This is a genomic window from Streptomyces sp. NPDC046805 (assembly GCF_040645355.1).
GTDB lineage: Bacteria > Actinomycetota > Actinomycetes > Streptomycetales > Streptomycetaceae > Streptomyces.
Window position 1 is genome coordinate 56,423 of record NZ_JBEYYC010000009.1, and the last position, 174,147, is coordinate 230,569.

A 174,147-nucleotide genomic window follows, 5' to 3' on the forward strand; every position below is an offset into this window, starting at 1 on the left:
CGCCTGCGCGACCACCTCACGGACTGCATCGGCTGCGGCTGCCTGTCGCTGGAGGGCTGTGTGCTCTCCAACCCGGACGACGTCTTCGGCGAACGCCAGGCGGGGTCCCGGCTGCTGGCGGAACGCGGTCCGCGCCGCTGACGTCCGCCCCGCCCCGCGGCGCCGTACGCCGTCGTGCGTCGCCGAACGTCAAGACCGGTTCAGGACAGGGGGTGCGCAGATCCGGCGCACCCCCCTGATGTTCAGGCCGACATGAGCAGCCGCCCGCGCCTGGCGAACGCCAGCGCCTCGGGGGTGAGGACGGGCAGCGGTACGAGAATCCCGCAGTCCGCGCAGACCGGGCCCGTCGAGGGTTCGTGGTCCAGGTCGTACGTCCAGATGAGGCGCTCCCTGCCGCACGCCGGGCAGGCCGTGCCCGGTTCGCGCTTCAGGGCGGCGATCAGCCGTCGCAGCACCTCGGCCAGTGGTTCATGGGGGTGGACACGCGGGTCGTCGCACCAGGCGATCCCGAAGCCGCCCCAGGTCAGCCGGTGCCAGTCGTCCACGCTGCCCGGCCGGCGCAGCCCGTCGTGCTTCTCCTTCTTGCGGCGTTCCGCGAACTCGACCTCATAGGCGAGCCAGACCGCCCGTGCCTCCTCCAGCTCATCCAGTGCGGCCACGAGACGCACTGGATCGGGGGAGCGGTCCTCGGGGCCGAACCCGGCCCGGGAACTCAGGTGGTCCCACGTCGCCCGATGCCCGTAAGGGGCGAACCGTTCAAGGCATTTGCGCAGCGAGTAGCGCCGTAGTGCCAGATCGCACCGCGGATCGCGCGCCTGTCTCGCGAGACTCCGGAAACCGGCCATCGCCCTGCACCTCCGTCACACCTGCAGCTGTACTTCGGTCACTTCGGCGCCGTCGTACCGACGTCGCCGAATAGACGTGTCGACAAGGGATTCGGCTCCATCCGATTTCCGATGCCCTCCCATAAGGAGTCCCAGGTTGACCGAACGGGGGCCTCCGCTCGACAAGTTGACGCATGTTCATCTTTCGACTCCGTTGTACCGGCGGTAACGTCCGGCTCACCCCCCTTCGCGAGGAGCCGCCATGCCACCGCGTACCCCCCACATCGCGTTGCCCGACAGATCGAGAACTCCCGGCAGGTTCCCCAGGTTCCTGAAGACGGCATCCGTGTGCGTGCTGATCGCCGGTCTCCTCTCCCCGCTCACCCAGGCCGTGGCCACCGACGCGGCGGCCGCGTCGACCGCGGCGAGCGCCTCCGACGACTACTGCGGCGGCCGGTGTTCGGACATCCTGCCGCCCGGCGAGAACGGCAACGCGACCCTCGCCCAGATCCTCCTCAACCAGGCGCTCGGCATCCAGCCCGACCACGCGGAGGACCAGCTCGGCCCCTACGCGAACCTGGCCACCGGCTACTCCGCCCTCACCGACGCGAAGATCGACACGTTCTTCGACGACGCCTCGTTCGGGGTCCCCTCCGACCAGATCGCCTCCACGGAGAAGCCGGCCGGGCGCGGTGACGTGACGATCGTCCGCGACAGGAAGACCGGCGTGCCGCACATCACCGGCACCACCCGGTACGGCACCGAGTTCGGCGCCGGATACGCCGCCGCCGAGGACCGGCTGTGGCTGATGGACGTCTTCCGGCACGTCGGCCGCGGCCAGTTGACCTCCTTCGCCGGTGGCGCCGCCGCCAACCAGGGCCTGGAGCAGGAGTTCTACCGCAGCGCCCCCTACACCGAGGCCGACCTCCAGGCGCAGATCGACAGCGCGGCGGCCCGCAACGGCGCCCGCGGCCGGCAGGCCCTCGACGACGCCGACGCCTACCTCGCCGGCATCAACGCCTACATCGACGCCTCCGACAGCGGCCGTTACTTCCCCGGCGAGTACGTCCTGACCGGTCACAAGGACTCGGTCACCAACGCGGGCACCATCGACCACTTCAAGGTCACCGACCTGGTGGCGCTCGCCTCCGTCGTCGGCTCGCTGTTCGGCTCCGGCGGCGGCGGAGAGGTGAACAACGCGCGCTCCCTCCTCGCCGCCCAGTCCAAGTACGGCGTCGAGGAGGGCACCCGGGTCTGGGAGTCGTTCCGCGAGCGCAACGATCCCGAGGCCGTCCTCACCGTCCACGACGGCAAGAGCTTCCCGTACGGCACCAAGCCGGACAGCCCGCAGGGCGAGGCCCTGCCCGACGCCGGCTCGGTGACACAGGAGCCCCTGGTCCACGACCGCACCGGCAGCGCGTCCGCCTCCGGCGCGACCGGCGCCTCCGCAACCGCCGCCCACGAGGCCCTGAGCTCGGCCAGGCGCGGCATGTCCAACGCCCTCGTGGTCAGCGGCGAACACACCGCGAGCGGCCGCCCGGTCGCCGTCTTCGGACCGCAGACCGGCTACTTCGCCCCGCAGCTGCTCATGCTCCAGGAGATCCAGGGGCCCGGCATCAGCGCCCGCGGCGCCTCCTTCGCCGGCCTGAGCATGTACGTCGAACTGGGCCGCGGCCAGGACTACTCCTGGAGCGCGACCACCTCGGGCCAGGACATCATCGACACGTACGCCGTCGAGCTGTGCCAGGACGACTACCACTACCTGTACGGCGGCACCTGCACGGCCATGGACAAGGTCGAGCAGAAGAACGCCTGGAAGCCCACGGTGGCCGACGGGACCGCGGCGGGCTCGTACACGATGCGGGTCTGGCGCACGAAGTACGGGCCGGTGCAGTACCGCGCGACCGTCGGCGGCAGGAAGGTCGCCTACACCACCCTGCGCTCCTCCTACCTCCACGAGGCCGACTCGATCGTCGGCTTCCAGATGCTGAACGACCCCGACTACGTCAAGGGCCCGCAGGACTTCCAGAGCGCGACACAGCACATCAACTTCACTTTCAACTGGTTCTACGCCGACTCCCGGCACACCGCGTACTACAACAGCGGTGACAACCCGGTGCGCGCGAGCGGCGTCGACGCCGAGTTCCCGGTATGGGCGCGGGCGGCGTACGAGTGGCGCGACTGGGACCCGGACACCAACACGGCCGACTACACCCCTCCCGCCGAGCATCCCAACTCCCTCGACCAGGACTACTACGTCTCCTGGAACAACAAGCAGGCCGAGGCATACACGACCGCGTCCTGGGGCGACGGCTCGGTGCACCGCGGCAACCTCCTGGAGGACCGGGTGGGCAAACTGGTCGCGGCCGGCGGCGTGACCCGCGCCTCCCTCGTGAAGGCGATGGCGGACGCGGCACTCGCCGACCTGCGAGCCGAGGACGTGCTGCCCGACCTGCTGAAGGTGATCGACGCCTCGCCGGTCACCGACCCGACGACCGCGGCGGCGGTGAGCAAGCTGCGGGCGTGGGTGACGGCGGGCGCCAAGCGCACGGAAACGTCGGCGGGTTCGAAGAAGTACGCCGACGCCGACGCGATCCGCATCCTCGACGCGTGGTGGCCGCTGCTGGTGAAGGCCGAGTTCGAACCCGGCCTGGGCAGCGACCTGTACACCGCGTTCACCGCCAATCTGCCGGTCGACGAGGCCCCGTCGGCCGGACACGGCCCCACCGGTTCACACGCCGGAAGCTCCTTCCAGTACGGCTGGTGGAGTTACGTCGACAAGGACATCCGGGCCGTGCTCGGCGAGCCCGTGCGCGGCGGCCTCGCGCACACGTACTGCGGCGACGGCAGCCCCGCCGCCTGCCGGGACATCCTGCTCGGCACGCTCAAGCAGGCGTCCGCCCTGACCGCGGCCCAGGTCTACCCGGGCGACGACCAGTGCTCCGCGGGCGACCAGTGGTGCGCCGACTCGATCGTGCAGCGGCCCCTGGGCGGCATCAAGCACGGCAGGATCGGCTGGCAGAACCGCCCGACGTACCAGCAGGTCGTGGAGTACGCGACACATCGGTGAACGGGTGTGGGCCAACCGGCGTTGGCACATGGTGGTGGGTCAACGTCGGTAGGCCAACGCCGGTGGGCCAACGTCGGTAGGTCAACGCCTGTAGCCCCACAGCCGTAGGCCAACGTCCGTAGCCCCACACCTGTGGGCCAACGTCCGTAGGCCAAGCCTCGCCGCCGCCGGGCGTCAAGCGATCCGCCCCGCCGCCAGTACCACCCGCGCCAGCTCCGGGTGCAGGATGTCGCTGTGTGCGCCGGTCGGTGGGCCGCCGCGCCTGACGACCGACGCCGCGTCGACGTTCACGCAGCCCGACGCGGGCAGCGGTCCGCGGAGGGCCGCGGCGAGGTCCAGTGCGCGCGTGCCCGGCACCGCCTGCACCCCGTCGTGGCCCATGGCGCCCCACTTGGCGCCCAGCGTCCGTACGAGGTCCAGGCCCTCGGCCGCCGCCTCGCCGACCGGAGCCGTGGCCGAACGGTCGTCGTCCGCCATCCGGGAGGCCAGGGGATACAGCGTGCCGAGGGCCGCGTCGTGGCGGGAGTAGCAGCACACCAGCGGGCCGTCGACGCGGTGCTGCTGGCCCTGGAGGACACCGCCCGCGCGCGGGTCATGCGGCAGCCGGGCGGCGAACGCGTAGTGGGAGAAGGCACCTTGCAGCAGTGTCACGGACTTCACCGTGTGCACTCCGTCGGGCAGCCCGCGCAGCGCGAACGACACCAGCCGTCCGCCGAAGCTGTGCCCCACCAGATGCACGCGCACGTCCGGTGCCGCCGCGGCCAACTGTCCGATCACCGGCCCCAGGCCGCGTTCGCCGACCGTGCCGGCCCGGCGCTTCATCGCGTAGTACGTCGCCTGCCGCAGCAGTTCCCGCGCGCCGTCCCAGGGGTTGGGCAACGAGAACTGATCGTTCTGACCCGCCGACCGGAGGGCGGCCAGTGCCTGGGCGAACTCGTCGCACAGCGTGGCCGTGTCCCCGGTGAACAGGACCGGCTCGCTCTGCGGGACCCCCTCCGCCAGGGTGTCCGCCGCGAACAGCGGCTGCGGCCCGCCCGGTACGACCTCCACCAGCACCCGCACCAGCCGTCCGAACTCCGCCAGTTCGGCCTCCTCGGGGTGCTGCTGGTCCAGCATGCGGGCGATCTGGTCGACCACGGTGGCGCGCCCGGGAAAGGTCTCGAGGAGCGCGTGCCGGGTGTCCTTGCCCAGTACGGGCCGCGGCACCGAACCGCCTGCCACGGCCGCTCCGCCCACCCCGCTCGCCCCGCCCGCTTCTGCCGCCTCGGCGGTCTCGGCCGCGACGGACTTCGGGAAGTTCGGGATCGGTTCGTCGCTGAACCGCATCGACGGCCAGATCACGCCCGCGTAGCCGATCCGGGCCCGGGGCGCGAGCTGCGGGATCGGCGCGAAGAAGTGGCGGTAGAGCGCGGTCGCGCCCGAGCGGTCGTTGTTCCAGCCGTGTGCGAAGACGATCAGGTCGCGGACGCCGTGGTCCGCGACCTGGCGGAGCAGCCGGTCGCGTTCCCGGCCGTCCGTGTCCCCGTCCGCGTCGAAGGTCAGTTCCCAGTAGGGAGTCACGCTCGTCCCAGGATCCGCCATGCCAGGCCCTCTCCTACCCCAAGCGGTGCGATGTGGACGCAATCGTCCCGCCATCGGGCAAGGTTGGCCATACACCATGACCTACCTGGATGAGGATGACTCACTTGTAGTGAAGGTATTCCTTGCGTACCCGCCGGAACGCGGCCAGCTCGTCCTGCCAGGCGGCGACCACCTCGTCGGTGCCCGCACCCGCGTCGATCATCGTGCGGACCTGCGTGGAGCCCGTGAGCTTGTCGATCCAGTTGTCCGAGCGCCAAGTGAAGCCGCTCCAGATCTTCTTGGCGGTCACCAGCAGCGCGATCCCGGTCCGTACGGGGTCGTACGCGGCACGGTCGTCCACATGGATCTGCACGCCGCCGACGGTCTTGCCCTGGAATTTGGAGAACGTCGGTGCGAAGTACGCCTCCCTGAACCGCACGCCCGGCAGGCCGAGTTCGTTCGCGGCCGCGGCCCAGCGGCCGTCGATGCCGTCGGCGCCCAGCAGTTCGAAGGGCCGGGTCGTGCCCCGTCCCTCGGAGAGGTTCGTCCCCTCGAAGAGGCACGTGCCCGAGTACACCAGCGCGGTGTCCGGCGTCGGCATGTTCGGGCTCGGCGGCACCCAGGGCAGCCCGGAGGCGTCGTAGAAGTCCGGCCGCTTCCAGCCCGTCATCAGCACCGTCTCCAGCGGCACCGGCGTGCTCAGGAACTCCCCGTTGAACAGCCGTGCCAGCTCGGCGACCGTCATCCCGTGCGCCTGCGCGATGGGTTGGCGTCCGACGAAGGTGGCGAACTCCTTGTGCAGCACCGGCCCGTCGGCCGACCGCCCGGACACCGGGTTCGGCCGGTCCAGCACGACGAACCGCTTGCCCGCGAGCGCCGCCGCCTCCATGCAGTCGTACAGCGTCCAGATGTATGTGTAGAAGCGCGCGCCCACGTCCTGGATGTCGAAGACGACCGTGTCCACGCCGGAGGCGGTGAAGACGTCGGCGAGCGGCCGGCCGCTCTTCAGGTACGTGTCGTAGACCGGCAGTCCGGTCGCGGGGTCGTCGTAACGGCCCTCGGAGCCGCCCGCCTGCGCGGTGCCGCGGAAGCCGTGCTCGGGGCCGAAGACGGCGGTCAGCCGCATGTGCGGGTCGGCGTGCATGACGTCGACGATGTGCCGTACGTCCCGGGTGATGCCGGTGGGGTTGGTGACGATGCCGACCTTCTGCCCGTCGAGCAGCGCGTACCCGTCCGCGGCGAGGTGTTCGAAACCGGTGCGCAGGCCGTTCCCGGTGTGCTCGGTTCCGGTGTGGGCGACGGCCGCACGCGGTGCCGCACACGCCGTGACCGACACGGCGGTGGCGTGGAGCAGGCCTCGTCTGGACAGGTTCATGCGGTGACCTCCGTGATCGCTGCGGGTGTCATGCTCACGCACGCTAGCGTGCGTCTGGGTAGAACGGAACGAACGCGACAAGCCTGGCCGCAGGCGCCCCTTCCCCGGCGCATACCGACCGGTTAGTCTGGCGCCGCGGAGCGGATGTGCCGGGCGGGGACGTGTGCCGGGTACGGATGTCCGATGTACCGGGTACCGATGTCGTGCCGAAGGAGACCGATGGTGGAAGCCGTGCGGGATGCGGGAGTGGTCGTCACCGGAGCGGGAGGGGGCATCGGGGCGGCGCTGGCCCGCCGGTTCGCCGCCGAGGGTGCCCGGGTCGTGGTCAACGACCGGGACGCCGAACGGGCCGAGGCGGTGGCCGAGGAGATCGGCGGCATCGCTGTCGTCGGCGACGCCTCCGCGATCGTCGCCGAGGCCCGCGCCGCCCTCGGCGGCACGGTGGACATCTACTGCGCCAACGCGGGCGTGGGCTCCGGTGGTTCGGAGGCGGCCCCGGAGAAGGTGTGGGCCAAGGCGTGGGACGTCAATGTCATGGCACATGTGCGCGCGGCCCACGAGCTGCTTCCCGCCTGGCTGGAACGCGGCAGCGGGCGCTTCGTCTCCACCGTGTCCGCCGCCGGCCTGCTCACCATGATCGGCGCCGCACCCTACGCCGTCACCAAGCACGGCGCCTACGCCTTCGCCGAGTGGCTGTCGCTGACGTACCGCCACCGCGGCCTGAAGGTGCACGCGATCTGCCCGCAGGGCGTGCGCACCGACATGCTGGCCGCCACCGGCAGCGCGGGCGACCTGGTCCTCAAGCCCAACGCGATCGAGCCCGAAGACGTCGCGGACGCCCTCTTCAAGGGCATCGAGGAGGACCGCTTCCTGATCCTGCCGCACCCCGAGGTCACCGACTACTACCAGGCCCGGGCCGCCACCCCCGACAGCTGGCTGACGAGCATGAACCACCTCCAGCAGAAGTGGGAGGCCATCCAGTGACCGCGCCCGGATCCCCCTACGCGGCCCGCCCCTGGCTGGCCCTCCTCACCGACGCCCAGCGCGCCCCGGTCGACCCCGACGACTCGCTCGTGCACGCGCTGCGCCGTGCGGCCGCCGAGGCCCCGGACCGTACCTTCCTCGCCTACTTCGACGCCCGGCTGAGTTATCGCGAGGTCGACGAGCTGAGCGACTCCGTCGCCGCGCACCTCGCCGCACGCGGACTGGAGCGCGGCGACCGGGTCGCCGTCCTGCTCCAGAACTCCCCGCACTTCGTGCTGGCCGTCCTCGGCGCCTGGAAGGCGGGTGCGACCGTCGTCCCCGTCAACCCCATGTACAAGTCGGCGGAGGCCGCCCACGTCCTGCGCGACGGCGAGGTGGCCGCGCTCATCTGCTCCGACCGGGCGTGGGAGTCGTATCTGCGCAAGACGGCCGCCGACTCTCCGGTGCGGATCGTGCTCACCGCCTGCGAGCTGGACTTCCAGACCCGCGACGACGCGCGCGTCCTCGGCTTCGAGCGGCTGCCGCAGGCCCCCGACGCCGACGACCTCGTGGCCGTGGCCCGGCAGGGCGGCACGGCACCGGAAGGCCGCGACGCGGGCCCCACCGACATCGCCCTGATCAGCTACACCTCGGGCACCAGCGGCACGCCCAAGGGCGCCACCAACACGCACGGCAACATCATGTACATCGCCGAGCGGCAGCGGACGGGGATGGAGCTGCCCGAGGCCCCCGTCTACTACGGCCTCGCGCCGCTGTTCCACATCACGGGGATGGTCGTCCAGTTCGCCGCCTGCCTCAACAGCGTCGGCACGCTACTGCTGACCTACCGCTTCGAAACCGGCGTCGTCCTCGACGCGTTCGCCGAGCACCGCCCGCACTTCACGGTCGGCCCGTCCACCGCCTTCATGGCGCTCGCGGCGCACCCGGACGTCAGCCCGGAGCACTTCTCCTCCTTCGTGAACATCTCTTCGGGAGGTGCCCCCGTGCCGCCCGCCCTCGTGGAGAAGTTCCGCGCGGGCTTCGGGCCGTACCTTCACAACGGCTACGGGCTCACCGAGTGCACCGGCCCCTGCACCTCCACCCCGTCCGGCCTGGAGGCGCCCGTCGACCCGGCCTCCGGGACCCTGGCCGTCGGCCTGCCCGGCGCCGACACGGTCATCCGCATCCTCGACGACCGGGGCGAGGAGCTCCCCGTCGGGGAGCAGGGCGAGATCGTCGTACGCGGCCCGCAGGTCGTGCCCGGATACTGGCGCCGTCCCGAGGCCACCGCCGAGACCTTCCCGGACGGCGAACTGCGCACCGGGGACATCGGTTTCATGGACGCGCAGGGCTGGGTGTACGTCGTCGACCGCAAGAAGGACATGATCAACGCGTCCGGCTTCAAGGTGTGGCCGCGTGAGGTCGAGGACGTGCTCTACACCCATCCCGCGGTGCGCGAGGCGGCCGTCGTCGGGGTGCCCGACGGGTATCGCGGCGAGACCGTCAAGGCGTACATCAGCCTCCGTCCGGGTGCCGAAACCGACCCGGGCGCACTCGCCGCGTACTGCAAGGAGAGACTGGCCGCCTACAAATACCCGCGTCAGGTGGAGATCCTGCCCGACCTGCCCAAGACGGCAAGTGGGAAGATCCTGCGTCGGGAACTCCGTTCCCGAGCACAGAGCAGCGAGTGAGCAACACGGAAAGGCAGGTGGCGGCAGTGCCCAGGACCACGGACGGAGACGCGACGCCCGTTCCGCAGCGGCTGCTCGCCGCCGCCACCCGGCTCTTCGCCGAGCAGGGCTACGACCGCACCTCCGTGCAGGAGATCGTCGAGGCGGCCGGCGTCACCAAGGGCGCGCTCTACCACTACTTCGGCTCCAAGGACGACCTCCTGCACGAGGTGTACGCGCGCATGCTGCGCGTCCAGCAGGAGCGGCTGGACGCCGTCGCGGATGCCGACGAGCCGGTCGAGAAGCGGCTCAGGGCCGCGGCGGCCGACGTCGTGGTCACCACGATCGAGAACCTCGACGACGCGTCGATCTTCTTCCGCTCCATGCACCATCTGAGCCCCGAGAAGAACAAGCAGGTGCGCGCCGAGCGCCGGCGCTATCACGAACGCTTCCGCGCGCTGATCGAGGAGGGCCAGAAGGCGGGCGTCTTCTCCACGGCGACCCCCGCCGACCTGGTCGTGGACTACCACTTCGGCTCCGTCCACCACCTGTCCACCTGGTACCGGCCCGACGGCCCGCTGACTCCCCAGCAGGTCGCCGACCACCTGGCCGACCTGCTGCTGCGGGCACTGCGGCCCTGAGGTCCTGAAGTGCTGAGGCCCTGAGGTCATACGTGTAAGGGGCGGTCGCCCTGGACGACCGCCCCTTACACATGCCTGCTCACACTCACAGGTACTGCTTCAACTCCCGCCGCGCCAGCGACCGCTGGTGCACCTCGTCCGGTCCGTCGGCGAGCATCAGGGTCCGGGCGCCGGCGTACAGCTCGGCCAGCGGGAAGTCCTGGCTCACACCGCCCGCGCCGTGCAGCTGGATCGCGCGGTCGAGGATGTCGACCACCGCACGAGGCGTGGCGATCTTGATGGCCTGGATCTCCGTGTGGGCGCCCCGGTTGCCGACCGTGTCCATCAGCCAGGCCGTCTTCAGCACCAGCAGCCGCAGCTGCTCGACCGTCACGCGCGCGTCGGCGATCCAGTTCTGCACCACGCCCTGCTGGGCCAGCGCCTTGCCGAAGGCCGTACGGGACACCGCCCGGCGGCACATCAGCTCGATCGCGCGCTCGGCCATGCCGATCAGCCGCATGCAGTGGTGGATGCGGCCGGGGCCGAGGCGGGCCTGGGCGATGGCGAAGCCGCCGCCCTCCTCGCCGATGAGGTTCGACGCCGGCACGCGCGCGTGGTCGAAGATCACCTCGGCGTGGCCGCCGTGGTAGTGGTCCTCGTAGCCGAAGACCTGCATCGCGCGCTTGACCGTGACGCCCGGGGTGTCACGCGGGACCAGGACCATGGACTGCTGACGCCGGCTGTCCGCCCCGTCCGGGTCGGTCTTCCCCATCACGATGAAGATCTTGCAGTCCGGGTTCATGGCACCGGAGATGTACCACTTGCGGCCGGTGATGACGTACTCGTCCGTGCCCTCGGGGGCTCGCTCGATGTGCGTGGTGATGTTGGTGGCGTCGGAGGAGGCCACCTCCGGCTCCGTCATCGCGAACGCGGAACGGATCTCACCGGCCAGCAGCGGCTCCAGCCACTGCTTCTTCTGCTCGTCGGTGCCGAACTGCGCCAGCACCTCCATGTTGCCGGTGTCCGGCGCCGCGCAGTTCAGCGCGGTCGGCGCCAACTGCGGGGAGCGGCCGGTGATCTCGGCGAGCGGGGCGTACTGGAGGTTGGTGAGCCCGGCACCGTACTCGGAGTCCGGCAGGAAGAGGTTCCACAGGCCCTGCCTGCGCGCCTCGGCCTTCAACTCCTCGACCACGGCCGGGGTGTCCCAGGGCGAGGCCAGTGCGGCCCGCTGCTCCTCGGCGACCGCCTCGGCCGGGTACACGTACTCGTCCATGAAAGCGAGCAGCTTGGCCCGCAGTTCCTCGGTGCGCGCGTCGTACGCGAAGTCCATGACCGGTCAGCCTTCCTGAAGTGTGGTCAGTCCGTGCTCGATGAAGACGGGGACGAGGTCGCCGATGCGGTCGAAGCCGCGCCCGACCGTCTGGCCCAGCGTGTACCGGTAGTGGATGCCCTCCAGGATCACGGCGAGCTTGAACCAGGCGAACGCCGTGTACCAGTTGACGCCCGAGACGTCGCGCCCCGAGCGCGTGGCGTACCGCTCGATCAGCTCGGCCGGAGTCGGGTGCCCGGGGGCCTCGGCGGTGGTGGAGACGGGCGAGTCGGGCATGCCCAGCGGCATGCTGTACATCACCAGCAGGCCCAGGTCGGTCAGCGGATCGCCGAGCGTCGACATCTCCCAGTCGAGGATCGCCTCGATCTTGTCGTCGCCGCCGATCAGAACGTTGTCCAGCCGGTAGTCGCCGTGTACGACGGCGGGCGCGGGGGAGTCGGGCAGGGCACGGCCGAGGGCGGCGTGCAGCTCTTCGACGCCGGCCAGTTCGCGGTTGCGGGAGGCGTCCAGCTGCTTGCCCCAGCGACGCAGCTGGCGGTCCAGGAAGCCCTCCGGGCGGCCGAAGTCCGCGAGGCCCACCTCGGCGGGGTCCACGGCGTGCAGCTCGACGAGGGTGTCGACGAGGGACAGCACCGCGTCGCGGGTGCGCTCCGGGCCGAGCGGGGCGAGCTGGTCGGCGGTGCGGTACGGCGTGCCCTCGACGAACTCCATGACGTAGAAGGGCGCCCCGAGCACCTCCTCGTCCTCGCACAGCAGCACGGGACGCGGCACGGGCACGTCCGTCGGGTGCAGCGCGCTGATCACCCGGTGCTCGCGCTTCATGTCGTGCGCGGTGGCCAGGACATGGCCGAGCGGGGGCCGCCGTACGACCCACCGCGACGTGCCGTCCGAGAGCGCGTACGTGAGGTTGGACCGTCCGCCCTCGATCAGCCGTCCCGTCAGGGGGCCGCTGACCAGACCTGGCCGCTCACGGTCGAGCAGGCCGCGCAGCCGGTCGAGGTCGAGTCCGGGCGGGTGGTCGGGGCTCATGCGTTGCTCCTACGAAGGGGAGAACAGGACGCGACTCATGATGCCGACCGGTCGGTATGCCGTCCAGTGGGCGTGCCGAACGTGATCGGCGCCACGATATGCCGACCGCTCCCCTGTCGGTTGCGTGGCGTCCGGCTACCGGGTGCTTCGCAAGGCGCTGGAGGGGAAGCGGACCGGGGGGCGGAGCCCGTCTGCCGGCGCGGCACGGCCCGCACCCTCTAGACGACGAATGCCATCGCGCACGCCGCCATCGCCACCGCGCACAGCACCGCCGCGGCGGCGTGCCGGGGGGCGAGGGCGGGCGGACGGCCGGTCGCGGTCAGCGCGCGAATACGGTGGTGGGCGGTCCACAGGAAGCCCAGCCAGAACAGACAGCCGAGCGCGAAGACGACGATCCCGGTGGCGGACACCCCGCCCCGCAGGGCCCCGCGCAGGGCGAGCACGGTGACGACGGCGTACGACAGCGTCGTACGGCGCCACGCGAGCCGGGTCCGCTCCGGTTGCAGCCCCGGGTCCCGGTCCCGCTCGGCGGTCATCCGTCCCATCCGGCCAGCACGACGACGACCATCGCGACGGCCACCACCGCGACGACGAGGCTCAGCAGCACCGGGAACCGGGACACCGGCAGGTCCTCGCCCTTGCGCATCGCCCGCTCGCAGCGCACCCAGTGGTTGACCGCGCGCAACGAGCACAGCACACCGGCCCCGAGCAGGGCGAGCGCCAGCCCCACGCGCCACCCCCAGGGCAGGTCCGGCAGGAACTGGTCCACCGCGAAGCCCCCGCCGATCAGCGCGAGAGCGGTGCGCAGCCAGGCCAGGAACGTCCGCTCGTTCGCCAGCGAGAACCGGTAGTCGGGGGTGGTTCCCTCCTCCCGGACGGCCGCGGGAGCGAACCACAGCCGGACGTTCCGCACGAGTTCGATCACGTGCTGGACCCTACCGGGGCCTCACCGGCCTGCCTCGAACGCCCTCAGCCTCTCGTACGCCGTCAGGCCGTCCGGCGTCCACTCCCACTCGGTGAGCCGCCGCTGCAGCTCCTCCTCGGTCAGGAAGTCGTGCCACTGGATCTCCTCCACCTGCGGACGTACCGGAAGGTCGCAGCGCACCTCGTACACCGCGGACCACCAGCCGTGCCCGGCGCCGTCGTCGTACAGGAACTTGAAGCGGAACTCCGGCTGGGGGAGGCCGGACACCCCCAGCTCCTCCTCCGCCTCGCGCAGCGCCGTCTCGTCGTAGGACTCGCCCGCGCCCACGACGCCGCCGACGAACATGTCGTACAGGGACGGGAAGACGAGCTTGGTGGCGGTGCGGCGGTGGACGAAGACCCGGCTGGCCGCGTCCCGGGCCAGGATGAAGGCACAACGGTGGCGCAGCCCCTTGGGCGTACGCCTCACCGCGTGGGCGCTGGGCGACGACCCGGTCGTGCTCGTCGACGATGTCGAGGATCTCGTCAGCAGGGTTCATGCGGCCCATCCAAGCAGGGCCGTGACATGCGGCGGGAGGTCAGTGTGGCTGGAGATCCCGCGCCGGCTCCTCCTGCGCCGCGCCGGTCGGCATCGCCGGGTGCAGTCCCAGGAGCACGATGCCCAGGATCACGCCCGCGAGCCCCGCCGCCTGCCAGGCCAGCGCCCCCGCGTCGGTGCGCAGCCGGTCGCCGAGGAAGCCCACCCCGCAGAGGATGCCGGCGAGCGGCTGGGCCGCGGTGAGCGCGGGCAGCGACATGCGCAGCGGCGCGGTCTCGAACGCGCTCTGCACCAGGATCAGCCCGCTGACGCCGAGCACGAGCACGCCGTACGGCTGCCAGCCGCTGAGCACCTCGGTCAGGCCGCCCTCGGAGAAGCGCTCCCCGCTCACCCGGGTCAGCGAGTCCTGCACGCCGTACAGCAGTCCGGCGGCGAGGGCCAGCAGCAGCGGGGCGGCCGTGTTCAGCCGGGCGTGCTTGGCGAAGGCCGTGAGCAGCAGGGCCGCGCCGATCGTCAGGCCGATGATCAGCCAGTGGCGCAGGGGGTCCGTGACGGCGTTCCCGCCGCGCGGCTGGCCCGCCACGATGAACGCGCTGACGCCCCCTGCCAGCAGTACGAGCCCCGCCCAGCCCTGGCGGCCCAGCGGCTGCTTCGTCTGGTGCCGGGAGAGGGCGAGCGCGAACAGCAGGTTGGTGGCGAGCAGCGGCTCGACCATGGAGATCTCGCCCTGCCCCAGGGCGATCGCGCCCAGGACCATGCCGATCACCATCAGCGCGGTGCCGAACAGCCAGCGCGGCACCTTCATCAGGTCGAGCAGCAGCCGGGGGGTGAGGAAGTCGCTGAGGGGTGCCTTCTGGGCGACGTTCTGCTGGAGCACGAACCCGAAACCCAGACAACAGGCCGCGCTCACGGCGAGAATCACAATCAGAACCGACACGCTGCGTACCTCGATCATCCGGCCGGGCCACGGGGTGCGTAATGGCCGACTGTAGCGTTCCAGGACCCGGCGTGCCCCGGGAGTACCCGGAACCGGGCAAGTTGAAGCGGTCACGATGCCCCAGGCAGCCGCGGGAGGGCAAACGGGGCGGAAGCGGGACCGTACGGCCATGCTCCGACGACCGGGCGCATGACGCCATGGCGTACGCCACAGAGAATTCGGCGACGCGCGCGAGAAGCCCTCCAATGACGTACGGCGAGGACCTCTCACGCCCGAAGTCATTACGGAACGCTGACCGGTCCCCCCGACCCCTGGCCTCGTGGGCGCCGTCGGTGCTCGAATGAATCCGTGAACCCCGAACAACCCGCACAGCGGCCCCCGTCGGAGGGCGGCCGTCCCGTCGGCCGGCGTGTCTTCCTCGGCACCCTCGGCCTGGGCGCCCTCGGCGTGGTCGCCGCGCCCACCGTGCAGCGCGGCATGGAGGCCGTCCTCGGCACCGTGTCCGGCAAGGACCCCACGGGCCTGACCGGCCTGCTCCCGAACGGCGGCGGCTTCCGCTACTACTCGGTCGCCGCGTCCGTACCGTACAAGGGCCCCGTGAACTACCGGCTCAGCGTCGACGGGCTCGTGGACCACCCGCGCGCCTACACCCTCGCCGAGCTGCGCGCGCTGCCCCGGACCCGGCTGGTCCGGGACGTCCAGTGCGTCACCGGCTGGCGTGTCCCGGACACCCCGTTCGAGGGCGTCCGGCTGGCGCACCTGCTGGACCTCGCGGGCGTGCGCACCACTGCCAGGGCGATCCGCTTCACCTGCTTCGACGGCACGTACAGCGAGAGCCTCACCCTCGACCAGGCCCGCCGTCGCGATGTCCTGGTCGCCCTGCGCATGCAGGACAAGGACATCGGCCACGACCACGGCGGTCCCGTCCGCCTCTACGTCGGCCCCATGTACTTCTACAAGTCCGCCAAGTGGCTCTCCGGCATCACGGTCACCGACCGGGTCGAGCCGGGGTACTGGGAGAAGCTGGGCTACGACGTCGACGCCTGGGTCGGCCGCTCGAACGGACGGACCGATGAGCCTACGAGCTGAGGTCCGGGCCGACACCGGGCGACTGCACCGCTTCACGGCCGCCGAGCGGTGGGTGCACCGTACGACGGCCGCGCTGATGGGCGTGTGCGTGCTGACCGCGGCCTGCCTCTACGTTCCCGAGCTCGCCGTGCTCGTCGGGCGCCGCGAGCTGGTGGTCCGTGTGCACGAGTGGGCGGGCGTCGCCCTGCCCGTACCGGTCCTGGCCGGCCTCGCGTCCCGCGCCTTCCGTGCGGACCTGGGCTTCCTCAACCGGTTCGGCCCGCACGACCGCGTCTGGCTCCGCGCGGCCCTGCACCGCGACAAGCGGCGCTCGTCGCGTCCCGCGGGCAAGTTCAACGCCGGGCAGAAGGTCTACGCCGCCTGGATCGCCGGGGCCTCGCTGGTGATGCTCGGGACGGGCGTGCTGATGTGGTTCACCCACCTCGCGCCGCTTCAGTGGCGCACCGGCGCGACCTTCGTCCACGACTGGCTGGCGCTGACCATCGGCGTCGTCCTGGCCGGCCACATCGGGATGGCCCTGGGCGACCCGGAGGCCCGGCGCGGGCTGCGCACCGGGACGGTGAGCCGGGAGTGGGCGCAGCGGGAGCATCCGCTGTGGCGGCCGTGAGCGCCGGGGGACGTGCGCCCGGCGGGCCCGTTCACAGCACGCTGGTCATGCCGCCGTCGACGTACAGCACCTGGCCGCTGACGAAGTCCGCGGCGGGGGAGGCGAGGAACAGCACCCCGCCCACCAGGTCCTCGGTACGGCCCCAGCGGCCGGCCGGGGTGCGGCGGCGCACCCAGGCGCTGAACTCCTCGTCCTCGACGAGGGGCCGGGTCAGCTCGGTCTCGATGTAGCCGGGGCCGAGCCCGTTGACCTGCACGCCGTAGGGGCCCCAGTCCGCGCACATGCCCTTGGTGAGCATCTTCAGCGCGCCCTTGGCCGCCGCGTACGGGGCGATGCCGGGGCGGACCACCTCGCTCTGCAGCGAGCAGATGTTGATGATCTTGCCGTGTCCGCGCTCCGTCATCCGGCGGGCCGCCGCACGGCCGACCAGGAACGCGCTGGTGAGGTTGGTGTCCAGGACGCGGTGCCAGTCCGCGTCCGTGAACTCCAGCAGCGGGGCGCGCAGTTGCACGCCCGCGTTGTTGACCAGGATGTCGAGCGGGCCCACCCGCTCCTCGACGTCGGCGATCCCGGCGGCCACGGAGGGGCCGTCGGTCACGTCGAACACCGCCGTGTGGACGTCCCCGGGCAGGGCGGCGGCCGCCTCGGTGAGGCGCTCGCCGTCCCGCCCGTTGAGGACCACCGTGCAGCCCGCCTCCAGCAGGCCGCGGGCCAGAGCGAACCCGATGCCACGGCTGGAGCCGGTGACCAGGGCCGTACGGCCGCTGATGTCGAAGAGGGGGTGGGCCGTCATCGCCGTAGCGCTCCTAGACCACGAGGGACAACACGAGCACCAGACCGCCCGCGACGACCGAGATGATCGTCTCCATGACGGACCAGGTCTTGACGGTCTGGCCGACCTCCAGCCCGAAGTACTCCTTGACCAGCCAGAAGCCGGCGTCGTTGACGTGGCTGAAGAACAGCGAGCCGGCGCCGATGGCGAGGACCAGCAGGGCCGTGTGGGCCGTCGACATGTCGGCGGCCAGCGGGGCGACGAGACCCGCCGCCGAGACGGTCGCGACCGTCGCCGAACCCGTCGCCAGCCGGATCGCCACCGCGATCAGCCAGGCGAGCAGCAGGGCCGGGATGGACCAGTTCTTGGACATGTCCAGGATCATCTGGCCGACGCCGCAGTCGATCAGCGTCTGCTTGAAGCCGCCGCCCGCGCCGACGATCAGCAGCACGCCGACGATGGGCACGAGGCCCTTCTCGACGGTCTGCGAGATCCGCCCCTTGGTGAAGCCGGCCGCCCGGCCCAGCGTGAACATGCCGACGATGACGGCCGCGAGCAGGGCGATGAGCGGGGAGCCGATGACGTCGAAGACGCGCTGGAGCGGCTTCGTCGGGTCGTCGACCGCGAGGTCCACCAGCGCCTTGGCCAGCATCAGGACGACCGGCAGCAGGATGGTGGAGAGGGTGGCGCCGAAGCTGGGGCGCTTCGCCAGGTCGTCGGAGGCGCGCTGCGGGAGCATGCGCTCCGGGGCCTGAACGTCCACCCAGCGGGCCGCGACCTTGGAGAACAGCGGGCCGGCGATGATCACCGTGGGGATGGCGACGAGGAGGCCGAGGGCCAGGGTGACGCCCAGGTTGGCCTTGACGGCGTCGATGGCCACCAGCGGGCCGGGGTGCGGGGGCACCAGGCCGTGCATCACGGACAGACCGGCCAGCGCCGGGATGCCGATGCGCATCAGTGAGTAGTTGCCGCGCTTGGCCACCATCAGCACCACCGGGATCAGCAGCACGATGCCGACCTCGAAGAACAGTGGCAGACCGATCACGGAGGCGATCAGCACCATCGCCCACGGCATCGCCCGGCCGCCCGCCTTGGCGAGGATCGTGTCCACGACCTGGTCGGCGCCGCCGGAGTCGGCGAGCAGCTTGCCGAGGATCGCGCCCAGCGCGATCAGCACGCCGACGCCGGAGACGGTGGTGCCGAGGCCGGTGGTGAAGCTGAGGATCACCTTGTCGAGCGGTGCACCGGCGAACGCGCCGAGCGCGAGCGAGCCGATGGTGAGCGCCAGGAAGGCGTGGAGCTTGAACTTCGTGATGAGCAGGACGATGACGGCGATGCCCGCCAGCACGGCTATGCCCAGCTGGGCGTTGCCGGCCGACGTGATCGGCTCGACGGCGTCCGCTGCCAGCATCTCGACGCTGAGTCTGGTCACGGGGGTTCCCTTGCAGATACGGGGACTGGGAAAGGAGGTGCAGTGGGGGGTTCGTCGCTGCGATGTGCAGCGTCACTGCGGTGTGGAGCGTTACCGCGGACCCACGGTGTGGAGCGCTACCGCGGGGTGGAGCGGGTTACCGCGGGGGTGTCGGGAAGTTCGGCCAGCGCCAGGACGGCCCGTTCGGTGATCTCCTCGGGACCGCCGGAGACGTCCACGGCGACTCCCGCCTCGTCCACCTCGAGCGGCTGGAGCGTGGCGAACTGGGAGTCCAGCAGTGCGGTCGGCATGAAGTGCCCCTGCCGGTGGGACATCCGGTCCTCGATGAGCTTGCGGTCGCCCGTGAGGTGCACGAACACGACGCCGGGGGCCGCCACCCTGAGGCGGTCTCGGTACGCGCGCTTCAGCGCCGAGCTGCTGACCACCCCGCCGAGCCCGGCCCGGCCGTGCGCCCAGGCGCCGATGGCGTCGAGCCACGGCCACCTGTCCGCGTCGTCGAGCGGGATCCCGGCCGACATCTTGGCGATGTTGGCCTGCGGGTGGAAGTCGTCGCCTTCGGCATACGGGACGCCGAGCCGGTCCGCGAGCAGAGGACCGATGGTGGTCTTGCCCGTGCCGGCGACGCCCATCACCACGACGACGTGGGGGGTACGCATTACTGCCTCGCTGTCTTCCTCGACACCAGACGTCGCTAACTGACGTCGGCCATACTGAAACCTATTAGGTACGACAAATTCAAGTGTCTGTGACATATAAGTCTGACTTTTTGCTGGGTGATCCGCTCTGTACGCTGAGTGCATGAGCACACCGGGCCGAGGGCTGCACGGCCGCGTACTGGACACCCTCGGCCCCGCGATCACGGCGGGCGAGTATCCACCGGGCAGCGTCCTGCGCACGGACGAGCTGGCCCAGCACTTCGAGGTGTCGCGCTCCGTCATGCGTGAGGCGGTGCGCGTCCTCGAGTCCATGCACCTGGTCGAGTCCCGCCGCCGGGTGGGCGTGACGGTGCTCCCCAAGTGCGAGTGGAACGTCTACGACCCGCAGGTCATCCGCTGGCGGCTGGCCGGCGCCGACCGCCCGCACCAGCTGCGCTCACTGACCGTGCTGCGGTCCGCGATAGAGCCCGTGGCGGCGGGCCTGGCCGCGCGGAACGCCACGACCGAGCAGTGCGCCGCACTCACCGAGTGCGCACTCGGCATGGTGGCCAACTCCAGCGGCCACAAGCTGGAGGAGTACCTGATCCACGACGTCGCCTTCCACCGGGTCATCCTCACCGCCTCCGGCAACGAGATGTTCGCCCGCCTCGGCGACGTCGTCGCGGAGGTCCTCGCGGGCCGCACCCATCACGAGGTCATGTTCGAGGACCCCGACCCGGCCGCCGTCACCCTGCACGTCCAGGTCGCGGAGGCGGTGCGCGCCGGCGACGCGGTGCGCGCCGAGGAGCTGACCCGTGAGATCACCGTGGGCGCCCTGCAGGAGCTGGACATCCTGGCGCCGTAGGCCTGGCGAAGGCCTGTCGCAGCCGTCCCGGCGGCCCGCGTGCGCCTGCGCGTCTACGCGTCTACGCGTCTACGCGTCTACGCGTCGAGGAAGTCACCGTCGACGTACACCCACGCCCCGTCGACCCGCTCGAACCGGCTCCGCTCCTGCAGCGAGCCACCCCGGTAGGAGGCCCGGAACGTCACGGTGCCGGTGGCGTGGAAGGCCGACCCGTCGCTCGCGTCGAGCACCTCGAGACCGGTCCAGCGCATGCCCGGGTCCAGGTCCAGCCGCGAGGGCCGGGTCCGTGGATGCCAGGTCCGCAGCAGGTACGCCACGTCCCCCTTCACGAAAGCGCTGTACCGCGACCGCATCAGCGCCTCGGCGGTGGACGCCGCGAGGACGCCGGAGTGGAAACGGCCGCAGCACTTCTCGTACGGCTCGGCCAGGCCGCAGGGGCAGGAACGCGTGGTCATACGGCCATTGTCCCGGACGTCACCGGGACTCCTCCCGGAGAGCCACCCGTGCACCGGCGGGCGGCGCGGCGCATCGTGCAGTGCAACGAGTGAGGGCCGCGACCAAACGGTCGCGGCCCTCACTTCTCTGATGTGTCCGAGGGGGGACTTGAACCCCCACGCCCGATAAAGGGCACTAGCACCTCAAGCTAGCGCGTCTGCCATTCCGCCACCCGGACCAGGTGTCTGTCGTGCGGGGTTTCCCTCGCGGCGACGAAGAGAACATTACCAGGCTTTCGGGGGTGTCCGATCACGCCCCTCCTCGGTGCCGGCTCCCGCGGCCCCCTTGGGAGTGGGGCGGGGGAGAGAGAGGATGAGGGGGACCACCAGCAGTGACCGTGGGAGGAAGCAGCGTGAGCGAGAAGGACACGGCCAGGGGCGTCACCGGCGAGGACGAGGTCGTGGACCTCTGCCGCGATCTGATCCGGTTCGACACCAGCAACTACGGCGACCACTCGGGGCCCGGCGAGCGCGAGGCGGCCGAGTACGTCGCCGGCAAGCTCGCCGAGGTGGGGCTCGAACCCCGGATCTTCGAGTCGCATCCGGGGCGCGCCTCCACGGTGGCCCGCATCGAGGGCGAGGACCCGTCCCGGCCCGCGCTGCTGATCCACGGGCACCTGGACGTCGTACCCGCCAACGCCGACGACTGGACCCACCACCCGTTCTCGGGCGAGGTCGCGGACGGATGCGTGTGGGGGCGCGGGGCCGTCGACATGAAGGACATGGACGCGATGACTCTGGCCGTCGTGCGCGACCGGCTGCGCAGCGGGCGCAGGCCGCCGCGGGACATCGTGCTCGCCTTCCTCGCCGACGAGGAGGCCGGAGGCACGTACGGCGCCCGATGGCTGGTCGACAACCACCCGGACCTCTTCGAGGGTGTCACCGAGGCGATCAGCGAGGTGGGCGGCTTCTCGTTCACGGTGGACGAGCAGCGGCGGCTCTATCTGATCCAGACGGCCGAGAAGGGCATGCACTGGATGAAGCTGACCGTGGCCGGCACGGCCGGGCACGGGTCGATGATCCACCGCGACAACGCCATCACCGAGCTGTCGGAGGCGGTCGCCCGCGTGGGCCGGCACAAGTTCCCGGTGCGGGTCACCAAGACCACGCGGGCCTTCCTCGACGAACTGGGCGATGCGCTCGGCGTCGAGCTGGACCCGGAGGACATGGAGTCCACCCTCGCCAAGCTCGGCGGCATCGCCAAGCTCATCGGCGCCACCCTGAGCAACACGGCCAACCCCACGCAGCTGAACGCCGGTTACAAGGTCAACGTCATCCCCGGCGAGGCCACCGCGCACATCGACGGGCGGTTCCTGCCGGGATACGAGAAGGAGTTCCTCGCCGACCTCGACCGGCTCCTCGGGCCGAACGTGCGGCGCGAGGACGTCCACGCCGACAAGGCCGTCGAGACCGGCTTCGACGGGCCGCTCGTGGCGGCCATGCAGTCCGCGCTGCTGGCCGAGGACCCGGCCGCGAAGGCCATCCCGTACATGCTCTCCGGCGGCACGGACGCCAAGTCCTTCGACGACCTGGGCATCCGGGGCTTCGGCTTCGCGCCGCTGAAGCTGCCGCCGGAGCTGGACTTCGCGGGCATGTTCCACGGCGTCGACGAGCGGGTCCCGGTGGACGGGCTCAAGTTCGGCGTGCGGGTGCTCGACCGCTTCATCGACGCGTCCTGAGGCGCGTTCCGCAAAAGGCGGCCCGTGCGGGGTAATTCGCTTACCCGTACGGGCGGCACTGAGAAGAGTGAATGCGACGATACGCTCGTATCTTGATTACTCCCTCCTCGTTACAGATGATGCGATCCGCCGGCTGGCGATCGCCTTTGCCAATGAGGAGGAACAATGCTCAAGAAGGTCGTCGCCGCCGCGGCTGCCACCGGTGGTCTCGTTCTCGCGGGTGCTGGCCTGGCCGTCGCCGACTCGGGTGCTCAGGGTGCCGCCGTGAACTCCCCGGGTGTCGTCTCCGGCAACGTCGTCCAGGTCCCCGTGCACGTCCCGGTGAACGCCTGCGGCAACACGATCTCTGTGATCGGCCTGCTGAACCCCGCCTTCGGCAACTCCTGCGTCAACAAGTGACGCCGACTCCCTGAGGGGCGTCTTCCGTTCGGCCTCGGGGCGTACACCATGCGCTCCGGGGTCGAGGGGGGCTCTCGGAACAACAGGAATCGGAACGACAGGAATCCGAGCAGGGCCGAATTCGCAGCAGAATCGGCCGACTTCGAAGGCAGGGGGGACACAACACATGCGACAGGGCACCCGCAAGGGACTCATGACCTTGGTGGCGGCGACCGGTGTCGTCGCGACCGCGGCCGGCTACGCCCAGGCCGACTCGGGAGCGAGCGGCTCCGCCTCCGGCTCGCCAGGCGTGCTGTCCGGCAACACGGTGCAGGCGCCGGTGCACGCGCCGGTGAACGTGTGCGGCAACACCGTGAACGTCGTCGGGCTTCTCAACCCGTCGGCGGGGAACCGCTGTGACAACCATGGCGGCGGCAGCTCCGCGGGCGGACACGGCGGCTCGCACGCCGGTGGACACACGGGCGGCTCGTCCGGCGTGGGCTCCGGCAACACGGTGCAGGTACCGGTGCACGCGCCGGTGAACGTGTGCGGCAACAGCGTCAACGTCGTCGGGCTTCTCAACCCGTCGGTGGGCAACAGCTGTGGCAACCACGGCGGCGGCAGCTCCGCGGGCGGATCCGGTGGGCACGGCGGCTCGCACGCCGGTGGACACACGGGCGGCTCGTCCGGCGTGGGCTCCGGCAACACGGTGCAGGTACCGATCGACGCGCCGGTCAACGTGTGCGGCAACAGCGTCAACGTCATCGGGATCGGCAACGCCGCGCTGGGTGACGAGTGCACCAACGGCGGCGGCTCCACCGGGGGCGGCCACCGCACCCCGCCCGGCGGTGGACACCAGAAGCCTCCGGGCGGCGGCCACAGCACTCCGCCGCCCCGGACGCCGGGCAAGCCTGGTCATCCCGGGCACCCGCACCAGCCGGGCACGCCGGCCCACCCCGCTACGCCGGGCAACCTGCCCTACACGGGCAACCGCGCCGGTACCCAGCTCCGGCCCGGGACGCAGCTCGCCCACACCGGCAGCGAGCTGCCGCTGGGCGTCGTGCTGCCGGTGAGCGCCGGGACGCTGCTGGCGGGCGCGGTGCTGTACCGCAAGGCGCGGGCCTCGGCGTAGCGCGCGAACGGTGGCAGACCAGCGCTGAGGCGTGAACGGCGCCGATGCGCACAACGGAGCGGGCCCCGCCGACACGGGGCCCGCTCCGTTTGTGCGTTCATGTGCCTTTTATGCGTTCATGCGCCTTGCCTCACGCGCCTTGCCTCATGCGTCCTGCCTCACCACGTGGCACGCACCTGGCGGATGATCCGCCGACGCAACCGCACCTTGCGGCTGCCGTCGCGCAGCAGGCTCAGTCGGTCCAACTCCCAGTGTCCGTACTCGGCATGGTCCGTCAGCAGGCGTGTGGCGTCCTTGCGGGACACCCCGCGCGGGACGTACACGTCGACAAATTCGTATTCCGGCATCGCATCTATTGTGCGGGCACGGTGCCGGTACGGATAGCGTCTGCACTATGTCTGATGCTGCGCAGCCCACCGCTGCCGAGGTACGTGCCGCCGCCGAGGCGGTCAAGACCGCGCTCGACCGCCACCTGGCCGCGGTCGAACGCAGGTCGGGGGAGGACGACCCGGCCGTCTACGAGGCGTTCAACGAGCTCGCCGCGGCCGCCGAGGCCTACGACGAGCTGCTCTACGACCGCTACGACGAGGTCACGCCCTTCGAGATCCCCGCAGCGGAAGACGCGCTGCCGCCGTACGCGGGCCCCGAGGAGCCGCATGCCCTCAGCGTGCTGATCCGCCGGGACTACGCCGTGGCGGAGCCGCAGCGGCTGCTGGCGCAGGCCCAGCGGGTCGAGGCGGTGGAGTACGACGACAGTGCGGGCACGGGCGCGGACACCGCGAGCACGGTGCACGGCGCGCTGGGCGTCCTGTTCGGCGAGTTCGAACCGGACGAGATCGCCTCCCGGCACAAGGAGTTCGGCCTGGAGGAAGGCGACTCCACGCTCTGGGTCACCGCCGCCGAGGAGCCGGCCGACCCCGGCGAGTGGCTGGAGGCGCCGTTCGACCTGATCGATCCGGAGCACGTGGTCTGCCGCTTCGATGTCAGCGCGGTCTTCGACGAGGACGAGGACGATCTCGACGAGGATCAGGACGACGAGTCCGGCGATCTCGAGGACGACCTGGATCTGGACGGGGACGAGGACTTGGAGCGGTTGGACTCGGATCGCTGACGCGGATGGATCGCTGACGCCGTGCGCTGACGCGTGTCGGTGACCTGGTTTGCTGACGCGTGTCGGTGCGAGGGTGTCGTGCGGGTCGAGGAACCCGCACGACACCCCGCGAAACCGATCAGTCGGACGTCGTCGGGACCTGCGTTCTCAGCAGCACCGCGAGGCGCGTCGTGCGCGGCTTGGCCGTACCCTCGGAGACCGCCCTCGGCAGCGCCTGTTCGACGCCGTGCACCACGGAGAGATGACGCTCGGCCCGGCCGAACGCCGTGTACACCCACGGCCGGTTGAGGGCCTGCGCCGCGTCGCCGGGCAGCACCACGACCACCGCGGGCCAGCGGCCGCCCGCCGCCTGGTGTCCGGTCAGCGCCCACCCGTGCCGCACGGACTGCTCCACCCGCTCCCTCGGTACGACGACGGGGGTGCCCGAGCACGACAGGTGCAGTCCCTCGGCGTCGGCCTTCACCACGTGACCGGGGAGCGTACGACCCGGCGCGGGCGAGTAGGCGATCCGGTCGCCGGGGTCGAAACCGCCGAAGCGGCCGGGTCCCGGGTTCAGGCGCTCCTTGAGAGCCGCGTTGAGGGCGCGGGTGCCCGCGGCGCCGCCGTGGCCCGGGGTGATCACCGCGGTCTGTTCGGCCGGGATGCCGATGGCCCGGGGTACGGAGTCCGCGACCAGCTGCACGGTCCGGTGCACGGCCTCGCCCGCGTCCCGCACCGGCACGATCACGATCTCCTTGCCGGGCGCCTCGACCTGGGACAGCTCGCCGACGCCGATGCCGGAGACGAGTTCGCCGAGGGGGCCCGGGTCGGGGGTGCGCGAGGCGATCTGCGGGCAGACGCGGGCCGCGAGGAGGTCGGCGAAGACCCGGCCGGGCCCGGCCGACCACAGCACCGCCGGGTCCCCGCTCAGCACGAGCCGGGCCCCGTCGGGCAGCGACTCCACGAGCATCGCGGCGCTCTCCACGTCGAGCTGCGGCGCGTCCGGCACGATCAGCAGATCGAGGTCCAGGGCACCCTCCGCGTCCCGGCCGGGCCCCTCGGCGCCGGAGAGCAGCCCCGGGACGGTGACCACGGAGTCATCGTCTTCCGCACCGTCTGCGGTCTCTGTGGTCTTTTCGGTCTGCGACAGCCCCGCGAAGCGGCGGCGCCCGTCCGGGGTGTGGCAGGCGGCGACGGCCCGCAGGCCCGCGGCGCGGGCCGCGGAGAGCAGGGCGGCCGGTTCGGCGCGGGCCGCCTCGCCGCCGGTGTGCAGCACGAGACCGTGACCGGCGACGGCACGCACCAGCTCGGCCGCGCTGCCGGCCGCCGCGGCGGCCGACTCCCACGGCTGTGAAGCTTCCTTGGACTCGGAGTTGAGGAGCCGGGCCAGGCCGTCGGCGAGGCTCTCCTCGGCGAGCGCGTACCGCTCCAGACCGACGAGGACGCGCACCGGCCGCTCCTCGTCGTCCTCCTGGTCGCCCTCGGCGTCCTCGGCAGGCCGGGTCTCCTGCCGCGCCGGGGCTCCCGGTTCCTCCAGGGCGTCCTGGAAGACCAGGGCCTCGCCCTCGGCGATCGTGCTCTGCACGGCCGCGTTCGGATCCGGCACGCCCCGCTGTTCCAGCGCGGCGCCGAGCATCGGCATCTCCAGCGCGGTGTGTCCCGCCAGCGCCGCCTGCTCCAGCAGCCAGACCGTCAGCGCCCGGCCCCGGCGCTCGTCGTCCGGACCGCACCCGGCGCCGAGCAGCGCCCGCGCGAACCCGTCGGCCTGATCCGGCCGCACACCGCCGAGCCGCAGCAACTGCCAGGGATCCTCCCGCAGTCGGGCCTCCGCGCCCTCGCCGAGGACCGCGGCGGCCTGGGGCGCGAGGGCATCCGGAGCGCCGCCGCCGGCCAGCACGTGCCGTACGGCCTCGACGGTCTCCGGCGCGGGAGCGGGCGCGGCCGACGCCGCGACCGGGGCGGGCTGCGGACGGCGCGCGGGCTCCGGGGCAGGCCGGCCCGGTGCCGGAGCCGGTTCGCCGAACACCGCGCCCGCGGCTTTGTCACCGCTCTCCACCGCCCGTACGGCCGCGAGCAGATCGGCCGCCGTGCCGCTGAGCTTCCCCCCGCTCGCGATGGGCGCCTTCTTCTCGGCCTTGCGCCGCGCGATCCGCTCCCGCTCGACCTGCTGAGCGGCAAGCTCGGCCTCGGCCTCGGACGGCTGGGCCGCGGCCTCGGCGTCACCGTCACCGGCCGTGGTGTCGGCAGTGTCACCGGCACCGGAATCAGCGGCGGCACCCGTCTCGGAATCGTGCGGGGTCTCCGGCGCGTCCGGGGTCCCCGGCTCGGCTTCCTCCGTGGTCTCCGGCTCCGGGCTCACAGCGTGCTCCAGTCGTGATCGGGATAGCGGTGCACGGGCGCCGACACATCGTCGAGCGCCCGGCAGATCTCGTCAGGAAGACTAAGCGCCTCCACTGACAACGCCGCCGCCAGCTGCTGAGCGTTGCGCGCTCCGACGATCGGGGCGACCACGCCCGGCCGGTCCCTGACCCAGGCCAGGGCCACCTGAAGCGGCGTCACCGCGAGCCCGTCCGCCGCGGTCGTCACCGCGTCCACGATATGGCTGGCGGTGTCGTCGAGGTACGGCGCGACGAACGGCGCCAGGTGCTGCGAGGCGCCCCGCGAGTCGGGGGGAGTGGAGTTGCGGTACTTGCCGCTGAGGACGCCGCGGCCGAGCGGAGAGGAGGGCAGCAGGCCGACGCCCAGGTCCAGGGCGGCGGGCAGCACCTCGCGCTCGATGCCGCGCTGGAGCAGCGAGTACTCCATCTGCATGCTCGCCAGCCGGGTCCGCGTGCCCGGCGCCGCGAGCTGCCACGTCGCCGCCTTGGCCAGCTGCCAGCCGCAGAAGTTGGAGACGCCGGCATAGCGGGCGCGGCCGCTGCTGACGGCGAGGTCGAGCGCCTGGAGGGTCTCCTCCAGCGGGGTGTCCGGATCGTAGGCGTGGATGTGCCAGATGTCGACGTAGTCCGTGCCGAGGCGGGCGAGAGAGGCGTCGAGCGCGGCGAGCAGATGGCCGCGCGAGCCGTCGAACCGCCGGTCGGGATCCGGAACGCTCCCCGCCTTCGTCGAGATGACCAGTTCCCGGCGCGGCACGAGCCCTTCCACGAGCTGCCCGAGCAGATACTCGGCCTCCCCGCCGCCGTACACGTCCGCGGTGTCGAGGAGGTTCCCGCCCGCCTCCCAGAACGTCTTCAGCATGTCCGCGGCGTCGTGCTCGTCGGTGTCCCGGCCCCAGGTGAGGGTGCCGAGTCCGATCCGGGACACGCGCAGGCCGGTGCGGCCGAGATGCCTCTGCTCCATGAACGCCGAGATTACTGGCCAGAGCTGGTGCCGTGGGTTGCCTGTGGACAACCGAACTCCCGGCGTCCACAGGATGTCCCCGCGGACAAGGGCCCCATGTTCGCGGGCGGGGGGACCTGCCGACGCGGCCGCCCGCGCGCTAGTGTCTGCGGCACAACGACGTTACTCACGGGTAAGGGGATTCGGCCATGCAGCTCGGGATCAACCTCGGTTACTGGGGTGGCGGGATGGACGCGGACAATCTCGCCGTGGCGCAGGAGGCGGACCGGCTCGGGTACGCCGTGTGCTGGGCCGCCGAGGCGTACGGATCGGACGCGGCCACCGTGCTCACCTGGGTCGCCGCCCAGACCGAGCGCATCGACGTCGGCTCGGCCATCTTCCAGATCCCGGCCCGCCAGCCCGCGATGACCGCGATGACCGCCGCGACCCTCGACTCGCTGTCCGGAGGCCGCTTCCGGCTCGGGCTCGGCGTCTCCGGCCCGCAGGTCTCCGAGGGCTGGTACGGCGTCAAGTTCGACAAGCCGCTGGCACGCACGCGCGAGTACGTCGAGATCGTACGCAAGGCGATGACCCGCGAGCGGCTGTCGTACGACGGCGAGCACTGGACGCTGCCGCTGCCCGGCGGCCCCGGCAAGCCGATCAAGCTGACCGTGCACCCGCAGCGCGAGCACATCCCGCTCTACATCGCCGCGATCGGCCCCAAGAACCTGGAGCAGACCGGCGAGATCGCCGACGGCGCGCTGCTCATCTTCCCCGCGGCCGAGCACCTGGAGGAGACCGCCGTCAAGTACCTGCGCGCGGGCCGCGAGAAGGCCGGCAAGACCCTCGACGGGTTCGACATCTGCCCGACCCTCCCGCTGGCCGTCGGCGACGACAAGGACGTGGCCCGGCTCGCCGACACCTTCCGCCCCTACACCGCGCTGTACGTCGGCGGCATGGGCAGCCGCAAGCAGAACTTCTACAACCAGCTCGCCCAGCGCATGGGGTACGAGAAGGCGGCCGCCGAGATCCAGGACAAGTACCTGTCCGGGGACAAGGAGGGCGCCGCGGCCGCCGTGCCCCAGGACCTGATCGACAAGACCACCCTGCTCGGCTCCGTCGACCGCATCGCCGACCGGATGAAGGCGTACGCGGCGGCCGGTGTCACCACCCTGACCCTGGCCCCGGCGGGCTTCACGCTCGACGAGCGGCTCGCGTCCCTGCGTGCCGGTACCGATGCCCTGGAGCGTGCCGGACTGGCATGACCCACGCCGGACCGGCGTGACACGAATTCGAGGGAGTTTCTGCGGCCGTGGTGGGGGCTCGGGGGGGTCTTCCCCGCCACGGCCGTCACGCAGAACAACGCGCGCGGGCCCGAGCAGTTACGCCCGCGCCGCAGCCGCGGACCGTGACCACGCGGGTCCTCCTTTCGGCGGAGCCGTCCGACACAGCTGTTGCGGCACCTCTCACCGGGCATTTGACTCGTTCTTTGCGGGCCCTGCGAAACCGTGCGGAATCATGCGGAGAGGTGCTCATCATGCTGTCGGCCAAGAGCCTGTTCCAGGAGATCCTCGACGACGACGAGTCCTTCCGGCTCTTCTGCTCCATCGCGGCCGGCGGCGAGGCGCAGGGAGGCTGGGAGAACGGGCGGATCGCGGCGCGCGTGCCGCAGAGCGAGCGCGCGCTCGCCCCCAAGATCGCCCGGCACGGCGCCGACGAGGACAAGCACGGTCGGATCTTCACCGCCCTGATGAGGAAGCGCGGCCTCGAACCCGTACCCGTGCCGCCCGAAACCGACTACACGATGCTCCTGGAGCGGGCCGGCATCGGTCTCGCGCACGAGAAGCTCAAGGGCGACCGGCCGCTCACCGTGGAGGACATCGTCGTCTATCTCGCCCACAGCCGGGTCACCGAGCAGCGCGCCTCCGAGCAGATGGAGCTGCTGCGCCGGTACTTCGCGGACCACCCCGACATCGGCCGCGCGGTCAGGATGATCTCCAACGACGAGGACAACCACCTCGCCTACTGCCACGAGGAACTGCTGCGCCTCGCGTACGCCGGACACGGCCGGACCATTCTGCGGGTGCTGCGCGAGTGCGCCCTCGCCGAGATCCGCGTCCACCGCGACGTCAGCCTCGCGGTGATGGCCCACATGGGACGCATCCTCGGCTGGTCGAGGGCCAGGTCGGCGCTCCTCGCCGCGGCCATCCACACCGTCTACACCTACGAACGGGCGGCCGGCTGGCGCCGGATGGTCTCCCTGAAGCCGCCGCGGCGGCGCAACGCGCTGGGCGGTCCCGCACCGGCCGCGCACGAGTACGCCTGAAGCGAGGTCGGCCGCCTACAGCCAGCCCCGCCGCTTGAAGCCCCGGAACAGCAGGATCTCCAGCACCGCCATCACGCACAGCACCGCCGGATAGCCCCAGTACCAGTGCAGCTCGGGCATGTTCGTGAAGTTCATGCCGTAGATCCCCGCGAGCAGCGTGGGGATCGCGGCCATCGCCGCCCACGCGGAGATCCTCCGCATGTCGTCGTTCTGTTGCACGCTCATCTGCGCGAGGTGCGCCGAGAGGATGTCGGAGACCAGCCGGTCCAGGCCGTCCACGGAATCGTTCACGCGCGTGAGATGGTCGTTTACGTCACGGAAGAAGGGCCGCGCCCCGTCGTCCACGAAGGGCACCGACGAACCGGCCGCCTCCCCGCCGGCCAGCCTGGTCAGCGGCATCTGCAGCGGCACCGTCGCCCGGCGGAACTTCAGGACCTGGCGCTTGAACATGTAGATCCTGGACGCGATGTCGCGGGAGCCGGTGGTGGCCGGAGAGAAGACCTCGGCCTCCAGCTCCTCCAGGTCGATCCCCAGCTCGGTCGCCACCTCCATGTAGGCGTCGACCGTGGCGTCCGCGATCGCGTGCAGCACCGACGTCGGCCCGTGCCGCAGCTTCGCGGAGTCCGCCTCCAGCCGCTGCCGTACGCCCTTGAGCGGCGAGATCTTGCCGTGCCGGACGGACACCACGAACGAGTCGCCGATGAAGACCATGACCTCGCCGGTGGCGACGCGGTCGTTCTCCGCCTCGTAGAAGACCGGCTTGAAGACCGTGAACAGCGAATCGTCGTACACCTCCAGCTTCGGCCGCTGGTGGGCCTTCAGAGCGTCCTCGACCGCCAGCGGGTGCAGCGCGAACACCTTCTTGACGCGGTCGAACTCCTCCGGCGTCGGATCGTGCAGCGCGAGCCACACGAACGCGTCGTCCGCGGCGCGCGCCTGCTCCAGGGCCTCGGCGGGGTCCGTGGGGCCCTCGGTGCGACGCCCGTCGCGGTAGCTGGCACAGTCGAAGATCACGGGTGCATTCTTCCGCCATACGAGCCGTTGTGCACCCGCTCGGGCGATTGCGTTCGCGGCCGGACCCCTCGGGGACCGCCGGCTCCTGCCGGACTCGGACTTCCATGGGCCGAACCAAGGCCTCGCAGCGCCCGTCTACGCTGGGCCGCATGCCCACCCTGATCCTCGTCCGGCACGGACGCTCCACCGCCAACACCGCGGGCCTGCTCGCCGGCTGGACGCCCGGCGTCGGCCTCGACGAGCGCGGCGCCCAGCAGGCCGCGGCGCTGCCCGGAAGGCTCGCCGAACTGCCGCTCTCGGAGGTCGTCACCAGCCCCCTGCAGCGCTGCCGGGAGACCGTCCAACCACTGCTCGACGACCGGCCCTCCCTGCGCGTGCACACCGACGAGCGCATCGGGGAGGCCCACTACGGCGACTGGTCCGGGCGCAAGCTCGCCGAGCTGAAGGACGAGCCGCTGATGGAGGTGGTGCAGGCGCACCCCTCGGCGGCGGAGTTCCCCGGCGGCGAGTCCATGCGGGCCATGCAGACCCGGGCCGTCGAGGCGGTACGCGAGTGGAACGCGCGCGTGGAGCGCGACCACGGCGCCGACGCGGTCTACCTGATGTGCTCGCACGGCGACATCATCAAGTCCCTCGTGGCGGACGCGCTCGGTCTTCACCTGGACCTCTTCCAGAGGATCTCCGTCGAACCCTGCTCCGTCACCGCGATCCGCTACACCCGTCTCAGGCCGTTCCTGGTCCGTCTCGGCGACACCGGGGACTTCGCCTCCCTGACGCCCCGCGAGGAGCCGCCCGGCGAAGACGCACCGGTGGGGGGCGGTGCGGGCGCACCGTGATCGACGGCCGCAGTAGGGTGAAGCGGTTGACATTGCCGCTTACAGGCATGGATCCTCACGCACTCTAGATCCCCATGGAGACAGGACGTGTCCCGTCAGGTGTTCCTCTACGACCCCCCGGACCGCTTCGTGGCCGGTACGGTCGGGCTGCCCGGGCGCCGTACGTTCTTCCTCCAGGCCTCCGCCGGCCCCCGGGTGACCAGCGTGGTCCTGGAGAAGACCCAGGTCGCCGCACTCGCGGAGCGGATGGACGAGCTTCTCGACGAGGTCGTACGCCGCAGCGGCGGCAGCGCGCCGGTGCCCGCCATGGCCCCGAACGAGATTTCGGACACCGCCCCGCTGGAGACCCCCGTCGAGGAGGAGTTCCGCGTCGGCACCATGGCCCTGGCCTGGGACGGCGAGGAACAGCGCATGATCGTCGAGGCCCAGGCGCTGGTGGAACTGGACGCCGAGTCCGAGGAGGACCTCGCGGAGGCCGAGGAGCGGCTGCTCCAGGACGAGGAGAACGGCCCCCCGATGCTCCGGGTCCGGCTCACCGGCGCGCAGGCCAGAGCCTTCGCCAAGCGCGCCCTCGACGTCGTCAACGCCGGAAGGCCGCCGTGCCCCCTGTGCAGCCTGCCGCTCGACCCGGAGGGACACGTATGTCCGCGCCAGAACGGATACCGCCGCGGGGCGTGACGCCCCACGGCGAGGCCGCCGAGCTGCTCACCGAGGGTGAGCTGACCGTGCGCGGCCGTATCCGCGAGGCGTCCAACGCGGCGCTGTTCTGCACGGTCGCCCACGACGGGCGGGAAGCTTCCTGCATCTACAAGCCCGTCGCCGGGGAGCGCCCGCTGTGGGACTTCCCCGAGGGCACCCTGGCCGAGCGCGAGGTCGCCACGTACGAGCTCTCCGAGGCCACCGGCTGGGGGCTGGTGCCGCCCACGGTGCTGCGCGACGGCCCCTACGGCGAGGGCATGTGCCAGCTGTGGATCGACCCGGTCCCCGACGGCGAGCTCCTCGCCCTGGTGGACGGCGAGGAGCCCGAGCCGGGCTGGAAGGCGATCGGCTTCGCCGAGGTCGGCGACGGCAGGACCGCGCTGCTCGTGCACGCCGACGACGAGCGGCTGCGACGGCTCGCCGTCCTCGACGCGGTGATCAACAACGCGGACCGCAAGGGCGGCCATCTGCTCCCCGCCGCCGGCGACCGCCTGTACGGCATCGACCACGGGGTCACCTTCAATGTCGAGAACAAGCTGCGGACCCTGCTGTGGGGCTGGGCGGGCGAGCCCCTCACGCCCGATGCCGTCGAGGTCCTGAAGGGGCTGAAGGAGGCCCTGGGCGACACCGGCGCGCTGGGCGCCCGGCTGGCCGAGCTGATCACCGGGGCGGAACTGAAGGCCACCCGCGCGCGCATCGAAGCGCTGCTCACCTCCGGCAGGCACCCCGAGCCGAGCGGTGAGTGGCCGCCGATTCCCTGGCCACCCGTGTAGCGGCCGGGACGGGCCCGCGGCCGGTCCCGGCGTCGCGGCACATCCGGCGCGGATGCGCAAGATCGCCTTTCCGGTCGTCCGGCCGGTCCGGTTCGTATACGGAACTTCCGGCCGGTTAGGCTCATGTACATGCATGCCTGGCCCGCTTCTGAGGTCCCCGCCCTTCCCGGCAAGGGCCGCGACCTTCGGATCCACGACACCGCGACCGGTGGTCCGGTCACCCTCGACCCCGGTCCCGTCGCCCGTATCTACGTCTGCGGCATCACGCCGTACGACGCGACCCACATAGGGCACGCGGCGACCTACAACGCGTTCGACCTCGTGCAGCGCGTGTGGCTCGACACCAAGCGGCAGGTTCACTACGTCCAGAACGTCACCGACGTCGACGATCCTCTCCTGGAGCGCGCGGAGCGCGACGGCGTCGACTGGGTCGCCCTCGCCGAGCAGGAAACGACCCTGTTCCGCGAGGACATGACCGCCCTGCGGATGCTCCCGCCGCAGCACTACATAGGCGCCGTCGAGGCCATACCCGGCATCGTCCCGCTCGTGGAGCGGCTGCGCGACCTGGGCGCCGCCTACGAACTCGAGGGCGACATTTACTTTTCCGTCGAGTCGGACCCGCACTTCGGCCAGGTCTCGAACCTCGACGCCGCCGCCATGCGGCTGCTGTCCGCCGAGCGCGGCGGCGACCCGGACCGCGCGGGCAAGAAGAACCCGCTCGACCCGATGCTGTGGATGGCCGCCCGTGACGGCGAGCCCAGCTGGGACGGCGGCTCGCTCGGCCGCGGCCGGCCCGGCTGGCACATCGAGTGCGTGGCCATCGCCCTCGACCACCTCGGCATGGGCTTCGACGTCCAGGGCGGCGGCTCCGACCTCGCCTTCCCGCACCACGAGATGGGCGCCTCGCACGCCCAGGTGCTGACCGGTGAGTTCCCCATGGCCAAGGCGTACGTCCACGCCGGCATGGTCGCCCTGGACGGGGAGAAGATGTCCAAGTCCAAGGGCAACCTCGTCTTCGTCTCGCAGCTGCGCCGCGACGGCGTCGACCCCGCCGCCATCCGGCTCACCCTGCTCGCCCACCACTACCGCTCCGACTGGGAGTGGACCGACCAGGTGCTGGCCGACGCGGTGGCCCGGCTCGGCCGCTGGCGTGCCGCCGTCTCCCGTCCCGACGGGCCATCCGCCGACGCGCTCGTCGACGAGATCCGCGAGGCCCTCGCCCACGACCTCGACGCCCCGGCCGCGCTCGCCGCGGTGGACCGGTGGGTGGCGCTGCAGGACGAGCGGGGCGGCACGGACACCGGCGCCCCCGGCGTCGTCTCGCGTGCCGTGGACGCCCTGCTGGGCGTGGCGCTCTGAGCAAGGGGAAGGGGCGGTACGCGAGTTGCGTACCGCCCCTTCCCGCTGCGTGGGGTCAGTCCTCGGACGAGTCCTCGTCGCCCCTGTCCCCCTTGTCGCCCTTCTCCGGGTTCTCGGATCCCGGATTCCCGGGCGTTCCAGGGCGTCCCGGGCTGCCGGGCTTCGGCGGCTTCGGGGGACGGGTCCTGCCGCTCGGGTTGTCCCGCAGGTACGAGGTGGGCGACGTCCCGTCCCCGCCGTCCGCCGTGGCGTGCCCGCCGGGCGGGCCGACGTCCCGTCTGCGCAGGTAGCGCTCGAACTCGCGGGCGATGGCCTCGCCCGACGCCTCCGGCAGCTCCGCGGTGTCCCGGGCCTCCTCCAGCGTCTGGACGTACTCGGCGACCTCGCTGTCCTCGGCGGCCAGCTGGTCCACGCCGACCTGCCAGGCACGCGCGTCCTCGGCCAGCTCACCCAGCGGGATGCGCAGGTCGAGCAGGTCCTCCAGGCGGTTGAGCAGGGCCAGCGTCGCCTTCGGGTTGGGCGGCTGCGACACGTAGTGCGGTACGGCGGCCCACAGCGACACCGCCGGGACGCCCGCGTGCGTGCAGGCCTCCTGCAGGACGCCGACGATGCCCGTCGGACCCTCGTACTTGGTCTCCTCCAGGTCCATGCGGCGGGCCAGGTCCGCGTCGGACGTGACGCCGCTGACCGGCACGGGACGCGTGTGCGGGGTGTCACCGAGCAGGGCGCCCAGGATGACGACCAGCTCGATGCCCAGCTCGTGCGCGAAGCCGAGCAGCTCGTTGCAGAACGACCGCCAGCGCATGGACGGTTCGATGCCGCGGACCAGCACCAGGTCGCGCGGCGTCTCGCCGCCGACCCGGACCACCGACAGGCGCGTGGTCGGCCAGGTGATCTTGCGTACACCGCCGTCCATGAAGACCGTGGGGCGGTTGACCTGGAAGTCGTAGTAGTCCTCGGCGTCCAGCGCCGCGAACACCTCGCCCTTCCACTCCCGTTCCAGATGCGCGACCGCGGTGGAGGCGGCGTCGCCGGCATCGTTCCAGCCCTCGAACGCGGCCACCATGACCGGGTCGATCAGCTCGGGAACCCCCTCGAGCTCGATCACCCAGTGCCTCCTTCCGACATGCCCTCACGTACGCCTCAACCTTACGGCGTCCGGCGGGGGCGTCCGCAGCCCCCTTGCACGGGGGAGTGAACGGATCACTGCCCCGTTCGCGAACCCCGGACACCCCGGCCCACCGTGGCGTCCCGTACCCCACCACCGATCGCCGGAGGCCGGCAAGTTCGCCAGGGTCCGCCTGATCGATGTCCCTGCGCATACGGCCATGGCCAGCGGCCGGCACTGACACCGGGTCAGGAGAGAGGGGCGGCCCCATCGGCGGGGAGCCGCCCCTCGGTCCCCCTGCGAAGGGAGCCGCCCTCGGTACTGACCGGTGGTCACTTCCCGTCGAGCAGGTACTCGACCTTCGCCCGGACCTCGTCCGTGGCCAGGCCGCGGATGGTCAGCGTCGTACGGCGGCGCAGCACGTCGTCCGTCGTCTCGGCCCACTCGTGGTCGCGCGCCCAGACGACCTGCGCCCAGATCTCCGGCGCGTCCGGGTGGACGCGCTCGGCCAGTTCCGGATTGTCGTTGGCGAGCCGGGCGATGTCGAAGGCCAGCGAACCGTAGTGGGTGGCCAGATGCCTGGCGGTGTCGGGGGCCATGCGCGGGCCGGGCGCCGGGCGGTCCACCAGGAGGCGGTGAGCCACGGCGCGGGGGTTGGCGACGCCGGGCAGCGGCAGCCGCTTCGGGAGGGAGGAGACCGGTTCGAAGTCGTCGCCCAGCGGGTGGCCCGGAAGCGCCTGGAGCTTCTTCATGACCGTACGGCCGATGTGCCGGAAGGTGGTCCACTTGCCGCCGGCGACGGACAGCATGCCGCCCCTGCCCTCGGTCACCACGGTCTCGCGCTTGGCCTTCGCCGTGTCACCCGGGCCGCCCGGCAGCACCCGCAGACCCGCGAAGGCGTAGGTGATCAGGTCACGGTCGAGCTGCTGGTCGCGTATGGAGAACGCGGCCTCGTCGAGGATCTGGGTGATGTCCTTGTCGCCCACCGCGACGTCCGCCGGGTCGCCCTCGTACATCTCGTCGGTGGTGCCCAGCAGAAGCATGTCCTCCCAGGGGAGGGCGAAGGTGATGCGGTACTTGTCGATCGGTGTGGCGAGCGCGGCCTTCCACGGCGCGGTGCGCTTCAGGACCAGGTGTGCGCCCTTCGACAGCCGGATCGACGGCGCGGCGTGCGGGTCCTCCATCCTGCGCAGGTGGTCGACCCACGGGCCGGTCGCGTTCAGCACGAGGCGGGCGTTCACCCCGAACTCGTCACCGGACAGCCGGTCCCTCAGCTCCGCACCCGTCACCCGGCCCCGCGTGAAGCGCAGGCCGGTGACCTCGGCGTGGTTGAGCACGGCCGCGCCGGACTCGACGGCCGCGCGGACCGTCATCAGCGCCATGCGCGCGTCGTTCATCTGGTCGTCGCCGTACACGGCCACGGCCTTGAGGTTCTCGGTGCGCAGCTCGGGCACGTCCTGCGCCGCCTTCGCGGGGGAGAGCAGGTGGCCCACGCCGTCACCGAACGCGGACAGCGCGGAGTAGGCGAAGACGCCCGCTCCGAGCTTCGCAGCGCCGTGCGGCCCGCCCTTGTACACGGGGAGGTAGAACGTGAGCGGATTCGCCAGATGGGGGGCCACCTGGCGGGAGACCGCACGGCGCTCGAAGTGGTTCTCCGCCACCAGCTTCACCGCCCCGGTCTGCAGGTAGCGCAGACCGCCGTGGAGCAGCTTGGAGGAGGCGGACGAGGTGGCGCCGGCGAAGTCACCGGCGTCGACCAGAGCCACCCTGAGGCCGGACTGCGCGGCGTGCCAGGCGGTGGAGATGCCCAGGATGCCGCCGCCGATCACGAGAAGGTCGTACGACGCGCATGCGAGCTGCTCCCGGGTCTCGGCGCGGCTCGGGTTCGAGCCGGAGGCCGGGCGCGTCCCCAGGGCAGGCACGGACTGCAGGGTGGGCTGACTGGTCATGTGGGGTGACTACTCCTCGTGCTCGATCCAGCCCATGGTCCGCTCGACGGCCTTGAGCCAGTTCTTGTATTCACGGTCGCGGGTCTCCGCGTCCATGCGGGGGGTCCACTCGGCGGCCCGGCGCCAGTTGGCGCGCAGGTCGTCGGTGCTGGTCCAGAAGCCGACCGCGAGACCGGCGGCGTACGCGGCGCCCAGGCAGGTGGTCTCGGCGACCATCGGGCGCACCACCGGCGCCTCCAGGACGTCCGAGAGCGTCTGCATCAGCAGGTTGTTGGCGGTCATGCCGCCGTCGACCTTGAGCGTGGACAGCTCGACGCCCGAGTCCTTGGTCATGGCGTCGGCGACCTCACGGGTCTGCCAGGCGGTGGCCTCCAGGACGGCACGGGCGAGGTGCGCCTTGGTGACGTACCGCGTCAGACCGGCGATCACACCGCGCGCGTCGGAGCGCCAGTGCGGGGCGAACAGGCCGGAGAAGGCCGGGACGAAGTAGGCGCCGCCGTTGTCCTCGACGGAGAGCGCGAGGGTCTCGATCTCGGCGGCGGTGGAGATCAGGCCCATCTGGTCGCGCATCCACTGCACCAGGGAGCCGGTGACGGCGATCGAACCCTCCAGGGCGTAGACCGGCTTCTGGTCGCCGATCTGGTAGCCGACCGTGGTCAGCAGGCCCGAGTAGGAGTTGATGATCTTCTCGCCGGTGTTCATCACCATGAACGTGCCGGTGCCGTACGTCGACTTGGTCTCGCCCTCGGAGAAGCAGGTCTGGCCGAACAGGGCCGCCTGCTGGTCGCCGAGCGCGGACGCCACCGGGATGCCGCCGAGCAGGTCGCCGAGGCGGCCGCCGGTGATCTCGCCGTAGACCTCGGCGGAGGAGCGGATCTGAGGGAGCATCTCCATCGGGACGCCGATCGAGGAGCAGATCTTGTCGTCCCACTGCATCGTGTGCAGGTTCATCAGCAGGGTGCGGGAGGCGTTGGTGACGTCGGTGACGTGGTGGCCGCCGTCGACACCGCCGGTCAGGTTCCAGATGACCCAGGTGTCCATGGTGCCGAACAGGATGTCGCCCGCCTCGGCGCGCTCGCGCAGGCCCTCGACGTTGTCGAGCAGCCAGCGGGCCTTGGGTCCGGCGAAGTAGGAGGCCAGCGGGAGGCCGGTCTCGCGGCGGAAGCGGTCCTGGCCGACGTTGCGGCCCAGCTCCTTGCACAGGGCGTCGGTGCGGGTGTCCTGCCAGACGATGGCGTTGTGGACGGGCTCACCGGTGTTCTTGTCCCACAGCACGGTGGTCTCGCGCTGGTTGGTGATGCCGATGGCCTTGATGTCGTCGCGCGTGATGCCGGCCTTCTCGACGGCGCCGGCGACGACCTCCTGGACGTTGGTCCAGATCTCGTTGGCGTCGTGCTCGACCCAGCCCGGCTTCGGGAAGATCTGCTCGTGCTCCTTCTGGTCGACGGAGACGATACGGCCGTCCCGGTCGAAGACGATGCACCGGCTGGAGGTCGTGCCCTGGTCGATGGCCGCGATGAACGGGCCTGCGGTGTGGGCGTCGGTCACTGTGTGCTCCTGGTGTTCCGTGGGTGGGAGGGCTGCGGGGGCTGTATCTACGGCGCGTGCTGCGAGGCTCGGTGCTCGGGAGCGTGATCTCCGGAAGCTCGTTTTCCTTTAAGCAAATGCGACGTTGTATATGCCTGCAGCGATCGCGCCGCCGATCAGCGGACCGACCACCGGGATCCAGGCGTAGCCCCAGTCGGAGCCGCCCTTGTTGGGCAGGGGCAGAAGGGCGTGCACGATGCGCGGACCCAGGTCACGGGCCGGGTTGATCGCGTACCCCGTCGGGCCGCCGAGCGACAGACCGATGGAGACGACCACGAGCGACGTGATCAGCGCGCCCAGGGGGCCGAGGCCGTTGCCCTTGTCGTTCAGGCCCTGCGTGAGGACGGCGAGCACCAGCACGACGGTGCCGATGATCTCCGTGGCGAGGTTCTGCCACGTGTTCCGGATCTCCGGACCGGTGGAGAAGATGCCCAGGACCGGGCCGGCGCCCTGCTCCTGCGCCTCGACGGCCTTGGTGGCCGTGGCCTGCGCACCGGGGCCGCCGACGATCGCCTTGTCGGTGAGGTGCGCCTGGAACTGGCCGTAGTAGGCCAGCCAGAGGAGGGTGGCACCGATCAGGGCGCCGAACATCTGGCCCGCCCAGTAGACGGGGAGCGTGCTGAAGTCGTGATCCTTGATCGCGAGCGCGAGCGTCACGGCGGGGTTGAGGTGGGCGCCGGACAGGGGCGCCGAGGTGTAGACCGCCGTGAGCACTGCGAAGCCCCACCCGAAGGTGATGGCGAGCCAGCCGGCGTTGCGGGCCTTGGAGGCCTTGAGTGTGACGGCGGCGCAGACGCCACCGCCGAGCAGGATGAGTAGGGCGGTACCGATGGTCTCGCCGATGAAGATGTCGGAGCTGGACACCCGCGACTCCTTTGTCCTTCGTCCAGGGGAAGCCGAACCCCGGGTCCCACCGGGGGTTCTCTCGCCCTCGAGGTGAGAGCGATGCCGGCCCTTGGCGTTGCCACACTCTAGCGCGTATTGCCGGTAAGTGTTCGACAATGCCGACCGATGGACGGGAGTCTTGTCTCGCCGTCACGCATGAGTCAAGGGTTCTGTAATCGAATGCGGGATCGTTATTCATTGCCACACACGGACGATCTCGAACCGGGGACGCGCAGCGCCGAGGCGTTCACCCAGAGTGCCGATCGGGCGGGTGAGGGAGGGTGGCGGCGTTCCCGGGTGTGGGGTGTCCGTACGTCCCGGCTCATGGGTGTTCGCGCGCCGCGCACCTACCTCTTCGCCGGGCCACGGGCCCCTTGGGCTGTCAGCGCCTCCGCATCCGGATCCCGCCCGGACGCCCGCGCCCTCAGAAGCGTCTGGCGCCCAGATCCCGTGACACCGCGCGGGCGCAGTCCCGTACCGCCGCAATCAGTTCCGGGCGCAGGTCGCCGTCGCGGCTCAGGCGCTCCACCGCGCCCGTGAGGCCCACGGCGCCCACCGGCATGCGACGGCGGTCGTGGATGGGGGCCGCGATGGAGGCCATGCCCTCCCAGGTCTCCTCCACGTCGATCGCGTAGCCCCGCGCGCGCGTGATGTCGAGGAGGTGCTCGAAGCCCTCCAGCTCACAGACGGTGCGGTCCGTGAAGGCCTTGCGGTCGGCCTCCACGACCTCGCTGTGCGCGACGGGGTCGTACGCCGACAGCACCTTGCCCAGGGCCGTGGAGTGCAGCGGCTGCATGGCGCCGATCTCCAGCACCTGCCGGCTGTCGTCGGGCCGGAAGACGTGGTGCACGATCAGCACGCCCTGCTGGTGCAGCACCCCGAGGTAGACGCTCTCCCCGCTGGAGCGGGCCAGGTCGTCCGTCCACACCAGGGCCCGCGCCCGCAGCTCGTGCACGTCGAGGTAGGTGGTGCCCAGGCGCAGCAGCTCGGCGCCCAGCTGGTAGCGCCCGGAGGCCTCGTCCTGCTCCACGAAACCCTCGTGCTGGAGGGTGCGCAGTATGCCGTGGGCCGTACCCTTGGCGAGGCCCAGCGACGAGGCGATGTCCGACAGACCGAGTCGCCGCTCGCCGCCCGCGAGCAGCCGTAGCATCGCGGCCGCCCTTTCGAGCGACTGGATGTTCCGTGCCATCGCCGTACCGCCTCCGTCTCCTTCGCCCGTCGACGCGCGACGTCCGCTGCACTGTTCGGCAATGCCGAACACTACCGGCCCATGCTGACCTCCCGCTAATAGGAGGCCGACACCCGCCGACGGCACCCGCGGCCCGCGCACGCCATGTCCGCCACGCCAGTCCGCGTCGTGGACGCGCTTGCCCATCCCAGCCGACTCCCGGTTACGCTGACGCCGTGCGCCTTCCCCGGACCTGCCCGGAAGGCGCAAAGCCGACAGCCGTCGCATCCAAGGGAGCCCTTCATGGCCTCGTTGCCGCCGACCCCTTCCGCCGACAGCCGGACCCGTGCGTCCGCGCTCCGAGAGGCGCTCGCCACGCGTGTGGTGGTCGCCGACGGAGCGATGGGCACCATGCTCCAGGATCAGGAACCGACCCTCGAGGACTTCCAGCAGCTCGAGGGCTGCAACGAGATCCTCAACCTCACCCGCCCCGACATCGTCCGCTCCGTCCACGAGGCGTACTTCGCCGTGGGCGTCGACTGTGTCGAGACCAACACCTTCGGTGCCAACCACGCGGCCATGGCGGAGTACGACATCGCCGACCGCGTCCATGAACTGTCCGAGGCCGGCGCTCGCATCGCCCGCGAGGTGGCCGACGAGTTCACCACGGGCGACGGCCGCCAGCGCTGGGTGCTGGGCTCGATCGGCCCCGGCACCAAGCTGCCCACGCTCGGCCACGTGCCGTACACCACCATCCGCGACGGCTTCCAGGCCAACGCCGAGGGCCTGCTCGCGGGCGGCGCCGACGCGCTGATCGTCGAGACCACCCAGGACCTGCTCCAGACCAAGGCCTCCGTCCTCGGCGCCCGGCGCGCCATGGAGGCCACCGGCACCGAGGTGCCCCTGCTCTGCTCGATGGCCTTCGAGACCACCGGCACCATGCTGCTCGGCTCCGAGATCGGCGCCGCGCTGACCGCGCTGGAGCCGCTCGGCATCGACATGATCGGCCTGAACTGCTCCACCGGCCCCGCCGAGATGAGCGAGCACCTGCGCTACCTCACCCGGCACTCGCGCATCCCGCTGCTGTGCATGCCGAACGCGGGCCTGCCGGTCCTCACCAAGGACGGCGCGCACTTCCCGCTCGACGCCGAGGGCCTGGCCGACGCCCAGGAGAACTTCGTACGCGACTACGGCCTCTCGCTCATCGGCGGCTGCTGCGGCACCACCCCCGAGCACCTGCGCCAGGTCGTCGAGCGCGTCCGGGACCTCACCCCGACCGAGCGCAGCCCCCGGCCCGAGCCCGGTGCGGCCTCCCTCTACCAGTCGGTGCCCTTCCGCCAGGACACCGCCTACCTGGCCATCGGCGAGCGCACCAACGCCAACGGCTCCAAGAAGTTCCGCGAGGCCATGCTGGACGCCCGCTGGGACGATTGCGTGGAGATGGCCCGCGAGCAGATCCGCGAGGGCGCGCACATGCTCGACCTCTGCGTCGACTACGTGGGCCGCGACGGCGTCGCCGACATGGAGGAGCTGGCCGGCCGCTTCGCCACCGCCTCCACGCTGCCGATCGTCCTCGACTCCACCGAGGTCGACGTCCTGCGTGCCGGACTGCAGAAGCTCGGCGGCCGCGCCGTCATCAACTCCGTCAACTACGAGGACGGCGACGGACCCGACTCCCGCTTCGCCAAGGTCACCGCGCTCGCCCAGGAGCACGGCGCCGCCCTGATCGCGCTGACCATCGACGAGGAGGGCCAGGCCCGAACCCCCGAGAAGAAGGTCGAGATCGCCCAGCGGCTGATCGCCGACCTCACCGGGAACTGGGGCATCCACGAGTCGGACATCCTCGTCGACTGCCTGACCTTCACCATCTGCACCGGTCAGGAGGAGTCCCGAAAGGACGGCATCGCCACCATCGAGGCGATCCGCGAGCTGAAGAAGCGCCACCCGGAGGTGCAGACCACCCTCGGTCTGTCCAACATCTCCTTCGGCCTCAACCCGGCCGCCCGCATCCTGCTCAACTCCGTCTTCCTCGACGAGTGCGTGAAGGCGGGCCTGGACTCGGCCATCGTGCACGCGTCGAAGATCCTGCCGATCGCCCGCTTCGACGAGGAGCAGGTGCGGACCGCACTCGACCTGATCTACGACCGCCGCGCCGAGGGCTACGACCCCCTCCAGAAGCTCATGCAGCTCTTCGAGGGCGCCACCGCCAAGTCCCTGAAGGCGGGCAGGGCCGAGGAGTTGGCCGCGCTGCCGCTGGAGGAGCGCCTCAAGCGGCGCATCATCGACGGCGAACGCAACGGCCTGGAGGCCGACCTCGACGCGGCGCTGGAGACCCGGCCCGCCCTCGACATCGTCAACGCGACGCTCCTGGACGGCATGAAGGTCGTCGGCGAGCTGTTCGGCTCCGGCCAGATGCAGCTGCCGTTCGTGCTCCAGTCCGCCGAGGTCATGAAGGCCGCCGTCGCCTACCTCGAACCGCACATGGAGAAGTCGGACGCCGAGGGCAAGGGCACCATCGTGCTCGCGACCGTGCGCGGCGACGTCCACGACATCGGCAAGAACCTCGTCGACATCATCCTGTCCAACAACGGCTACAACGTGGTCAACCTCGGCATCAAGCAGCCGGTCTCCGCGATCCTGGAAGCGGCGGAGGAGCACCGGGCCGACGTCATCGGCATGTCCGGGCTCCTGGTGAAGTCCACGGTGATCATGAAGGAGAACCTGGAGGAGCTCAACCAGCGCGGCCTGGCGGCGACTTACCCCGTCATCCTCGGCGGCGCCGCACTGACCCGAGCGTACGTCGAGCAGGACCTGCACGAGCTCTACGAGGGCGAAGTCCGCTACGCCCGCGACGCGTTCGAGGGCCTGCGCCTGATGGACGCGCTGATCGGGGTCAAGCGGGGCGTGCCCGGGGCGGCGCTGCCGGAGCTCAGGCAGCGCCGGACGCGGCAGACCCCCGCCGTCGAGATCGACGAGCGTCCGGAGGAGGGCCACGTCCGTTCCGACGTCGCCACCGACAACCGCGTTCCCGCGCCGCCGTTCTGGGACACCCGTGTCATCAAGGGCATCCCGCTCAAGGACTACGCGAACTGGCTGGACGAGGGCGCCCTGTTCAAGGGCCAGTGGGGACTGAAGCAGGCCCGCAGCGGCGAGGGGCCGACGTACGAGGAACTGGTCGAGACGGACGGACGCCCGCGCCTGCGCGGCCTGCTGGACCGGCTCCAGACGGACAACCTCCTCGAAGCGGCCGTGGTCTACGGCTACTTCCCCTGTGTGTCCAAGGACGACGACCTGATCATCCTGGACGAACGCGGCAACGAGCGCACCCGCTTCACCTTCCCGCGCCAGCGCCGCGGCCGACGCCTGTGCCTGGCCGACTTCTTCCGGCCCGAGGAGTCGGGGGAGACGGACGTGGTCGGCCTGCAGGTCGTCACCGTCGGTTCGCGGATCGGCGAGGAGACCGCCAAGCTCTTCGCGTCCAACTCCTACCGCGACTACCTCGAACTGCACGGTCTGTCCGTGCAGTTGGCGGAGGCGCTCGCCGAGTACTGGCACGCCCGCGTCCGTTCGGAGCTGGGCTTCGCCGGCGACGACCCGGCCGGCATCGAGGACATGTTCGCCCTGAAGTACCGGGGCGCGCGCTTCTCCCTCGGCTACGGCGCCTGCCCCAACCTGGAGGACCGCGCCAAGGTCGCCGAACTCCTCGAGCCGGAGCGCATCGGCGTCCACCTGTCGGAGGAGTTCCAGCTCCACCCCGAACAGTCCACGGACGCGATCGTGATCCACCACCCGGAGGCCAAGTACTTCAACGCCCGCTGAGCCTTCCGGGGTCTCCGGGGAGGTCGCCCGCCGACCTCCCCGGGGAAGATCGCGCCGGGCCGTGAGCCGTCCCGGGCATGACCTGTCGCTCCCCGGCCATCCGGGGGGTGTTTCCCGTGGTACCCCCGCGCCGGAGTGGTAAACCAGGCGTTTCGTTCGACGGAGTCGTAGACTGGTCGATCCACCGCAGGCCGGTTCCCGCATGGGAGCCGGCCTGATCGTCCCTCAAGGAGGTGCGCCAGGATGACCAGCACGGTCCCCGCGCTCGGAACCCGTACGTCGGAAGGGTCGGCCCTGCAGGCCGTGCTCCTCGACATGGACGGGACACTGGTGGACACGGAGGGCTTCTGGTGGGAGGTGGAGGTCGAGGTCTTCGGGAGCCTCGGTCACGTCCTCGACGAGTCCTGGCGGCACGTCGTGGTCGGCGGTCCCATGACCCGCAGCGCGGGCTTCCTCATCGAGGCCACCGGCGCCGAGATCGCCCTCGCCGAGCTCGCCGACCTGCTGAACCAGGGCTTCGAGGACCGCATCGGACGCACCCTGCCGCTGATGCCGGGCGCCGCCCGGCTGCTCGCCGAGCTCAGCGAGCACGAGATCCCCACCGCGCTGGTCTCCGCATCCCACCGCCGCATCATCGACCGTGTGCTGGCCTCCCTGGGTCCCCAGTACTTCGCCCTGTCCATCGCCGGTGACGAGGTCTCGCGCACCAAGCCGTATCCGGACCCGTATCTGCTCGCCGCCGCCGGTCTCGGTGTGGACCCGGCCAGATGCGCCGTCGTCGAGGACACCGCGACCGGCGTCGAGGCCGCGGAGGCGGCCGGCTGCCAGGTGGTCGCCGTGCCGTCCGTGGCGCCCATCGCCCCGGCCGACCGGCGCACCGTCGTCACCTCCCTGGAAGAGGTGAACCTGGCATTTCTGCGCGGTTTGATGACGGAAATGCGCTAGCCGTTCACTGGGGGTACCCCCTGCTCGAAGGGCTTGGGGGAGTGCGAAGGCGATTGGACAAAAGCCCGTTCATGTACACCGGCGTAATTCGGATCGAGCCGTCTGGCCGAATTCCGGTAGCGGTCAACCGAGTTGAAAGTGTGACGTTCACCACTTCATGAGGGGTCGACGGCGGGGGTGGGGTATGCAGGTCATCCCTGGCCGGATGGAATCAAGGTGCCCTTGTGTCCTGATTGATGGAACGGTGCGCCATTCATGCCGCTGTCCGGTTTTCGGTGTGTCCGCGACCGGTTTCACTGCGTGATGACGCCTCAACTCCGGCGACTGTGAACGCTCATGCGGGCGCGGACTAATCTCAGCGGAGAGAACTTCGCCCCACCCCGTGATCCGCCGCGACACCCTTGCATGCCGGATACACGGATCGCACAGTCCTGGAGAAACCCGAGCATGAACCGCAAGACTTTGGTGCTGCCGGCCATGGCCGGCCTGCTCGCGCCTGTCCTCGCCGCGTGCGGCGGATCCGACAGCGGGAGCAAGAGCGACGGCGCGATCGTCGTCGGCACCACGGACCGGTTCACCGCCACCAAGGATGCCCCGGCGCCGCTCGATCCGGCCTACGCCTACGACGTCGGCCCCACGAATATCCTGCGTCAGACCGTACAGACCCTGATGATCCAGCCCAAGGGCGACGGCGACCCGGTGCCCGAGGCCGCCGAGAGCTGCGGCTTCACCGACAGCGGCAACGAGCGCTACGCCTGCCGGCTCCGCGACGGCCTGGAATTCTCCGACGGCGACCCCATCACCGCCCAGGACGTCAAGTACTCGATCGAGCGGGCCCTGCGCATCAACGCCGACAGCGGTGTGAGCGCCCTGCTGTCCAGCATCGACACCGTCGAGACCCAGGGCGACAACGAGGTGATCTTCCACCTCAAGACCGCCGACGCCACCTTCCCGTACAAGCTGTGCAGCACGGTCGCCGGCATCGTCGAGCCCAAGAAATACGCGAAGGGCAAGCTGCGCGACGGCTTCGAGGTGGACGGCTCCGGGCCGTACACCGTCCGGAACGACATCGCGAACAACGACATCGTCACCGCCACCTTCGCCAAGAACCCCCACTACAAGGGGAGTCTGAAGGTCGGCAACGACAAGGTCCAGATGCGCACCTTCACGAACGCCCGGACGATGGGCTCCGCCCTCGACAAGGGCGACATCGGTGTCATGCTGCGCACCATGACGCCGGCGCAGATCAAGACGCTCGACACCGGTTCCGACAAGAACGTCGACCTGGTCGAGATGCCCGGCCTCGAAATCCGCTACCTGGCCTTCAACACCGACGCGCCCACCGTCCGGAACAAGGCCGTACGCCAGGCGATGGCCCAGGTCATCGACCGCGGCGCGCTCGTCTCCAAGGTCTACGGCTCCCAGGCCGAACCGCTGTACTCGCTGGTCCCGGCCTCCATCACCGGCCACTCCAACTCGTTCTTCAACAAGTACGGCGACCCCAACTCCGCCAAGGCCAAGGCGCTGCTCGACCGGGCCGGCATCAGTACCCCGGTGAAGCTGACCCTGCACTACACCACCGACCACTACGGCGCCGCCACCAAGCAGGAGTTCGACGTCCTGCGGCAGCAGCTCAACGCCAGTGGCCTGTTCGACGTCAGCGTCAAGGGCGAGCCGTGGGACACCTTCCGGCCCGCCGAGCAGAAGGGCCGGTACGACGTCTACGGCCTGGGCTGGTTCCCCGACTTCCCCGACGCCGACAACTACCTTGCGCCGTTCCTGGACAAGGACAACTTCCTGAGCTCGCCGTACGACAACAACACGATCCGCGGCACCCTGATCCCGGAGTCGCGCCGCCAGCCCGACCGGCTCGGCGCCGCCCGGAGCCTGACGGAGATTCAGGACATCGTCGCCGACGACGTTCCCGTACTGCCGCTGTGGCAGGGCAAGCAGTACGTCGCCGCACGGGACGACATCACGGGCGTCGCGTACGCCCTCAACTCCTCCTCGGAGCTTCAGCTGTGGGAGCTCGGCCGCGGTGTGAGCGGCTGACGTCTTCCTGTACACCCGGGGCCCGGGACCGGGGGCCACGGTTCTCGAGACACGACGACAAGGCACATGCTGTGAACTTGCGCAACCAGTGGCCAGTCCTGCCGATCGTGGCGGGCCTGGCCTCCGGCCTGTTGACCGGCTGCGGCACGGAAGACAGCGGATCCGAGAGCAATGCTTCCCACGTGGTGATGGGCATGTCCGACGACATCCTCGCCACCGACCCCGCCTCCGGATACGATCCCGGCTCCTGGCTGTTGTTCAACAACGTCTTCCAGACGCTGCTGAGCTTCCCCAACGGCGCCACGGAACCCCAGCCGGAGGCCGCGCGGGAGTGCTCCTTCACCGACGGCCAGGCCAAGGTCTACCGGTGCACGCTCAAGGACGGGCTCGAGTTCAGCAACGGTGACGCCCTCACCTCGAAGGACGTCAAGTTCTCCTTCGACCGCATGCTGAAGATCAACGACCCCGCCGGTCCCGCCATCATGTTCCCGATGCTCGACAAGGTCGAGACTCCGGACGCGAAGACCGTCGTCTTCCGGCTGAAGGTCCCCGACGCCACCTTCCCCAGCAAGCTCGCCTCCGGCGCCGGCTCCATCGTCGACCACCAGCAGTACGACGCGAACAGCCTGCGCAAGGACGGCAAGGCCGTCGGCTCCGGCCCCTACAAGCTGGACGCCTTCGGCGACGGAAAGGCCGACTTCTCGGTCAACCCCGCCTACAAGGGGACCGCCAAGCGCCAGAACTCCGGCGTCACCCTCAAGCTGTTCCACGGCGACCAGGACCGCCTGAAGAAGGCACTCCTCGACGACGACGTCGACCTCGCCTACCGCGGCCTCACCGCGCACGACATCGCCGACATAGACCAGAAGGACGACGGCAGCGGCATCCAGGTCATAGAGGGCAGCAGTGCCGAGGTCCAGCACCTGGTCTTCAACATGGACGACCCCGTCGCCGGAAAGCTCGGCGTCCGCAAGGCGATGGCCTACCTGATCGACCGCGACGCCCTCATCAAGGACGTCTACCAGGGCACTGCCACGCCCCTCTACTCGATCATCCCGGCCGGTATCGCGGGCCACAACACGGCCTTCTTCGACACCTACGGCGCCCGCCCGTCCCGCGCCAAGGCCGCCGACGCCCTGCGCGCCGCCGGCGTCACCGGCAAGGTCAAGCTCACCCTCTGGTCCACCCCGTCCCGCTACGGCCCCGCGACCGACGAGGAACTCAAGGCCATCGCGGGCCAGCTCAACGCCAGCGGGCTGTTCGACGCGAACGTGCAGTCCGTCGCCTTCGACCAGTACGAGAAGGACATCGCCCAGGGCAAGTACGGCGTCTACGTCAAGGGTTGGGTCCCCGACTACCCCGACGCCGACAACTTCACGTCCCCCTTCTTCGGCAAGGGCAACGTGCTGGCCAACCACTACACCAACAACACGATCACCGGCACGCTCATCCCGCGCACCGCGGCCCTGAGCAACCGCTCCGCGACCGAGACCGAGTTCGGCAGACTCCAGAACATCGTCGCCGAGGAACTCCCCGTCCTGCCCGTCTGGCAGGCCAAGCAGTACGCGGTCGCCCACGACGGCGTCTACGGCCTCGAGAACTGCCTCGACGCCTCGACCGTGTTCCGCTTCTGGGAACTCAGCAAGAGCCAGGGCTAGCCGGGCCCGACGGCCGGACATACGCCGAGGGCGCCCCCTTCTCCGGAAATTCTCCGAAGTTCCAGGAAGGGAGCGCCCTCGCGGCTTTGCCGCGTGTCCGTCACTGCGCGCCGGGGCGCACCAGTCCGCTCTCGTACGCGTACACCGCCGCCTGCACCCGGTCCCGCAGGCCCAGCTTGGTCAGTACATGCCCGACGTGCGTCTTGACGGTGGTCTCGCTGACGAACAGGTCGGCGGCGATCTCGGCGTTCGACAGGCCGCGTGCCACCAGCTTCAGCACCTCGACCTCACGGTCGGTGAGCGAGTGCAGCGTGTCCGGCACCGGGTCCTCACCCGACGGCAGATGCGTGGCGTACTTGTCGAGCAGCCGCCGTGTGATGCTCGGCGCCAGCATGGCCTCACCGGCGGCGACCACCCGGATCGCCTGCACGAGTTCGTCGGCGGGCGCATCCTTGAGCAGAAACCCGCTGGCCCCCGCCCGCAGCGCCTCCACCACGTACTCGTCCAGGTCGAACGTGGTCAGCACCAGCACCTTCGCCGGGCCGTCCCGCTCCGGCCCGGTGATCTGCCGGGTCGCCTCTACCCCGTCCATCCGCGGCATGCGGATGTCCATCAGCACCACATCCGGCTGCAGAGCACGCACCTGGTCGAGGGCCTGCAGACCGTCACCGGCCTCGCCCACGACCGCGATGCCCTGCTCCGCCTCCAGAATCATCCGGAACCCCGTACGCAGCAGCGGCTGGTCGTCGACCAGTAGGACGCGGATGGCCACGTGAATCCCCCTTCGCTAGTCGCGGCCCATTCTGCCCTGCACGGGCACGCCGCCTCGCTGCCGGGGTCAGGCCCCGGCAGCGCGCACCGGCAGCGGATACGGCGGAGGCGTGCCGCCGAACTCCGGGCAGTGCGCCTGGTGGTCGCACCAGCCGCACAGCTTGGTCGGACGCGGCCGCCAGTCACCCGTCTCGGTGGCCTGCCGGATCGCCTCCCACAGCGCCAGCAGCTTGCGCTCGACCCGCTCCAGGTCGGTGAGGACCGGGTCGTACGTCAGGACGTCACCGCTGCCGAGATAGACGAGCTGGAGCCGCCGCGGGATCACCTTCTTCAGCCGCCAGACGACCAGCGCGTAGAACTTCATCTGGAACAGCGCGCCCTCGGCGTATTCCGGTCTCGGCGCCTTGCCGGTCTTGTAGTCGACGATCCGCACCTCACCCGTCGGCGCGACGTCGACCCGGTCGATGATCCCGCGCAGCCGCAGCCCCGACTCCAGCTCGGCCTCCACGAACATCTCGCGCTCGGCCGGTTCGAGCCGGGTGGGGTCCTCCAGCGTGAACCACCGCTCCACCAGCCGCTCGGCCTCCCCGAGCCAGCGCGCGAGCCGCTCGCCCTCCGGATCGTCGGCGAACAGCTCGACGACCTCCGGCTTCGTCTCCCGCAGCCGGTCCCACTGCCCGGGGATCAGCGAGGTCGCACGGGGAGCCGTCCGCTCGGCCGCGGGCGCGTCGAAGAGCCGCTCCAGCACCGCGTGCACCAAGGTCCCCCTGGTCGCGGCCTCGCTCGGCTTCTCGGGCAGCCGGTCGATCACCCGGAACCGGTACAGCAGCGGGCACTGCATGAAGTCACTCGCCCGCGACGGCGACAACGAGGAGGGCGCTATGGGCGCGGGCGGCCCTGCCACGACCGGGGCCGCCGTGGTCGCCGGTGTGACGGGAGATGCCGCTGTGACCGGAGATTCCGCATCCTCGATGCTGCTGTCCATGACCACAGACCCTACGTCCCACCACTGACAACGAAGGCCCGTGGGCCACGTCCCGCAGGACGACGGAGCAAACACGGGGGTGCCGGGGCGGAAGGCGCGACGACTGCCGCATACCATCGACCCAGACCCTCCGCCGGGCCGACGCGGAGGACGCTTCGATCGAGGGGACACCGTGGACGTGAGCGGCGGGAGCGGGCAGCCGCGGCCCGGCAACGACAGGCCGACCGAGCACCCGGCAACTCCTGCGACCCCGGCTTCCGAACACCCCGGGCCGCACCCCCACGACGGCCCCGCACCCGGCCAACGGCACCCGGAACCAAGCGGTTTCGACGACACGGAGCCGACGAAGGCCGACGAGGACGGCACGCCCCCCGCCGACGGCGACACGGCAGCCCCCCGGCCGCCGGCCCTCGCCCCGGCCGACGGCGACGACCACCGCCCGGCAGAGACCGGCACCGACCACAGCCGGGCCGAGACCGACGACGACCGCCCGGCGGAGGACGCCACCGACCGCCGCCCGGCAGGTACCGACGACGTACAGCAGCCCCCGGCCGAGACCGCCGACGACCACAGCGCCCCGGACCCGCAGTCCGCTCCTGCCTCCGCCCCCCGCTCCCTCGCCCACTCCGGGACGTCCGGGACCACAGGCAAGAAGCGCCCGCCCCGCCGCCCCAGGGAGCTCCGTGGCGGGCTGCTCATGGGGCGGCCCTTCGGGGTGCCCGTGTACGTCGCGCCCAGCTGGTTCATCGTCGCCGCGCTGATCACCTGGGTGTTCGGCGGGCAACTGGACCGCGTACTGCCCGAACTCGGCGCCGCCCGCTACCTCGTGTCCCTCTTCTTCGCGGTCGCCTTCTACGCCTCCGTGCTGGTCCACGAGCTCGCCCACACCGTCGCCGCCATCCGCTTCGGACTCCCGGTCCGCCGCATCCAGCTCCAGTTCTTCGGCGGTGTCTCCGAGATCGAGAAGGAGGCCGAGACCCCCGGACGGGAGTTCGTGCTGGCCTTCGTCGGGCCGTTGCTCTCCCTCGTCCTCGCCGGTCTCTTCTACCTCGCCATGCAGCCCGTCCGGCCCGGCACGGTCCCCGGCGTCCTGCTGGCAGGCCTGATGGTCTCCAACCTCATCGTGGCCGTCTTCAACCTCCTGCCCGGCCTCCCGCTCGACGGGGGCCGTATGCTCCGCGCCGTCGTCTGGAAGATCACCGGCAGGCCCATGAGCGGCACCGTCGCCGCCGCCTGGGTCGGGCGCGCCCTCGCCCTGTCCGTCCTGATCGGCCTGCCCCTGCTCAACCAGACCGGCGCCTTCGGTCCGGGCAGCGCGGAGATCAACGGTATGGACACCGTCACCGACGCCCTGCTCGCCGCCATCCTGGCCGCGATCATCTGGACCGGCGCCGGCAACAGCCTCCGCATGGCCCGCTTGCGCGAACACCTTCCGGAACTCCGTGCCCGCGCCCTCACCCGCCGCGCCGTCCCGGTGGAGACGGACACCCCGCTGTCCGAGGCGCTGCGCCGGGCCAACGCCGCCGGAGCCCGCGCCCTGGTCGTCGTCGACGCCGACGGCAGCCCCCTCGCCCTCGTCCGCGAGGCCGCCATCGTCGGCGTACCGGAACACCGCCGCCCCTGGGTCGCCGTGAGCGACCTCGCCCAGGAGCTCACCGACGGCATGTGCGTCTCCGCCGAGCTGGCCGGGGAGGACCTCCTCGACACCCTCCGCGCCACTCCGGCCACCGAGTACCTGGTCGTCGAGGACACCGGCGAGATCTACGGCGTCCTGTCCGCCGCCGACGTCGAGCGCGCCTTCGTCAAGGCCATGGCCCGCCCCACCGCCTCGTAGGGGCGGGCCTCGTGGTCGGCGCCCCCGGGAATCGCCGGTAGGCTGGTCACATGTCCGAACCGACCGGTGCCGCCCGCAGGCGCGGGCCCTTCAAGGTCGGGGACCAGGTTCAGCTGACCGACCCCAAGGGCCGCCACTACACGTTCACGCTCGAAGCCGGGAAGAACTTCCACACCCACAAGGGTTCCTTCCCGCACGACGAACTGATCGGCGCTCCCGAGGGCAGCGTTGTCCGCACCACGGGGAACGTCGCCTACCTCGCGCTGCGCCCCCTGCTCCCCGACTACGTCCTGTCCATGCCCCGCGGGGCAGCCGTCGTCTATCCCAAGGACGCGGGGCAGATCCTCGCCTTCGCCGACATCTTCCCCGGCGCGCGCGTCGTCGAGGCCGGCGTCGGCTCCGGCTCGCTGAGCAGCTTCCTGCTGCGCGCCATCGGCGACCAGGGCATGCTGCACTCCTACGAGCGCCGCGAGGACTTCGCCGAGATCGCGCAGGCGAACGTGGAGCGCTACTTCGGCGGCCCGCACCCCGCCTGGCAGCTCACCGTCGGCGACCTCCAGGACAACCTGTCCGACACCGACGTCGACCGCGTCATCCTCGACATGCTCGCCCCCTGGGAGTGCCTGGAGGCCGTCTCCAAGGCGCTCGTCCCCGGCGGCATCCTCTGCTGCTACGTGGCGACCACCACCCAGCTCGCCCGGACCGTCGAGTCCATCCGCGAGATCGGCTGCTTCAACGAGCCGACCGCCTGGGAGTCGATGATCCGCAACTGGCACATCGAGGGCCTGGCCGTCCGCCCGGACCACCGGATGATCGGCCACACCGGCTTCCTGCTCACCGCCCGCCGTCTCGCCGACGGCGTCGAGCCGCCCATGCGCCGCCGTCGCCCCGCCAAGGGTGCCTACGGCGAGGACTACGCCGGCCCCAACGCCGACGGCGGAGCCGGCCGCTGAGCGGACCGCGCGACCACCAACGCACAGACGCCGTGGCGGAGTTCCGGGCAGATCCCGGGAACTCCGCCACGGCGTCCGTGCGTTGACACCGCACCAGGGTCCGTAAGCCTGAACGTCCCGCGAGCCCGCCGCCTGCGCACATCCCGGACCCCGCCGTTCCCCCGCACTGTGACGTGTGGCACCATGCTGGCCACCCCCACCCGGCACAGCCCACGCAGGAGACACTCCTAGTGCAGCCATCCGCCGTCCCGGAACTCGCGCACCCGCACCCGCGACCCATCCACTGGGTCGCCACCGCGACCGCTGTCGCCGGCGCCGTCGCGCTCTTGCCCGTCCTGCAGCCCGGCTCGGCCAGGGCCGCCCAGCCCGCCGCGGCGACGCAGTCACGGCCCACTGCCCCGGCCACCCCGCCCGCCACCGCAGGCGTCGACTTCCCCATCGTCTGCGGCACGGTGAAGGCCGTCGTGGCCAAGAAGGCCACCGGAGATCTCGACGGCGACGGCCGCCCCGAAACGGTCGCGGTGGTCCACTGCGACGCTCCCATGGGCACCCCGCCCGACGGCGTCTACGTCCTCACCCAGGTTCCCGGCACCCGGCAACCCCGCGTCGTGGCCACCCTCGTCGACCCCAAGGACCGGCTCACCGTCACCGACTTCAGCGTTCACGACGCCGCCGTCACCGCGACCCTGCTCGGCTACTCCAGTGCCGATGTGCCGAGTTGCTGCCCTGACGTGAAGTCCGGAGCCAAGTGGCAGTGGAACGGCCATGCGTTCATCCGCTTCGCACACGCCCCGGGCCCCGGCACGTGAAGCCCTCAGCGGGCGCCCACCGCCTGTGAGATATCAGACAACGTGCACTGTGCGTACCCGATGCGTCACTCCGCGTCGGGTCCGTGCACCTCTACCTTGTCCGAAACCCGACGCACGTGAATGCAGTCGCCGGGGCATTCGTTCGCCGAATCCACCACATCCGCGAGAAGCGGCAACGGCACCGGTGTAACTGCCCCCTTGGCCTGCAGCAGCTCGTCGTCCGCGCCCTTCACATAGGCCAGTCCGTCGATGTCCAACTCGAACACCTCGGGCGCGTACTGGGCGCAGATACCGTCGCCCGTACACAGGTCCTGGTCGATCCAGACCTCCAGCGGCTCGTTGTCGCTTCGGGTCTCCTGCTGCACGGTCATCTCTCCTGCCGTTTCTGCGTCGAGCCGTACGGGAATCCGGCCAGCTCTGACGGGTGTTGAACGCTTCGAGCCTACCTCCGGCGGCTTCCCAATCTTGTTCGGTGGGTATTTGCCTGGCGTGAGGGAGAGCGCAAGGGTGAAGATCGGACACTCCTTGACAGTGTTTGTGATCTAGGGGTTTCAATCGACACCCACCCAGGTAGGGTCTGGAAGCGTCCAGCTCCCCTTGGAGGAGGTGAGGACCGTGGCAGCCCACGACGACGACATGAACCGCGGCATCCGCCCGGGACGGGGGTCCGAAGACCCGGCCGGGCAGATCGCCTACCTTGAGCAGGAGATCGCCGTCCTGCGCCGCAAGCTCGCCGACTCTCCGCGGCACACGAGGATTCTCGAAGAGCGGATCGTCGAGCTGCAGACCAACCTGGCCGGCGTGTCCGCCCAGAACGAGCGGCTCGCCAACACGCTCCGCGAGGCCCGCGACCAGATCGTGGCCCTCAAGGAAGAGGTCGACCGGCTCGCCCAGCCGCCCGCAGGCTTCGGAGTCTTCCTCCAGGCCAATGAGGACGGCACCGCCGACATCTTCACCGGTGGCCGCAAACTCCGGGTGAACGTCAGCCCGAGCGTCGAGGTCGACGACCTCAGGCGCGGCCAGGAAGTCATGCTCAACGAAGCGCTCAACGTGGTCGAGGCCATGGAGTTCGAGCGCGTCGGGGACATCGTGACCCTCAAGGAGATCCTCGAGGACGGCGAGCGCGCCCTGGTGCTCGGGCACACCGACGAGGAACGGGTGGTACGGCTCGCCGAGCCGCTGCTGGACGTCACCATCCGCGCCGGCGACGCCCTCCTGCTCGAACCCCGCTCCGGCTACGTCTACGAGGTCGTTCCCAAGAGCGAGGTCGAGGAGCTCGTCCTCGAAGAGGTCCCCGACATCGGTTACGACCAGATCGGCGGCCTCGGCAACCAGATCGAGGCCATCCGCGACGCGGTCGAGCTGCCGTACCTCTACCCCGACCTCTTCAAGGAGCACGAACTGCGGCCGCCCAAGGGCGTCCTGCTGTACGGGCCTCCCGGATGCGGAAAGACGCTCATCGCCAAGGCCGTCGCCAACTCGCTGGCCAAGAAGGTCGCCGAGGTCACCGGCCAGGCCGCGGGCAAGAGCTTCTTCCTCAACATCAAGGGCCCCGAGCTCCTCAACAAGTACGTCGGCGAGACCGAGCGGCAGATCCGCCTCGTCTTCCAGCGCGCACGGGAGAAGGCCAGCGAAGGCACCCCCGTGATCGTCTTCTTCGACGAGATGGAGTCGCTCTTCCGCACCCGCGGCTCCGGCGTCAGCTCGGACGTGGAGAACACCATCGTCCCCCAGCTGCTCGCCGAGATCGACGGTGTCGAGGGTCTGCAGAACGTGGTCGTGATCGGCGCCTCCAACCGCGAGGACATGATCGACCCCGCGATCCTGCGGCCCGGCCGGCTCGACGTGAAGATCAAGATCGAGCGTCCGGACGCCGAAGCGGCCAAGGACATCTTCCAGAAGTACCTCACCGAGCGCCTCCCGCTGCACGCCGACGACCTCGGCGAGCACGGCGGCGACAAGGGCGCCACGGTCCAGGGCATGATCCAGACCGCGGTCGAGCAGATGTACGCCGAATCCGAGGAGAACCGCTTCCTGGAAGTGACCTACGCCAACGGCGACAAGGAAGTCCTCTACTTCAAGGACTTCAACTCCGGCGCCATGATCGAAAACATTGTCGGACGCGCCAAGAAGATGGCGATCAAGGAATTCCTCGAACACAACCAGAAGGGCCTGCGCGTCTCCCACCTCCTCCAGGCCTGCGTGGACGAGTTCAAGGAGAACGAGGACCTTCCCAACACCACCAACCCCGACGACTGGGCCCGGATCTCCGGAAAGAAGGGCGAACGGATCGTCTACATCCGTACCCTCATCACCGGAAAGCAGGGCGCGGACACCGGCCGCTCCATCGACACGGTGGCGAACACCGGCCAGTACCTGTAAAGGTCAGGGCGGCTGCGGGTGCCCTCGGCGGGTATCCGCAGCCGCCTGTTTTTCAGGCCACGCCGGAACAAGGCAATGACGCAAATGATCTCCCCACCAGCGCAAAGGCGTTCTAGGCTCTTCGGTACCGCCGAGTCGCGCAGTGCGGGGACGGGCACCGCACACGCACCGCAGCGTCAGCGGTACTAGGGGCGCCCACGACCGAGGGCGCCGCCGGGCAAGGAGGGCCGCATGACCGTACGGCGAGTAATGGGCATCGAGACGGAGTACGGGATCTCCGTCCCCGGCCACCCCAACGCCAATGCCATGCTCACCTCATCCCAGATCGTCAACGCCTACGCGGCGGCGATGCACCGGGCCCGCCGGGCCCGCTGGGACTTCGAGGAGGAAAACCCGCTGCGGGACGCCCGAGGCTTCGACCTCGCCCGCGAGGCCGCCGACGCCAGCCAGCTCACCGACGAGGACATCGGCCTCGCCAACGTGATCCTCACCAACGGCGCCCGGCTCTACGTCGACCATGCCCACCCCGAGTACAGCGCCCCCGAGGTCACCAACCCCCGCGACGCCGTCCTGTGGGACAAGGCCGGCGAACGCATCATGGCCGAGGCCGCCGAACGCGCAGCCGCGCTTCCCGGCGCCCAGCCGATCCACCTCTACAAGAACAACACCGACAACAAGGGCGCGTCCTACGGCACGCACGAGAACTACCTGATGAAGCGGGAGACCCCCTTCTCGGACATCGTGCGCCACCTCACGCCCTTCTTCGTCTCCCGGCAGGTCTTCGCCGGCGCCGGACGCGTCGGCATCGGCCAGGACGGCCACGAGCACGGCTTCCAGCTCAGCCAGCGCGCCGACTACTTCGAGGTCGAGGTCGGCCTGGAGACGACCCTCAAGCGCCCGATCATCAACACGAGGGACGAGCCCCACGCGGACGCGGAGAAGTACCGCCGCCTCCACGTGATCATCGGCGACGCGAACCTCTCCGAGATCTCGACGTATCTGAAACTGGGCACGACCTCCCTGGTCCTGTCCATGATCGAGGACGGCTTCATCGCGGTGGACCTGGCCGTCGACCAGCCCGTACGGACGTTGCACCAGGTCTCCCACGACCCCGGCCTCAAGCGCCTGGTCACCCTCCGCAGCGGCCGCACACTCACCGCGGTCCAGCTCCAGATGGAGTACTACGAGCTCTCCCGCAAGTACGTCGAGGAGCGCTACGGCGCGGACGCCGACGACCAGACCAAGGACGTCCTGTCCCGCTGGGAGGACACCCTCAACCGCCTGGAGAACGACCCCATGAGCCTCGCCGGCGAACTGGACTGGGTCGCCAAGCGCGAGGTCATGGAGGGCTACCGCCGCCGCGACGGCCTCGACTGGGACGCCGCCCGGCTTCACCTGGTCGACCTCCAGTACGCCGACGTACGGGCCGAGAAGGGCCTGTACAACCGTCTGGCGGCCCGCGGGCGCATGAAGCGGCTCCTGGACGAGGCCGAGGTCGAGCGGGCCCGTACGAAGCCGCCGGAGGACACGCGCGCGTACTTCCGCGGGCGCTGTCTGGAGCAGTACGCCGACGACGTCGCGGCCGCCTCCTGGGACTCGGTGATCTTCGATCTCCCGGGCCGGGATTCGCTGCAGCGCGTCCCAACCCTCGAACCGCTTCGCGGAACGCGAAATCACGTCAAGGAGCTCCTGGACCGCTGCCGTACGGCGGAGGACCTGGTCAGGGTTCTTTCCGGCGGCTGACCTGGCATACGGACCGCTTCCGGTGGGCAGGGTGGAAATCCCGGCGCCCGGGAATCATCGAGGTGGTCCCCGTGCGTTGGAGAAACTGCGGGGCCGATGTCGGACCCGGCTTGTAGGGTCTGATCATCACCATTCGGCGGGAATGCCGACCCGTCGACCCATGTCGGGCGAACTGAGCGGGGTGAGGGATATGGCGACCAAGGACACCGGCGGCGGCCAGCAGAAGGCGACGCGCTCCACGGAGGAGGTCGAGGAGCAGGCGCAGGACGCGCAGGCTTCGGAGGAGCTCAAGGAGCGCCACGAGAAGCTGAGCGATGACGTGGACGACGTCCTCGATGAAATCGATGACGTCCTCGAGGCAAACGCAGAGGATTTCGTGCGCTCCTTCGTGCAAAAAGGCGGAGAGTAGGTCCCTTCCCTTCGATTCGAAGGGTGAGAGCGGGCGTGCTGGGGGAGTCGGAGGCGAAGTGCTGCGCGCGGTGCGGCGAAGTCCCGCTGCGCGCAGCCTTCGGGCTCCGTAGGCGCCGAGAGGCCATGGGGAGAGCGGTGCCGTCCGCGAGCGCGGCCCGTGCGGACCTGATCGCCTCCCCAGGGGGCGTCCGCTGTATCTGTCTGTCGGCCTCCGTCGCACATGTGGATCACTGCCACAAGACGGGTAGGGTCCGTGGCGTACTGTGCTGCAACTGCAATTCCGGTCCTGGCCTGCCGAGGGAAGATCCCGAAGCCATGAACCGGGTCACCGCCTACCTGGAAGGAAACTCGTGGAAGCCAATACTCCTGGCACCGGGCGTCTACCAGCTGCCTTCCTGACGCCTGGGTCGTCCTCGTTCATGGACTTTCTCTCCGAGCATCAGCCCGAGATGCTGCCCGGCAAGCGGCAGCTGCCGCCCACCCAGGGCGTGATCGAGGCGCCGCACGGCACCACCATCGTCGCCGCGACCTTCCCGGGGGGCGTCGTGCTGGCCGGTGACCGCCGCGCCACCATGGGGAACGTCATCGCCCAGCGGGACATCGAGAAGGTGTTCCCGACGGACGAGTACTCGGCCGTCGGTATCGCCGGCACCGCCGGTCTCGCCGTCGAGATGGTCAAGCTCTTCCAGCTGGAGCTGGAGCACTTCGAGAAGGTCGAGGGCGCTCAGCTGTCGTTGGAGGGCAAGGCGAACCGGCTGTCGACCATGATCCGGTCCAACCTCGGCATGGCCATGCAGGGCCTGGCGGTCGTCCCGCTCTTCGCCGGGTACGACGTGGACCGCGACCGGGGCCGGATCTTCTCGTACGACGTGACGGGCGGCCGTTCCGAGGAGCACGGCTACGCCGCCACCGGCTCCGGCTCGATCTTCGCGCGCGGCTCCATGAAGAAGCTGTTCCGTGACGACCTGACCGAGGACGAGGCCACGACGCTCGTCGTCCAGGCCCTGTACGACGCGGCGGACGACGACTCGGCGACCGGTGGTCCCGATGTCGCGCGCCGGATCTATCCGATCGTCACCGTGATCACCGAGGACGGTTTCCGCCGGCTCACCGAGGCGGAGTGCTCCGAGATCGCCCGCTCGGTGCTGGAGCGGCGGATGGAGCAGCCCGACGGCCCGCGGGCGGCGCTGCTGTAGTCGGCGGCCGGTGATTGTCTAGGTGATCCTGTGACTTCGACAGAAAGGGACGGATAACCGGTGTCGACGCCGTTCTATGTCTCACCTCAGCAGGCCATGGCCGACCGGGCGGAGTACGCCCGCAAGGGCATCGCCCGTGGCCGCAGCCTGGTCGTGCTGCAGTATGCCGACGGGATCGTGTTCGTCGGTGAGAACCCGTCCCGTGCGCTGCACAAGTTCAGCGAGATCTACGACCGGATCGGCTTCGCGGCCGCCGGCAAGTACAACGAGTACGAGAACCTGCGCATCGGCGGTGTGCGGTACGCGGACCTGCGGGGTTACACCTACGACCGGGACGACGTGACGGCCCGCGGCCTGGCCAACGTCTATGCCCAGACGCTGGGCACGATCTTCTCCAGCGCGGCCGAGAAGCCGTACGAGGTGGAGCTGGTCGTGGCGGAGGTCGGTGAGACGCCGGAGGGCGACCAGATCTACCGGCTGCCGCACGACGGGTCGATCGTGGACGAGCACGGCTCGGTCGCGGTGGGCGGCAACGCCGAGCAGATCAGCGGTTTCCTGGACCAGCGGCACCAGGACGGCATGAGCCTGGCGGAGGCGCTGAAGCTGGCCGTGCAGGCGCTGTCGCGGGACACGAACGGCAGTGAGCGGGAGATCCCGGCCGAGCGCCTGGAGGTCGCGGTGCTGGACCGGACGCGTCCGCAGAAGCGCAAGTTCAAGCGGATCGTGGGCCGTCAGCTGGGGCGTCTGCTGGAGGCGAACGGCGCCGCCACGGAGGCCGAGAGCTCCGAGGACGAGGGCGACGAGGGCTCCGAGAAGAAGTAGCTCCTTTCGCACGCGCGCGCCCCGGTCGGTCGGTACCGTCCGGGGCGCGGTCATGTCCGCGGCCGGGTCGCCGGCTGCGCCGCGGCAGTGCCGTCAGATGGGCCGCGGCGGTGCCGTCGAGCCGCGGACGACGAGTTCGACGGGGATGTCGCCCTGCTCGGGCTCGCGGCCCTCCAGGACGGCGAGGAGGGTCTGCATGCCGCGTTCGCCGAAGAGCTCGGCGTCCAGGCGTACGGTCGTCAGCTCGGGGTCGAGGGCGGTGGCGAGGGCGAGGTCGTCGAGACCGGTGACGGAGATGTCGTCGGGGACGCGCAGGTCGAGGCGGCGCAGGGCCTTGTAGGCACCGGCCGCGAGTTTGTCGTCGTCGCAGACCAGGGCGGTGGGGCGGGGGCCGGGGCCGGTGAGTGCGGCTTCGGTGGCGGCCAGGGCGCCGTCGATCGAGATCGGGGCGCGGACCGTGCCCAGGACCGTCCCCTCCACGGCGCCGACGCGTGCCGCGAGCTCACGGGCGCGTACCTCGAAGGTCCAGGAGGCGATGTCGGCGGCGATGTGCAGGAAGCGGCGGTGGCCGAGCCCGAGGAGGTGGTCGGCGACCTGGCGTACGCCGTCGGCGATGTCGAGGTTGACGGTGGCGGCGCCCAGGCTTCCGGCGGGGTCGCTGTCGAGCATGACGAGGGGCAACTGGTCGCCGCGGATGGCGGTGAGGGCGTCGGCGGCCATGGAGGAGGCGATGACGCCGTCGAGGGCGGCCTCGGCGGAGCCGAAGGGGCTGCGGGCCGGGCCGATGCCGGCCGGGGAGGGGTAGAGGACGACGCCGAAGCCGTGCTCGGCGGCGATGCGGGCGGCGCCGGTGTAGACGCCGGCGAAGAACTCGGTGGTGAGGGCGGGGACGACGAGGAGGACGGTGCGGGTCCGGCCGAGGCGCAGGTTGCGGGCGGCCAGGTTGGGCCGGTAACCGAGGTCCCGGGCGGCCTGCCGTACGCGCTGGACGGTGGCCTCGGAGACACGGCCACGCCATTTCTCGCCGAGGACGAGCGAGACGGCGGCCTGGGAGACCCCCGCGGCGTGCGCGACGTCACGGCTCGTCGGGCGCGTGCTGCTGCGTGCCACCGTGGACGGGTCCCTTCTCTTTTTCGGTCGTGCGGCTGGTTGGACTGCCGAACAGCGCACATGGTACGTATGACGGCGGACGTTATACGTAAAACTCCGAGGTGCTGCGTCACCGCGGGGGAGCTGGTGAAGGGCAGGACATGGCCGCGGGGTACCTGGAGATCCTCAGGGCGAGACACGCGGCCCGGCTGCTGGTCGGCACGCTGGTGGGCCGCCTGCCGAACGCCACGGCGGCCATCGCGCTGGTGCTGTTCGTCCGGGCGGACGGCGGCACGTACTCCCTGGCCGGCGTGCTGGCGGCGGTGTACGGCGTGGCCAACGCGGTCGGGCAGCCCGTGCTGGGGCGGCTGGTGGACCTCTACGGGCAGCCGCGGGTGCAGCTGCCTGCGGCGGTCCTCTCGGCGCTCTCGATGACGGTCTTCGCCTTCTCCGGCACCGACCCGCTGCCGCTCGCGTATGCCGCGGTGGCGGCCGCGGGCCTGTTCACGCCGCCCCTGGAGGGCGGTCTGCGCGCCCTGTGGCCGTCCGTGCTGCGCCGGGAGGATCAGGTGCACACGGCGTACGCGATGGACGCGGTGGCGCAGGAAGTGATGTTCACCGTGGGCCCGTTGCTGGTGACGCTCTGCGTGTCGCTGTGGTCGGAGCGGGCGGCGCTGCTGGTGCTGAACGGGCTGGGCGTGCTGGGGGCGCTGTCCGTGGTGGTGTCGGCGCCTTCGCGCGCGTGGCGTTCGCAGCCGCGGGAGGCGCACTGGCTGGGCGCGCTCAGGGCGCCCGGACTGCTGGCGCTCCTTGCCGCGTTCCTGTTCGTGGGCATGGCGCTCGGTTCCATCGCGGTGGCGTCGATGTCGTACGCCGACGACCATGGCGGTGACGTGGTGTACGGCTGGCTGATGGCGGCCGTGGGTCTGGGCGCGCTGGCGGGCGGCACCGTCTACGGGGCGCGGGAGTGGGCCGGGCCTCCGGAGCGGCGACTGCGGGTGGTGGTGGGGCTTCTGGCGGTGTGTTACCTGCCGCTGATGCTGATGCCGGGTGCGGTGGCGATGGTGCTGCTCACGGTGGTCGCCGGTGTCTTCCTCGCTCCGGCGATCGCCTGCGCGTTCGTCATCGTCGACCGGCACGCGCCGCGCGGCACGGTCACCGAGGCCTTCTCCTGGCTCGTGACGACGTTCACCGTGGGTGCGTCGGTGGGAACGGGGCTGGCGGGCTCCGTGGTCCAGGCGGGCGGGGCCCTGTGGGGGTTCGCGGTGCCGGGTGTCGCGGGGGCCGTGTCGCTGCTGGTTCTGCTGGCCACCGGGCGGGTCCTCGCAGCTCCCGCCGGGGGAGGGGTCGTTGCGGCTTCATCGGAAAATGATCCAAATCGTGCTGCCGAACCCCGTTTCAGCTCAGGGGATCAGGCGTAATGTTCAGTCATGGACCGCCGCATTTTCGGGCTGGAGAACGAGTACGGCGTCACGTGCACGTTCAGGGGACAGCGCCGCCTGTCGCCTGACGAGGTGGCGCGGTACCTCTTCCGCCGTGTCGTGTCATGGGGCCGTAGCAGCAATGTCTTTCTGCGCAACGGCGCCCGGCTCTATCTCGACGTGGGCTCACATCCGGAATACGCGACACCCGAATGTGACAACGTGACCGAACTGGTCACCCACGACAAGGCCGGCGAGCGCATTCTCGAAGGACTTCTGGTGGACGCGGAACGACGCCTGCACGAGGAGGGAATCGCGGGCGACGTCTACCTGTTCAAGAACAACACGGACTCGGCGGGCAACTCCTACGGTTGCCACGAGAACTATCTGGTGGCGCGGCACGGGGAGTTCTCCCGGCTCGCGGACATCCTCATCCCGTTCCTGGTGACCCGGCAGCTGCTCTGCGGCGCGGGCAAGGTGCTGCAGACGCCGCGTGGTGCGGTGTACTGCGTGAGTCAGCGGGCGGAGCACATCTGGGAGGGCGTCTCCTCGGCGACGACCCGCTCCCGCCCCATCATCAACACCCGCGACGAGCCGCACGCGGACGCGGAGCGCTACCGCCGCCTGCACGTCATCGTGGGCGACTCCAACATGTCCGAGACGACGATGCTGCTCAAGGTCGGGGCCACGGACCTCGTCCTGCGCATGATCGAGGCGGGCACGGTGATGCGGGACCTGACCCTGGAGAACCCGATCCGGGCGATCCGCGAGGTCAGCCACGACATCACCGGGCGGCGCAAGGTGCGCCTGGCGAGCGGGCGCGAGGCGTCGGCCCTGGAAGTACAGCGCGAGTACTACGAGAAGGCCGTGGACTTCTGCGAGCGCCGGGGCATCCGCACCGGCACCGTCGAGCAGGTCCTGGAGCTGTGGGGCCGCACGCTGGACGCGATCGAGACCGAGGACCTGGACCGGATCGACACCGAGATCGACTGGGTGATGAAGTACAAGCTCATCGAGCGGTACCGGTCCAAGCACAACATGACGATGTCGCATCCGCGCGTGGCGCAGATAGACCTCGCCTACCACGACATCCACCGGCGCCGGGGTCTGTACTACCTGCTGGAGAAGAAGGGGCAAGCCACCCGGATCTGCAACGACTTGAAGATCTTCGAGGGCAAGTCGGTTCCGCCCCAGACCACTCGGGCCCGGCTGCGCGGTGATTTCATCCGGCGGGCGCAGGAGCAGCGCCGGGACTTCACCGTGGACTGGGTGCACCTGAAGCTCAACGACCAGGCGCAGCGCACGGTGTTGTGCAAGGACCCGTTCCGTTCGGTGGACGACCGCGTGGAGAAGCTGATCGCAGGAATGTGATGAGAATGCCGGTGAACTGAACCGAAACGCCGGTGAGAGAAGAGTTTCCGGGCAGGAATGCCCGGGCGCCACACGGGCGCCGTACGTTTCCCGTACGGCGCCCTTCTCACGCCGTAGAGTTGCGCGCACGCCATCAACAAGATCGATCGATTACGAGGCCCCACCGTGCGCCGACGCTCACTTCTCCTCGCCGCCGTACCTGCAGGAATGGTCACGCTCGCCGGATGCGGCGACGGCGGCTCCAAGTCGAGCGAGGCGAGCGCGTCGCCGTCTCCTTCGGCTTCGTCCGTGCCACCGCCGAAGATCGTGGAGGGGCCGCTGCCGGCGATCACCGCGGGCACGAAGTTCGGCGAGAAGCCGACGGTCGCCAAGGGCCCGGGGGAGCCGTCGAAGGATCTCGCGGTCAAGACGGTGATCGCGGGCGGTGGCCGGACGGTCGCGGAGAACGACTTCATCCAGGCGAACTACCTGGGCCAGGTCTGGTCCACGGCGAAGGTCTTCGACAACTCCTACGACCGCCACACCCCGTTGGTCCTCCAGCTCGCCCAGGGCAGCGTCATCGACGGCTGGCGGTACGCGCTCACGGGCAAGAAGGTCGGCAGCCGGGTCGAGATGGCGGTGCCGCCGACCTGGGGCTACGGCAAGTCGGGCAACGCGCAGGCGGGCATCAAGGGCACGGACACGCTGGTGTTCGTCGTCGACCTGCTGAACACCTTCAACGCGAAGAGCTCCGCCCAGGGCAAGGCGGTCCCGCAGAACGACGACGCGCTGCCGAAGGTCGGCACGAACACGGACGGCAACGCCCCTTCCATCGACATCCCGAAGGTGAATCCGCCGACGAAGCTGGTGTCGGACTACGTGCTGGAGAGCGACGGCGCGGAGGTCAAGAGCGACCAGACGATCCTGTGCCAGTTCAAGGGCGTGGTCTGGGACGGCGGCAAGACGTTCGAGCAGACGTACGGATCGGGGCGGCTGAGCCAGTTCTCGGTGCAGCAGATGCAGCAGGTCCTCAAGGGGCTGGCGCAGGGTGTGACCGGCAAGAAGGTGGGCAGCCGGATCCTGGTCGTCGTGCCGCCCGACCTGGGGTACGGCAACACCCCGCCGGCCGGTGGCGTGATCAAGAAGGGTTCCACGCTGGTGTTCTCGCTGGACATCCTGGCGGCGATGTAGCGCCGCGTGGTGAGGCATACCGCCGCGGGCGTGCCGGCGGCGGGGATGAAAGACTGGCCGCGTTACGAGTCGTACACAAGCAGGAGCTAGAGACGTGAACATCGACAAGCCCGAGATCGACTTCCCGGAGGGCGACGCTCCGGCGGACCTCGAGATCGTGGACATCTGGGAGGGCGACGGCCCGGAGGCGAAGGCGGGCGATTTCGTCAAGGTTCACTACGTGGGCGTGGCCTTCTCCACCGGCGAGGAGTTCGACGCCTCCTGGAACCGCGGTAAGCCGCTGGAGTTCCAGCTGGGCGCCGGACAGGTCATCGCCGGCTGGGACCGCGGTGTGCAGGGCATGAAGGTCGGCGGCCGCCGCCGGCTGACCATTCCGGCGCACCTCGCGTACGGCGACCGCGGCGCGGGCGGCGGTCTGATCCAGCCCGGCGAGACGCTGATCTTCGTCTGCGACCTGGTTTCGGTCTGATCGGATCGGATCACCTGGGGCCCATGCCTGTTCGGGCATGGGCCCTCGGCTTTTGCCGCGCCGCCGCGGAGGGGTACGGTCATCGGGCGTAAGGACCATAAGGAAGGTGAAGGGCGTCGATGGCCATTGCCAAGGCCGAGCGGCTGATGAACCTGGCGCTGTGCCTGCTGGGGACGCGGCGTCCGCTCAGCAAGCGCGAGCTGCGCGAGTCCATCGAGGCGTATGTCGAGGCCTTCAGGCCGGACAAGGGAGCGGCCGCGGCCGACGACTCCTTCAACCGGATGTTCGAGCGCGACAAGGACGATCTGCGCGAACTCGGCCTGGTCATCGAGACCGTCGAGAACATCGACGGCGAGGTCGGCTATCTGGCCCGCCGCGACAGCAACCGCCTGCCGCCCATCACCCTCGACGCCGAGGAGGCCGCCGCTCTGGGGCTGGCCGCCAAGGTGTGGCAGCAGGCCCGCCTCGCCGGCGCGGCCAGCGGCGCCCTGCAGAAGCTGCGCGCGGCCGGGCTGCCCGAGGACGTCGACCCCTACGAGCCGCACGGCGCGCTGGAGCCGCGCATCCCGGTGCACGAGGCCGCCTTCGAACCGCTGATGCTGGCCTGCCGCGACCGCCGCCCGGTCGTCTTCGACTACCGCAAGGCCACCGCCGTGCACCCCGAGACCCGGAACGTGGAGCCGTGGGCGCTGGAGTGCTGGCGCGGCCACTGGTACCTGGCGGGCTGGGACCGGGAGCGCGGCGCCGAGCGGGTGTTCCGGCTGTCCCGGATCACCGGCAGGGTGCGCTCGCGCGGGACCGCTTTCACGGCCCCCGTGCCGGACGTCGTCACCGTGCGGGAGACGGTCGCGGGCTGGGCGGGGGAGATCGCCGACCGCTCGGCGCTGATCCGACTGCGCTCCGGCGCGGGCTACCCCCTTCGGGCGAAGGCCACCGTCGTACGGGAACTCGGCGACGGCTGGGACGAGTTGGAGATTCCGTACGGGCACGGCCTGGACGCCTGGCTGGTGGAGTTCGGGCCCGATGTGGTGGTCCTGGAGCCGGCCGAGCTGCGTGCGGACGTGGTGGACCGGCTGCGTGCCGTGGCCAAGGGTTGAGGGGGAGCGGAGCAAGACAGTGGCAGGCAAACCGGTCAGGCCCGTGAACGCCATCGACCAGACCCGGCGGATGCTCTCCCTGGTGACGTATCTGAGGGAGCGCCCCGGTGCGCGGCTCGCGGACGTCGCGCGCGCCTTCGGCATCACCGAGGACGAGCTGGTCTCCGACCTCGACGTGCTGCCCATGTGCGGCACCAGCTTCCGCGGCGGCGACCTGCTGGACATCGACACCGACGGCGAGCGCATCTGGTGGCACAACCCCGCCGCCCTAGGCGAGGAAGCGGCCGAGCCGCTCAGGCTGGCCGCCGACGAGGCGACCGCGCTGCTGGTCGCCGCCCGGGCCGTGGCGACCCTGCCGGGCCTGCGCGAGGGCGACCGGCAGGCGCTGCTGCGGGCGACGGCCAAGGTGGAGACGGCGGCCGGCGAGGCGGCGGTGTCCAGCGCGCGCCTGTCGGTGACCTTCGAGTCCGAGGGCGGTGTCTTCGCCGACGTCGACCGGGCGATCTCCGAGCGCCGCCGCCTGTGGATCCGCTACTACTCGCCCGCCCGCGACGAGCTCACCGAGCGCGAGATCGACCCCATCCGCCTCGTCAGCGTCGGGCACACCTACGTCGAGGCCTGGTGCCGCCGCTCCGAGGCGCGCCGTACCTTCCGGCTCGACCGGGTCGCCGAGATCAGGATTCTCGACGAGCCGTCCGCGCCACCCGAGGTCGAACTGCGGGACCTGTCGGAGGGACTGGTGCAGCCGGCCGCCGAGGACCCGGAGGTCGTTGTCGAGGTCGGACCCGGCGGCCGCTGGGTCGCCGAGTACTACCCGCACGACAGTGCCGAGGAGCTTCCCGACGGCGGGCTGCGCATCACCCTGCGCACCCCCGACCCGGCCTCGCTGCGGCGGCTGGCGTTGCGTCTGGGCCGGGACGGCCGGATCGTCGCCCCGCCCGAGCTGGCCGACAGCGCCCGCCAGGCGGCCCGTGCCGCGCTGGCCGCGTACGACGGCATCGAGGCGGACCGGGCGCCGTCGGCTGCCCGGGGTCCGGGTGACGGCGGCGACGGGGCGGACGACAGGCCGGGCGACGGGCGGGAGCGAGGGATTTGAGCGGGTCTGCGGTGTCGGGCGGTAGGGCCGGGACGACCGGTGGGACGGCCGGGAAGAGGCGAGGAGCTCCCGTGGTGTTCCGGGCGGGCTGCCCGCACTGCCGGGGCCGCTTCGAGCTCGCCGCGAGCGCGCTGCGTCTCGCCATCGGCGCCAGCAGACGTACGACGTTCTACTCCTTCACGTGCCCCGACTGCGGCGTCGCCGTCCGCAAGCCGGCGGGTGAACGCATCGTCGAGCTGCTGACCGGTGGCGGGGTCAGGACGCTGCGGCTGTACTCCACGGTCTAGGCTCGGGCGCATGTTCTGGCCGATGTTCGCGGTAGCTGTGGGTTTCCTGGGTCTCGCCGTTCTCGGTGTGCTCGCCGTCCGGGTGTTCCTGGAGGCGCGGCGCCTGGGGCAGCAGGTCGCGGACGCCGCGCAGCGCATCAACCGGGCCGCCGAAGACCTGGAGCGGGCGTCCGTGAGCGCGGCCCGCGCCGCGGACTCGCTGTGACACCGGGCGCGGCGGACGGGGGAGTTCCGCACCGTAAGCGCTTTGTGTCACTTCGCCCTGTCCTGGTGCCGGGAGGGGCAGGTACGCTGCTGCTCGCGGTGCGTGAATCGAGGCTCACACCGCAGACCGGGAGTAGGTGCGGGGATTGCCTCACGTTTACCCCTGAGCGTTACGATCGCTGCGAGCACGATCGCTCGGACAAGTGTCCGACTGGTCGGACAGCACCCCACCCAACTGCCTCGGTGAGAAGGTAAAGACTTATGTTCGGAAGGCTCGGAGCCCCCGAGATCATTCTCATTCTCGTCGTCATCATCCTGCTGTTCGGCGCGAAGAAGCTTCCGGACATGGCCCGCTCGCTCGGCAAGTCCGCGCGCATCCTCAAGAGCGAGGCCAAGGCGATGAAGGAAGACGGCGGCACGTCCGCTCCGGCGGGTCAGTCGCACTCCGGCGAGGAGCCCCCCGCGCAGCGCACCATCCAGGCGGCCCCCGGCGACGTGGCCAGCTCGCGCCCGGTCAACGAGCCGACGGACACCACCCAGCAGCGCTGACGCACGGCCGGAAGCCCCCGGCCTGCCGTACGAGATGAGGACGTGGGTTGCCCAAGTCTGCCCGCAAGAAGGAGAAGGATCCGGAGGGGCGGATGCCCCTTGCGGATCACCTTCGTGAGCTCCGCAACCGGCTCGCGAAGGCGATGCTGGCCATCGTCGTGGTGACGGTCGTCGCCGCCTTCTTCTACAACGACATCATCAACTTCCTGACGAAGCCGGTCCTCGACTCGGTGGGCTGCCAGCAGTCGTTCGCCGATCTGGCCAAGTCCACCGACGACGGTCAGCAGTGTGCGCGGATCACGATAAACGGCCTGCTCGCACCGTTCACGCTGGCCCTTCAGGTCTCGCTGATGGCCGGCGTCGTGTTCGCCTCGCCGGTCTGGCTCTACCAGCTGTGGGGCTTCGTCGCGCCGGGTCTGCACCGGCACGAGAAGAAGTACGCCTACGGTTTCGTCTGCACCGGTGTCCCGCTCTTCCTCGGCGGTGCCTACTTCGCGTACAGGGTGCTGCCCACCACGGCGAAGGTGCTCATCGACTTCACGCCGAACGGCGTCGACAACCTGCTGCCGCTGGACGACCTGCTCCAGCTCGTCACGCGCATGGTGGTCGTCTTCGGCCTCTCCTTCGAACTGCCCCTGCTGCTGGTCATGCTCAACCTGACCGGGGTGCTCACCGGCAAGCGCATGCTCGGCTGGTGGCGCGGGATGATCCTGGGCATCACGGTCTTCGCGGCCGTGGCCACGCCCAGCACCGACCCGCTGTCGATGCTGGCGCTCGCCGGACCGATCTGGGTGCTGTACTTCGGCGCGGTCGCCTTCTCTCTGCTCAACGACCGGCGCAGGCAGCGCCGTGCGGCCGAGGGCCCCGGCGACGACGAGGCCTCCGAGCTGGACCTCACGCCGGAGGAGATCGGCGCCGTCGAGACCGTGTCGACCGCCCCGGTCGTGCCCGAGCAGGCGGGCCGCGAGCGGGTCAACGGCTTCGACGACGTCACCTGACCTGCCCGGCTCCTTGCCGTGAGCGGTGCCTCCGTCCCCGAGGGACGGAGGCACCTTTCGTTCCTGCCGTTCCTGCCCTGCGTCCCCGGTTCCGGACAATGATCGTCCCGATGTCGGTGCCGACGGGTACGCTCGAAAGCACGATGACAGAGGACCTCTCACCGGCCGAGCGGTACGCGGCCGCCCGTACGCGGGCAGCCGAGCAGGCCACCGCGCTCGCGCCCTTCCGCGAGATGTACGACTTCGGCCTCGACGACTTCCAGGTCGAGGCCTGCCAGGCGCTCGAGGACGGAAAGGGCGTGCTGGTCGCCGCCCCCACCGGCTCCGGCAAGACGATCGTCGGCGAGTTCGCCGTGCATCTCGCCCTGCAGCAGGGCAAGAAGTGCTTCTACACGACACCCATCAAGGCGCTGTCGAACCAGAAGTACGCCGACCTGTGCCGCCGCTACGGCGCGGACAAGGTCGGCCTCCTCACCGGCGACAACAGCGTCAACTCCGACGCCCCGATCGTCGTGATGACCACCGAGGTCCTGCGGAACATGCTCTACGCGGGTTCGCAGACCCTCCTCGGCCTCGGCTATGTGGTCATGGACGAGGTGCACTACCTCTCCGACCGCTTCCGCGGCGCCGTCTGGGAGGAAGTGATCATCCACCTCCCCGAGTCCGTGACCCTGGTGTCGCTGTCGGCGACCGTGTCCAACGCCGAGGAGTTCGGCGACTGGCTCGACACCGTCCGCGGCGACACCGAGGTGATCGTCTCCGAGCACCGGCCCGTGCCGCTGTTCCAGCACGTGCTCGCCGGACGCCGGATGTACGACCTGTTCGAGGAGGGCGAGGGCCAGAAGAAGGCCGTCAACCCCGACCTCACGCGACTCGCCCGCATGGAGGCCAGCCGCCCCTCCTACCAGGACCGCAGACGCGGCCGCAGCATGCGCGAGGCCGACCGCGAGCGGGAACGGCGCCAGCGTTCCCGGGTGTGGACGCCGAGCCGCCCCGAGGTCATCGAGCGCCTGGACGCCGAGGGCCTGCTGCCCGCCATCACCTTCATCTTCAGCCGCGCCGGCTGCGAGGCCGCCGTCCAGCAGTGCCTGTACGCCGGACTGCGCCTCAACGACGAGGACGAGCGGGAGCAGGTGCGCGCCCTGGTCGAGGAGCGCACCGCCTCCATCCCGCCCGAGGACCTGCACGTCCTCGGCTACTACGAGTGGCTGGAAGGCCTGGAGCGCGGCATCGCCGCCCACCACGCGGGTATGCTCCCGACCTTCAAGGAGGTCGTCGAGGAGCTGTTCGTACGCGGCCTGGTGAAGGCCGTCTTCGCCACCGAGACGCTCGCGCTCGGCATCAACATGCCCGCCCGCTCGGTGGTGATGGAGAAGCTCGTCAAGTGGAACGGCGAGCAGCACGCCGACGTCACCCCCGGCGAGTACACCCAGCTCACCGGTCGTGCGGGCCGTCGTGGCATCGATGTCGAGGGCCACGCGGTCGTGCTGTGGCAGCGCGGCATGAGCCCCGAGCACCTGGGCGGCCTCGCGGGCACGCGCACGTACCCGCTGCGCTCCAGCTTCAAGCCGTCGTACAACATGGCGGTCAACCTGGTCGAGCAGTTCGGCCGGCACCGCTCGCGCGAGCTGCTCGAGACGTCCTTCGCGCAGTTCCAGGCCGACAAGTCGGTCGTCGGGATCTCCCGGCAGGTGCAGCGCAACGAGGAGGGTCTTGAGGGCTACAAGGAGTCCATGACCTGCCACCTCGGCGACTTCGAGGAGTACGCCGCGCTGCGCCGCCAGCTCAAGGACCGCGAGACCGAACTGGCCCGGCAGGGCGCGAACCAGCGGCGTGCCGAGGCCGCCGTCGCCCTGGAGAAGCTCAAGCCCGGCGACGTCATCCACGTCCCGACGGGCAAGTACGCGGGCCTCGCCCTCGTCCTCGACCCGGGCCTGTCCGCCGGCCGCGCGGACGGCCACCGCGGCTTCCAGCACCACGACGGTCCGCGCCCGCTGGTCCTCACCGCCGAGCGGCAGGTCAAGCGGCTGGCGTCCATCGACTTCCCGGTGCCGGTCGAGCCGCTGGAGCGGATGCGCATCCCGAAGACGTTCAACCCGCGCTCCCCGCAGTCCCGTCGCGACCTCGCCTCCGCGCTGCGCACCAAGGCCGGACACATCACGCCCGAGCGGCAGCGCAAGCGGCGCTCCCAGGCCGCCGACGACCGCGAGATCGCCCGGCTGCGCACCGAGCTGCGCGCCCACCCCTGCCACGGCTGCAACGACCGTGAGGACCACGCCCGTTGGGCCGAGCGCTACCACCGGCTCATGCGCGACACCTCGCAGCTGGAGCGCCGTATCGAGGGCCGTACGAACACGATCGCGCGCACCTTCGACCGGATCGTGGCGCTGCTGACCGAACTGGACTACCTGCGCGGCGACGAGGTCACCCAGAACGGCAAGCGGCTCGCCCGGCTCTACGGCGAACTCGACCTGCTGGCCAGCGAATGCCTGCGCGAGGGCGTCTGGGAGGGGCTCAGCCCGGAGGAACTGGCCGCCTGCGTCTCGGCGTTGGTGTACGAGGCGCGGGTCAGCGACGACGCGCTGGCGCCCAAGCTGCCCTCTGGCAAGGCGAAGGCCGCGCTCGGCGAGATGGTCCGCATCTGGGGCCGGCTGGACGCCCTGGAGGAGGAGTTCCGCATCAACCAGACCGAGGGCGTCGGCCAGCGCGAACCCGACCTGGGCTTCGCCTGGGCCGCCTACATGTGGGCCTCCGGCAAGGGGCTCGACGAGGTGCTGCGCGAGGCGGAGATGCCGGCCGGTGACTTCGTGCGCTGGACCAAGCAGGTCATCGACGTCCTCGGGCAGATCGCGGCGGCGGCCCCCACCGAGGGCTCGACCGTGGCGAAGAACGCCCGCAAGGCCGTGGACGGCCTGCGCCGCGGGGTGGTGGCCTACTCCTCCGTGGGCTGATCCCCCGTTCCCGTCACAGCCCCGCGTCTCGCCGGAGGCGCGGGGTTTCGTACGCCCGTACGTCATCACGCATCGTGTGCGAACAAATCCCGTGCGTGTAAATGGACTTGAGAGTACTCCCGGCGCGCGTGTGATTTCAGGTGCTTCCTGAATATGCCACGGGGGTGGTCCGGTCGGGCTAAGCTCGCCCGCGGCGCACCGAGTTGAGGTGAATCGGGCGCCTGTTCCCAAAGGTATTGAAGATCCCTTCGGTTCCCCCGCCACCCAGCCGATTCGTCTCAGAGGGCCTACATGGTGAGTGTGCAATCGCCTCCCCGAGGGCGTGAACTTCCCTATGCGCGTGCGCTGTTGCTCCCGGCCGTGGTGATGGCCGCGGCGACCGGGGCCGCGGTCGCCCTGGTCACCGGTCCGGCCCGGATCGCCGTCGGCTGGAGCGGGGCCGTCGCCACGCTGCTGGTGGTCGTGACGGCGGCCGAAGCGGCACGGCGCGGGCGCGACCTCCGCGCCCTGCGGTCCGAGTACGCCCGTCACACCGCGTATCTGGAGGGGCGCATCGCCGACCACGACAAGGAGATCGTCCGGCTCGGCAAGGAGATCCTGCCGACCGCGCTGTACCGGCTGCGCGCCGGAGAACCGCCCCGCGAGGTGATCCAGGTCGTCCTCGACAGCGACCCCGAGCTGTGCAACATCCCGGAGTCCCAGCGCGATCTGCTGCGCACCGTGCTGAAGGCCGTCGACGAAGAGGAGGCGATGCGCGACTCCGCCCAGCGTTCCTTCGTCAACATCGCCCAGCGAGTCCAGGCCATCGTCCACCAACAGGCCAAGGAACTCAGGGAGATGGAGGAGGACCACGGCCGTAACCCCGAGGTTTTCGACGACCTGCTGCGCATCGACCACGGCACCGCGCTGATCGGACGCCTCGCCGACTCCATCTCCGTCATCGGCGGCGGCCGCCCGGGCCGTCAGTGGCCCAACCCCGTCGCCCTGTACAGCGTGCTGCGCGGCGCCATGTCGCGCATCCTGGAGTACCGGCGCATCAACCTGGCCTCCATCGCCAAGGTCAACATCAAGGGAACCTCCGTCGAGCCGGTCATCCACGCCGCCGCGGAACTCCTCGACAACGCCACGCGCTACTCGCCGCCGAACACCAAGGTGCACGTCACCGCCACCGAGGTGCAGACCGGCGTCGCCATCGAGATCGAGGACGGCGGCGTCAGCCTCAGCGAGGAGGCCCGCGCCCGGGTCGAGACCATGCTGGAGCGGGCCAAGGCCGGTGTCGACCTGCAGGACCTCGGCGAGAGCCCGCGCCTCGGCCTCGCCGTCGTCGGCCGGCTCTGCTCGACGTACGACATGCAGGTCTCCCTGCGGGCTTCGGCGTACGGCGGGGTCCGCGCCGTCCTCGTCGTGCCCAGCAACATGATGACCACCGAGCCCGCGCCCGGACTCGCCCACGGCATCGGCGCCACCGCCGTGCCGAAGGCCGAACTCGGCGCCCTCGAAGGCCCCAAGCGTCCGCCCAAGAGGCGCCGCCCCACCAGTCCGCGCATCCCCGCCGGGATCTCCATGGAGGACGACGTCCCCGAGGTGACCGAGTGGACGGCCCGCGGTCTGCCGCAGCGCCGCAGCAGGATGAAGATTCCGCTCAGCCGGCGGCTCGCCGAACAGGCCGAGATCGAGCGGGCGGAGCGCGAGGGCCGGCCGACCGTCTGGTCGCAGACCGAGCCCGAGGCCACGCCCGACCGCACGCCCGTCCCCGACCCCAGGTCCGCTCCCGACCGCGAGCCCGGGACCGACGGCGCCGAGAAGGCCGAGAAGAAGGACCGCGAACCCGGCCTCTGGGTCGAGGCCTTCTGGGACGGCCTCAAGGAGGGCAATCCGGGTGTGCACCCCACCGACTTCACGCGGAACCCGACCGCGTACATGCACCTGATCGAGAAGCCTGCCCAAGCGGAGACGGACGACGAGGGGGACCTCAAGTGATCCAGCAGCGAGCGAACTTCGACTGGATGCTCAAGGAACTCGCGGACGGCGTACCCGGCATCGAGATGATCGTGGTGCTCTCGGCCGACGGACTGCGCATCGCCCGCCACGGCGGCGACCCCGACTCCGCCGACCGCCTCGCCGCGGCCTGCGCGGGCGTACAGAGCCTGGCAGGTGCGGTCGCCCAGGAACTGCCGGGCAGCGACGGCGACATGAAGCTGGTCGTCATCGAGATCGACGGGGGCTACTTCTATCTCATGGCCGCCGGAGCCAACGCCTACCTCGCCGTGCTCGCCGACGTGGTCTGCGAGCCGGGCCGGATGAGCGGCCGCATGCGCGACCTCGTCGTCAGGATCGGTGCCCACCTGACCAGTCCGCCCCGGCACAACGGCCAGACCGTATGACTCCTCCGCAACGGAAACGGCGCTCCTTCCAGGAGGAAATGCCCGCGCCGCCCCCTTTCGCGGCTCCGAAGCCGGATGACGAGGGCGGCGGCCGCCCCAAGAACCCCGAGCGGTTGTACGTCATCTCCGGCCCCGACGGAGCCCGCGCCGAGCTCGACCTGGTGACGCTGATCGTGGCGCGCGCCGATCCACCGCCGTCCGTCACGCCGGAGCAGGCGACGCTGCTCCGACTGTGCGACGCCCCCTTGTCGGTGGCCGAGCTCTCGGCCTATCTCAACCTGCCGTTCAGCACGATGACCGTACTGATCACCGAGATGATCGCGGCCGGACTGGTGCAGGCGCGCGCCCCGATCGTCCGCCAGGCGCTCCCCGACCGTTCACTCCTCGAAGCGGTGATGCATGGACTTCAAAAGCTCTGACACCGTCCCGGGCCCCCGTGCCGAGGACCATCTCCCGCAGACGGCACAGGCGGCGGTGAAGATCGTGATCGTGGGCGGCTTCGGTGTCGGCAAGACGACCATGGTCGGCTCGGTCAGCGAGATCAGGCCGCTGACCACCGAGGAGACCATGACGCAGGCCGGCGTCGGCGTCGACGACGACTACGGCTCCGACTCGAAGACCGCCACCACCGTGGCCATGGACTTCGGCCGCATCAGCATCACCGAGAAGCTGGTGCTCTACCTCTTCGGCACCCCCGGCCAGGAACGCTTCTGGTTCCTGTGGAACGGCCTGTTCGAGGGAGCCCTCGGCGCGGTCGTCCTGATCGACACCCGGCGCCTGGAGGTCAGCTTCGACGTCATAGGGCGGCTGGAGGAACGCGGGGTGCCGTTCGTCATCGCCGTCAACTCCTTCCCGGACGCCCCCCGTTACCCCATCGAGGAACTGCGTACGGCGCTCGATCTGTCCCCGGAGATCCCCATCGTGGAGTGCGACGCCCGCCGCCGCGCCTCCAGCCGGGACGTCCTGATGACCCTCATGCGCTTCCTGCACTCGCTCGCCATGAGCGGCGCGCTCACCTGAACCGCCTCCGCCCCACTTCCCCGACCCCGGACCCACTTCAGCTTCGGAGCGACCACTGTGACGCCTGAACCGCACTACCCGACCGGTACGGACGACCCCATGCCCGGCCCCCCGCCCGGCTGCCCGGCGCACGGCCTCGGGCCCGGGGGACTGCACCGGCTGTACGGCCCCGAAGCGGAGGACCTGGGTGCCCTGTACGAGAAGCTGCGGAGCGAACACGGCTCCGTGGCACCGGTGCTGCTCCATGACGACGTACCGATGTGGGTGGTCCTCGGGCACACCGAGAACCTGCACATGGTGCGCACCCCCTCGCAGTTCGCCAAGGACAGCCGCATCTGGAACCCGCTCCTCCAGGGCATGGTCAAGCCCGACCACCCCCTCATGCCGCACATCGCCTGGCAGCCGATCTGCGCCCACGCCGAGGGCGACGAGCACCAGCGGCTGCGGGCCGCGGTCACCGGCGCCATGTCGACCATCGACCACCGCGGCATCCGCCGCCACATCGGCCGCGCCACCCAGCGCCTGGTCAACCGCTTCTGCGAGGCGGGCCAGGCCGACCTGGTGTCCCAGTTCGCCGAGCATCTGCCGATGGCGGTGCTGTGCGAGATCCTCGGCATGCCCGAGGAGTACAACGACCGGATGGTGAGCTGCGCCCGCGACGCGCTCAAGGGCACCGAGACGGCGATCAGCAGCCACGCCTACGTCATGGAGGTGCTGAGCCGGCTCACCACCCGCCGCCGCGCCCGGCCCGAGGAGGACTTCACCAGCCACCTCGTCACGCACCCGGCGCGGCTCACCGACGACGAGGTCAGGGAGCATCTGCGCCTCGTGCTCTTCGCCGCCTACGAGGCCACCACCAACCTGCTCGCCAACGCGCTGCGCATGGTCCTCACGGACCCGGGCTTCCGCGCCCAGCTCAACGGCGGCCAGATGACGGTGCCGGAGGCGGTCGAGCAGTCCCTGTGGGACGAGCCGCCGTTCAGCACCATTTTCGCCTACTTCGCCAAGCAGGACACGGAGTTGGGCGGCCGGCGCATCCGGCAGGGCGACGGGCTGCTCTTCGCGCCGGCCCCGGGCAACATCGACCCGCGGGTGCGTCCCGACCTCACGGCGAGCATGCAGGGCAACCGCTCCCACCTCGCCTTCGGCGGCGGCCCGCACGAGTGCCCGGGCCAGGACATCGGCCGCGCCATCGCCGACGTCGGCGTCGACGCGCTGCTGACGCGACTGTCGGACGTACAACTCGACTGCGACGAGGACGAGTTGAGGTGGCGGTCCTCGATCGCCTCGCGCCATCTGGTGGAGCTTCCGGTGCGGTTCGAGCCGAAGCCGCAGCAGGACGTGATGCTCAAGCCGAGCCCCGCCCCCATCCCGCCGCAGCGCGCCGAATGGCAGGTCGGCACGGGCCGTCCGGCGCCCGCACCGGAAGCGGCAGCCGCGATCCCGGCCCCCGGGTACCGCCCGACGGCGCCGCAGTGGCCCGCCACGGCGGCCCAGGCGCAGCCCGCGCGTCCGCGGGGCGTGTGGCAGCGGCTGCGGCGCTGGTGGCGCGGTCACTGACCGCGGCGGTCACCGTTCGGCCCACTCCTCGTACGAGGACCAGGCCGCCAGCGCCCGCGCGCTGCGGAACCGGTGCTCCACCCCGGTGACCGGATCGGTGAACTCCAGCCTCCGCGCCAGCAGTTGGAGCGGACGCCGGAAGTCACCGGCCGGTCCGGGGGCGGCCACCTCCGGATACAGGGGGTCGCCGAGGATCGGCACCCCCAGCGCGTTCATGTGCACCCGCAGCTGATGCGTCTGCCCGGTGCCCGGGACCAGCCGGTAGCGGCCCAGCCCGTCCCGCTCCCGGTGGTCGCTCAGTTCGAGGTCGGTCACCGCGTTCGGCTCGCCCTCGACCTCCCGGGCGGCCAGCACCCCGCGCTCCTTCACGATCCGGCTGCGCACGGTCCGGGGCAGCGCGAGCGAGGGGTCGTACGGCGCCACCGCCTCGTACTCCTTGCGCACCTGCCGGTCGCGGAACAGCGTCTGGTAGGCGCCGCGCTCCTCGGGGCGCACCGTGAACAGCACGAGCCCGGCCGTCAGCCGGTCCAGCCGGTGCGCGGCGGACAGCGCCGGGATGTCCAACTCCCGCCGCAGCCGGGCCAGCGCGGTCTCGGTGACGTGGCTGCCGCGCGGCGTGGTGGCGAGGAAGTGCGGCTTGTCCGCCACGACGATGTGCGCGTCGCGGTACACGACCTCCAGCGGGAACGGCACCGGCACCTCGTCGGGCAGCTCCCGGTGGAACCACACGAACATCCCCGGCTCGTACGGCGCGTCCGGCGCCACCGCCCGCCCGTCGGCCCGCACGATCAGCCCCGCGTCGAGCATCCCGTCGACCACCCCGGGTCCCGCCCCGGACAGCCGCGCCACCAGATGCTCGCGCACGGTGGCCCACGGCCCCTCCACGGGCAGCCGCACCCGCACGGGGTCCACCCCGTGACGCTGGGGCAGCGGCGAGGGCGGTCTCGGGGTCTTGCGTCTCATCAGGGCTCCAGCGTAGGCCCGCCGGGTGCCGCCCGTTTCACGCGGCCGCCGCCGGGCCGCCCTCCTGCTCCACCTCGATGCGCGCGTTCCACTCCCGCTTGGAGGCACGCCAGCGCTCGTCGTCGTGGCCGAGCCGCCAGTAGCCGGAGATCGACAGGTCCTCGCGCGGGATCGCATGCTCGACCCGCAGCAGGTGGCGCAGCTCCTTCACGAAGGCAGCCTCGCCGTGCACGAAGGCGTGCACCCGGCCCTCGGGGAACTCCAGTGCCCGTACGGCCCGGATCAGGGCCTCGCCCGTGGGCCGGTCGCCGCGGTGCAGCCAGACGACCTCCACACCGGAGTCGATCTTCTGCTCCTCCTCGGGACCGGCGACCTCGATGAAGGCGTGGGCCCGCGCGCCCGCGGGCAGCGCCTCCAGGGTGCAGGCGATCGCGGGCAGCGCGCTCTCGTCACCGGCGAGCAGATGCCAATCGGCGGTCACGTCGGGGGTGTAGGCGCCGCCGGGGCCCAGGAACCGTACGGTCTCGCCCGGTTGAGCATGCCGCGCCCACGGGCCGGCCAGGCCCTCGTCGCCGTGCACGACGAAATCCAGGGTCAGTTCGCGCTGGGCGGCGTCCCAGCCGCGCACCGTGTACGTCCGCGTCACCGGCCAGTGCGCCCGCGGGAATTCGGCGTGGATCCGCTGCAGGTCGAAGGGCTCCGGATAGGTCACGCCGTCGGCCGGGAACAGCAGCTTCACATAGTGGTCGGTCCAGGCGCCCGCCGAGAAGTCGGCCAGACCGTCGCCTCCGAGCACCACGCGCTGCATGTTCGGGGTCAGTCGTTCGGTGCGAACGATCCGGGCGGAATGGACCTTCCGCGCCGGGCGGCCCCCGCGCTCTGCCATGACGGTCTCCCCTGCTCCCTGCTAGCGCTTAGGTATACCTAAGTTAGCACCTTCTCCCGGTCGACACCTCTTCTCACACCCCTCCCACGAGGGTCAACGACTCCCCTGGAAGGGGGGATCGGCTCTTCACTCACGCGCTCAATGTGGTCAGCAGCCGGTGCAGGGACCCGCCCAGCCCCCAGCGCACCGCCAGCGCGTCCAGCGCCGCCGGGTCGCGCGGCGTGTGCGGCAGCACCGTGTCGACATCCGGCAGCGGTACGTCGTCGGCGACGCGGACGACCTTCGGGGCGACCGCGAGATAGGGGCGCGCCTCGTCCAGCCGCCTGCGCTGCGACGGCGTGAGCTTCGCCTTCGGATCGTCGACCGCGGCCATGATCCCGGCCAGGTCGCCGAACTCGGCGAGCAGCTTGGCCGCCGTCTTCTCGCCGATGCCGGGCACGCCCGGCAGCCCGTCGCTCGGGTCGCCGCGCAGCAGCGCCAGGTCCGCGTACCCGCGCCCGTCGACGCCGTACTTCTCGCGCAGCACCGCCTCGTCGGTGAGCTGGAGCGTGCCGACGCCCTTGACCGGGTACAGCACGCGCACCCCGCGCCGGTCGTCCACCAGCTGGTACAGGTCGCGGTCGCCGGTGACGATGTCGACCGGGCCGTCGGCGCGCCCGGTGAGCGTGCCGATCACGTCGTCGGCCTCGTACCCCTCGACCCCCACGCGCGCGATGCCGAGCGCGTCCAGGACGTCCTCGATGACCGGCACCTGCGGGGAGAGCGTGTCCGGCACCTCCTCCTCGTCCGGTCCGCCCTCGTGCTCCTCGGCGACCCGGTGCGCCTTGTACGTGGGGATGAGGTCGACCCGCCACTGCGGCCGCCAGTCGGCGTCCATGCACGCCACCAGCCGGTCGGGGCGGTGGTCCTTCACCAGCCGGTCGATGAAGTCCAGCAGGCCCCGCACGGCGTTCACCGGCGCCCCGTCCGGCGCCCTCACGGAGTCCGGCACGCCGAAGTAGGCGCGGAAGTACAGCGAAGCGGTGTCGAGCAGCATCAGTCGTCCGGTCACGCCACGCATCATGCCGTACGGCACTGACAGTCACCGTCTGTTCACGGCGCACGGGATACGGTCACCGTCTGTGAACTGGATCACCTTATGGTTTGCGTAGGTTGGACACGGGCAGGCGCCGCCCCGGAGTGATGCCGTTTGCCCATCAAAGAGTGGCGAAGTGAGCATCCTCGTTTTTTACTGTCAAAACGAGAGGTACGTGTGTCTTCCAGGCTTGAAGCCGAGCACCTGTACAAGGTGTTCGGAAGACGACCGGCCGACGCAGTGGAGAGACTGCGGCAGGGCGCCGGACGGGAGGAGCTGCGCGCCGACGGCACCACGGCCGCCGTGATCGACGCCTCCTTCACCGTGGAACCGGGCCAGATCTTCGTGGTCATGGGCCTGTCCGGATCCGGCAAGTCCACCCTGCTGCGCATGCTGAACGGCCTGTCGGAGCCGACCGCGGGAAGCGTCAGCTTCGACGGTCAGGATCTGACGTCGCTCTCCGACCGGGAGCTGCGCGAGGTGCGCTCGAAGAAGATCAGCATGGTCTTCCAGCACTTCGCTCTCTTCCCGCACCGCAGTGTCCGCGACAACGCGGCCTACGGCCTGAGCGTGCAGGGCGTGCCCCGCGCCGAGCGCGAGCGCCGCGCCGACGAGGCGCTCGCCCTGTGCGGCCTGGCCGGCTGGGAGGACTCCTGGCCCGACGAGCTGTCCGGCGGCATGCAGCAGCGCGTGGGCCTGGCCCGCGCGCTCGCCACCAACGCCGACCTGCTGCTGATGGACGAGTCCTTCAGCGCGCTCGACCCGCTGATCCGCCGCGACATGCAGGACCAGCTGCTCGAGCTGCAGAAGACCCTGAAGAAGACGATCGTGTTCATCACCCACGACCTCAACGAGGCCATGCGCCTGGGCGACCGCATCGCCGTCATGCGCGACGGGCGCATCGTCCAGATCGGCAGCGCGGAGGACATCCTCGTCCGCCCCGCCGACGACTACGTCGCCTCCTTCACCCAGGACGTCGACCGCTCCCGGGTGCTCACCGCGAGCGCGGTCATGGACACCGACGTGCGCGGCGACGAGGCCGACTGCGGCTGCGAGACCGCGACGCCCGACATGCCGTTCACCGAACTCTGCGCGCTGAGCGCCCGTCTGACGCACCCGGTGGCGGTCCTCGATGAAGATCGGAAACTCCTCGGTGTCGTACCGAGGGAACGCCTCGTCCGCTTCCTCGGTGACGAGGCCGGCGAGCCCACGCCGTGCGACACCCCCCGTGACGACCAGGGCGGGAAGGTGACCACCCATGCCTAGGCTTCCTCTCGGTGACTGGGTCGACACCGGTGTCAACTGGCTTGTCGCCCACGTGTCCTGGCTCTTCGACGCGATCCGCGCGGTCATGGAGGGCATGTACGACGCCGTCAACGCGGTGCTCGTCGCCCCTCAACCGCTGCTCCTGGCGGGCATCTTCGCGATCATCGCCTGGTGGCTGCGCGGCTTCCTCGGCGGTGTCCTCGCGTTCGCCGGATTCGCTCTGGTCGACTCGCTCGACCTGTGGGACCGGGCCATGTCGACCCTGGCCCTGGTGCTGGTCGCGACGGTGATCGCCCTGGTGATCTCCATTCCGCTCGGCATCTGGGCCGCCCGCTCCAAGACGGTCAGCGCGGTCGTGCGACCGGTCCTGGACCTGCTCCAGACCATGCCGTCGATGGTCCTGCTGATCCCAGCGATCCTCTTCTTCGGCCTGGGCACCGCCGCGGGCGTCGTCGCCACGCTGATCTTCGCGCTCGCGCCCGGCGTCCGCATGACCGAACTCGGCATCCGCCAGGTCGACGCCGAACTGGTCGAGGCCGCCGACGCGTTCGGCACCCCGCCCCGCTCCACCCTGCTGCGCGTGCAGCTGCCGCTCGCCCTGCCGACCATCATGGCGGGCGTCAACCAGGTCATCATGCTCGGCCTGTCGATGGTCGTCATCGCCGGCATGGTCGGCACCGGCGGCCTCGGCGGCGCCGTCAACGAGGCCATCGGCCAGCTCGACATCGGCTTCGGCTTCGAGGCGGGCGTCGGCATCGTCGTCCTCGCCATCTACCTGGACCGCATGACCAGCGCCCTCGGTACGCAGATCTCCCCGCTCGGCCGCCGGGCCGCGGCGAAGGCCCGCGCGGCCGGCCACGTCAAGCCCTGGAACTACCGCCCGCGTCCGGTCGTGGCGCTCGCCGGGGTGGCCGTCCTCGCGCTCATCGCCGGAGGCCTGGGTGTCTTCGGCCCCTCCTCCGGCCCCTCCCAGACCTCTGCCACCAACGTCGGCAAGGGCAAGGAGATCAAGATCGGCTACATCCCCTGGGACGAGGGCATCGCCTCCACCTTCCTCTGGAAGGAGCTGCTGGAGGAGCGCGGCTTCAAGGTGACCGCCACGCAGTACACCGCGGGCCCCCTCTACACCGGCATGGCCACCGGCCAGCTGGACTTCCAGACGGACTCCTGGCTGCCCACCACCCACGCCGAGTACTGGGCCAAGTACGGCAAGCAGCTCGACGACCTGGGCAAGTGGTACGGCCCCACGTCCCTGGAGCTCACCGTTCCGTCGTACGTCAAGAACGTGAACTCCCTGGCGGACCTCAAGAGCCACTCCTCCGAGTTCGGCGGCAAGATCATCGGCATCGAGCCGAGCGCCGGCATGATGGGCATGCTCAAGAGCAAGGTCCTCAAGGAGTACGGCCTCAAGGGCACGTACGACGTCGTCGACGGCTCGACCCCGGCCATGCTCGCCGAGCTCCAGCGGGACTACGCCAAGAAGCAGCCGGTCGTCGTCACGCTGTGGTCGCCGCACTGGGCGTACAGCGACTACAACCTGAAGAAGCTCAAGGACCCGAAGGGTGCCTGGGGCAAGGGCGACGGCGTGCACACCCTCGCCCGCAAGGGCTTCGCCGCCGACAACCCCCAGGTCGGCAAGTGGCTGAAGAACTTCTCCATGACGGAGAAGCAGCTCACCGGTCTCGAGGCCCAGATCCAGAAGTCCGGCAAGGGCAAGGAGCAGGACGCCGTCCGCACCTGGCTGAAGCAGCACCCGGGCATGGTCGACAAGTGGGCCCCGGTCGCGAACCAGGGGGCCAAGGGCAAGGCGGCCGGGTGACCTGACGGGCCCGGTACCGCCGCCCGAGGGGTGGGTTCCACGGCACGCGCGTGTGTGTGCGCCGTGAAGCCCACCCCTTGTGGTGTCTCCGGACACGCACGCGTGAGGCGCCTGGGCACGAAAAGAATCCGGCCAACCACGTACGGCTACGCCCTCGCCCAAGCTGTGTCCGGAAATCCGCTGGCAGTGCCCGAATGAGTGTCCTGGCAGTGCCCGGAAGTGAGGGAAGTGTCCGCCACCGGCCAGGGAGGCGGCCGGGAACATCGGCGGCCGCCCGCGCATTGAAACGAACAGGCCCGACCGCGCCTGATCCAGGGTCAGCGGCGGCGCCAGGACGTGGGCTCGTTCGCTGGCGCGATCCGTGAGGGTCGCCTTCACCCGGCGTGACGGGGATGTGACGGCCGCATGAAACGGTTTGCCGAACATGCGTAGGGTGCAGAGAACTCATCAGAGGAGTGCCCGGTACGCGAAGCCCGGGCGGCCGGTACGGCGGAGCGACGAGCGAAGGAGGGAGCCGGAGCGATGGGCGACCACAAAGAGCAGCAGCCCCTGCGGGTCGGCGCGGCCGTCCGGCGGCGGCGCCGTGCGCTGGAGCTCACCCTCGCCGTCGTGGCCGAGCGCAGTGGTCTGTCGGTCCCCTTCCTGAGCCAGATCGAGAACGACCGGGCGCGCCCCAGCAGGAGCTCCCTGGAGAAGGTCGCCGACGCCCTGCGCACCACGGCCGTCGAACTCCTCGCCGCCGCCGATCCGGCGTGCAGCGTCGACGTCGTCCGCGGCGACGCCACCGAGCCGGACTTCACCGCCCGCGTGCGCTCCCTGGTGCGCGGTCACCACCAGCTGCACGCCTCCGAGTTCACCGGCGACCACGACGCGGGCCGCGAGTTCCAGCACCGCAACGACGAGTTGATGTACGTCGCCGACGGTGCCGTGGAGATAGAGGCGGAGGGCCGCGCCTACCGTCTCGGACGCGGCGACACCCTCTACCTGACGGGCGGCGTGCGCCACCGCTGGCGGGCGACGGTCCCGGACACGCGCGTGATCGTCGTCGCCGTGGCCGAACACATCGAGGCGCTGCGCGACCGGTCGCGCTAGATCCGGGGGAGTTCCCGTGCGAGTCGTATCCCTCGTTCCGTCCCTCACCGAGGCGGTCGCCGTGTCCGTCCCCGGGGTACTGGCCGGCGCCACCGACTGGTGCGACCGTCCGGCCGACCTGGAGGTCACTCGCGTCGGCGGCACCAAGAACCCCAAGCTCGACCGGATCGTCGCCCTCGCCCCCGACCTGGTGATCGCCAACGAGGAGGAGAACCGCGCCCCCGACCTCGACGCGCTGCGGGCGGCGGGCATCGAGGTGCTGGTCACCGAGGTGCGGGAGGTCCCGCAGGCCTTCCCGGAGCTGGCCCGGGTGCTGTCGGCGTGCGGCGCGCGGGAGCGGCCGCGGTGGCTGGACGAGGCGGAGGCGGCATGGTCGTCCCCGCCCGTGCTCGCCGAGCGCGCGGCAGCGGTCGTCCCCATCTGGCGGCGCCCGTGGATGGTCCTCGGCCGGGACACCTTCGCGGGCGACGTCCTGGCCCGCCTCGGCGTGGACAACATCCATGCCGGTCACGCCGACCGCTACCCGCGCATCCCGCTCGACGAGCTGTGGGCCGCGGCCCCCGGCCTCGTCGTTTTCCCGGACGAGCCCTACCGCTTCACGGCCGACGACGGCCCGGAGGCCTTCCCCGGCCTGCCCTGCGCGCTCGTCAGCGGCCGGCATCTGACCTGGTACGGCCCCTCCCTCGCCGAGGCACCCCGGGTACTGACCGAGGCCCTGCGCGCAGCCCGCACATAAACCCGCACATAAGGTGGGCTTATGAGTGAGGCTAGTGAGTCGGAGGGGCGGCGGGCGGACCTCGCGCACCGCGTGCCGGATCTCGGCGCGCTGGAGCTGTTGCTGGCGGTGGCGCGGCTGGGCAGTCTCGGCGCGGCCGCGCGCGAGGTCGGCATCACCCAGCCGGCGGCCAGCAGCCGCATCCGCTCGATGGAACGCCAGCTCGGCGTGGCCCTGGTCGACCGCTCGCCGCGCGGTTCCCGGCTGACGGACGCCGGCGCGCTGGTCACGGACTGGGCGCGACGGGTGGTGGAGGCTGCTGAGGCCTTCGACGCGGGCGCGCAGGCGCTGCGGGACCGGCGGGACTCGCGGCTGCGGGTGGCGGCGAGCATGACGATCGCCGAGTATCTGCTGCCGGGCTGGCTGCTCGCCCTGCGTGCCGCCCGCCCGGACACGGCGGTGTCGCTGCTTGCCGGGAACTCGGCGGCGGTGGCCGAGCGCCTGCTCTCCGGCGAGGCCGACCTGGGCTTCGTGGAGGGCCTCACGGTCCCCGCGGGCCTGGACTCCGCGGTCGTCGCCCATGACCGCCTGATCGTCGTCACCGCACCCACGCACCCCTGGGCCCGCCGCCGGCGCCCGCTCACGGCGGACGAACTGGCGGCGACGCCCCTGATCCTGCGGGAGCGCGGCTCCGGCACCCGCCAGGTCCTGGACGCCGCGCTGGGCGGCCTGGCCCGCCCCCTGATCGAGCTCTCCTCCACCACCGCGGTCAAGTCCTCGGCCGTCGGCGGCGCCGGACCCGCGGTGCTGAGCGAACTGGCGGTGGGGGAGGAGCTCGGGATGCGCCGCCTGGTGAGCATCCCGCTGGCGGACATGACCCTGGCCAGAAAGCTGCGGGCGGTATGGCCCACGGGCCACCGCCCGACGGGCCCGGCACGGGAGTTGCTGTCGCTGACGCGGGGGTGAGTTCCCGTGCGGGCCGAGGGTGCCGGGGCAGTGGTGAGCGCCAGGCTCAGGACGCGGCCGCGACCAGCGCCCGCATCACTCGCAGGTCCTCACCCATCTCCGGATGCCACTGCACGCCGAGCACCCAGCCGGCGGCCGACGGGAGTTCGACGGCTTCCACCGTGCCGTCCGCCGCGTGGGCCGTGGGGACCAGGCCCTCGCCGAGCCGGTCCACCGCCTGGTGGTGATAGGTCGGTACGGAGGTCTCCTCCGGGGCGAGGGCGGCGTACCGCGTGCCCGGGACCGGCTTGACCGGGTGCTCGCCGTAGACCCCGACCACCTCGGCGTGCCCGTCGATGTGCTGGACCAGTGTGCCGCCGAGGGCCACGTTGAGCAGCTGCATGCCCCGGCAGATGCCCAGCAGCGGGACGCCCGCGGTCAACGCCGCGTCGATCAGGGCGAGTTCCCAGGTGTCGCGGGCCCGGGCGGGCGGTCCGGTACGGGGGTCGGGCTCGGCGCCGTAGCGCACCGGTTCGACGTCCGGGCCGCCGGCGATCACCAGGCCGTCGAGGCGCGTCACGGTCACCGCGGCGTGCCTGGGCTCGTCCGGCGGCAGCATCGCGGCCAGGCCGCCGGCCCGCTGGACCAGCCCCGGGTACGCGGCCGGCAGCAGCGCCGCCGCCATGTCCCACACGCCCCACCGCACGCTCGGCTCCAGATACGTGCTGACGCCGATCAGTGGTCTGCCCGTCATGCGGCCGCCCTCCCGCTGCCTCTAATGGACTGTCGCCATACCTTTGATTCACACTTTTGCGGAACGGCTCCGGCGGGGCAAGCCCCCGATCGGACAAGCCCCCGATCACGTCCGTCGAGTGTCAGGTCAGGAAGCCCCGCAGCAGCGCCGCCGACCCAGCGCAGTGCTCCCGCATCACCTCGCGCGCTCCGTCCGCGTCGCCCTCCAGCACCGCCTCGACCAGCGCGGTGTGCTGCCGCTGCGAGTGGTCGAGGTTGCGCACGAGCAGGGGGATGCAGTCCAGCAGATCGTTCACCGTCGCGCGCACCGCCGCGTACTGCGCGGTCAGGGTCGGCGAGCCGCACAGTTCGGCGAGGGTGAGGTGGAGCAGGGTGTCGTGGCGCCGGTACTCGGCCAGGGGCGCGTCGTGCGTGCGGGCCAACGCCGCGCGCAGCGTCTTCGTCTGCTCGCCGGTCAGCCCGTGCGAGGCGCACAGTCCCGCCGCGCCCACCTCCAGCACCTCCCGGAAGCGCAGCACGTCCTCGATGTCCACCTCGGCGATCCGGCGCCGCAGTTCGGCCTCGCCGCCCGCGTCCGTCCGCGGCAGGACGAACGTTCCGCCGTACCGCCCGCGCCGCGATTCCACCAGCCCCTGGTCCTGGAGCACCTTCAGCACCTCGCGCAGCGTCACCCGGCTGATCCCGAGCCGCTCCGCCAGTTCCCGCTCGGCCGGCAGCCGTTCGCCGCCCGGCACCAGGCCGAGGCGTACGACCTGCAGGATCTGCTCCAGCGCCTCCTCGAAGCCGTTGCCCGCCCGCACCGGCCGCAACACCGGGGCGAGCCGATCGGCGACCGGCCCCGGCCCTTCCGGACCCGTCTCCCGCGACATCCGGTCGCACCCCCTTCCCAAGCAATGGTTCTCAGCAATACCTTAGGGCTCCCGGCCCGGCCGAAACAGCGCGATGAAGCCGAAGGAGCTCTCCCGTGGCAGACCGCACCGCCCCGCTCGGAGTCGAGGAGCTGCACGCCCTCGTCGCGAGCGGTGAGATCGACACCGTCGTCCTGGCCTTCCCCGACATGCAGGGGCGGCTCCAGGGCAAGCGGTTCGCCGCACGCTTCTTCCTCGACGAGGTCCTGCGCCACGGCACCGAGGGCTGCAACTACCTCCTCGCTGTCGACGCCGAGATGAACACCGTCGACGGCTACGCCATGTCCTCCTGGGACCGCGGTTACGGCGACTTCGCCATGCACCCCGACCTGACCACCCTCCGCCGCGTCCCCTGGAACCCGGGCACGGCCCTGCTCATGGCGGACCTCGCCTGGGACGACGGTTCCCCGGTCGTCGCCGCGCCCCGCCAGATCCTGCGCCGCCAGCTGGAGCGGCTCGCCGAACTCGGCTACACGGCCCAGGTCGGCACGGAGCTCGAGTTCATCGTCTTCAAGGACACCTACGAGCAGGCCTGGGACGCGAACTACCGCGGACTCACCCCCGCCAACCAGTACAACATCGACTACTCCGTGCTCGGCACCGGCCGCATCGAGCCCCTGCTGCGCCGCATCCGCAACGAGATGGCCGCCGCCGGACTCACCGTCGAGTCGGCCAAGGGCGAGTGCAACCCCGGCCAGCACGAGATCGCCTTCCGCTACGACGAGGCCCTGGTCACCTGCGACCAGCACGCCGTCTACAAGACCGGCGCGAAGGACATCGCCGCCCAGGAGGGCGTCTCGCTCACCTTCATGGCCAAGTACAACGAGCGGGAGGGCAACTCCTGCCACATCCATCTCTCGCTCGCCGACGCCGACGGCGGCAACGCCATGGCCGGACAGGGGGAGGGCGGCATGTCGGACGTCATGCGCCACTTCCTCGCCGGTCAACTCGCGGCGCTGCGCGACTTCTCGCTCCTCTACGCCCCCCACATCAACTCCTACAAGCGGTTCCAGCCGGGCTCCTTCGCCCCGACCGCCGTCGCCTGGGGCTACGACAACCGCACCTGCGCCCTGCGCGTCGTCGGCCACGGCCGCTCCCTGCGCTTCGAGAACCGGCTGCCGGGCGGCGACGTCAACCCGCACCTCGCCGTCGCAGGGCTGGTGGCCGCCGGGCTCCACGGCATCGAGCAGCGGCTGGAGCTGCCCGACCCCTGCCCCGGCAACGCCTACACCGCCGGGTTCGAGCACGTTCCCACCACCCTGCGCGAGGCCGCCGAGCTCTGGGAGAACAGCCCCATCGCCAAGGCCGCCTTCGGCGACGAAGTGGTCGCGCACTACCGCAACATGGCGCGTGTCGAGCTGGAGGCGTTCGACGCCGCGGTCACCGACTGGGAGCTGCGCCGCTCCTTCGAACGCATGTGAGGTCCTTCTTGTCCCCCGAGCACGAGCCCCCCGAGTACGAGTCCCGCGCGCACGAGCTTCAGGTACTGAACCCCGCGACTGAAGAGGTCGTCGCCACCGTCCCGGCCGCCTCGGCGGCCGACGTGGACGCCGCCGTCGTACGCGCGACGCGGGCGCAGATCCGGTGGGCCGCCCTCGCGCCCGCCGACCGCGCCCGCCTGCTGCGCCGCTTCGCCGACGCCGTCGACGCCCATGTCGAGGAGCTCGCCCACCTGGAGGTCCGCGAGGCCGGCCACCTCCTGGGCAACGCCCGCTGGGAGGCCGGCAACGCCCGCGACCTCCTCCTCTACGCGGCCGGCGGCGCCGAACGCCTCCTCGGCAAGCAGATCCCCGTACCCGGCGGCTGGGACGTCACCTTCCAGGAGCCCCTCGGCGTGGTCGGCGTCATCGCTCCCTGGAACTTCCCCATGCCCATTGCCGCCTGGGGTTCCTTCCCGGCCCTCGCCGCGGGCAACGCGGTCGTCCTCAAGCCCGCCGAGACGACGCCCCTCACCGCCCTGCGCCTGGCCGAACTCGCCCTGGAGGCAGGGCTTCCCGAGCACCTCTTCCAGGTCCTGCCCGGCTACGGCCACATCACCGGACGCGCGCTCGTCGACCACCCCGACGTGGCGAAGATCGTGTTCACCGGCTCCACCCGAACCGGCCGCGAGGTCATGGAGCGCTGCGCCCGGCACATCAAGCCCGTCACCCTCGAACTCGGCGGCAAGAGCCCCAACATCGTCTTCGCCGACGCCGATCTGAAGGCCGCCGTCGACCCCTTCTCCTTCCTGGACAACTCCGGTCAGGACTGCTGCGCCCGCACCCGCATCCTCGTCCAGGAGACGGTGTACGACGAGGTCCGCGAGCTGCTCGCCGACGCGCTGTCCGCCGTGGTGGTGGGCGACCCGGCCGACGAGAAGACCCGGATGGGTCCGCTCGTCTCACGTCAACAGCTGGACCGCGTACGGTCGTTCGTGCCGGTGGACGCCCCCGCGCTGCGCGGCAGCGCCCCCGACGGGCCCGGCTTCTGGTTCGCGCCCACCGTCCTCACGGGGGAGCGGCCCGACTCCGCCGCGGCCCGCGAGGAGATCTTCGGCCCGGTCGCCGTCCTGCTGCCGTTCGCCGACGAGGCGGACGCGATCCGCCTCGCCAACGACACCCCGTACGGCCTCGCCGGCTCCCTGTGGACCCGTGACCTCGGCCGCGCCCTGCGCGTCTCCCGGGCCGTCCGCGCGGGCAACCTGTCCGTCAACTCCCACTCCGCCGTGCGCTACTGGACCCCGTTCGGAGGGTTCCAACAGTCCGGCGTCGGCCGCGAGCTGGGCCCGGACGCACTGACCGCCTTCACCGAGACCAAGAACGTCTTCATCAGCACGGAGGACCCCGCACAGTGACTGATCAGACCTCGGAAACCAGCTGCCGCCGCCTGGTCGGCCGTACAGCCGTCGTCACCGGAGCCGGCAGCGGCATCGGCCTCGCCACCGCCCGCCGGCTCGCCGCCGAGGGCGCCCACGTCGTCTGCGCCGACGTCGACGAGACGCGCGGCAAGGCCGCCGCGGAGGAAATCGGCGGGCTCTTCGTAAAGACGGACGTCACCGACCCCGAGCAGGTCGAGGCCCTGTTCAAGACCGCCTACGACACCTACGGCAGCGTCGACGTCGCCTTCAACAACGCCGGCATCTCCCCGCCCGACGACGACTCCATCCTGGAGACCGGCCTGGAGGCCTGGAAGCGCGTCCAGGAGGTCAACCTCACCTCCGTCTACCTGTGCTGCAAGGCCGCCATCCCCTACATGCGCCGGCAGGGCAAGGGCTCCATCATCAACACCGCGTCCTTCGTGGCGAGGATGGGCGCGGCCACGTCCCAGATCTCGTACACCGCCTCCAAGGGCGGCGTGCTGGCCATGTCCCGGGAACTGGGCGTGCAGTTCGCGCGGGAGGGGATCAGGGTCAACGCCCTGTGCCCCGGGCCGGTCAACACCCCGCTCCTGCAGGAGCTGTTCGCCAGGGACCCGGAGCGGGCGGCCCGCCGCCTGGTCCACATCCCGGTCGGCCGGTTCGCCGAGGCGGCGGAGATCGCCGCCGCCGTGGCCTTCCTCGCCAGCGACGACTCCTCCTTCGTGAACGCCACCGACTTCCTGGTGGACGGCGGAATCGCGGGCGCGTACGTCACGCCGTTGTAGCGGACACACCGACACGGTCCGGGGCGTAAGTAACTCCTTCTGGCCTGGACCCTGGCAGCGGCCGCCGCCCTGGCGGCCGCACCCACCGTTCCTCCAGCGGGCGTCGGGCGGGTCAGAGGAACGTGCGGCCTTCTCCCCGGTAGGTGGGCACCGTGGCCGTCACCGCCTCACCCTCGACCAGGTGCAGCTCGTCGAACCGCTCGCACAGCTCGCCGGCCTTCGCGTGCCGGAACCACACCTTGTCGCCGATCAGCAGATCGTCGGCGGGCGAGCCGAGCAGCGGCGTCTGCACCTCGCCGGGCCCCTCCTGGGGGTCGTACCGCAGCCCCTGAGGCAGATACGGCATCGGCAGCCGGTCGCGTCCGGCCGCGCCCGAGGCCGGATAGCCGCCGCCCAGCACGGTCACGACCCCCACCCCCGGCCGCCGTACGACGGGCAGGGCGAAGAGGGCGGCCGGGCGGCCGGTGAAGGACGTGTAGTTGTCGAAGAGGCGCGGCACGTACAGCCCCGACCCGGCCGCGATCTCGGTGACGGCGTCCTCGGCCGCCGTGTGCTGCACACTTCCCGTGCCGCCGCCGTTGACGAACTCCAGGCCGGGCACCACGGACCGGACGGCCCGCACCACGGCGGCCCGCCGCTCGGCCAGTTCGCGCCGGGCCGCCGCCTGCATCAGGCGGACGGCACGCGACCGCAGGGGCCGCCCGGCGACGGCGTCACCGACACCGGCGATGTGCCCCTCGTACGCCATGATCCCCACGAGCGCGAAACCCGGCCGCCGGGCCACCGTCCGCGCCAGATCGGCGGCCTGGCCGGGGGAGTGCAACGGCGAGCGCCGCGCACCCACCCGCAGCCGCCCGCCGAGCAGCTTCAGCGAGGTGTCCAACTCCAGGCAGACCCGCACCACTTCACGGCCGCCGTCGCGGGCCGCGTCGATCAGGTCGAGCTGGGCCGGGTCGTCGACCATGACGGTGACCGCGGAGGCGAGCTTGGGATCGGCGGCCAGCTCGGCGAATCCGGCCCGGTCGGCGGACGGATACGCGAGCAGGACGTCGTCGAAGCCGGAGCGGGCCAGCCACAGCGACTCGGTGAGAGTGAAGGACATCACGCCCCGGAAGCCGTCCCTGGCCAGAACGCGCTCCAGCAGGGCGCGGCAGCGCACGGACTTGCTGGCGACCCGGACCGGCTTCCCGCCCGCCCTGCGCACCAGATCGTCCGCGTTGGCGTCGAAGGCGTCCAGGTCCACGAGCGCGAGAGGTGCGTCCAGAGAGGCCGTGGCCCGGTCGTAACGGGCGCGGTCGGCGGCGCGCGCAGTCATGAACGAAGCCTGCCAGACGGGATTACCGCAGGGTAGAGGGATGTTCCGGGCAGATGCCGCGGGGGCGCCGACTGGTTCCCGTCGGCCCAGGAAGAAGCCGTAGAGTGACGCCACATACGGCGGTACGACGACGCCGGCCGGTGCACGCGCAAACGGGCCGGGCGCGGGCCGGGGCAAGAGGAAACGGGGGGTTGATGAGCACGGACGCGCGACACGCTCCCGTCTCTCCCTCTCCCAGCCCCGCCGTCCCACCGCCGAATTCGAGGACGTCCGCCTCCGCCGCGTCAGGGGGCGACGCCGACGCGAGTTCTCCCGCGTCCGGCTCCCGCACGGCGGCCGGGCCGCGCCCCGCCGATCCGCGACAGCCTCACACCCCGGCCCCCGACACGGGTTCCGCACCGCCCCCGCCGCCGGCCTCGGCACGCTTCCCGGACGCGCCCCCGACCACCGAAGGCGCCATCCCCGGTGAGCCGGCCGCCGACGCGACGCCGCCCCGCCCGGACGAGAAGCGTCCGGCCGTCGATCCCCGGACCGCCCTGGCCACCCCCGTCGAGCCGTCGTCGTCGGAGACGACCACACGCCTGCGCCCGGTGCCTCCGGAGACGACGCCCACGACGACGTGCGCGGCGGTCGGCACCGAGGCCGGGACCGGCCCGGGTCCGTCGGCCGTGCCGTCCAAGCCCGATGTCCCCCCGGCGTACGCGCCGCCCGGTGCCCTGCCCCCGGAGGTCCCGGCCGCGGCCCCGATCCCGGACCCGGCCCTCTCCTGGAGCGCGCCCACGGTGCCCGGCGGAGGCCGGCCCCTCGTCTCGTTCGCGCAGCCCGAGGGATACGGCGGCGCGGGTACGCGGCCCCGGCTGCCGAACCTGCGGCCGCGCACCCGCGTCGCCGTTGCCGCCGCCTGCGTCGTGCTCGGCCTCGGGCTCATCGGCGGTGCCGTGACCGGGAGTTGGATCACCGACGACTCCGGGAGCCCGGACGGCGGCAGCGGCTTCAGCGAGGCCGCCGGCCTGTGGCACGACGCGCCGGTCGACGCACTGTTCCCGCGCACCGTGGAGGGCAAGGGCGCGGGACCGGGCGGCGCCGACCGCACCTGGACGCGGATCGCCGTCGCGCACGACAGCGACTGCGCGACCGCCTTCGACCCGCTGCTGCGCAAGGCGCTCGCCCCCGTCGGCTGCCGGCGCCTCCTGCGAGCCACCTACACGGACGCCACCCAGAGCTACGTCACCACCGTCGGCCTCCTCTTCACCAAGGCCGACTCCGCCGCCATGTCCTCCCTGGCGGCCCGCTTCAAGGACCAGGGCCTGGACCGCCGTACCGACCTGATGCCCCGCCCGTACGCCGCGAAGGGCACCCTCGCCGAGGGCTTCGGCGAGGGGCAGCGGGCCAGCTGGACCGTGTCCGTCCTCACCGACGCCCCGGTCGTCGTCTTCGCCGTCTCCGGCTGGGCCGACGGCCGCGACGTCGACACCCCGCAGCCCGCGGCCGACGCCCTGCGGCCCGGTACCGCCACGGCCCCCGCCCAGGCCGGCCTCGGCCAGGAGGCGCAGGGCCTCGCCGACCGCGTCGAACGACGCCTGCGCAAGACCGTCAGCCCGGCCACGGAGCAGCCCTCATGAGGCGATCGACGCGCGGCCACCGCCGCATGGGTACGACCGGGACCGCGGCCCTGAGCCTGTTCCTCGCCGGTTCCCTCGTCCTCCTCCCGTCCACCACGGCGTACGCCGACGGCATACGGGCCAAGCAGTGGGCCCTGTCCGCGCTGCACACCCAGAACGCCTGGCGCACGACCAAGGGCAAGGGCGTCACCGTCGCCGTCCTGGACACCGGGGTCGAGGCCGACCATCCCGACCTGGCCGGCAACGTCCTGCCCGCCAAGGACCTGGTCGGCTTCGGCGCCCGGCGCGGCGACCGCAGCTGGGCCCGGCACGGCACCGCGATGGCCGGCATCATCGCCGGACACGGACACGGACCCGGCGACTCCGACGGCGTCATGGGCATCGCCCCCGAGGCCAGGATCCTCCCGGTCCGGGTGATCCTGGAGGACGGTGACGGGGCCCGCGGCAAGGCCCGCAACACCCGCGGCAACGCCCTCGCCGAGGGCATCCGCTGGGCCGCCGACCACGGCGCCGACGTCATCAACCTCTCCCTCGGCGACGACTCCGCCTCCGCGCACCCCGAGCCCAGCGAGGACGAGGCCGTCCAGTACGCCCTGAAGAAGGGCGTCGTCGTCGTGGCCTCCGCGGGCAACGGCGGCGACAAGGGCGACCACATCTCCTACCCGGCCGCCTACCCGGGCGTGATCGCCGCCACCGCCGTCGACCGCTACGGCACCCGCGCCTCCTTCTCCACCCGCCGCTGGTACGCCACCGTCAGCGCGCCCGGCGTCGACGTGGTGATCGCCGACCCCGACCACAAGTACTACGAGGGGTGGGGGACCAGCGCCGCCTCCGCCTTCGTCTCCGGCGCCGTCGCGCTCGTCAGGGCGGCCCACCCGGACCTCACCCCGGCCCAGATCAAGAAGCTCCTGGAGGACACCGCGCGCGACGCGCCGGACCACGGCCGCGACGACTCCCGGGGCTACGGCTTCATCGACCCCGCCGCCGCCCTGAAGGCGGCCGACGGCATCAAGCCGCAGCACCTCCACCCGGCCGCCTACGGCGAGAAGTACTTCGGCTCCGGACCCGACACGGCCGGAACCGTCTCCGACCCCTCCGTCTGGGCGGGGCCCCTCGCGGGCGGCCTCGGCGCCCTGCTCCTCGTCGCGGCCGTCGCCCTGTGGCGGGGCCGCCGCGACGGCCACGGGTGACCTACCCGGCCGGGCGCGCCGAGCCCGGGGCGAACACCGACACGGCGGCCCGCGCCGCCGCCTCGACCAGCGAGACGCCGTCCTCCAGCGAGGCGCTGCCGTTCGAGAGCACGGCCACCAGGTAGCCGGTGCCGTCCACCGTCACGCACCCGATGCTGTTGACGACCCACAGCCCGGTCGTGCTGCGCGGCAGCCAGCCGTTCTTCAGGGCCGACGCGCAGCCGTCGGCCGCGGCCGAGACGCCCCAGCGCTGGCCGGACTCGACGGCGCCCATCAGCTCCCGGACGTATTCCCGGGAGGCCGCTTCCAACCGCGAGTCGTCCCCGAACACGTGCTGGAGCAGGGTGAGTTGGTCGGCGGCCGTGGTCCGGGTCAGCCCCCACAGCCCGTCGCCGCCGGCCGTGGTCCGGGTGAGCCCGAGGCGCCGGTGCGCCGCGTCGAGGCCGGCCGCCCCGCCGATGACGTGCCACAGCGCCGTCGCGGAGGCGTTGTCGCTGCGCCCGATCATGTCCGTGGCGTATGTCTTCTCGGCCGCCGTGAGGCACCGGCCCGCGTCCTGTGTCTGGAGCAGCAGGGCCGCCAGGATGCCGACCTTGACGACGCTCGCCGTGTCGAAGGCGCCGTCGCCGTAGGCGGCGCCCGCGCCGGAGGCCAGGTCCCGCACCGCCGCCGAGACCCTCGCGCCCGACGGCACGGTCACCGACTCCATCGCCCTGCCCAGCAGCTCGTCCCGCTTCACTCTCGGCGCACCTCCCAGGGGCCGCACCGGTCCACCGGCGGCTCCCCTATAGGGTCGGTGACCGTGGCGAACAAGAACATCCCCGACTCCGGCTTCTCCGACGACGACGGCTCGGCCGACCCCCGGCTGAGCGCCGCGCTCGCCGCCTGGGCCGAGGACCGCACCGCCGTGGGCCACGTCCTGGAGGCGCTCAAGGGCGCCCGGCTGCTCGTCCCCGTGGTGGCCGTGCTGGGCGAGGTCGAGGAGGACGAGAACGGGCTGCGCCGCGAGAAGACCAGCGACATGGCCGTACCCACCCTGAAGGCCGGACCCCGCACCGCGCTGCCCGCCTTCACGTCCACCGAGTCGCTGGCCCGCTGGGATCCCGAGGCCCGCCCCGTCGCCGTACCCCTGCACCAGGCGCTGCAGGCCGCCGCGCACGAGAAGGCGGACACGGTCGTGCTGGACATGGCAGGGCCGGTGCCGTTCGAGCTCACCGGACCCGCGCTGCTGGCGCTCGCCGAGGGCCGTACGACGACCGACCCGCTCGCCGACCCGGCCGTCGTCGAAGCGGTGCGCGCCGCCGTGGCCGCCGAGCCGGCCGTGCTCCGTGCCCACCTCGGCCCCGGCCAGGCCGACGGCACGCTCGCCCTCGTCCTCGACCGGGCCGCCGCCCCCGCCGAGGCCGCCCGCGCCGTGGCGCAGCGCCTCGCGGCCGACGACACGCTGAGGGCCCGCCTGGTGCGCGGCCTCGACCTGGCACTGCTGCCGGCCGGGACCACGCCTCCGGGCGAGCCCTTGTACGTACGAGGCTGAGGCCGAGGATCTAGGGTCTCTCGTTTGGATCAGGCCGGGCTCGCGGGGTCTGGTGCGCACATCTGCGGCGTTGTCGTCGGTTGCCGACTCCCCCAAGCTCTCGGCTGCGCTCGAGCAGGGGGGGACCCCCATCGCGTCGACGCCCTCCTCCGCCTTGCAGCTGCACGCACCAGACCCCGCTCCCTGATCCGGCCTGATCCAAACGAAAGACCCTAGCCGTAGACCGGGCCCGTGTACTTCTCGCCCGGTCCCTGGCCCGGCTCGTCCGGGACGAGCGACGCCTCGCGGAACGCCAGCTGCAGCGACTTGAGGCCGTCGCGCAGCGGCGCCGCGTGGAACGAGCTGATCTCGGTCGTGCTCGCGTCCAGCAGACCGGCGAGCGAGGTGATTAGCTTGCGGGCCTCGTCCAGGTCCTTGTGCTTCTCGCCGTCCTCGGTCAGCCCCAGCTTCACGGCGGCGGCACTCATCAGGTTGACGGCGACGGTCACGATCACCTCGACGGCGGGGACCTCGGCGATGTCGCGGGTCATCTCGTCGTAGTCGGGCTGCTCGGGGGAGCCGGAGGGGGAGGTCTCACTCATGGTCCACACGATAGGCGCAGCGGGGGACACGCCCCCACCCGCCCCGCGTGCGCGCGGGGGCGGCCCCTCGGGTCACCCTCGGCCTCGATTGGCCGTGGACCTGGGATGCTGCTAGCCTTGTGGGACGACCGGCCGGACGCGTATGCCAAGCGGCGAGCGAGCCCGGCCCACAAGTGGAGGCTTCGAACTCCCACCTGGCTGCCCTTGGGGCGGCGGGTCACCGGTCAGACGGTCCCGTCCTGGCGACGGTGATCCGTCCGAAAGCGCGCCCCGCGATATTCGCGGCGGTGCTCCGGTAGTTCGAGGAGCCCCGCCTGTGATCGTCCGGGGCATTTTTCGTGCACCGGCGCGGTTAGGTCTAACGAATACAAGACGTTACGCGGCTGTCCGCCAGGCCGTCGCGTGGTGCTTACCGAGGAGGATCCATCAGCGCCGAGCCCCGCATCAACGACCGGATTCGCGTTCCCGAGGTGCGACTCGTCGGTCCCAGCGGCGAGCAGGTCGGCATTGTGCCGCTTGCCAAGGCCCTGGAGCTTGCGCAGGAGTACGACCTGGACCTGGTCGAGGTCGCGGCGAACGCCCGTCCGCCCGTGTGCAAGCTCATGGACTACGGGAAGTTCAAGTACGAGTCGGCCATGAAGGCCCGTGAGGCGCGCAAGAACCAGGCGCACACGGTCATCAAGGAGATGAAGCTCCGGCCGAAGATCGACCCGCACGACTATGACACCAAGAAGGGTCACGTCGTCCGGTTCCTCAAGCAGGGCGACAAGGTCAAGATCACGATCATGTTCCGTGGTCGCGAGCAGTCCCGTCCCGAGCTGGGCTACCGACTGCTGCAGCGCCTGGCGGAGGACGTCCAGGACCTCGGGTTCGTCGAGTCGAACCCGAAGCAGGACGGTCGCAACATGATCATGGTCCTCGGTCCGCACAAGAAGAAGACCGAGGCGATGGCCGAGGCCCGTCAGGCGCAGGAGGCCCGCAAGGCGGAGGCGAAGGCCAACCCCGGCCGCTCGCAGAACGCCGCGGGCACCGAGGACGCTGCGGAGACCGAGGTCGCCGAGGCCCCTGCCGAGGCTTCCGCCGAGGCGTGATCCCGGGGGACGCGAGTCCCCAGGATGTAACCGATACAAGAGCGACGCTCCACCGTGCCCGGTTTCGCGACCGGGCACAGGAGCGCCACCGACGAGGAGAGAACGGCGCTATGCCGAAGAACAAGTCGCACAGCGGTGCCAGCAAGCGCTTCAAGGTCACCGGCTCCGGCAAGGTGCTCCGTGAGCGCGCCGGCAAGCGCCACCTGCTCGAGCACAAGTCGTCCCGCGTGACGCGTCGCCTCACCGGCAACGCCGAGATGGCCCCGGGCGACGCCGCGAAGATCAAGAAGCTTCTCGGCAAGTGACGTGAGCGGCGCTCACACCGAGCGCCGTACGTCTTGACCGGGACCCAATCATTTCCGGGTCGTGTGAGTCTGAGTCCACTCCACGGCCCCGCTACAAGGAGTTAAAAAAGTGGCACGCGTCAAGCGGGCAGTCAACGCCCACAAGAAGCGCCGGGCGATCCTCGAGCAGGCCTCCGGCTACCGCGGTCAGCGTTCGCGCCTGTACCGCAAGGCCAAGGAGCAGGTCACCCACTCGCTGGTCTACAACTACAACGACCGCAAGAAGCGCAAGGGCGACTTCCGTCAGCTGTGGATCCAGCGCATCAACGCCGCTGCCCGCGCCAACGGCATCACCTACAACCGCTTCATCCAGGGTCTGAAGGCCGCGAACATCGAGGTCGACCGCAAGATCCTGGCTGAGCTGGCCGTCAACGACGCCGGCGCGTTCGCCGCGCTGGTCGAGGCCGCGCAGAAGGCGCTGCCGGCGGACGTCAACGCGCCCAAGGCTGCGTGACGCTGCGCCGGCTCCAGGCCGACGTGACTGTACGGACCCGTGGGCTTCGGCCCGCGGGTCCGTTCTGTTGTGTGGTGCAGCGATGTCTGCCACCGTCGAAATCCACCGTCGTGGCTGATCGCCGCCGTGACGGGACAAAGCTGAGGTGACTTTTGATGGCCCCCGCCACCCCCGAGCTGATCTCTCCCCGCTCCGCGCGCGTGAGCGCCGCGCGTCGGCTCGCCAAGCGGAACTTCCGGGGGAAGGAGCGGCTGTTCCTCGCGGAGGGGCCGCAGGCCGTGCGGGAGGCGGCCGCGCACCGGGTCGACGGCGTGTCCACCCTCGTCGAGCTGTTCGCCACCGTCGAGGCCGCCGAGCGGTACGCCGACATCGTGGGGGAGGCCCGCGGCGCGGGCGCCCGGGTGCATCTGGCCTCCGAAGAGGTCGTCGCCGACATCTCCACCACCGTCACGCCCCAGGGGCTCGTCGGGGTGTGCCGGTTCCTCGACACCCCCTTCGAGGACATCCTCGCCGCCCGGCCGAAGCTCGTCGCCGTCCTGGCGAACGTCCGCGACCCCGGCAACGCCGGCACCGTCCTGCGCTGCGCCGACGCCGCCGGAGCCGACGCGGTCGTCCTCACCGACGCCTCCGTCGACCTCTACAACCCCAAGGCCGTACGCGCCTCCGTCGGCTCCCACTTCCATCTGCCGGTCGCCGTCGGCGTCCCCGTCGATCGGGCCGTCGAGGGCCTGAAGGCCGCCGGTGTGCGCATCCTCGCCGCCGACGGGTGCGGCACGGACGACCTCGACGACGAGCTCGACAAGGGCACCATGGGCGGGCCGACGGCCTGGGTGTTCGGGAACGAGGCCTGGGGGCTCCCGGAGGAGACCCGTGCGCTGACGGACGCCGTCGTGCGCGTCCCCATCCACGGCAGGGCCGAGAGCCTGAACCTCGCCACCGCGGCCGCCGTATGCCTCTACGCGTCGGCCCGTGCACAGCGTGCCTCCGGAGGGTGCCGCTCTGTCACCAAGAGCTAGTAGGGTGACCAGCTCGGGACCCCGGTGACTGAAGGGTGGGGTACGGGGATGAGCGTGGGCACGAGCGGTGCGCCGGAAGGGCGAGGCGTGCGGTGCGTACCCGCGCCCCGGCACGGTGATCCCGCCGGACTCGGCATCGACCCCGACGAGCTGCCCGACGGTCTGGTCGTCGCGGACGAGCACGGCCGCGTCGTCTGCTTCAACGCGGCGGCCGCCCGCATCACCGCCCTGTCCCCCGACGACGCCCTCGGTCTGCGCCTGGAGAAGGCCCTGCCGCTGGAGGACCTGGAGGGGCGGCGCTGGTGGCAGCTCACCGATCCCTACGGCGGCCTCGCCATCCGGGTGCGCCAGCCCGAGCGCAACCTGCTGCTGCCCGGCGGCCGCGAGGTCCTCGTCTCGGCGCGATACGTCCGCAGCGAGCCCACCGGGCCCGTCCGGCGCGTCGTCGTCTGCCTGCGCGACACCGAGGCCCGCCGCCGCACCGAGCGCAGTCACGCCGAGCTGATCGCCACCGTCGCCCACGAGCTGCGCTCGCCGCTCACCTCCGTCAAGGGGTTCACGGCCACGCTGCTCGCCAAATGGGAACGGTTCACCGACGACCAGAAGCAGCTCATGCTGGAGACCGTCGACGCCGACGCGGGCCGCGTCACCCGGCTCATCGCCGAACTGCTCGACATCTCCCGGATCGACTCGGGCCGGCTCGAGGTGCGCCGCCAGCCCGTCGACATGGGCGCGGCCGTCGGCCGGCACATCCAGGCGTACGTCGCCGCGGGGCAGCCCGCCGACCGTTTCCTGCTGCGCATCGAGCAACCGCTGCCCGCCCTGTGGGCCGATCCCGACAAGGTCGACCAGGTACTCAGCAACCTGCTGGAAAATGCCGTGCGGCACGGCGAGGGAACGGTCACCATTGACATCACGCCCTCGGCGTCCCCCCGCGAGGGAGAGGACACCGGCACGTCGGTCACGGTGAGCGACGAGGGGCCCGGCATCCCGGAGGAGTCCATGAACCGCGTCTTCACCCGCTTCTGGCGGGGCAGCAAGCGCGGCGGCACGGGGCTCGGGCTCTATATCGTCAAGGGCATCGTCGAGGCCCACGGCGGCACCATCACGGTCGGCCGCGCGGCCGACGGCGGCGCCGAGTTCCGATTTACGTTGCCCGTGAGCGTGCCCGCCTTCATGGCGTGAGCAGCCCGCGGGCGCATTCGCAATCTCCAACCCCGTTAGACTCGGCCTTTGGCACCTTTGTGTCCCACTGACGCCAGACGGACCACAAGGATTGGTCCACGAGCCGGTGACGGGGACCATCAGCCAGCCAATCGGAAGCACGGGAAGAGATGTCGGCACCTAATAAGTCGTACGACCCAGTCGAGGTCGAGGCGTTGAAACCGGAAGAGATCGAGCGCATGCGGGACGAGGCGCTCGCCGCCTTCGCCGCCGCGGACTCCCTCGACGCGCTCCACGAGGCCAAGGTCGCCCACACCGGCCCCGCCTCCTCGCTGGCGCTCGCCAACCGCGAGATCGGCGCCCTGCCCCCGCACGCCAAGGCCGAGGCCGGCAAGCGCGTCGGCATGGCCCGCGGCGCCGTGAACAAGGGCCTGGCCGCGCGCCAGGCCGAGCTGGAGGCCGAGCGCGACGCCCGCGTCCTGGTCGAGGAGGGGGTGGACGTCACGCTGCCGTACGACCGCGTACCGGCCGGCGCCCGCCACCCGCTCACCACGCTCTCGGATCGCATCGAGGACATCTTCGTGGCCATGGGCTACGAGGTCGCCGAGGGCCCGCAGGTCGAGGCCGAGTGGTTCAACTTCGACGCGCTCAACATCGGCCCGGACCACCCGGCCCGCGGCGAGGCGGACACGTTCTTCGTGCAGGGCCCGAAGGGCGGCACCGAGTCCGGCGCCGTGCTGCGCACGCACACCTCGCCCGTGCAGATCCGCTCCCTGCTGGAGCGCGAGCTGCCGGTCTACGTGATCTGCCCCGGCCGCGTGTACCGCACCGACGAGCTGGACGCGACCCACACGCCCGTCTTCAACCAGGTCGAGCTGCTCGCCGTCGACGAGGGCCTCACCATGGCCGACCTCAAGGGCACCCTGGACCACATGGTCCAGTCGCTGTTCGGCGAGGGCATGAAGACCCGGCTGCGGCCGAACTTCTTCCCGTTCACCGAGCCGTCGGCCGAGATGGACATGCTCTGCTACGTCTGCAAGGGCGAGTCCGTCGGCAACCCCGACCGGCCCTGCCGCACCTGCTCGTCCGAGGGCTGGATCGAGCTCGGCGGCTGCGGCATGGTCAACCCGCGGGTGCTCACCGCGTGCGGCGTCGACCCCGAGAAGTACAGCGGATTCGCCTTCGGGTTCGGCATCGAGCGGATGCTGATGTTCCGCCACAACGTCGAAGACATGCGAGACATGGTCGAGGGTGACGTCCGGTTCACCCGGCCGTTCGGGATGGAGATCTGATGCGGGTCCCGCTTTCTTGGCTGCGGGAGTACGTCGACCTGCCGGCGACCGAAACCGGCCGTGACGTCCAGGCCAAGCTCATTTCGGCCGGCCTGGAGGTCGAGACCGTCGAGCAGCTCGGCGCCGACCTCAAGGGCCCGCTCGTCGTCGGCCAGGTGCTGACCATCGAGGAGCTGGAGGGCTTCAAGAAGCCGATCCGCTTCTGCACCGTCGACGTCGGCACCGCCAACGGCACCGGTGAGCCCCAGGAGATCGTCTGCGGCGCCCGCAACTTCGCGGTCGGCGACAAGGTCGTCGTGGTCCTGCCCGGCGCCGAGCTGCCCGGCGGCTTCTCGATCGCCGCCCGGAAGACCTACGGCAAGACGTCCCACGGCATGATCTGCTCCGGCGACGAGCTGGGCATGGGCGAAGACGGCAGCCACGGCATCATCGTGCTGCCGCCGGAGACCGAGGTCGGCCGCGACGCCATCGAGCTCCTCGAACTCGTCGACGAGGTCCTGGACATCGCCGTCACCGCCAACCGCGGCGACTGCCTGTCCATCCGCGGCGTCGCCCGCGAGGCCGCCATCGCCTACGGCCTGCCGCTGCGCGACCCGGCCCTGATCGACGTACCGGCCCCGAACGCGTTCGGCTACCCGGTTGAGGTCTCCGACCCCGTGGGCTGCGACCGCTTCACCGCCCGTACGGTCACCGGTCTGAGCCCCGAGGCGCGCTCCCCGATCTGGCTGCAGCGCCGCCTGCAGAAGGTCGGCATGCGCCCGATCTCGCTCGCCGTCGACATCACCAACTACGTGATGATGGAGCTCGGCCAACCGCTGCACGCCTACGACCGGAACCTGGTCCAGGGCACCATCGGCGTGCGCCGCGCCCAGGAGGGCGAGAAGCTCGTCACCCTCGACGGCGTCGAGCGCAAGCTGCACGCCGAGGACCTGGTGATCACCGACGAGCGCGGCCCGATCGGCCTCGCCGGCGTCATGGGCGGCGCCAACACCGAGATCGCCGACCACGACGACGTCGAGAACGCGACCACCGACGTGGTCATCGAGGCCGCCCACTTCGACCAGGTCGCGATCGCGCGCACGGCCCGCCGCCACAAGCTGTCCTCCGAGGCCTCGCGCCGCTTCGAGCGCGGCGTCGACCCGGAGGCGGCCGCCGCCGCGGCCCAGCGCACCGCCGACCTGCTGGTGCTGCTCGCGGGCGGCACCGCCGAGGCCGGTGTCACCGAGGTCGTCACGCCGTCCGGTCCGCACACCATCGCCATCCCGGCGAACCAGCCCGACAAGGTCGCGGGCGTCGACTACGGCCGCGAGACCGTCGTACGGCGTCTGCAGGAGATCGGCTGCGACGTGTACGGGCAGGACGAGCTGATCGTCACCGTGCCGTCCTGGCGGCCCGACCTCGTCGAGCCGAACGACCTGGCCGAAGAGGTCATCCGCCTGGAGGGCTACGAGAACCTGCCCTCGACGCTGCCCAAGCTGCCGTCGGGCCGCGGCCTCACCCACCGCCAGCGGCTGCACCGCCGCGTCGGCCGGGCCCTGGCCGGCGCCGGGTACGTCGAGTCGCCGAACTACCCGTTCGTCAGCGAGCAGGTCTTCGACCAGCTCGGCCTGGAGGCCGACGACCCGGCCCGCCGCGTCGTCCGGCTGACCAACCCGCTCAACGACGAGGAGCCCGCGCTCCGCACGTCGCTGCTGCCGGGTCTGCTCGGCGCGCTGCGCCGCAACGACGGCCGCGGCTCGCACGACCTGGCCCTCTTCGAGACCGGCCTGGTCTTCCAGCCGCGCGAGGAGCAGCGCGTCGCCGGGCACCTGCCCGTCGACCGCCGCCCCACCGACGAGGAGATCGCCGCGCTCAACGCCGCGCTGCCCGAGCAGCCGCGCCACGTCGCCGTCGCCCTCGCGGGCGCCCGCGAGCAGGCCGGCTGGTGGGGCAAGGGCCGTCCGGCCGACTGGGCCGACGCGATCGAGGCCGCGCGCACGGTGGCTCATGAGGCCGGCGTCGAGCTGGTCGTGCGGTCCGGCCAGTACGGGCCGTGGCACCCGGGCCGGTGCGCCGAGCTCGCGGTCGTCGCCGACGGCACCGAGCGGGTCGTGGGCCACGCGGGCGAACTGCACCCGCGCGTCCTGAAGGCCCTGGGCCTGCCCGCGCGCACCTGCGCGATGGAGCTGGACCTCGACGCCGTGGAGCGGGCCGGCGACGGCCCCCCGCAGGCGCCGAGCATCTCCACCTTCCCGGTCGCCACGCAGGACGTCGCCCTGGTCGTGGACCAGTCGGTCCCGCAGGCGGACGTCGAGGCGGCTCTGCGCGAGGGCGCCGGTGAACTCCTCGAGTCCATCCGGCTGTTCGACGTGTACGAGAACGCCGCGCAGCTCGGCGAGGGCAAGAAGTCGCTGGCGTACGCGCTGCGCTTCCGGGCGGGCGACCGGACGCTGACCGTGGACGAGGCTTCCGCGGCTCGGGACGCGGCGGTCGCCCTCGCGGGGGAGCGTACGGGAGCGGTGCTTCGGGGCTAGTACCCCGCGCCCCTTCAGCGCGTTGCCCCTGCCGCTAGCTGCATAAATGCGGTGTCTCTGAGGCAGCCTCACTCGTTCGAGTGGGAACTGTCGGCGGTCCGGCCCTTGCCGGGTCAGGGCGTCGACAGAATCGGACCGGCCTTTCGGGGCCGGTCCGATTGCTGTGTCAGGGCTTCCATGGGGGCATCGGCCTGATCCACATCAAGGCGCGGGCACCCCCCCCGACGGCGAGCCCCGGGCACGTCACGCGCGCGCACCCTGGGACTGTCCACCGCGTGGGGCGGTATGGCGGTCGCCTACAAGCTGGGCTGCCCGCTCGCCCAGCAGAACGGGCTCGGCGCGCGCATCGTGACCAGCGCCGTGTTCCTCGCCGTCGGCACCGGGCTGATGGTCCACGTCCGGCGGTCCCTGCTGCAGGAGCTGAGGCAGGCCCGCCGGGTCGCAGGCGCCGCGCAGAACGCCCTCCTGCGGCCCCTGTCCCCGCGCCTCGACGGCCTCGACGTCGCCGCGGCCCAGCTCTCCGCCGACCCTGGCGCGGCCATCGGCGGTGACCTGTACGAGGCGATAGCCACCGAGCACGGCGTACGGGTCGTGATGGGCGACGTGCGCGGCCACGGGCTGGCCGCCGTCGCCACCGCGGCCGCCGTCCTCGGCAGCTTCCGCGAGGCCGTCCACGACGAGCCCGACCTCGGCGCCGTACTGCGCCGACTGGATCGCGCACTCGGCCGCCACCTGCGCGAACGGGCCCGCGCCGAACATCCTTCCAGCGCCCCGGACAGGCCGGTCGCCGAGGAGTTCGTCACCGTACTGCTCCTGGAGATCCGCCGCGACGGCCGGCTCCGCGCCCTCAACTGCGGCCATCCGTGGCCGTATCTGCTCAGCGGCCCCCGCGTCGACCCCCTCAGCAACGCCGAACCGTTCCTAGAGACTGAGCCCGTTCCCGCTGCCGGCCGACCTCGCCGCCGTACGCTGCGGCCACCTGCTGCCCGGCGAGTCCCTGGTCCTGTTCACGGACGGCGCGGAGGACGCGCGGGACGCGCGCGGTGAGTTCTTCTCCCTCCCGACCGTCCTGGCCGAGGCGAACCACGATCCCCAGACGATCCTGGGTACGGTCCTCACAGCTCTGCTCCACCACACGGGAGGCAGTCCGACCGATGACATCGCCCTCCTGGTCCTGTGCAACGAACGCCGGCACCGGCCGACCTCAGGGGCGCGGGGAACTGCGCGACCAGCCACAGTGAACCCGCAGCCGACACCACACCGATAGCACCCACCCCCCTTGGTCGCCCGGCCGAAGCCGACGGCCAGGCCACCGCACTTGTTCGAGGGGGAGCCGGTGGCCCGGCCGGCCTCTGACGAGGCATTTCAGTCAACCGAGTGGGGCCTCCCCGCAACAGCGCGCGCACGGCCCGGATGCACGTACTTCGTTCACACCCCGTGTGAAGGCGGACCCATTAATCTGACGGCACCGACGGCACCCATGCCACCCGGGGGCATTCCATGCAGCCCAACACTCTGCTCGACGCGATCCTGGACGAGGCCGGCATCTCGCACGCCGGACTCGCCGCCCACGTCAACCAGGCGGGCCGGGCACGAGGTCTCGCGCTCCGCTACGAACACACCGCCGTGGCACGCTGGTTGAAGGGCCAGCGGCCCCGCGGCCAGGTACCCGACCTGATCTGCGACGTGCTCGCCACCCGCCTGCAGCGGCCCGTCACGCTCGACGACATCGGGCTCGGTGTGCCCGGCGAGCCCTCCGCCCCGCACAGCACCTCGCTGTCCGGCTTCGTCGAGCGGGCCACCGCCCTGTGGCGCTCCGACGAACAGCAGCGCCCGCACATACTGGGAGCGCCCGCCGTCACCGGCACGCCCGCCGTGATGCCGGTGTGGGAGTGGGAGAACCCGCCCGAGGACGTGGACGTCTCCCGCGGCGGCCACCACCGGGTCACCCCGTCCGACCTGGAGATGCTGCGCGCCGCCCGCACCCACTACGAGCAGATGTACCGCAAGGCCGGCGGCATCGCGACCCGCACCCGCATCGTCGGCTTCCTCAACGCCGAAGCGGCCCCGCTGCTGCGCGGCAGCTACACCGACGAGACGGGCCGCCAACTGCACAGGGCCACGGGCGGGTTGGTGGCGATCGCCGGCATCTGCGCGTACGACTCCGACGCGCACGGCCTCGCCCAGCGCTACTTCCACCAGGCGCTCCGGCTCGCGAAGGCCAGCGGTGACCGGGGACTCGGGGCGTACGTGATCGCGCTGCTGGTCAACCAGGTGCTGTTCATGAAGGAGTACCGCCAGGCCGTCGCCTTCGCGGAGGCCGCGCTGCGTGCCGCCGGCAAGCACATCACCCCCGCCCTCGGCTCGGACCTGTACGCGATGCAGGCCAAGGCGTACGCGCACCTGGGCGACGGCACGAGCGCCCTGTCCTGCATCCGGCGTGCCGAGACCGCCGCCGAACGTATCCGGCGCGGCCACGAACCCGATGAGACCGGCTATGTCCAGCCGGGACTGGTCAACGTCCAGGTGGCCGAGGCGCTGCTCAGCCTGGGCGAGCTCGCGGCGGCGCGGGAGCATGCCGCAGCCGCCGTGGACAACCCGGCCCACGACCGGGGCCGCGTGCACCGGCTCGCCATGCTCAGCACGATCGAACTCCGCCAGGGCAACGCCGACAATGCGGTGGCCACGGCGGTGCAGATGGCCGAGCAGGCACGGGGAATGGAGTCCCAGCGGTTGCGCGACCGACTGCGCGCGGTGCGCGAACACCTGGTACGCAACGGTTGTGCCGGCACTGCCGAGGCCGCGGAACTCATCGACGGGGCACTGCGCGTACCGCTGTAGATCCGGGGTACGCGGTAGGCCTTGAGCGGTCGCTGCTGCGATATTGCCACTTACTCGGCGGAAGGTGGCAGAACCGTGCAGTGGACGAAACAGAACGAACAAACTGTGTATGAAAACCGCTGGTTCAGCGTCAATCTGGCGGATGTCGAGTTGCCGGACGGCCGGCATCTCGACCATTTCCTGATACGGCTGCGGCCCGTCGCGGTGGCCACGGTGGTCAACGAGGCGAACGAGGTCCTCCTGCTGTGGCGGCACCGCTTCATCACGGACAGCTGGGGCTGGGAACTGGCCGCGGGCGTCGTGGAGGACGGCGAGGACATCGTGTGCGCGGCCGCCAGGGAACTCGAGGAGGAGACCGGCTGGCGGCCGGGACCCCTGCACCATCTCATGAGCGTGGAGCCGTCCAACGGCCTCACCGACGCCCGGCACCACATCTACTGGGCCGACGAGGGTGAGTACGTCGGACATCCCGTGGACGACTTCGAATCGGACCGCCGGGAATGGGTCCCCCTCAAGCTCGTCCCCGACATGATCGCCCGTGGGGAGGTTCCGGCCGCCAACATGGCGGCTGCGTTACTCCTGCTGCACCACCTCAGGCTCGCCGACGGTTAGTGGGCCAGTGCCTGCCAGATCGTCACGACGAGTGCTCCCAGAGTCGTGAGCGCGGCGATCGAGGGCAGTGGCCAGCGTGTGTGTTCCAGCGAGACCATGCGGGAGTTCAGCGCGTCCAGTTCCTTCGCGGTCTCTTCGGTGCGGTGGCTGAGCAGGGCCAGGCCGCCCTCGACACGCGCGTACGCGACGTCGAGTCGGCGGCGTAACTCTGCGAGTTCTCCGTGAACCACGGGATGCTCCGGGTCGACGGTCACGGGTCCACTCCTTTCCGTAGTCGGATGGGACGGTCCGCATCCCTTTCATACGCATCAGGAGTCAACTCGCCTGGTGGACGCCTGGGGAGCGTGTGCGACGGGCATATGCGTGCCCGGCGCGCACACGGTGTGTGAAACAGATGGGCCCGGCACCGAAATTGGTGCCGGGCCCACGGGCGTAGCGGAGGGTAGTCAGCGTGCCGTCACGGGCGGAAAGCCGTCAGCGGAGAGCCGTCAGGCAAGAACCGTCAGTAGGTGTAGAAGCCCGATCCGGACTTGCGGCCGAGCCGGCCCGCCTCGACCATGCGCGCGAGCAGCGGGGGAGCGGCGTACAGCGGCTCCTTGTACTCCTCGTACATCGAGTTGGCGATGGAGGCCACGGTGTCCAGGCCGATCAGGTCGGCCAGCTTCAGCGGGCCCATCGGGTGGGCGCAGCCCATCTCCATGCCGTTGTCGATGTCCTCGCGGCTCGCGGTGCCGGACTCGAACATGCGGATCGCCGACAGCAGGTAGGGCACGAGCAGCGCGTTGACCACGAACCCGGAGCGGTCCTGGGCGCGGATGGCGTGCTTGCCGAGGATCTTCTCGGCGAAGAGCTGGGCGCGGCCGAGCGTGCCCTCGGACGTGGTGAGGGCCGGGATCAGCTCGACCAGCTGCTGCACCGGGGCCGGGTTGAAGAAGTGGATGCCGACGACGTGGTCCGGGCGCGAGGTGGCGACCGCGAGCTTCACCAGCGGGATGGAGGAGGTGTTGGAGGCAAGGATCGCGTCCGGCCGGGTCACCACCTGGTCGAGCACCTGGAAGATCTGCGTCTTCACCGCCTCGCTCTCGACGACGGCCTCGATCACCAGGTCGCGGTCCGCGAACTCGCCGAGGTCGGTGGTGAAGCTCAGCCGCGCCTGCGCGTCGTCCCGCTCCTCCTCGGAGATCTTGCCGCGCTCGGCCGCCTTGGCCAGGGAGTTGTACAGCCGGGTCCGGCCGATCTCCAGGGCCTCGCCGGTGGTCTCCGCGACTCTCACGTCCAGACCGGCGCGGGCGCACACCTCGGCGATGCCCGCTCCCATCTGGCCGCAGCCCACGACTCCGACGCGCGCAATATCCGAGCTACCCGTCACATCGTTCCCTTCGCTGTTCTCCTGCTGGCGGCAGGGCGCCTCCGGGTGCGCCTGCTCCGACCGTGCACGTTACCCCCAAGTATCGATGATCGATCGTGTGGGTGGGAGCATCCTTGGGTGCGGGACACGGTCCGTGAGGGTGCGGATCCGGAACGTATGGGGGTGCATGGATGGGACGAGTATCACGCCGGGCGTTGGTGATGGCCGCGCTGTCGACGCTGGCGCTGCCGCAGGGTGCGGCAGCCGCACCGCGGCTACGCGACGCCACCGGGAGGGCAGGCGCACCGTGGTGGCGCGCGGCCACCGAGATGCGGGGGATGTGGCTCGCGACGGTCGCCAACCGCGACTGGCCCTCGCGCTCGGGCCTGAGCGCGGCCCAGCAGCGCAAGGAGCTGATCGCCCACCTCGACCGGGCGGTCCGGGACCGGCTCAACACCGTGATCTTTCAGGTGCGGCCCACGGCGGACGCGCTGTGGCCCTCGCCGTACGAGCCCTGGTCGCAGTACCTCACCGGCACCCAGGGCAAGGCGCCCGGCTGGGACCCGCTGGGCACGGCCGTGACGGAGGCCCACGCACGGGGACTCCAGCTGCACGCCTGGTTCAACCCCTACCGCGTCTCCAACGACACCGACCTCACGAAGCTCGTCGCCTCCCACCCCGCCCGCAAGCATCCGGACTGGGTGGTGCGCTACGGCGGCAAGCTCTACTACAACCCGGGCCTGCCGGAGGTCCGCGCCTTCGTCCAGGACGCGATGCTCGACGCCGTGGAGCGCTACCCCGTCGACGCAGTCCACTTCGACGACTACTTCTACCCGTATCCGTTCGCCGGCCAGAGCTTCGACGACGACGCCGCGTTCGACCGGTACGGCGGCGACTTCGCGAACCGCGCGGCCTGGCGCCGTCACAACATCGACAGCCTGGTGCAGGAGGTCGCCGCCCGCGTCAAGAAGACCCGGCCCGGCACCCAGTTCGGGATCAGCCCGTTCGGGGTCTGGCGCAACCTCGCGAGCGACCCCCTCGGCTCGGACACCCGGGCGGGCGTGCAGACGTACGACGATCTGCACGCGGACACCCGTAAGTGGGTCCGCGAGCACTGGATCGACTACATCGTCCCGCAGGTGTACTGGCACATCGGCTACGACCTCGCCGACTACGCCAAGCTGGTGCGCTGGTGGTCGCAGACGGCGAAGGGCACACCGACCCGGTTGTACGTGGGTGAGGCGCTGTACAAGGCGGGCGCGGCGGGACAGCCCGCGGCCTGGCAGGACCCCGCCGAGCTGTCACGGCATCTCACGTTCGCCGCCGGATACCCGCAGGTGCGCGGGCACGTCTACTTCGCCGCCCGGGAGGTCGCACAGGACCCGATCGGGGCGATGGCGCGGGTGCTCGCCGACCACTACCAGAAGCCGGCGAACCCCCCGCGCTGATCTGCCGCTCGTAGGGCGCGGTCTACCGTTCGTAGGTTCGGGTTTCCACTTCCTCGTGTACGACCTGGCAGTCGGGGCCGGGGGACATCACGGCCTCGTGGCCGTCCTCGAAGCGGACGCGGTACGGCGGGCCGCCTTCGTGGCCCAGCACTTCGACGACTTCGGAGACATGGTCGTGTTGGCCGACAACCCTGCCGTGCTGGACCAGGTGGTCGCCCACGGATGCGCGCATCTCCAGGGCCTCCTTGCGATCGAGATCGTTGGGTGACGGCGATGCACACGAGCACGACGGCCGCGGTCGGTTCAAGCGCGACCGGCCTGGGTGCTCGCCCAGCAGCAGCACCGATGACACCAGTGTGTGCAGCGCCCGGTCCGACTGCAACCGGCTGGCCCCCGCCCGCCGCCCTCGGCTGTCGGCCCCGGCCATCTGATCGACACCGGCGCTCCGGTCCTGGGAGCATCCCGGCATGACTGATGCGACGGACCTGCCCGAGGGCTACGAGTTCTCCGCCGACCCCGACCGCGTCGACGTGGACCGGGTCCACCACTGGCTGTCGACCGACACGTACTGGGCGACCGGCCGGCCCCGCGAGAAGCACGACCGCGCGGCGGCCTCCTCGCTGAACTTCGGGGTGTACGAGACGGCCTCGGGCGAGCAGGTGGCCTACGCGCGCGTGGTCACCGACCGGGCGCTGTTCGCCTGGCTCGCCGACGTGTACGTCGACCCCGCGGTGCGCGGCAAGGGGGTGGGTACAGCGATGGTCCGAGCCGTCATCGAGCACCTGCGACCGTACGGTCTGACGCGCGTCCTGCTCGCCACGGACGACGCGCACGGGGTCTACGAGAAGCTGGGCTTCGGCCCGCTGGATCGGCCGGAGGAGTGGATGGTGCACCTCTACCGGTAAAGGTGCACACACACTCGGTGACGCGGTGGCGACACCTCTTGACCCGGATACGCGTGCGGCACACCATCACCGCATGCAACTTCGGGTCACGTTCGTTGCCGCGGCGCGCAGTTCCGCGCCGCTCGCCGAGCGTTTCGAGGATGACCGTCCGCTGGACCAGGCGGGCTGGGACGAGGTACAGCGCGTCGCGGGGGAGTTGCTGCCACTGGCGGCGGCCGAGCTGCGCTACTGCTCGCCGACGCCGCGCAGCCGTACGACCGGCGACGCCCTGGGATACGCCCCACTGGCCCAACTCGCCCTGAGGGAATGCGACATGGGCCGCTGGCGCGGATTCACGCTCGGCGAGGCGATGGCCCGGGAGCCGCAGGAGGTGGACGCCTGGCTCGCCGACCCGCGCGCCACACCGCACGGCGGCGAGTCGCTGCTGGCGTTCATATCCCGCGTCGGCGGCTGGCTCGACACCCGCCCCGCCGCCGACGGCGGCCACATCGTCGCCGTCGCCGAACCCTCCGTGATCCGCGCCGCCCTGGTCTACGCCCTGAAGGCGCCGCCCTCGACGTACTGGAACATCGACGTCCGCCCCCTGTCCACGAGCAGCGTCACCGGGTGGGCGGGCCGCTGGAACCTCCGCCTGGACAGCGCGTCGGATCAGCACTCACGCGCGTAGCCGGATCAGCACTCACGTGCGTAGTCGGTCGTGAGCAGCAGGTCCTTCGCGGGGCCGCCGACGCGCCACACGGACCGCCAGTGGTCGGCGTCCCGCACGGTGAACTCGCCCCGGTAGAGATCGGCGGCACAGGGATGATCGGTGACATACCGCCCGGACGTCAGATCCAGGTCGTGGAAGGGCCGCCCGTCGGCGAACCGGACGTCCGCGGTTCCGGGCCGGGCGCCCGGCAGGAACCGCAGCGTGCGCTCGGCGGGCCGGGCGACGCCCTGCCAGGTGAACATCCCCGACTCGCTGTACAGCAACCCCCCGTCGGGCGCGGGGCCGCCCTCGGTGCTCATGGGGCCGAAGGCCGCGACGCCCTCGAAGCGCCCCTCGTCGCCGCTCGCCAGGTCCAGCACGGTGCGCTCCACGCGCCAGCGCCCGGCCAGGTGGGCCAGCACGTCCGGCACGGGCCGGAACTCGTCGACGTACGGGGGTGGTGCATCCATGCCGTCGACCCTACGCCCGCGCATTCGGCCCCCGGTGACGCGCTCATGCCCCCTGGGTGCCGGCGGCGGGCGCGGGCGCGTCACCGAGCGGCAGCAGCCCGCGCTCGGCGAAGACCTTCTTCGCGGCCAGGGTCGCGTTCAGCGCCCGGGGAACGCCGGCGTAGACGGCGGAGTGCAGCAGGGCCTCGACGATCTGCTCCGGCGTGAGGCCGACGTTCAGGGCCGCGTTGACGTGGACGTCGAGCTCCAGCTCGCAGCCGCCCAGCGCGGTGAGTATGCCCAGAGTGACCAACTGGCGGTCGCGCGGGGCGAGTTCGGTGCGGTCGTACATCTCGCCGAAGGCCCAGGCGACGATCTGGTGGCCCAGCTCGGGGCTGACGTCGGCGAGCGAGTCGACGACCCGCTGCCCGGCCTCGCCGTCGACCCGCTTCAGGACCTCCAGGCCGTGGGTGAAACGCTCGTCACGGGTGGTGCTCTCGCTCATGCCGTCTCGTCCGTCCCCGGCTGCCGTTCGTCCAGCAGCCGTTCGTAGTGATGGATCTTGTCGTCCAGTGCGGTCGCGTTGCGCCTGAGCGCCCGGATCCGGTCGGCCAGTTCGGCGCGGTGCTCGCGCAGCAGCGCCAGCCGGTCGGGGTGACCGTGACATCCCCCTGGCTCCGCAGCTGTGCGAAGCGCTGCATGTCGGCGATCGACATGCCCGTCTCGCGCAGCCGCAGCAGGAACTCCAGCCACGCCAGGTCCGCCGCCCGGTAGCGGCGCTGGTTGCCGGCGGTCCGCCCGACCCGCTCGATCAGGCCGGCCTTCTCGTAGTAGCGCAGCGTGTCGTGCGAGAGTCCGGTGCGCTCGGCGACCTGGGCGATGGTCAGAGTGGGTTCGGTCAGAGTGGGTTCCCGGTCCTGCGGGAGGGGCTGTCCGCTGGTCATGACAGAAACGGTAGAACCTGGAGCGCGCTCCAGGTCAAGCGTGCTCGGCGATCGGTTCTCGAAGCGCCTCTGAGCTGCGCGAACGCTCGTCGGCCCGGACCGGTGCCACCGGCCTGGCGCATGCGTCGCGCATCGCCTTGCGGAGGCATGCGCGGTCCGCCTCTACTGCGAGATGCACAAGCGGCCGTACCTTCTGGTGAAGACGACCGACCCCTCCGGTGAAGACGATCCCCGCGGAACGGACGAAGGACCCCCTCCCCTGATGCGCAGCACCCCCACCCCCCGGATGTCCCGGCAGATCGCCACCTTCGTCGTGGTCGGCCTGATCAACACCGCCACGTACTACGCCCTTTACCTGCTGTTTCTGAGGTGGTGGCCCTATCTCGTCGCGCACGTCGTCGCGTATCTGCTCAGCATGACCGGTTCCTTCTTCCTGAACGCGCGCTTCACCTACCGGGTCCGGCCCACCCTGCGGAAGTTCCTGCTGTTCCCGCTGACCAATGCCGCCAACTTCCTGATCACCACGGCGGGCGTCTATGTGGCCGTCGACGTGCTGCACGCCGGGAGCCGCTTCGCCCCGCTGATGGCCTCGGCCGTGGCGATCCCGGTGACCTTCGTGGTGTCCCGCTGGATCATGCTGCCGGGCGCCGAGGCCGCATAGTCGTTGCATAAACGTGCAGCGGACCGTATAGTCATGCCATCTAGGAGGAGGGTGACATGGCGGTACGTGCGGCGGTGGCCGGAGCGAGCGGGTACGCGGGTGGCGAAGTCCTGCGCCTGCTCCTCGCGCACCCCGAGGTCGAGATCGGTGCCCTGACCGGCAACTCCAACGCAGGTCAGCGGCTCGGTGCGCTGCAGCCGCACCTGCTGCCGCTCGCCGAGCGGGTGCTGGACGAGACGACGGCCCAGGTCCTTGCCGGGCACGACGTCGTCTTCCTCGCGCTGCCGCACGGGCAGTCCGCCGCCGTCGCCGATCAGCTCGGGCCGGACGTCCTCGTCGTCGACATGGGCGCCGACTTCCGGCTGGAGGACGCCGCCGACTGGGAGCGGTTCTACGGCTCCCCGCACGCCGGGACCTGGCCCTACGGGCTGCCCGAACTGCCCGGCCGCCGCGCCGCGCTGGAGGGGGCCAAGCGCATCGCGGTGCCCGGCTGCTACCCGACCGCCGTCTCCCTCGCGCTCTTCCCGGCCTACGCCGCGGACCTCGCCGAACCCGAGGCCGTGATCGTCGCCGCCTCCGGCACCTCCGGCGCGGGCAAGGCGGCCAAGCCGCACCTGCTGGGCAGCGAGGTCATGGGGTCGATGACGCCGTACGGCGTCGGCGGGGCGCACCGGCACACCCCCGAGATGATCCAGAACCTCAGCGGGGCCGCCGGGAAGCGGGTCTCCGTCTCCTTCACGCCGACCCTCGCGCCGATGCCCCGCGGCATCCTCGCCACGTGCAGCGCGAAGGCGAAGGACGGAGTCACCGCCGAGTCCGTGCGCGCCGCCTACGAGAAGGCCTTCGCCGACGAGCCCTTCGTCCACCTCCTGCCCGAGGGGCAGTGGCCCGCCACCGCGTCCGTGTACGGCTCCAACGCCGTCCAGGTGCAGGTCGCCCACGACGCCGACGCGGGCCGCGTCATCGCGATCAGCGCCCTCGACAACCTGACCAAGGGCACCGCGGGCGGTGCCCTCCAGAGCATGAACATCGCCCTCGGACTCGACGAGACCACCGGGCTTTCCACGATCGGAGTCGCACCGTGAGCGTCACGGCCGCCAAGGGATTCCAGGCCGCGGGCATCGCCGCCGGGATCAAGGAGAACGGCAACCCGGACCTGGCCCTCGTGGTCAACACCGGGCCCCGCCGCGCCGCCGCCGGCGTCTTCACGTCCAACCGTGTGAAGGCCGCGCCCGTCCTGTGGTCCGAGCAGGTGCTCAAGGCCGGTCAGCTGTCGGCCGTCGTCCTCAACTCCGGTGGCGCCAACGCCTGTACGGGACCCAAGGGCTTCCAGGACACCCACGCCACCGCCGAGAAGGCCGCCGACGTCCTGGGCATCGGCGCCGCCGAGGTCGCCGTCTGCTCGACCGGGCTCATCGGCGTCACGCTGCCCATGGACAAGCTGCTGCCGGGCGTGGAGGCGGCCGCCGGCCGCCTGTCCGAGCACGGCGGTGAGAAGGCCGCCATCGCCATCAAGACCACCGACACCGTCCACAAGACGTCCGTCGTGGACCGGGACGGCTGGACCGTCGGCGGCATGGCCAAGGGCGCGGGCATGCTCGCCCCGGGCCTCGCCACCATGCTGGTCGTCCTCACCACCGATGCCGACGTCGACAGCGCCGTACTGGACAGGGCGCTGCGCGACGCCACCAAGGTCACCTTCGACCGCGTCGACTCCGACGGCTGCATGTCCACCAACGACACCGTGCTGCTGCTCGCCTCGGGAGCCTGCGAAGTCACCCCGGAGTACGAGGAGTTCGCCGAGGCCGTACGGGCCGTCTGCGACGACCTCGGGCAGCAGCTCATCCGGGACGCCGAGGGCGCCAGCAAGGACATCAAGGTCGAGGTGGTGGGCGCCGCGACCGAGGAGGACGCCGTCGAGGTGGGCCGCTCCATCGCCCGCAACAACCTCCTCAAGTGCGCGATCCACGGCGAGGACCCCAACTGGGGCCGCGTCCTGTCCGCCATCGGCACCACGAAGGCCGCCTTCGAGCCGGACGCGCTCAACGTCGCCATCAACGACGTCTGGGTGTGCAAGAACGGCGGCGTCGGAGAGGACCGCGACCTGGTCGACATGCGCTACCGCGAGGTGCACATCGTCGCCGACCTCGCCGCGGGCACCGAGACCGCCACCATCTGGACCAACGACCTCACCGCCGACTACGTCCACGAGAACAGCGCCTACTCGTCATGAGCACCACGCGTAAGCACACCGCCCTGCCCAAGGCCCAGACCCTCATCGAGGCGCTGCCCTGGCTGACCCGGCACCACGGGAAGACGGTCGTCATCAAGTTCGGCGGAAACGCCATGGTGGACGAGGAGTTGAAGGCCGCCTTCGCCCAGGACGTGGTCTTCCTGCGGCACGCGGGCCTGAGGCCCGTCGTCGTGCACGGCGGCGGCCCGCAGATCAGCGCCGCCCTCGACAAGCACGGCATCGCCAGCGAGTTCAAGGCGGGCCTCCGGGTCACCACCGAGGACGCCATGGACGTCGTGCGCATGGTGCTGGCCGGACAGGTCCAGCGCGAGCTGGTCGGGCTGCTCAACCAGCACGGCCCGTTCGCCGTCGGCCTCACCGGCGAGGACGCGCACACCATCAGTGCCACCAAGCACCGGCCGGAGATCGACGGTGAGTCGGTCGACATCGGGCGGGTGGGCGAGATCACCGAGATCGACACGGGCGCGATCGAGGCTCTGCTCGCCGACGGCCGTATCCCGGTCGTCTCCTCCATCGCCCGCAGTCAGGACGACGGGCATGTCTACAACGTCAATGCTGATACGGCGGCTGCGGCACTCGCTGCGGCACTGGGCGCCGAAACCCTCATGGTGCTCACCGATGTCGAGGGCCTTTACGAGGACTGGCCCCACAGCGACGAGGTGATCAGCCGCCTCACCGCTTCCCAACTGGAGAAGCTGCTGCCGGAGCTGTCCTCCGGCATGGTGCCGAAGATGGAGGGCTGCCTGCACGCGGTGCGGGGCGGCGTGAACACCGCCCGCGTCATCGACGGCCGGGTGCAGCACTCGATCCTGCTGGAGATCTTCACCGACGAGGGCATCGGCACGATGGTCGTGCCCGACGAGAAACCGGACGGACAGCCGTGCGAGCAGGGGGAGTTGTGAGCAACCGGGAACTGACCGCGCGGTGGCAGGGCGCGCTCATGGACAACTACGGCACCCCGCGGCTGCCCCTGGTGCGCGGCGCGGGCACGAAGCTGTGGGACGCCGACGGCACGGAGTACCTCGACTTCGTCGGCGGCATCGCGGTCAACGCGCTCGGCCACGCCCACCCGGCCGTCGTCGAGGCGGTCAGCGGGCAGATCGCCTCCCTCGGCCACGTCTCCAACCTCTTCATCGCCGAACCGCCCGTCGCCCTCGCCGAACGGCTCCTCCAGCTCTTCGGCCGCGACGGCAAGGTCTTCTTCTGCAACTCGGGAGCCGAGGCCGTCGAGGGCGCCTTCAAGATCGGCCGGCTCACCGGGCGCACCCACATGGTCGCCACCCAGGGCGGCTTCCACGGCCGGACGATGGGCGCCCTCGCGCTCACCGGCCAGCCCGGCAAGCAGGACCCGTTCCTGCCGCTGCCCGGCGACGTCACCCATGTGCCGTACGGCGACGCGCAGGCGCTGGCCGCCGCGGTGACGGAGGAGACGGCCCTGGTCGTCATCGAGCCGATCCAGGGCGAGAACGGCGTCGTCGTCCCGCCCCCCGGCTATCTGAAGGCGGCCCGCGCGATCACCGCCGCCACCGGCGCCCTCCTCGTCCTCGACGAGGTGCAGACCGGAGTCGGCCGGACCGGCAACTGGTTCGAGTACCAGGCCCACGAGGGCGTCCTGCCCGATGTCGTCACGCTCGCCAAGGGCCTCGGCGGCGGGCTGCCGCTGGGCGCCACGGTGGCCTTCGGCCGTGCCGCGCAGCTGCTCCGGCCGGGGCAGCACGGTACGACCTTCGGCGGCAACCCGGTCGCCTGCGCCGCCGGACTCGCCGTACTCGACACGATCGAGAACGAGGGGCTGCTGGAGAACGTCAAGCGGCAGAGCGCGACGCTGCGGGACGGAATCGAGGCACTGGACCACCCGTTGATCGCCCATGTCCGGGGCGCGGGCCTCCTCCTGGGTATCGTGCTCACCGAGCCGCTCGCACCGCAGGTGCAGCAGGCGGCTCAGGAGGCCGGCCTTCTGGTGAACGCGCCCGCTCCCGACGTCGTACGGCTCATGCCGCCGCTGACGCTCGGCGAGGACGAGGCGGAGGCGTTCGTCCGGGCGCTGCCCGGCATCCTCGACGCAGCCCGCGGGGAAGGACGATCCGGAGAATGAGACGACGATGAGCCAGGCGCAAGGCCACGAGCAGGAGCAGGCCGGGGGACCCGCGGTCCCGCAGACCCGCACCGCACGCCACCGACGGATCGTGGACATCCTCAACCGGCAGCCGGTGCGCTCGCAGAGCCAGCTGGCGAAGCTCCTCGCCGACGACGGGCTGACCGTCACCCAGGCGACGCTCTCCCGGGATCTCGACGAGCTGAACGCGGTGAAGATCCGCAACAACGACGGCGACCTCATCTACGCGGTGCCGAGCGAGGGCGGTTTCCGCACGCCTCGCGCTCCGCTGGGGGAGTCGGCGAAGGAAGAGCGGATGCGGCGGCTGTCGCAGGAGCTGCTGATCTCGGCGGAGGCCTCCGCCAACCTCGTGGTGCTGCGGACGCCTCCGGGGGCCGCGCAGTTCCTGGCCTCGGCCATCGACCAGGCGGAACTGCAGGACATCCTCGGCACGATCGCGGGTGACGACACGCTGCTGCTGATCAGCCGGGACCCGTCCGGCGGGCAGGCGCTGGCCGACCACTTGCTGCGGCTGGCGCAGAACGGCCACTGAGCGGCTCCGCCGGGAGTGGGGCTCGTCGCGCCCCCGGGTGGGTCGGTGCTGACCTTGCTCACCCGAGTCGGGAGGCCAGACCTCCCGTGCAGCGCACCTCGTCGCCCGCCGTGATCAGCAGCGCCTCGACGTCCGGCAGCGCCTCCAGCCAGGCCAGCCCGGCCCGCGCCCCCATCGCGAACGCGGCCGTGGCCCAGCAGTCCACCCAGGTCAGCCGGGGGCCGACCACGGTGACCGCCACGAGGTCCGTCACCGCCGATCTGCCGGTGCGCGGGTCGACGATGTGGGCGCCGCGCTCGGCCGTACCGGACGTGGCCACCGCCAGCTCGGCCGCCCCGGCCGCCGAGACCACCGCCGCGAGTCCGGCGGGGCGCAGGGGGTCCGCCACCCCGACCCGCCACGGGCGGTGCGGCTCGGGGGCGCCGATCATCTGGACGTCCCCGCCGCCGTTCACGCTCACCCCGCTCACGCCGACCGCCGCGATCCGGCGCGCGGCCCGCTCGGCGGCCCAGCCCTTGACGATCCCGGTCGGGTCGAGCCGGCCCTGATACGTCGGGCTGAACCACCCGTCGCTCAGCCGCTCCGCCTCGGCCGCCAGGTCGAGCACCTCGGCGACCTCGGGATCGCAGGTGCCCACGGTCAGTTCGCCCCGGGCCAGCCGGGACAGCTGGCTGTCCTCGCGGTAGGTGCTGAAGACCTCGTCGGCCCGGTGCAGCCCGGTGATCGCCTCGGCGAGGGCCGCCCGCACCGCACGGGGCTCGCCGCCCCGCACGTCGAAGGAGAAGACGGTCCCCATGACCTCCTCCGCGTGACGGACCACGCCGGGAGCCTGCGCCGACTCCGCCACGGCCTCAGCCACGGGCCCGGTCGAGCGCGGACTGCAGGGACCGCTTGTAGCCGGTGCTGGTGTAGGTGGCCCCGGACACGGAGTCGATGTGCGCGTTCCCGGCCGCCACGGCCTCCTGGTCGAGCCGGGGCACCGCCACCGCGGTCTTCTGGCCGCTGGTCCCGCCCTTCGGCACCTGCACCGCCTCCGCCCTGGTGACCTTGCCGCCGTCGACCGTGACCCGCACCTGGACCGGCCCGTACAGGGTCTTGGCGACATCGCCGGTGACGGTGCGGGGGCCGCTCCGGGCGCCCGCGGACGAGGACGACGAAGCAGGCGCGGAAGGCGGGGTGGACGTTTTGGCCTCGGTCTTCATCCGGTCCAGTGCCGACTGGAGCGACTGCTTGTAGCCGGTGCTGGTGTAGGTGGCCCCGGAGACGGAGTCGATGCGCGCGCTCTGCGCGGCCACCGTCTCCCGGTTGAGCCTGGGCACCGCCAGCGCGGTCTTCCGGTCGCTGGTGCCGCCCTTGGGCGCCAGAACCGTCTCGGCCTTGGTGACCTTGCCGTTGTGGATGGTCAGCCGTACCTGCACGGCCCCGTACTGGGTCTGGGCCACGTCACCGGTGACCGTGCCGGCGCCGGGGGCCCGCGTCCCGCCCTGCGGCGACTCCTGCCCCGCCGCGCTGTGCTGGGGCGCCGCGCCCGCCGCCGACGCGGACGCCGGATCCGAGGCCGGCTTCAGCGACAGCAGCAGGACGACACCGGACACGGTGGCGGCGGTGGCCAGCACGACGCGCCGAACCGGGTGGCTCTTCCTCATCTCGACCGATCTCCTGACGTCCCGTGTTGTCCCGTGAGTTCCCGTCGCTCACATCTCGAACGACTCGTGATGGATACGGCGGGCGGGGACCCCCGCGCCGCGCAGTGCCTCGTACACCGACTGCGCGAAGCCGGGCGGCCCGCACATGAAGACGTCGTGGCGGTCGATGTCCGGGATCTTCCGCTGGAGGCTCTCCGCCGAGATGTCCGGCCGCTCGCCGTCCGGGCTGTTCACCGCGTACATCAGCCGGGCGCCCCGCTCCTCGGCGATCGAGGACAGCTCGTCCCACAGGGCCAGATCCTGGGTGGTGTTGGCCCGGTAGAGCAGGGTCAGGTCACCGGCCGCGCCCGGCAGCGTCTCGAACAGCGCGCGCATCGGCGTGATGCCGACGCCGCCCGCGACCAGCAGCACCTTGCCGCGGCTGCGCCGGGCCGCGGTCAGGGCGCCGTACGGCCCCTCGGCCCACACCCTGGTGCCGTGGCGCAGCTCGCGCAGCCGGCTGCTGTGGTCGCCGAGTTCCTTCACCGTGATGCGGAGCGTCTCGGGGCGGGGCGCCGCCGACAGGGAGTACGGGTGCGAGCTGAACCGCATGCCCGGGGCCAGGAACCGCCACCGGAAGAACTGCCCGGCCTCCGCGCCCATCCGGTGCAGCTTCCGCCCGCTGATCAGCACCGACACGATGCCCGGCGTCTCCTCGATCACCGCCTCGACCCGCATCCGGTGGCGCAGGTTGAGCCGGATCGGGGTGAGGATCCGGTACCAGATCAGCAGCGCGGTCACGGTGCCGTAGAGGCCGTACCAGAAGGTCTTCGCGGCGGGTTCGGCGGCGAAGTCGTTGCCGGTGGTGATCTGGTGCCAGAACGTCAGAAACACCGCCGCGTACGTCATCAGATGGACGTGGTACCAGGTGTCGTACGGCATCCTGCGGCGCACCGCGCCGATCGACACCAGCCCGATGAGCATCAGCAGACCGGTGCCGACGGCGGCCTTGCCCATGTCCGGCAGTTGGTCGACGGAGTCGACGGTCTGCCGGACGATGTCGCCGAGCGACCTGCCGGCCTGGAGCGCGTAGCCCCACATGGTGAGGAAGACGTGCGCGATGACGAGACAGAGCGTGTAACGGCCGGTCATCGCGTGCCAGCGCGCCACCCGGTCCGAGCCCACGCGCCGCTCCAGGGCGGGCACGCGGGCCATCTGGAGCACGACCAGCGCCATGAGGTAGCCGGCCAGCAGCCCGGTGATCCGGCCCGCGTTCAGGATCCTGCCGGTGTCGTCAGCGATGGACGGCGTGTTGTGCCACCACAGCCAGAGCACCCCGGCCGCGCCCGCCCACACGGCGAGCAGCAGCGGGACGGCGGGGGAGCGGCGCGGGCGGATGCGGCGCATCGTCTGACGGCGGGCGGCACGTCCGCCTGCGAGCGTGGTGGTCACGGTTCCTCCGTGGGGACGGGACCCTTGCGCCGACAGATACGTGCCGCGCATGCCGAGTGTTCAGCGGTCCGCGGAGTGGAGTGCGGTCGAGTCGAGTGCGGACTGGAGTGATCTGCGGTAACCGCCGCTGGTGTACGAGGCTCCCGACACCGCGTCGATCCGCGCGCTCTGCGCGGCCAGCGCCTCCTGCCGCAGCTGGGGGAGGGCGTAGCGGCTGAGTGCCCGGTCCCGCGGGTTCTCGTCCGGGGAGCTGACCGCCGCGACGTCGGTGAGCCTGCCGCCCGCCACGGTGACGCGCACCTGGACGGGGCCGTACCGGGTCTGGATCCGGTCGCCGGTGACGGTCCTGGTGTGGGCGGTGGCCGGCCCGGACGGCGCGGGCTGCGGTGCGCTCACCGCCGTCGCCGGGCTCTCGTGCGGCTTCAGCGCCAGCAGCAGCACCGTCCCGGAGACGGTGGCGGCGGTGGCCAGCAGGATGCGGCGCAGGGGGCGGTCCTTGTTCAGGGCGTGCACGCCGGCCTCACAACTCTCTGGATTCTCACGGCTCTTGGGGCTCTCACAGCTCGAACGACTCGTGGTGGACGCGACGGTCCGGCACACCGGCCATGCGCAGCGTCGCGTACACGTCCTGGGCGAAGCCCTGCGGACCGCACAGGTACACGTCGTACGCCGCGAGTCCGGGGAAGGTCGCGCGCAGCCAGTCGGCGGTGATGCTCGGGCGCTGTCCCTGCGGCCCGTTGAGCGCGTAGAGGACACGTGCCCCGCGCCACTGCGCGACGGACTCCAACTCGTCGGCGAGGGCGAGGTCTTCGGCCGTGCGCGCCCGGTAGATCAGCGTGACCTCGCCGGGCAGCGTCTCGAACAGGGCCCGCAGCGGGGTGATGCCGACGCCGCCCGCGATCAGCAGGGACCGGTGGCCGCCGGCCCGGTCGGCGGTCAGGGAGCCGTACGGGCCCTCCGCCCACACCCGGGTGCCCGGCCGCAGCCGCGCCACGGCCGCGCTGTGGTCGCCGAGCGCCTTGACCGTGATGCGCAGCAGGTCCGGGCGCGGCGGCGCGGACAGGGAGTACGGCGTCGACGTCCAGCTCATGCCGGGGGCGAGGAACCGCCAGCGGAAGAACTGCCCGGGACGCGCCCCCAGTTCGTCCAGCCGCCGTCCGCGCACGACGACCGAGTACACGCCCGGTGCCTCCTGGTGCACGGACTCCACCCGCAACCGGTGGCGCCGGTTGAGTCGCACCGGCCGCAGGATCCGGAACCAGAGCACCAGGGCCGCGACCCCCAGATACAGGACGTACCAGGCGCCGGTGGCGACCGTGTTGCCGACGAAGTCGCCGCCCAGCCCCACCTGGTGGCCGAAGGCGAGGAAGACCGCGGCGTAGGTGAGGAGGTGGACGTAGTACCAGAACTCGTGGCTGACCCGGCGGCGCACGGCCCGCGCCGAGACGACGCCGACCGCGAGGAGGACGCCCGTGCCGGCGATGGCCTTGAGCATGTCGGGAAGGTGGACGACCGCGAGCGCCTCGGCGATGAGCGGGGTGCGGTCCTGGACGGCGTACCCGGCGAGGATCAGCGCCATGTGCGCGAGCAGCAGGCACACCGTGTACCGGCCCGCCCGCGCATGCCAGCGCGCCACCCGGTCGGAGCCGATGCGCACCTCCAGCAGCGGGACGCGTGCCATCAGTCCCACGAGCACCGCGCAGGTGTACCCGCACAGCAGCCCGGCGATCCGCCCGGCCCCGGTCAGCCAGCCCGCCGCGCCGACCACCGCGTCGGTGTCCGCCCACCACCACGCGATCACGGCCGCGGCTCCGGCCCACAGCACGGCGAGCACGGGGCCCGCCGGCGAGCGCCGCGGTGCCGACGTCCCGGGCGGGGCCGTACGCCGCTCGTCCACGGTGGTCATGAGTGCGTCCCTTCTTCCGCGAGGTAGGCCACTGTGCTGGGTGAACTTCTGAGCGACCTCTGAGTGGGGTCCGTGCGGAGCCCACTCAGAGGAAACTCACAGCTCCCGGCGCCCCCGGCCGCCCGGGCGAGGGGCGATGCTGGAAGGCGCGATGAACACGACCCGCTCCGGCCGCCCCGCTCTCACCCGCCCCGACGGCACCCCGCTGCGCGTGCTCGTCGTCGACGACGACCCCGACCTCGCGGAGGTGCTCACCGGCGCCCTGCGCTACGAGGGCTGGGAGGTGCGCGCGGCCGGGGACGGCGCCGGCGCGGTGGCCGCCGCCCGCGCGCTGCTGCCCGACGCCGTCGTCCTCGACGTGATGCTCCCCGACACCGACGGCTTCGCCGTGCTGCGCGAGCTGCACGGCGTGCAGCCGGAGGTCTGTGTGCTCTTCCTCACCGCGCGCGACGCCGTCGAGGACCGCATCGCGGGCATCACCGCGGGCGGCGACGACTACGTCACCAAGCCGTTCAGCCTGGAGGAGGTCGTGGCCCGGCTGCGCGGACTGCTGCGCCGCGCGGGCATGGCCCGGCAGCTGGACGAGGGGCCGCGGCTGGTCGTCGGCGACCTGGTCATGGACGAGGACGCCCGCGAGGTGACGCGGGCCGGCGCGCTGATCGAGCTGTCGCCGACCGAGTTCGAGCTGCTGCGCTTCCTGATGAGCAACCCGCGGCTCGTGCTCAGCAAGGCCCAGATCCTCGACCAGGTGTGGTCGTACGACTTCGGCGGCCGGGCCCATGTGGTCGAGCTGTACATCTCGTACCTGCGCAAGAAGGTGGACGCGGGCCGCGAACCCATGATCCACACGGTGCGCGGGGCCGGATACGTGCTCAAGCCGGTGGCCCGGTGAGGGCCGCGCTGCGCGGGCTCGCCCGCCCGCTGCGGCGGCTGCCCCACCCGCGGACCCTGCGCGCCCGGCTCACCGTGGGCCTGGTGGTGCTGCTGGCGCTGAGCTGCGCGGCCGTCGGGGTGGCCGCGGTGGTGGAGCTCGACGGCTTCCTCACCCAGCGCCTCGACGAGCAGCTCGCCCAGGTCGGCACCCGGTTCCCGGCCAGCCTGGAACACGGCGGACGGCTGCCGGACGACCACGACGGCGACGAGCACGGCGACACGCGTCGGCAGGCCACCGGGACCTTCGGCGCCCGTCTGGTGAACGGCACGGTCACCAACAAGGGGCTGGTCCGCTCCGGCGACATCGCGGCGAACCTGAGCGTCCGCCTCACCGCCAGGGACGGCAGGCGGCTCGCCGAGGTGCCGCTCGACGGCCGGGCCCACACCGTCGGGCTCTCCTCGCTGCACGACTACCGGATGGTCGCGTCCCGCGGCATCGACGGGGACGTGCTGATCGTCGGGTTGCCGCTGGAGCCCGTGCAGGCCACGGTGCACCGCCTGGAACTGGTCGCCGCGTGCGTCTTCGGACTGGCCCTCGCCGCCGCCGGTGTGGCCGGTGCCGTGTGGGTGCGCTGGTCGCTGCGGCCGCTGAGCCGGGTCGCCGCGACCGCCACCCGGGTCAGCGAACTCCCGCTGGCCAGCGGCGAGGTGGCGCTGCCGCCCCGGGCGCCGGAGTCCGACCCGCGCGGCGAGGTGGGCCGGGTGGCGGCCGCCTTCAACCGCATGCTCGGCCATGTCGAGGACGCGCTGACCAAGCGGCACGCCAGTGAGGAGCGGCTGCGCGGCTTCGCCGCCGACGCCAGCCACGAGCTGCGCACGCCGGTCGCCTCGGTGCGCGGCCACGCGGAACTCGCCCTGCTGCACCCGGGGCCGGTACCGGCGGAGGTCACCCGCGCCCTGGAGCGCATCGCCGCCGAGTCGTCCCGCATGGGGGTGATGGTGGACGAGATGCTGCTCCTGGCCCGGCTGGACGCGGGACGTCCCCTGGAGCGCCGGCCCGTCGACCTCACCCGCCTCGTCCTGGACGCCGTCACCGACGCCCGCGCCGCCGGGCCCGGCCACCGCTGGACGCTGGAGCTGCCCGAGGAGCCGGTGACGGTGACCGGCGACGCCCATCGCCTCCAACAGGTGTTGGCCAACCTGTTGGCCAACGCGCGTTTGCACACGCCCGTGGGCACGAAGGTGACGGTGTCCCTGGAGACCGAGGGCGAGACGGTACGCCTCGGCGTCCACGACGACGGGCCGGGTGTCCCCGCGGACGTACGGCCCGGCGTCTTCGAGCGCTTCACCCGGGCCGAACACCGCCGCCGCACCGACTCCGTCGTCGGCGGGGGCGGGGCCGGGCTGGGCCTGTCGATCGTGGCGGCGGTGGTGGAGGCGCACGGCGGAGACGTGGGGCTGGAGAGCCGGGCAGGGGCGACCACGTTCACGGTGCGGCTGCCCGGGAGCGACGTCAGTAGCGCGTGATCGCCGTCGTCCCGCTCTCCGTGCCGATCGCGATGTGCGGCTTCGCCGCCGGGTCGGCCCACTGGAGGATACGGCGCATCGCGTCCTGCGGTACCGACACACAACCGGCCGTCGCCGCCTTCCCGTTGACGTGCAGGAAGATCCCGGCGCCCCGCCCTCGCACCGGAGTGCGGTAGTTGAAGCCGATGACGAGCGCGTGGGCGTACTGCGTCGTGTAGGTGACCAGGTGCTCGGACTCGGCGGCGCGGCAGTCGGCCGGGCGGGGTTCGGTCCACCGGTTGTAGGAGCGGGAGGCGGTGTCCTGGCACCACCACGAGTCCTGGTGCACCGGCCGGTACGGGACGTGCGTGCCGGTGGGCGCCGGCTGGATGCCGAAGGCGAACGGCAGGTCGTACAGGCCGGCCGGTGTCGTGTTCGTGCCCTGCTTGCGTGTCGTGCCCTCGACGAGGCCCTTCGCGCCGAAGCGTGCCGGTGCCGTACCGGCCTGCTTCCACTGCCCGCCCCTCAGGTCCCACCAGGTGACGGTGCCCGAGGTCGCGTCGGAGCGAGGCGCCTGAGCGGTGATGAGCTGGGTGCCGCCGCCGGTGTCGGCCAGCCGGGCGGGCAGCGGCGGCGGGCCGGCCGCGGGCGCGGCGCCGAGCACGAGAAGGGACGCGGACACGAGGGTGGCGACGACACCGAAGCGCATGGCTCAGACGGTAGACGGCGGGAGCGGCAACGGCAGCCCGGGTAGGCCATCCAGGCTGGTCGCCACGTGTTCCTTCCGCTGGAAGTACGCGCTCAGCGAGGCGTCGTCCTCGCGCGCGAAGCGCCTGCCGTGCAGATCGCGGTCCGTGTCGTACGCCATGAAGGGCACCGCGTAGCCGCAGGTGTCCCGGACGAGTTCGGCGTGGACGACGATGATCGCGCGCAGGCCGTGCGAGGCCGGGTCGATGTCCTCGAAGTGCGTGAGCAGTTCGGCGTAGCGCGGGTCGTCGCGGAAGACCGGCTCGCCGCGTCCGTGCACCCGCACGATGTTGGGCGGGCCCTGGAACGCGCACCACATCAGGGTGATCCGGCCGTTCTCCCGGAGATGGGCGATCGTCTCCGCGTTGGACCCGGCGAAGTCGAGGTAGGCGACGGTGCGCTCGTCGAGCACCGCGAAGGAGCCCCTGAGACCCTTGGGGGAGAGATTGACCGTGCCGTCGCCGGAGAGGGGTGCGGTCGCCGTGAAGAAGAGCGGCTGCTCTTCGATGAAGGAACGGAGCCTGCCGTCTATGCACTCGTAGGTCTTTCCCATCTCCGGACATTACCGTGCAACCTTTCGGCTGCCCAAGGGTCTGCCGCCGCATCTCACCGGCCGGACAACCGGGCGATTGACGAATCATGCAGAGTTCTGCATACTCATGCATAGGAGCGAATGCACGTGAGGAGAAACCCGTGACCGAGCGCGTCGTACTCGCCTACTCGGGCGGTCTGGACACCTCCGTCGCCATCGGCTGGATCGCCGAGGAGACGGGCGCCGAGGTCATCGCCGTCGCGGTCGATGTCGGACAGGGCGGCGAGGACCTGGACGTCATCCGCAAGCGCGCCCTCGCGTGCGGGGCCGTCGAGGCCGAAGTGGCCGACGCCAAGGATGAGTTCGCCGACGAGTACTGCCTCCCGGCGATCAAGGCCAACGCTCTCTACATGGATCGTTATCCGCTGGTTTCGGCCCTCTCCCGGCCGACGATCGTCAAACACCTCGTCGCCGCCGCCCGCAAGCACGGCGCCACCACGGTCGCCCACGGCTGCACCGGAAAGGGCAACGACCAGGTCCGCTTCGAGGCCGGCATCGTCGCCCTCGCCCCCGACCTGAAGTGCATCGCCCCGGTCCGTGACTACGCCATGACCCGGGACAAGGCGATCGCCTTCTGCGAGGCGAAGAAGCTCCCGATCGCCACCACCAAGAAATCCCCGTACTCCATCGACCAGAACGTCTTCGGGCGGGCCGTCGAGACGGGCTTCCTGGAGGACATCTGGAACGCCCCGATCGAGGACATCTACGAGTACACCGAGAACCCGGCCGCCCCGCGCGACCCCGACGAGGTGATCATCACCTTCAAGGAAGGCGTCCCCGTCGCCGTCGACGGCAGGCCCGTCACGGTCCTGCAGGCCATTCAGCAGCTCAACGAGCGTGCCGGCGCCCAGGGCATCGGCCGGATCGACATGGTCGAGGACCGGCTCGTGGGCATCAAGTCCCGTGAGGTGTACGAGGCTCCGGGCGCGATCGCGCTGATCACCGCCCACCAGGAGCTGGAGGCCATCACCGTCGAGCGCGAACTCGCCCGCTACAAGCGGCAGGTGGAGCAGCGCTGGGGCGAACTGGTCTACGACGGCCAGTGGTTCTCCCCGCTCAAGCGCGCCCTGGAGGGCTTCATCGACGAAGCGAACCAGCACGTCAACGGCGACATCCGGATGACCCTGCACGGCGGCCGCGCGGTCGTCACCGGCCGGCGCTCCGAGTCGTCGCTGTACGACTTCAACCTCGCCACCTACGACACGGGCGACACGTTCGACCAGGCCGCGGCCAAGGGCTTCATCGACATCTACGGCCTGTCGTCGAAGATCGCGGCCAAGCGGGACCTCGCGTAAGTAGCCTCGCGCGTACGACAGCCGCCTCCTCGCCGCCTGTGGTGAGGAGGCGGCGGCACACGACCGGACTTTGAGGAGCAGAGCAAGTGAGCAGCAACAGCGGTGACGTACGGCTCTGGGGCGGCCGTTTCGCCGACGGTCCCGCCGAAGCCCTGGCCAAGCTGTCCGCATCCGTCCACTTCGACTGGCGGCTCGCGCCGTACGACATCGCCGGTTCGCGTGCCCACGCGCGCGTGCTGCACAAGGCGGGCCTGCTCACGGACGACGAACTCCAGCGCATGCTCGCCGGGCTCGACCGGCTGGAGGCGGACGTGGCGGACGGCTCCTTCGTCGGCACCATCGCCGACGAGGACGTCCACACGGCCCTCGAACGCGGCCTCCTGGAGCGCCTCGGCCCCGACCTCGGCGGCAAGCTGCGGGCCGGACGCTCCCGCAACGACCAGGTGGCGACCCTCTTCCGCATGTACCTGCGCGACCACGCCCGGATCATCGGCGGCCTGATCGCCGACCTCCAGGATGCGCTGATCGGCCTCGCCGAGGCCCATCCGGACGTGGCGATGCCCGGCCGCACCCACCTCCAGCACGCCCAGCCGGTGCTCTTCGCCCACCACGTCCTCGCGCACGTCCAGTCCCTGTCCCGGGACGCGGAGCGGCTGCGCCAGTGGGACGAGCGGACGGCCGTGTCGCCGTACGGCTCGGGCGCGCTCGCGGGCTCCTCCCTCGGCCTGGACCCGGAGGCGGTCGCCGCGGACCTCGGCTTCGAGCACGGCAGCGTCGGCAACTCCATCGACGGCACGGCCTCCCGGGACTTCGTCGCCGAGTTCGCCTTCATCACCGCGATGATCGGGGTCGACCTCTCCCGGATCGCCGAGGAGATCATCATCTGGAACACGAAGGAGTTCTCCTTCGTGACGCTGCACGACGCGTTCTCCACCGGCTCGTCGATCATGCCGCAGAAGAAGAACCCGGACATCGCGGAGCTGGCGCGCGGCAAGTCGGGCCGTCTGATCGGCAACCTGACGGGCCTGCTGGCCACCCTGAAGGCGCTGCCCCTCGCCTACAACCGCGACCTCCAGGAGGACAAGGAGCCGGTCTTCGACTCCTGCGACCAGCTGGAGGTCCTGCTCCCCGCCTTCACCGGCATGATCGCCACTCTCACGGTCCACCGCGAGCGCATGGAGGAACTGGCCCCGGCCGGCTTCTCCCTCGCCACCGACATCGCCGAGTGGCTGGTCAAGCAGGGCGTGCCCTTCCGGGTCGCGCACGAGGTCGCCGGCGAGTGCGTGAAGGTCGCCGAGGCCGAGGGCAAGGAGTTGGACGGCCTTACGGACGAGCAGTTCGCGAAGATCTCCGCCCACCTGACTCCCGAGGTCCGGTCCGTCCTCAACGTCCCCGGCGCCCTGGCCTCCCGCAGCGGCCGTGGCGGTACGGCGCCGAGCGCGGTCGCCGTCCAACTGGCCGAGGTCAAGGCGGACGTGGCCGCACAGCAAGCTTGGGCGGACGCCAAGAAGAAGTAGGCGCTGGGCATCGCGGGTCGGGTTTCGGGTGGGCATCGCGGGTTAGTTTGGTCGTGCGTCCGCCGATCGAACGGAGCCCGCGATGCCCTTCGCCCGTCTTGCCTCCGCAACGACGCCGACCTGTCATATCGGCCTGGGCCTGGCCGCCGTCGGCCGCCCCGGCTACATCAACCTCGGCCGGGACCGCGACCTCCCGCAGGACCGCAGCGTCGACGCCCTGCGCGCCCGTACGCACGAACTCCTCGACGCCGCCTACGCCCAGGGCGTCCGCTACATCGACGCCGCACGCTCCTACGGCCGCTCGGAGGAGTTCCTCGCCGACTGGCTGACGGCGCGCCCGGACATCGACGACATCGTCGTCGGCAGCAAGTGGGGCTACACCTACACCGCCGACTGGTCCATCGACGCCGAGCGGCACGAGGTCAAGGACCACGCCCTCGCCACCTACGAGCGCCAGCGCGCCGAGACCGACGCGCTGCTCGGCGCCCGGCTCGACCTCTACCAGATCCACTCGGTGACCCCGGACAGCCCGGCCCTCACCGACAAGGAACTGCACGCCAAGCTGGCCGAGGCCGCCGCCGAGGGCCTGACGATCGGCTTCTCCACCAGCGGCCCGGCCCAGGCCGACGCCATCCGCGCCGCCCTCGCCGTGACCGTCGACGGCGAACCTCTCTTCCGTACCGTCCAGTCGACGTACAACGCCCTCGAGACCTCGGCCGGACCCGCCCTCGCCGAGGCGCACGACGCCGGGCTCACCGTGATCGTCAAGGAGGGCATGGCCAACGGGCGGCTCGCCGAGCCGTACGCGCCGGACGCGCTGAAGGCCGTCGCCGCCGAGACGTCGCTCGGCTGTGACGCGGTCGCCCTCGCCCTCGTCCTGCGCCGGCCGTGGGCCGGGGTGGTCCTGTCCGGTGCCGCGACCGTTCCCCAGCTCGCGTCCAACCTGCACGCGGCGGTCGTCGACCTCGACGAGGACCAGCTGGCCCGTCTCGAGACCCTCGTCGAGGAGCCGAACGCGTACTGGGAGCGGCGCGGAGAACTGCCCTGGCACTGACGGAAACCCCACTGAGCAGTGCATATGATGCACATACGCCTTAGGTGAGACATGACTGTCTCATGTGGGCTACCCTGGTCTCATGGCTGTCGACCGTGACCAGGTGCTGCGCAGCGCTGCGGCCCTGCTGACCAGGAAGTCCACCGCCACCATGGACGAGGTCGCCCGGGCGGCCGGCATCAGCCGGGCCACCCTGCACCGCCACTTCGCCGGCCGCGACGCGCTGGTCCGCGCGCTGGAGTCGCTCGGCATCGCCGAGTGCGAGGCCGCGCTGGACGCCGCACGGCTGGACGAGGGGCCCGCGAGCGACGCCGTACGACGGCTGGTCAAGGAGATCGAGCCGGCCGCCGGTCTGCTCGCCTTCCTCTACAGCGAGAACCAGCTGTACGAGGGCGACGAGCAGAACCAGGGCTGGACCGGCATCGACGACCGCATCGCGGCGCTGTTCCGGCGCGGCCAGGCGGACGGCGAGTTCCGTCTCGACCTGGCCCCCGCGTGGCTCACGGAGGCGCTGTACGGCCTGCTGGCCTCCGGCGCCTGGGCGGTCTCCGAGGGCCGCGTCGCCCGCCGGGACTTCAGCCACATGATCGCCGAGCTGCTGCTCGGCGGCGCACGACGCGAGGTGCCACCCGGCACCACGTGATCAGGCCCCACCTGCACACGAACCACCTGAACAGGCACGACTCTGAGAGGAATCATGACCAGCGCCCTGCGGCACGGGGGAGAGGCCGACCGCCTGGGGGAGTTCGCGACAGGGCCGGGGAAGCGCCCAGGTCGAGGGCTCGCGTTCTGCGTCCTCGTCCTCGCCGTGCTGCTGGTGGCCGTCGACGCGACCGTGCTCGGTGTCGCGACCCCCTTCATCAGCGAGGACCTCAGGCCCTCCGGCAGCCAGCTCCTGTGGATCGGCGACGTCTACTCCTTCGTCATCGCCGGTCTGCTCGTCTCCATGGGCAGCCTCGGCGACCGCATCGGCCGCAAGCGGATCCTGCTCTGCGGCGCCACGGCGTTCGGCGCGATGTCCCTCCTCACCGCCTACGCCACCTCCCCGGGCACGATGATCCTGGCGCGGGCCCTGCTCGGCGCCGCGGGCGCGACCCTGATGCCCGCGACGCTGGCCCTGATCCGCAACCTCTTCCCCGACCCGCGCGAGCGGAGCCTCGCCGTCGGCGCCTGGGGTGCCGCCGCCTCCGCCGGTACGGCCGTCGGCCCCATCGTGGGCGGCTTCCTGCTCGAACGCTTCTGGTGGGGCTCGGTCTTCCTCGTGAACCTGCCGGTGATGGCGGTCCTCGTCCTCGTCGGTATCAGGACGCTGCCCGAATCCCGGAATCCGCGTCCCGGCCCGTGGGACCTGATCAGCGTCGGACTGTCGCTGGTCGGCATGATCGGCGTCGTCTACGCGATCAAGGAGGCCGCCGCGCACGGCCTCACCACGATCGCGTACGCCACCGGGCTGCTGGGGGCGGCCGCGCTGTATGGGTTCGTACGCCGCCAACTCACCCTGCCGGCCCCGCTGCTGGACATGCGCCTGTTCCGTGAGCGCGGCTTCGGCGGGGCGGTCCTCGCCGACCTGCTGACCGTCCTCGGCATGTCCGGGCTGGTGTTCTTCCTCTCGCAGTACCTGCAACTCGTCCAGGGCAGGCACCCGTTCGAGGCGGGGCTGGCCGAACTGCCCGCCGCCGTCGGCGCGGTGGCGGCCGGGCTGGTCGCGGGCCACGCGGCCCGCCGCTTCTCGGTGCGGGCCGTGGTGTGCGGCGGTCTCGCCGCGGTGGGCCTCGCGCTCGCGGCGCTGACCGTGCTGAGCCGGTCCACCGGCTATCCGTTCCTCGGCGCCGTGCTCCTGGTCGTCGGGCTGGGCGCCGGCTTCTCCTTCACGGTGACCGCCGACGTGATCCTCTCCAGCGTCCCCAAGGACCAGGCGGGCGCCGCGTCCGCGGTCTCCGAGACGGCGTACGAACTGGGGGCCGCCCTCGGCATCGCCCTTCTGGGTTCGATCGTGACGGGCGTCTACCGCGGCTTCACGGGGCCGCCGGGCACCCCGGCCGAGGCGCGCGAGTCACTGGGCGCGGCGGTGGAGACGGCTCGGACTCTGCCCGCGCACACCTCGACGGACCTGCTCACCGCGGCCCGGGACTCCTTCGTCCACGGCCTCGCCCTCGCGTCGGCAGCGGGCGCGGCGGTCCTGCTGGCCACGGCGGTGGCGGCATGGTTCCTGCTGAAGGGCCAGAAGCTCGAGAACGCCGGGTGAGGCCGGCATCCGGAGGCAGGCATCCCAGGGGTGCGGGGAACCCCGCGAGCAACCACGGGAAGCCCGCACCCGAAAGTGGGCCGAACCCCCGGAGGCGTCAGGCGGCCTTCGCCTTCGTGGCGTACATGTCCACGTACTCCTGGCCGGACAGCTCCATGACCTCGGCCATCACCGAGTCGGTCACCGCCCGCAGCACATAGCGGTCCCGGTCCATCCCCTCGTACCGGGAGAACTCCATCGCCTCACCGAACCGGACGGTCACCCGGCCCGGGCGGGGCAGTCCCCGGCCGCCCGGCTGCAGCTTGTCCGTGCCGATCATCGCGAACGGCACCACCGGTGCGCCCGTCATCAGCGTGAGGCGGGCGATGCCGGTGCGGCCCCGGTAGAGGCGGCCGTCGGGCGAGCGCGTGCCCTCGGGGTAGATCCCGAAGACCTTGCCCTCCTCGAGGATCCGGCGCCCGGTCATCAGCGCGGCCACGCCGCCGTTCGCCCCGTCCCGGTCCACCGGGATCATGCCGACGCCGGTGAAGAACCAGGCCATCATCCGGCCCTTGATCCCCTTGCCGGTGACGTACTCGTCCTTGCCGATGAAGAGCACCTGCCGCTTCGTCACGACCGGCAGCACGATCGAGTCGATGAAGGTGAGGTGGTTGCCGGCGAGGATGACCGGACCGTCCGCCGGGATGTTCTCCGCGCCCTCCACCCGTGGGCGGAACATCAGGCGCATGATCGGTCCGAGCGCTGCCTTGATGAGCACGAAGCGGGACAACGGGTCCTCCGATGCCGAGGGTCGGTATGAGTCTGTGCAGGTGAGGACATTACTCGCGGCTTCGGGGGAAGCGCACATCGAGCACGTCCGGTTCACCGATGCCTTACGTACTGTTGACGCGGGTTTACCTGCGGTGGCGCGGTGAAGGGAGCGTGTCACGTCATGGTCACGATGTGACGGACATCGCGCCCTCTGCTCCGTCTTGCGTACGTACGGGCTTCGCGGTTCCTCCTTGTGCGCCCTGGCTGTTTCGCCTCGTACGACATGCGGCGTCACCCCCTTGTTCGGACCGAGGTCTCCCGCGTGTCATGTCCGCACCCCTACGATCGGCCCGCAGTGACGAGGAGATCGCAGGGCGGACGGCAGGAGAAGCGCTCATGGAAACCCACGAGTCGAACGAGCAGGCGCACCGCACCGGACGGCGGTCGCTCCTCGGCGCCGCGGTGCTCGGCGCGGGCGGAGCGGTCCTCGGGCTGCCCGGTGCAGCGCGAGCCGCCGCCGGTGTCCGGACGGCCGGGCTGACGGGCCGCGGCCTGAAGGGCCTGCCCGTGCCGACGATCATCGGCCACCGGGGCGCCAGCGGCTACCGGCCCGAGCACACCTTCGGCTCGTACGAGCTGGCCCTCGACCTGGGCGCCGACGTCGTCGAGGCCGGCGACCTGGTGCCCACCAAGGACGGTCACCTGGTCTGCCGGCACGAGCCGGAGATCGGCGGCACCACGAACGTCGCCGACCACCCCGAGTTCGCCGACCGCAGGACCACCAAGGTCCTCGACGGCGTCTCCGTCACCGGCTGGTTCACCGAGGACTTCACGCTCGCCGAGCTGAAGACGCTGCGTGCCGTCGAGCGCATCCCAACGGCCGCTGGGAGATCCCCACCTTCGACGAGGTCCTGAAGTGGCAGGACGAGCAGACCCGCAGGCGCGGCAAGCAGGTCTGGATCTACCCCGAGACCAAGCATCCGACCTACTTCCGGGGGCTCGGGCTGGGACTCGAGGAGCGCGTCGCGAAGCTGCTGCACAAGTACGGCAAGGACCAGCGGAACTCGCCGGTCATCCTGCAGTCCTTCGAGCCGACCAGCATCCAGCGGCTGAACACGCTCGTGGACAATCCCCTGGTCGTCCTGCTCTCCACGGCGGACAGCCGCCCCTGGGACTTCGTCGAGGCGGGCGACCCGCGTACGGTCGCCGACCTGGTCACCCCGAAGGGCCTGCGGGAGATCGCCGGTTACGCGCAGGGCATCGGGCCGACCCTGGACCTGGTCGTCCCGAAGAGCTCCGACGGCACCCTGGGCGCCCCGACCACGCTCGTCGCCGACGCGCACAAGGTGGGCCTGCTCCTGCACCCGTACACGATGCGCAACGAGAACCCCTTCCTGCCGAAGGAGTTTCGCAGGGGCACGGACGCGGACGGCTACGGAGACGCCTTCGGCGCGTACCAGATCTACTTCGCCACCGGCATCGACGGCGTCTTCACCGACAACGCCGACACCGGCCTGCTCGCCCGCGCGGACTTCGTCAACGGCTGAGTGCCCGGCCCCCGTTCGGGGTGAGTCGCGGCCGCCCCGGCAACCTGCCGCCCGGGCGGCCGCGTCGTTCCGTACATGACGCACCACCTGGTCGCCGCGCTGCGCCCGCTGCTCGTGGCCGAGGCCGCCGCCGAGGCGCATGCCTCCGGGAGCGAGGCGGGCGACCTGGAACAGGCGGTCTGGGTCCGGCTGCTGGAGCGCCTGCAGTCCGACGGGCCGCCGCTCGATCCGGCGGGCTGGCTGCGCCGGGCCGTCCGCGCCGAGGCGCGCCGCAGCCACCGCACGCGCCGCATCGAGCGGCCGTACGACAGGGAGCCCGCCGACGAGCGCGGCACCGGTCCCGAGGAGTCCGCGCTCACCGCCGACCGCCACCGTGCCCTGCGCGACGCGGTCCGCCGGCTGCCCGGCCGCTGCCCCGGTCTGCTGGCGGCCCTGCTCTCACCGAAGGACCTCACCTACCGGGAGATCGCGGGGGAGTTGGGCATCTCACAGGGAAGTCTCGGCCCGGAACGTTCCCGATGTCTGGGATGTCTGCGGCGATTGCTCGCGTCGGAGATTGCGACGCGCGAAGTGCGGGGATAGGAGTGAGCAACAACAGGTGATCAGGTGAGCGGGAGGCGTGCGCACATGGGCATGAGCGTGACCATCTCGGCGGCGACCGAACAGGACGCGGAGCAGATCTTCCGGCTCCAGTACCTGTGCTTCCAGGGCGAGGCGGCGCTGTACGGCAACTACCGCATCGGCCCGCTCGTCCAGAGCCTCGACTCGGTCCGCCAGGAGGTCACCGCCGACTGCGTCTTCGTGGCCAGGCTGGGCGAGGAGGTGGTCGGCTCGGTGCACGGCAGCGTGACCGAGGACGGCGCGGCCTCCATCGGAAAGCTCTGCGTCCATCCGCGCCTGCAGGGCCACGGCATCGGCGCCCGTCTGCTGCGCGCCGCCGAAGCCGCGCTCGCCGAGGAGCGTGGCGCGAAGCGGTTCCGGCTGGAGGCGGCCCACCGCAGCAAGGGGAACCTGCGGCTGTACCGGCGGGTGGGATACGAGACGGTGGGCACGTCCCAGGGCGCGGACGGCGTCCCCATGATCGTCCTGGAGAAGCCGGCGGGGACGTACGCCACCACGGCGTGACCTGCCCGGCGGCAACGGCGTGACGTCGCCCGGCGATTCAGGGCGTGCCGGGCTCGGCGCCGTCGCGCGAACCCCGCAGCCACCACAGGGCCGTCAGCGGCAGCAGCACGGGGATGAACACGTACCCCGCGCCGTAGTCCGACCACACGGTCGCGTCGTGGAACGCGGAGGGCTCCACCAGCGTCCAGGTGCCGACGACGAGCACGCCCGCCAGCTCCGCCGCGCAGCAGACCCGCGCCGCCCTGCGGGCCGTCTCGCCGCCGCGCACCAGGGAGTAGGTGATGAAGCCGTACACGACGCCCGCGGCGGCGGACAGTACGTAGGCGAGCGGCGCCCGGTCGAAGTCGGTGGCGATCTGGTAGACCGAGCGCGAGACGGCGGCGACGACCATCACGCCGTAGAGCCAGACGAGCAGCATGCCCGGCCCGCTGACGAGCCGCGCCCTCGTCGGCTCCTGCTCCGTGGCGGTCATCTCAGCCTCCCCAGATGTCGAAGAGCCGCACTTCGAGCACGGCGAGGACCACACCGCCCGCGGCGGCCGTCACCGATCCCCAGCGCGTCCGCTCGGCCAGCGACATGAACCCGGCCGCCGGGACACAGGCGAACGCGCCGATCAGATACGCCACGAAGATAGTCGTCCCCTGCTCCGGCCTGCCGCCCTGGGCCAGCAGCACGATGCCGGTCACCAGCTGGATCACGGCCAGCAGCGACACCACGGCCATGCCGATGAAGTGCCAGTCCTTGGTCGGCTGGTCACGGTAGGCCGCCCAGCCGCACCAGGCGGCGAGCAGCAGCGCGGCGACACCGGTCACCAGCGTCAGGGCGTTGAGCATGCCGTGACCTTATTACGGGCCAATCGTCCCGATGCCGTCGCCCCCGTGCAGGCCCCGTAGGGTCGGGGCCATGAAGATCCACGCGCAAGCCCTCCTGTTCGACAACGACGGCACCCTCGTCTCCTCGCTCGAGTCCGTGGAGCGCTGCTGGACGCGCTGGGCAGGGGAGTACGACGTCACGGCCGAGGACTTCGGACGGGTGGAACTGCACGGGCGCACCGCGGCGGAGATAGTCGCCGACCTGCTGCCCGCCGGCCTCGTACCGGAGGCGGTCGCGCGGGTCGAGGAGCTCGAGGTGAAGGACGTACCCAACGGAGGCGTACGGCCGCTGCCCGGCACGCGGGACTTCCTGGACTCCCTGCCCGCCGAGGCGTGGGCCGTCGTCACCTCCGCCACCCGGCGGCTCGCGGAGGCCCGGCTCGGCGCCGTCGGCATCCGGCCCAAGACGCTCGTCGCCGCCGACGACGTCACCCACGGCAAGCCCGACCCCGAGCCCTACCTGCTCGCCGCCCGGCAGCTGGGCGTCGAGCCGGCCCGCTGTGTCGTCTTCGAGGACGCCCCGGCGGGGCTCCGCGCGGGCCGCGCCGCCGGGATGACCACCGTGGCCTTGGCCACAACCCATCAGGCGCACGAACTCGACGCCGACCTGGTGGTCGCCGACCTGTCGGCCTTGTCCGCACTGGTCACCGACGCCGGTGTCGAGATCTCCGTCCGCGACTGACGCCCGGCCGTCCGGCCCGCGCGCCGTCCATCGCTGTCCAGCATGCGGACAGCGATGGCTTGTCCGGCTCATACATCTGATTTACTGGCACGCATGACCACGACGAGCAGCCGCACCCTTGCGACCGAGGCGACCATGACGCCCGGTGCTCGCTGTATGTGTCCTATGCGTCGAATGTGCGCTTTCTAGAGGGCCCCCGCACCACCCGAGCCTCGCGCCCCGAAGCGAGACGCCGTGGCCTGTCCGTACGTCGTCCCTGACACACGAGTGGCATACGACCGACCTACGAGACAACGTCACGCCCCCGCGCACATGTTCTCCCCGGTTCCATCGCTCCGCGAGAAACGTGCCGCGTTCCCGACATCATGCCCACGTGCCCGGGCACACCCGCGCCCGCGCACTCGACAGTGACGGAAACCCAGTGATCACGACATCGGGCCTGACCAAGGTCTACCGCTCACGCGGCCGCGAGGTCACCGCCCTCGACGGCGTCGACCTCCATGTCCGCGAAGGCGAGGTGTACGGCGTCATCGGCCAGTCCGGCGCCGGCAAGTCCTCCCTCATCCGCTGCGTCAACCTGCTGGAGCGTCCCACCTCCGGCACCGTGACCGTCGCCGGGCAGGACCTCACCGCCCTCGCCGGCCGCGGCCATCGCGCCGGCAAGGAACTGCGGCAGGCGCGCAGCCGCATCGGCATGGTTTTCCAGCACTTCAACCTGCTGTCCTCCCGGACCGTCCAGGACAACATCGAGCTGCCGCTCGAGATCCTCGGCACGTCCGGCAAGGAGCGCTCGCGCAAGGCGCTGGAACTCCTCGACCTGGTCGGCCTCGCCGACAAGGCGCGGGCCTACCCCGCCCAGCTCTCCGGCGGCCAGAAGCAGCGTGTGGGCATCGCCCGCGCCCTGGCAGGCGACCCCAAGGTGCTGCTGTCCGACGAGGCCACCAGCGCCCTCGACCCGGAGACCACCCGCTCGATCCTGCAGCTGCTGCGCGACCTGAACCGGCAGCTGGGCCTGACCGTGCTGCTCATCACCCACGAGATGGACGTCGTGAAGTCGATCTGCGACTCCGCCGCCCTGATGGAGAAGGGCCGCATCGTCGAGTCCGGCACCGTCGGCGAGCTGCTCGCGACCCCGGGCTCGCAGCTGGCCGCCGCGCTGTTCCCGGTGGAGGGCGAGGCCTCCGGTGCCGACCGCACCGTCCTCGACGTCACCTTCCACGGCGAGGCCGCCACCCAGCCGGTCATCTCCCAGCTCGCGCGCACCTACAACATCGACATCTCGATCCTCGGCGCCGCCATCGACACCGTCGGCGGCCTCCAGATCGGCCGTATGCGCATCGAACTGCCCGGCCGCTACGAGGACAACGTCGTGCCCGTCGGCTTCCTGCGCGAGCAGGGCCTGCAGATCGACGTGGTCGGCGACGAACCGGGCGAGGCGCCCGCACTGGTGAAGGAAGGTGCCAAGTGACCTGGTCCGAGATGCAGCCGCTGCTGTCCCAGGCGTGTTGGGACACGCTCTACATGGTCGGCTGGTCCACGCTGATCGCCGTCCTCGGCGGCCTCCCGCTCGGCATCCTGCTCGTCCTCACGGACCGGGGCGGGCTGCTCCAGAACGTCGTCGCGAACAAGGTCATCGGGCAGATCGTGAACGTCGCTCGTTCGATGCCCTTCATCATCCTGATGGTCGCGCTGATGGGCTTCACCCGCTCGATCACCGGGACGACCATCGGCCGCGAGGCCGCGATCGTGCCGCTGGCCATCGGAGCGATCCCGTTCTTCGCCCGCCTGGTCGAGACGGCTGTCCGCGAAGTGGACGGCGGCCTCGTCGAGGCCGTGCAGTCGATGGGCGGCAACACCTGGACCGTCGTCCGCAAGGTCCTCGTACCGGAGTCGCTGCCCTCGCTCATCTCCAGCACCACGACCACGATCGTCGCGCTCATCGGCTACTCCGCCATGGCCGGCACGGTCGGCGCCGGCGGCCTCGGCGACATCGCCATCCGCTACGGCTACCAGCGCTTCGAGACCGAGCTGATGTGGATCACGGTCGGCATCCTCGCCGTCGTCATCTCCCTCATCCAGTTCGCCGGCGACTACGCCGCCCGCAACCTGCACCACCGCGGCGGCCGCTCCGGGGCCGCGCCCCGGCTCCGCCTGCTGAAGGCCAAGGAGTCCGCGGCCGCGGACGTGAGCCAGGCCGCCTGACCCACCTCGCACAGACTCCCCGTAGCACCGACACGGGGTCGCACCACCTTTAAGGAAAGGCACTTTTCGTGCGTAACACCGCCAAGATCACCACCGCCGTCCTCGCCGCCGGAGCCCTCTCCCTCGGGCTCAGCGCCTGCGGCTCCGGCAAGGGCAGCTCCTCCGCCTCCGACTACAGCGGCCCGCTGATCGTCGCCGCGAGCCCCACCCCGCACGCCGAGATCCTCGACTACGTCAAGGACCACCTGGCGAAGAAGGCGGGACTCGACCTGCAGGTCAAGGAGTTCACCGACTACATCACGCCGAACACGGCGACCGAGGACGGCTCGGTGGGCGCCAACTACTTCCAGAACAAGCCGTACCTGGACGACTTCAACAAGAAGCGCGGCACCGACATCGTGCCCGTCGTCACGGTGCACCTGGAGCCGCTCGGCCTCTACTCCCACAAGGTGAAGAAGGCCGACGCGTTGAAGAGCGGTGCGACCATCGCCGTCCCGAACGACTCCGTGAACGAGGCGCGCGCCCTGAAGCTGCTGGCCGCCAACCACCTCATCACGCTCAAGGCCGGCGTCGGCAACGAGGCGACCCCGCAGGACATCGTCAAGAACCCGAAGAAGCTCACGTTCAAGGAGGTCGAGGCGGCCCAGACCCCGCGCTCCCTGGACGACGTGGACGCCGCGGTCGTCAACGGCAACTACGCCATCTCGGCCGGCCTCAAGCCCGCCAAGGACGCCCTCGTGCTGGAGTCCCCGAAGAACAACCCCTACGGCAACTTCCTCGCGGTCAAGAAGGGCAACGAGAAGGACCCGCGGGTCAAGAAGCTCGCCAAGCTCCTCACCTCGCCCGAGGTGAAGAAGTTCATCGAGGACAAGTACCAGGGTTCGGTCGTCCCGTCGTTCTGATCCGGCCCCGGGGGGAACTGAACCGATGATCTGGAGCCCGCCCCGCGCGAGCTGACGGGCCGGCGGCGCGTCCACCGCGGGGCGCCACGCACGGGGTCCACGCCATCACTTGGCGTGGACCCCGTGGTGCGGTTGCGTGCTTTCATGCTGCATGCTGGGCAGTTCAGCCCCGAGGGGTTCCCAAGGATTTCCGATGTGTACGGAGTGGCGCATGACGAGCACCTTCCCCAACATCTCCATCAGCACGGAGCGGTTGGTGCTGCGGCCCCTCGACGAGGACGACGTGCCCGCCCTGGCCGAGATGATGAACGACGAGCAGGTCGCGGCCTGGACCGAAGTCCCACAGCCCTACACCGAGGACCGCGCCCGCGGCTGGATCACCGAGTACGCGCCCGCGGAACGCGCCGCCGGCCGCGGCCTCGACCTCGCCGTCGCCGAGTTCCTGACCCAGCGGCTCGTCGGCGTCGTCCAGCTGGCCAGGACCGACTGGCGCATCCGGTCCACCGAACTGTCGTACATCGTCGCCCCCTGGGCCCGCGGCGAGGGCTACGCCTCCGAGGCCGCGCTGGCGACCGCCCAATGGCTCTTCAGCGGCCAGAAGTTCGAGCGCATCGAGCTGCGCACCGCCGCCGGCAACACCGCCTCCCAGCAGGTCGCCCAGAAGATCGGCTGCCTCAGCGAGGGCGTGCTGCGCAACGCCTGCATAGTGCACGTCCGCGCCGAGGACGGCACCTGGACGGACCAGCGCAGCGACTACATCGTCTGGAGCCTCCTCCCGGAGGACCTGGAGGGCGCGGGCGAACAGCTCGCCGACACCGGTGGTTTCACGTCGTTCTCCGACTGGAACTGAGGGAAGAATCCGGCTGAACACTGGGGAAACACTCCCCGGGCGCCGCCGCCCGCCGCGCACCCGACAGCTCCACCAGGTACGCTCACGGAGCCGGCCCACGGGCGGCTCCGATCCCTGACGACCTGCGAAAACCCTGGAGACTGACGACGATGGCCGACCGGGTCACGGTGATCGGCTGGGACGGCTCGCCGCTGACCGCCGCGGCACGCGCCGCCCTCTCTGCCGCCACGCTCGTCGCGGGCGCGGCCCACCACCTGGCGCTCCCCGAGGTGCCCCCCGGCGCCGAGCGCATCCGGCTCGGCAGCGTCTCCCTGGCCGCCCGCCGTATCGCCGCCCACCGCGGCACCGCGGTCGTGCTGGCCGACGGCGACCCCGGCTTCTTCGGTGTCGTACGGACCCTGCGCGCCCCCGAGTTCGGCCTGGAGGTGGAGGTCGTCCCCGCCGTCTCCTCCGTGGCCGCCGCCTTCGCCCGCGCGGGCATGCCGTGGGACGACGCCCAGGTGGTCGTCGCACACCCGCGCACCCTGCGACGCGCGGTGAATGTGTGCCGCGCCCACACGAAGGTCGCCGTCCTCACCTCACCCGGCGCCGGCCCCGCCGAGCTCGGGCTGCTCCTGGACGGCGTGCACCGCACCTTCGTCATCTGCGAGGAGCTGGGCACCGAACGCGAGCAGGTCGCCGTCGTCACCTCCGACAAGGCCGCCGACCACACCTGGCGCGACCCGAACGTCGTCATCGTCATCGGAGGCCCGGCCGGTCCCGTCGCCGCGGGCGAGAGCGGCGGCTGGATCGCCGGGCGCGATCCGCTCGCGGGCCCGCGCGGCTGGGTGCTGCCCGACGAGGAGTACGGCGGCAGGCTCGGCGAGGGCGAGACGGAACTGCTCAGGGCGGCCCAACTCGCCCGCCTGGGGCCCCGGGTCGGCGACCTCGTCTGGGACATCGGGTGCGGCAGCGGCGCGTTCGCCACCGACGCGGCGCGGGCCGGCGCCGCCGTCATCGCCGTCGACCGGAACCAGGAGGCGTGCGCCCGCACCGAGTCGGCCGCGCGCCGCTTCGGCGTCCAGCTCCAGACGGTGCAGGGCACCGCCCCGCACGTCCTGGAGAACCTGCCCGAACCTGACGTCGTGCGCGTCGGGGGCGGGGGAGTTGCCGTGGTCTCCGCGGTCGCCGACCGCCGCCCGCGGCGTATCGCCACGCACGCCGCGACCCGCGACGAGGCCGAACTCGTCGGCCGTGACCTGACCGAGCACGGATACCGGGTCGAGTGCGCCCTGATGCAGTCCGTCGAACTCGACACCAGGGCCTGGACGGAGACCGAGCGAAACGTCGCGTTCCTGCTCACAGCGGAATTGCCGCGGCGCGAAACGCCTCGTTGAGGGGCGGTGGCCGGGCGTCGCTCGGGGCTGCCGGACCGCGCCCCGAGATCGGTTGGTCGTACCGCGCGCGGTAGGCTGGCCGACCGTTGGACCGCATCAGGTGGCCCGGAACTTCGTTCGTCAATGTCCGGAAATCATGCCCGTTTTGGGACAGGTGTGGTACGGCGGAACCGGAGGACGCGCAACGTGGCGCAGTCCACAGCGGACTGTCGCGGATCATGCTGTCGCGACGGTGGAGCAGCCGGGACAATGCCACTGAATGGCTTTGTCGCCTTTTCCGGACGGGTCGTTCGTGCCGCCGAGCACGCACGCTCGTTCTTCACTGCGGGACGGTCGGTGCGCCGTTCCTGGTGAGCTGGTCGTAGGAGCACTAACCGATGGGCGAGGGGTACGCATGACCGACACCGGCCAGATCCCGGGCGAGGGACTGCCGGAGAGCGCAGGCATGGTGGAACAGCCGGGCGTTGCGGCGCACGGCGCGTACACCCACCTCTCCGACACTCCCTCAGAGGACGACGAACTCCTGCTGCCGGGCGCCCAGGGCGCGTGGGGCAACGAAGTGCCACCGCCCGCGCCGGAGCCCGTCGTCGAGGCCATGCACCAGCCGAGCCCGCACGAGGCTTCGGGCCGCGACAGCGGTTCCGTCGATCTCAGCGGCGTCCGCCCGTCCGAGACGACGCCCCCGTCCGCCATGCCGTCCCCCATCCTCGCGGCCCCGTACGACCAGACCGCGCCCCCGACCCCGCGTCGCCCGCTGCACTTGGGCCCGCCGATCCCCAACGCCGCCGCCAGCCCGGTCCGTTCCCTCGCCGACCGCGGCCCCGCAGGCGCTCCGGTACGGCAGCAGGGCCCGCCGACGATCGGCCCCGAGTACTTCGACACGCAGACGCCGCGCGACATCGCCCCGCAGAGCACGGCCCCGTGGGTCGGAGCCCCGGCGCCCGCGCCCCAGGTGAGCGTCCAGGCCCCGACCGCCGAAACGGTTGCTCCGCAGGCCCCGGCGGCCCACCTCGCGCCCGACGCTGCCGTGGTGGGCGGTACGGGTACGGTGGACATGACGGCGCAGGCGGCCGTGCCGGCGGACGGTGCCGGACATGTTCCGCAGGGGCAGGGAGACGCTCAGCCGGCGCTCGGATACGACGGATACGACGCTGCGCACGGTGTACAGGGCGTGCACGGTCCCGACGGCATGTACGGCCCCGAGAGCGGCCCGATGGGCGCGTACCCGGCGCCGGTCGAGGGCCCGATGGGTGCCCACGTCACGCCGGAGCAGCCGGCGGAGGCTCAGTTCCAGCCCCAGGAAGGCCCGCAGGCGATGCAGCCCCTGAGCCCCGAGGGTGCGCAGATCCCGGAGGCCGCTCAGGCGCCCGACGGCACGGCGAGCGTCGACGTCGGTCAAGTCCCGCCGGAAGCCGCCCAGTTCACCACCGCCGAGGCTCCGCAGGCAGCCGTGATCGACCCGCACGCCGCCGTCCCGGCGCCGGAGGCCGAGGCCGTGCCGCCCGCCCCGGACGCCGTACCCACCGAGCCCGAGGCCGCCGCACCCGCGCCTGGGCCCGAGGCCGTCCCTCAGCCCGTCGACCAGTCGGCCGAGCAGCCTGCCGAGCAGATCACCGGTCAACTCGCCGACCAGCCCGCGGAGGCGGCCGCTCCCGCACAGGTCCAGGGACCGCAGTCCGCGCCGGCCGTGCAGGTGCCCGAGCAGACTCCGGCCGCCGGGGTCGTATCGGACGAGCCGACCGCCGAGGACGTGCAGCAGCAGCCGACCGCTGAAGCAGAGCCGCACGGCGGCGAGTTCGTCGCGCCCGCGCCCGAAGCCCCGGCGAGCGACGCCGACCCCTCCGCGTCGCACGAGCAGCAGCCCGCGCCCGACGCGACCGAGCCCCAGCAGGCGACGCCGGCGGAAGCCGAGCCCGCGCCGCCGGAGGCCGAGCCCGCGCCGCCGGAGGCCGAGGCGGCAGCAGCGTCCGCCGCCGAGCCCGTGCCCGCCGAAGCCGTGCCCGCCGAGCCCGCGGAGCCGGACGCGTCGGCCGCCGAGCCCCCCGCCGACCAGGCGCCCGGCGAGGTGCCCGGCGACCAGGCCCCTCTCCCGAGCACCGTCCCGCTGGAGCCGCACCCGGACCAGCCGCTGGGCCGGTTCGTGCCCGTCGAGGGCCAGGTGCCGACGACCCCGCACCTGGCTCCCACCCCGCCGCAGCCACTCGTCCTCCCCACGCAGGACCAGGGCGACGGCGCGGCGCAGGAGGCGCCCGCGACGCCCCCCGAGGAGCCCGTCGCCACGGTTCCCGGGCCCCGCGAGGCCGAGCCGGCCGTCGTCGCGGAGGAGGCAGGTCCCGACGTCGTACAGCAGGCGGAGGACCTGGAGACCAGGGCCGCCGAACCGGAGGAGGGAACGGCCGCGGTGGCGGAGCCGCGACGGTCCCTCGGCCCGGCCGCGCCCGCCTACAACGACGTCGAGCGCGCGGCCGTCCTCAAGGTCATCCGTGAGCGCCGCGACATCCGCAACGGCTTCCGCAGCGACCCCATCCCGCACGAGGTGCTGCTGCGCGTCCTGGAGGCCGCCCACACCGCGCCCTCCGTCGGCCACTCCCAGCCGTGGGACTTCGTCGTCATCCGCTCCGCCGAGACGCGCCGGAGCATGCACGAACTGGCCATGCGCCAGCGCGAGGCGTACGCCAAGTCGCTGCCCAAGGGCCGGGCGAAGCAGTTCAAGGAACTGAAGATCGAGGCCATCCTCGACACCCCGGTGAACATCCTCGTCACCGCCGACCCGACCCGCGGCGGCCGCCACACCCTCGGCCGCCACACGCAGCCGCAGATGGCGCCGTACTCGGCCGCGCTCGCGGTGGAGAACCTCTGGCTCGCCGCCCGCGCCGAGGGCCTCGGCGTCGGCTGGGTCAGCTTCTTCGACGAGCGCGAGATGGTCCGCGCCCTCGGCCTGCCCGAGCACCTCGAAGCCATCGCCTACCTGTGCGTCGGGTACGTCGACGAGTTCCCGGAGGAGCCCGAGCTGATGCAGGCGGGCTGGTCCAAGCGCCGTCCGCTGTCCTGGGTCGTACACGAGGAGACGTACGGCCGCCGCGCCCTTCCTGGAGAGGAACCCCACGACCTGCTTGCCGAGACCGTCGCGCAGATCCGCCCGCTGGACGCCAAGGCGCTCGGCGAGGCCTGGGAGCGCCAGAAGCGTATGACCAAGCCCGCGGGCGCACTCGGCATGCTGGAGATCATCTCGGCGCAGCTGTCCGGCCTGTCCCGGCAGTGCCCGCCGCCGATCCCGGAGCCCGCGGCCGTCGCGATCTTCGCGGGCGACCACGGCGTGCATGCCCAGGGCGTCACCCCCTGGCCGCAGGAGGTCACCGGCCAGATGGTGGCCAACTTCCTGGGCGGGGGAGCGGTCTGCAACGCCTTCGCGAGCCAGGTGGGCGCCGAGGTATGCGTCGTGGACGTGGGCGTCGCCACCGACCTGCCGGCCACCCCGGGACTGCTGCCCCGCAAGGTCCGCGCCGGCACGTCCGACATGACCACCGGTCCCGCGATGACCCGCGAGGAGGCCACGCAGGCCATCGAGGTCGGCATCGAGACCGCGCGCGACCTGGTGGCGGCCGGCAACAAGGCCCTGCTCACCGGCGAGATGGGCATCGCGAACACCACGGCGTCCGCGGCCCTGATCTCCGTCTTCACGGGCGCGGACCCGGCCGAGGTGACCGGCCGCGGCACCGGCATCAACGACGAGACCCTGGCCCGCAAGACCGAGATCGTCCGCCGGGCTCTCGAACTCCACCAGCCGGACCCGGCCGACCCCATCGGCGTCCTGGCGGCGGTCGGCGGCTTCGAGCACGCGGCCCTCGTCGGCCTGCTCCTCGGCGGCGCCTCCCTGCGCACGCCGGTGATCCTGGACGGCGTCAGCGCGGGCGCGGCCGCCCTGGTCGCCCGCGGCATCGCCCCCGAGGTCCTCGCGGCCTGCATCGCGGGCCACCGCAGCGCCGAGCCCGGTCACGTGGCCGCCCTCAACAAGCTGGGCCTGCGCCCCCTGGTCGACCTCGACCTGCGCCTCGGCGAGGGCACGGGCGCCCTGCTCGCGCTGCCGATGGTGCAGAGCACGGCCCGGGCCATGCACGAGGTGGCGACGTTCGACTCGGCAGGGGTAACGGAGAAGTAGGCGCCACGGCGCCCCGGTGCTTCGGTGCCACGGCGCCACGGCCCGGGTGGTCCGGCGTTCTCCCGTGGTCCGGTGTCCAACTGCCGGACCACCCGGGCCGCCTGCCCCGCACCCCGCATAAAATCCGCACGTCAGGGCCGCTCCGGAGCCGCAGCGCCCGCACCACACAGCCTCACGAGGAGCCGTCCCTCATGGCCGAACACCCCGCCTATCCCGTAGGCCTCCGCCTCGCCGGCCGCCGTGTGGTCGTCCTGGGCGGCGGCCAGGTGGCCCAGCGCCGCCTGCCGGCCCTCATCGCGGCGGGCGCCGACGTCCTCCTCGTGTCGCCCGGGGCGACCGCCTCCGTGGAAGCCATGGCGGACGGCGGTGAGATCACCTGGGAGCGGCGGCCGTACGCCGACGGCGACCTCGCCGACGCCTGGTACGCCCTCATCGCCACCAGCGACCCCGAGGCCAACGCCGCCGCCTCCGCCGAGGCGGAGCGCCGGCGCGTCTGGTGCGTCCGCTCCGACGACGCCGACGCGGCGACCGCCTGGACCCCGGCGACCGGCCACAGCGCGGGCGTCACGGTCGCCGTCCTCACCACGGAGGCGCGCGGCCGCGACCCCCGGCACACCGCCGCCGTCCGCGACGCGGTCGTCGAGGGTCTGCGCGACGGCACCCTCGTCGCCCCGCACCACCGCACCCGTACGCCCGGCGTGGCCCTGGTCGGCGGCGGCCCCGGCGACCCGGACCTGATCACCGTGCGCGGCCGCCGCCTCCTCGCCGAGGCCGACGTGGTCATCGCCGACCGGCTCGGCCCGCGCGACCTGCTCGCCGAACTCCCGCCGCACGTCGAGGTGATCGACGCGGCCAAGATCCCGTACGGCCGTTACATGGCCCAGGAGGCCATCAACAACGCGCTGATCGAGCACGCCAAGCAGGGCAGGTCGGTCGTACGGCTCAAGGGCGGCGACCCGTTCGTCTTCGGCCGCGGCATGGAGGAGGTCCAGGCGCTGACGGAGGCCGGCATCCCGGTCACGGTCGTCCCCGGCATCTCCAGCTCGATCTCGGTGCCCGCGGCGGCCGGCATCCCGGTCACCCACCGGGGCGTCGCCCACGAGTTCACCGTCGTCAGCGGCCATGTCGCCCCCGACGACGAGCGCTCCCTGGTCGACTGGCCGTCGCTGGCCAGGCTGACCGGCACCCTCGTGATCCTCATGGGCGTCGACAAGATCGGAAAGATCGCCGAGACGCTCGTCGCCCACGGCAAGTCCCTTGACACCCCGGTCGCCCTGATCCAGGAGGGCACCACGGCGGCGCAGCGGCGCGTCGACGCGACCCTCGCCACCGTCGCCGAGACCGTCCGCGCCGAGGACGTGAAGCCTCCCGCGGTCATCGTCGTCGGCGAGGTCGTCGGCGTGGGCCGTAACCTTGGGTGACGCGATCCGTTTTCACCCGCGCCACCCGTTCCACCCGATCCAGCCGTTGGCACCCCAGCCCCGTCCCGACAAGGCAGCAGCACCCCCGTGGCCGATCTCATCACCATCGAGGACCCCGACGACCCGCGCCTGAGCGACTACACGGGCCTGACCGACGTCGAGCTGCGCCGCAAGCGCGAGCCCGCGGAGGGGCTGTTCATCGCCGAGGGCGAGAAGGTCATCAGGAGGGCCGCGGAAGCGGGCTACGCGATGCGCTCGATGCTGCTCTCGGCCAAGTGGATCGACGTCATGCGCGACGTCATCGACGAGTCCCCGGCCCCCGTGTACGCGGTCAGCCCCGAGCTCGCCGAACAGGTCACCGGCTACCACGTGCACCGCGGCGCCCTCGCCTCCATGCAGCGGGGGCCGCTGCCCGCGGCACCCGAACTGCTGCGCTCCGCACGGCGGGTGGCGGCGGTGGAGGCCGTCGACGACCGCGCCGACATCGGCGCGAGGTCGCCTTCGGGTCTGCAAGGAGAACGTGCGGTTCGGCGCGTCGCCGTGTTCGAAGACATCGTCGATCACGCCAACATGGGGGCCGCGTTCAGGAACGCCGCAGCCCTCGGCGTCGACGTGGTTCTCCTCACCCCGCGCTGTGCCGATCCTCTCTACCGCAGGTCCGTGAAGGTCTCGATGGGGGCGGTCTTCAAGGTGCCGTGGACTCGCCTGGAGTCCTGGCCGAAGGACGCCGAGCTCCTGCGGTCGGAGGGCTTCACGGTCGCCGCACTCTGCCTGAGCGACCGGGCGATCCCCCTCGACGAGCTCGCCGCGCGCAAGTACGAGAAGCTCGCCCTGGTCTTCGGCACCGAGGGCGACGGCCTCACCCCGGAGGCTTTCGCCGCGGCCGACGAGCACGTACGCATTCCGATGGACGCCGGCGTCGACTCCCTCAACGTGGCGGCCGCCTCGGCCGTGGCCTTCTACGCCACCCAGCCGCGACCTGTCTGAACCGCTCGCCGCGCGGACATCGACGCCGGCGTGAAACCCGAAGCGACCACGCGGGAGAACGCGGAACCACGGGCGAGCCGTCAGGCTTCCTGTTCGATCGTGACGTCCAGCTGCTTCATCAGCGGCTGGTCGCTCTGGGCGCTGTAGTCGCTGATCGAGATCAGCTGGTTCAGCTCCGGCATGTAGCCGGCGGCGACGCCGCGGGGAATGTCGTGCTCGACCGCGAGGAATCCCTTCAGTGTGCGCTCGGTGCCGTCCTTGGCGTATGCCGTGATCGTGGTCGGCTGGAACTCCGCAAGGCCGCGCTCGCGCATGTCGTCGGCGTTCATGAAGACGAGCGTGCGCAGGTTGTGGATGCCCCGGTAGCGGTCGTTGTCGGTGTAGACCGTGGTGTTCCACTGATCGTGGGAGCGCATCGCGCCCAGGACGAGCCTTCCGTCGCGGGGCACCACGTCGGGCAGGGGGGCGTGCGAGAACTCGGCGCGTCCGGTGGGGGTGAGGAAGACCAGTTCGCGGGCGGGCTGCTTGATCCGGAAGCCCATCGGCTGCCGGACGCGCCGGTTGAAGTCCTCGAAGCCGTACAGGACCTTCGCCATGGTGTCCCGGATGCGGTCGTAGTCCTCGACGTACCACTCCCACGGGGTCGAGGAGTCCGGCAGCGCCGCCTGGGCCAGGCCGGAGATGATCGCGGGCTCGGAGAGCAGGTGCGGCGAGGCCGGGTGCCGGTTGCCCTGCGAGAGGTGGACCATCGAATCGCCGTTCTCGACCGACAGCCGCTGCAGTCCGCTCTCCTGCACGTCCTTCTCGGTGCGGCCCAGGCACGGCAGGATCAGCGCCCGCTTGCCGTGCACGATGTGGCTGCGGTTGAGCTTGGTGCTGACGTAGACGGTCAGATCCACCTTCCGCAGGCTCGCGTAGGTGTACCTGGTGTCGGGCAACGCGAGCGCGAAGTTGCCCGACATTCCGACGAAGACCTTGATGTCGCCGCGGTCCATCGCCTCGACGGTGCCGATGACGTCCAGCCCCTCCTCGTACGGCGGGTCGATATCGCAGACCTCGGCGAGCTTGTCGAGGAACTCCCGCGTGGGGGCGTTGGTGATGCCGCAGGTGCGGTTGCCCTGCACGTTGCTGTGGCCGCGGTTGGGCGCGGCGCCGGCGCCCTCGCGGCCGATGTTGCCGCGCAGCAGCAGTACGTTGACGATCTCGCGGATGGTGTCGACGGCGTGCTCGTGCTGGTTGACGCCGAGGCCCCAGGTGATGATCGACCGGTCGGCCTCGCGGTAGATCGTGGCTGCCTTGAGGATGTCCTCCTTGGCCACGCCCGACTGGTGGACGATCTCGTCCCACGAGGTGTCCTCGACCAGCCTCCGGTAGTCGTCGAAGCCACTCGTGTGGCGCGCCAGGAACTCCCTGTCGATCGCGTGCTCGTCCCTCTCGGACATCTCCAGGGTGGCCTTGGCGATGCCGCGCATCAGTGCCATGTCGCCGGCGGACCGCGGCTGGATGTCGAGGTTGCTGGTCGGGGTGGCGCGGAAGGTCGCCATCGCGAGGATGTCGTGCGGAATGATCGTGCGGGTGGCGCCCGCCTCGATCTGCGGGTTGATGTGGACGATCTTCTTGCCCTCGCGGTAGAGCTGCGCCAGCGGGGTGAGCATGCGCGGCGCGTTGGACGCGGCGTTGATGCCGACCACGAAGACGGCGTCCGCGGCCTCCCAGTCCTTGAGGTCCACGGTGCCCTTGCCGGTGCCGAGCGAGGCGAGCATCGCGCGGCTGCCGGCTTCGGTGCACATGTTGGCGCAGTCGGGCTGGTTGTTGGTGCCGAGCTCGCGGGCCATGAGCTGGTAGAGGAAGGAGGCCTCGTTGCCCAGCCGTCCCGAGGTGTAGTACGAGGCCTGGTTCGGATCCTTGAGAGCGCGGACGGTGTCGCCGAACAGCTTGAAGGCGTCCGCCCAGCTGATCGGCACGTAGTGGTCGGTCTCCGGGTCGTAGACCATCGGCTCGGTCAGCCGGCCCTCGGCCTCGAGGTCGTGGTCGTTCCAGTCGAACAGCGAGGTGACGGTGTGCTGCGCGAAGAACTCGCGGGTGACGCGCTTGGGCGTCATCTCCCACGTGGTGTGCTTGATGCCGTTCTCGCACAGGTCCAGCGCCAGGCCCTTGGTGTCGGGCCATGCGCAGCCCGGGCAGTCGAAGCCGCCGCTGTCCTCCTGGTTCAGCTTCAGCATCTCGAGCGAGCCCACCACGACCTCGCGCTCGTCGATCAGGACCTCGGTGACGGCCTTGGCCGCACCCCAGCCGGCCGCCGGATGCGTGTACGGCTTCGACTCGGGCGGCCCCTTCGGCACGGGGCCCACTCGCGGCTCCAGCGGCTGGCTCGCGGCGGCCTTCTCCTGCCGTTCGCTTTCGGCGTCGTCTTCGAACAGACCTTGATCACCCACGGCTATCCCCTCAGCAATATGCCCCCATCTGTAAGGCTATGTTCCCTTCGCGTAATAGGCATGGGTAAAACCTGGCCGAGCGCGGGAATTCGACCGTTGGGCTGCGCTCAATTTGACGGGGTCGTCCCCACCGCATCGAATGCGAGCGCGTGCAGGACGCTGCCGACGCCGGCCTGAAACGGTGATGCGCTGCGATGGCTCACCGCAGTGACCTGTTCGGAACTCCGGGATCGCCGTGAGGCTGCGGGCAGGGGTCGGCAGGGCGTCAGGTTCTCCGGGCGTGAGCGGCCACGGTCGATGGCACAAGCGGGACAGCTGGCGGTACGCCCGGACGCGCCTGCCCCGCCGCGACGACGCGTCCCGCGCCGCCCAGCCCCCGCGCGGGGCCCTGACAGCCCTGCGCCACCGCGATGCCCAGGGCGACCAGCAGGGTCACCACGACGAACACGAACAGCCGCTGCCGCAGCAGCCGCGGATTGGCGGGCCGCAGCCTGGTCCCCGTGGTGCGCGGCGCCGGCCGCCCGGCACCGCTGCGCGGAGCGGGACGGCTGCCGCCGCCGGACCTCGTGGTGGTGCGCGACGCGGGCGTCGGGCGCGCTCCACCGGGGCGCGACGCCGTACCGCCGCCACCCCGTGCCGTACCGCCGCCACGCGAGGCGCCGCCGGTCCGTGACGCGCTGCCGCCGCGCGAGGCCGTGCCACCCCGTGCGGGAGTGCCGCCGCGCGGCACGGGCGTGCCCGGGGCGGACGGCGCACGCTTCAGGGTGCGCTGCTGCTCCCCGTAGGTCTCGGTGAGGCGCCCGGTCGGCCGGTCCGCCTCGGTGGTGCGGGGAGCGGGCGGCCGTACGTCCGCCAGGCCTTGTGCCTCGCGGGCCGCGATCTCCTTGAGCCTGAGCGACAGTTGGAGCGTGCTGGGGCGATCCTCCGGGTCCTTCGCCAGGCAGGCCCGCACCAGCGGGGCGAGCGCGTCCGGTACGCCGTACAGCTGCGGCTCTTCGTGGACGACGCGGTACAGCATCACCTCCGAACTGCCGTGCCCGAAGGGCGAGTCACCGGTCGAGGCGTACGCCAGGGTCGCGCCCAGGGAGAAGACGTCCGTGGCGGGCGTCACGGCGGCGCCGCGCACCTGCTCGGGCGCGAGGAAGCCGGGGGAGCCGACCGCCGTACCGACGTGCGTGAGCGTGGAGGCGCCGGTCGCCCAGGCGATGCCGAAGTCGATGATCCGCGGACCCTTGGGGGACAGCAGGATGTTGGACGGCTTCAGGTCCCGGTGCACGACGCCGGCCTCGTGCACGGCCACCAGCCCCTCGGACAGCGCGGCACCGATCGCCGCCGCCTCCGCAGCGCTGAGCGGCCCCTCATCGGCGACCTTGTCGTGGAGTGCGGGTCCCGGCACGTACTGCGTCGCGAACCACGGCCGGTCGGCGTCCAGATCGGCCGCGACGAGCCGCGCCGTGCACCCGCCCCTGATCCGCCGCGCCGCCGACACCTCGCGTGCGAACCGCGAGCGGAACTCCTGGTCCTCCGCCAGATCGGGACGGATCACCTTGAGCGCGACCCGCTGGCCCTTTCTGTCGGAACCGAGGTAGACCACGCCCATGCCGCCCGCGCCGAGCCGTCGGTGAAGCCTGAACGAGCCGACGACGCGCGGGTCCTCGCGCCTCAGGCGCATCATCGCCATGTTCATCCCCGCTGCCCGGTCCGTCTGACGAGCCACAGCTTACGTTTCCACGGCCGCCCGCGCGCAGAGGCCGCGCCCTCTCGTCCCGACCGATTGTCAGTGCCGCGTGGGAGACTTGAGAGGTAATCAGGAATCTGCGCACAAAAGCAGTTTTGGCCGGACTGTGCCTCCAATCGGCCGTCAGGGAAGGGGGTTTGGGCGTGTGAAGGGTGAGCGAGCGGAGACGGCCGTGGACGCGGGGGGCGCGACGTGCACGTACGAGGCGGTGGCGAGCAGGGCGGGCCGCCGGATGGAGACGGCGGTACGCCGGGGCGTGGTGGAAGTGAGCGAAGTCACCCTGGGGTCCCTCACGCCGTTGAGGCAGTGAGGGAAGGAGTGTTGTCCGTGCGGCCCGCTTCACGGCGAACCGGGTACTTGCTCTGGTGGAGCTGCCGGTGCCGTGCGAGGACAGCCGGAAAACCCCGGACGCTCGGGGCGCTCTCTCCGGGAAGACCCGAGACCCAGGGCCGCGCCTCCACCCAGGGGAGTACTTCGCAGATGACGGCTCATCCTCCGGGAGGCCCGCGATTCGGTACGAGGGCATGACGTCCGGCGGTCGCCGCGAGCCTAGATTGAGGTGAAGCGGCGGGTGCGGTACTCGTCCCCCGAGGTCAGTCACCCGTCGCTGCCACGAGCACACGACAACAGACCATCACCGGCCGGGTGTACGGCCGGGACAACCGAGCACGGTCAGGAGAGGGACCATGGCCCACACGGCACCGCGGACACCGATCCGCCGGCAGGAGCGCACGGCGTTCCGGCCCCGCCGTACCGGCCGCCGCCACCCCCTGGTGGCGACGCTGATGGCCCTTCCCCTGGGGGTCCTGCTCCTCGTCGTCTTCGACGGCTGGGAGACAGTGGCCCGACAGGCGTCGTCCGTGGGCGTGATGCTGGGGCGCTGAGCGGCGACCCCAGGCCCGGAAGAGCGGTCCGGGCGGGGACATCCACCCATGAAACCCCGTGGGGACGGGGGTGCGACGGACGGCAGGGATGCCGGCGCGGCTGGGGAGCTGCGCCGGCATCGCCGTCCCGGCGAACCGGTCCGCGCCGCAGGCATTTGAGGGCGCGCACGCGCGTGTGCGTACGCTCGCGGACCGCAGCCGCACACACCCGGGGGACCTCGTGACCGCAGACCTACTACCGCAGTTGGCCGCGCAGGCCGCGGCCGCGGCCCATCCGGACGGTGCCCCCTGCGACTGCGCCGCGATCGTCACCCTCGCCGACCGCCCCGACGCGACCGTCGTCGGCCACGCCGGAATCGTCGCGAAGGCGCACGCCGCTGACACCGATCCCGCCGAACTCGCCCTGCGCCTGGCCACGGCGGCCCGTCTCCCGGACATCCTCCTCCCGCCGGTCGGGACGGCTCCGGCCCTCCTGAACGACCGCCTCGTGACGTTCTGGCCGTGCGGCACCCGCGTGGATCCGGACGATCCGGACGCGGCCCCCTGGGAAGCCACCGCCCGCCTCCTGGCCCGGCTCCACCGCACCCACGCCGCCCCCGGGCCCGTCGCGACCACACTGCTCCCCGGGCCGGTTGCCGAGGGCGACTCCCGGCCTGCCGCGCCGCCTCCCATGCGCGGCCCCGTCAAGGCCGCCCGCGCGATCGCCCGCCTCCGCGCCGCCCTCTTTGCGGCGCCGTCCCCCCACCCCGCCGCACCTCCGGTCCTGCGGGCCTGGGGCACGCTCCCCGCCTGGGCCCGCGCCGAGGCGCCCATGCCGGACACCGCCACCCTCTGCCACGGCGACCTGCACCTCGGCCAACTCGTGCGCGCCCCGGCCCCGGACGGCCCCTGGAAGCTCATCGACGTCGACGACCTCGGTGTGGGCGTGGCCGCCTGGGACCTCGCGCGCCCGGCCGCCTGGTACGCCTGCGGACTGCTCCCGCCCGACGCGTGGGCGCGCTTCCTGACCGCCTACCGCGCGGCTGGAGGCCCGGCCGTCCCCGCCGACGGCGACCCCTGGCCCGCCCTGGACGTCCCCGCCCGTGCCCTCACCGCGCAGACCGCCGCCCTGGCCGTCACCAAGGCGCTCGCGGCGGACCGCCCCCTGGACGAGGTGGAGCAGTGCCTCGTCGACGCCTGTGACCGAATGGGCTCCCTGCCGTTGGAGTTGGCGGACGGAATCCCGAAGTAGCTTGCAACCGACGGGGGCCGGACCGAGTCTGTCCTGGAGGAAACACCAAGCAGCACCGGACGGCGAGGAGTTGAGCCGAGCATGCAGTGTCCGAAGTGTCACGCGCCGATGCACACCTACAACCGCAACGGCGTCCAGATCGAGCAGTGCAGCGGATGCCGCGGCATCTTCCTCGACTACGGCGAACTGGAGGCGCTGACCCGACTGGAGTCCCAGTGGGCCCAGCCGGCCCCGCCGCCCCCGTCCGCCCCGCAGACGTACCCGGCGCCGTCCGCCCCCGCCTGGGGCGCCCCGCACGGGGGCCACGGCCACTACGGGCATCACGGCCACCACCGCCACAAGAGCTTCGGCCACATGCTGTTCTCCAGCTGACCGGCGCACGAAGAAGCCCCCGGCCGTACGAGACGGCCGGGGGCTTCGGTGTGTGGACGATACTGGGATTGAACCAGTGACCTCTTCCGTGTCAGGGAAGCGCTCTCCCGCTGAGCTAATCGTCCTCGGGACCACGATCACTCCATGGAGCGGATCATGGGCACTGCGTGCGCGATACTGGGATTGAACCAGTGACCTCTTCCGTGTCAGGGAAGCGCTCTCCCGCTGAGCTAATCGCGCGGGGGATCCTTGCGGATCAAGGTCCTTGCGGACCAGTGGACGATACTGGGATTGAACCAGTGACCTCTTCCGTGTCAGGGAAGCGCTCTCCCGCTGAGCTAATCGTCCTTGGAGGTGGAGACGGGATTTGAACCCGTGTAGACGGCTTTGCAGGCCGTTGCCTCGCCTCTCGGCCACTCCACCAGGAGTCTAGAGGATCAGGAAGACCCTCTTGTTCCTGCGAGCGGACGACGAGGCTCGAACTCGCGACCTCAACCTTGGCAAGGTTGCGCTCTACCAACTGAGCTACGTCCGCTTGTCGTTTCGGTCCGCTTCCGCGTCCCGGCGACGTGTTGAACTTTAGCGGATTCCCCGGCCAGTACAAAAACGCGTTTGCGCAGCGTGCTGCGCCGCACCCGTCGGACACCCCGGCCGGGGCACCCGCGGGACATGCCCGGGCCACCCTCAGGACACCCGCCATAGACTCGGCCGTGTGCTCCGCCCTGCTCCTCAGCTCCCCCCTCTGGCCCGCTTCGGCGACCGCGTCGCCACCGGCCTCCTCGACGTCACCAGCGATCCCGCCGCTCTGGACTCCACAGGGTTCTGGGCCGTCTGCGCGGACTTCGAGGGTGGCCTGACCTGCGCGCGCTTCGCGGACGTACGCGAGGAGCCGGTGCCCGCGCCGGTGCCGGGCGCGTGGCACGGCCCGGCGGTGGACGACTGGACGTCGTCCCTCGACCGCGCCGCCTACACCGCGGCCGTACGCCGCATCCGCGACCACATCGCGGCCGGCGAGGTCTACCAGGCCAACCTCTGCCGCGTACTGACCGCACCCGTCGCCTCCGACGCCGACGTGGACGCCCTGACCGCCCTGCTGGCCCGCGGCAACCCGGCGCCGTACGCCGGAACGATCCGGCTGCCCCGGCACGGCGTCGAGATAGCCACGGCCTCCCCCGAGCTCTTCCTGCGCCGCGACGGACGGGTCGTCGACTCCGGCCCGATCAAGGGCACGGGACGCACCGAGGCGGACCTCCTGGAGAAGGACTACGCCGAGAACGTGATGATCGTGGACCTGGTCCGCAACGACATCGGCCGCGTCTGCGCCACCGGCACCGTGAGCGTCCCCGACCTGTGCGCCGTCGAGAAGCACCCCGGCCTGGTCCACCTCGTGTCGACGGTCCGCGGCGAGCTGCGCGACGGTTCCGGCTGGCCCGAGCTGCTCGCCGCCGCCTTCCCGCCCGGCTCGGTCACCGGCGCGCCCAAGTCGAGCGCCCTCAGGATCATCGACGCCCTGGAGACGGCGCCCCGGGGCCCCTACTGCGGCGGGATCGGCTGGGTCGACGCGGACCACGGCACCGGCGAGCTGGCCGTCGGCATCCGCACCTTCTGGATCGACCGCACCACCGACGGCGCGGCCGTCCTGCGCTTCGGCACCGGCGCCGGCATCACCTGGGGGTCCGACCCGGAGGGGGAGTGGCGGGAGACGGAACTCAAGGCATCCCGGCTGCTCACGGTAGCGTCGGGGGTGTACGAGGCGAGGGACTGCGAGTGAAGGGGACCCTTTCGTGAAGATCTGGCTGGACGGCGGACTGCAGGACGCCGAGTCCGCCCGCGTGTCCGTCTTCGACCACGGACTGACCGTGGGTGACGGTGTCTTCGAGACGGTGAAGGCGGCCCACGGGAAGCCGTTCGCGCTCACCCGCCACCTCGACCGGCTGACCCGCTCGGCCCGGGGCCTCGGCCTGCCCGACCCCGACCACGACGAGGTGCGCCGCGCCTGCGCGGCCGTCCTCGAGGCCAACCCGATGCCGCTCGGCCGGCTGCGCATCACCTACACCGGCGGCCACGGCCCGCTCGGCTCCGACCGCGGCGAACACGGCCCGACCCTGGTCGTCGCCCTCGGCGAGACCACCCGCCGCCCCGACTCCACCGCCGTCATCACGGTCCCCTGGACCCGCAACGAGCGCGGCGCGCTGACCGGCCTGAAGACCACCTCGTACGGCGAGAACGTCGTCGCCCTCGACCGCGCCCGCCAACAGGGCGCGTCCGAGGCGCTGTTCGCCAACACGGTCGGACAGCTCTGCGAGGGCACCGGCTCCAACGTCTTCGTCGTCCTGGACGGGGAGATCCACACGCCGCCGGTCGCGTCCGGCTGCCTGGCCGGCATCACCCGCGCCCTGACCGTCGAGTGGACCGGCGCCCGGGAGACCGACCTGCCGCTGGACGTGCTGGAGCGGGCTGACGAGGTCTTCCTCACGTCCACGCTCCGCGACATCCAGGCCGTGCACCGGGTCGACGGCCGTGAACTGCGCGGCGCGCCGGGCCCGGTGACCGCCAAGGCGATGCGGACCTTCGACGAGCGGTCCGGGGACGACCTCGATCCCTGACCGCGCCGGGAAATTGGGCTGACACGGGTCGTCGCGACGGGTACAACACCTTTGATGACGACGACCCTGCGGCCGACCGAGCCGCTCCAGCGCGCCGCCGACGGGGCACTGTCCCGCCACTTCCAGGTGTGCGTGAACAGCCGTCCCGTCGGCGGGATGCGGCTCTCGACGCATCCCGCCTTCGGGGTCTCCGTCGCCCAGATCGACGACCTGTCCATCGAGGAGCCGGACCGCGGCCGCGGCCGGGGCGCGGTGGCCGCGCTCGCCGCCGAGGAGGTCGCGCGCGGCTGGGGCTGCGAGCGCGTCGAGATCAGGGTGCCCGCCGAGGCCGGGCCCGCGCTGCGGCTCGCCACGGCGCTCGGGTACGTCCACCGCAACCGCGGCATGGAGAAGACCCTCGGCGACGTCGCGCCCGCTCTGCCGGAGGGAAGCAGGGGCCGGCCCATGACCGAGGACGAGTTCGGGCCCTGGACCGAGCACAAGATCCGGACCTACGTGCAGTCCTGGAGCAGTCGCGGCGTGCCCGAGGACGAGGCGCGGGCCAAGGCCCGGCAGGACCACGCCGAGCTGCTGCACCAGGGCCCCGCGACCGGGAACATGCTGGTCAGCGTGCTGGAGCACGAAGGCACCCGGGTCGGCACCCTGTGGCTGTCACTCATCAAGAAGACGGCGTACGTCTGCGACGTCGAGGCGGACGAGGCGTTCCGCGGCCGGGGCCACGGACGCTCCCTGATGCTGCTGGCCGAGGCCCAGTCGGTGGCCGCCGGCCACCGCGTCATCGGCCTGAACGTGTTCGCCGGCAACACCCCGGCCGAGCGGCTGTACGCGTCGCTCGGCTATGTGCCGGTGGGTTTCTCGATGTACAAGAACCTGCTCTGAGGCAGGCGCTCAGCCTGCTGCGCGAGCAGCCGGTCCGCGATCTCCTCGATCCGCTCGCGCAGCCCCTCCTGGCTCTTGCCGCCGTCGAGGCGCTCGCCGCCGATGACGTAGGTCGGGGTGCCGGTCACGCCGATGGCCTTGCCCTCGGCCTGGTCGGCGTCGACGGTCAGGATGTGCCGCCCGTCGATCAGCGCGGTGTCGAACTCCTCGGCGTCCAGGCCGAGTTCACGGGCCACCTCGAGCAGGAAGGGTTCTCCCGCACGGTTCAGCTCCTCGACCCGGCCCAGCACCGCCTCGACGTAGTCCCAGCCGCGCCCCTGCTCCTGCGCCTCCTCGGCGGCCTGCGCGGCGGCGAAGGAGTGCTTGTGCTTTTCCAGCGGGAAGTGCCGCAGCCGCAGCTCCAGACGGTCGCCGTAGCGGGCGCGCAGGGCGCGGAGATCGTCCAGGGCGCTGCGGCAGTCCGGACACTGGAGTTCGCACCACACGTCGAGATCCGGTACGGGGGCGTCGGCGGGTGCGGGGGAGGAGTCGTTCATGAACGCCAGTCTCCCAGGCCCGGAAGCGGCGGCCCAACCCGGACGGGAGGAGGACGACCCGGCCTGGGGAGGGAGGCGATCCCGGACGTGGGGTCGGGGAACAACCCGCAGATGTCCCTGAAGTCGGGCCGGACCATGGCACGGCGGGGATCGGGCGGTGCAGGATGGAAGGGACGAACCGCACCCCCGCGTTCGCCCTGACCGACCGAGCCCGCCTGGAGGACCGGATGATCGCAGAAACCGTCTGTTCCGCCGTGTCCGCGGCCGGCCTGGGCATCGCGGCGGTCACGGCCTACCGCAAGCGCTTCCTGGCGGCCGCCCGCATCGCGGCCTACTCCCTCGTCCCCGTCGGCCTGGTGATGACGGGCGTCGTCGGCTGGCTGGCCAGCACCGCGTTCAGCCCCACGGCGTGGGCGGGCTTCGGCGTGCTGGCCGTCGCCCTGGCCCTGTTCCTGACCACCCGCGCCATCGAGCGCCGACGCGGGCGCACACGCACGGAGCGCAGGGCGACGACCCGAGGCACGCAGGGTGACGCCGTCGTGCCGACGGCGTCGACGCCCTCCCTGGGTCCGGCGGTCGGCTCCGGGAACCGCCCGGCCACCACGTCCCGCGCCACCGATTCCGGGGACGACTTCAGCGACATCGAGGCCATCCTCAAGAAGCACGGGATATGACACACGGCCGTACGACGCTCCACCGATCCGCACGGCCGTCCGGCGGACCGAGGGCGGTCGGTCGCATGACGTGCTGAAACGCCACGGAGCGTCCGGATCGCAGCCGGAAGCGTTCACGGCCCGACCGGAACCGGACCGGACATCACGGGATTCGGCGAACTCCCGCGCTTTCCGTGCGTGTTGATCGCGTGCCCGCCGCCCCCTGGGCCATCATCGCCCGCGAGATGCTGGATACGACACAGAGCGAGGCCGCGCCGCCTGAGGACGAGCCGCGCGGGTGCCTCTTCGCCCTTTCCCAGCCACCGCTGATGATCTTCCTTGCGGTGATCGGGTGTCTGATCCTCATGGCTGCGCTGCACGACCTGCTGTTGCTGTGAGCCGTACGCGTCAGCCCCGGCTACCCGCCGGGCTGGCGCCGGCATCGAGGGTCCGCCCGGCGGATCAGCGGGCCGCCTCCTTGCGCCGGGCCCGGTAGGCGGCCACGTGCAGCCGGTTCCCGCAGGTACGGCTGTCGCAGTAGCGGCGCGAGCGGTTGCGGGAGAGGTCGACGAAGGCGTGCCGGCAGTCGGGAGCCTCGCAACGGCGCAGCCGCTCGTGCTCCCCGGCGACCACGAAGAACGCCAGCGCCATCCCGCAGTCGGCGGCAAGGTGGTCGGCCAGGGAGGCACCGGGAGCGAAGTAGTGCACGTGCCAGTCGTAGCCGTCGTGGTCGGTGAGCCGGGGTGTCGTCCCCGCGGCGGCGATCAGCTCGTTGATCATCCCGGCGGCGGACCGGGCGTCCGGGGCGGCGAAGATCCCCGCGAACCGCGCGCGGATCGCGCGCACCGCCGACAGATCGAACTCCGTCAGCACCCCCACATCGCTGACTTCGTGGTTTCGTACGAAATCCTCGAGCGCCGCGACATCGGACAGCCCGTCGACCGCCGCCTCGTCCTCCGGCACGGTGTTCACCAGATCCACCACGGTGTCGAGGGCACACCGGGTGTCGTGGGTGATCAGCACGTTTCGCTCCCTGGCCTGGGGTCGGGCGGGCGCCCGCCGATGCTGGCCGATGGTAGTGGCCGGCTGCCAGTGAGAACGGCTCCACGGAGGCCAGGGTTCCCCGGGCCGGGCGACCGGCGCCCGAAGGGGCGATACGTAGGCACGCCGATGCCGCCCCCGCGGAGAGTCACGGTGGCGGCGTCGGTGCGTGCATGCCGTATGCGGTTGTCTGGGCCCGAGCCGTCTCCCCGAGTGGACGGCGCCGGGCGGCTTGGAGGGAGTAGGCCTAACTTTCCGCCAGGATGTGGGAGAGCTCCTGATCCAGATCGAAGTGCCGGTGCTCCGTGCCGGGGGGCACGGCGGCGTCTGTTCGCTTCAGGAAGGACTCCAGGGCCCGCGCCGGGGCCTCGAGCAGAGCCTCGCCCTCCGGAGAACTCAGGGCGATGCACACGACGCCCTGGCCATGGCTGCGGGACGGCCAGACGCGGACGTCGCCGGTGCCGGTGGGCCGGTGGAGCCCCTCGGCGAGGAGGTCGCGGGCGAACACCCACTCGACGGTCTCCTCGGCTCCGGTGTGGAAGGTGGCGTGCACGGCGTAGGGGTCGGCCGTGTCGTACCGCAGGCCTGCGGGGACAGGCAGGGAGGACTCGCTCGACACAACGAGGCGCAGGTGCAGCTCGCAGCTGACCGTGGTGTTCATAAGCGCCAGGGCCTTTCGCTCAGTGTGCGCTCGGGGATTCGCACGTCGGCGAAATCGACATGCCACCTACGGTGCCGTTGTAAACCCCTCTGCGTGTTTTGCGTGTCTTTACGTAACTCTTCCGGCCGAGATCCTGTACGAGGCTTACGACCATTTCGGTGACTGGTTCGCTCCGGTAGGGTTTGGTCGTATGAATACGGGGAGTAACGAGCCGGGCGAGGTTGCCGTGGCGTCGGACGAACTGCGGGCGGACGGGGTGCGAGCGGACGGGGAGCGCGACGAGCGGGGGCTCGGCTCCAGGGCGCCGGCGTTCGTCAAGGGGCGTCGCGTGCTGCACGTGAGCTGGCAGGTCGGCGTCTTCGTGATCGGCCTCGCGGTCGTGGGCGCCGGCATCGTCATGCTGCCGCTGCCCGGACCCGGCTGGGTCGTGATCTTCGCCGGCATGGCGATCTGGGCGACCGAGTTCGTCTGGGCCCAGCTCGTGCTCCGCTGGACCAAGCGCAAGGTCACCGAGGCGGCGCAGAAGGCGCTCGACCCGAGGGTGCGCCGCCGCAACATCACCCTGACCGTGATCGGCCTGGTGATCGTGGCGGTTCTGGTCGGGGTCTACGTCTGGAGGTTCGGCGTCGTGATGCCCTGGCGGATCAAGGACCAGTGATGGTCCGAGGTGTCCCCTGACATGGGGTAATGTTCTTCCTGTGCCCGGGCGATTAGCTCAGTGGGAGAGCGCTTCGTTCACACCGAAGAGGTCACTGGTTCGAACCCAGTATCGCCCACCCGGAGACACCGGCCCGTCTGCGATCCGATCGCGGGCGGGCCGTCGTCGTATCCCGGCCGGGGGGGGAGGTGACGGTCCGTTATCAGTGGACTCCCATCGAAGGAAATCCCTCTCGATGATTTTCGGAGTTTCAGGAATGTCACCGGATTTCTCCGGAAGCGCGACCGGTGAGCCTTTTTTACTTGACCTCAAGTGCCAGTGCGGGCAGCACATCTGATTTCCGGTCATTTCTCTTCACCGAAGGCGAGCGCCGTCGCACGGGCGGCGGCGCTCACCCCCTGGAGTGTGGCCCATGTCACGCCGTACGCCATGAGTACCCGTACTCAGATCCGCACCACCCGCCGTCCGCCACCGTCCGCGCCCCCCCGGCTGGCCCCTCGGGGCAGCGGTTTGGAGGAAACCCGCCGGGGCCTGTATTGTTCACTGCGTTCCCGGGCGATTAGCTCAGTGGGAGAGCGCTTCGTTCACACCGAAGAGGTCACTGGTTCGAACCCAGTATCGCCCACCGGGAAGAGAGCCGGTCCGCTTTGGCGGACCGGCTCTTCTCGTCTGCCCGCGGCCGGACTGCGCTCCGCCCTTCATGGGGCAGGGGAGGCCGCGTGGCGTGAGGAGGCTTCTCATGGCGGTTCCTGGTGACGGGGGGGTGCGCGCAGGCGTCCGCCGTCGCGGGCGCCTCCCCGCCACACACACGGTCCCTACGCCGCCGCGGGCAGCTCCGGGCGCAGCGGCCAGGCCGCGTCCACGGACTCCGGCGCCCCGCTGCGCGCGAACCATGCCTCCAGGCCGCGCGCCTGAGCCGCATGCCATGTCGCCTGCAGGGTGTGCAGCTCGGCGGGGGACAGGCGGTCCAGACGGGTCGCGAAGCGGCGGCCCAGCGCCCGTACGACATCCAGGGCGGCCAGCGCGTCCGAGGCCGCGTCGTGCGCGCCCTCCAGCGTGACGCCGTAGTGCGCGCACAGGTCGGTCAGGGTGCGGCGGCCCTTGCGGTAGCGGTCCAGGTGCTTGTCCAGGACTCGGGGATCGAGCACCAGCAGCGATGGCGACGCCAGCCAGCGGTCCAGCGGCGAGGCCCGGTGCCGGCGCAACTCCCGGTCCAGCAGCGTCAGATCGAACGGCGCGTTCATCACCACGAGCGGCCGGCCCCGCGCCGCGTGCTCGGCCAGCTCCTGGGCTATCTCGTACATCACCGGCGCCGGCCAGCGGCCGTTGCGCTGCAGATGCTCCTCGGTCAGCCCGTGTATCGCCGTCGCCGCCTCCGGCACCGGCACACCCGGGTTCACCAGCCAACGGGTCACCCGGGGCCGGGTGTCCGCGGCGTCCTGGACGACGACGGCGGCCGACACGATCCGGTCGGCCTCCACGTCCACGCCCGTGGTCTCCGTGTCGAAGGCGGCCAGAGGCCCCTCGTACCAGCACGTCATGGCTCACCAACTCCTCGCTCGGCCACGGCAGATGACGTGCCGTCTTCTGCCTGTTTGGTGATACCCGGGCTGTTTGCGCCGTACGCCGGGGGGACACAACAGGAGTACGGGTCTTTGCAGTTCAGCGGCCCGCAACGGGGAAACTCTTGGCGTGGAAGGCTGTTGGTCATGGCGATCGCGCAGCCCGAGCGGGGCGGGCTGCTGCCCGACCGCAGGGGCCACCACCGCGGCACACTCGCCACCACCGCCTGCATGGAGACACTGCAGGTCGGCTATCTGCACGCGGTCGCCGCGGCCGCGGGCTGCTCGCTGTCCCAGCCGTTCCCGGACAACGGCATCGACTGGCACGTCAGTCACAGTGCCCCCGGACACACCGTCGATGACGAGGTCACGATCAAGGTGCAGCTCAAATGCACGTACCAGATCGCGCCGAACCCCCCGGGCCGCTTCTTCTCCTTCACGCTCGACAACGCCCACCTGCGCAAGCTCGCCCGCACGCCCGTCTCGGTGCACAAGATCCTGGTCGTGATGCTCGTCCCCCGGTCCCAGGACGACTGGCTGCGCGCCAGCCACGACCGGCTCGACCTGCGGCACTGCTGCTACTGGGTCAACCTCGCCGGCCACCCCGTCACCGGCAGACACCGGACCACCGTGCGGATACCGACCTCGCGCATCTTCGACGACCGGGCGCTCTGCGAGATCATGACGCGGGTCGGAACGGGAGGCAGGCCGTGACACACCGCCCCTACGACGAGCCCCTGCGCGACGTCAGGCCGCACCCCGTCGACGCCCGCTGGAACCGGCCCCCCGAACCCGCCCGCGTCGACCCCGCCGTGCTCGGCGCCCTCCTGCACCGGCACGGCTGGCAGCGCCGCGGCGGAGCGGCCGGGCGCTACGGCCGGTGGACCCCGCCCGGCCCGGCCGGCGGCACCAGCCTGCTCGTGCCCGAGAACCGGGCCTTCCCCGACAGCGACGACCTGCTCGGCGAGGCGCTCGTCGCCCTGTCCCGCAGCGGCGCGCCCTCCGCGCGCGAGGTGCTGGTCTCCCTCGCCGTGCCCAGCGACGAGATCCGCTGGTGGCGGGACGCGCCCGGCGGACCCGGCGGCACCGCGCCCTGGACCGTCGAGGAGCAACTGCGCACCGCCGCCCGTCAGATGCTCCTCGCGGGCGCGCTCGCCACACGCGCCCGGGCCGGGTACCACGGTGCCCGGCACCGCCGCCGGGCCGCCGCGATGCTGGAGCACGTCCTCGTCGGACCGGCGTCCGAGGGCCGCCGTCTCACCGCCTTCGTGCCCGCGGCCGTCGCACGCCCGCTCGCCGTACGCCTCCACCAGGCCCTCTACGCCGCCCGCGAGGCCATCGACTACCAGCGGGCCACCGGCGGCATGGACGCCTTCGACGGTGCCGTCGAGGCGGGCGTCAGCCGTGAACTCACCGAGGCACTGATCGCCCTCGTGCGCGGGACGGAGGGCGCGCGGATCGCCGTCGCCTGGGCTCCGGCGGCCGGGGTTCCCGAGGGCTGCGCGGCCCGTGCCGAGGCCGTCGAGTTCTCGCCCGGCGACCTGCCCGCCCTGCGCGCGGCCGGGGCCCGCTATCTGCGCGCCGAGCCCTCCGTCCCCGTCCGCATCACCGGCGCCGTGGTCCGGCTGTGCCGGTCGGATCCGGGCGGCGAGGGAGTCGTACGGCTGCGGGTGATCGCGGGCGCCGAGGTGCCGCACATACGCGCCACCCTGGACGAGCAGGCGTACCGGATCGCCGGGCACGCCCACCTCGTCGGACTGCCGGTGCGGGTGACCGGGCGGCTGGAGAGCCGGGGCGGCTTCCGGCGGCTGACCGGCGCCCGCGGCGTCGTACCCGTGGAGGTGGACGAGGCGGAGCGGGACCGGCTGATGAAGTCCCTGGAGGACAGGCCCGACTTCTTCGAGGGAGCGTGCGGCGGCGAGGACTGACCGCCGCTGTGCACCGTGACCAGGCGGAGACGGTGAGTAACCGTTTCGCGGTAGGCCGCTCGGGGTCGGTACGATCCCGCTATCGCGCGCGCTCCCGGTATGGCGCCGCAAACCACCTGCAGTCAGGAGAGACCGGTGTCAGACGTCCGTGTGATCATCCAACGCGATTCCGAGCGGGAAGAGCGCACGGTGACGACGGGCACTACGGCCGCCGAACTCTTCGCCGGCGAGCGCTCGATCATCGCCGCGCGCGTGGGCGGCGAGCTCAAGGACCTCTCGTACAAGGTGAAGGACGGCGAGGCAGTCGAGGGTGTCGAGATCTCCTCCGAGGACGGCCTCAGCATCCTGCGCCACTCGACCGCGCACGTCATGGCGCAGGCCGTGCAGGAGCTCTTCCCCGAGGCCAAGCTGGGCATCGGCCCGCCCGTGAAGGACGGCTTCTACTACGACTTCGACGTCGAGAAGCCGTTCACGCCCGAGGATCTCAAGGCCATCGAGAAGAAGATGCAGGAGATCCAGAAGCGCGGCCAGCGCTTCTCCCGCCGCGTCGTCACCGACGAGGACGCCCGTGAGGAGCTCGCGGACGAGCCCTACAAGCTGGAGCTGATCGGCCTCAAGGGATCGGCCTCCAGCGACGACGGCGCGGACGTCGAGGTCGGCGCCGGCGAGCTGACGATCTACGACAACCTCGATGCCAAGACCGGCGACCTGTGCTGGAAGGACCTCTGCCGCGGTCCCCACCTGCCCACCACCCGGAACATCCCGGCGTTCAAGCTGATGCGCAACGCGGCCGCCTACTGGCGCGGCAGTGAGAAGAACCCGATGCTCCAGCGCATCTACGGGACCGCCTGGCCGTCCAAGGACGAGCTGAAGGCGCACCTCGACTTCCTCGCCGAGGCCGAGAAGCGCGACCACCGCAAGCTGGGCAACGAGCTCGACCTGTTCTCCATCCCGGAGCAGATCGGCTCCGGCCTCGCCGTCTTCCACCCCAAGGGCGGCATCGTCCGCCGCGTGATGGAGGACTACTCGCGGCGCCGCCACGAGGAAGAGGGCTACGAGTTCGTCTACACGCCGCACGCCACGAAGGGGAAGCTCTTCGAGACGTCGGGCCACCTCGACTGGTACGCCGAGGGCATGTACCCGCCCATGCAGCTCGACGAGGGCGTGGACTACTACCTCAAGCCCATGAACTGCCCGATGCACAACCTGATCTTCGACGCGCGCGGCCGCTCGTACCGTGAACTGCCGCTGCGCCTCTTCGAGTTCGGGACCGTGTACCGGTACGAGAAGTCGGGCGTCGTGCACGGTCTGACCCGTGCCCGCGGCTTCACCCAGGACGACGCGCACATCTACTGCACCCGCGAGCAGATGGCCGACGAGCTCGACAAGACGCTCACCTTCGTCCTCGGCCTGCTGCGCGACTACGGTCTGACCGATTTCTACCTGGAGCTGTCCACCAAGGACCCGGAGAAGTTCGTCGGCTCGGACGACGTCTGGGAAGAGGCCACCGAGACGCTGCGCCAGGTCGCCGAGAAGCAGGGGCTGCCGCTGGTTCCCGACCCGGGTGGCGCCGCGTTCTACGGCCCGAAGATCTCCGTCCAGGCCAAGGACGCGATCGGCCGTACCTGGCAGATGTCGACCATCCAGCTCGACTTCAACCTGCCGGAGCGCTTCGACCTGGAGTACACCGGTCCCGACGGCTCCAAGCAGCGTCCGGTCATGATCCACCGCGCGCTGTTCGGCTCCATCGAGCGGTTCTTCGCGGTGCTGCTTGAGCACTACGCGGGCGCTTTCCCGGCGTGGCTCGCGCCGGTCCAGGCGGTCGGCATCCCGATCGGCGACGCGCACGTCGAGTACCTGGAGAAGTTCGCCGCCGAGGCGAAGAAGAAGGGGCTGCGGGTCGAGGTGGACTCCTCCTCGGACCGTATGCAGAAGAAGATCCGCAACGCCCAGAAGCAGAAGGTGCCCTTCATGGTCATCGCGGGCGACGACGACATGGCGGCCGGTTCCGTCTCCTTCCGCTACCGCGACGGCTCGCAGGAGAACGGCATCCCGTTCGACGAGGCCATCGCGAAGATCGCGCAGGTCGTGGAGGAGCGGGCGCAGGTCTGATCCGGCGCTCGGTGAAGGCCCCCGGGAGGCTCACTTGAGTTCTTGTGGTCGTCGCAACACCCCAGCTGGGGAGTGCGATGGACTTCGAGATCCGGGACCGGTCAGTCAACCGGGGCCGTCGTAGATTG

At 71.3% G+C, this 174,147-nt stretch carries 161 protein-coding genes, 8 tRNA genes and 4 pseudogenes (1 of these 173 running past the window's edge); 111 read left to right on the forward strand and 62 right to left on the reverse strand.

Going from position 1 to position 174,147, the window contains the following annotated elements:
• Positions 1-141: the 3' end of a redox-sensitive transcriptional activator SoxR gene (gene soxR / locus ABZ910_RS12185; protein WP_361362426.1), read on the forward strand. 327 nt of this gene lie to the left of the window's left edge; only the last 141 of its 468 coding nucleotides appear in the window; its start codon lies off the left edge, out of view; its stop codon occupies positions 139-141.
• A gap of 101 nt (positions 142-242) precedes the next feature.
• Here the strand turns inward: soxR and ABZ910_RS12190 are convergent, their stop codons facing one another.
• Complete coding sequence (locus tag ABZ910_RS12190) at positions 243-845, reverse strand: hypothetical protein (RefSeq protein ID WP_361362429.1); 603 nt, start codon at positions 843-845, stop codon at positions 243-245.
• A 241-nt stretch (positions 846-1,086) separates the two neighbouring features.
• Between ABZ910_RS12190 and ABZ910_RS12195 the strand changes: the two genes are divergently transcribed.
• The gene (locus tag ABZ910_RS12195) at positions 1,087-3,894 is read left to right on the forward strand and encodes a penicillin acylase family protein (protein ID WP_361362432.1); all 2,808 of its coding nucleotides are present in this window, start codon (positions 1,087-1,089) and stop codon (positions 3,892-3,894) included.
• A 174-nt stretch (positions 3,895-4,068) separates the two neighbouring features.
• Here the strand turns inward: ABZ910_RS12195 and ABZ910_RS12200 are convergent, their stop codons facing one another.
• Complete coding sequence (locus ABZ910_RS12200; RefSeq protein ID WP_361362435.1) at positions 4,069-5,475, reverse strand: serine-threonine protein kinase; 1,407 nt, start codon at positions 5,473-5,475, stop codon at positions 4,069-4,071.
• A 100-nt stretch (positions 5,476-5,575) separates the two neighbouring features.
• Positions 5,576-6,829: a DUF1343 domain-containing protein gene (locus ABZ910_RS12205; RefSeq protein ID WP_361362438.1), complete on the reverse strand. Its 1,254-nt coding sequence runs from the start codon at positions 6,827-6,829 to the stop codon at positions 5,576-5,578.
• A 219-nt stretch (positions 6,830-7,048) separates the two neighbouring features.
• Between ABZ910_RS12205 and ABZ910_RS12210 the strand changes: the two genes are divergently transcribed.
• From ABZ910_RS12210 to ABZ910_RS12220, 3 genes are read left to right on the forward strand one after another with little or no spacing between them, the layout of a single operon-like run.
• Positions 7,049-7,813 carry an SDR family oxidoreductase gene (locus ABZ910_RS12210; RefSeq protein WP_361362441.1) on the forward strand — a complete coding sequence of 255 codons (765 nt, stop codon included), beginning with the start codon at positions 7,049-7,051 and terminating at the stop codon, positions 7,811-7,813.
• Positions 7,810-9,483: an AMP-binding protein gene (locus tag ABZ910_RS12215; RefSeq protein ID WP_361362443.1), complete on the forward strand. Its 1,674-nt coding sequence runs from the start codon at positions 7,810-7,812 to the stop codon at positions 9,481-9,483. Before ABZ910_RS12210 ends, ABZ910_RS12215 begins: the two co-directional genes overlap by 4 nt.
• A 26-nt stretch (positions 9,484-9,509) precedes the next feature.
• Positions 9,510-10,103 (forward strand): TetR/AcrR family transcriptional regulator, encoded by a 594-nt coding sequence (locus ABZ910_RS12220; RefSeq protein ID WP_361362446.1) that lies wholly within the window; start codon positions 9,510-9,512, stop codon positions 10,101-10,103.
• Between the two features lie 85 nt (positions 10,104-10,188).
• Here ABZ910_RS12220 and ABZ910_RS12225 read toward each other — a convergent pair whose 3' ends face one another.
• From ABZ910_RS12225 to ABZ910_RS12250, 6 genes and pseudogenes are all read right to left on the reverse strand, one after another.
• Complete coding sequence (locus tag ABZ910_RS12225) at positions 10,189-11,412, reverse strand: acyl-CoA dehydrogenase family protein (protein ID WP_361362448.1); 1,224 nt, start codon at positions 11,410-11,412, stop codon at positions 10,189-10,191.
• Between the two features lie 6 nt (positions 11,413-11,418).
• Positions 11,419-12,441: a phosphotransferase family protein gene (locus ABZ910_RS12230; protein WP_361362451.1), complete on the reverse strand. Its 1,023-nt coding sequence runs from the start codon at positions 12,439-12,441 to the stop codon at positions 11,419-11,421.
• 218 nt (positions 12,442-12,659) lie between these two features.
• A complete protein-coding gene (locus tag ABZ910_RS12235; RefSeq protein ID WP_361362861.1) occupies positions 12,660-12,977 on the reverse strand; it encodes a DUF202 domain-containing protein in 318 nt (105 codons plus the stop codon).
• The gene (locus tag ABZ910_RS12240) at positions 12,974-13,366 is read right to left on the reverse strand and encodes a DUF202 domain-containing protein (RefSeq protein WP_361362453.1); all 393 of its coding nucleotides are present in this window, start codon (positions 13,364-13,366) and stop codon (positions 12,974-12,976) included. Before ABZ910_RS12240 ends, ABZ910_RS12235 begins: the two co-directional genes overlap by 4 nt.
• Positions 13,367-13,387: 21 nt before the next feature.
• A pseudogene (locus tag ABZ910_RS12245) lies at positions 13,388-13,904 on the reverse strand (NUDIX domain-containing protein).
• 39 nt (positions 13,905-13,943) lie between these two features.
• The gene (locus tag ABZ910_RS12250) at positions 13,944-14,840 is read right to left on the reverse strand and encodes a DMT family transporter (protein WP_361362456.1); all 897 of its coding nucleotides are present in this window, start codon (positions 14,838-14,840) and stop codon (positions 13,944-13,946) included.
• 348 nt (positions 14,841-15,188) lie between these two features.
• Between ABZ910_RS12250 and ABZ910_RS12255 the strand changes: the two genes are divergently transcribed.
• Together ABZ910_RS12255 and ABZ910_RS12260 are read left to right on the forward strand one after the other, a co-directional pair.
• Positions 15,189-15,929 carry a molybdopterin-dependent oxidoreductase gene (locus ABZ910_RS12255; protein WP_361362459.1) on the forward strand — a complete coding sequence of 247 codons (741 nt, stop codon included), beginning with the start codon at positions 15,189-15,191 and terminating at the stop codon, positions 15,927-15,929.
• Entirely contained in the window at positions 15,913-16,536 is a 624-nt protein-coding gene (locus ABZ910_RS12260; RefSeq protein ID WP_361362462.1) for a cytochrome b/b6 domain-containing protein, read from the forward strand. The genes ABZ910_RS12255 and ABZ910_RS12260 overlap by 17 nt, the downstream gene beginning before the upstream one ends.
• Positions 16,537-16,567: 31 nt before the next feature.
• Here the strand turns inward: ABZ910_RS12260 and ABZ910_RS12265 are convergent, their stop codons facing one another.
• From ABZ910_RS12265 to ABZ910_RS12275, 3 genes are all read right to left on the reverse strand, one after another.
• A complete protein-coding gene (locus ABZ910_RS12265; protein ID WP_361362465.1) occupies positions 16,568-17,329 on the reverse strand; it encodes an SDR family oxidoreductase in 762 nt (253 codons plus the stop codon).
• 13 nt (positions 17,330-17,342) lie between these two features.
• Positions 17,343-18,740, reverse strand: a complete 1,398-nt coding sequence (locus tag ABZ910_RS12270; RefSeq protein ID WP_361362468.1) for a gluconate:H+ symporter — start codon at positions 18,738-18,740, stop codon at positions 17,343-17,345.
• Between the two features lie 116 nt (positions 18,741-18,856).
• Positions 18,857-19,396, reverse strand: a complete 540-nt coding sequence (locus ABZ910_RS12275; RefSeq protein ID WP_361362471.1) for a gluconokinase — start codon at positions 19,394-19,396, stop codon at positions 18,857-18,859.
• A gap of 142 nt (positions 19,397-19,538) precedes the next feature.
• On the opposite strand from ABZ910_RS12275, the gene ABZ910_RS12280 reads away from it, so the two are divergent.
• Positions 19,539-20,240, forward strand: coding sequence for a FadR/GntR family transcriptional regulator (locus ABZ910_RS12280; RefSeq protein WP_361362474.1), 702 nt, complete (start codon positions 19,539-19,541; stop codon positions 20,238-20,240).
• A 77-nt stretch (positions 20,241-20,317) separates the two neighbouring features.
• Here the strand turns inward: ABZ910_RS12280 and ABZ910_RS12285 are convergent, their stop codons facing one another.
• Together ABZ910_RS12285 and ABZ910_RS12290 are read right to left on the reverse strand one after the other, a co-directional pair.
• Positions 20,318-20,695: a YchJ family metal-binding protein gene (locus ABZ910_RS12285; RefSeq protein WP_361362477.1), complete on the reverse strand. Its 378-nt coding sequence runs from the start codon at positions 20,693-20,695 to the stop codon at positions 20,318-20,320.
• Between the two features lie 133 nt (positions 20,696-20,828).
• Positions 20,829-20,913, reverse strand: a tRNA-Leu gene (locus ABZ910_RS12290).
• A 174-nt stretch (positions 20,914-21,087) separates the two neighbouring features.
• Between ABZ910_RS12290 and ABZ910_RS12295 the strand changes: the two genes are divergently transcribed.
• The 3 genes from ABZ910_RS12295 to ABZ910_RS12305 all read left to right on the forward strand — a co-directional run bounded on the left by ABZ910_RS12295 (position 21,088) and on the right by ABZ910_RS12305 (position 23,923).
• Positions 21,088-22,413 carry a M20/M25/M40 family metallo-hydrolase gene (locus ABZ910_RS12295; RefSeq protein ID WP_361362480.1) on the forward strand — a complete coding sequence of 442 codons (1,326 nt, stop codon included), beginning with the start codon at positions 21,088-21,090 and terminating at the stop codon, positions 22,411-22,413.
• A gap of 165 nt (positions 22,414-22,578) precedes the next feature.
• Positions 22,579-22,812 (forward strand): chaplin ChpH, encoded by a 234-nt coding sequence (chpH, locus tag ABZ910_RS12300; protein ID WP_361362483.1) that lies wholly within the window; start codon positions 22,579-22,581, stop codon positions 22,810-22,812.
• A 166-nt stretch (positions 22,813-22,978) separates the two neighbouring features.
• Positions 22,979-23,923, forward strand: a complete 945-nt coding sequence (locus ABZ910_RS12305) for a chaplin family protein (protein ID WP_361362486.1) — start codon at positions 22,979-22,981, stop codon at positions 23,921-23,923.
• A gap of 158 nt (positions 23,924-24,081) precedes the next feature.
• Here ABZ910_RS12305 and ABZ910_RS12310 read toward each other — a convergent pair whose 3' ends face one another.
• The gene (locus ABZ910_RS12310; protein ID WP_030053310.1) at positions 24,082-24,270 is read right to left on the reverse strand and encodes a DUF5703 family protein; all 189 of its coding nucleotides are present in this window, start codon (positions 24,268-24,270) and stop codon (positions 24,082-24,084) included.
• Between the two features lie 47 nt (positions 24,271-24,317).
• Between ABZ910_RS12310 and ABZ910_RS12315 the strand changes: the two genes are divergently transcribed.
• Positions 24,318-25,034, forward strand: coding sequence for a hypothetical protein (locus ABZ910_RS12315; RefSeq protein ID WP_361362490.1), 717 nt, complete (start codon positions 24,318-24,320; stop codon positions 25,032-25,034).
• A gap of 118 nt (positions 25,035-25,152) precedes the next feature.
• Here ABZ910_RS12315 and ABZ910_RS12320 read toward each other — a convergent pair whose 3' ends face one another.
• Both ABZ910_RS12320 and ABZ910_RS12325 read right to left on the reverse strand, forming a co-directional pair.
• The gene (locus tag ABZ910_RS12320) at positions 25,153-27,372 is read right to left on the reverse strand and encodes a helix-hairpin-helix domain-containing protein (protein WP_361362493.1); all 2,220 of its coding nucleotides are present in this window, start codon (positions 27,370-27,372) and stop codon (positions 25,153-25,155) included.
• Positions 27,369-28,352 (reverse strand): aldo/keto reductase, encoded by a 984-nt coding sequence (locus ABZ910_RS12325; RefSeq protein ID WP_361362496.1) that lies wholly within the window; start codon positions 28,350-28,352, stop codon positions 27,369-27,371. The genes ABZ910_RS12320 and ABZ910_RS12325 overlap by 4 nt, the downstream gene beginning before the upstream one ends.
• Before the next feature lie 188 nt (positions 28,353-28,540).
• Between ABZ910_RS12325 and ABZ910_RS12330 the strand changes: the two genes are divergently transcribed.
• Together ABZ910_RS12330 and ABZ910_RS12335 are read left to right on the forward strand one after the other, a co-directional pair.
• Positions 28,541-29,596, forward strand: coding sequence for an LLM class F420-dependent oxidoreductase (locus tag ABZ910_RS12330; protein WP_361362499.1), 1,056 nt, complete (start codon positions 28,541-28,543; stop codon positions 29,594-29,596).
• Positions 29,597-29,868: 272 nt separating this feature from the next.
• Positions 29,869-30,657, forward strand: coding sequence for a ferritin-like domain-containing protein (locus ABZ910_RS12335; RefSeq protein WP_361362502.1), 789 nt, complete (start codon positions 29,869-29,871; stop codon positions 30,655-30,657).
• A gap of 15 nt (positions 30,658-30,672) precedes the next feature.
• Here the strand turns inward: ABZ910_RS12335 and corA are convergent, their stop codons facing one another.
• Positions 30,673-31,671, reverse strand: coding sequence for a magnesium/cobalt transporter CorA (gene corA, locus ABZ910_RS12340; protein ID WP_361362505.1), 999 nt, complete (start codon positions 31,669-31,671; stop codon positions 30,673-30,675).
• 149 nt (positions 31,672-31,820) lie between these two features.
• Here corA and ABZ910_RS12345 point away from each other — a divergent pair, with 149 nt between their 5' ends.
• The 4 genes from ABZ910_RS12345 (at position 31,821) to mshC (ending at position 35,338) form a co-directional block, all read left to right on the forward strand.
• Positions 31,821-32,507: a histidine phosphatase family protein gene (locus ABZ910_RS12345; RefSeq protein WP_361362507.1), complete on the forward strand. Its 687-nt coding sequence runs from the start codon at positions 31,821-31,823 to the stop codon at positions 32,505-32,507.
• An 87-nt stretch (positions 32,508-32,594) separates the two neighbouring features.
• On the forward strand, positions 32,595-33,185 hold the full coding sequence (locus ABZ910_RS12350) for a DUF3090 domain-containing protein (RefSeq protein ID WP_361362510.1): 591 nt from the start codon (positions 32,595-32,597) through the stop codon (positions 33,183-33,185).
• Entirely contained in the window at positions 33,149-33,979 is an 831-nt protein-coding gene (locus ABZ910_RS12355; protein ID WP_361362513.1) for an SCO1664 family protein, read from the forward strand. Before ABZ910_RS12350 ends, ABZ910_RS12355 begins: the two co-directional genes overlap by 37 nt.
• Before the next feature lie 129 nt (positions 33,980-34,108).
• A complete protein-coding gene (mshC, locus tag ABZ910_RS12360) occupies positions 34,109-35,338 on the forward strand; it encodes a cysteine--1-D-myo-inosityl 2-amino-2-deoxy-alpha-D-glucopyranoside ligase (RefSeq protein ID WP_361362515.1) in 1,230 nt (409 codons plus the stop codon).
• Positions 35,339-35,393: 55 nt separating this feature from the next.
• Here the strand turns inward: mshC and ABZ910_RS12365 are convergent, their stop codons facing one another.
• From ABZ910_RS12365 to ABZ910_RS12385, 5 genes are all read right to left on the reverse strand, one after another.
• Positions 35,394-36,446 carry a PAC2 family protein gene (locus ABZ910_RS12365; RefSeq protein ID WP_361362518.1) on the reverse strand — a complete coding sequence of 351 codons (1,053 nt, stop codon included), beginning with the start codon at positions 36,444-36,446 and terminating at the stop codon, positions 35,394-35,396.
• Positions 36,447-36,778: 332 nt separating this feature from the next.
• Positions 36,779-38,395, reverse strand: a complete 1,617-nt coding sequence (locus tag ABZ910_RS12370) for a glycerol-3-phosphate dehydrogenase/oxidase (protein ID WP_361362520.1) — start codon at positions 38,393-38,395, stop codon at positions 36,779-36,781.
• Positions 38,396-38,404: 9 nt separating this feature from the next.
• Positions 38,405-39,943, reverse strand: coding sequence for a glycerol kinase GlpK (gene glpK / locus ABZ910_RS12375; RefSeq protein WP_361362523.1), 1,539 nt, complete (start codon positions 39,941-39,943; stop codon positions 38,405-38,407).
• A 108-nt stretch (positions 39,944-40,051) separates the two neighbouring features.
• Complete coding sequence (locus ABZ910_RS12380; RefSeq protein WP_361362526.1) at positions 40,052-40,846, reverse strand: MIP/aquaporin family protein; 795 nt, start codon at positions 40,844-40,846, stop codon at positions 40,052-40,054.
• Positions 40,847-41,291: 445 nt separating this feature from the next.
• Entirely contained in the window at positions 41,292-42,056 is a 765-nt protein-coding gene (locus tag ABZ910_RS12385; RefSeq protein ID WP_361362529.1) for an IclR family transcriptional regulator, read from the reverse strand.
• A gap of 282 nt (positions 42,057-42,338) precedes the next feature.
• On the opposite strand from ABZ910_RS12385, the gene metH reads away from it, so the two are divergent.
• The 4 genes from metH to ABZ910_RS12405 all read left to right on the forward strand — a co-directional run bounded on the left by metH (position 42,339) and on the right by ABZ910_RS12405 (position 50,509).
• Entirely contained in the window at positions 42,339-45,854 is a 3,516-nt protein-coding gene (gene metH, locus ABZ910_RS12390; protein ID WP_361362531.1) for a methionine synthase, read from the forward strand.
• 243 nt (positions 45,855-46,097) lie between these two features.
• A complete protein-coding gene (locus ABZ910_RS12395) occupies positions 46,098-46,799 on the forward strand; it encodes an HAD family phosphatase (protein WP_361362533.1) in 702 nt (233 codons plus the stop codon).
• Positions 46,800-47,246: 447 nt separating this feature from the next.
• On the forward strand, positions 47,247-48,851 hold the full coding sequence (locus ABZ910_RS12400; protein ID WP_361362536.1) for an ABC transporter substrate-binding protein: 1,605 nt from the start codon (positions 47,247-47,249) through the stop codon (positions 48,849-48,851).
• Positions 48,852-48,922: 71 nt separating this feature from the next.
• Positions 48,923-50,509: an ABC transporter substrate-binding protein gene (locus ABZ910_RS12405; RefSeq protein WP_361362539.1), complete on the forward strand. Its 1,587-nt coding sequence runs from the start codon at positions 48,923-48,925 to the stop codon at positions 50,507-50,509.
• 100 nt (positions 50,510-50,609) lie between these two features.
• Here the strand turns inward: ABZ910_RS12405 and ABZ910_RS12410 are convergent, their stop codons facing one another.
• Entirely contained in the window at positions 50,610-51,281 is a 672-nt protein-coding gene (locus tag ABZ910_RS12410) for a response regulator transcription factor (RefSeq protein ID WP_361362542.1), read from the reverse strand.
• A gap of 66 nt (positions 51,282-51,347) precedes the next feature.
• Positions 51,348-52,265, reverse strand: a complete 918-nt coding sequence (locus ABZ910_RS12415) for a RecB family exonuclease (protein WP_361362545.1) — start codon at positions 52,263-52,265, stop codon at positions 51,348-51,350.
• Positions 52,266-52,437: 172 nt separating this feature from the next.
• Here ABZ910_RS12415 and ABZ910_RS12420 point away from each other — a divergent pair, with 172 nt between their 5' ends.
• The 3 genes from ABZ910_RS12420 to ABZ910_RS12430 all read left to right on the forward strand — a co-directional run bounded on the left by ABZ910_RS12420 (position 52,438) and on the right by ABZ910_RS12430 (position 55,861).
• Positions 52,438-54,099, forward strand: coding sequence for a site-2 protease family protein (locus ABZ910_RS12420; protein WP_361362547.1), 1,662 nt, complete (start codon positions 52,438-52,440; stop codon positions 54,097-54,099).
• A 50-nt stretch (positions 54,100-54,149) separates the two neighbouring features.
• Positions 54,150-55,052 (forward strand): tRNA (adenine-N1)-methyltransferase, encoded by a 903-nt coding sequence (locus ABZ910_RS12425; RefSeq protein ID WP_361362549.1) that lies wholly within the window; start codon positions 54,150-54,152, stop codon positions 55,050-55,052.
• 230 nt (positions 55,053-55,282) lie between these two features.
• Positions 55,283-55,861 carry a hypothetical protein gene (locus ABZ910_RS12430; RefSeq protein ID WP_361362552.1) on the forward strand — a complete coding sequence of 193 codons (579 nt, stop codon included), beginning with the start codon at positions 55,283-55,285 and terminating at the stop codon, positions 55,859-55,861.
• Positions 55,862-55,926: 65 nt separating this feature from the next.
• Here ABZ910_RS12430 and ABZ910_RS12435 read toward each other — a convergent pair whose 3' ends face one another.
• Entirely contained in the window at positions 55,927-56,232 is a 306-nt protein-coding gene (locus ABZ910_RS12435) for a ferredoxin (RefSeq protein ID WP_361362555.1), read from the reverse strand.
• A 244-nt stretch (positions 56,233-56,476) separates the two neighbouring features.
• On the opposite strand from ABZ910_RS12435, the gene arc reads away from it, so the two are divergent.
• The 6 genes from arc to prcA all read left to right on the forward strand — a co-directional run bounded on the left by arc (position 56,477) and on the right by prcA (position 62,415).
• Positions 56,477-58,243 (forward strand): proteasome ATPase, encoded by a 1,767-nt coding sequence (arc, locus tag ABZ910_RS12440; RefSeq protein WP_361362558.1) that lies wholly within the window; start codon positions 56,477-56,479, stop codon positions 58,241-58,243.
• 231 nt (positions 58,244-58,474) lie between these two features.
• On the forward strand, positions 58,475-59,986 hold the full coding sequence (gene dop, locus ABZ910_RS12445; RefSeq protein WP_361362560.1) for a depupylase/deamidase Dop: 1,512 nt from the start codon (positions 58,475-58,477) through the stop codon (positions 59,984-59,986).
• A gap of 190 nt (positions 59,987-60,176) precedes the next feature.
• A complete protein-coding gene (locus ABZ910_RS12450; RefSeq protein ID WP_361362563.1) occupies positions 60,177-60,395 on the forward strand; it encodes a ubiquitin-like protein Pup in 219 nt (72 codons plus the stop codon).
• 125 nt (positions 60,396-60,520) lie between these two features.
• Positions 60,521-60,796 (forward strand): endonuclease domain-containing protein, encoded by a 276-nt coding sequence (locus ABZ910_RS12455; protein ID WP_361362565.1) that lies wholly within the window; start codon positions 60,521-60,523, stop codon positions 60,794-60,796.
• The gene (prcB, locus tag ABZ910_RS12460) at positions 60,748-61,593 is read left to right on the forward strand and encodes a proteasome subunit beta (RefSeq protein ID WP_361362568.1); all 846 of its coding nucleotides are present in this window, start codon (positions 60,748-60,750) and stop codon (positions 61,591-61,593) included. Before ABZ910_RS12455 ends, prcB begins: the two co-directional genes overlap by 49 nt.
• Positions 61,594-61,653: 60 nt before the next feature.
• A complete protein-coding gene (gene prcA, locus ABZ910_RS12465; RefSeq protein ID WP_361362571.1) occupies positions 61,654-62,415 on the forward strand; it encodes a proteasome subunit alpha in 762 nt (253 codons plus the stop codon).
• A 93-nt stretch (positions 62,416-62,508) separates the two neighbouring features.
• Here the strand turns inward: prcA and ABZ910_RS12470 are convergent, their stop codons facing one another.
• Complete coding sequence (locus ABZ910_RS12470; protein WP_361362574.1) at positions 62,509-63,525, reverse strand: LacI family DNA-binding transcriptional regulator; 1,017 nt, start codon at positions 63,523-63,525, stop codon at positions 62,509-62,511.
• 140 nt (positions 63,526-63,665) lie between these two features.
• On the opposite strand from ABZ910_RS12470, the gene ABZ910_RS12475 reads away from it, so the two are divergent.
• The 16 genes from ABZ910_RS12475 to ABZ910_RS12550 all read left to right on the forward strand — a co-directional run bounded on the left by ABZ910_RS12475 (position 63,666) and on the right by ABZ910_RS12550 (position 80,081).
• A complete protein-coding gene (locus ABZ910_RS12475) occupies positions 63,666-64,925 on the forward strand; it encodes an MFS transporter (RefSeq protein ID WP_361362577.1) in 1,260 nt (419 codons plus the stop codon).
• 9 nt (positions 64,926-64,934) lie between these two features.
• Positions 64,935-66,296: a Pup--protein ligase gene (gene pafA / locus ABZ910_RS12480; protein ID WP_361362580.1), complete on the forward strand. Its 1,362-nt coding sequence runs from the start codon at positions 64,935-64,937 to the stop codon at positions 66,294-66,296.
• 165 nt (positions 66,297-66,461) lie between these two features.
• Positions 66,462-67,466 carry an FKBP-type peptidyl-prolyl cis-trans isomerase gene (locus ABZ910_RS12485; protein ID WP_361362583.1) on the forward strand — a complete coding sequence of 335 codons (1,005 nt, stop codon included), beginning with the start codon at positions 66,462-66,464 and terminating at the stop codon, positions 67,464-67,466.
• Between the two features lie 94 nt (positions 67,467-67,560).
• A complete protein-coding gene (locus tag ABZ910_RS12490; RefSeq protein WP_361362586.1) occupies positions 67,561-67,935 on the forward strand; it encodes an FKBP-type peptidyl-prolyl cis-trans isomerase in 375 nt (124 codons plus the stop codon).
• Positions 67,936-68,054: 119 nt separating this feature from the next.
• On the forward strand, positions 68,055-69,032 hold the full coding sequence (locus tag ABZ910_RS12495) for a WYL domain-containing protein (RefSeq protein WP_361362589.1): 978 nt from the start codon (positions 68,055-68,057) through the stop codon (positions 69,030-69,032).
• Positions 69,033-69,051: 19 nt separating this feature from the next.
• Positions 69,052-70,128, forward strand: a complete 1,077-nt coding sequence (locus ABZ910_RS12500; RefSeq protein WP_361362592.1) for a WYL domain-containing protein — start codon at positions 69,052-69,054, stop codon at positions 70,126-70,128.
• Between the two features lie 11 nt (positions 70,129-70,139).
• The gene (locus tag ABZ910_RS12505) at positions 70,140-70,415 is read left to right on the forward strand and encodes a hypothetical protein (protein ID WP_361362864.1); all 276 of its coding nucleotides are present in this window, start codon (positions 70,140-70,142) and stop codon (positions 70,413-70,415) included.
• Between the two features lie 10 nt (positions 70,416-70,425).
• Positions 70,426-70,620, forward strand: coding sequence for a hypothetical protein (locus ABZ910_RS12510; protein ID WP_361362594.1), 195 nt, complete (start codon positions 70,426-70,428; stop codon positions 70,618-70,620).
• A gap of 260 nt (positions 70,621-70,880) precedes the next feature.
• Complete coding sequence (gene tatA, locus ABZ910_RS12515) at positions 70,881-71,168, forward strand: Sec-independent protein translocase subunit TatA (protein ID WP_361362597.1); 288 nt, start codon at positions 70,881-70,883, stop codon at positions 71,166-71,168.
• 47 nt (positions 71,169-71,215) lie between these two features.
• Positions 71,216-72,166 carry a twin-arginine translocase subunit TatC gene (gene tatC, locus ABZ910_RS12520; RefSeq protein ID WP_361362600.1) on the forward strand — a complete coding sequence of 317 codons (951 nt, stop codon included), beginning with the start codon at positions 71,216-71,218 and terminating at the stop codon, positions 72,164-72,166.
• Positions 72,167-72,264: 98 nt separating this feature from the next.
• Positions 72,265-75,117, forward strand: coding sequence for a DEAD/DEAH box helicase (locus ABZ910_RS12525; RefSeq protein WP_361362603.1), 2,853 nt, complete (start codon positions 72,265-72,267; stop codon positions 75,115-75,117).
• Positions 75,118-75,408: 291 nt separating this feature from the next.
• Complete coding sequence (locus ABZ910_RS12530; protein ID WP_361362606.1) at positions 75,409-77,097, forward strand: ATP-binding protein; 1,689 nt, start codon at positions 75,409-75,411, stop codon at positions 77,095-77,097.
• Positions 77,094-77,501, forward strand: a complete 408-nt coding sequence (locus ABZ910_RS12535; protein WP_361362609.1) for a roadblock/LC7 domain-containing protein — start codon at positions 77,094-77,096, stop codon at positions 77,499-77,501. The genes ABZ910_RS12530 and ABZ910_RS12535 overlap by 4 nt, the downstream gene beginning before the upstream one ends.
• Entirely contained in the window at positions 77,498-77,920 is a 423-nt protein-coding gene (locus tag ABZ910_RS12540; RefSeq protein WP_361362611.1) for a DUF742 domain-containing protein, read from the forward strand. The genes ABZ910_RS12535 and ABZ910_RS12540 overlap by 4 nt, the downstream gene beginning before the upstream one ends.
• Positions 77,901-78,521 (forward strand): ATP/GTP-binding protein, encoded by a 621-nt coding sequence (locus ABZ910_RS12545; RefSeq protein WP_361362614.1) that lies wholly within the window; start codon positions 77,901-77,903, stop codon positions 78,519-78,521. The genes ABZ910_RS12540 and ABZ910_RS12545 overlap by 20 nt, the downstream gene beginning before the upstream one ends.
• 57 nt (positions 78,522-78,578) lie before the next feature.
• Positions 78,579-80,081, forward strand: coding sequence for a cytochrome P450 (locus tag ABZ910_RS12550; RefSeq protein ID WP_361362617.1), 1,503 nt, complete (start codon positions 78,579-78,581; stop codon positions 80,079-80,081).
• 9 nt (positions 80,082-80,090) lie between these two features.
• Here ABZ910_RS12550 and ABZ910_RS12555 read toward each other — a convergent pair whose 3' ends face one another.
• The 3 genes from ABZ910_RS12555 to ABZ910_RS12565 form a co-directional block, all read right to left on the reverse strand.
• Positions 80,091-81,044 (reverse strand): RluA family pseudouridine synthase, encoded by a 954-nt coding sequence (locus ABZ910_RS12555; protein ID WP_361362620.1) that lies wholly within the window; start codon positions 81,042-81,044, stop codon positions 80,091-80,093.
• Between the two features lie 37 nt (positions 81,045-81,081).
• Entirely contained in the window at positions 81,082-81,930 is an 849-nt protein-coding gene (locus ABZ910_RS12560) for a siderophore-interacting protein (RefSeq protein WP_361362623.1), read from the reverse strand.
• Between the two features lie 130 nt (positions 81,931-82,060).
• Positions 82,061-82,990, reverse strand: a complete 930-nt coding sequence (locus ABZ910_RS12565; protein ID WP_361362867.1) for a 5'-3' exonuclease — start codon at positions 82,988-82,990, stop codon at positions 82,061-82,063.
• A gap of 192 nt (positions 82,991-83,182) precedes the next feature.
• Here ABZ910_RS12565 and ABZ910_RS12570 point away from each other — a divergent pair, with 192 nt between their 5' ends.
• From ABZ910_RS12570 to ABZ910_RS12590, 5 genes are all read left to right on the forward strand, one after another.
• Complete coding sequence (locus ABZ910_RS12570) at positions 83,183-84,271, forward strand: betaine/proline/choline family ABC transporter ATP-binding protein (RefSeq protein WP_361362626.1); 1,089 nt, start codon at positions 83,183-83,185, stop codon at positions 84,269-84,271.
• Positions 84,264-86,090 (forward strand): ABC transporter permease/substrate binding protein, encoded by a 1,827-nt coding sequence (locus tag ABZ910_RS12575; RefSeq protein WP_361362629.1) that lies wholly within the window; start codon positions 84,264-84,266, stop codon positions 86,088-86,090. Before ABZ910_RS12570 ends, ABZ910_RS12575 begins: the two co-directional genes overlap by 8 nt.
• Before the next feature lie 522 nt (positions 86,091-86,612).
• The gene (locus ABZ910_RS12580) at positions 86,613-87,182 is read left to right on the forward strand and encodes an XRE family transcriptional regulator (protein ID WP_361362632.1); all 570 of its coding nucleotides are present in this window, start codon (positions 86,613-86,615) and stop codon (positions 87,180-87,182) included.
• Positions 87,183-87,198: 16 nt separating this feature from the next.
• Complete coding sequence (locus ABZ910_RS12585; RefSeq protein ID WP_361362635.1) at positions 87,199-87,918, forward strand: helical backbone metal receptor; 720 nt, start codon at positions 87,199-87,201, stop codon at positions 87,916-87,918.
• Between the two features lie 21 nt (positions 87,919-87,939).
• Entirely contained in the window at positions 87,940-88,863 is a 924-nt protein-coding gene (locus ABZ910_RS12590) for a LysR family transcriptional regulator (RefSeq protein ID WP_361362638.1), read from the forward strand.
• 46 nt (positions 88,864-88,909) lie between these two features.
• Here the strand turns inward: ABZ910_RS12590 and ABZ910_RS12595 are convergent, their stop codons facing one another.
• Positions 88,910-89,596 carry a gamma-glutamyl-gamma-aminobutyrate hydrolase family protein gene (locus ABZ910_RS12595; protein ID WP_361362641.1) on the reverse strand — a complete coding sequence of 229 codons (687 nt, stop codon included), beginning with the start codon at positions 89,594-89,596 and terminating at the stop codon, positions 88,910-88,912.
• 121 nt (positions 89,597-89,717) lie between these two features.
• Positions 89,718-90,464, reverse strand: a complete 747-nt coding sequence (locus ABZ910_RS12600; RefSeq protein ID WP_361362644.1) for an FCD domain-containing protein — start codon at positions 90,462-90,464, stop codon at positions 89,718-89,720.
• 95 nt (positions 90,465-90,559) lie between these two features.
• Between ABZ910_RS12600 and ABZ910_RS12605 the strand changes: the two genes are divergently transcribed.
• The 3 genes from ABZ910_RS12605 to ABZ910_RS12615 are packed head-to-tail and all read left to right on the forward strand — an operon-like array spanning position 90,560 to position 94,124.
• The gene (locus ABZ910_RS12605; RefSeq protein ID WP_361362647.1) at positions 90,560-91,924 is read left to right on the forward strand and encodes a glutamine synthetase family protein; all 1,365 of its coding nucleotides are present in this window, start codon (positions 90,560-90,562) and stop codon (positions 91,922-91,924) included.
• A gap of 8 nt (positions 91,925-91,932) precedes the next feature.
• Positions 91,933-93,336 carry an aldehyde dehydrogenase family protein gene (locus ABZ910_RS12610; RefSeq protein WP_361362650.1) on the forward strand — a complete coding sequence of 468 codons (1,404 nt, stop codon included), beginning with the start codon at positions 91,933-91,935 and terminating at the stop codon, positions 93,334-93,336.
• Positions 93,333-94,124 carry a 3-oxoacyl-ACP reductase gene (locus ABZ910_RS12615; protein WP_361362653.1) on the forward strand — a complete coding sequence of 264 codons (792 nt, stop codon included), beginning with the start codon at positions 93,333-93,335 and terminating at the stop codon, positions 94,122-94,124. Before ABZ910_RS12610 ends, ABZ910_RS12615 begins: the two co-directional genes overlap by 4 nt.
• Before the next feature lie 112 nt (positions 94,125-94,236).
• Here the strand turns inward: ABZ910_RS12615 and ABZ910_RS12620 are convergent, their stop codons facing one another.
• A complete protein-coding gene (locus tag ABZ910_RS12620) occupies positions 94,237-95,439 on the reverse strand; it encodes an amino acid deaminase/aldolase (RefSeq protein WP_361362656.1) in 1,203 nt (400 codons plus the stop codon).
• Between the two features lie 194 nt (positions 95,440-95,633).
• Here ABZ910_RS12620 and ABZ910_RS12625 point away from each other — a divergent pair, with 194 nt between their 5' ends.
• Together ABZ910_RS12625 and mycP are read left to right on the forward strand one after the other, a co-directional pair.
• Positions 95,634-97,061, forward strand: coding sequence for a hypothetical protein (locus tag ABZ910_RS12625; RefSeq protein WP_361362659.1), 1,428 nt, complete (start codon positions 95,634-95,636; stop codon positions 97,059-97,061).
• Positions 97,058-98,251, forward strand: a complete 1,194-nt coding sequence (gene mycP, locus ABZ910_RS12630; protein ID WP_361362662.1) for a type VII secretion-associated serine protease mycosin — start codon at positions 97,058-97,060, stop codon at positions 98,249-98,251. Before ABZ910_RS12625 ends, mycP begins: the two co-directional genes overlap by 4 nt.
• Before the next feature lies 1 nt (position 98,252).
• Here mycP and ABZ910_RS12635 read toward each other — a convergent pair whose 3' ends face one another.
• The gene (locus ABZ910_RS12635; RefSeq protein WP_361362870.1) at positions 98,253-98,960 is read right to left on the reverse strand and encodes a serine hydrolase; all 708 of its coding nucleotides are present in this window, start codon (positions 98,958-98,960) and stop codon (positions 98,253-98,255) included.
• Between the two features lie 93 nt (positions 98,961-99,053).
• On the opposite strand from ABZ910_RS12635, the gene ABZ910_RS12640 reads away from it, so the two are divergent.
• A complete protein-coding gene (locus tag ABZ910_RS12640; RefSeq protein ID WP_361362665.1) occupies positions 99,054-99,785 on the forward strand; it encodes an SseB family protein in 732 nt (243 codons plus the stop codon).
• Positions 99,786-99,997: 212 nt separating this feature from the next.
• Here the strand turns inward: ABZ910_RS12640 and ABZ910_RS12645 are convergent, their stop codons facing one another.
• The gene (locus ABZ910_RS12645; RefSeq protein ID WP_361362668.1) at positions 99,998-100,366 is read right to left on the reverse strand and encodes a DUF1844 domain-containing protein; all 369 of its coding nucleotides are present in this window, start codon (positions 100,364-100,366) and stop codon (positions 99,998-100,000) included.
• A gap of 425 nt (positions 100,367-100,791) precedes the next feature.
• Here ABZ910_RS12645 and infC point away from each other — a divergent pair, with 425 nt between their 5' ends.
• From infC to ABZ910_RS12695, 10 genes and pseudogenes are all read left to right on the forward strand, one after another.
• Positions 100,792-101,457 (forward strand): translation initiation factor IF-3, encoded by a 666-nt coding sequence (gene infC / locus ABZ910_RS12650; protein ID WP_361362872.1) that lies wholly within the window; start codon positions 100,792-100,794, stop codon positions 101,455-101,457.
• A gap of 110 nt (positions 101,458-101,567) precedes the next feature.
• Positions 101,568-101,762: a 50S ribosomal protein L35 gene (rpmI, locus tag ABZ910_RS12655; RefSeq protein WP_004933563.1), complete on the forward strand. Its 195-nt coding sequence runs from the start codon at positions 101,568-101,570 to the stop codon at positions 101,760-101,762.
• Positions 101,763-101,871: 109 nt separating this feature from the next.
• Positions 101,872-102,255 (forward strand): 50S ribosomal protein L20, encoded by a 384-nt coding sequence (gene rplT / locus ABZ910_RS12660; protein ID WP_100825257.1) that lies wholly within the window; start codon positions 101,872-101,874, stop codon positions 102,253-102,255.
• A 155-nt stretch (positions 102,256-102,410) separates the two neighbouring features.
• Positions 102,411-103,271: an RNA methyltransferase gene (locus ABZ910_RS12665; RefSeq protein WP_361362671.1), complete on the forward strand. Its 861-nt coding sequence runs from the start codon at positions 102,411-102,413 to the stop codon at positions 103,269-103,271.
• 48 nt (positions 103,272-103,319) lie between these two features.
• Complete coding sequence (locus ABZ910_RS12670; RefSeq protein WP_361362674.1) at positions 103,320-104,456, forward strand: ATP-binding protein; 1,137 nt, start codon at positions 103,320-103,322, stop codon at positions 104,454-104,456.
• A 149-nt stretch (positions 104,457-104,605) separates the two neighbouring features.
• On the forward strand, positions 104,606-105,727 hold the full coding sequence (gene pheS / locus ABZ910_RS12675; RefSeq protein ID WP_361362676.1) for a phenylalanine--tRNA ligase subunit alpha: 1,122 nt from the start codon (positions 104,606-104,608) through the stop codon (positions 105,725-105,727).
• Positions 105,727-108,240 (forward strand): phenylalanine--tRNA ligase subunit beta, encoded by a 2,514-nt coding sequence (gene pheT, locus ABZ910_RS12680; RefSeq protein ID WP_361362679.1) that lies wholly within the window; start codon positions 105,727-105,729, stop codon positions 108,238-108,240. Before pheS ends, pheT begins: the two co-directional genes overlap by 1 nt.
• A gap of 285 nt (positions 108,241-108,525) precedes the next feature.
• Positions 108,526-109,507: pseudogene (locus ABZ910_RS12685) on the forward strand (PP2C family protein-serine/threonine phosphatase).
• Between the two features lie 233 nt (positions 109,508-109,740).
• On the forward strand, positions 109,741-111,081 hold the full coding sequence (locus ABZ910_RS12690; RefSeq protein ID WP_361362682.1) for a transcriptional regulator: 1,341 nt from the start codon (positions 109,741-109,743) through the stop codon (positions 111,079-111,081).
• Between the two features lie 75 nt (positions 111,082-111,156).
• Positions 111,157-111,693 (forward strand): NUDIX hydrolase, encoded by a 537-nt coding sequence (locus tag ABZ910_RS12695; protein WP_361362685.1) that lies wholly within the window; start codon positions 111,157-111,159, stop codon positions 111,691-111,693.
• On the opposite strand, the gene ABZ910_RS12700 is transcribed toward ABZ910_RS12695, so the two are convergent.
• On the reverse strand, positions 111,690-111,947 hold the full coding sequence (locus ABZ910_RS12700; RefSeq protein ID WP_361362688.1) for a hypothetical protein: 258 nt from the start codon (positions 111,945-111,947) through the stop codon (positions 111,690-111,692). The genes ABZ910_RS12695 and ABZ910_RS12700 overlap by 4 nt on opposite strands.
• A 248-nt stretch (positions 111,948-112,195) precedes the next feature.
• Positions 112,196-113,062, reverse strand: a complete 867-nt coding sequence (locus ABZ910_RS12705) for a 3-hydroxybutyryl-CoA dehydrogenase (protein ID WP_361362691.1) — start codon at positions 113,060-113,062, stop codon at positions 112,196-112,198.
• Between the two features lie 170 nt (positions 113,063-113,232).
• Between ABZ910_RS12705 and ABZ910_RS12710 the strand changes: the two genes are divergently transcribed.
• The gene (locus ABZ910_RS12710) at positions 113,233-114,489 is read left to right on the forward strand and encodes a family 10 glycosylhydrolase (protein ID WP_361362694.1); all 1,257 of its coding nucleotides are present in this window, start codon (positions 113,233-113,235) and stop codon (positions 114,487-114,489) included.
• A gap of 22 nt (positions 114,490-114,511) precedes the next feature.
• Here the strand turns inward: ABZ910_RS12710 and ABZ910_RS12715 are convergent, their stop codons facing one another.
• Complete coding sequence (locus tag ABZ910_RS12715; protein WP_361362697.1) at positions 114,512-114,721, reverse strand: DUF1918 domain-containing protein; 210 nt, start codon at positions 114,719-114,721, stop codon at positions 114,512-114,514.
• A 235-nt stretch (positions 114,722-114,956) separates the two neighbouring features.
• Here ABZ910_RS12715 and ABZ910_RS12720 point away from each other — a divergent pair, with 235 nt between their 5' ends.
• Positions 114,957-115,394, forward strand: coding sequence for a GNAT family N-acetyltransferase (locus ABZ910_RS12720; protein ID WP_361362700.1), 438 nt, complete (start codon positions 114,957-114,959; stop codon positions 115,392-115,394).
• Between the two features lie 73 nt (positions 115,395-115,467).
• Entirely contained in the window at positions 115,468-116,061 is a 594-nt protein-coding gene (locus ABZ910_RS12725) for a histidine phosphatase family protein (RefSeq protein ID WP_361362703.1), read from the forward strand.
• A gap of 5 nt (positions 116,062-116,066) precedes the next feature.
• On the opposite strand, the gene ABZ910_RS12730 is transcribed toward ABZ910_RS12725, so the two are convergent.
• Genes ABZ910_RS12730 through ABZ910_RS12740 form a run of 3 tightly spaced genes read right to left on the reverse strand, consistent with a single transcriptional unit; the run spans position 116,067 to position 117,475 of the window.
• On the reverse strand, positions 116,067-116,552 hold the full coding sequence (locus ABZ910_RS12730) for a DUF6314 family protein (protein WP_361362706.1): 486 nt from the start codon (positions 116,550-116,552) through the stop codon (positions 116,067-116,069).
• A 43-nt stretch (positions 116,553-116,595) separates the two neighbouring features.
• Positions 116,596-117,036, reverse strand: coding sequence for a carboxymuconolactone decarboxylase family protein (locus ABZ910_RS12735; protein ID WP_361362708.1), 441 nt, complete (start codon positions 117,034-117,036; stop codon positions 116,596-116,598).
• On the reverse strand, positions 117,014-117,475 hold the full coding sequence (locus ABZ910_RS12740; protein WP_361362711.1) for a MerR family transcriptional regulator: 462 nt from the start codon (positions 117,473-117,475) through the stop codon (positions 117,014-117,016). Before ABZ910_RS12740 ends, ABZ910_RS12735 begins: the two co-directional genes overlap by 23 nt.
• Positions 117,476-117,737: 262 nt before the next feature.
• Between ABZ910_RS12740 and ABZ910_RS12745 the strand changes: the two genes are divergently transcribed.
• The 6 genes from ABZ910_RS12745 to ABZ910_RS12770 are packed head-to-tail and all read left to right on the forward strand — an operon-like array spanning position 117,738 to position 123,038.
• Positions 117,738-118,136, forward strand: a complete 399-nt coding sequence (locus tag ABZ910_RS12745; protein WP_361362714.1) for a GtrA family protein — start codon at positions 117,738-117,740, stop codon at positions 118,134-118,136.
• 56 nt (positions 118,137-118,192) lie between these two features.
• Complete coding sequence (gene argC, locus ABZ910_RS12750; RefSeq protein WP_361362716.1) at positions 118,193-119,221, forward strand: N-acetyl-gamma-glutamyl-phosphate reductase; 1,029 nt, start codon at positions 118,193-118,195, stop codon at positions 119,219-119,221.
• Positions 119,218-120,369, forward strand: coding sequence for a bifunctional glutamate N-acetyltransferase/amino-acid acetyltransferase ArgJ (gene argJ / locus ABZ910_RS12755; protein ID WP_361362719.1), 1,152 nt, complete (start codon positions 119,218-119,220; stop codon positions 120,367-120,369). The genes argC and argJ overlap by 4 nt, the downstream gene beginning before the upstream one ends.
• Positions 120,366-121,292: an acetylglutamate kinase gene (gene argB, locus ABZ910_RS12760; RefSeq protein ID WP_361362722.1), complete on the forward strand. Its 927-nt coding sequence runs from the start codon at positions 120,366-120,368 to the stop codon at positions 121,290-121,292. The genes argJ and argB overlap by 4 nt, the downstream gene beginning before the upstream one ends.
• A complete protein-coding gene (locus ABZ910_RS12765; RefSeq protein ID WP_361362725.1) occupies positions 121,289-122,485 on the forward strand; it encodes an acetylornithine transaminase in 1,197 nt (398 codons plus the stop codon). The genes argB and ABZ910_RS12765 overlap by 4 nt, the downstream gene beginning before the upstream one ends.
• Before the next feature lie 7 nt (positions 122,486-122,492).
• Entirely contained in the window at positions 122,493-123,038 is a 546-nt protein-coding gene (locus ABZ910_RS12770) for an arginine repressor (protein ID WP_361362728.1), read from the forward strand.
• Between the two features lie 58 nt (positions 123,039-123,096).
• On the opposite strand, the gene ABZ910_RS12775 is transcribed toward ABZ910_RS12770, so the two are convergent.
• The 5 genes from ABZ910_RS12775 to ABZ910_RS12795 are packed head-to-tail and all read right to left on the reverse strand — an operon-like array spanning position 123,097 to position 128,021.
• Complete coding sequence (locus tag ABZ910_RS12775) at positions 123,097-123,897, reverse strand: FAD:protein FMN transferase (RefSeq protein WP_361362731.1); 801 nt, start codon at positions 123,895-123,897, stop codon at positions 123,097-123,099.
• Positions 123,890-124,684, reverse strand: a complete 795-nt coding sequence (locus tag ABZ910_RS12780; protein WP_361362734.1) for an FMN-binding protein — start codon at positions 124,682-124,684, stop codon at positions 123,890-123,892. Before ABZ910_RS12780 ends, ABZ910_RS12775 begins: the two co-directional genes overlap by 8 nt.
• A gap of 48 nt (positions 124,685-124,732) precedes the next feature.
• Entirely contained in the window at positions 124,733-126,115 is a 1,383-nt protein-coding gene (locus ABZ910_RS12785) for a ferredoxin reductase family protein (RefSeq protein WP_361362737.1), read from the reverse strand.
• Positions 126,116-126,175: 60 nt separating this feature from the next.
• On the reverse strand, positions 126,176-126,628 hold the full coding sequence (locus ABZ910_RS12790) for an FMN-binding protein (protein ID WP_361362740.1): 453 nt from the start codon (positions 126,626-126,628) through the stop codon (positions 126,176-126,178).
• Positions 126,629-126,671: 43 nt separating this feature from the next.
• Positions 126,672-128,021: a ferredoxin reductase family protein gene (locus ABZ910_RS12795; protein WP_361362743.1), complete on the reverse strand. Its 1,350-nt coding sequence runs from the start codon at positions 128,019-128,021 to the stop codon at positions 126,672-126,674.
• 151 nt (positions 128,022-128,172) lie between these two features.
• Between ABZ910_RS12795 and ABZ910_RS12800 the strand changes: the two genes are divergently transcribed.
• Both ABZ910_RS12800 and ABZ910_RS12805 read left to right on the forward strand, forming a co-directional pair.
• Positions 128,173-128,913 (forward strand): response regulator transcription factor, encoded by a 741-nt coding sequence (locus ABZ910_RS12800; protein ID WP_361362746.1) that lies wholly within the window; start codon positions 128,173-128,175, stop codon positions 128,911-128,913.
• The gene (locus ABZ910_RS12805; protein WP_361362749.1) at positions 128,910-130,421 is read left to right on the forward strand and encodes a HAMP domain-containing sensor histidine kinase; all 1,512 of its coding nucleotides are present in this window, start codon (positions 128,910-128,912) and stop codon (positions 130,419-130,421) included. The genes ABZ910_RS12800 and ABZ910_RS12805 overlap by 4 nt, the downstream gene beginning before the upstream one ends.
• Here ABZ910_RS12805 and ABZ910_RS12810 read toward each other — a convergent pair.
• Together ABZ910_RS12810 and ABZ910_RS12815 are read right to left on the reverse strand one after the other, a co-directional pair.
• The gene (locus ABZ910_RS12810) at positions 130,408-131,109 is read right to left on the reverse strand and encodes a L,D-transpeptidase family protein (protein WP_361362752.1); all 702 of its coding nucleotides are present in this window, start codon (positions 131,107-131,109) and stop codon (positions 130,408-130,410) included. The genes ABZ910_RS12805 and ABZ910_RS12810 overlap by 14 nt on opposite strands.
• Positions 131,110-131,112: 3 nt before the next feature.
• Complete coding sequence (locus ABZ910_RS12815; protein WP_361362755.1) at positions 131,113-131,700, reverse strand: pyridoxamine 5'-phosphate oxidase family protein; 588 nt, start codon at positions 131,698-131,700, stop codon at positions 131,113-131,115.
• Positions 131,701-131,840: 140 nt separating this feature from the next.
• On the opposite strand from ABZ910_RS12815, the gene ABZ910_RS12820 reads away from it, so the two are divergent.
• The 5 genes from ABZ910_RS12820 (at position 131,841) to ABZ910_RS12840 (ending at position 137,850) form a co-directional block, all read left to right on the forward strand.
• Complete coding sequence (locus ABZ910_RS12820; protein WP_361362758.1) at positions 131,841-133,034, forward strand: argininosuccinate synthase; 1,194 nt, start codon at positions 131,841-131,843, stop codon at positions 133,032-133,034.
• Positions 133,035-133,120: 86 nt separating this feature from the next.
• Positions 133,121-134,551, forward strand: coding sequence for an argininosuccinate lyase (gene argH, locus ABZ910_RS12825; protein WP_361362761.1), 1,431 nt, complete (start codon positions 133,121-133,123; stop codon positions 134,549-134,551).
• 82 nt (positions 134,552-134,633) lie between these two features.
• The gene (locus ABZ910_RS12830) at positions 134,634-135,605 is read left to right on the forward strand and encodes an aldo/keto reductase (protein WP_361362764.1); all 972 of its coding nucleotides are present in this window, start codon (positions 134,634-134,636) and stop codon (positions 135,603-135,605) included.
• Between the two features lie 82 nt (positions 135,606-135,687).
• Positions 135,688-136,248 carry a TetR/AcrR family transcriptional regulator gene (locus ABZ910_RS12835; RefSeq protein ID WP_361362767.1) on the forward strand — a complete coding sequence of 187 codons (561 nt, stop codon included), beginning with the start codon at positions 135,688-135,690 and terminating at the stop codon, positions 136,246-136,248.
• A 54-nt stretch (positions 136,249-136,302) separates the two neighbouring features.
• The gene (locus ABZ910_RS12840; RefSeq protein ID WP_361362771.1) at positions 136,303-137,850 is read left to right on the forward strand and encodes an MFS transporter; all 1,548 of its coding nucleotides are present in this window, start codon (positions 136,303-136,305) and stop codon (positions 137,848-137,850) included.
• Positions 137,851-137,947: 97 nt separating this feature from the next.
• Here the strand turns inward: ABZ910_RS12840 and ABZ910_RS12845 are convergent, their stop codons facing one another.
• Positions 137,948-138,697: a lysophospholipid acyltransferase family protein gene (locus tag ABZ910_RS12845; RefSeq protein WP_361362774.1), complete on the reverse strand. Its 750-nt coding sequence runs from the start codon at positions 138,695-138,697 to the stop codon at positions 137,948-137,950.
• Between the two features lie 299 nt (positions 138,698-138,996).
• On the opposite strand from ABZ910_RS12845, the pseudogene ABZ910_RS12850 reads away from it, so the two are divergent.
• The 3 genes and pseudogenes from ABZ910_RS12850 (at position 138,997) to ABZ910_RS12860 (ending at position 141,272) form a co-directional block, all read left to right on the forward strand.
• Positions 138,997-140,147 (forward strand): annotated as a pseudogene (locus ABZ910_RS12850) (glycerophosphodiester phosphodiesterase).
• 75 nt (positions 140,148-140,222) lie between these two features.
• Positions 140,223-140,729 carry a sigma-70 family RNA polymerase sigma factor gene (locus tag ABZ910_RS12855; RefSeq protein ID WP_361362777.1) on the forward strand — a complete coding sequence of 169 codons (507 nt, stop codon included), beginning with the start codon at positions 140,223-140,225 and terminating at the stop codon, positions 140,727-140,729.
• A gap of 45 nt (positions 140,730-140,774) precedes the next feature.
• On the forward strand, positions 140,775-141,272 hold the full coding sequence (locus tag ABZ910_RS12860; protein ID WP_361362875.1) for a GNAT family N-acetyltransferase: 498 nt from the start codon (positions 140,775-140,777) through the stop codon (positions 141,270-141,272).
• A gap of 37 nt (positions 141,273-141,309) precedes the next feature.
• On the opposite strand, the gene ABZ910_RS12865 is transcribed toward ABZ910_RS12860, so the two are convergent.
• Together ABZ910_RS12865 and ABZ910_RS12870 are read right to left on the reverse strand one after the other, a co-directional pair.
• Complete coding sequence (locus ABZ910_RS12865) at positions 141,310-141,744, reverse strand: hypothetical protein (protein ID WP_361362780.1); 435 nt, start codon at positions 141,742-141,744, stop codon at positions 141,310-141,312.
• Position 141,745: 1 nt separating this feature from the next.
• Positions 141,746-142,105, reverse strand: coding sequence for a hypothetical protein (locus tag ABZ910_RS12870; RefSeq protein WP_361362783.1), 360 nt, complete (start codon positions 142,103-142,105; stop codon positions 141,746-141,748).
• Positions 142,106-142,175: 70 nt separating this feature from the next.
• On the opposite strand from ABZ910_RS12870, the gene ABZ910_RS12875 reads away from it, so the two are divergent.
• The 9 genes from ABZ910_RS12875 (at position 142,176) to ABZ910_RS12915 (ending at position 154,723) form a co-directional block, all read left to right on the forward strand.
• Positions 142,176-142,826, forward strand: coding sequence for an HAD family hydrolase (locus ABZ910_RS12875; protein ID WP_361362786.1), 651 nt, complete (start codon positions 142,176-142,178; stop codon positions 142,824-142,826).
• Between the two features lie 421 nt (positions 142,827-143,247).
• Positions 143,248-144,294, forward strand: a complete 1,047-nt coding sequence (locus ABZ910_RS12880; RefSeq protein ID WP_361362789.1) for an ATP-binding cassette domain-containing protein — start codon at positions 143,248-143,250, stop codon at positions 144,292-144,294.
• Positions 144,291-145,028: a methionine ABC transporter permease gene (locus ABZ910_RS12885; protein ID WP_361362792.1), complete on the forward strand. Its 738-nt coding sequence runs from the start codon at positions 144,291-144,293 to the stop codon at positions 145,026-145,028. The genes ABZ910_RS12880 and ABZ910_RS12885 overlap by 4 nt, the downstream gene beginning before the upstream one ends.
• 68 nt (positions 145,029-145,096) lie before the next feature.
• Positions 145,097-145,930 carry a MetQ/NlpA family ABC transporter substrate-binding protein gene (locus tag ABZ910_RS12890; RefSeq protein WP_361362795.1) on the forward strand — a complete coding sequence of 278 codons (834 nt, stop codon included), beginning with the start codon at positions 145,097-145,099 and terminating at the stop codon, positions 145,928-145,930.
• A gap of 211 nt (positions 145,931-146,141) precedes the next feature.
• On the forward strand, positions 146,142-146,780 hold the full coding sequence (locus tag ABZ910_RS12895; RefSeq protein WP_361362798.1) for a GNAT family N-acetyltransferase: 639 nt from the start codon (positions 146,142-146,144) through the stop codon (positions 146,778-146,780).
• 149 nt (positions 146,781-146,929) lie between these two features.
• Positions 146,930-148,156, forward strand: coding sequence for a precorrin-6y C5,15-methyltransferase (decarboxylating) subunit CbiE (gene cbiE / locus ABZ910_RS12900; RefSeq protein WP_361362801.1), 1,227 nt, complete (start codon positions 146,930-146,932; stop codon positions 148,154-148,156).
• 394 nt (positions 148,157-148,550) lie between these two features.
• A complete protein-coding gene (gene cobT, locus ABZ910_RS12905; RefSeq protein WP_361362804.1) occupies positions 148,551-152,315 on the forward strand; it encodes a nicotinate-nucleotide--dimethylbenzimidazole phosphoribosyltransferase in 3,765 nt (1,254 codons plus the stop codon).
• Between the two features lie 191 nt (positions 152,316-152,506).
• Positions 152,507-153,736, forward strand: a complete 1,230-nt coding sequence (gene cobA / locus ABZ910_RS12910) for a uroporphyrinogen-III C-methyltransferase (protein WP_361362806.1) — start codon at positions 152,507-152,509, stop codon at positions 153,734-153,736.
• 87 nt (positions 153,737-153,823) lie between these two features.
• Positions 153,824-154,723: an RNA methyltransferase gene (locus ABZ910_RS12915; RefSeq protein ID WP_361362808.1), complete on the forward strand. Its 900-nt coding sequence runs from the start codon at positions 153,824-153,826 to the stop codon at positions 154,721-154,723.
• Between the two features lie 80 nt (positions 154,724-154,803).
• On the opposite strand, the gene ABZ910_RS12920 is transcribed toward ABZ910_RS12915, so the two are convergent.
• Entirely contained in the window at positions 154,804-157,074 is a 2,271-nt protein-coding gene (locus ABZ910_RS12920) for an FdhF/YdeP family oxidoreductase (protein ID WP_361362878.1), read from the reverse strand.
• A 349-nt stretch (positions 157,075-157,423) separates the two neighbouring features.
• Positions 157,424-158,845, reverse strand: a complete 1,422-nt coding sequence (locus ABZ910_RS12925) for a protein kinase (RefSeq protein ID WP_361362880.1) — start codon at positions 158,843-158,845, stop codon at positions 157,424-157,426.
• A gap of 196 nt (positions 158,846-159,041) precedes the next feature.
• Here ABZ910_RS12925 and ABZ910_RS12930 point away from each other — a divergent pair.
• The 4 genes and pseudogenes from ABZ910_RS12930 to ABZ910_RS12945 all read left to right on the forward strand — a co-directional run bounded on the left by ABZ910_RS12930 (position 159,042) and on the right by ABZ910_RS12945 (position 161,383).
• Positions 159,042-159,380 (forward strand): annotated as a pseudogene (locus tag ABZ910_RS12930) (hypothetical protein).
• Between the two features lie 202 nt (positions 159,381-159,582).
• Positions 159,583-159,780 (forward strand): hypothetical protein, encoded by a 198-nt coding sequence (locus tag ABZ910_RS12935; RefSeq protein WP_361362811.1) that lies wholly within the window; start codon positions 159,583-159,585, stop codon positions 159,778-159,780.
• A 220-nt stretch (positions 159,781-160,000) separates the two neighbouring features.
• Positions 160,001-161,011, forward strand: coding sequence for a phosphotransferase (locus ABZ910_RS12940; RefSeq protein WP_361362814.1), 1,011 nt, complete (start codon positions 160,001-160,003; stop codon positions 161,009-161,011).
• A gap of 81 nt (positions 161,012-161,092) precedes the next feature.
• Positions 161,093-161,383, forward strand: a complete 291-nt coding sequence (locus tag ABZ910_RS12945) for a zf-TFIIB domain-containing protein (protein WP_361362817.1) — start codon at positions 161,093-161,095, stop codon at positions 161,381-161,383.
• Positions 161,384-161,436: 53 nt separating this feature from the next.
• Here the strand turns inward: ABZ910_RS12945 and ABZ910_RS12950 are convergent.
• The 5 genes from ABZ910_RS12950 to ABZ910_RS12970 all read right to left on the reverse strand — a co-directional run bounded on the left by ABZ910_RS12950 (position 161,437) and on the right by ABZ910_RS12970 (position 161,918).
• Positions 161,437-161,508: transfer RNA gene (locus ABZ910_RS12950), tRNA-Val, on the reverse strand.
• A gap of 43 nt (positions 161,509-161,551) precedes the next feature.
• A tRNA-Val gene (locus ABZ910_RS12955) sits at positions 161,552-161,623 on the reverse strand.
• A 36-nt stretch (positions 161,624-161,659) separates the two neighbouring features.
• Positions 161,660-161,731: transfer RNA gene (locus tag ABZ910_RS12960), tRNA-Val, on the reverse strand.
• A 1-nt stretch (position 161,732) separates the two neighbouring features.
• Positions 161,733-161,806: transfer RNA gene (locus ABZ910_RS12965), tRNA-Cys, on the reverse strand.
• Positions 161,807-161,845: 39 nt separating this feature from the next.
• A tRNA-Gly gene (locus ABZ910_RS12970) sits at positions 161,846-161,918 on the reverse strand.
• 177 nt (positions 161,919-162,095) lie between these two features.
• Between ABZ910_RS12970 and ABZ910_RS12975 the strand changes: the two genes are divergently transcribed.
• Genes ABZ910_RS12975 through ABZ910_RS12985 form a run of 3 tightly spaced genes read left to right on the forward strand, consistent with a single transcriptional unit; the run spans position 162,096 to position 164,868 of the window.
• Positions 162,096-163,154: a chorismate-binding protein gene (locus tag ABZ910_RS12975; protein ID WP_361362820.1), complete on the forward strand. Its 1,059-nt coding sequence runs from the start codon at positions 162,096-162,098 to the stop codon at positions 163,152-163,154.
• A 13-nt stretch (positions 163,155-163,167) separates the two neighbouring features.
• Positions 163,168-163,989, forward strand: a complete 822-nt coding sequence (locus ABZ910_RS12980) for an aminodeoxychorismate lyase (RefSeq protein WP_361362823.1) — start codon at positions 163,168-163,170, stop codon at positions 163,987-163,989.
• A 54-nt stretch (positions 163,990-164,043) separates the two neighbouring features.
• On the forward strand, positions 164,044-164,868 hold the full coding sequence (locus ABZ910_RS12985; RefSeq protein ID WP_361362825.1) for a GNAT family N-acetyltransferase: 825 nt from the start codon (positions 164,044-164,046) through the stop codon (positions 164,866-164,868).
• Here the strand turns inward: ABZ910_RS12985 and ABZ910_RS12990 are convergent.
• Positions 164,826-165,404 carry a DsbA family protein gene (locus ABZ910_RS12990; protein ID WP_361362828.1) on the reverse strand — a complete coding sequence of 193 codons (579 nt, stop codon included), beginning with the start codon at positions 165,402-165,404 and terminating at the stop codon, positions 164,826-164,828. The two genes, ABZ910_RS12985 and ABZ910_RS12990, sit on opposite strands and share 43 nt — an antisense overlap.
• A gap of 164 nt (positions 165,405-165,568) precedes the next feature.
• On the opposite strand from ABZ910_RS12990, the gene ABZ910_RS12995 reads away from it, so the two are divergent.
• Together ABZ910_RS12995 and ABZ910_RS13000 are read left to right on the forward strand one after the other, a co-directional pair.
• Entirely contained in the window at positions 165,569-166,078 is a 510-nt protein-coding gene (locus tag ABZ910_RS12995) for a hypothetical protein (RefSeq protein WP_361362831.1), read from the forward strand.
• A gap of 188 nt (positions 166,079-166,266) precedes the next feature.
• Positions 166,267-166,455, forward strand: coding sequence for a hypothetical protein (locus ABZ910_RS13000; protein WP_361362882.1), 189 nt, complete (start codon positions 166,267-166,269; stop codon positions 166,453-166,455).
• A gap of 64 nt (positions 166,456-166,519) precedes the next feature.
• On the opposite strand, the gene ABZ910_RS13005 is transcribed toward ABZ910_RS13000, so the two are convergent.
• On the reverse strand, positions 166,520-167,080 hold the full coding sequence (locus ABZ910_RS13005; protein WP_361362834.1) for a CGNR zinc finger domain-containing protein: 561 nt from the start codon (positions 167,078-167,080) through the stop codon (positions 166,520-166,522).
• Positions 167,081-167,345: 265 nt separating this feature from the next.
• Positions 167,346-167,759 carry an SsgA family sporulation/cell division regulator gene (locus ABZ910_RS13010; RefSeq protein WP_004002642.1) on the reverse strand — a complete coding sequence of 138 codons (414 nt, stop codon included), beginning with the start codon at positions 167,757-167,759 and terminating at the stop codon, positions 167,346-167,348.
• 190 nt (positions 167,760-167,949) lie between these two features.
• On the opposite strand from ABZ910_RS13010, the gene ABZ910_RS13015 reads away from it, so the two are divergent.
• The 3 genes from ABZ910_RS13015 (at position 167,950) to ABZ910_RS13025 (ending at position 169,042) form a co-directional block, all read left to right on the forward strand.
• Complete coding sequence (locus ABZ910_RS13015; RefSeq protein ID WP_361362836.1) at positions 167,950-168,417, forward strand: TIGR02611 family protein; 468 nt, start codon at positions 167,950-167,952, stop codon at positions 168,415-168,417.
• Positions 168,418-168,463: 46 nt separating this feature from the next.
• Positions 168,464-168,535 (forward strand) — tRNA-Val (locus ABZ910_RS13020).
• 435 nt (positions 168,536-168,970) lie between these two features.
• Positions 168,971-169,042, forward strand: a tRNA-Val gene (locus ABZ910_RS13025).
• A 190-nt stretch (positions 169,043-169,232) separates the two neighbouring features.
• Here ABZ910_RS13025 and ABZ910_RS13030 read toward each other — a convergent pair.
• Entirely contained in the window at positions 169,233-169,958 is a 726-nt protein-coding gene (locus ABZ910_RS13030) for a 3'-5' exonuclease (protein ID WP_361362839.1), read from the reverse strand.
• Between the two features lie 168 nt (positions 169,959-170,126).
• Between ABZ910_RS13030 and ABZ910_RS13035 the strand changes: the two genes are divergently transcribed.
• The 3 genes from ABZ910_RS13035 (at position 170,127) to thrS (ending at position 174,019) form a co-directional block, all read left to right on the forward strand.
• Positions 170,127-170,693 (forward strand): DUF4365 domain-containing protein, encoded by a 567-nt coding sequence (locus ABZ910_RS13035; protein ID WP_361362841.1) that lies wholly within the window; start codon positions 170,127-170,129, stop codon positions 170,691-170,693.
• Entirely contained in the window at positions 170,690-171,907 is a 1,218-nt protein-coding gene (locus ABZ910_RS13040) for a hypothetical protein (RefSeq protein ID WP_361362843.1), read from the forward strand. Before ABZ910_RS13035 ends, ABZ910_RS13040 begins: the two co-directional genes overlap by 4 nt.
• Positions 171,908-172,042: 135 nt before the next feature.
• A complete protein-coding gene (thrS, locus tag ABZ910_RS13045; RefSeq protein WP_361362846.1) occupies positions 172,043-174,019 on the forward strand; it encodes a threonine--tRNA ligase in 1,977 nt (658 codons plus the stop codon).
• Positions 174,020-174,147: the final 128 nt, after the last annotated feature.

Excerpts from the sequence above, each read along its gene's own strand:
- ABZ910_RS12600 (WP_361362644.1), bottom strand. The coding sequence starts at position 90,464 with ATGTCGCGGGAGACGGGTCCGGAAGGGCCGGGGCCGGTCGCCGATCGG.
- ABZ910_RS12620 (WP_361362656.1), bottom strand. The coding sequence starts at position 95,439 with ATGACTGCGCGCGCCGCCGACCGCGCCCGTTACGACCGGGCCACGGCC.
- ABZ910_RS12865 (WP_361362780.1), bottom strand. The coding sequence starts at position 141,744 with ATGACCGCCACGGAGCAGGAGCCGACGAGGGCGCGGCTCGTCAGCGGG.
- ABZ910_RS12715 (WP_361362697.1), bottom strand. The coding sequence starts at position 114,721 with ATGCGCGCATCCGTGGGCGACCACCTGGTCCAGCACGGCAGGGTTGTC.
- ABZ910_RS12645 (WP_361362668.1), bottom strand. The coding sequence starts at position 100,366 with ATGAGTGAGACCTCCCCCTCCGGCTCCCCCGAGCAGCCCGACTACGAC.
- ABZ910_RS12235 (WP_361362861.1), bottom strand. The coding sequence starts at position 12,977 with ATGACCGCCGAGCGGGACCGGGACCCGGGGCTGCAACCGGAGCGGACC.
- ABZ910_RS12770 (WP_361362728.1), top strand. The coding sequence starts at position 122,493 with ATGAGCCAGGCGCAAGGCCACGAGCAGGAGCAGGCCGGGGGACCCGCG.
- ABZ910_RS12195 (WP_361362432.1), top strand. The coding sequence starts at position 1,087 with ATGCCACCGCGTACCCCCCACATCGCGTTGCCCGACAGATCGAGAACT.
- ABZ910_RS12575 (WP_361362629.1), top strand. The coding sequence starts at position 84,264 with ATGCCTAGGCTTCCTCTCGGTGACTGGGTCGACACCGGTGTCAACTGG.
- ABZ910_RS12315 (WP_361362490.1), top strand. The coding sequence starts at position 24,318 with ATGTCTGATGCTGCGCAGCCCACCGCTGCCGAGGTACGTGCCGCCGCC.
- ABZ910_RS12455 (WP_361362565.1), top strand. The coding sequence starts at position 60,521 with ATGGGGAGAGCGGTGCCGTCCGCGAGCGCGGCCCGTGCGGACCTGATC.
- ABZ910_RS12210 (WP_361362441.1), top strand. The coding sequence starts at position 7,049 with ATGGTGGAAGCCGTGCGGGATGCGGGAGTGGTCGTCACCGGAGCGGGA.
- ABZ910_RS12720 (WP_361362700.1), top strand. The coding sequence starts at position 114,957 with ATGACTGATGCGACGGACCTGCCCGAGGGCTACGAGTTCTCCGCCGAC.
- ABZ910_RS12895 (WP_361362798.1), top strand. The coding sequence starts at position 146,142 with ATGACGAGCACCTTCCCCAACATCTCCATCAGCACGGAGCGGTTGGTG.
- ABZ910_RS12845 (WP_361362774.1), bottom strand. The coding sequence starts at position 138,697 with ATGTGCGCTTCCCCCGAAGCCGCGAGTAATGTCCTCACCTGCACAGAC.
- ABZ910_RS12830 (WP_361362764.1), top strand. The coding sequence starts at position 134,634 with ATGCCCTTCGCCCGTCTTGCCTCCGCAACGACGCCGACCTGTCATATC.
- ABZ910_RS12855 (WP_361362777.1), top strand. The coding sequence starts at position 140,223 with ATGACGCACCACCTGGTCGCCGCGCTGCGCCCGCTGCTCGTGGCCGAG.
- ABZ910_RS12275 (WP_361362471.1), bottom strand. The coding sequence starts at position 19,396 with ATGCGTACCCCCCACGTCGTCGTGGTGATGGGCGTCGCCGGCACGGGC.
- tatA (WP_361362597.1), top strand. The coding sequence starts at position 70,881 with ATGTTCGGAAGGCTCGGAGCCCCCGAGATCATTCTCATTCTCGTCGTC.
- cobA (WP_361362806.1), top strand. The coding sequence starts at position 152,507 with ATGGCCGAACACCCCGCCTATCCCGTAGGCCTCCGCCTCGCCGGCCGC.
- ABZ910_RS12475 (WP_361362577.1), top strand. The coding sequence starts at position 63,666 with ATGGCCGCGGGGTACCTGGAGATCCTCAGGGCGAGACACGCGGCCCGG.
- ABZ910_RS12735 (WP_361362708.1), bottom strand. The coding sequence starts at position 117,036 with ATGAGCGAGAGCACCACCCGTGACGAGCGTTTCACCCACGGCCTGGAG.
- ABZ910_RS12385 (WP_361362529.1), bottom strand. The coding sequence starts at position 42,056 with ATGGCACGGAACATCCAGTCGCTCGAAAGGGCGGCCGCGATGCTACGG.
- ABZ910_RS12545 (WP_361362614.1), top strand. The coding sequence starts at position 77,901 with ATGGACTTCAAAAGCTCTGACACCGTCCCGGGCCCCCGTGCCGAGGAC.
- pafA (WP_361362580.1), top strand. The coding sequence starts at position 64,935 with ATGGACCGCCGCATTTTCGGGCTGGAGAACGAGTACGGCGTCACGTGC.
- ABZ910_RS12665 (WP_361362671.1), top strand. The coding sequence starts at position 102,411 with ATGGCCCCCGCCACCCCCGAGCTGATCTCTCCCCGCTCCGCGCGCGTG.
- ABZ910_RS12560 (WP_361362623.1), bottom strand. The coding sequence starts at position 81,930 with ATGGCAGAGCGCGGGGGCCGCCCGGCGCGGAAGGTCCATTCCGCCCGG.
- ABZ910_RS12860 (WP_361362875.1), top strand. The coding sequence starts at position 140,775 with ATGGGCATGAGCGTGACCATCTCGGCGGCGACCGAACAGGACGCGGAG.
- ABZ910_RS13035 (WP_361362841.1), top strand. The coding sequence starts at position 170,127 with ATGGCGATCGCGCAGCCCGAGCGGGGCGGGCTGCTGCCCGACCGCAGG.
- ABZ910_RS12395 (WP_361362533.1), top strand. The coding sequence starts at position 46,098 with ATGACCAGCACGGTCCCCGCGCTCGGAACCCGTACGTCGGAAGGGTCG.
- ABZ910_RS12335 (WP_361362502.1), top strand. The coding sequence starts at position 29,869 with ATGCTGTCGGCCAAGAGCCTGTTCCAGGAGATCCTCGACGACGACGAG.
- ABZ910_RS12230 (WP_361362451.1), bottom strand. The coding sequence starts at position 12,441 with ATGAGCCCCGACCACCCGCCCGGACTCGACCTCGACCGGCTGCGCGGC.
- ABZ910_RS12225 (WP_361362448.1), bottom strand. The coding sequence starts at position 11,412 with ATGGACTTCGCGTACGACGCGCGCACCGAGGAACTGCGGGCCAAGCTG.
- ABZ910_RS12285 (WP_361362477.1), bottom strand. The coding sequence starts at position 20,695 with ATGACCACGCGTTCCTGCCCCTGCGGCCTGGCCGAGCCGTACGAGAAG.
- ABZ910_RS12310 (WP_030053310.1), bottom strand. The coding sequence starts at position 24,270 with ATGCCGGAATACGAATTTGTCGACGTGTACGTCCCGCGCGGGGTGTCC.
- ABZ910_RS12670 (WP_361362674.1), top strand. The coding sequence starts at position 103,320 with ATGAGCGTGGGCACGAGCGGTGCGCCGGAAGGGCGAGGCGTGCGGTGC.
- metH (WP_361362531.1), top strand. The coding sequence starts at position 42,339 with ATGGCCTCGTTGCCGCCGACCCCTTCCGCCGACAGCCGGACCCGTGCG.
- ABZ910_RS12780 (WP_361362734.1), bottom strand. The coding sequence starts at position 124,684 with ATGAGGAAGAGCCACCCGGTTCGGCGCGTCGTGCTGGCCACCGCCGCC.
- dop (WP_361362560.1), top strand. The coding sequence starts at position 58,475 with ATGACCGTACGGCGAGTAATGGGCATCGAGACGGAGTACGGGATCTCC.
- chpH (WP_361362483.1), top strand. The coding sequence starts at position 22,579 with ATGCTCAAGAAGGTCGTCGCCGCCGCGGCTGCCACCGGTGGTCTCGTT.
- ABZ910_RS12990 (WP_361362828.1), bottom strand. The coding sequence starts at position 165,404 with ATGAACGACTCCTCCCCCGCACCCGCCGACGCCCCCGTACCGGATCTC.
- ABZ910_RS12925 (WP_361362880.1), bottom strand. The coding sequence starts at position 158,845 with ATGAACATGGCGATGATGCGCCTGAGGCGCGAGGACCCGCGCGTCGTC.
- ABZ910_RS12740 (WP_361362711.1), bottom strand. The coding sequence starts at position 117,475 with ATGACCAGCGGACAGCCCCTCCCGCAGGACCGGGAACCCACTCTGACC.
- ABZ910_RS12370 (WP_361362520.1), bottom strand. The coding sequence starts at position 38,395 with ATGACCAGTCAGCCCACCCTGCAGTCCGTGCCTGCCCTGGGGACGCGC.
- ABZ910_RS12815 (WP_361362755.1), bottom strand. The coding sequence starts at position 131,700 with ATGGGAAAGACCTACGAGTGCATAGACGGCAGGCTCCGTTCCTTCATC.
- ABZ910_RS12725 (WP_361362703.1), top strand. The coding sequence starts at position 115,468 with ATGCAACTTCGGGTCACGTTCGTTGCCGCGGCGCGCAGTTCCGCGCCG.
- mycP (WP_361362662.1), top strand. The coding sequence starts at position 97,058 with ATGAGGCGATCGACGCGCGGCCACCGCCGCATGGGTACGACCGGGACC.
- rpmI (WP_004933563.1), top strand. The coding sequence starts at position 101,568 with ATGCCGAAGAACAAGTCGCACAGCGGTGCCAGCAAGCGCTTCAAGGTC.
- ABZ910_RS12355 (WP_361362513.1), top strand. The coding sequence starts at position 33,149 with ATGTCCGCGCCAGAACGGATACCGCCGCGGGGCGTGACGCCCCACGGC.
- ABZ910_RS12345 (WP_361362507.1), top strand. The coding sequence starts at position 31,821 with ATGCCCACCCTGATCCTCGTCCGGCACGGACGCTCCACCGCCAACACC.
- ABZ910_RS12450 (WP_361362563.1), top strand. The coding sequence starts at position 60,177 with ATGGCGACCAAGGACACCGGCGGCGGCCAGCAGAAGGCGACGCGCTCC.
- ABZ910_RS12510 (WP_361362594.1), top strand. The coding sequence starts at position 70,426 with ATGTTCTGGCCGATGTTCGCGGTAGCTGTGGGTTTCCTGGGTCTCGCC.
- ABZ910_RS12710 (WP_361362694.1), top strand. The coding sequence starts at position 113,233 with ATGGGACGAGTATCACGCCGGGCGTTGGTGATGGCCGCGCTGTCGACG.
- ABZ910_RS12265 (WP_361362465.1), bottom strand. The coding sequence starts at position 17,329 with ATGACGGCCCACCCCCTCTTCGACATCAGCGGCCGTACGGCCCTGGTC.
- ABZ910_RS12205 (WP_361362438.1), bottom strand. The coding sequence starts at position 6,829 with ATGAACCTGTCCAGACGAGGCCTGCTCCACGCCACCGCCGTGTCGGTC.
- argB (WP_361362722.1), top strand. The coding sequence starts at position 120,366 with ATGAGCACCACGCGTAAGCACACCGCCCTGCCCAAGGCCCAGACCCTC.
- ABZ910_RS12985 (WP_361362825.1), top strand. The coding sequence starts at position 164,044 with ATGACGACGACCCTGCGGCCGACCGAGCCGCTCCAGCGCGCCGCCGAC.
- ABZ910_RS12810 (WP_361362752.1), bottom strand. The coding sequence starts at position 131,109 with ATGCGCTTCGGTGTCGTCGCCACCCTCGTGTCCGCGTCCCTTCTCGTG.
- ABZ910_RS13015 (WP_361362836.1), top strand. The coding sequence starts at position 167,950 with ATGAATACGGGGAGTAACGAGCCGGGCGAGGTTGCCGTGGCGTCGGAC.
- ABZ910_RS12330 (WP_361362499.1), top strand. The coding sequence starts at position 28,541 with ATGCAGCTCGGGATCAACCTCGGTTACTGGGGTGGCGGGATGGACGCG.
- cobT (WP_361362804.1), top strand. The coding sequence starts at position 148,551 with ATGACCGACACCGGCCAGATCCCGGGCGAGGGACTGCCGGAGAGCGCA.
- pheS (WP_361362676.1), top strand. The coding sequence starts at position 104,606 with ATGTCGGCACCTAATAAGTCGTACGACCCAGTCGAGGTCGAGGCGTTG.
- ABZ910_RS12945 (WP_361362817.1), top strand. The coding sequence starts at position 161,093 with ATGCAGTGTCCGAAGTGTCACGCGCCGATGCACACCTACAACCGCAAC.
- ABZ910_RS13010 (WP_004002642.1), bottom strand. The coding sequence starts at position 167,759 with ATGAACACCACGGTCAGCTGCGAGCTGCACCTGCGCCTCGTTGTGTCG.
- ABZ910_RS12625 (WP_361362659.1), top strand. The coding sequence starts at position 95,634 with ATGAGCACGGACGCGCGACACGCTCCCGTCTCTCCCTCTCCCAGCCCC.
- pheT (WP_361362679.1), top strand. The coding sequence starts at position 105,727 with ATGCGGGTCCCGCTTTCTTGGCTGCGGGAGTACGTCGACCTGCCGGCG.
- ABZ910_RS12280 (WP_361362474.1), top strand. The coding sequence starts at position 19,539 with ATGAGCACACCGGGCCGAGGGCTGCACGGCCGCGTACTGGACACCCTC.
- ABZ910_RS12690 (WP_361362682.1), top strand. The coding sequence starts at position 109,741 with ATGCAGCCCAACACTCTGCTCGACGCGATCCTGGACGAGGCCGGCATC.
- ABZ910_RS12590 (WP_361362638.1), top strand. The coding sequence starts at position 87,940 with ATGAGTGAGGCTAGTGAGTCGGAGGGGCGGCGGGCGGACCTCGCGCAC.
- ABZ910_RS12260 (WP_361362462.1), top strand. The coding sequence starts at position 15,913 with ATGAGCCTACGAGCTGAGGTCCGGGCCGACACCGGGCGACTGCACCGC.
- ABZ910_RS12800 (WP_361362746.1), top strand. The coding sequence starts at position 128,173 with ATGAACACGACCCGCTCCGGCCGCCCCGCTCTCACCCGCCCCGACGGC.
- ABZ910_RS12525 (WP_361362603.1), top strand. The coding sequence starts at position 72,265 with ATGATCGTCCCGATGTCGGTGCCGACGGGTACGCTCGAAAGCACGATG.
- argC (WP_361362716.1), top strand. The coding sequence starts at position 118,193 with ATGGCGGTACGTGCGGCGGTGGCCGGAGCGAGCGGGTACGCGGGTGGC.
- ABZ910_RS12995 (WP_361362831.1), top strand. The coding sequence starts at position 165,569 with ATGGAAGGGACGAACCGCACCCCCGCGTTCGCCCTGACCGACCGAGCC.
- ABZ910_RS12190 (WP_361362429.1), bottom strand. The coding sequence starts at position 845 with ATGGCCGGTTTCCGGAGTCTCGCGAGACAGGCGCGCGATCCGCGGTGC.
- ABZ910_RS12835 (WP_361362767.1), top strand. The coding sequence starts at position 135,688 with ATGGCTGTCGACCGTGACCAGGTGCTGCGCAGCGCTGCGGCCCTGCTG.
- ABZ910_RS12635 (WP_361362870.1), bottom strand. The coding sequence starts at position 98,960 with ATGGAGTCGGTGACCGTGCCGTCGGGCGCGAGGGTCTCGGCGGCGGTG.
- ABZ910_RS12795 (WP_361362743.1), bottom strand. The coding sequence starts at position 128,021 with ATGACCACCGTGGACGAGCGGCGTACGGCCCCGCCCGGGACGTCGGCA.
- mshC (WP_361362515.1), top strand. The coding sequence starts at position 34,109 with ATGCATGCCTGGCCCGCTTCTGAGGTCCCCGCCCTTCCCGGCAAGGGC.
- ABZ910_RS12495 (WP_361362589.1), top strand. The coding sequence starts at position 68,055 with ATGGCCATTGCCAAGGCCGAGCGGCTGATGAACCTGGCGCTGTGCCTG.
- ABZ910_RS12935 (WP_361362811.1), top strand. The coding sequence starts at position 159,583 with ATGGCCCACACGGCACCGCGGACACCGATCCGCCGGCAGGAGCGCACG.
- ABZ910_RS12400 (WP_361362536.1), top strand. The coding sequence starts at position 47,247 with ATGAACCGCAAGACTTTGGTGCTGCCGGCCATGGCCGGCCTGCTCGCG.
- ABZ910_RS12540 (WP_361362611.1), top strand. The coding sequence starts at position 77,498 with ATGACTCCTCCGCAACGGAAACGGCGCTCCTTCCAGGAGGAAATGCCC.
- ABZ910_RS12415 (WP_361362545.1), bottom strand. The coding sequence starts at position 52,265 with ATGGACAGCAGCATCGAGGATGCGGAATCTCCGGTCACAGCGGCATCT.
- ABZ910_RS13030 (WP_361362839.1), bottom strand. The coding sequence starts at position 169,958 with ATGACGTGCTGGTACGAGGGGCCTCTGGCCGCCTTCGACACGGAGACC.
- ABZ910_RS12580 (WP_361362632.1), top strand. The coding sequence starts at position 86,613 with ATGGGCGACCACAAAGAGCAGCAGCCCCTGCGGGTCGGCGCGGCCGTC.
- ABZ910_RS12745 (WP_361362714.1), top strand. The coding sequence starts at position 117,738 with ATGCGCAGCACCCCCACCCCCCGGATGTCCCGGCAGATCGCCACCTTC.
- ABZ910_RS12425 (WP_361362549.1), top strand. The coding sequence starts at position 54,150 with ATGTCCGAACCGACCGGTGCCGCCCGCAGGCGCGGGCCCTTCAAGGTC.
- ABZ910_RS12840 (WP_361362771.1), top strand. The coding sequence starts at position 136,303 with ATGACCAGCGCCCTGCGGCACGGGGGAGAGGCCGACCGCCTGGGGGAG.
- ABZ910_RS12325 (WP_361362496.1), bottom strand. The coding sequence starts at position 28,352 with ATGGAGCAGAGGCATCTCGGCCGCACCGGCCTGCGCGTGTCCCGGATC.
- ABZ910_RS12200 (WP_361362435.1), bottom strand. The coding sequence starts at position 5,475 with ATGGCGGATCCTGGGACGAGCGTGACTCCCTACTGGGAACTGACCTTC.
- ABZ910_RS12875 (WP_361362786.1), top strand. The coding sequence starts at position 142,176 with ATGAAGATCCACGCGCAAGCCCTCCTGTTCGACAACGACGGCACCCTC.
- ABZ910_RS12530 (WP_361362606.1), top strand. The coding sequence starts at position 75,409 with ATGGTGAGTGTGCAATCGCCTCCCCGAGGGCGTGAACTTCCCTATGCG.
- ABZ910_RS12555 (WP_361362620.1), bottom strand. The coding sequence starts at position 81,044 with ATGAGACGCAAGACCCCGAGACCGCCCTCGCCGCTGCCCCAGCGTCAC.
- ABZ910_RS12595 (WP_361362641.1), bottom strand. The coding sequence starts at position 89,596 with ATGACGGGCAGACCACTGATCGGCGTCAGCACGTATCTGGAGCCGAGC.
- ABZ910_RS12305 (WP_361362486.1), top strand. The coding sequence starts at position 22,979 with ATGCGACAGGGCACCCGCAAGGGACTCATGACCTTGGTGGCGGCGACC.
- ABZ910_RS12565 (WP_361362867.1), bottom strand. The coding sequence starts at position 82,990 with ATGCGTGGCGTGACCGGACGACTGATGCTGCTCGACACCGCTTCGCTG.
- ABZ910_RS12435 (WP_361362555.1), bottom strand. The coding sequence starts at position 56,232 with ATGACCGTGCAGCAGGAGACCCGAAGCGACAACGAGCCGCTGGAGGTC.
- ABZ910_RS12730 (WP_361362706.1), bottom strand. The coding sequence starts at position 116,552 with ATGGATGCACCACCCCCGTACGTCGACGAGTTCCGGCCCGTGCCGGAC.
- cbiE (WP_361362801.1), top strand. The coding sequence starts at position 146,930 with ATGGCCGACCGGGTCACGGTGATCGGCTGGGACGGCTCGCCGCTGACC.
- ABZ910_RS12870 (WP_361362783.1), bottom strand. The coding sequence starts at position 142,105 with ATGCTCAACGCCCTGACGCTGGTGACCGGTGTCGCCGCGCTGCTGCTC.